This window comes from Armatimonadota bacterium (genome assembly GCA_028871815.1).
Lineage (GTDB): Bacteria > Armatimonadota > Chthonomonadetes > Chthonomonadales > Chthonomonadaceae > REEB205.
This window is the reverse complement of sequence record JAGWMJ010000001.1, coordinates 460730-691415: the sequence shown is the minus strand read 5'-3', so window position 1 is coordinate 691415 and position 230686 is coordinate 460730. Positions and strand designations below refer to the sequence as shown.

The 230686-nt window shown below is 62.5% G+C and carries 196 protein-coding genes, 4 tRNA genes and 3 pseudogenes (2 of these 203 cut by a window edge); 109 read left to right on the top strand and 94 right to left on the bottom strand.

Annotation, left to right across the window (positions count from 1 at the left end; all coding sequences use genetic code 11):
- Positions 1 to 126, top strand: partial view of a MarR family transcriptional regulator gene (locus KGJ62_02880; GenBank protein ID MDE2125511.1) — the 3' portion only. Its footprint begins 387 nt before the window's first position; 126 of the gene's 513 nt are visible here — the last part of the coding sequence; the start codon falls outside the window, past its left edge; it ends in the stop codon at positions 124 to 126.
- A 124-nt stretch (positions 127 to 250) separates the two neighbouring features.
- Positions 251 to 3406: an efflux RND transporter permease subunit gene (locus tag KGJ62_02875; protein MDE2125510.1), complete on the top strand. Its 3156-nt coding sequence runs from the start codon at positions 251 to 253 to the stop codon at positions 3404 to 3406.
- Between the two features lie 12 nt (positions 3407 to 3418).
- Here the strand turns inward: KGJ62_02875 and KGJ62_02870 are convergent, their stop codons facing one another.
- Positions 3419 to 3592: a hypothetical protein gene (locus KGJ62_02870; protein ID MDE2125509.1), complete on the bottom strand. Its 174-nt coding sequence runs from the start codon at positions 3590 to 3592 to the stop codon at positions 3419 to 3421.
- A 419-nt stretch (positions 3593 to 4011) separates the two neighbouring features.
- Here KGJ62_02870 and KGJ62_02865 point away from each other — a divergent pair, with 419 nt between their 5' ends.
- From KGJ62_02865 to KGJ62_02855, 3 genes are read left to right on the top strand one after another with little or no spacing between them, the layout of a single operon-like run.
- Positions 4012 to 5127 carry an exo-alpha-sialidase gene (locus tag KGJ62_02865; protein MDE2125508.1) on the top strand — a complete coding sequence of 372 codons (1116 nt, stop codon included), beginning with the start codon at positions 4012 to 4014 and terminating at the stop codon, positions 5125 to 5127.
- Positions 5124 to 5420 (top strand): MoaD/ThiS family protein, encoded by a 297-nt coding sequence (locus KGJ62_02860; protein ID MDE2125507.1) that lies wholly within the window; start codon positions 5124 to 5126, stop codon positions 5418 to 5420. The genes KGJ62_02865 and KGJ62_02860 overlap by 4 nt, the downstream gene beginning before the upstream one ends.
- Before the next feature lie 55 nt (positions 5421 to 5475).
- Positions 5476 to 6624 (top strand): glycosyltransferase, encoded by a 1149-nt coding sequence (locus tag KGJ62_02855; GenBank protein ID MDE2125506.1) that lies wholly within the window; start codon positions 5476 to 5478, stop codon positions 6622 to 6624.
- Between the two features lie 34 nt (positions 6625 to 6658).
- Here KGJ62_02855 and KGJ62_02850 read toward each other — a convergent pair whose 3' ends face one another.
- The 5 genes from KGJ62_02850 to KGJ62_02830 form a co-directional block, all read right to left on the bottom strand.
- Positions 6659 to 8632 (bottom strand): S-layer homology domain-containing protein, encoded by a 1974-nt coding sequence (locus KGJ62_02850; GenBank protein MDE2125505.1) that lies wholly within the window; start codon positions 8630 to 8632, stop codon positions 6659 to 6661.
- A 245-nt stretch (positions 8633 to 8877) separates the two neighbouring features.
- Positions 8878 to 10842 (bottom strand): S-layer homology domain-containing protein, encoded by a 1965-nt coding sequence (locus KGJ62_02845; protein MDE2125504.1) that lies wholly within the window; start codon positions 10840 to 10842, stop codon positions 8878 to 8880.
- Positions 10843 to 11374: 532 nt separating this feature from the next.
- Positions 11375 to 12985, bottom strand: a complete 1611-nt coding sequence (locus tag KGJ62_02840; GenBank protein MDE2125503.1) for a hypothetical protein — start codon at positions 12983 to 12985, stop codon at positions 11375 to 11377.
- A gap of 99 nt (positions 12986 to 13084) precedes the next feature.
- A complete protein-coding gene (locus tag KGJ62_02835; protein MDE2125502.1) occupies positions 13085 to 13270 on the bottom strand; it encodes a hypothetical protein in 186 nt (61 codons plus the stop codon).
- A gap of 83 nt (positions 13271 to 13353) precedes the next feature.
- Positions 13354 to 13683 carry a hypothetical protein gene (locus tag KGJ62_02830; GenBank protein ID MDE2125501.1) on the bottom strand — a complete coding sequence of 110 codons (330 nt, stop codon included), beginning with the start codon at positions 13681 to 13683 and terminating at the stop codon, positions 13354 to 13356.
- 146 nt (positions 13684 to 13829) lie between these two features.
- Here KGJ62_02830 and KGJ62_02825 point away from each other — a divergent pair, with 146 nt between their 5' ends.
- From KGJ62_02825 to KGJ62_02745, 17 genes are all read left to right on the top strand, one after another.
- Complete coding sequence (locus tag KGJ62_02825) at positions 13830 to 14957, top strand: SUMF1/EgtB/PvdO family nonheme iron enzyme (protein ID MDE2125500.1); 1128 nt, start codon at positions 13830 to 13832, stop codon at positions 14955 to 14957.
- 516 nt (positions 14958 to 15473) lie between these two features.
- Positions 15474 to 16379, top strand: coding sequence for a dihydropteroate synthase (gene folP, locus KGJ62_02820; GenBank protein ID MDE2125499.1), 906 nt, complete (start codon positions 15474 to 15476; stop codon positions 16377 to 16379).
- Positions 16376 to 17149 (top strand): 7-carboxy-7-deazaguanine synthase QueE, encoded by a 774-nt coding sequence (locus KGJ62_02815; protein MDE2125498.1) that lies wholly within the window; start codon positions 16376 to 16378, stop codon positions 17147 to 17149. The genes folP and KGJ62_02815 overlap by 4 nt, the downstream gene beginning before the upstream one ends.
- Before the next feature lie 44 nt (positions 17150 to 17193).
- Positions 17194 to 18021, top strand: coding sequence for an XdhC family protein (locus tag KGJ62_02810; protein MDE2125497.1), 828 nt, complete (start codon positions 17194 to 17196; stop codon positions 18019 to 18021).
- Entirely contained in the window at positions 18018 to 18662 is a 645-nt protein-coding gene (locus KGJ62_02805; GenBank protein ID MDE2125496.1) for a nucleotidyltransferase family protein, read from the top strand. The genes KGJ62_02810 and KGJ62_02805 overlap by 4 nt, the downstream gene beginning before the upstream one ends.
- On the top strand, positions 18655 to 19305 hold the full coding sequence (locus tag KGJ62_02800; GenBank protein MDE2125495.1) for a (2Fe-2S)-binding protein: 651 nt from the start codon (positions 18655 to 18657) through the stop codon (positions 19303 to 19305). Before KGJ62_02805 ends, KGJ62_02800 begins: the two co-directional genes overlap by 8 nt.
- A 27-nt stretch (positions 19306 to 19332) precedes the next feature.
- Positions 19333 to 21498 carry a xanthine dehydrogenase family protein molybdopterin-binding subunit gene (locus KGJ62_02795; protein ID MDE2125494.1) on the top strand — a complete coding sequence of 722 codons (2166 nt, stop codon included), beginning with the start codon at positions 19333 to 19335 and terminating at the stop codon, positions 21496 to 21498.
- Positions 21495 to 22484 carry an FAD binding domain-containing protein gene (locus KGJ62_02790; GenBank protein ID MDE2125493.1) on the top strand — a complete coding sequence of 330 codons (990 nt, stop codon included), beginning with the start codon at positions 21495 to 21497 and terminating at the stop codon, positions 22482 to 22484. The genes KGJ62_02795 and KGJ62_02790 overlap by 4 nt, the downstream gene beginning before the upstream one ends.
- A gap of 40 nt (positions 22485 to 22524) precedes the next feature.
- The gene (locus tag KGJ62_02785; GenBank protein MDE2125492.1) at positions 22525 to 22809 is read left to right on the top strand and encodes a hypothetical protein; all 285 of its coding nucleotides are present in this window, start codon (positions 22525 to 22527) and stop codon (positions 22807 to 22809) included.
- A 5-nt stretch (positions 22810 to 22814) separates the two neighbouring features.
- Complete coding sequence (locus KGJ62_02780; GenBank protein MDE2125491.1) at positions 22815 to 23465, top strand: DUF1326 domain-containing protein; 651 nt, start codon at positions 22815 to 22817, stop codon at positions 23463 to 23465.
- 82 nt (positions 23466 to 23547) lie between these two features.
- A complete protein-coding gene (locus KGJ62_02775) occupies positions 23548 to 24924 on the top strand; it encodes a hypothetical protein (GenBank protein MDE2125490.1) in 1377 nt (458 codons plus the stop codon).
- Between the two features lie 223 nt (positions 24925 to 25147).
- Positions 25148 to 27559, top strand: a complete 2412-nt coding sequence (locus KGJ62_02770) for a family 78 glycoside hydrolase catalytic domain (protein ID MDE2125489.1) — start codon at positions 25148 to 25150, stop codon at positions 27557 to 27559.
- Positions 27560 to 28426: a PHP domain-containing protein gene (locus KGJ62_02765; protein ID MDE2125488.1), complete on the top strand. Its 867-nt coding sequence runs from the start codon at positions 27560 to 27562 to the stop codon at positions 28424 to 28426.
- A complete protein-coding gene (locus KGJ62_02760) occupies positions 28426 to 29613 on the top strand; it encodes an amidohydrolase family protein (GenBank protein ID MDE2125487.1) in 1188 nt (395 codons plus the stop codon). Before KGJ62_02765 ends, KGJ62_02760 begins: the two co-directional genes overlap by 1 nt.
- 111 nt (positions 29614 to 29724) lie before the next feature.
- Entirely contained in the window at positions 29725 to 31077 is a 1353-nt protein-coding gene (dcm, locus tag KGJ62_02755; GenBank protein ID MDE2125486.1) for a DNA (cytosine-5-)-methyltransferase, read from the top strand.
- A 28-nt stretch (positions 31078 to 31105) separates the two neighbouring features.
- Positions 31106 to 31543 carry a DNA mismatch endonuclease Vsr gene (vsr, locus tag KGJ62_02750; protein MDE2125485.1) on the top strand — a complete coding sequence of 146 codons (438 nt, stop codon included), beginning with the start codon at positions 31106 to 31108 and terminating at the stop codon, positions 31541 to 31543.
- Entirely contained in the window at positions 31530 to 32762 is a 1233-nt protein-coding gene (locus tag KGJ62_02745; GenBank protein MDE2125484.1) for a type II restriction endonuclease, read from the top strand. Before vsr ends, KGJ62_02745 begins: the two co-directional genes overlap by 14 nt.
- Before the next feature lie 2 nt (positions 32763 to 32764).
- Here KGJ62_02745 and KGJ62_02740 read toward each other — a convergent pair whose 3' ends face one another.
- The 21 genes and pseudogenes from KGJ62_02740 to ruvX form a co-directional block, all read right to left on the bottom strand.
- Positions 32765 to 33619 (bottom strand): HNH endonuclease, encoded by an 855-nt coding sequence (locus KGJ62_02740; GenBank protein MDE2125483.1) that lies wholly within the window; start codon positions 33617 to 33619, stop codon positions 32765 to 32767.
- Positions 33609 to 35219 (bottom strand): ATP-binding protein, encoded by a 1611-nt coding sequence (locus tag KGJ62_02735; protein MDE2125482.1) that lies wholly within the window; start codon positions 35217 to 35219, stop codon positions 33609 to 33611. Before KGJ62_02735 ends, KGJ62_02740 begins: the two co-directional genes overlap by 11 nt.
- Before the next feature lie 13 nt (positions 35220 to 35232).
- Entirely contained in the window at positions 35233 to 35646 is a 414-nt protein-coding gene (locus KGJ62_02730) for a hypothetical protein (GenBank protein MDE2125481.1), read from the bottom strand.
- Positions 35643 to 37541, bottom strand: coding sequence for a DEAD/DEAH box helicase (locus KGJ62_02725; GenBank protein ID MDE2125480.1), 1899 nt, complete (start codon positions 37539 to 37541; stop codon positions 35643 to 35645). Before KGJ62_02725 ends, KGJ62_02730 begins: the two co-directional genes overlap by 4 nt.
- Positions 37542 to 37675: 134 nt before the next feature.
- A pseudogene (locus KGJ62_02720) lies at positions 37676 to 39084 on the bottom strand (AAA family ATPase).
- A gap of 165 nt (positions 39085 to 39249) precedes the next feature.
- A tRNA-Met gene (locus KGJ62_02715) sits at positions 39250 to 39326 on the bottom strand.
- Positions 39327 to 39510: 184 nt separating this feature from the next.
- Positions 39511 to 48000, bottom strand: coding sequence for a hypothetical protein (locus KGJ62_02710; GenBank protein ID MDE2125479.1), 8490 nt, complete (start codon positions 47998 to 48000; stop codon positions 39511 to 39513).
- Between the two features lie 3 nt (positions 48001 to 48003).
- A complete protein-coding gene (locus tag KGJ62_02705) occupies positions 48004 to 52992 on the bottom strand; it encodes a hypothetical protein (protein MDE2125478.1) in 4989 nt (1662 codons plus the stop codon).
- Between the two features lie 17 nt (positions 52993 to 53009).
- Complete coding sequence (locus KGJ62_02700) at positions 53010 to 56201, bottom strand: hypothetical protein (GenBank protein ID MDE2125477.1); 3192 nt, start codon at positions 56199 to 56201, stop codon at positions 53010 to 53012.
- A 78-nt stretch (positions 56202 to 56279) separates the two neighbouring features.
- Positions 56280 to 58406: a type II secretion system protein gene (locus KGJ62_02695; GenBank protein MDE2125476.1), complete on the bottom strand. Its 2127-nt coding sequence runs from the start codon at positions 58404 to 58406 to the stop codon at positions 56280 to 56282.
- A gap of 24 nt (positions 58407 to 58430) precedes the next feature.
- Entirely contained in the window at positions 58431 to 60464 is a 2034-nt protein-coding gene (locus tag KGJ62_02690; protein ID MDE2125475.1) for a hypothetical protein, read from the bottom strand.
- 1023 nt (positions 60465 to 61487) lie between these two features.
- Positions 61488 to 61592: pseudogene (locus KGJ62_02685) on the bottom strand (prepilin-type N-terminal cleavage/methylation domain-containing protein).
- A gap of 15 nt (positions 61593 to 61607) precedes the next feature.
- Positions 61608 to 62477 (bottom strand): prepilin-type N-terminal cleavage/methylation domain-containing protein, encoded by an 870-nt coding sequence (locus KGJ62_02680; protein ID MDE2125474.1) that lies wholly within the window; start codon positions 62475 to 62477, stop codon positions 61608 to 61610.
- A 114-nt stretch (positions 62478 to 62591) separates the two neighbouring features.
- Positions 62592 to 63620 carry a prepilin peptidase gene (locus KGJ62_02675; protein MDE2125473.1) on the bottom strand — a complete coding sequence of 343 codons (1029 nt, stop codon included), beginning with the start codon at positions 63618 to 63620 and terminating at the stop codon, positions 62592 to 62594.
- A 44-nt stretch (positions 63621 to 63664) separates the two neighbouring features.
- Positions 63665 to 64912 carry a type II secretion system F family protein gene (locus KGJ62_02670; GenBank protein MDE2125472.1) on the bottom strand — a complete coding sequence of 416 codons (1248 nt, stop codon included), beginning with the start codon at positions 64910 to 64912 and terminating at the stop codon, positions 63665 to 63667.
- Positions 64913 to 64963: 51 nt separating this feature from the next.
- Positions 64964 to 66124, bottom strand: coding sequence for a type IV pilus twitching motility protein PilT (locus tag KGJ62_02665; protein ID MDE2125471.1), 1161 nt, complete (start codon positions 66122 to 66124; stop codon positions 64964 to 64966).
- A gap of 178 nt (positions 66125 to 66302) precedes the next feature.
- Positions 66303 to 68096 (bottom strand): Flp pilus assembly complex ATPase component TadA, encoded by a 1794-nt coding sequence (gene tadA, locus KGJ62_02660; protein ID MDE2125470.1) that lies wholly within the window; start codon positions 68094 to 68096, stop codon positions 66303 to 66305.
- An 88-nt stretch (positions 68097 to 68184) separates the two neighbouring features.
- Positions 68185 to 69096 carry a shikimate dehydrogenase gene (locus tag KGJ62_02655; protein MDE2125469.1) on the bottom strand — a complete coding sequence of 304 codons (912 nt, stop codon included), beginning with the start codon at positions 69094 to 69096 and terminating at the stop codon, positions 68185 to 68187.
- 151 nt (positions 69097 to 69247) lie between these two features.
- On the bottom strand, positions 69248 to 69841 hold the full coding sequence (locus KGJ62_02650) for a YqeG family HAD IIIA-type phosphatase (protein MDE2125468.1): 594 nt from the start codon (positions 69839 to 69841) through the stop codon (positions 69248 to 69250).
- Positions 69842 to 69854: 13 nt separating this feature from the next.
- Positions 69855 to 70919 carry an endolytic transglycosylase MltG gene (gene mltG / locus KGJ62_02645; GenBank protein MDE2125467.1) on the bottom strand — a complete coding sequence of 355 codons (1065 nt, stop codon included), beginning with the start codon at positions 70917 to 70919 and terminating at the stop codon, positions 69855 to 69857.
- On the bottom strand, positions 70916 to 71365 hold the full coding sequence (ruvX, locus tag KGJ62_02640) for a Holliday junction resolvase RuvX (protein ID MDE2125466.1): 450 nt from the start codon (positions 71363 to 71365) through the stop codon (positions 70916 to 70918). The genes mltG and ruvX overlap by 4 nt, the downstream gene beginning before the upstream one ends.
- 173 nt (positions 71366 to 71538) lie before the next feature.
- Here ruvX and KGJ62_02635 point away from each other — a divergent pair, with 173 nt between their 5' ends.
- The 10 genes from KGJ62_02635 to KGJ62_02590 all read left to right on the top strand — a co-directional run bounded on the left by KGJ62_02635 (position 71539) and on the right by KGJ62_02590 (position 82775).
- The gene (locus tag KGJ62_02635; GenBank protein ID MDE2125465.1) at positions 71539 to 73386 is read left to right on the top strand and encodes a transketolase; all 1848 of its coding nucleotides are present in this window, start codon (positions 71539 to 71541) and stop codon (positions 73384 to 73386) included.
- A 22-nt stretch (positions 73387 to 73408) separates the two neighbouring features.
- A complete protein-coding gene (locus KGJ62_02630) occupies positions 73409 to 74014 on the top strand; it encodes a hypothetical protein (GenBank protein ID MDE2125464.1) in 606 nt (201 codons plus the stop codon).
- Between the two features lie 16 nt (positions 74015 to 74030).
- The gene (locus tag KGJ62_02625; GenBank protein MDE2125463.1) at positions 74031 to 75371 is read left to right on the top strand and encodes a hypothetical protein; all 1341 of its coding nucleotides are present in this window, start codon (positions 74031 to 74033) and stop codon (positions 75369 to 75371) included.
- 17 nt (positions 75372 to 75388) lie between these two features.
- Complete coding sequence (rlmN, locus tag KGJ62_02620) at positions 75389 to 76465, top strand: 23S rRNA (adenine(2503)-C(2))-methyltransferase RlmN (GenBank protein ID MDE2125462.1); 1077 nt, start codon at positions 75389 to 75391, stop codon at positions 76463 to 76465.
- Positions 76462 to 77046: a hypothetical protein gene (locus KGJ62_02615; GenBank protein ID MDE2125461.1), complete on the top strand. Its 585-nt coding sequence runs from the start codon at positions 76462 to 76464 to the stop codon at positions 77044 to 77046. Before rlmN ends, KGJ62_02615 begins: the two co-directional genes overlap by 4 nt.
- Positions 77036 to 78610, top strand: a complete 1575-nt coding sequence (locus KGJ62_02610; GenBank protein MDE2125460.1) for a hypothetical protein — start codon at positions 77036 to 77038, stop codon at positions 78608 to 78610. Before KGJ62_02615 ends, KGJ62_02610 begins: the two co-directional genes overlap by 11 nt.
- Positions 78600 to 79406: an LPS export ABC transporter ATP-binding protein gene (gene lptB, locus KGJ62_02605; protein ID MDE2125459.1), complete on the top strand. Its 807-nt coding sequence runs from the start codon at positions 78600 to 78602 to the stop codon at positions 79404 to 79406. The genes KGJ62_02610 and lptB overlap by 11 nt, the downstream gene beginning before the upstream one ends.
- Positions 79387 to 80547 (top strand): LptF/LptG family permease, encoded by a 1161-nt coding sequence (locus KGJ62_02600; GenBank protein MDE2125458.1) that lies wholly within the window; start codon positions 79387 to 79389, stop codon positions 80545 to 80547. The genes lptB and KGJ62_02600 overlap by 20 nt, the downstream gene beginning before the upstream one ends.
- A 189-nt stretch (positions 80548 to 80736) precedes the next feature.
- Positions 80737 to 82350, top strand: coding sequence for a DUF3084 domain-containing protein (locus KGJ62_02595; protein ID MDE2125457.1), 1614 nt, complete (start codon positions 80737 to 80739; stop codon positions 82348 to 82350).
- Positions 82347 to 82775 carry a pre-16S rRNA-processing nuclease YqgF gene (locus KGJ62_02590; protein ID MDE2125456.1) on the top strand — a complete coding sequence of 143 codons (429 nt, stop codon included), beginning with the start codon at positions 82347 to 82349 and terminating at the stop codon, positions 82773 to 82775. The genes KGJ62_02595 and KGJ62_02590 overlap by 4 nt, the downstream gene beginning before the upstream one ends.
- Before the next feature lie 113 nt (positions 82776 to 82888).
- Here KGJ62_02590 and KGJ62_02585 read toward each other — a convergent pair whose 3' ends face one another.
- On the bottom strand, positions 82889 to 83803 hold the full coding sequence (locus tag KGJ62_02585) for a histidinol-phosphatase HisJ family protein (protein MDE2125455.1): 915 nt from the start codon (positions 83801 to 83803) through the stop codon (positions 82889 to 82891).
- Between the two features lie 12 nt (positions 83804 to 83815).
- Positions 83816 to 84241 carry a hypothetical protein gene (locus tag KGJ62_02580; GenBank protein ID MDE2125454.1) on the bottom strand — a complete coding sequence of 142 codons (426 nt, stop codon included), beginning with the start codon at positions 84239 to 84241 and terminating at the stop codon, positions 83816 to 83818.
- 275 nt (positions 84242 to 84516) lie between these two features.
- On the opposite strand from KGJ62_02580, the gene KGJ62_02575 reads away from it, so the two are divergent.
- A complete protein-coding gene (locus KGJ62_02575) occupies positions 84517 to 84804 on the top strand; it encodes a hypothetical protein (protein ID MDE2125453.1) in 288 nt (95 codons plus the stop codon).
- 132 nt (positions 84805 to 84936) lie between these two features.
- Positions 84937 to 85007, top strand: a tRNA-Gln gene (locus tag KGJ62_02570).
- A 17-nt stretch (positions 85008 to 85024) separates the two neighbouring features.
- Here KGJ62_02570 and KGJ62_02565 read toward each other — a convergent pair.
- The 3 genes from KGJ62_02565 to KGJ62_02555 are packed head-to-tail and all read right to left on the bottom strand — an operon-like array spanning position 85025 to position 88710.
- Positions 85025 to 87571, bottom strand: a complete 2547-nt coding sequence (locus KGJ62_02565) for a mannose-1-phosphate guanyltransferase (protein ID MDE2125452.1) — start codon at positions 87569 to 87571, stop codon at positions 85025 to 85027.
- Positions 87568 to 88011, bottom strand: a complete 444-nt coding sequence (locus KGJ62_02560) for a hypothetical protein (protein MDE2125451.1) — start codon at positions 88009 to 88011, stop codon at positions 87568 to 87570. Before KGJ62_02560 ends, KGJ62_02565 begins: the two co-directional genes overlap by 4 nt.
- A 3-nt stretch (positions 88012 to 88014) precedes the next feature.
- Positions 88015 to 88710 (bottom strand): orotidine 5'-phosphate decarboxylase, encoded by a 696-nt coding sequence (locus KGJ62_02555; GenBank protein ID MDE2125450.1) that lies wholly within the window; start codon positions 88708 to 88710, stop codon positions 88015 to 88017.
- A gap of 300 nt (positions 88711 to 89010) precedes the next feature.
- Between KGJ62_02555 and KGJ62_02550 the strand changes: the two genes are divergently transcribed.
- Together KGJ62_02550 and KGJ62_02545 are read left to right on the top strand one after the other, a co-directional pair.
- Positions 89011 to 89247 (top strand): RNA-binding S4 domain-containing protein, encoded by a 237-nt coding sequence (locus KGJ62_02550; protein MDE2125449.1) that lies wholly within the window; start codon positions 89011 to 89013, stop codon positions 89245 to 89247.
- Positions 89244 to 90560 carry a DUF58 domain-containing protein gene (locus KGJ62_02545; protein ID MDE2125448.1) on the top strand — a complete coding sequence of 439 codons (1317 nt, stop codon included), beginning with the start codon at positions 89244 to 89246 and terminating at the stop codon, positions 90558 to 90560. Before KGJ62_02550 ends, KGJ62_02545 begins: the two co-directional genes overlap by 4 nt.
- Positions 90561 to 90581: 21 nt before the next feature.
- Here KGJ62_02545 and KGJ62_02540 read toward each other — a convergent pair whose 3' ends face one another.
- Positions 90582 to 91127 (bottom strand): DUF1697 domain-containing protein, encoded by a 546-nt coding sequence (locus tag KGJ62_02540; GenBank protein ID MDE2125447.1) that lies wholly within the window; start codon positions 91125 to 91127, stop codon positions 90582 to 90584.
- Positions 91128 to 91326: 199 nt separating this feature from the next.
- Here KGJ62_02540 and KGJ62_02535 point away from each other — a divergent pair, with 199 nt between their 5' ends.
- From KGJ62_02535 to KGJ62_02525, 3 genes are all read left to right on the top strand, one after another.
- Positions 91327 to 91695 carry a type II toxin-antitoxin system RelE/ParE family toxin gene (locus KGJ62_02535; protein ID MDE2125446.1) on the top strand — a complete coding sequence of 123 codons (369 nt, stop codon included), beginning with the start codon at positions 91327 to 91329 and terminating at the stop codon, positions 91693 to 91695.
- Complete coding sequence (locus KGJ62_02530; GenBank protein ID MDE2125445.1) at positions 91692 to 92009, top strand: HigA family addiction module antidote protein; 318 nt, start codon at positions 91692 to 91694, stop codon at positions 92007 to 92009. The genes KGJ62_02535 and KGJ62_02530 overlap by 4 nt, the downstream gene beginning before the upstream one ends.
- Positions 92010 to 92091: 82 nt before the next feature.
- Positions 92092 to 92436: a hypothetical protein gene (locus KGJ62_02525; protein ID MDE2125444.1), complete on the top strand. Its 345-nt coding sequence runs from the start codon at positions 92092 to 92094 to the stop codon at positions 92434 to 92436.
- Between the two features lie 35 nt (positions 92437 to 92471).
- Here the strand turns inward: KGJ62_02525 and KGJ62_02520 are convergent.
- Positions 92472 to 92559: transfer RNA gene (locus KGJ62_02520), tRNA-Ser, on the bottom strand.
- Between the two features lie 608 nt (positions 92560 to 93167).
- On the opposite strand from KGJ62_02520, the gene KGJ62_02515 reads away from it, so the two are divergent.
- The 5 genes from KGJ62_02515 to KGJ62_02495 all read left to right on the top strand — a co-directional run bounded on the left by KGJ62_02515 (position 93168) and on the right by KGJ62_02495 (position 98630).
- Entirely contained in the window at positions 93168 to 93527 is a 360-nt protein-coding gene (locus KGJ62_02515; protein ID MDE2125443.1) for a hypothetical protein, read from the top strand.
- Between the two features lie 41 nt (positions 93528 to 93568).
- Entirely contained in the window at positions 93569 to 95683 is a 2115-nt protein-coding gene (locus KGJ62_02510) for a molybdopterin oxidoreductase family protein (GenBank protein ID MDE2125442.1), read from the top strand.
- Between the two features lie 50 nt (positions 95684 to 95733).
- Entirely contained in the window at positions 95734 to 96762 is a 1029-nt protein-coding gene (locus KGJ62_02505; GenBank protein MDE2125441.1) for a hypothetical protein, read from the top strand.
- 20 nt (positions 96763 to 96782) lie between these two features.
- Positions 96783 to 97709, top strand: a complete 927-nt coding sequence (locus KGJ62_02500) for a hypothetical protein (GenBank protein ID MDE2125440.1) — start codon at positions 96783 to 96785, stop codon at positions 97707 to 97709.
- 120 nt (positions 97710 to 97829) lie between these two features.
- Positions 97830 to 98630, top strand: a complete 801-nt coding sequence (locus tag KGJ62_02495; protein MDE2125439.1) for a hypothetical protein — start codon at positions 97830 to 97832, stop codon at positions 98628 to 98630.
- Here KGJ62_02495 and KGJ62_02490 read toward each other — a convergent pair.
- The 5 genes from KGJ62_02490 to KGJ62_02470 form a co-directional block, all read right to left on the bottom strand.
- On the bottom strand, positions 98627 to 100150 hold the full coding sequence (locus KGJ62_02490; protein ID MDE2125438.1) for a HEAT repeat domain-containing protein: 1524 nt from the start codon (positions 100148 to 100150) through the stop codon (positions 98627 to 98629). The genes KGJ62_02495 and KGJ62_02490 overlap by 4 nt on opposite strands.
- Positions 100151 to 100172: 22 nt before the next feature.
- Positions 100173 to 101975, bottom strand: coding sequence for a serine/threonine protein kinase (locus KGJ62_02485; protein MDE2125437.1), 1803 nt, complete (start codon positions 101973 to 101975; stop codon positions 100173 to 100175).
- Positions 101975 to 103651 carry a protein phosphatase 2C domain-containing protein gene (locus KGJ62_02480; protein ID MDE2125436.1) on the bottom strand — a complete coding sequence of 559 codons (1677 nt, stop codon included), beginning with the start codon at positions 103649 to 103651 and terminating at the stop codon, positions 101975 to 101977. The genes KGJ62_02485 and KGJ62_02480 overlap by 1 nt, the downstream gene beginning before the upstream one ends.
- A gap of 124 nt (positions 103652 to 103775) precedes the next feature.
- Positions 103776 to 104882 carry a DUF3662 domain-containing protein gene (locus tag KGJ62_02475; protein ID MDE2125435.1) on the bottom strand — a complete coding sequence of 369 codons (1107 nt, stop codon included), beginning with the start codon at positions 104880 to 104882 and terminating at the stop codon, positions 103776 to 103778.
- A 145-nt stretch (positions 104883 to 105027) separates the two neighbouring features.
- On the bottom strand, positions 105028 to 105675 hold the full coding sequence (locus tag KGJ62_02470) for a 1-acyl-sn-glycerol-3-phosphate acyltransferase (protein MDE2125434.1): 648 nt from the start codon (positions 105673 to 105675) through the stop codon (positions 105028 to 105030).
- 342 nt (positions 105676 to 106017) lie between these two features.
- Between KGJ62_02470 and KGJ62_02465 the strand changes: the two genes are divergently transcribed.
- The 9 genes from KGJ62_02465 to KGJ62_02425 all read left to right on the top strand — a co-directional run bounded on the left by KGJ62_02465 (position 106018) and on the right by KGJ62_02425 (position 113756).
- Positions 106018 to 106839, top strand: coding sequence for a hypothetical protein (locus tag KGJ62_02465; protein MDE2125433.1), 822 nt, complete (start codon positions 106018 to 106020; stop codon positions 106837 to 106839).
- A gap of 37 nt (positions 106840 to 106876) precedes the next feature.
- The gene (locus KGJ62_02460; protein MDE2125432.1) at positions 106877 to 107743 is read left to right on the top strand and encodes a hypothetical protein; all 867 of its coding nucleotides are present in this window, start codon (positions 106877 to 106879) and stop codon (positions 107741 to 107743) included.
- Between the two features lie 14 nt (positions 107744 to 107757).
- Positions 107758 to 108564: a hypothetical protein gene (locus KGJ62_02455; protein ID MDE2125431.1), complete on the top strand. Its 807-nt coding sequence runs from the start codon at positions 107758 to 107760 to the stop codon at positions 108562 to 108564.
- Between the two features lie 103 nt (positions 108565 to 108667).
- Complete coding sequence (locus tag KGJ62_02450; GenBank protein ID MDE2125430.1) at positions 108668 to 109474, top strand: hypothetical protein; 807 nt, start codon at positions 108668 to 108670, stop codon at positions 109472 to 109474.
- 157 nt (positions 109475 to 109631) lie between these two features.
- Positions 109632 to 111107 (top strand): hypothetical protein, encoded by a 1476-nt coding sequence (locus KGJ62_02445; GenBank protein MDE2125429.1) that lies wholly within the window; start codon positions 109632 to 109634, stop codon positions 111105 to 111107.
- 201 nt (positions 111108 to 111308) lie between these two features.
- Entirely contained in the window at positions 111309 to 112613 is a 1305-nt protein-coding gene (locus tag KGJ62_02440) for a threonine synthase (GenBank protein ID MDE2125428.1), read from the top strand.
- A 1-nt stretch (position 112614) separates the two neighbouring features.
- Positions 112615 to 112914 carry a MoaD/ThiS family protein gene (locus KGJ62_02435; protein MDE2125427.1) on the top strand — a complete coding sequence of 100 codons (300 nt, stop codon included), beginning with the start codon at positions 112615 to 112617 and terminating at the stop codon, positions 112912 to 112914.
- 16 nt (positions 112915 to 112930) lie between these two features.
- Complete coding sequence (locus KGJ62_02430; protein MDE2125426.1) at positions 112931 to 113452, top strand: NIL domain-containing protein; 522 nt, start codon at positions 112931 to 112933, stop codon at positions 113450 to 113452.
- Between the two features lie 109 nt (positions 113453 to 113561).
- Positions 113562 to 113756 carry a hypothetical protein gene (locus KGJ62_02425; protein MDE2125425.1) on the top strand — a complete coding sequence of 65 codons (195 nt, stop codon included), beginning with the start codon at positions 113562 to 113564 and terminating at the stop codon, positions 113754 to 113756.
- Positions 113757 to 113884: 128 nt separating this feature from the next.
- On the opposite strand, the gene KGJ62_02420 is transcribed toward KGJ62_02425, so the two are convergent.
- The 16 genes from KGJ62_02420 to KGJ62_02345 form a co-directional block, all read right to left on the bottom strand.
- The gene (locus KGJ62_02420; GenBank protein ID MDE2125424.1) at positions 113885 to 114268 is read right to left on the bottom strand and encodes a YraN family protein; all 384 of its coding nucleotides are present in this window, start codon (positions 114266 to 114268) and stop codon (positions 113885 to 113887) included.
- The gene (locus tag KGJ62_02415) at positions 114258 to 114911 is read right to left on the bottom strand and encodes a ribonuclease HII (GenBank protein MDE2125423.1); all 654 of its coding nucleotides are present in this window, start codon (positions 114909 to 114911) and stop codon (positions 114258 to 114260) included. Before KGJ62_02415 ends, KGJ62_02420 begins: the two co-directional genes overlap by 11 nt.
- Before the next feature lie 38 nt (positions 114912 to 114949).
- Entirely contained in the window at positions 114950 to 115663 is a 714-nt protein-coding gene (lepB, locus tag KGJ62_02410) for a signal peptidase I (GenBank protein ID MDE2125422.1), read from the bottom strand.
- A 150-nt stretch (positions 115664 to 115813) separates the two neighbouring features.
- A complete protein-coding gene (gene rplS, locus KGJ62_02405; GenBank protein MDE2125421.1) occupies positions 115814 to 116278 on the bottom strand; it encodes a 50S ribosomal protein L19 in 465 nt (154 codons plus the stop codon).
- Positions 116247 to 117065 (bottom strand): tRNA (guanosine(37)-N1)-methyltransferase TrmD, encoded by an 819-nt coding sequence (gene trmD / locus KGJ62_02400; protein ID MDE2125420.1) that lies wholly within the window; start codon positions 117063 to 117065, stop codon positions 116247 to 116249. The genes rplS and trmD overlap by 32 nt, the downstream gene beginning before the upstream one ends.
- Positions 117055 to 117615: a 16S rRNA processing protein RimM gene (gene rimM, locus KGJ62_02395; protein MDE2125419.1), complete on the bottom strand. Its 561-nt coding sequence runs from the start codon at positions 117613 to 117615 to the stop codon at positions 117055 to 117057. Before rimM ends, trmD begins: the two co-directional genes overlap by 11 nt.
- Positions 117596 to 117829 carry a KH domain-containing protein gene (locus tag KGJ62_02390; GenBank protein ID MDE2125418.1) on the bottom strand — a complete coding sequence of 78 codons (234 nt, stop codon included), beginning with the start codon at positions 117827 to 117829 and terminating at the stop codon, positions 117596 to 117598. The genes rimM and KGJ62_02390 overlap by 20 nt, the downstream gene beginning before the upstream one ends.
- 24 nt (positions 117830 to 117853) lie before the next feature.
- A complete protein-coding gene (gene rpsP, locus KGJ62_02385; protein MDE2125417.1) occupies positions 117854 to 118144 on the bottom strand; it encodes a 30S ribosomal protein S16 in 291 nt (96 codons plus the stop codon).
- Between the two features lie 41 nt (positions 118145 to 118185).
- The gene (ffh, locus tag KGJ62_02380) at positions 118186 to 119586 is read right to left on the bottom strand and encodes a signal recognition particle protein (GenBank protein MDE2125416.1); all 1401 of its coding nucleotides are present in this window, start codon (positions 119584 to 119586) and stop codon (positions 118186 to 118188) included.
- A 522-nt stretch (positions 119587 to 120108) separates the two neighbouring features.
- On the bottom strand, positions 120109 to 120831 hold the full coding sequence (locus KGJ62_02375) for a gamma-glutamyl-gamma-aminobutyrate hydrolase family protein (GenBank protein ID MDE2125415.1): 723 nt from the start codon (positions 120829 to 120831) through the stop codon (positions 120109 to 120111).
- A gap of 313 nt (positions 120832 to 121144) precedes the next feature.
- On the bottom strand, positions 121145 to 121981 hold the full coding sequence (lgt, locus tag KGJ62_02370; protein MDE2125414.1) for a prolipoprotein diacylglyceryl transferase: 837 nt from the start codon (positions 121979 to 121981) through the stop codon (positions 121145 to 121147).
- 46 nt (positions 121982 to 122027) lie between these two features.
- Positions 122028 to 122612 (bottom strand): signal peptidase II, encoded by a 585-nt coding sequence (gene lspA / locus KGJ62_02365; protein MDE2125413.1) that lies wholly within the window; start codon positions 122610 to 122612, stop codon positions 122028 to 122030.
- A gap of 8 nt (positions 122613 to 122620) precedes the next feature.
- Positions 122621 to 125518, bottom strand: a complete 2898-nt coding sequence (ileS, locus tag KGJ62_02360; GenBank protein MDE2125412.1) for an isoleucine--tRNA ligase — start codon at positions 125516 to 125518, stop codon at positions 122621 to 122623.
- Between the two features lie 222 nt (positions 125519 to 125740).
- Positions 125741 to 126457, bottom strand: a complete 717-nt coding sequence (locus KGJ62_02355) for a hypothetical protein (protein ID MDE2125411.1) — start codon at positions 126455 to 126457, stop codon at positions 125741 to 125743.
- Entirely contained in the window at positions 126454 to 126762 is a 309-nt protein-coding gene (locus KGJ62_02350) for a hypothetical protein (protein ID MDE2125410.1), read from the bottom strand. The genes KGJ62_02355 and KGJ62_02350 overlap by 4 nt, the downstream gene beginning before the upstream one ends.
- A gap of 3 nt (positions 126763 to 126765) precedes the next feature.
- Positions 126766 to 128052 (bottom strand): aspartate aminotransferase family protein, encoded by a 1287-nt coding sequence (locus KGJ62_02345; GenBank protein ID MDE2125409.1) that lies wholly within the window; start codon positions 128050 to 128052, stop codon positions 126766 to 126768.
- Between the two features lie 250 nt (positions 128053 to 128302).
- On the opposite strand from KGJ62_02345, the gene KGJ62_02340 reads away from it, so the two are divergent.
- Positions 128303 to 129643: a hypothetical protein gene (locus tag KGJ62_02340; GenBank protein MDE2125408.1), complete on the top strand. Its 1341-nt coding sequence runs from the start codon at positions 128303 to 128305 to the stop codon at positions 129641 to 129643.
- On the opposite strand, the gene KGJ62_02335 is transcribed toward KGJ62_02340, so the two are convergent.
- Positions 129612 to 130748 (bottom strand): metallophosphoesterase, encoded by a 1137-nt coding sequence (locus KGJ62_02335; GenBank protein MDE2125407.1) that lies wholly within the window; start codon positions 130746 to 130748, stop codon positions 129612 to 129614. The two genes, KGJ62_02340 and KGJ62_02335, sit on opposite strands and share 32 nt — an antisense overlap.
- Positions 130749 to 130967: 219 nt before the next feature.
- Positions 130968 to 131831, bottom strand: a complete 864-nt coding sequence (locus tag KGJ62_02330) for a prepilin-type N-terminal cleavage/methylation domain-containing protein (protein MDE2125406.1) — start codon at positions 131829 to 131831, stop codon at positions 130968 to 130970.
- A gap of 189 nt (positions 131832 to 132020) precedes the next feature.
- Here KGJ62_02330 and KGJ62_02325 point away from each other — a divergent pair, with 189 nt between their 5' ends.
- The 4 genes from KGJ62_02325 to KGJ62_02310 are packed head-to-tail and all read left to right on the top strand — an operon-like array spanning position 132021 to position 137671.
- Positions 132021 to 132944 carry a quinate 5-dehydrogenase gene (locus tag KGJ62_02325; protein MDE2125405.1) on the top strand — a complete coding sequence of 308 codons (924 nt, stop codon included), beginning with the start codon at positions 132021 to 132023 and terminating at the stop codon, positions 132942 to 132944.
- A gap of 31 nt (positions 132945 to 132975) precedes the next feature.
- A complete protein-coding gene (locus tag KGJ62_02320) occupies positions 132976 to 134124 on the top strand; it encodes a shikimate dehydrogenase (protein ID MDE2125404.1) in 1149 nt (382 codons plus the stop codon).
- Positions 134121 to 135737: a gamma-glutamyltransferase family protein gene (locus KGJ62_02315; GenBank protein ID MDE2125403.1), complete on the top strand. Its 1617-nt coding sequence runs from the start codon at positions 134121 to 134123 to the stop codon at positions 135735 to 135737. Before KGJ62_02320 ends, KGJ62_02315 begins: the two co-directional genes overlap by 4 nt.
- A 35-nt stretch (positions 135738 to 135772) precedes the next feature.
- Positions 135773 to 137671 carry a S9 family peptidase gene (locus KGJ62_02310; GenBank protein ID MDE2125402.1) on the top strand — a complete coding sequence of 633 codons (1899 nt, stop codon included), beginning with the start codon at positions 135773 to 135775 and terminating at the stop codon, positions 137669 to 137671.
- Positions 137672 to 138676: 1005 nt separating this feature from the next.
- On the opposite strand, the gene KGJ62_02305 is transcribed toward KGJ62_02310, so the two are convergent.
- The 5 genes from KGJ62_02305 to KGJ62_02285 all read right to left on the bottom strand — a co-directional run bounded on the left by KGJ62_02305 (position 138677) and on the right by KGJ62_02285 (position 141382).
- Complete coding sequence (locus KGJ62_02305; GenBank protein MDE2125401.1) at positions 138677 to 138991, bottom strand: hypothetical protein; 315 nt, start codon at positions 138989 to 138991, stop codon at positions 138677 to 138679.
- A gap of 353 nt (positions 138992 to 139344) precedes the next feature.
- Positions 139345 to 139740: a hypothetical protein gene (locus KGJ62_02300; GenBank protein MDE2125400.1), complete on the bottom strand. Its 396-nt coding sequence runs from the start codon at positions 139738 to 139740 to the stop codon at positions 139345 to 139347.
- Entirely contained in the window at positions 139730 to 140164 is a 435-nt protein-coding gene (locus KGJ62_02295) for a hypothetical protein (GenBank protein ID MDE2125399.1), read from the bottom strand. The genes KGJ62_02300 and KGJ62_02295 overlap by 11 nt, the downstream gene beginning before the upstream one ends.
- Before the next feature lie 150 nt (positions 140165 to 140314).
- Positions 140315 to 140590 (bottom strand): hypothetical protein, encoded by a 276-nt coding sequence (locus KGJ62_02290; protein ID MDE2125398.1) that lies wholly within the window; start codon positions 140588 to 140590, stop codon positions 140315 to 140317.
- A complete protein-coding gene (locus KGJ62_02285; protein MDE2125397.1) occupies positions 140591 to 141382 on the bottom strand; it encodes a phytanoyl-CoA dioxygenase family protein in 792 nt (263 codons plus the stop codon).
- 159 nt (positions 141383 to 141541) lie between these two features.
- Between KGJ62_02285 and KGJ62_02280 the strand changes: the two genes are divergently transcribed.
- The gene (locus tag KGJ62_02280; GenBank protein MDE2125396.1) at positions 141542 to 141991 is read left to right on the top strand and encodes a response regulator; all 450 of its coding nucleotides are present in this window, start codon (positions 141542 to 141544) and stop codon (positions 141989 to 141991) included.
- A gap of 27 nt (positions 141992 to 142018) precedes the next feature.
- On the opposite strand, the gene dgoD is transcribed toward KGJ62_02280, so the two are convergent.
- Positions 142019 to 143170: a galactonate dehydratase gene (gene dgoD, locus KGJ62_02275; GenBank protein ID MDE2125395.1), complete on the bottom strand. Its 1152-nt coding sequence runs from the start codon at positions 143168 to 143170 to the stop codon at positions 142019 to 142021.
- A 262-nt stretch (positions 143171 to 143432) separates the two neighbouring features.
- On the opposite strand from dgoD, the gene KGJ62_02270 reads away from it, so the two are divergent.
- The 6 genes from KGJ62_02270 (at position 143433) to KGJ62_02245 (ending at position 148879) form a co-directional block, all read left to right on the top strand.
- Positions 143433 to 144014, top strand: coding sequence for a response regulator (locus KGJ62_02270; protein ID MDE2125394.1), 582 nt, complete (start codon positions 143433 to 143435; stop codon positions 144012 to 144014).
- A gap of 120 nt (positions 144015 to 144134) precedes the next feature.
- Entirely contained in the window at positions 144135 to 144476 is a 342-nt protein-coding gene (locus tag KGJ62_02265; GenBank protein MDE2125393.1) for a P-II family nitrogen regulator, read from the top strand.
- A 42-nt stretch (positions 144477 to 144518) separates the two neighbouring features.
- A complete protein-coding gene (locus KGJ62_02260) occupies positions 144519 to 144875 on the top strand; it encodes a hypothetical protein (protein MDE2125392.1) in 357 nt (118 codons plus the stop codon).
- A 6-nt stretch (positions 144876 to 144881) separates the two neighbouring features.
- Positions 144882 to 145220, top strand: coding sequence for a zinc ribbon domain-containing protein (locus KGJ62_02255; GenBank protein ID MDE2125391.1), 339 nt, complete (start codon positions 144882 to 144884; stop codon positions 145218 to 145220).
- Between the two features lie 80 nt (positions 145221 to 145300).
- A complete protein-coding gene (locus KGJ62_02250) occupies positions 145301 to 147649 on the top strand; it encodes a M1 family metallopeptidase (GenBank protein MDE2125390.1) in 2349 nt (782 codons plus the stop codon).
- A gap of 120 nt (positions 147650 to 147769) precedes the next feature.
- Positions 147770 to 148879, top strand: a complete 1110-nt coding sequence (locus tag KGJ62_02245; protein ID MDE2125389.1) for a hypothetical protein — start codon at positions 147770 to 147772, stop codon at positions 148877 to 148879.
- 688 nt (positions 148880 to 149567) lie between these two features.
- On the opposite strand, the gene KGJ62_02240 is transcribed toward KGJ62_02245, so the two are convergent.
- From KGJ62_02240 to KGJ62_02185, 12 genes and pseudogenes are all read right to left on the bottom strand, one after another.
- Positions 149568 to 152765 (bottom strand): DEAD/DEAH box helicase, encoded by a 3198-nt coding sequence (locus KGJ62_02240; GenBank protein ID MDE2125388.1) that lies wholly within the window; start codon positions 152763 to 152765, stop codon positions 149568 to 149570.
- Positions 152758 to 153537 (bottom strand): hypothetical protein, encoded by a 780-nt coding sequence (locus KGJ62_02235; protein ID MDE2125387.1) that lies wholly within the window; start codon positions 153535 to 153537, stop codon positions 152758 to 152760. The genes KGJ62_02240 and KGJ62_02235 overlap by 8 nt, the downstream gene beginning before the upstream one ends.
- A 60-nt stretch (positions 153538 to 153597) precedes the next feature.
- Positions 153598 to 154095: pseudogene (locus KGJ62_02230) on the bottom strand (type I restriction endonuclease subunit R).
- Between the two features lie 212 nt (positions 154096 to 154307).
- Positions 154308 to 154685 carry a fluoride efflux transporter CrcB gene (gene crcB, locus KGJ62_02225; GenBank protein MDE2125386.1) on the bottom strand — a complete coding sequence of 126 codons (378 nt, stop codon included), beginning with the start codon at positions 154683 to 154685 and terminating at the stop codon, positions 154308 to 154310.
- On the bottom strand, positions 154682 to 155134 hold the full coding sequence (locus KGJ62_02220) for a hypothetical protein (GenBank protein ID MDE2125385.1): 453 nt from the start codon (positions 155132 to 155134) through the stop codon (positions 154682 to 154684). Before KGJ62_02220 ends, crcB begins: the two co-directional genes overlap by 4 nt.
- The gene (locus KGJ62_02215; GenBank protein MDE2125384.1) at positions 155131 to 155850 is read right to left on the bottom strand and encodes a metallophosphoesterase family protein; all 720 of its coding nucleotides are present in this window, start codon (positions 155848 to 155850) and stop codon (positions 155131 to 155133) included. The genes KGJ62_02220 and KGJ62_02215 overlap by 4 nt, the downstream gene beginning before the upstream one ends.
- Before the next feature lie 42 nt (positions 155851 to 155892).
- The gene (locus tag KGJ62_02210; GenBank protein ID MDE2125383.1) at positions 155893 to 156576 is read right to left on the bottom strand and encodes a hypothetical protein; all 684 of its coding nucleotides are present in this window, start codon (positions 156574 to 156576) and stop codon (positions 155893 to 155895) included.
- A gap of 604 nt (positions 156577 to 157180) precedes the next feature.
- Complete coding sequence (locus KGJ62_02205) at positions 157181 to 158026, bottom strand: Fic family protein (GenBank protein ID MDE2125382.1); 846 nt, start codon at positions 158024 to 158026, stop codon at positions 157181 to 157183.
- Positions 158027 to 158093: 67 nt separating this feature from the next.
- The gene (locus KGJ62_02200; GenBank protein MDE2125381.1) at positions 158094 to 158375 is read right to left on the bottom strand and encodes a hypothetical protein; all 282 of its coding nucleotides are present in this window, start codon (positions 158373 to 158375) and stop codon (positions 158094 to 158096) included.
- Between the two features lie 270 nt (positions 158376 to 158645).
- Positions 158646 to 160496, bottom strand: coding sequence for an excinuclease ABC subunit UvrC (gene uvrC / locus KGJ62_02195; protein ID MDE2125380.1), 1851 nt, complete (start codon positions 160494 to 160496; stop codon positions 158646 to 158648).
- 716 nt (positions 160497 to 161212) lie between these two features.
- Positions 161213 to 161491, bottom strand: a complete 279-nt coding sequence (locus tag KGJ62_02190) for a hypothetical protein (protein ID MDE2125379.1) — start codon at positions 161489 to 161491, stop codon at positions 161213 to 161215.
- A gap of 107 nt (positions 161492 to 161598) precedes the next feature.
- On the bottom strand, positions 161599 to 162207 hold the full coding sequence (locus KGJ62_02185; GenBank protein MDE2125378.1) for a GIY-YIG nuclease family protein: 609 nt from the start codon (positions 162205 to 162207) through the stop codon (positions 161599 to 161601).
- A 224-nt stretch (positions 162208 to 162431) separates the two neighbouring features.
- On the opposite strand from KGJ62_02185, the gene KGJ62_02180 reads away from it, so the two are divergent.
- On the top strand, positions 162432 to 162734 hold the full coding sequence (locus KGJ62_02180; GenBank protein ID MDE2125377.1) for an AbrB/MazE/SpoVT family DNA-binding domain-containing protein: 303 nt from the start codon (positions 162432 to 162434) through the stop codon (positions 162732 to 162734).
- A 1042-nt stretch (positions 162735 to 163776) separates the two neighbouring features.
- Here the strand turns inward: KGJ62_02180 and KGJ62_02175 are convergent.
- From KGJ62_02175 to KGJ62_02165, 3 genes are all read right to left on the bottom strand, one after another.
- Positions 163777 to 164829 carry a type I restriction enzyme HsdR N-terminal domain-containing protein gene (locus KGJ62_02175; GenBank protein MDE2125376.1) on the bottom strand — a complete coding sequence of 351 codons (1053 nt, stop codon included), beginning with the start codon at positions 164827 to 164829 and terminating at the stop codon, positions 163777 to 163779.
- Between the two features lie 173 nt (positions 164830 to 165002).
- Positions 165003 to 166325: a hypothetical protein gene (locus tag KGJ62_02170; protein MDE2125375.1), complete on the bottom strand. Its 1323-nt coding sequence runs from the start codon at positions 166323 to 166325 to the stop codon at positions 165003 to 165005.
- Between the two features lie 51 nt (positions 166326 to 166376).
- Entirely contained in the window at positions 166377 to 168248 is a 1872-nt protein-coding gene (locus tag KGJ62_02165) for a redoxin domain-containing protein (protein ID MDE2125374.1), read from the bottom strand.
- A 303-nt stretch (positions 168249 to 168551) separates the two neighbouring features.
- Here KGJ62_02165 and KGJ62_02160 point away from each other — a divergent pair, with 303 nt between their 5' ends.
- The 7 genes from KGJ62_02160 (at position 168552) to KGJ62_02130 (ending at position 175154) form a co-directional block, all read left to right on the top strand.
- Positions 168552 to 168746: a hypothetical protein gene (locus KGJ62_02160; GenBank protein ID MDE2125373.1), complete on the top strand. Its 195-nt coding sequence runs from the start codon at positions 168552 to 168554 to the stop codon at positions 168744 to 168746.
- On the top strand, positions 168739 to 169716 hold the full coding sequence (galT, locus tag KGJ62_02155) for a galactose-1-phosphate uridylyltransferase (GenBank protein MDE2125372.1): 978 nt from the start codon (positions 168739 to 168741) through the stop codon (positions 169714 to 169716). The genes KGJ62_02160 and galT overlap by 8 nt, the downstream gene beginning before the upstream one ends.
- Positions 169717 to 169788: 72 nt before the next feature.
- Entirely contained in the window at positions 169789 to 171324 is a 1536-nt protein-coding gene (locus KGJ62_02150; GenBank protein MDE2125371.1) for a B12-binding domain-containing radical SAM protein, read from the top strand.
- Between the two features lie 39 nt (positions 171325 to 171363).
- On the top strand, positions 171364 to 171561 hold the full coding sequence (locus KGJ62_02145) for a hypothetical protein (protein MDE2125370.1): 198 nt from the start codon (positions 171364 to 171366) through the stop codon (positions 171559 to 171561).
- Between the two features lie 30 nt (positions 171562 to 171591).
- The gene (locus KGJ62_02140) at positions 171592 to 173385 is read left to right on the top strand and encodes a peptidase S8 (protein ID MDE2125369.1); all 1794 of its coding nucleotides are present in this window, start codon (positions 171592 to 171594) and stop codon (positions 173383 to 173385) included.
- A gap of 166 nt (positions 173386 to 173551) precedes the next feature.
- Positions 173552 to 174328: a ParA family protein gene (locus KGJ62_02135; GenBank protein MDE2125368.1), complete on the top strand. Its 777-nt coding sequence runs from the start codon at positions 173552 to 173554 to the stop codon at positions 174326 to 174328.
- Entirely contained in the window at positions 174306 to 175154 is an 849-nt protein-coding gene (locus KGJ62_02130; protein MDE2125367.1) for a ParB/RepB/Spo0J family partition protein, read from the top strand. The genes KGJ62_02135 and KGJ62_02130 overlap by 23 nt, the downstream gene beginning before the upstream one ends.
- On the opposite strand, the gene KGJ62_02125 is transcribed toward KGJ62_02130, so the two are convergent.
- From KGJ62_02125 to KGJ62_02080, 10 genes are all read right to left on the bottom strand, one after another.
- Positions 175151 to 175858, bottom strand: a complete 708-nt coding sequence (locus KGJ62_02125; GenBank protein MDE2125366.1) for an endonuclease/exonuclease/phosphatase family protein — start codon at positions 175856 to 175858, stop codon at positions 175151 to 175153. The genes KGJ62_02130 and KGJ62_02125 overlap by 4 nt on opposite strands.
- Positions 175859 to 175882: 24 nt before the next feature.
- The gene (locus tag KGJ62_02120) at positions 175883 to 177139 is read right to left on the bottom strand and encodes an adenosylhomocysteinase (GenBank protein ID MDE2125365.1); all 1257 of its coding nucleotides are present in this window, start codon (positions 177137 to 177139) and stop codon (positions 175883 to 175885) included.
- Positions 177140 to 177254: 115 nt separating this feature from the next.
- Positions 177255 to 178025, bottom strand: coding sequence for a TrmB family transcriptional regulator (locus KGJ62_02115; protein ID MDE2125364.1), 771 nt, complete (start codon positions 178023 to 178025; stop codon positions 177255 to 177257).
- Positions 178026 to 178130: 105 nt separating this feature from the next.
- Positions 178131 to 179144 carry an NDP-sugar synthase gene (locus tag KGJ62_02110; GenBank protein ID MDE2125363.1) on the bottom strand — a complete coding sequence of 338 codons (1014 nt, stop codon included), beginning with the start codon at positions 179142 to 179144 and terminating at the stop codon, positions 178131 to 178133.
- A gap of 9 nt (positions 179145 to 179153) precedes the next feature.
- The gene (locus KGJ62_02105; protein MDE2125362.1) at positions 179154 to 180281 is read right to left on the bottom strand and encodes a DegT/DnrJ/EryC1/StrS family aminotransferase; all 1128 of its coding nucleotides are present in this window, start codon (positions 180279 to 180281) and stop codon (positions 179154 to 179156) included.
- A gap of 98 nt (positions 180282 to 180379) precedes the next feature.
- Positions 180380 to 181177, bottom strand: coding sequence for an NTP transferase domain-containing protein (locus KGJ62_02100; protein ID MDE2125361.1), 798 nt, complete (start codon positions 181175 to 181177; stop codon positions 180380 to 180382).
- Positions 181178 to 181325: 148 nt separating this feature from the next.
- Entirely contained in the window at positions 181326 to 184067 is a 2742-nt protein-coding gene (locus tag KGJ62_02095) for a valine--tRNA ligase (protein ID MDE2125360.1), read from the bottom strand.
- Positions 184068 to 184508: 441 nt separating this feature from the next.
- Positions 184509 to 185876, bottom strand: coding sequence for a hypothetical protein (locus tag KGJ62_02090; protein ID MDE2125359.1), 1368 nt, complete (start codon positions 185874 to 185876; stop codon positions 184509 to 184511).
- 494 nt (positions 185877 to 186370) lie between these two features.
- Positions 186371 to 187822, bottom strand: a complete 1452-nt coding sequence (locus tag KGJ62_02085; protein MDE2125358.1) for a redoxin family protein — start codon at positions 187820 to 187822, stop codon at positions 186371 to 186373.
- Positions 187823 to 187857: 35 nt separating this feature from the next.
- Positions 187858 to 187940: transfer RNA gene (locus tag KGJ62_02080), tRNA-Leu, on the bottom strand.
- Positions 187941 to 188034: 94 nt separating this feature from the next.
- Between KGJ62_02080 and KGJ62_02075 the strand changes: the two genes are divergently transcribed.
- The 8 genes from KGJ62_02075 to KGJ62_02040 all read left to right on the top strand — a co-directional run bounded on the left by KGJ62_02075 (position 188035) and on the right by KGJ62_02040 (position 195492).
- Positions 188035 to 188514: a twin-arginine translocase TatA/TatE family subunit gene (locus KGJ62_02075; GenBank protein MDE2125357.1), complete on the top strand. Its 480-nt coding sequence runs from the start codon at positions 188035 to 188037 to the stop codon at positions 188512 to 188514.
- Between the two features lie 32 nt (positions 188515 to 188546).
- Positions 188547 to 188843, top strand: coding sequence for a twin-arginine translocase TatA/TatE family subunit (locus KGJ62_02070; GenBank protein MDE2125356.1), 297 nt, complete (start codon positions 188547 to 188549; stop codon positions 188841 to 188843).
- Between the two features lie 34 nt (positions 188844 to 188877).
- Positions 188878 to 189120 carry a preprotein translocase subunit SecG gene (gene secG, locus KGJ62_02065; GenBank protein ID MDE2125355.1) on the top strand — a complete coding sequence of 81 codons (243 nt, stop codon included), beginning with the start codon at positions 188878 to 188880 and terminating at the stop codon, positions 189118 to 189120.
- A gap of 80 nt (positions 189121 to 189200) precedes the next feature.
- The gene (locus KGJ62_02060) at positions 189201 to 192239 is read left to right on the top strand and encodes an FtsW/RodA/SpoVE family cell cycle protein (protein MDE2125354.1); all 3039 of its coding nucleotides are present in this window, start codon (positions 189201 to 189203) and stop codon (positions 192237 to 192239) included.
- A 193-nt stretch (positions 192240 to 192432) separates the two neighbouring features.
- Entirely contained in the window at positions 192433 to 192657 is a 225-nt protein-coding gene (locus KGJ62_02055; GenBank protein ID MDE2125353.1) for a hypothetical protein, read from the top strand.
- 22 nt (positions 192658 to 192679) lie between these two features.
- Positions 192680 to 193336: a hypothetical protein gene (locus tag KGJ62_02050; protein MDE2125352.1), complete on the top strand. Its 657-nt coding sequence runs from the start codon at positions 192680 to 192682 to the stop codon at positions 193334 to 193336.
- 124 nt (positions 193337 to 193460) lie between these two features.
- On the top strand, positions 193461 to 194435 hold the full coding sequence (locus tag KGJ62_02045; GenBank protein ID MDE2125351.1) for a pentapeptide repeat-containing protein: 975 nt from the start codon (positions 193461 to 193463) through the stop codon (positions 194433 to 194435).
- Positions 194436 to 194514: 79 nt separating this feature from the next.
- Entirely contained in the window at positions 194515 to 195492 is a 978-nt protein-coding gene (locus KGJ62_02040) for a pentapeptide repeat-containing protein (protein MDE2125350.1), read from the top strand.
- Positions 195493 to 195793: 301 nt separating this feature from the next.
- On the opposite strand, the gene KGJ62_02035 is transcribed toward KGJ62_02040, so the two are convergent.
- Entirely contained in the window at positions 195794 to 197197 is a 1404-nt protein-coding gene (locus KGJ62_02035; GenBank protein ID MDE2125349.1) for a SpoIID/LytB domain-containing protein, read from the bottom strand.
- A gap of 451 nt (positions 197198 to 197648) precedes the next feature.
- Between KGJ62_02035 and KGJ62_02030 the strand changes: the two genes are divergently transcribed.
- The 3 genes from KGJ62_02030 to KGJ62_02020 are packed head-to-tail and all read left to right on the top strand — an operon-like array spanning position 197649 to position 200836.
- Complete coding sequence (locus KGJ62_02030) at positions 197649 to 198590, top strand: ABC transporter ATP-binding protein (protein ID MDE2125348.1); 942 nt, start codon at positions 197649 to 197651, stop codon at positions 198588 to 198590.
- Position 198591: 1 nt separating this feature from the next.
- The gene (locus tag KGJ62_02025; protein ID MDE2125347.1) at positions 198592 to 199359 is read left to right on the top strand and encodes an ABC transporter permease subunit; all 768 of its coding nucleotides are present in this window, start codon (positions 198592 to 198594) and stop codon (positions 199357 to 199359) included.
- Between the two features lie 4 nt (positions 199360 to 199363).
- Positions 199364 to 200836 (top strand): hypothetical protein, encoded by a 1473-nt coding sequence (locus tag KGJ62_02020; GenBank protein MDE2125346.1) that lies wholly within the window; start codon positions 199364 to 199366, stop codon positions 200834 to 200836.
- 87 nt (positions 200837 to 200923) lie between these two features.
- On the opposite strand, the gene KGJ62_02015 is transcribed toward KGJ62_02020, so the two are convergent.
- Positions 200924 to 201367 carry a cyclic nucleotide-binding domain-containing protein gene (locus KGJ62_02015; protein MDE2125345.1) on the bottom strand — a complete coding sequence of 148 codons (444 nt, stop codon included), beginning with the start codon at positions 201365 to 201367 and terminating at the stop codon, positions 200924 to 200926.
- Positions 201368 to 201556: 189 nt separating this feature from the next.
- On the opposite strand from KGJ62_02015, the gene KGJ62_02010 reads away from it, so the two are divergent.
- Positions 201557 to 203041, top strand: a complete 1485-nt coding sequence (locus KGJ62_02010) for a hypothetical protein (GenBank protein MDE2125344.1) — start codon at positions 201557 to 201559, stop codon at positions 203039 to 203041.
- 14 nt (positions 203042 to 203055) lie between these two features.
- Here the strand turns inward: KGJ62_02010 and KGJ62_02005 are convergent, their stop codons facing one another.
- Complete coding sequence (locus tag KGJ62_02005) at positions 203056 to 204012, bottom strand: aldo/keto reductase (GenBank protein ID MDE2125343.1); 957 nt, start codon at positions 204010 to 204012, stop codon at positions 203056 to 203058.
- A gap of 65 nt (positions 204013 to 204077) precedes the next feature.
- A complete protein-coding gene (locus KGJ62_02000) occupies positions 204078 to 204695 on the bottom strand; it encodes a site-specific DNA-methyltransferase (GenBank protein ID MDE2125342.1) in 618 nt (205 codons plus the stop codon).
- Positions 204696 to 205141: 446 nt separating this feature from the next.
- Between KGJ62_02000 and KGJ62_01995 the strand changes: the two genes are divergently transcribed.
- The 17 genes from KGJ62_01995 (at position 205142) to KGJ62_01915 (ending at position 223198) form a co-directional block, all read left to right on the top strand.
- Positions 205142 to 205633 carry a histidine phosphatase family protein gene (locus tag KGJ62_01995; GenBank protein ID MDE2125341.1) on the top strand — a complete coding sequence of 164 codons (492 nt, stop codon included), beginning with the start codon at positions 205142 to 205144 and terminating at the stop codon, positions 205631 to 205633.
- A gap of 391 nt (positions 205634 to 206024) precedes the next feature.
- Positions 206025 to 206570 carry an NADH-quinone oxidoreductase subunit A gene (ndhC, locus tag KGJ62_01990; GenBank protein ID MDE2125340.1) on the top strand — a complete coding sequence of 182 codons (546 nt, stop codon included), beginning with the start codon at positions 206025 to 206027 and terminating at the stop codon, positions 206568 to 206570.
- Between the two features lie 9 nt (positions 206571 to 206579).
- Complete coding sequence (locus KGJ62_01985) at positions 206580 to 207233, top strand: NADH-quinone oxidoreductase subunit C (protein MDE2125339.1); 654 nt, start codon at positions 206580 to 206582, stop codon at positions 207231 to 207233.
- A complete protein-coding gene (locus tag KGJ62_01980; GenBank protein MDE2125338.1) occupies positions 207230 to 208462 on the top strand; it encodes an NADH-quinone oxidoreductase subunit D in 1233 nt (410 codons plus the stop codon). The genes KGJ62_01985 and KGJ62_01980 overlap by 4 nt, the downstream gene beginning before the upstream one ends.
- Positions 208463 to 208493: 31 nt before the next feature.
- A complete protein-coding gene (locus KGJ62_01975; protein MDE2125337.1) occupies positions 208494 to 209090 on the top strand; it encodes an NAD(P)H-dependent oxidoreductase subunit E in 597 nt (198 codons plus the stop codon).
- Positions 209091 to 209094: 4 nt separating this feature from the next.
- Positions 209095 to 210432: an NADH-quinone oxidoreductase subunit NuoF gene (gene nuoF / locus KGJ62_01970; protein ID MDE2125336.1), complete on the top strand. Its 1338-nt coding sequence runs from the start codon at positions 209095 to 209097 to the stop codon at positions 210430 to 210432.
- Positions 210429 to 212654 carry an NADH-quinone oxidoreductase subunit NuoG gene (nuoG, locus tag KGJ62_01965; protein ID MDE2125335.1) on the top strand — a complete coding sequence of 742 codons (2226 nt, stop codon included), beginning with the start codon at positions 210429 to 210431 and terminating at the stop codon, positions 212652 to 212654. The genes nuoF and nuoG overlap by 4 nt, the downstream gene beginning before the upstream one ends.
- A 1-nt stretch (position 212655) precedes the next feature.
- Positions 212656 to 213846, top strand: a complete 1191-nt coding sequence (nuoH, locus tag KGJ62_01960) for an NADH-quinone oxidoreductase subunit NuoH (GenBank protein MDE2125334.1) — start codon at positions 212656 to 212658, stop codon at positions 213844 to 213846.
- Entirely contained in the window at positions 213843 to 214376 is a 534-nt protein-coding gene (locus KGJ62_01955) for an NADH-quinone oxidoreductase subunit J (GenBank protein ID MDE2125333.1), read from the top strand. Before nuoH ends, KGJ62_01955 begins: the two co-directional genes overlap by 4 nt.
- Positions 214373 to 214675, top strand: coding sequence for an NADH-quinone oxidoreductase subunit NuoK (gene nuoK / locus KGJ62_01950; GenBank protein MDE2125332.1), 303 nt, complete (start codon positions 214373 to 214375; stop codon positions 214673 to 214675). Before KGJ62_01955 ends, nuoK begins: the two co-directional genes overlap by 4 nt.
- A gap of 20 nt (positions 214676 to 214695) precedes the next feature.
- Complete coding sequence (gene nuoL / locus KGJ62_01945; GenBank protein MDE2125331.1) at positions 214696 to 216774, top strand: NADH-quinone oxidoreductase subunit L; 2079 nt, start codon at positions 214696 to 214698, stop codon at positions 216772 to 216774.
- A gap of 30 nt (positions 216775 to 216804) precedes the next feature.
- Positions 216805 to 218754, top strand: a complete 1950-nt coding sequence (locus KGJ62_01940) for an NADH-quinone oxidoreductase subunit M (protein ID MDE2125330.1) — start codon at positions 216805 to 216807, stop codon at positions 218752 to 218754.
- Positions 218751 to 219230 carry a hypothetical protein gene (locus KGJ62_01935; GenBank protein MDE2125329.1) on the top strand — a complete coding sequence of 160 codons (480 nt, stop codon included), beginning with the start codon at positions 218751 to 218753 and terminating at the stop codon, positions 219228 to 219230. Before KGJ62_01940 ends, KGJ62_01935 begins: the two co-directional genes overlap by 4 nt.
- Positions 219227 to 220741 (top strand): NADH-quinone oxidoreductase subunit N, encoded by a 1515-nt coding sequence (locus KGJ62_01930; GenBank protein MDE2125328.1) that lies wholly within the window; start codon positions 219227 to 219229, stop codon positions 220739 to 220741. The genes KGJ62_01935 and KGJ62_01930 overlap by 4 nt, the downstream gene beginning before the upstream one ends.
- A gap of 112 nt (positions 220742 to 220853) precedes the next feature.
- On the top strand, positions 220854 to 221192 hold the full coding sequence (locus KGJ62_01925) for a hypothetical protein (GenBank protein MDE2125327.1): 339 nt from the start codon (positions 220854 to 220856) through the stop codon (positions 221190 to 221192).
- 143 nt (positions 221193 to 221335) lie between these two features.
- Complete coding sequence (locus KGJ62_01920) at positions 221336 to 222031, top strand: hypothetical protein (GenBank protein ID MDE2125326.1); 696 nt, start codon at positions 221336 to 221338, stop codon at positions 222029 to 222031.
- A 57-nt stretch (positions 222032 to 222088) separates the two neighbouring features.
- A complete protein-coding gene (locus KGJ62_01915; GenBank protein MDE2125325.1) occupies positions 222089 to 223198 on the top strand; it encodes a hypothetical protein in 1110 nt (369 codons plus the stop codon).
- Between the two features lie 153 nt (positions 223199 to 223351).
- On the opposite strand, the gene surE is transcribed toward KGJ62_01915, so the two are convergent.
- Entirely contained in the window at positions 223352 to 224116 is a 765-nt protein-coding gene (surE, locus tag KGJ62_01910) for a 5'/3'-nucleotidase SurE (GenBank protein MDE2125324.1), read from the bottom strand.
- A 104-nt stretch (positions 224117 to 224220) separates the two neighbouring features.
- On the opposite strand from surE, the gene KGJ62_01905 reads away from it, so the two are divergent.
- The 3 genes from KGJ62_01905 to KGJ62_01895 are packed head-to-tail and all read left to right on the top strand — an operon-like array spanning position 224221 to position 226165.
- The gene (locus KGJ62_01905; GenBank protein ID MDE2125323.1) at positions 224221 to 225222 is read left to right on the top strand and encodes a Gfo/Idh/MocA family oxidoreductase; all 1002 of its coding nucleotides are present in this window, start codon (positions 224221 to 224223) and stop codon (positions 225220 to 225222) included.
- Complete coding sequence (locus KGJ62_01900; GenBank protein ID MDE2125322.1) at positions 225219 to 225752, top strand: GNAT family N-acetyltransferase; 534 nt, start codon at positions 225219 to 225221, stop codon at positions 225750 to 225752. Before KGJ62_01905 ends, KGJ62_01900 begins: the two co-directional genes overlap by 4 nt.
- Before the next feature lie 38 nt (positions 225753 to 225790).
- Positions 225791 to 226165, top strand: a complete 375-nt coding sequence (locus KGJ62_01895; protein MDE2125321.1) for a phage holin family protein — start codon at positions 225791 to 225793, stop codon at positions 226163 to 226165.
- A 12-nt stretch (positions 226166 to 226177) separates the two neighbouring features.
- Here the strand turns inward: KGJ62_01895 and KGJ62_01890 are convergent, their stop codons facing one another.
- The gene (locus KGJ62_01890; protein ID MDE2125320.1) at positions 226178 to 226768 is read right to left on the bottom strand and encodes a hypothetical protein; all 591 of its coding nucleotides are present in this window, start codon (positions 226766 to 226768) and stop codon (positions 226178 to 226180) included.
- Positions 226769 to 227041: 273 nt separating this feature from the next.
- On the opposite strand from KGJ62_01890, the gene dnaA reads away from it, so the two are divergent.
- The 4 genes from dnaA to KGJ62_01870 form a co-directional block, all read left to right on the top strand.
- Complete coding sequence (dnaA, locus tag KGJ62_01885) at positions 227042 to 228526, top strand: chromosomal replication initiator protein DnaA (protein MDE2125319.1); 1485 nt, start codon at positions 227042 to 227044, stop codon at positions 228524 to 228526.
- A gap of 219 nt (positions 228527 to 228745) precedes the next feature.
- A complete protein-coding gene (recF, locus tag KGJ62_01880) occupies positions 228746 to 229915 on the top strand; it encodes a DNA replication/repair protein RecF (protein MDE2125318.1) in 1170 nt (389 codons plus the stop codon).
- Entirely contained in the window at positions 229902 to 230513 is a 612-nt protein-coding gene (locus tag KGJ62_01875; protein ID MDE2125317.1) for a DUF721 domain-containing protein, read from the top strand. Before recF ends, KGJ62_01875 begins: the two co-directional genes overlap by 14 nt.
- Positions 230514 to 230553: 40 nt before the next feature.
- Positions 230554 to 230686, top strand: the 5' end (the start) of a protein-coding gene (locus KGJ62_01870) for a ComEC family competence protein (protein ID MDE2125316.1). The gene runs 1451 nt beyond the window's last position; 133 of the gene's 1584 nt are visible here — the first part of the coding sequence; it begins with the start codon at positions 230554 to 230556; the stop codon falls past the right edge of the window.

Below are 230686 nucleotides of genomic sequence, written 5' to 3'. Positions count from 1 at the left end.
CGCGACATCGCCACGCGCCTGCAGCAGGAGGCACTGGTAGGCGTCACGCAAGAGGAGCTGAACGCGCTGTCCGGCGCCCTTGAACGCATGGCGGCAAACCTGGCTCACGCCGGCGAGCCAGCGTGAGCGGGCGCATAGACAAACGCCGCCGGAGCCGGTCATAATGCATCCGTTTGCGAGCCTTTGCCGACTGAATATTTCGGTACCGTAGTAATTTCTCGCCGGCGAGCAGCCGGACCGGAGACGCCCTATGCAGTGGCTTGCCAATATTTGCGTGCGCCGGCCGGTCTTCTCCATGGTGCTGATCCTCAGCCTGGTGGTCACCGGCGCATTCAGCTATCTGCGGCTGGGCATTGACCTGTTTCCCAAGGTCGACTTTCCTGTTGTCACCGTCACGGTGCAGGAAGACGGCGCTTCGCCCGAAGAGATTGAAACCGACGTTGTAGACAAGATTGAGGACTCCGTAAACACGGTCAGCGGCATCGACGAGCTCAGTTCCACCTCATACGATGGCGTTGGTGTGGTTGTGGTTACGTTTCAGCTGGACAAGGACATCGACACCGCAGTTCAGGATGTTCGCGACAAGGTGAACAGCGCGCTGCCCAACCTGCCGCTCGATGTTAAGCAGCCCGTTGTGGACAAGGTGGATCTTGATGCGATTCCCGTGATGGAGATAGCGCTCTCATCCAAAGGATCCATCCGCGACACGACCGAGTACGCCGACAAGGTCCTGCGTCGCCAAATAGAGAGTATCAGTGGCGTTGGGCAGGTGAACCTCCTCGGCGGGCGTAAGCGGCAGATCAACCTCTGGATCGATCCGAACCGGCTGGCCGCGTATGGCCTTTCTCCCGTGGATGTGGAGAACGCTCTTGCGGCCCAGAACATCCAGGTACCCGGCGGCGAGGTAGACGAAGGCGTGCGCGAACTCACGCTGCGTACGCACGGACGCGTCGAGACGCCGCAGCAGTTTGCCGATATCGCCATCGCAGAAAAGGACGGAGCCACGATTCACGTGGGCGACGTCGCGCGCGTGCAGGATGGCATGGAGGAAGCGACCACGTCCGCCAGCCTTGATGGCGTTCCAACGGTCCTCATGACGATACGAAAGCAGAGCGGCCTCAACACGGTGGCTACCGTGGATGCGGTAAAGGCACGCCTTGCCGATCTGAAGGCGGCGCTTCCGCCCGGCTACAAGATCACCACCGTTCAGGATCAGTCGCTCAATATCAAGGCATCCACAAGCGCGGTGCAGGAACACCTTATCGTCGGCAGTATCCTTGCCGCCCTGGTGGTACTGATATTCCTGTGGAACTGGCGAACAACCATCATCTCGGCGATTGCCATTCCAACTTCGGTCATCAGCACATTTGGATTGATGTACATTGAGGGCTTTACTCTCAACAGCCTCACGCTTCTGGCGCTCACGCTCTCCGTAGGCATCGTCATCGACGACGCGATCGTGGTACTGGAGAACATCTTCCGATTCGTGGAAGAGAAGGGGATGAATCCGTTTGAGGCGGCCATCGAGGGCACACGGGAAATCGGTCTGGCCGTGCTCGCCACCACGCTGTCACTCATCGCTATCTTTCTGCCGGTGGCGTTTATGAGCGGCATCGTCGGCCGCTTCATGAACTCGTTCGGTGTCACGATGGCGTTCGCCGTCTTTATCTCGCTGATCGTCTCCTTCAGCCTTACACCGTCGCTGGCATCTCGGTGGATTCGTCCGGCGCCCCGGCAGGCACGGGAGCCCGCCCCGGAAGGAATGCCCATCGGCATGGCCGACGGCGCCGCGCGTCATGGCTCCAAGCAGAGCGGTCTCTTCCGGCCGATCGACGCGGTCTACACCTGGCTCCTCCGTTGGTCCATGCACCATCGATGGGTGATCGTACTCGCTGCAATTGCGGCTCTGGGCAGCACCTTAGTGGTGATTGGGCCGATACCAAAGAACTTCCTGCCGGAGGATGACCAGTCACAGTTCCAGATTTTTGCGCGTGCGCCGGAAGGCGCTACCCTCGCAGCCACCGCTAGAATGGCCGAAGCCATCGCGGCCGATGTGCGCAAGCTGCCCGGCGTGGCCTACACCGTGATGAGCATCGGTGACTCCAGCCAGCGCACCGTGAACCTGGCCAGTATCTACGTAAAGCTGGTGGACATCGACAAGCGCCCAAACCTGACGCAGGAAGATGTGATGATACGCGCGCGCACGCAGATTATGCCGATGTTCGGCAACCTGCGTGTCAGTGTCGGTCCTGTGCAGACGATCTCTACAGGCGCACCGGCAGCGGCCGTAACCTACGCCATCGGCGGCCCGGACCTCAACAAGCTGACCCAGTATTCGCAGCAGGTGCTCCAACAACTGCGCAAGGTGCCTGGCGTGGTGGATGCCGACACGAGCCTGATCACCGGCAACCCGGAGTTGGGCGTGCACATCGATCGGCGCCGCGCAGCCGACCTCGGCGTTTCGGTCGCCGACGTGGCCAATACGCTGCGCCTGGCGGTGGGCGGCGCCAAGGTTACCGATTACTACGAAAACGGCGAGCAGTACGAAGTCCACGAGAGAGCCGACCTGCAGTATCGCAACAGCCCTCAGGTAATCGGCAACCTTACCGTCCCTTCACAGAGCGGATCACCGGTGAAACTTCAGCAGGTAGTTACGTTCACCTACGACACCGGACCTTCGCAGATCACGCGGCTCAACCGGCAGCGTGATGTGATGATCACCTGCAACGTGCTCCCGGGATATTCGCAGCAGAACGTCAACAACGCGCTGGCAGCCATCGTTCAGAACCTGCACATGCCGCCGGGGTATACCTTCGGGCCACAGGGCACCAGCCGCGAAATCGTCAAGGCGTTGATCAATTTTGTGTTGGCATTCGCCCTGGCGATCATCTTTATGTATCTGATTCTCGCGGCGCAGTTCGAATCCTGGGTCCACCCCATCACCATTCTGCTGGCGCTGCCACTGACACTTCCTTTCGCTCTTATCGCGATTTACATTACGGGCCAGTCGATCAATATCTTCTCCGTTCTCGGCATCCTGGTACTGTTTGGCGTGGTCAAGAAGAATGGCATCCTGCAGGTGGACCATATGAACCAGCTGCGGGCGCGCGGAATGAACCGCATGGATGCCATTATTCAGGCCAATCGCGATCGGCTCCGGCCTATCCTGATGACAACCTCGGCATTCGTCATCGGCATGGTGCCGCTGGTGCTCTCCAATGGCGCCGGTGCGTCCACGAACAAGAACATCGGGTACACGGTTATCGGCGGACAGACCCTGTCGCTGCTGCTGACGCTGCTGGCGACGCCCGTGTTCTACTCGCTGTTCGACGACGTCGGCCAGATTGTCAACCGGCTTGTCGGGCGCGCACCGGCGCCGGTTCAACATACCGACGACCCGGCCTGACCGCTTCGATCGCTATATTGACTCGATCATGCCAACTGCGTCGTGACCGGCTTTGGCTTTGTCGCACAGTGCCTTTGCCGCCGTCCGTGCTACAGCCACGTCGGACAGCATCGCCGCTCCGATGGCGAGCGTGGTAATCTGCGGTGTTTTTGACAGCGGGCCGGTCTCAACGGCAGCCTGCATCACCTAACAGGCGACCTCACCTGCGAGGGCTTGAAAGTTCGGAGCTTCCGCCGGCGTTATCGTGCCGGTCCCTCTACAGATCCTCCTGAAAGGGGGCAAGCGGTTTGAGTTGCGGTTAGGTTTGTACGTGGCAGCCTCGACTTGACATCGGCCAGGGTGATGCGCCAATGTGCGAAACCAACCTACTTTTGTGATGCGCAGGGTAATCTGGTTCGGCCCGAACTCGCTGGTCCAACATCAAGTGGCCGGTAGTATCTTCGGCCATTATCACGTTCAGTGAGTGCGCGCATGGCTCGCCCGTCACAGGGCGACATTCTCGAGCTACAGGTTTCGTTGCGGCAAACTTCTGGTTCGTGGCCGAGAGGTATGGTTCCGCGACCGGAGTTTGTATCTGGCGAGGGCCAGTTAACAAGGGAGCAATCATGAGCGGAGTACGTGTTTTGGCAGGCACGCGCAAAGGCGCATTCATTCTTACCGCCGACGGCAAGCGCGATCGGTGGGATGTGGCAGGACCATTCTTCACCGGATGGGAGATCTACCACATGAATGGCTCACCGGTGAATCCCAACCGGATCTACGCATCGCAGTGCAGCGGATGGTTCGGCCAACTGATGCAGCGATCGGACGACGGCGGCGTGACGTGGGAGGCGGTAGGCAACGAATTTGCCTACGCCAGCGAGCCGGGCACCCACCAATGGTACGACGGTACGCAACACCCCTGGGAGTTCAAGCGTGTATGGCAGCTGGAGCCATCACTTACGAACGCCGACTCCGTCTATGCAGGAGTTGAGGACGCCGGGCTCTTCCGCTCCGACGACGGCGGCGCAAGCTGGCAGGAGATGGCGGGCCTACGCGAGCACGGCACCGGACATACATGGATGCCGGGCGCGGGCGGTATGTGCCTGCACTCCATTCTGCAGGATCCCAGCGACGCCAACAAGCTGTACATCGCGATTTCGGCAGCCGGCGCCTTCCGATCGGATGATGGCGGCAAAACATGGAAGGCGATCAATCAGGGGCTGCGATCGGAGTACATTCCCGATCCGAAGGCCGAAACTGGCCACTGCGTCCACAATATCGCCATGCATCCGGCAAATCCAAACGTGCTGTTCATGCAGAAGCATTGGGACGTGATGCGCTCCGACAACCGCGGTGATCTGTGGACGGAGGTAAGTGGCAACCTGCCGAGCGACTTTGGTTTTCCCATCGCCGTTCACGCGCACGAGCCCGAGACCATCTATGTGGTGCCGATCAAAAGCGATGGGGAGCACATCCCACCGGAAGGCAAGCTGCGCGTCTACCGGAGTCGAACAGGCGGCAACGAATGGGAGGCGCTCACCCATGGCCTGCCGCAAAGCCACTGCTACGTCAACGTTCTGCGTTCGGCGATGGCGGTCGACAAGATGGAGGAGTGCGGCGTCTACTTCGGCACAACCGGCGGGCAGGTCTACGCGTCGCCAGATGGCGGGGACCACTGGAACGCGATCGTGCGCGACCTGCCGGCCGTACTATCGGTTGAAGTTCAGACGCTGGCATGATCCGCGTTGAAATGCCCTTCCACCTCCGGCGGCTGGCTGGGGTGGAAGGGCCGGTGGAGTTGGCGGTTGAAGCGCCGGTTACGCAGCGCCGCATTCTCGACGCGCTGGAGTCACGATTTCCGATGCTGCGAGGCACGATCCGTGACCACGGAACGCTGCGCCGTCGTGATTTTCTGCGCTTCTTTGCCTGCCAACAGGATCTCTCGCTGGAGTCGCCCGACACGGAGGTGCCGGCCGCTGTAGCGAACGGCGACGAGCCGTTCATGATCGTCGGCGCCATTGCCGGTGGGTGACTTGCGGCGTGGCCGGGACGGCGCCACCGCAAACACAATCGGGGGGGGCGGCAGGGTGCGCGTCACCCACATCATGCCCGCGCTGGATACGGCAGGCGCAGAGAAGATGCTCCTGCGCCTGCTTGCCAACGGTGATGCCTCGCGATTTGAATACGCCGTGATTTCGCTCACAGAACCGGGCGAAATCGGTGACAGCATTGCGAGCCTGGGCATTCCGGTCAAAGCGCTTGGCATGAAGCGCGGAGTTCCGGACCCACGCGGCATATTGTGGCTGGCGCGATGGCTGCGTTCCACGCGGCCGGATGTGGTGCAGACCTGGATGTACCACGCCGACCTGGTAGGCGGACTGGCAGCGCGGTTGGCCGGCGGAATACCCGTTGCCTGGTGCATCCGCCAGACCAACCTGGATCCGGCCGTAAACCGCCGCATCATCATGCTGTCGGCCCGGCTTTGCGCGCGCCTCTCCCGCCGCATCCCGGCTGCCATCGTCTGCTGCTCCGAAGCAACAGCCGCATCGCACCGCGCGTTCGGCTACAGCGCCGATAGGATGCTGGTACTGCCAAATGGTTACGACCTGATCGAGTACGCGCCGGATGAAGAGGCCCGCGTCTCCGTGCGGCAGGAGCTCGGTGTACCGCCGGACGCACTCCTGATCGGACTAATGGCTCGGTTTCATCCACAAAAGGACCACAGCAACTTTCTGCGTGCTGCCGCCATTGTGGCGAGCAGCACGCCGCAAGCAGCCTTTGTATTGTGCGGTCACCAGGTCACAGCGGGGAACAAGGACCTTGCTGCGTGGATTGCCGATACCGGCCTCACGGGGCGTGTGCGGCTGCTGGGACACCGACTGGACATGCCGCGTATCGCCGCCTCGCTGGATGTCGCGGTATCGTCATCGCAGGGCGAGGGCTTTCCGAACGCAATTGCAGAGGCGATGTGCTGTGGTGTGCCTTGCGTGGTCACCGATGTCGGTGGCTCAGCGGAGCTGGTCGGCGACACCGGTACCGTGGTGCCCGCACGAGATGCGGCGGCGCTGGCAGCCGGCATCAACGCAATGCTCATCAAAGGCGCGTCGTGGCGGCGGCAGCAAGGATTGGCTGCGCGAGCACGCGTGGAAGCGCGCTTCAGCATTACATCGGTCGCCGCTCGGTATGAATCGCTCTACGCCGATCTTGCCACCCGCCGCAAACCTTCCGGCGTGTGAATGGCCGCCGCTCACCAACTCTCACGGTAGCTCGTTAAAAGTGGATGGCCACCTGCGTGGTGAGCACGCTCGCGTTGGATACGCCATCGGGCGAGCCGCCGGCGCCGGCGAATCCGCCACCGTTGTCGCGAAGGCTTATCAACTGGTATGCCAGCTTCAGCACCGTATTCGACGCCAGGTTCAGGCCCGTTCCAAACGTCAGGTACTGCTCGATCGGATGCGATGGCGCGCCGGAGGCCGATGACGCCGGTGTAAGGCCCCAGAAGACGCCTTCGTAATCTGCATGCAGGCTCACCACCTTGTTCACGCTCCACTGAACGCCGGCACGTGCCCGGTCGATGCTATCCGCTATGCTCAAGCCTGCGCCACCGAAACCCGTAGGCGAGGGATTCGACCGGTTGCGTGCGCCGCTCAACAGGTCGCCGCCGATGTAGCCCGAGATGGCCGGCGTAAACTTGTAGCTGAGCCGCAAAAATGGCCCCGCGATGTTTGTTGGGTTGTACCAGTTGCCTATCTTATCCCAATAACCTGGGGCGCCAAAGCGGGGATCCACATACTGATAACCGGCTGCCGCACCCAAACCGTGGCTCTTGTACTCGGCGCGAAGGCGCCAGGCGTTGTTGTCATCGTTGGACTGGCCGTCTCCAGTGCTCACGTCGGCCTGCGTCACACTCTTGGCGCCCTCTGCCGAGATGCCAATGCGACCGATGCGGTGCAGCTTTACGTCGGCTCCATAGACCACGACGTTGCCGAAGACGCCGTTGCCGCCGCCGGGGCCGGCCGAGAAGTCCTCTATCGTGAATCCGAGCGCGCCTGCGCGCATCAGGTTGACGGCAAGATGGGCGCCAACACTCTGCTGAGCGGGAATCGCGCCGCTGACGAGCGCCGGATTGAGGCCGGCAGGCTTTGCCGTATTGCTCACCCGTGTGCCGAAGTCGAAGCCCTGAATGAGAGCGCCGACCATGGGTGCGTTGAGAACCGCAGATCCGGCGCCAGAGCTGGTGGTAAGATCGGAGTACGTGCCGGCCCAGAGCTTCAGGTGCGTTGGTCCGAGATGCGACTGCATCTCAACGCCATCTTCAACGTAACTGCCATCGCTGTACCAGGGCAGGTTAAAGTACGCATCGGTGTTCGGTCGCCAATACGTGAGCGGGGTTAACCGATTCTTGAACCTGCCGACCGTAAGTAGCGTGTCGGAGCCGAGGCGAGTAAGGGGTATATCGAGTTGCGCCTGGTAGATGCCGAGCTGCTCGCCTAACGGGTTGCGGTTTGCAGCAGTCTCTCCTCCAAGAATGGCCGCGCCCTGAACCGCCGTGTAACTTGCATAGTTGGAGGCGAACAGGTCACCCGTAAACCGAGCGCCTCCGTGGAGGCTGCCGTTCACAGTCAGGTGAAAGTCGTGAGGCGCGCTAACGTTCTCAAAGAGGCTGTTACCGGCTGCACGCACCGAGCCGCTGTAGTCGAGAAAAGCGAAGCGGCTGCGATCGGAGCGAAAACCAGCGAAAAAGTCGCCACCAAAACTGATCATACGGTTGAGCCGGCCGCGCAGGTCTGCCACATCCTTGGCAAGTCGGTTCAATCGGTCGTTTTCGTCGCGGACGTTGGCGCCGAGCGAGCTTAGCTCGTTCTTGAACTCATCCGCCAGCCGCTGCATTTCGGCAATCTCTTCCGGTGTGACGCCGGGCGGCCCGGTTGGGCCCGCGGGGCCTTCCGCTCCGGCTGGTCCGACAGGGCCGGCCGCACCCTGGCCGCCCGGCATTATCGTATTCAGCGCCCGCTCCAGGGCAACGGCGAACTCGTACCGGGTGAGGACGCGTGGACCGCGGAAGTAGCCGTCCGGATAGCCCAGCAAGATACCCTTGGATTGCAGGTCGGTAACCGCCTGGTAGGCCCAGTGGCCTGCCGGCACATCTGCGAATGGTTTCGGCGTTTGGGCGGTTGCGGGGCGTGCGCACGCAATCGCCAGGACTATCCCTGCAGCCCCCAGGTACGCGACGAGCCTGTTCATGAACAGTTCCTCCGACAACGAGTGGCGTGGTTAGAAGAAAACGGTACGATCACGGCGGCCCACTGGCGAACAGTGACCGCCTGCCCGCTGCATAGATTAGCACGAAAGGCGTAGAGAACGCCATATAAAGCCAATCGCGGGGCCCCGAGATAACGCACCGCATAGAAAGAGGGCCCAGGCGCTGCCGCCTGGGCCCTCTTTCCCTTCTTGCGCACAGCGGAGAGAGCCGCTGAGCGTGCGGTTGCCTAGAAGTGCACCGCGATCTGGGTTGTGAACACGCTGGCATTGGAAACGCCGTCAGGCGATCCGCCGAGCACGCCACCGAATCCGCCGCCGTTGTCGCGGAGGCTGATGATCTGGTAGGCCATCTTCAGCACAGTGTTGCTGGCCAGGTTTACACCCGTACCGAGCGTGATGTACTGCTCCACCGGCTTGGACGAATTGCCCGAAGCCGAGGACTGTGCGTTCAGGTTCCAGAACACGCCTTCGTAGTCGGCGCGGAGGTTCAGCATGTGGCTGACGTTGAACTTAACGCCGGCGCTTGCCCGCGTAAGACTGTCGCCAATGTCGAATCCGCCATTACCGGTGCTGCGGTTGCGGGCTCCCGTGTAGAAGTCGCCACCGATGTAACCTGAGAGCGAGCGGGTAAAGTCATAACCCAGCTTCAGGTACGGCCCGGCAATGTTGGTGGGGTTGTACCAGTTACCGATCTTGTCCCAGTAACCCGGGGCGCCGAAGCGCGGATCGATGTACTGATAGCCCAACGCCGCGTTGACGCCGTGAGTTTTGAAGCCCACGTTCACTTTGTACGCGTTGTTGTCGTCGTTGCTCTGACCGTCGCCGGTGCTGATGTCCTGCGCCGTTACGCTCTTCGCGGCTTCCGCCGTGATGTGGAGCGCACCGGTGTGATGCAGTTCCAGGTTGGCGCCGTATACGGCCACGTTTCCGAAGATTCCGTTGCTCCCACCTGCGCCAGCTGAGAAGTCCTCAACGGTGAAGCCGAGGTCGGCCCTGTGGAAGAGCGGAAGCGCCACATGCAGGCCAGCGCTCTGAGCAGCTGCTACGGCGTCCAGATCGGCCCCGGGATTGTATCCGAAGGGCTTGAACGTACTCGTCACGCGGGTACCGAAGCCTGCCGCGAGGCCGGCTGCGCCGACCATCGGCGCGTTCAGAATGGTGCCCGCCGCGCCCTGACTGGTGGTAAGGCTGGAGTAGCTGCCTGCCCACAGTTCGGTTTTCGCGCTGCCAAAGTGGCTGCTGAGCTTGAACCCATCCTGCACGAACTTGCCGTCGTTGTACCACGGCAGGTCGAAGTAGGCATCGGTATCCGGCCGCCAGTAGGTAAGCGGCGTCACCTTGTTCTTGAAGCGACCCACGGTGAGCGTGGTGTTGCCGCCGAGCATGGTGAGCGGAATGTCGAGTTGCGCCTGGTCAAGACCAAGCTGCTCACCAAGCGGGCCGGCGGCCGCGCCGTTGCTGCCGCCGAGCGCAACACCGTTGCCGGTGACGCCCTGCGACGCGTAGCTCAGGTAGTTCGAGGCGAACAAGTCGCCGGTGAACTTCACGCCGCCGCGCATGTTTGCGTTGGCGGTGAGGTGGAAGTCGTGCGGCGCACTGACGTTCTCAAACAGGCTGTTGCTGGGGAAGCGGCCTGCGCCACTGTAATCCAGGAAGCCGTACCGGGAGCGGCCCGACGTAAAGCCGGCGAAGAAATCGCCGTTGAACTGGATCATGTGGTTGAAGCGGTCCTTGAGGTCCGCAACATCCTTGGACAGCTGATCCAGCCGGTTGTTCATGTCGCGAACGTTGGTGCCGAGGGAAGCGAGTTCGTTCTTGAACTCATCCATCAGCCGCTTCATCTCCGCGATCTCGTCCGGCGTCATGCCGGGAGGTCCTGCAGGTCCCTGGGCGCCATCGGCGCCGGCGGGTCCCGCCGGGCCCGGCGTGCCGTTGCCGGGCATAATGCTGTTCAGCGCGCGCTCAAGAGCTACTGCAAACTCATACCGGGTAAGAGTTCGCTTGCCGCGGAAATACCCATCCGGGTATCCGAGCAGTATGCCCTTGGATTGCAGGTCGGTAACCGCCTGATACGCCCAATGCGTATCGGGCACATCCTGGAATTTCTTCTGGTCTTGTGCCTTGGACGGCGCCGCCCATACCAGCGCGAGAGCTGAGCAGGCTATCCCGATAACGGGAAGTAGCTTTCTCATTCGATCTCCTCTCGTTGTCTTGCCACCGCGATACCTTCCGGCCGATCCGGAAGGGGACCGCTGCGGCCATGTTGGACAGCGGTTGAGCTTAATGAGGATGCGCCAGACTCGAAACGCCCGATCGTAAATGGCGGTGGAAGAGTTTCCTATGTGTCCTTCTTCGCACCACCAGATCCAGCCCGGTTTTCTTATCCGTTCACCGCCTCACCGCTCACCGTTCTGTCCTCTCTTTCAGTTCTCTGCGTAGCTTTGCAGCCGCTCCATTCGCACATGGCCCCCAACGTGGGCGCCATGTCCGCACGACGCACGGTTGCCACACTGGCAGAAAACCGCTTAAGCGTAGCATGCGGACGGCCATCATGTCAAGTGGTATGGTGACCAGTTTTACATCTCTCACGTGTGGAGAGAGCCCGCGCTAAGCCGGAAGCCTTCTTGCGAAGCTACCAGCCGTACCATTCGACGGCTGGCCGCGGCTCATGGTTCCCTTTTAGTACCAATAGTAGTGCCGCCATGCCAACCGTGGTGCAGCGGTCTACGGCAGATTGAGCCAGGCAAAAGGCGCCATCCGGCCGTCAGCGCCGGCGTCGCCGGGCGCCCGGCACAGAGCCTGCTCGAACCTGCCGCGCAGCGCCGCCACAGTACGGCGTGCGAACTCTGGATTGCGGAGTGTGGAGATGGCGAACGGCCAATCGGATGCCTCCATCAACATCAGCCAACGGTTCGCCTCTTCCAATCCCGTCGCCACTCCAGGCCCGCGCGCAAGCCGCGCTTCGAATGCGCCCTCACAGCGGTAGATATCGGCCCACACCGATTCGGTGTCGTGATTCATCCACACGGCGTCCGCTCCTCCATCGCCCCACGATCCGGCCGGCGGCGCCGCGACCACCGCAGGCGGGTACTCTTCCAGCCTGCTGCGGCAGGTAACCGCCCGCACTTCTCCACTGGTCTGCAGCCCGCGGATCACCGCCTTCAGGAAGGCGACTCCCTCGTGCCACCAGTGGCCAAACAGCTCGGCATCGTAAGCTCCCACGACCACGCCGGACGTCCCATCTGATGAACCTGTAGCCGTCAGCGCACAGCACCGCCGTACAAAATCGGCGGCATCGGCCTCTGCCTGCGCCCGACCAGCCGGTATTACGTACGGCATACGACCCGCCAAATCGCCATCGCGAGCGGTAACGCGCCAATAACGCAACCGGCTAGGAAACCGCGTCCGGTGGAACTCCCGGTAATCGGCGTGGCCGGGATAGCCCGAGTCCGCGCTCCAGACCGACTCCGAAAGCTGACTGCTGCGACAAAATGCGGCAACGCCACCACGCTGTTCAAGGGCAAACACGGGCAGCGGCGCATGGCCAGGCTGCTGCTTCGGACCGGCACGGGACCGCGTACGGAACGAATCGGACGCGGCGCCGGGCGCACCCCCGATGACCTGAGCGCTGTCCAGCACCGTCCACGCTGCCCCGCACCGGGCGAGCAGTTCGCCGATACCACATCGAGGGCGCAGCGGTTCACCCTGCATTTCACGGAGCGGCGGTCGCCACAACCGCTTCGGAGCGTATCCACACTCCGGCAGCCAGAAGCCGCCTGGTCGCGCCCCAAGGTGGCGCCTGGATGCATCCATGCCGGCCTGAATCTGCATCATGACGCGGCTGTCATCCGCAAGCAGCGGCAGATATGCGTGCGTAGCCGCGCTGCTCATCAAGTCGATGTGGCCGTCACTCCACAGCTGCGCAAACCCGCGGACAATACTGCCGCCTTCGGCGTCGAACAGCCGGCGCACGTGGCAGAACTCCTGGCGCCACTCGGTGGCAAGAGCGGCGAGTTCCGGCTCGCCTTCATCCCGGAGCGCCAGCTCATCCGCTTCGGCAGCATCGATTCTGCCCATCAGCCACGCGTCGAAGCGGCCTGAGAATTCCGGCGCTTCCATCTGTTCCAGCAGTATCGGTGTGAGGCCGATGGTGATCTGCGGCGAGATTCCCTCGCTGATCAACTCTCGAAGCGCGGCCAGCAGGGGCAGATAGCATTCCGCTGCCGCTTCAAACAACCATTCGCATACCGAGGCATCCGCGTCCAGCACCCACGGCATATGGGCATGCAATACAAGCGCAACGCCTCCCTTGTCTTCCCGGTCAGCAGAGGCCATTCGAGCTCTCCACGAACAAGCGGCCCGGCTCTGCAGCGGCAGAGCCGGGCCGGGAGTGTGGGTTCAACGTTTCAGGGCAGCTTCGGCTGCCGGGCGACGCTATGGAGATGGCGGAGCTGCGAGCCCTGCCTCGGCGCAGCATTTGCGGAACATCGACGCTCTGCCGTTGGGCGTAAGCATCCGCACCACCTGCGTGGTCTTCCCGCAAAACCGGCAGACCGACTGCTGCTGCTTCAGCAGCGCGCGGGCTGCAACGTTGGTTTTGGATGTATCTTTCTTTGCCATGGTGGTCCTCCTCCGGCGCGTACGCCGCACTAATCCTTGTCATTATACCTGCACGCCGCATCCGGCGGTTCCCGCGCTGTAGGTTACCGGTTGAGCCAGAGCACCAGAGCCAGGATCAAGAGGGCCGCCAGCACAACGACGACCGTGATCACGATGCCTGGCGAGCGCTGCACCGGCGGCGGCTCCAGACTTTGAGTGGGAACCGGCGCGACGGTAGGAACCGGCGGCGCTTCGCTCCGCAAAGTAACCGGGAGCGCCGCCGGAGCCACGGGCTCAGCCGCAACTTCGGAACCGGCATTTAGAGCCGCCGCGGACGGCTCAGCGCCCAGCAGCGTGCCGCACTTCCAGCACGAGTCGGCTTCTCCAGCATCCTGATTGTTGGCGCCACACTGCGGACACCGCAAATCGCTCAATTCTGCTCAACCCTTTCCGGCGCGGTCGCGTATACTCTGAATGCGTTGTAGCATGAATACCATTATGGCCCGCATGCGCGTTGAACCGGAGTCCGGCTTGCTATTGCGCAAATCTCGCAACCGCTTTCCGTAAGGAGTCATCCGGCATGGACGACGCCGCGCGAGACCATCTCAGATCCCTTATAGCCCGGTACGGCCGGCAACTCATTGAACAGCCTGAGCAGCTCCGCGCGCTGCTCGCAGATGCCGCGCCGGACGCGGAACGGGAGCGCAGCCTGCTCATCCAGGCGGTCGAGTGTGGCGCCGTGGCCGCGCTGCGCAGCGCCTCCAGGAGCGACGGCGACGCGGTTCGAGTTGCGAGGGCGATTGGCCTGTTCGAGGGCGTAAGCGGCGTCCGAAGTGACGTGGCCAATTGGGTGATTCTGAGCTGGTTCCACGCACTGGGCAACCGCACCGAGCGGTTTGCTGACGTCCCGGACGTGAAGGCACGACCGGTGGTACCGCCGTTGCCCGGGCCACCGGAATGTCACGCCCCGCCGACCACGCATACAAACGCGAAAGACGGGGCAACCATGGTCTGGATACCGCCCGGCCCGTTTGCGATGGGCGACCCCGACAGTTTCCTCGATAGCAACCCTCCGCACACCATAAACCTCAGCGGCTTCTGGATGTACGCCAACCTGGTAACAGTGGCGCAGTACGAGTGGTTCTCCTGGGAGATGGACCGGGCGATGCCACCCGCGCCGGACTTCAATCCGGACTGGATCCGTACGGATCATCCGATCGTACGGGTAACGTGGGACGACGCCTCGGCCTATGCGGAGTGGGCGGGCTGTTCACTCCCAACGGAGGCTCAATGGGAGAAAGCGGCGCGCGGCACCGACGGGCGGCTGTATCCATGGGGAAACACGTTCGACGGGAGCAAGCTCTGGTGCAGCCGGTCAAAACTGTATGATGCCGGCGGCACCTGTCCGGTTGGCCGCCTCGGCGTGAGCCCCTACGGCTGCACAGACATGGCCGGCAACGTGTGGCAGTGGTGCGAGGACTGGTACGACATGGATTACTGGAAAACCGGCCGCGCGCGCGCTTTAGACCCGGTCAACCTGCAAGTGCCGCCTGGAAAGAGCCCCGCCCGGGTTGTGCGCGGCGGAGCCTTTGGCAACAGCATGCCCATGTACTTCCGCGCATCCTACCGGAACTACGGCCCAGCGTTTTACTACGGAAACTACGGCTTCCGCTGCGCATTCCGCACCCCTCCGGCATTGCGCCAATAGTCCGCATCCCGGCTTCAGACGCCGGCGTCACAACTGCATGGTCCGCTATGGCATCAACGCAGATGGCTGCACCGACATGGTCGGCAGCGTGCTGCAGTGGCGCCAGGGTTAACGTTGCTGGCGGTACTGAGAAACCGATGTACGGCGACTCGTGGTACGACGCTGCGCAGGAGCGATACCACAGTCGCGGAACCGCGCCACCTTCGGCGATAGCGAGCGACATCAACCTAGGTCTCCGCTGTGCTTTGCGCGGCCGGCCGGTAGGTTTCCCTTCAACTTGCTCCTTGGCGCCTCACAGTCGATGCGCCGGCCCAGCAGCGACCAGACCCGTCCGTCACATCCAGCCCATCCCGCCCGCAAGCGCCGGCCAACGCTTTCGCGGCCACCACGGATCGAAGCTGGCGGCAGCGTGGTTGTGCGCCACGCAGTGCGGTGCGCGATTCCGTCGCCTCTATTCGTCGCCTCCCAGCGCGGCCGCGTATACTCTATTTGCGTTTCCGCAGCCATGCAACCGTTATGACCCGCACACACACTGAACTCAAATCCGGTCCGGCGTCGCGCCGCCTACAGTCACTGCTGAGCGCGGCGAAAGCCGGCGAACGCACGATGGTGATGGGAATCCTGAACGTCACGCCCGATTCGTTCTACGATGGCGGCCGCCACTTTACCGTGGACGCGGCGGTGAAGCGCGGCATCGAAATCGTGTCGCAGGGCGCCGATATCCTCGATGTCGGCGGCGAGTCAACCCGGCCATCCACCTTCCGAGACGGCAAGCCGCTGCCGGCGGCCGAAGAGGCTGACCGTGTGGAGGAGGTCATCCGTCAGCTGTCGGCAGCCGCGCCCGAAACACCGATATCGGTGGATACCTGGAAGGCGGCGGTGGCTGAGCGCGCCCTGAACGCCGGCGCGGTGATGATCAACGACATCAGCGCGCTGCAGGGCGACGCCGACATGGCGCCAATGGCGGCGGAATGCGGCGCCACTGTATGCCTGATGCACATGCCGGGGCTGCCCATGCGCCTACCGGAAAACCCGGTTTATAACAACGTGGTGGCCGACGTGCTGGCCGCACTGCTCGAGGCGGTGGATCGTGCCAGTGCTGCCGGCATTCCAGCCGGGTCGATCGTTATCGACCCGGGCATCGGCTTCGGCAAGACGGCGCCGCAGAGCTTTGAACTGATGCAGCGGCTCCGCGTGTTCACCACCACCGGCCTGCCGGTGCTGGTTGGGCCGTCGCGCAAGTCGAGCATCGGCGCTGCCCTGGGCGGCCTGCCACCGGACGAACGCCTGGAGGGTACCGCGGCCGCCGTGGCGATCTGCATCGCCAACGGCGCTGCGATCGTTCGCGTGCACGACGTGTTGGAAATGGTGCGCGTGGCCCGTGTGACAGATGCCATTGTGCGCGGCTGGCCGGGCAGTTGAAGGCAAGCGTGGCAGCTCCGGAAGCCCGCCTGGTGGAGCTGTTCAGCTCCATTCAGGGTGAAGGCGTGCTTGTGGGCCGCAGGCAGGTATTCGTGCGGTTTTACGGCTGCAACCTGCGATGCACCTACTGCGACAGCCCCGAAACCTTGAAGGAGACGCCGAGCCCGGGCTTTTGCAGGGTCACACTGCCGGACCGCGCCATCGAACAGATCACCAATCCCGTGAGCGTTTCCGGCCTCACGGCGCTCCTTCGACGCTTTCTCTCTGTTCCGCACCACTCGCTCTCAATTACCGGCGGCGAACCGCTGCTCTACGCGCGCTTTCTCGAAGCGTGGCTGCCCAGCTGCCGCCAGCTCGAGCTTCCGGTGTTTCTGGAAACAAACGGGCTGCTGCCCGATCACCTTGCGCGTGTTTTGCCATGGCTGGATGTAATCTCTATGGATTACAAGGCGCCGACCGCTACAGCCCTGACGCCACGGGAGACGCAGGCACGCCACCAGGCGTTTCTGGAGAGCGCCCGCGCCAAAAGCGTCTACCTGAAACTGGTGGTTACTCCCAGCACTACGGACGACGAGCTGAATGGCGCCGTGGACCTCCTGTCGAAGGTCGATCCGGCGATACCGCTGATACTTCAGCCCGTGACGCCATGTGGAATCGAGCGGTTTGCGCCGGCGCCGGAGCGGCTGCTGCAGATGCACGCCACCGCCGCGCGGCGGCTGCAGGATGTACGCGTGATACCGCAGACGCACAAAATGATGCAGCTGCTATAGCGCAAAGCGCCGACGTATGGAAGTAGTTGGAACGAGGAGTTGCTGTGCCTCATTGGCCCGGCCGTGAAGAGACGCGCGATGTGTGGCGGCGAATCGCCGAGGCGCGCGAAGAGCGCAGACCCGTAGTGGTGGCCACCGTAGCGCGATCCACCGGCTCGGTGCCGCGCCGCATCGGAGCCAAAATGCTGATCTATGGGTCCGGCAGCGTTTTCGGCAGTATCGGGGGTGGGCTGTTCGAAGCGCTGGTGAAAGAGGAAGCCATGGCGGCGCTCGAAGCACGCCACAGCCGCCACCGAACCTGGTCGTTCAATCCCAAAGGCGCCTCACCACACGCATTCGGCGCTGTGTGCGGCGGTAGGGCCGACGTCCTTCTGGAGGTTCTTATGCCAACCGATCGACTTCTGATTGTTGGAGGCGGCCATTGCGGGCGCGCGCTGGCACGTCTGGCGGCCGGGCTGGATTTTGAAATTGATGTGGTCGACGACAGGTCCGATGTGGCTGTCTCCGAGGCCTTTCCGTGGGAAAACGTCCGCTCCGTCACCTGCCTACCGCCCGATATGGAGGGACTGCCGGACCCGGATGAGCAGACCTGGGTCGCCCTGGTAAGCAAGGGCCTGGCCACCGACGAGGCCGCATTGCGGCGCGTACTGAGATCCGACTGTGCGTATATCGGAATGATCGGCAGCCGCCGCAAGCGTGACCTCGTCTTCGAGCACCTCCGGGCGGAAGGCGCCGATGAGGAGCTGCTGCAGCGCGTCCATGCCCCGATCGGACTGGAGATTGGCGCCGAAACGCCGGAAGAGATCGCCATCTCGATTCTCGCCGAGATCATCCAGCTTCGCTCAGCGCGGCAAACGCAGGCGCCTGCATGACGGAACGATCTCGCACCGACGTGGATGCCGTGGTGCTTGCCGCCGGCGCATCCCGCCGCCTGGGCCGGCCCAAGCAACTGGAGGACATTGGCGGCAAAGCCGTGATTGCACACGTAGTGGATAACATTGTTGAGAGTGGCGCGTGTAGACGCATTGCCGTGGTGCTGCCGCCGGACCCGGAACTGGCTCTTACTATTCGTAAGGCACTGGCGGGCCGCAAGCTGACCTTTACCGAAAATGGCTGCGCCGAGTCGCCGATGCTCCACTCGATCAAACTTGGAATCGCTGCTCTACCCACGCCGCTCTACGGCATCATGGTTGCACTGGGGGATCAGCCGCTGGTACTGCCTGCGACTATTCTGGCACTATGCCGCAGGCCGCGCCGCGACGGAGTCGTCATCCCGAGGTTGAATGGCCGTAGCGGCCACCCAATCGTCATTGGCACCTTCATCCTTCACGACGTGCTGGCCATACCAGCGGCCTCGTCGTTGAAGGAGTTTATCGATTCGCGGAGAAGTTTGGTACGGTACATATCCGTACCTGATATCGGTACGGTAATGGATGTGGATACGCAGCGCGACCTCGATGCGGTGCGCGACGTATATCGAGTGCGGATGGAATTGAGGTGGGCGGATGGCTGAACGTAAGAAGAAGGTGAACCAGCGCGCGGCGTTCAGCCGGCGCCAGTTTATAACCAGCGTTGGGCTGGCGGGCGCCGGCAGCCTGGGAGCGGAAGCCCTGCTGCGCCACGAGCCTGGCGCCGATGAGCCGCTGGCCGGCTCTGCCGCAGGCGTGACTTTGGCGCAGGGTGCACATCCCGTAACCCTGCGGGTAAACGGAAAGCCCGTCACCGTAAATGTGGAGGCGCGCACCACCCTGATATCGGCGCTGCGCGATTACGCCGATCCACCGATCACCGGGCCAAAGCTGGTCTGCGATGAGGCCGCATGTGGCGCCTGCACGGTACTGGTAAACGGCAAGACTGCCTACGCCTGTATGCTGCTGGCCGTGGATGTTGTAGGCAGTGAGATCAGCACCGTCGAGGGATTTGCAGCTAATGGAATGAGCCCCGTCCAGGAGGCCTTTGTGGAGAAGGACGCCATGATGTGCGGCTTCTGCACACCGGGATTTGTAACGTCGATTACAGCACTCCTGCGCGAGAATCCGAATCCCACCGAAGAGCAGGTCAAGCAGGCGTGCTCCGGAAACATCTGCCGGTGCGGTACGTACCCGCATGTGTTTGCCGCGGCGCTGGCTGCGGCAAAACCCGCATCCGGCAAATAGCGTCTGATCGACCGCGAGGAGATTACGGTGGCACCTGAATCCGGCCCGCAATGGGGACCCAAAAACAGCCATACCTTGCTGAACCATGCCATTGAACGCGTAGATGGTCCGGCAAAGGCGACGGGATCCGCCAAATACACCTACGATATGCGCCCGCCCGGCATGCTCTTTGGTCTGGTCCTTCACTCACCGTATGCCAAGGCTGACGTGGTAAGTGTGGACCTGACTGCTGCGAAGGCGATGCCCGGTGTGAAGGCGATCTACTCCATCGGTACAAAGCGGCTGAACTACGAGGGTGATCCGGTAGCCGCCGTCGCGGCGGACACACCGGAGCATGCCGAGGATGCGCTGAGGGCTATTAAAGTCCGTTACAACAAGCTGCCGCACGCCGTCACCTGGAAGCAGGCGCTGGCGCCAAACGCGCCGAAGGTCTATGACTCCGATGGAGGTGTGCAGGGAAATCTGCGTCCCGGCAGCACGAGCGGTGACTCCGATGCAGCCGCAGCGGCGCTCAAAACGTGTGACGCCGTGGTGGAGCACACGTTCACCGTTACCCAGCAGCACCATAACTGTCTGGAGACGCACGGATTGGTGGTTGACTACCGGGGCGGCAACTCCGCCGTCGTGTACGCATCCACACAGGGCACGTTCACTATCCCCGGCGAATCTGCGGCCGACCTCGGGCTTGGCGGCGACAACGCCGTAACAGCCATTGTTGAGTATATGGGCGGCGGCTTCGGCAGCAAGTTTGGCATCGGCCTTGCCGGCCGCATCGCCTGCACACTCAGCAAGATGGCGAAAGCGCCGGTGCGCCTGATGCTGACGCGCCCAGGGGAGTATCTGGCGGCTGGAAACGGCAGCGGCGGCTACATCAAAGTCACGGGCGGCGCTACCCGCGGTGGGAAGCTTGCTGCCATGCATGCCGTTATGTACCGGCTCGGCGGTTTGGGCCAGGGGTCACTCGCCGGGCTGCCCTACATTTACAATGCGGGGACGTTTTACCGTGAAGTCAGCTCGCTCCACACCAATCAGGATGGCAGCGTGGCTCTTCGCGCGCCGGGACACCCCATTCCAAGCTTCGCGATGGAATCGATGATGGATGACCTTGCCGCGAAGATCGACATGGACCCGGTGGAGTTTCGCAAGCAGAACACCGGCGACGAAACGTACCATCGGCAGCTGGATACCGGCGCCAGAGCCATCGGCTGGGAGCGCCGGAACAAGGCGCCCGGCGCCACTAGCGGGTACGGGCCCGATGGCGCCCTCAAACGCGGAATGGGCTGCGGACTTGCCACGTGGGGAGGCGGCGGTGGCCCGCAATGCCAGGTGGATGTGTTCATTACGCCCGATTCGGCAGTGGTTGTACAGGTGGGAACGCAGGACCTGGGAACCGGCACGCGCACCTATACGGCCGCGGTGATTGCGGAGGAGCTCGGGCTGCCGGTGAGCGCGGTAACAGCCCGAATTGGCCACAGCAACTACGGCCAGGCGAACGCCTCCGGGGGCAGCACCACGGCCGCCTCGCTCGCACCGGCGCTCAAATCTGCGGCATATAACGCAAAAGTGGCGTTTCTTGCCCGGGTCGCTCCGGTGGTTGGCGCAGCCCCGGACGCCTTGAGCCTGGCAAACGAGCGCGTCTTCGTCACGGCCGATCCAGCAAAGGGCCTTACCTGGAAGCAGGCGTGCGCGGCGCTTGGCTCAACCGGCCTCTCTGCCCATGGTGAATGGGTTCCGGGCCTCTCCGGCAATGGCGTTCATGGCGCGCATTTCGCCGAGGTGGAGGTGGATACCGAGACGGGCCGGGTGCGGGTCATCAAACTGGTTGGCGTGCAGGATTGCGGCCTGCCGCTTAACCGGTTGGCGGTAAAGAGCCAGATCAACGGCGGAATGATCATGGGGCTTGGCATGGCGCTCCTGGAAACCACCGTGGCGGACGAGGCTACCGGGAATATGCTGAACGCCAATATGGAAGAGTTCAAGCTGCCTGGCTCCATGGAGATGCCGGAACTGGTTCCGATTATCGACGACGGCGATACGCGCAACGTGGTCATTGGAATGGCGGAGCCGGCAAACATTCCAGCCTCGTCGGCGATAGCCAACGCCGTCTACAACGCGTGCGGCGCCCGAGTGACGGACCTGCCCATCACACCGGACAAGGTACTGCAGGCGCTTGGCAAGGTACATGCATCATGAAAGCCTTTGAACTGCACAATCCAGCAGCCCTGAAGGAAGCGATCCAGTTGTTGGATGCCACCGACACACTGGGACATCGCGTCAAGCTGATGGCCGGCGGGCAGGACCTTCTGACGGAGATGAAGTCGCACCTCGCAGAGCCGGCCACGGTAGTCAACCTCAAGCATCTCCCTGGGATGAACCACATTACCTGGAGTGACCGCGACGGCCTCTTGATCGGTGCATTGGCAACCATTGATGCGTTGACGGTCCATCCACTGGTACAGCGTCACGCACCGGCACTGGCGATGGCCGCCGCCGTCGTGGGATCACCGCAGATCCGCCATATCGGCACACTTGGCGGCAACCTGTGCCAGCGGCCCAGGTGCTGGTACTACCGCAACGAGAATATCATCTGCCTGAAGAAGGGCGGTGACCGCTGTTACGCGGCCGTCGGCGAGAACAAATACCACGCGATACTGGGCGGCGGACCCTCGTATATCGTCCATCCTTCCGACACGGCGCCGGCGCTTATCGCGCTCAACGCCCGAGTCACCCTGGTCAGCGCCAAGGGCGCCCGCACCATCCCCCTGCAGTCGTTCTATGCCCTGCCGACCGTGGATGTGCGTAAAGAGACGGTGCTCCGCCCGGACGAGATACTCACGGAGATTCACATTCCCAACGCACCGATGAATGCGCACAGCGCGTACATCAAGTTTCGTGAGAAGGAGAGTATGGATTTTGCCATGTCTGCCGCCGCGGCCGCCCTGGAGATGAATAACGGAGTGGTTGCAGAGTGCCGCCTGGCGCTGGGAGGCGTGGCGCCGGTGCCGTGGCGCGCCGAAGCCGCCGAAGCTGCGCTGCGCGGAAAGAGGCTCACAACGGCCGCCATCGACATCGCGACCGCCGCCGCGCTGAAGGATGCCCAGCCACTGGAGCATAATGGATACAAGGTACCATTGACCAGAACCATACTGAAGCGCGCGATTCGACAGGCCGCGGCCTAAACCGGTAGAATCGGGCACGGCCGTGCAAGGAGCAGGGGTTATGCCGCACGAGAACCATGGGGCCGTAAAACTGCCGGAAAGCACTTTCTGCCGGGAAATCCGCAGCAAGAAGTTCTACTTTCTAAAGAGCGTTCCCGTGGAGGAGCATGAGTTGCTGGATGGAAGCAACCACTGCTGGTGCTACCGCACCATGCAGGTTGTTGGACCGGATGGCAGCATGGTTCTTCCGAAAACGTGCCGCCCGGGACGCACCTGCTATCGGTCCGTTTTTGAGGCATCGCCCGTGCCCGATCGTACCGGGAGCGCGTTGGAGACAGGGGAGTGAGAGTGATGAAGCTTGCAGCATGCACCGCCGCCGTCCTGGCGGCGTGCGCAACGGCCGCCATGGCGGCGCCCGGTAACGGAATATCGGCACAGTACGTGGAAGCGCGCACCGCCAGCGTTTTCGCCGGCGCATGCCACTACGGCGGCGAGGTCACCACAACGGGCCGCAAGGCAGAAATGGCGTGGCACGTCACGCGCGGCGTATGGCGTGGCGTTGATGTAAGCGGCCTGAACGCGCTGGCAGCCGTGGTGTGTACCAGCAACCTGAAGTCGGCCTCCGCTCCGCGCAAATCGGTGCTGTACATCGATAGTCGCGCTACCAACAAGCAGGCCGCCGCCCTCGCCGACGCCCTCAAGGCAACATGCGGTGCTGCATTTGGTAACCTGATGGCCATCAAGCGGGCGCCCATAGAGTTCGCGGTAACTCGCGAGCACTATACCGTCTCCGCCGAAGGCATCACACGGCTGGTTGTAGACGCCATGCCGAACCACGAATGCTGCAAGCAGCCGAACCTGGTATGGTATCAGCCGCTTGTAAAGCTGAACAACCGCCGCGTGGGTTACACACGCACCAGCGGGATGCACGAGCCCGCAATCGGCGCCAACTGGACAGATAACGGCCAGAATACCGCGTTTTACGGCGCCTTTTCGGGCTAGCAGGCAACCCGTCAGCCTCTGGTCCGGATTTCCGGCGGGGTCGGGCCCGACCGCAAAAACGCGCGTACCGATGGAGAAGATAATGCCGAATTACCGCGCATCAGGCTGGCTGATCGCAGTTTGCCTCGCACTCGTTCTGCTGCCGGGCGCAGCCACTGCCCAGGCGCTGTGGACCCGCCGGCTCGATGGCGGTTCGGGCGGCGACGATATACCAGCCGCTTGCCGTGTGGATACCGCAGGCGACCTCGTGGTAACTGGCACCAGCTATGCCGGAGCCACAGCTGGCCTCGACATCCTTACCGTAAAGTACTCATCGGGCGGCTCAATCTTGTGGCAGCAGCGCTACAACGGCGCAGCCAGCATGGAGGATGACGGCGCCTGCCTTGCGCTGGACGGCGCAAACAATGTGTACGTGGGCGGCAAGACCTATACCGGTGATCCCGCAAGCGGCGGCCACGGCTACGACTTTGTCACCGTGAAATACAGTTCCAGCGGTGTACGCCAGTGGGTAAGGACCTACAACGGTCCGGGCAATGGCGATGACGCCGTAACTGCGATTGCCGCCCTGCCGAACGGTGGGGTCGTAGTTACAGGAAGCTCCGCAGGCGCTGCCGGCGGCCTGAATTACGAAACGATTGGTTACAACGCCGCGGGCGTGGAGATATGGCAGAGCCGCTACACCGGCCCGGCGGGCGGCGCCGATATTCCTACAGCGATAGCAGCCGGGTCCGATAGCTCCGTGGTGGTCACCGGCTACTCGGTGGGCACATCCACCGCTGAAGATTTTGCGACCATCAAGTATTCGGCAAACGGCACAGTGCTGTGGAAGCAGCGATACGACGGATCCGGGCACAGCACCGATGAAGCCACGTGCGTTGCTCTCGACGGCTCCGGCGACGCCGTTGTAGCGGGGTTCTCGTACGGAGGCACCACCACCGGTTACGATTACGAGATTATCAAGTACAGCTCTGCCGGCAGCCGGCTGTGGGCGAAGCGCTGGAACAGCGCCTCCAACTCCACCGACAAGGCCGCAGCCATCGCTATCGATAGCAGCGGCAACATCGACGTAACCGGAAGCACGTACACCTCACCGGCGCGGGGTTTTGATATCGCCACGCTGCAGCTGAGCCCGAACGGCGTCACGAAGTGGTTGAACGTCTACAACAGCGCCAACAACCTGGACGACAAGCCGACCTGCATCGCCGTGGACGCTGCCAACAACGTTCTGGTGGCAGGTTACTCCGATGCCGGCCTCCAGGGCTTCAACACACTAGCCATAAAACTTACGCCGACAGGCCAGGTTCGCTGGAAACACCGGTACAACGGCGCCGCGAGCGCCGATGATGTGGCCACGGCAGCGGCCGTAGATCCGGCCACTGGAGACCTCTACGTCGCCAGCTACTCCGATGGTGGGCCAACCGCCCAGTACGATTACCTGCTGATCAAGTACGGCCCTTAGGTTGTCGCCGCGAAGCCGCGACGGGGCGGCGGATCGCTTGTCGGTTTCCGGTCTTGCCTGCGAACGGCGCACCAACCCGCTCGGAGTTGACCTCCGTTGCCCTGGCTTTTCGTGGGTGTGCCAGAGTACCCGTACCGGCGCGCAATGCGCGGCCGCGCAGGTTGTGGTTTGGCCGGAACGAAATGGACCAGGCAGCCCGCTCTGGGACTCTGGCCGGGTCCCCATGTATGGCTTACCGCAGCTGGACTACGCCGGCCCGCAGCTGCGTTCACTCACCGCCTACCACTGGCATGTTCGCGCCTGGGACGAACGCGGCAATACTTCGGATGTCAGCGAGTCCGCACGCTTTGTTACCGGCCTGATCCCGCCACGACGCTGGCACAGCCCCTGGATTGCCGCCACAACCGATACCAACAATACCGACTCGCCGCTCCTTCGTACAGGTTTCCAGCTGCGATCGAAGCCACCGGAGGCTTGGCTGGCAATCTGCGGGCTTGGCTGGTTCGCTGCTGAAATCAACGGCAAGCCGGTGACCGCCAGCGTTCTCAACCCTGGCTTTACCCGCTACGACAAGCGCGCGCTCTACTGCGTGATGGATGTTGCGAACTTGCTGCATGAGGGCGAAAACGTGCTGGCCGTCGTGCTGGGCAACGGCTGGTACAACGTTCAGACTCGTGCGGTATGGCGGTTTCACGAAGCGCCATGGCGCGCCTCCCCACGTCTGTCGGCCATCCTGGTGGATGGTGAGGGAGTCACTCTGTGCGAAACAGGGCCGCAGTGGCAAACACGTACCGGGCCGATTACGCGGAACTGCGTCTACGGTGGCGAAACGTTCGACGCCCGCCTGGTAGATCCGCACTGGTCCCAACCGGGTGCGAACCCCGACGGGTGGCGCCCAGCTCTTCGCGTACCTCCGCCTGGCGGCCGGCTGGCGGCGCAAATTGCCCCTGCGGTCACCGTGACGCAGACGCTGCCAGCAGTCGAACTTACCGAGCCCAGGCCGGGTTGTTGGCTCTTCGATTTTGGACAGGTTCTGGCCGGATGGGCGCGCCTTACTACGGAGGCTGCGCCGGGCGAAGGGATCAGCATGGAGTTTGGCGAGCGCCTCGGTGATGACGGAACGCTGGATAACCGTAACATTGCAACCTGGGTGCATTCGGAAGATGGCGCACAGCCGTTTCAGTTGGATACCTATATTGGGTGCGGCGGCAAGCAGCGCTGGGAGCCCAGCTTTACATGGCATGGCTTCCGGTATGTGCAGATGCAGGGCTGTCGCAGGCCGCCGAAGCGCCGGGATCTCGAGGCACGACTCGTACATGCCGATGTGGAACCCGCAGGACAGTTCGAGTGCTCGCTGCCGCTGATCAACCAGATTCAGCACGCGACACGAGCCGCGTATTTGGCCAACCTGGTATCGATTCCGACCGACTGTCCGCACCGTGAAAAGAACGGCTGGACGGGCGACGCGCACCTGGCCGCCGAACAGGCGCTCTATAACTTTGAGCCGACGGCGCTCTATCGGGACTGGATTCAGAGCTTTGAGGACGAACAGCGGCCCAGCGGCGAGCTTCCCGCGATTATCCCCACCAGCGGTTGGGGATACCGCTGGGGAAATGGGCCGGCGTGGGACAGCGCGCTTCTGCTGATCCCCTGGTACCTCTGGTGGTACCGTGCGGACCGCAAAACGCTAGAACGGCACTATGCCGCGATGAAGCGGTACGTGGAGTACCTCGCCGGTGTTGCCGAGGGCGGAATCCTCTCCATTGGCCTCGGCGACTGGGTGCATCCTGATACCGATACGCCGGTTGAGGTTACCTCTACGGCCTATTTCGCCGTGGATGCCGACCTTCTGTCGCAAGTAGCTGCGTTGACGGGTCACCCGGCCGATGCAGTCCGTTACCGCAAACTCGCCACAAGCGTCCGCGCCGCATTCTGCCGCGCGTTTGTCAACCACACAACGGGGCAGGTTGCCAACGGCAGTCAGACGGCGCTCTCGTGCGCACTCTACCAGGAGATGCTTCCGCGCGAGACGCGCGGCAAAACCGCTGCGCGTCTGGTGGATGCGGTCCACCACGCGGGCTTCCACCCGGATTGCGGAATACTGGGCGCCAAATACCTCCTCAACGCGCTTTTGGATGCCGGCCATTGGGAGATCGCGTGGCGCGTGATCACTCAGCGCGGCTATCCCGGCTGGGCCTGGTGGATGGAGCAAGGAGCAACGACGCTGTGGGAGAGCTGGCAGGGGGTCGATTCCCGGTGTCACATCATGTTTGGCGACATCAGCGCCTGGTTCTACCGCGCGCTGGCCGGCATAACGCCGGCAGCGCCGGGATTCCAACGCTTTCGCGTGGCGCCGTGTTGCCCCGTTGAACTGGCGTGGGTGCGCAGCCGCGTACCCACGCCGTTTGGAGAGATACACATGGCGTGGGAGCGGCGTAGTGGGCAGGTGGAAGCCGAACTGCAGGTACCCGTAGGCACGGAGGCGGAGATCGCGATTCCGGAGTGCCGCATTGCAGAATCAGCCGGAGGGCGGGGTGAGAGCGTCGACGGCCAGTGCCTGCCGGCCGGCAAATGGCGGCTTCGATGGCGGCCGTCCGAAACAACAACTCATACGTTTGAAGGAGTAGTAACTTAGATGCAACTTGACTCGCCCTACCTGGGCTCCGGTTTCCAATGGCTGCGGGGAAATCTGCACACGCACACTACCGTGAGTGACGGTGAAAAGCCACCCGAGCAGACGATTGCCGATTACGAGGCGCTTGGATACCACTTTCTGGCGATATCCGACCACGATAGCCTCGTGGACCCGGCCGACTACCAGTCCCGAACCGCGATGACGCTCCTGCCCGCCGACGAGGTGTCGGCGAACGGTTCTCACATCGGCGCAGTTGGAATAACGGCCGTGGTCGATCCATCGCCCAACCGCCAGAAGGTGCTGGACGAGACCGCCGAAATGGGCGGCTTTACGATTCTGAACCATCCCAGTTGGCAGCGGCAGTTTTCGCACTTTACCAACGCTCAGATGCTGGAGCTGACGGGTTACGCCGGCATTGAGATCTACAACGGCATCGTCGAGCGCCAGCACGGTGCGGCCATGGCCACCGACCGGTGGGACTGGCTGCTGGGACAGGGCAAACGGGTGTGGGGATTCGCGAACGACGACAAACACTTCGAAATCGATATGGAGCGCGGCTGGAACGTGGCGCAAGCTGCAGATCGCTCGCCGGCCGCGATCATCGATGCTCTGGTGCACGGAAGGTTCTACGCCAGCACTGGCGTGCAGATCGATTCGATAGAGTTGCAAGGTAGACTCCTTCGAATCGTGGCTCCAAACGCACAGCGTATCCGGTTCATCGGCGCTGCCGGTATTGAGTGCCGATATGTCAATGGCGCGCACGCCGAGTACGAGATCACCGGCGAGGAGGGCTGCTGCGTTCGCGCCGAGTGCTTCGGCGCCGGCGCGGCCATGGCCTGGTGCCAGCCTGTGTGGATAACGCCGTGATGCCCGAAACGCGGTACTCGGGGCGCCTCGTCACCACCGGACTGCCCGTGACCGTGCACTGCAGGAACGGCCGCATCCATTCCGTTGCTGAAGCGGCGGAGGAGGCTGCGGATTGCTGGCTGGCGCCGGGGTTCATCGATCTCCAGGTGAATGGCTGGGCCGGTTGGGATTTCAATGGCGACTCCTGGGGCGCTCACCAAGCAGATGCCCGCGGCCACGCCGAAATAGCCACCGGAATGGCGGCGGCAGGCGTCACCACATTCGCGCCTACGATCACCACCGCGCCACTGCACTCCATGCGGGAGCGAGTGGCAGTGATTGCTGCGAACATGGATGCGCATCCGGATTTGGCGGGCGCGACCATCGGTATTCATGTGGAGGGACCGTGGATATCGGGCGAGGATGGCCCGCGCGGCGCTCATCCCGCCAACTGCATTCGCCTGCCGGCATGGTCCGACTTCGAGATGCTGCAGGATGCGGCCGGTGGAGCGATAAGGCTGGTGACGCTGGCGCCGGAGCTTCCGGGCGCGTTGCCGTTCATTGAGCGACTGGTGGAGTCCGGTATTTCCGTTGCCGTGGGCCACACCGCGGCATCGCGGGCCGACATTCGCGGTGCGGCGGCAGCAGGGGCTACCGTAAGCACCCACCTCGGCAATGGCGCTCACGCCGTTTTACCGCGCCACCCCAACTACATCTGGCAGCAGCTGGCGGATGACCGGCTAACCGCCACAATCATCGCCGATGGGCGGCATCTGCCGGCCGAGGTGATCCAGGTTATTGCGCGCGTGAAAGCGCGAGGGCGGATGGCTCTGGTAAGCGACGTGATGTCGCTTGCCGGGATGCCGGCCGGCCTCTATGCGAATGGTGTGTACGAGGTGCAGAGCGATGGCGGACTGAACCTGGCCGGCACGCCCTACCTTGCCGGCGCAGCGCAGCGGCTGAACACCGGCCTCGAAAACCTCCTGCGCTGCACCCAGATGCCGCTCGCCGAAGCGATTGCCACCGTGACCGAAACGCCGGCACGCATCATAGGCGCCAACAAGCGCAAAGGCGCCGTGGTCCCCGGGTACGATGCCGATCTGACCTTGTTCACGCTGGGCGGCGAGGGTCAACTCCACATCAAAGCCGCGATTCGCGCCGGCGAGGTTGCGTGGTCAGCGCCGGAAGGCGGCGACAGAGCCGGGTGAGGCGCTCGATGGATAGCGGAGCGAGGCGCTAGTGACGGTGCTGCCCGCCGTCGCGCTTTTGCGCGGCTGACGGTCTGTTCACCCGGGGCTGATCAGCCGAAAAAGCGCGCTATGGGCGGGAAATGTCCAGCTTCGTTCTTGCTATGCCGGGACTCCACGTGTCAGAATGGCAAAGAGTTTCCCAGAGGGGGGCATCCCGTGCAGTCAGCCATCGCCACATCCGCGTTTTCCCAGCTTCGCACGCTGGCTGGACTGAGCATCGAGCAAGTCGGGGAACTTGGCGGCTATTCCGCCAGCACCGTGTATCGGTGGGAGCGCGGCGAGACGAATCCTCGCACGGCGGCGGTCGAACTGTTGCAGAGGATCATCGACGAACGCCGTGCCAGGAACGGGCAAGGCAGCGCTTTCCGGTTCATCGACCTGTTTGCAGGGATCGGTGGAATGCGACGCGGCTTTGATCCTTTGGGAGGCGAGTGTGTGTTCACCAGCGAACGGGACCGCTACTGCCAGTTGACGTACAAGGCGAACTACGGCTGCGACCATGAAGTAACGGGCGACATTACAGAGGTGCCGGTTAGTTCCATCCCTGAACATGATCTGCTGCTAGCGGGTTTTCCTTGCCAGCCGTTTTCGATTGCGGGGGTGTCAAAGAAAAATGCGCTCGGGCGCGCGCACGGTTTCCGCTGCGAGGCGCAGGGAACACTGTTCTTTGATGTAGCGCGGATTATCGAACATCACCGCCCGCGTGCGTTTCTGCTCGAAAACGTCAAGAACCTCGTAAACCATGATCGCGGGCGGACCTTTGAAATCATCCACCGTACGCTCACGCAGGAACTCCGCTATCACGTCCACTGGAAGGTCATCGATGCTCGCTCGTGGGTGCCGCAACACCGCGAGCGCATTTTCATCGTGGGCTTCCGCGATCCCAACGATTTCACATTTTCAGATTTCCTGATTCCCGATCCACTGAAAGGGCCAAAGCTCGGTAGCATCCTTCATCCAGGCGACGGCAGCGAAGGAGCGGACGGTCATTACACGGTCGGGAATATGCGCACGGTGTCGGATCGCTATGTGCTCACCGATCACCTCTGGCGGTATCTTCAGGACTATGCCGCGAAACACCGCCAGCGCGGTAACGGCTTCGGCTTCGGCCTGGTCGGCAAGACTGATGTGGCGCGCACCCTGTCCGCCAGGTATTTCAAAGACGGTTCGGAAATCCTTGTCTCGCGCGGGCGGGGCAATCCCCGCCGCCTGACGCCGCGTGAGTGCGCGCGGCTTATGGGCTTCGACGGGCCCAACGGCAGCGACTTCGTCATTCGGGTCTCCGACACCCAAGCCTATCGCCAGTTCGGCAACGCCGTGGTTGTGCCGGCAGTGGAAGCTGTGGCGGAGCACATGGCCCCATGGCTGACGGCACGCACAGACGTGGAAATGAAGCAGCGGAGACTGCCGCTTGTGGTCTGACATTGTAGATGCCGCCACGCGCCGCCGCATGATGGCCGGTATCCATGGCAAGGATACCAAACCGGAAATGCTCGTGCGCCGTGGACTGCATCGCAGGGGATTCCGATTCCGGCTGCATGATCGCAGCCTGCCGGGACGCCCGGACCTAATCCTGCCGCGCTACCATGCAGCGATCTTCGTGCACGGCTGTTTCTGGCACGGCCACGACTGCCCGCTGTTTCGCTGGCCGCGCACGCGCGAAGATTTCTGGCGCGAGAAGATTGCGGGCAACCGCGCGCGTGACCACAGGGCGGCGGAACTCCTAAACGAAAGAGGCTGGCGCGTTCTGACGATATGGGAATGTGCCTTCCGAGGCAGAACGGACGCCGATCGCAATACGACGCTCGACAGGGCCGCGGACTGGATCACCAGCGGTGCTATAGGTGAGGGGACGCTGAGGGGGGAGTCGCCGCGTGGCCATTGCTGACGTTTCGGACTGGCTGGATGACTTCGCCAGCCCGGATACTGTCTGGTATGTGAAACGGCTGTCAGGCAACGACACGCTGGCCAACGGCTCGCACCAGGCGGGGCCGTATGTGCCGCGCGAGTTCATGTTCCAGGTGTTCCCAGCGGTCAACAGGACCGACATCAAGAATCCCAATGTGTGGTTTGATCTCTACGTCGATTCCGGCGTGGATCACCGCAAGGTCCGGGCGGTCTATTACAACAACGCGCTGTTCGGCGGCACACGCAACGAAGCGCGGCTGACGAATTTAGGCGGACAGAGTTCGGCGCTTCTCGATCCTGACAGCACTGGCGCGCTCACCGTGTTCGCGTTCCGGCTCGACAGCGCGGGCCCGGCAATCGACTGCCATGTGTGGGTCTGTCAGCACGAAACTGAGGAGGATCTTGTTGAGGACCGGGTTGGACCAGTCGATCCGGGCAGGTTCCTGATCTGGTCGCCCGTCAAGGCGCCCGCGAACCTCGCACAGCCGGACGCACCACCCCATACAAGCTGCTGGCTCGAACGTGCCGACATGCCACCCGCGTGGCTCTCGGATTTTCCTGCCGCGGCAGAAATTGTGCACAAGGCGGTCGAGTTGCGCCCGCTGCCGACGCTGCCGCCCGACCAGCGGCTCATGCAGCGGCGCGAATGTGAGTTCGAGCTGTTCCGCAGCATCGAAGATGCGGTAGAACTGCCGCATATCCTCGCCGGGTTTAAAACGGTCGACGATTTCGTGCACCGGGCGCAGACGGTGCTGCAACGGCGCAGGATGCGCGCGGGGCGGTCGCTGGAACTGCACGCGCGCGAGATTTTCATTGAGGAGCGGCTGGTCGAGAATCAGCATTTCTCATACCAGCCTGTTTCGGAAGGAACGAAGAAGCCCGACTTTCTCTTTCCGTCACAGGGGGCCTATCAGGACGTAAGCTTTCCCGCCTCCGGCCTGCGGATGCTCGCGGTCAAGACGACCTGCAAGGATCGCTGGCGGCAGATTCTCAATGAGGCCGACCGTATTCCCAACAAGCACTTGCTGACGCTCCAGGAGGGCGTGTCGGTGTCGCAGTTCGCGGAAATGAGCGGTGCGGGTGTGCAGCTTGTGGTTCCGGCGCAACGCGTGGCATCCTTCCCTAAGGAGGTGCAGCCGCACCTACAGACCCTTGAGAGTTTCATCGGCGATGTGCGGCTGCTGACTGTCTCGCCGTAGGATCAGGACGGGCGCTGCATCTCGCGGAGTTCATCGACCGAGAACGGCGGCGAGCGCCGGTGCGCGACGGCGTGGCAGTTCGGACAGAGCGGCATCAGGTCGCTTTTCGGGTCGATGATATAGCCCGGTCCCACTTCGGATACCTGCGTGACGTGATGGACCTCTATCAGGCCCGCCGCTGCGGGACCGTATCTTTCGCCCATGTCGAGGTCGCAGGCCTTGCAGAAATAGCCGTGGATGGCGAGCGCGGCGGCACGGTTGCGGCGGTCGCGCTCATAGCGGTTCACGTCGATGCGGGCTTCTGTCCCTTCGGGCAGCCCCGCAAAATCGGGCGCGACTTCCCCGGACTCCTCGCTGTCGATCTCAAGCGGCAGCAACGCCAGCACAGCCGCCGCCGCGCGCACGGTCCAAAGTTCGATCTGGCGCATGTCCGCATCGGCATCGCCCTCGTTGATGGCGAGCATCCCGCGCCGGATGGTGAGGTCGAGGCTGCGCCACGGTGCGGACCATATCGCGTCGTCCTCGGGATTGGTTGCGATGCCGTTCACGGCCAGCGCAACATCGGCACCGGCGTCACGGCAGGCGGCAAGCACCGCGCGGAAGGTTTGGCGTCCGCTCTCATCGGCGCGGCCCATTGCTTCCACAAGCTCCCCGGCAAAGTTGCCGGGGCGGAACTCCACGTCGATCCGCCGCCAGCCGATTACGGTGCGCAGTGCGAAGGTCTGGCCAGGGGGATGTCCCGCTGGCCGCAATTCCAGCCAGCGGCTGCCGTCGCTGTCGCGTCCCTCGGTGCCGGTGAACGCGAGGCCGGTTTCCGCCGATACCCGCTTTGCGAGTGAACGAGGGTCAGGCGACATTCTCCTCCACGTCCGGCTCCGGGAGGGTTTCGACCAGCTTCTCCAGGATGCGTGACACTTCGTAGCGCATGTCACGGAACATTTCCGCAGTGCTGTCCTGCACGGACGACAGTTCCGCCACCGCCAGCGCCCACATAAGCGAGTCGAGGCCCTGCATGGTCACGCTGCGGTTGAGGTTGGGGACATAGACCTTGTGGTAATAGGGATGGCTCGTGTTGATCTGCACGGCCTTGTGCTGCTCGATCAGCGCGGGCTGGAACAGCAGCCCGTTGGTGATCCCGTCAACCGGCTGAACGAACACTTCGCCGGGCCGTTTGGCTGAGGTGATGGTGAGTTTCAGGCGGACCCTGCCATGCTTATTTTGAACGGTGGCTTCGCCCGTGGTGGGATTGACGTCATTGACCTCCGGGCCGCCAGCAGCCGCCTCGCGGTTGCGTATGTTGTTGTTCGAGGTGTCGTGCGCGCCTTCGCCCTTCTTGGAAATGGCCTTCTGCTGGCCTTCACGCGAGCGCCGGTTGGCTTCGCGCCGGGGCGCGGGCAGGAACTCGGATTCCAGCCAGGCGGCCAAGTCATCGTTGAGGATGATCTGCGATTTCTTGATGTCGAGATGGAAAGCGTCGTCCAGCTTGTGATCGAACGAGAACTCGACGCGCAGCAGCGTCAGGTGAGGCTCTTTCTGGTAGAGGCCAAGCCAGTCGGCGTCGTGGATCAGTCGGTTTTCACGGTAAATGTAGATGCCCTGCCGGTCGTTGGACAGCAGCGCAGCCTGCGCAAGTTTGTCGTTAGGGAACTCCTCCCGCCGTGGCAGGATATAGGCGCGAATGACAAATGACGCGTCGCGCTGAGCGTCAAGGTTTGTCGTGACCGAGTCCTCGGCAACCAGCTCCGACAGGTCGCGCTGGAACGGGTCCCACGGCTCGACAGGCTCGCTGTTCACCTCGATGGCGACATTAGGCGCGCGGTCGTCCGCTGGATCGAGGAACCGCTGATAGACCATTGCCACATGGCGGCGCAGCGCAAGTTCTTTCGCCTGGAGCGCCTTTTTCGCGGCCGATCCGGTTGGTCTGGAGTAGTCCTTGATGAGCCGGTCCACGTTCTCCCACAGAACGACGGTACCGGATTTGCCGGGAGCCACTTCGTCCAGCAGTTCCACCGCTTCCGCATCACAATCATCGCTGAGGAGCAGCGACCACTTGTTAACCTTTGCAACGTGGTCCAGGTCCCACGTCGCCATCAGGGCGGGCACCGTACCGTCTGCGCGTGAAATGACCGAGAGTCGCTTGCAGAACGCAGTTGAGGCGGTCTTGAGGCCGAGACCATACTTGCCTAGGCTGGCGACGCTTGGGCGCACCTTCGAGCCATACTGCATGGCATTGATAAGGCCCTCCTGGTCCATGCCCTCGCCATCATCGGCGATCAGCAGGCGGATGTCGCCGTGGACGTCGGCGGCAAGGAAAAGCTGGACCTTCTTTGCGTTGGCGGCAATCGAGTTGTCCACGATGTCCGCCACGGCGGTCTCGAACTCGTAGCCGGTATCACGCAGGCCGGCCATTACCCGTTCTGGGTCTGGCGGCAGCTCGAACTGCTGAGTTATGCTCACAATTCCTCCTCCTTTAAAGCTTTATTACTCGCCAGCGGGTGCCGAGCTGCAGGACGCCTCCGGTGACCTTCGGCTGCTGCCTGCGCGCATGTGAAACCGTGTAGCGGGCACCGCCTTTCGACAGGATCACCTCGTCGCCGACGGAAAGAGCGGCCTTGCGGATATACTTCGTCATCCGGGTCAGTCGATACTCGTTGCGGGTGCCGTCAAACAGGGCGTTGTTGTAGTAGATGAACGCAAACTCCCACATTGTCCCGCCATCGTCGACAAAGCGCAGGTGAACGCGCGGATTGTAGAGGCTCGCGTCGAGCTTCGGAAAGAATGACAGCAACGCCGGGTCTTTCGGCACAAGGATTCCGGCTTGGTGGCCGCCCGTTTCGCCCGTATCATTGGCGCTCAGCACCTTGACAATCTGCTGATCCGTCATGTTCTACTTGCGACCCGCCTGGATGGTGAACGATTCAGCGCCGCAACAATATCGCTATAGTCGTCTTCTTTCCCTTCAATTCCAATAACGGCGGTATCGGACAGCGCACGTTTGCGCGTCAGGCGCTCGTCCACGACTTCCTCGACAGTATCGCCAACCAGAAGGCGATGGACAGTCACCGGCAGATCCTGCCCGCGCCGGTGTGCGCGGGCGGAAGCCTGGTCCTCCAAGGCCGGGTTCCATTCGGGATTGTAGTGGATAACGTGGTTGGCGGCGGTGATATTGAGGCCAGAACCGCCTGCCCTGGGATTGAGAACAAGGGCGCCACCGCCCCGGACGGCGCTGAAACGGTCTATTAGCGGCTGGCGGTCATCGATCGCAAGGCGACCGTCGATGACTCCTGCAAAAGCGCCAAAGCGGGTTTCGATGTGCCGGGCAATCATGTCGGCCATCGTCGTGAAGGACGTGAAGATGATGACCTTTTCGCCTCGCGCGAATACCTCCTCCACGATCTCGTCAAGGCGACGGAACTTGGAAAACACCATGGGATCGCACATGGCCGAGGTGCCGTTCACGAGGCTTGGATGGGCGCAGAAGCGGCGCAACGACGTGAGTGCAACGAGGGTTGCGCCATCTCCGTATTCCACCATGATACGCTCGCGCTCGGCATCGTAGCCGGCAGCCTCTTGGCCATCCAGCTCAAGCACTTGGGGAATATCGATACGCGGCGGCAGGTCACTCGCCACCTCAGCGACACGCCTGCGCAACATGAGCGGTGACACCAGCGGTTCCAGCCGGGCCGCGCCGTCCATGTCATCGGGAAACTGCGACTCGAAGGCCTTGGCATCGCCAAGGTGTCCGGGAAGCACAAAGTCCATGATCGACCACAGATCGAGCAGGCGGTTTTCAACCGGGGTGCCGGTCATAGCCAAGCCAGCTTCGCGGTGCAGGCGCTTGACCGCCTTCGTGCGCTGCGCGTTCGGGTCGCGGATGAACTGCGCCTCATCGAGGACGACGACTCTCCAGCGGATCATGTTGAGCAGGCTGTTGTCGCCCACCGCGTTGTCATAGGACGTGATAATCACGTCATAGCCCTGCAATTCTGCGGGACGGCCCGTGCGCAGCGGGCCGTTGTGTTTCAGCACGCGCAGGTGCGGCGCAGACCTTGCTATTTCGCGCCGCCAGTTTTCCAGCAGCGAGCCGGGGGCGATAATCAGGGCCGGTCGCAGTGGCCCGCCGCCGGAATCGCTGAGCACGGCAATGACTTGCAACGTTTTGCCGAGGCCCATTTCATCGGCCAGCAGTCCGCCGATACCTTCCGCCAGCAGGAACTTGAGCCAGCGCCAGCCTGCCAACTGGTACGAATAGAGCACGGCATCGACTCCGGCGGGAACTTCATCGGCAGGTGGGGCAAAAACGAGCGGTGAAATCGCCTCGTCGGTCATCTGGTCATCGACCGCACCGCCCGCGGCGCCCGCCCTGCGCACCGCAAGAAAGGCGCGTAGCGAGCAGGCCCGGCCGATATGTGCGCCAGTGTTGCGCAGCAGTTCAAGGACTTCCTGGGTCGCTGCCGGTTCGACCGGATGCCACACGCCATTGGCGACCGTGTAGCCCCGCTCAAGGTCGGCAACGTCAAGCTCAAGCGTCACACCCCTGGCACTGCCAAAAATGGCATAGGCGGGGATGCCTTCGCCGCTCTCAACAATGGTCAGGGTTGGCGATAGCGGATAGCGCGAGGCCCGCAGGCCATCGGCAACGGTGGGGATCCAGGACTCAGACGGGCGGCCTTCCACAAGCGCGCGGTAAACATCTATTGCCGACGGTTGAATCCGATTTCCCACCGGATCGAGTAACGACAGTCCGCGTCCGGATATTTCCCACTGCCCTTTCAGCATCGCCCCCTCGGATCAGTTCTGTAGAGCCACCCAACCTAACGCCCAGACCAACGCCGTCACCCGCCTTTGCACAGGATCCGGTGATGATTGCCCTTGAACAGTGCGGACAACCTCGCTCGCACCGTGCCTTCACCTCACCCCGGCCCTGCTGCCTGGTCGGCAGTGGGCGTGGGCATGTCGGCCCTAGCGATCGCGGTGTGGGCCTGCTCTGCCCGTTCGTTGATCGCGGACACCAGTTTGCCGCGGTCATTGGTGAAGATGGCGACCGACTCCTTGGCTTGCGAAGCCCCTACATAGTATGACCTCTCATTGACAAGATTTGTCGCCTTGCTGTCCGCCCGGGTCATCACATGATGGGCGGCGCCGCCAAGGGCGGCCTAAGTGGTATTAGCATAAGCATAGGCAGTGTGCCGGTCGCGGGCTTCATCAAGGTTCAATGTCTGCGTCTAGTCGCGCGGATTACGGACGATGGCAACGTGGGCCTGTTCGTCAATTGCGGTCACCTCGCCGCGAGCACCATTGGTCCGGCCTGCTTCCCGGTCGTTCCGCGTGAATCGGATGCTGCGTTCGGTCTTGAGTTTGAGCGATTGCCGCGAAAATGCCTCGATGTAGCCCGCGCCCCATTGCCGCAACCGCCAATCCACCGCCCACCAGTCCTCGGATTTGATCGTCACGGCGGCTTTTGCCGGTTCGTCTGACTCCACGTGGTAGGCTTCGCCGGGTGTAACTCCCTTGTCGGCACCATCGCGGGCGAACCAGATAACATCGCCTTTGTTGTGGCTCAATGGCTCGCGGCCCTCGGCACGGGTAAGCCCCTTGTTGGCAAGGCTTTGCATCGTGACGGCGGGGCCGGACAACGCACCCGATTGGCAGAGTGCGCCGCGAGTATCGCCGTCCAGCGCATCGCCCGCTTCCCGTGACGGCTCGATGAGAAAGGGCGCGGCTCGCCTCGACCGATCCAGGCTGCTTCGCGTCACCAATAAGAACGACGCAGGCGTCTTGCATCTCGGCCAGGTCGAATAGCCGGGTAGTATCGCGCGCCGAGCACAGAGACGCCTCGTCCACGATCCACCGGGCGGATTGCCCCTGATGGGACTGGTCAAGTGACAACAAATGGCGGGCAATGGTGTCGCTCCGCGCGCACAGCGCCTCGGCCAGCACCATCGCGGACGATGCAGTTGGCGCAAGCGCGGCGGTAGAAACGTTTTGCGCTTCGGCTTCGCGGGCAAATCTCGCCAGAACCGTCGTGGTCTTCGCGGCGCCTGGGTGGCCCTGCAAGGTGGTGGTGCTGTTGCGGCTGATCAAGAGCCGCTCGCCTGCGGTGCGCTGCGCAGCACTCCAGCCCAAGCCAGACCGTTCAGCCTGCGCCGATGCGCTCTCAACGGCCCTTGGCGGCGGCAAGCGGCGATGCAATAGGGGAGAGCGTGCCGCGCCACAGCTCACTGCCTCCTGGATCGACCGGCAGGTACAGGCCCTGCGAGTCCCACGCCTGGTAAGGTTGTTCTCTGCACCTGGCGTTGCGGATGGCGGTGTCTGCCAGCATGATTGCAGTCCCGATTCTGCCGGGCGCTACAAAGCCCCCTGCTTAGGAACCATCGGGCGCACGTGCAGGCAAGGAGGGGCAATCGCCAACGAGCAGCGAATGCCCATAACCTGGCGGAAACCAGGGATTTGTCCAACTGTCCGCAGGTGTCAGCAGACAGGATGATGGTAGCGGAGGGGGGACTCGAACCCTCGACACTACGGGTATGAACCGTATGCTCTAACCAGCTGAGCTACTCCGCCGCGAGCGAGAGGCAGTTTACCTGAACGCCGGGCCGATGTCAAAACGGACGCCGGCGCTGTCAGGAGACTCGTTGGCCCATGGTCACCACGCTCACAACGGAACCGCCTCAACCACGATACCCTGAACGGTCCGGCAGCGTAGTAAAGCCGCCGCCGGACCATAGACTCTTGCCAGGATCAGGTTCTAGTGTGCGTTGGTTGCATCGGGATAGAACTGCGGCGCCAGCACCTGGTAGAACAGGTTCGACTCGGCAAGCGCAGGATCACCCGTTGGCTGTCCGTCCGGCGGGAACTGGAAGAACCGGTCGGCAAACGGCGAGTTGCTGTTGGTGGCTGACTTGGCCCTGTTACTGGACCAGAAGACCCACATCTTCTCCGTGAACGGATCGAGGCATGCCGCTACCTGCCCCTCGTTCACCGAACTGGTGGTTGGCATCGGCTGCTCGGGCGTGGTGAGATCGTAGAACGGCTGCCCGGAACTGCTTGGCTGCCCGGCCGCGCTTATCTCGTCTTCCCAGCCCACGGTGTACTCCAGGTCACCGGTTGTCACCACCTGGCCGCCGTTCCGCGCGTACGGATAGTTGACGTGTATCACGTTGCCTTCATCGGCTTCGGTGAAGTAGATGCGACCGCGCACCCAGTCGATTTCGTACGGTCCGATCGCGTGGCCCAGTGTTGCGTCGGGCGTTATCGTTATTGGACCGGATATCTGTTGATTACCATTTGCATCCGGAGGCGTCAGCAGCACCGGCCGCGGCAGCTTGATCATAAGGCGCATCGCTTTGTAGTAGATGCTGTTCTTGGCCACGCCACTGTTGTCCGTCTTCTGATAGAGCACCCAGAGCCGGTCAACCGGCGGCACGGTGGTGCCCACGGTATTAAAGACCACGGCAGGATCGAGCAGCGCCGCTCTCGGGTTTGGCGTACGATCCAGCACTACCACCGGATTCGTGTTATCACCGGGCGCCATCTGGGCCGGACGCGGCGTAAAGGCGCCGTCATTCGACCAGTTTGTGCTGAAGTTGGAAGGCGAATCCCGGAACACCAGTCGATCGTCCCGCGACGCGTTGAGTCGCATTACGGTTGGTGTGTAGGTGGCCAGCACCGTGTCATTCACGCCGGGCGGTACGTTCGGGAAGCTGACGCTGCCGAACTGCGGATCGACCACCACTTGGCCGCCGCCAAAGGCGTTTGCCCCCGTCACCGGGTTCCCGGTGAAGTCACGGCCTTGCGAAGCATAGTAGACGAGGCCCGAAGCGGCATCGAAGGTTCCTATTTGCGGATTGCCATCGGAACGGGTGTTCACCGGCATCAGCTGGCCGTTATGCATCACAAAGATTGTTACCGAGCCGGGATCCGCGAGGCTCATATTCCAGCCTGCATCACGGGCAATCCAGGTGTTGGTAGCGCCGTCTCGGCTCAGTGTCTCCTCACGACTCTGCGGCAGACTTACCAGTGACAGCGTGCCTGCAGCGGGTCCGTTTTTGATGGCGGTCCGATTCACGACGAACCGCGAGAGCAGAACCTCCGACTTCCGATGGTTACGGAAGACGCCGTCGTACACCACGTCGATGCAGTGCTGAAGCGCTCCGTTCACCCACGCTACGCGGTAGATTGGATACGGGTCACTGGCCCATGCGAGCGTGCCGGGCAGCGGCAGCTTCTGGTCGCCGAGCACACCCCAGCCGGCTACCGGGAAGCTGCCGGTTCGGCTGACGTTGACGTTGTAATAGAGCGTGTAGTGGCCCGGGCTGCCGGTGTACCAGAAGAGGTACATATACCGCGTTGTCGGCACCTGGTTGTTTCCGGAGAGCTGGAACTCAAGCGGCTTCACGCCCAGCTTGGGCATCTGCGGATCATTCAGAAAGGCGGATATCTGATTGCTCGGCTGTCCTACGATCACGCCATTTCCAAATAACGGCTCGTAGAAGGTGCGGCTGTCGTTGATCTGTGTGATGCCATCCGGCGCGGTCTTCTGCACGGAACCCTGCCAGAAAAGCCAGGTCTCTGTGGATGTGATGATCGCTCCGCTGTTGCGGACTACCAGCAGGGTGGCGATTGCCGGTGTGGTATGCCGTACCGTGGTTGGGTTTGGCGTACCTGGCAGCGCCGGTAGGTTGAGCGGGTTGCCGGCGGTGCCCGGCGCGGTGCTTGGGAAGAGCGTGGTTACCGGAAATGCGGTGGGGTCTGGATGAAGCGTCATCCCGTAGGGCGCCGTGCCCCACAACTCGCCATCTTGCGCGCCGGCGGCCGTGCCGGGGTTTGCAAAGCGGAAGTCACCATCGGCGCTCAGCAACTCCGACCACGCCAGGCTCCAGGGCGATCCCGGTCCAGGAACGCCGGCGATTGGCTGGCGGTCGGTGGACCAGTAGACGAACAGATTCGACTCACCTACGGAGTTGATCCGTTGGACGGCCGGCAGAACGTCGGAGCCGATCGAGTTGATGGTGCCGCCTCCAGGCGTTTCTACGTTCGAACCGATCTGTACCGGTGAGCCGTAGGTGACGCCGCCGGTGAGGCGCGTATCACGCACCGTTGCTTTCACCAGCATTGTGGGATCGGCGCGCGTCTCGATTGGCGTGCCTGAAGGGCCGGTGTTCAGGATTCCGTCATGGCTGGGATCCGTGCTTCCGGCGAGAGGCGCGTTTGGATTCGATTGCGTCAACCACTCCCGCCACTGCATTGGCGTGTTGTCGTCGTACACATACACCGGGTTGTAGTACGATCCGGACGGCGTGCCGATGGGTATGGCGAAGCCGAGCCTCGGCGTGGTCGTCACCTGAGTGGTTCCCGTTGTGTTCAGGAACGGATTGATCAGGCTGTCGTACGCGGCATTGTGCGGTACGTCGGGAACTGTGGCCGTAGTGGGCTGCGCGTCGCCGACCTCCGGCTTGTGCAGGGTTGGCTGTGGCTCGAAGCCATTCGCCCAGCTCATCAGGAGGTCTGTAGGACCCTGCTCGAAAGCCACTTGCGGCAGCTGCGTCCAACCGGATGGCAGGCTTACATAATTGTCGGGTATCGGCCACACCGGGTGCTCGTTGAAGTAGACGTGCGTGTTGCCGGCGCCACGCCTCGAGAGGTACGGCGCATTGGTACTGGGGTGGTCGAACGACGAGACCAGGCCAATGTTGCCAAGTCCCCACGAGAATCCCTGACCGTACAGTTCGCCGATTCCACCAAACGGATCTGCGATGAGCGGCGTGATCGCAAGGTCATCGACCTGGTCGCTGCCGAGGATCGCCGACGCTGCCTTGTTGGCGCCGGGCGTCAGTGAAACCGTTGTTGCATCCAACCCGGCGCCAACCGGTCCGGTAAGCTTTGCCACACGAAGGTCGAATGCATTGATGTTGCCATCGTTTTCCAGAGTAAACGGATGGAAGAAGGTCTGGGACGGATCACCCGAGCCGGGGTCCCACGGATCCACAGGCAGCGGGTTGAGATAGTCTCTGGTACCGGCAGGCGCAAACGGAACACGGTAGAACTTCGTGCCGGTGTAATCGGTGTCGCTGTAGCCTTCGGCCATCGGCAGCTTGCCGAGATCGAGCGTCTCTTCCTGAACCGAGAGCTTCTCGTCCGGCGGCACGGTGAGGCCCATCTCAACGGTGCGGTAGGGCACTGTGAAGCGGCCGCTGGCCGAACCAACCGGCACCGCATCGATATCGAAGTCGCCAATGTATCCGCCAGCGGGGTACGAGCCGGTCCGCCCCAGTCCCCACGGCTGGCCGCCTCCAGCAAGCGAGGCCGCGCCGGAGACCAGTGGTCCTGTTAGAAGCGGATCGCTGTTGTTTGCGCCACGAGTCGTTCCGCTGATATCCAGGTACGAACTGCCGAAGTTGTAGCTCGCCCCGCCATCGGTAAAGGATATCGCGCCACGGTTCACATTGGCCGGCTGGAACTTCGGCACCTGAACGGATAGATTCAGGGCCGTGGGCTGCGGCTGCCGCGACTTGGGATCGGACTGGCCGTTTGGATAGAGCGGCGGCAGCAGCGGCACCAACGATTTGGTAGCGTCCTCGCCGGCGGTGGTCGTGATGCTCAAACTGTCAAATGGCAGGCTTGGGTAGTCCGACGTGTCCTGCGAATCGGTAGGCAGTTGATCCCAGGGCAGCGGATTCATTACCGAGCTGGGACCACCGTGCCAATGCAGCGGACCGCCGGTGAGCGTGGCGTTGGGATCGGTGCTGGGCTGGATGCGAATCAGCAGCGGTCTGCCCGTCATCGCCCGAATGTTGCTGCGATCCAGCACAAAGAAGGCTGGCACTGCGTTGCCGGTGGTGGGATCGATGCCGCTGTACTGACCGCTGGAGCCATCCTGCACCATGCCGATGGGCGCGAAGAGCGATTTAAGTGTGGCGCCGCCGGCGCTACTGCCTGCCGCGGTTGGGCTGAGCGGGTTGATGATTTCGTTTCCGTTGCCCAACACTTCGAAGATCCCGGGCGACGCGAGCACTCCGGCAGCCGCTCCCCAGCCGATAGCGCCGGTGTCCGGGTCGGTAAGCCCGTTTTGCCCGTCCATCATCGGCGTCAGATCGCCGTTCGCCTGCAGCGGGCTGTAGCTGCGCACCGTCACACCAATCGGGTTGGTGATGAAGACCTTGCGCGGCGAATTCGCTGTGATTGAGAGATTCTGATTCTGTGGGTAGGCCGATTTTGACAGGCCCACAAGATCAGGCTGACCGTCTTGCAGGATGTTCGACTGGGCGCGGTATATGCCGTTCGTCTGTGTGGATTGCTGGATGAACGCTTGGGCAGTGACGCGGTAGTTTGCCAGGCCGGGCAGGAAGGTGGCGAGCCCCGCGGGCCGGATCGGTACCTTGTAGATGGCGACCCACGGAAAGACGTTGTTCGCCTCTCCAACCAGCTGGCCAACGCTGCCGCTGGCATTCTGGCCGAAGATGGCGAGGTTGTTGTGCTCGGCCAGGGTGATACCGGGATCATCGGGCCAGTTGAGGCCGGTGTGGAGCGTCATTGCTGGAACGGTGATCTGCGGCGCAATCGAACGTCCAGGTTGCGTGATGGTGAAGTGGCAGATAACGACCGGCGCCGCCACTTGCTGGCCCGGGGTCAGGCTGCTTGGCTGGGCATGATACACGCCCCACGCGGCTATATACAGGTAGTCGCCCCAGTCCACCGCGATCGCCGTGCTCCCGGCCTCGATGTTGCCTGTGATCGGAAGCTGCGTGTTGGCGAACGAGGCGCCCGCCGGCGTCCTTCCCGGCGTTTCGTATGGCGCAGTAAGGCCCATAAAGTGCTGCCAGACCGCAGGATCGTAAAAGTCCAGGATTCGGAGATCGATACTCACGGGACCGTTGCCGCCGATGCTGTTTTCGGCGGGCTCGCTCTTGCCCACGGTGTTGCCAAAGCCGGCAGCGCCGCCGGTGAGATCGGTGCCGACCCCGTAGCCGCGAAGCTGTCCGCCTTGATCTCCTTCCGCCAGCATGCCATTCGGCACGGGGTACGAGGCGCTCTCCGGCTGGTTGTCTCCACCAACCTGCACGGCTTCGCCGGTGCGGGATGCACTGGAATCGGAGTGGTAGTAATCAACCGGCAGAAGCGGCGCGGTCTTGGCGCCGTTGCCAACCGGGCCGATGCTGCCTGCCAGGGGAACGGTTGAAAGCCCCCAGATGTTGCCGTCATCGTCTCCGAAGAGCATCGTCGGCGTGTTCATGGTGGGCACGTTCGGGTTGGCGCCGAGGCCGGGCGAACTGGTGAGCCACGTGCCGATCGGCGAGCTTTCGCTGAAACTGCCCGTGAGGCTCTGCCCGGACGCCACTACCAGCGCATGGCCCGCGGCTACGCCCGTGGCCACCGGCGCTGCATCCAGCCCGATCACGGTGCCGTTACCTTGAAGCAGGTAGCAGGCATCGTACTGGTTTCCGTTCACACCAGCTTCCATCAGCAATGGCGCGCTGAGATTGAATCCCGGGTCCAGTGAAGCTGTCGTGTCGTCCTTCGGGTTCGGAGCGGGCGGATTGGGCGTATATGGAAAGACCCACGAGAGCGAGTTCACTGTGGGCGGCTTGATGCGGATGTCGGGCGCTTCCGGCACGCAATAGGCACGGCCACCGGCCGTAAAGTAGATGTACGCACTCGTGGCATTCGTTGGTTTGAAGATTGCCGGTGTGCTCACAGGGCTGCCGAGCGTGTTGTTGGCGCTTGGATATCGCCACAGAATCCGGTTGTTCCAGGAAGCCGTGCCATTACCAACCGCCGTGAGTGCATCCAGGGCGGGCACCACCGAATAGAGGTGGCCATCCGACGAGCCGACGATAAACGGCACAAGTGTTGTGCCGATGGGCAGCGGGTAGGTGCGATCCACGGCCGGTGACGAGAGGAACGGTCCAAGGCTGGCTTCGTCGGCGAATTTGTTCGGTACACTGGCCCAGTTGGCCGGCTTGATTGCCTGACGGAAGGCATCCACCCCAAAGTGCGGCCAGGTCCACAAGCGCTGGGTTGTGCCGGGGTACGACACGCCCGCGGTGCCCCAATCTCCACGCCCTCCGGCGTCGAACGCCCAGACGCGCCCATCCATATCGGGCACAACGAGTACATTCCCCTTGATGCTAGGATCGGGCGAACTCATGAGGGCCGGCGCCGCCTGCACACCGCCAAATGTAATGGCGGTATCGGAGCGCACCTGCTGCGTTCCCGTGGCCCGATCGGTGATGATGTCGCCGTCGAAATACGGAATCGCCACGTCACCGCCAAAGGTGGCCGCATAGCCGACAAACGGCGTACTTCCCGTATAGTTGGGGTCGTGGAGCTGGGTGATGTCGGAAGCGGCCGTTTCGGCAGCCGTCAATGGTATTGCGCTGGGGTAAGCCCAATACACGGTTGGCGTCAGGGCCAGGTTACCGGCAGCTATATCGGCCGGCAGTGGATCGATGGCGTAGATGTGGCCCAATGCCCCGCCCGAGTTGGTGGTAACAAAATAGACCATGGGCCGCGTCACACCATCGCGACACCGCACGTTTGCCAGCGTGGGAGATGCGCTGGCCGTACCGCTGGCGCCATCCGGCAGGCCGACGTATCGCCAAACCACCCTCGATACTGAGAAGTAATTGGGATCGGTGAGGTCGTTGGCCGGGCCCACGCTGTTGCGACTATCCAGGCAGTAGAAGACTGGCGCCGTAGCCTCCGCGGTTGGATCGGGTGTGGCAATATTTGTTGCGCTAATCGGCAGCGTTGGATTAACGGCGGAGAGATCGGTGGTATTCGGCACATCCTCTTCGCGCGCCACGAAGTGCAGCGGCTGAACGATGCCGGCGGCAACCTTGATTTTATCGGTCGCCACTTCCGGACCAAGAATGCGGCCGGCTGGACTGATCGTCCAGAGCGCTGCCGGAGGCGTTGCCGTGTTGTACTTGGTCAGCTGCGCCGGTGGAGTTGTACCGCTGGCGGCTACCGGTGAAAAGCGGCACGCATCTGCGGTAACAACGGGCGGAATGGCGTTGGTTGGGCCACCGTAGATTGGATCGTTGAGTTGATCGGGCGTCAGCGAATAGAGCACAACCACAATCTGGTTTGCGTTGCTGGCGGTTGCCGCATTGTTCTGATCAAACGCGGCCGGACCCAGGCCGCCGCCCTGCAGCGTAATCCAGCCACCGGCGCTCAGGTTTACCTCAAAGATACGGCTGTTATCGGGATCGGTGATGCCACCGGCGCCCGGCGTACCGGTACCCCAGTTTAGCGAGCCATTCGCATTTATAGTGTTGATCCAGGCAACCCGGACAAAAGCCCGTGAGACTTCAGGACTCGGCGTGGTTCCAACAAGGCTGCCGTCGCCAGGCGAATACAGCGCCACCGCGTACCGGCCGCTGGCCAGATTGTACTGACCGGCAGACCATACCGCGGTTGGAGTACCGGCGCCATTGAGAGCGGAGGCATTGAGCGTACTGTTGACGGCGTTGTAGACGTAGTACGGCGCGTTCGGCAGCGCCGCAAGCTCATCCGCCGTCGCAGGTCCGTCGGCGCCATCCGGTCGGTTGACGTTGAAATCGTCATGGATGGCCGGCACATAGCCATAGTCAAAATCCCAACTCAAACTTGGATCGGAGTTGAACGAAAAGCCGCCTCCGGGCGCGCGATAGTCGTTCGTGGCGCCAAACGGCAGATTGAAGCCCGTGGGCGTCCATGTGGCGAGATTCGGCAGCCAGAAGGCGTGCGCCATCTGCTGCGGATCTTCACCCACCGGTGACCCGGCTGCATTTAGCGGTGGAAACGGTTGAACACGGGTTTCTGCGCCGGTAGTATCCTGCGAGTTGTCACCCAGCGGCTGCTGCGTGATGCCGGTGAAAATGGGATCTGCGAGATTGGGGTTGTCGATGATCTCGTTGCCGACCGGATTGCCGTTTGCGGCGGTGAGGGCTATATCGGAAGTACGCGGGAAGACCCAGCGGCGAACCGACGGGCCGGGATTGAGGCCGTTGCCCACAGGCGCCGTCGCCGCAGTGATGTTGCGTCCCTGCCGCAGCAGGTTGGCGTTAGGCGCTACTAGCAGCCCCACCATCGTCGTGGCGCCACGATCTACTGTCCAATCGAGGTTATCGAATACGATGGGTGCCTGGGCGCGGCATGCCGTGCCGGCAGCCAGCCATAGGCCAAGCACTGCCACCGGCAGTGGGAGAACAGTGCGGGCTGCACGCCACGCTAGCCGCAATAGATCCTTGCTCATAGTTTACGGACGCCGTTCGCTGTAGGTAGGCTGAGAAAGCATTGACGTACTGGTGGCTCCTGTGAGCGAGCCGATGGAGCGGATAATCTTGCCGTTTGAGATCGACTCAGACGGGCAAATCCACGTGATAGCCGACGCTGGGTTCATCTGAAGTGCGCCGGTGGCCGAAGTATAGAGCGCGTCGGCTACCCCGTATCCGCCCATGTAGTATTCCAGGCTCCTCACCTCAACCACTTCACCGGTCACGCGGCCATCGTAGGGACTGCCGGGGCCGAACCCGAATGTGGCGCCAACCTGATCGTTGCCTGAGTAGCCGTTTGTAATCAGATACCGCGGATAGAACAGGTTGTTCGTCGAGTCGTAGTCCAGATTGCCGAGGCGCTGGATGCAGGTCGCGCGGAGCGGGTGGCCGGTCAGGTTGAAGTAGTCCTGGGTGCTGAGCATCCAGACCACTTTGGCGGAGTTACCAGCCGGCTGCAACTCGTACACGCCATTTGCATCGGCAAGCAGGTAGTCCGGTAAACTCTGCCCCGGCACATTCACCTCTTTGAACCATGTTGGCCGATCGACCGCCTGAATGGCGCCGTTTGGCAGCTGGAAGCTGTTGATCACCGCCGCCACCGCGCCATCCTTGTACGGTGCGCCCGTCGCCGGATACCGGTGTATCAGGCTCAACGAGCCACCCGGTCCCCGCACATTGCTTCCGTCCAGACCAACGCCTGCCACACCCGGATCGGTAGCGGCGAGCCGCTGGTTATCCACGGTGGCGCAAAGATAGTTTGCCGCTATGGGGTTGAGCCCGGATCGATCAATGGTGCTGAAGAACTGAACCGTTCGATAGCGCAACCGCTGGTTTTGTTCCGTGGTCTCCGTGGAATAGACGACCTGGTCGAGCATCGTCACCGAGCTGCCGTCGCTTCCGGTAAGTACAACGGGCTCGCCGGAACTGTTGTAGGCGTCCTCCACCTCCACAATGCGGTAGTTCCCGCCATCGGCGATCAGATAGTGCTGTGCGATGTAGGCGCCTGCATAGCTGTATGTGACTCCATTGAGCGGACTGGTGAAGCTGATCGCGGCGCCCTGGTCGGGAAGTACCTGTACATCCGTGGGCGCATTAAGCGAAAGCGGGCTGCCCGGTGGCAGCACGTGGAGATCGTTGCGCAGAGCGGCAATCTCGTAATCCACGATGCCGCCCTTATCAACCTGAATCACCCGGTTGTGGCCGGTTTCCGCCACGACAAAAGTCTCCAGCGAGGTGTGGTGCGCCACATTCGGGTTGGCCAGCGGAACCTTGGACGTGATGATCTGCCCGCTATCCACGAGAGTGCCTCCGGCGACACCGAGCGATCGTGTGCTGCCAAGCGACCAGACGGCCTGCCCGGCGTGGTTCACTTCCAGCAGTCGGTCACTGTCGGCGATAAGCGTCACCTGATCATCCAGCGCGGAGAGTCCGTTCGGGGTGCCTACCAGCAGCGTGCCGTTGGTGGCCAGCGGCGGATTGATAACGGGCGTATCGAATGCGATACCGGTCGCTGGATTCTGAATGGCCGGCAGTGCCGTAAGGATGGAATTCTGCACGCTGGGTAGTTGCGTAGGATCCTTCAGCAGCGAAACTTGCGAACCGTTGGTGGGAAGGCCGGTGAGTGGCAGCGCCACGATATAGCCGTTTCGCATGCCAACGAAGAGCGAGTTACCCACCACGCTGGGACCACTGGCGGTGTAGTACCGATACAGATTGGCGCTGCCTGTCGGCGGGCCTACCGGTGGTGGTGGCACCGGCGCAAATGGAAGAACCGGGTCGCCGGCGGCATCCGCCATTCCGCTGACCGGAATCACCACATACCAAAGGCAGTTATCCAATGGCCCAAACCCGTTGCTGGCCCGCACCGTGGAAACGGTGTTGGTGCCGGTGCTGCCAACAACGGTTACCTGCAGTGGCAGCGCCGTGTTCAGACATCCATCGGGCGTATAGAGATTCAGCATGTGCACCTGACCCGAGGTGGGGTCAAAGGTCATCCGCTGCGGCGCGCTGGGATTGGTAAAGTTCTGTGAAACGCGGATGTACCGCGGATTGGTTGCGCTGCTCTGCAGCACATCCACCTGCGAAACCGTGATGTCACTCACCGTGGAGCCCGCGGGAAGGTTGGGGATCGTGAAAGTGAGTGGCGGCTGCTCGCGAAGCGCCGCAATGATGGAGACGTCGTCGCCCCCTTGCCCGCTGTCGCCAACAAGATGCCCCCAGCCGGCAACGTACACCGTCCCGTTGACTACCGCGGGGCTGCCGACCATTTCGAAATCGTAAAACGCCGTTGGAGCCGCGCCGTTGTTCGGGGTAGCAACGCCTGTATTGGGCGCCACCACAAACCGGGCAGGAACGAAGTCCGCCGTGTTGCCGTCGCTGAAGGCGGTGGCTGGCGAGAACATCCAGGCGATTTCAGGCACGTAGGGTACGGCATAGCCTGCGCTGGACCTGCCCGTGGCAAACTGAGGCCGATAGGCATAGATCCGGTCCGCGTTGTCATAATCGCCGGCGCCAAAGATCGTCAGATCGTTTCGGCTCACGGCCGGCGCACCCGAGAGAAGCACCGGTTCGCGATTTGGCGCATTGTTCGGTGAAAACAGCCGGTAGTTGTTGCCGTACTGGGGCAGCGTTCCGGAGAAGAGGCTGAGTTCCGAGGCGATTGGTACGGAGGCCCCGGCCCCAATCGGCGCATCCGGCCAATCCACCGTGTAGTCGGCGCTAACCGTCTGAGTAAACCCAACGGGCGGATTGAGTGGCGTTGAGAGGCGCACCACCATGTTGCGCGAACCCGGCGCGCCGAGATAGAGAATCTGGTATTGCGTGGACTGCAACTGCGTGACGTTGGTGACCAACCCTGTTTGTGTATTGGTTGTCACTACCGAAACGACGGGCAGCAGGGAGGTATTCGCGCCTGTGGTCGGTGCGTACCACGGCACATGCGCACGGTTGCCAATCGGGCTGTAGTCGCCGGCTAAGCCCGTGGACGACGCCACCAGTGGCTCATCGCGCGTTGCGAACCAGAGCCCATCGATGGCGCCGGTAACCGTATTGTTGGAGAGGTCCTCGGTGGGCACCATGATCATTTTGTCTTGCGCGCCGGTAAGGTCGTCCCGTACGTAAGACGCCGAAAGCGGGCCCGTAGGTGTGGGCAGTCCTATCACTCCGGGAGTAGAGAATGGGGCATACCCGCTTGCGGTTCCAAAGATGTTGGCACCGGTCGCTGGGTCGATGGCTGCCACCCTCCACGAGTGGTTTACGTCGGCGGACTGCACATACGCAATCGCGAATAAAACGCCTTCGGAAAGCACGGGAGCCGGGGCCGGGATGTCTGGATAGAGTTGGTTTGGATCACCTGAACCCGCGCTTTGATTCCGATAAGGGAACGAGAGTTCCGCAGAAATGTCGGGACCTGGTCCGTACAGTGCCGATGTTGTCCAGGCGAGCTGACCAACGCTGGAGAAGACGCTGCCGCCAGGAAATGCCTGGAACGCCATGGTTACGCCAACGGAATTCGTTACCGCTACCAGATCCTGGGACAGCCCGTTGGCAGAGTTAGCCAGCGAGATGACGGTAGGAGTTGAAACGCGCGAGGTTGTGGTGGTTCCGCTGCCGTTAACCTTGGTGAGGTCGTAGTTCCAGATCTCATCCCACGGGGTACCCGTGGAGTAGTCCACCAGACCTTCGTCCGAGCTCAGGTCTCCATCCAGGTCCTGACCCGGGTTGGCATTAAAGGCGTGTAATACGCTGGGGTTGGCATTGCTTCCATTGGCGGCAGGTCCTACCCAGAATACGACGTTCTTGTAGCTGACGGCGCCGGAATCGGCGGAGGTTCGGCCGGCGTGCGGTATGGTGGCCCATTTCTCGCCGAGCGCGGCGTCCATCGTCTCTGTGGCGCCACCCGCACGGCGTGCGTTTACGGCGCCTTCGGTAATCGAGGAGGTCCATGCCACAGCGTTGATGGCGAATTCCAGATCGACCGCACGAACGCCCAAAAGCTGCGTGCCCGTGATTGTAGCCGTGTTCGGCCCCTCGTTCGCGATGTTGGGCCCGCCCAGGTATCCCGCGATGCCGGTGGCAACGCCAAGCGAACTGATGAGCAGATGCCCGGCGCCATAATCACCGGCATAGACCAGTGGCAGGTTGAGCGAGCCTTGCCGAACCACCGGTTCCACGATGCTGGGACTTACCAACCCACCCGTGGGCGACGTGGCAATGTGGTGCGGTCCGGTTTCGCCCTGACCCAGGCCCTGAATCTGCGTTGCCGAAATGGTGTAAGGAAAGTTGACCAGCGGATGGTTGAACGACGCGAGAGTCGGTGCGACGCCGGCGGCCGGGTTTGTGTTGAAGATCACCGGAATGGCGAACTGACCACCATTAGCCACCACGTTGGCGCCGCCTTCATCTTCCAGCCAGATTGTGCCGCCACCATCCATAAAATGCTGCAGCTTGGCACGCTCATCCGGTGTAAAGCTGAACGCATCGCGATACGCCATCAGAACCACATCAAACTGGTTGAGATCGGAGCTCGAAACCGTGTCGAGGTTCACCTCCCAGTAGGGCGCCATGTTTTTGGTCAGTGGCGCGCCAATCTGGAAGCTGATCTCCTGGGGCGTACCCGGCTGGAACGCCGGGTCGGGAGTTGCGCTTCCAACCTGGCGGTTGTACCACCGCTGCCACATCGTGCTCGTGATGGTTGCGGGAGCCAGCGGATTCGAAAAGCTCCAGCCGCCCGGTTTGAGGTCGGTGCGCACGTCCATCGCATAAAAGACGAAGGGAGTACAGTTTTCGGGCACAGTGACGCCATTGACGTTGGTGGCCGCGGCATTCGAGACCAGGACGCAGGCGTGAACCTGGCGCAGGCTGGAGGCGTAACCGTATACATCGGCACTTGCCGGTGCGCACGTAAGGGCAAGCAATGCCCCCGCAACAAGTGCGGCGCCGGTAAACCGGCTGGCTGTTCCTCTCAACATATCTCTTGTCCGCATTCTTAGCTTATCGGTTGGTCGCTGGCGCCAAAGTAGAGCAGACCGGGGCACACCGGCAGGTCGGGAATAGGCGGCAGCGTCTGGATAAAGTCGGTATTCGTGTTTGGATTGATCACTTTAGTATCGATGAACCTCAGTGACCGCGCACCGCGGTTATCGGTGGGCAGCGTCGGATCAGTCGGCGCCTCGTAGGGCATCGCGAAGGCAGGGTCGTACACCAACCGCAAGCCGCGAGTCAACGGAAAGTCGGCATACTGGGCCGGCACGCCGGTTTGGCTTTCGAATGGTGTGCGGAAGTCCGCAGTCTTGTCTTCCGCCGGATTGTACGGTGCGTTAGACGGATCATGCACCCTAAGGTGATCCAGGGGAATGCTGATGCCGGACGAGCCGAGTGTGGCCGGAATATAGCCCCACTTCTGTAGCCACGCCTTTTGATCCGACGACGAAGCCGTATAGTTCTCGCAGATGGCGCCGAATATCGTGATGCGCACGTCGGCGGGTTCGTTATAGAATGGGATGAGCGCATTCAGGCCAGTATAAGGTCCACCGTACGACCGGCGCACACCGCTTACCGCAGCCGCCTCTCGTGTATCGTTTTGATCGGTGTTGAACGGATAACCGGGAATCACGAAGAAGGATCGGTTCTCGGCGTAGAGCAGCGCCTCGATGCGAATATCGTTTGGCGCCACCGCGGCATTGCTCATCAAATAGTCGGTAAAGGCGCCGGAGAAGCTCCCGGTACTCGGATCGACCAGCGTGTCCAGTTGCAGCTGCACCGTGTTGTCGTATCCGGGCACCGGCGGAGCCGAGGCGTTGGCGGGAACGTGCGCCAGCGTCGGGAACCAGCTCTTGTACGGCGCTGTCGGCAGAAAAACGGGGTCGTTGGGCAGATCGCTGTTCAGTATGCCAATGTGCCCTTCCAGCGGAAAGGCGATCTGCTCGAAGTTCGGCGCCACGCCGACGCTGCTGGAGAGGTAAGCGCTGCCCGTCCAGCCCTGGCTCACCGCATACGGCACGTCGAAGGGATCGGCGACGGACCCCGACGGCTCGTTATTGAATTCGAAAAGGTAGTTCGAGGTGTTATCGCCGTCGGCCGTGGTGGTTCCCAGGGCCGGGTTGATGAGCATATTCAGGTACGAGGGTCCCGGCGCGACGGCCGCGTGCCGCAGCATCACGTACGATGGCATGCCGTACGTGGTGGGATCCACACCGAAACTGAAGTCAAAGCTGTACGGGTTCTGGGCGCCGATTTCGGTAGTCATCATCGAACTGCCCGGCGTGAGATCGGACCATGCAGCTGCATTGCTTTCGGACGCATTGAACAGCGTGGTGTTCACGCAAACATAGTCCTTAGCCAGTATGGCGCAGGTGGAGTTTCGCTCGCTGTGCACTACGTGGGTATTGGGATCGATGTAGCCGTCGCCCTTCACGAGGTTGCCCGTGATATAGGCGGTGCCGCCGGTGACGATGGTGAGATGGACCCGCGATAGCTGCGGCGCGTTCAGATCCTGCGTGGGATCGGTAATCGCACCGTAGACGCCACGCACGCTCACGTTTCCCTCCAGCATGATCACCACATTGACTCCGTAGGAGTTTGGGTCTCCATAAGGGCTGGGATTCGCGGCGCTGTAGCTGCTGGGATCGTCGCCGTTGTGCGGAAAGGGCGGTACGTAAACCGTTACGCCGTCCGGGAAGGTGTGGTTGCGGCGGGCAGCGTCCGAGAGTGGAATCGTGATGGTGGATGCGCCGCCGGGAGCTATCGGGGTGCCGTCCGGTTTCAGCCACGATTGGCCGTCATCCCGAACCATGACGATTTGATCGCCCTCCAGATAGACGTTGACCGATGGCGGCCGGTACTGCGGTCCCTGCCATGCGCCGTCGGCGTAGTTTCCCTGTGGGTTCAGCCATTCACGGGGAAGCGAGTATCCGCCATTGATACCCGGTGTAAAGGTTTCGGGCTGAAGGTCGGCCGGGTTATCCACGTAGATGCCCTGGCTGCCCCATCCATACAGACCGGTATTCTGCGGGTTGCCGTTGGCGTCGGTGATCCACTCACCGCTGTCGCGGGTTAGCGCGCGGTAGCGCATGGTGGTGGTTCCGGCCACATCGGCGTCGATGCTCGGCGGATCCAGTCTCGGCGTGTCTCGTGTAAACCCGTTCACGTCGGTAGCCGATGAGCCATCTCTTACATAGCCACCGTGCGTGCTGTAGAGCGGATCGGTGCTGCTGCGGATCAAGTTGCCCGATTGCGATGGGTCGGTGGCGGGGTTATTCACCAGCCCGGGATAGTTGATAATCTGGTCGACGTGCGCCTGCAGGTCGCCGGCGCCGAGTGTCCCGTCGCCATTCACATCTCGCGTGGGCACAAGGTTGATGTTACCGGCTACGTACATCCCCTCGTTCGAGAGCAGCGGCTCGGGATTTCCGGAGGAATCGACGTTACCACGGGCTCCCGCATACAGGAAGAAGTCGCCACCCAGATTCAGGTCGGCATTGCAGCGGACCGCGCCGTTCAGGATGAGGTGGTTGTTGTTTATGCCGGAAGGAAACTCAGCCGTCGTCGGGTCGCCGATAACCACCGAGGTGTTGTGTGGACCGGCCGGCCAGCCAAGAAAGTCTGCGACGCCACTTCGCGTTTTATCCGTGATGAACAGGCTGTAATCGGTAAGCCCAATCTGCTTGTAGGCGACGCGCTCACTGCGCAGGCGGGGCACGTTCCCCTGCTGCGCGAACACAGTGGGGTCTTCGGTGGCGCCGAGTTCGCCGGGCCGTCCGATCGACTCAATCTTGATGTACTGGCTGCGCGGATTATCCGGGCGTGGATCGTACGTAACGCGGATAAGGGCGCGACCGCCACGCATGGGAACACGCGTAAACCCTTCGGCCAGCCACTCGTAATCTGGGTCCGTGAGGTTTGTTGCGCCGGTGGGTGTGGGCCGCCAGTCGGCGCCCTGCTCACTCTGCGTCAACTGCTGGTCGCCGTACCGGATACCTGCCTCTGCAAGTGCCGCTGCCGCCTGGGTATCGCTACTTCTGCCGGCGGCTGTAAGGTTGCGCGCAACCTCGGTAACAAAGAGGCTGCCGATGATCAGGAGCACGAACAGCACGGCCAGCGCCACGATCAGCGTCTGGCCGCGATGCGCCCCAGGTCGGCTGGTTGAATTCAGTTCCTGCTTCCGAAAGCGGACGGACATCAGGCGGTCACTCCGGTTTGGTGCTGGCGATGCATGCCAGGATGTTGGCCCCAAGCGGGCTGTCTCTTAGATGTTGCTCTAGTGCTGCAGGTTCCGCAGATGTATCCGTTCGGCCAGGTCCACAGATTGCGGCGTGCCCGAGGCCTGATCGTAGTAGCGGGTTTGCAGGGTGATGTTAAACAGATCGCGGGTGTAGTAGTCGATCTTCACGACGTCGTTTGGCCGATTCATCTGGAAGCTGTACGAAACTTCTACCGGGTCGGCAGCCACATTCACGCCGCCGGAGGCTTTGAGCGTGGGCAGGCCATGTGGCTTGTAGACGCCGTTGATGGGATTATCGTTGATGTTGCTTACGGCGCCATCGGGCGTACTGTCGAACTCAACGTAACCGATACGCACTCGCGGGTCGTTCGGCTGTGGATCAGCGGCGGCGTTCGCAGCGTCGGCGTAAAGGATCTTGTACTGGTTTGGCCCCACGGTACCGGTGTTGGCCGAGACTCGTGAGTATTCGGTCCGCCATCCGTAGTGCGGGCCAGGTCTCTGATCGGGCCCATAGACCGTTTCTGAGCCGGGCACGATGCTGATCGTGGGCAGCGTACCCTGCACAAAGTTGAACTCACCGACTGGCGAGATGGCGGCCGGCGGGTTGAGAGCCAGGGCAAATGTATGCAGGTCCAGGTAGCGCCGGCCGTAGGTTCCGTCGAGCGCCGCATCGATTGTTCCGGGATTGTAGCGCTGCGGCACGGCATTGTTGGAGGCGTCGTGCATGAGCACGCCCTCCGGAAATGCGAAGTTGATCACGCCTCGTTCCGGATCGACGGTAAAGGCAAACTTTGGATACGGGTTGTTCCAAACGCCTGTTACCGGATCGGGCCGTGGACCCACGTCGATACTGGCAGGACTGTTGGGATCGGGCGGCGTAGAGCCGGGCGGTCCGACGCCGGCCACGATCTTCCCATTGCCGTTGGCGATGAAGTAGGTCTCCGGATTGAGAGTGGTAGGATCGGTGGTGCTGTTCGGAGCGCGATAGACGAAGACCTTGTATGGCAGGGATAGCGGGTTGTTGGCCCAGTGATCGTACTGCGCCGTGTAGGCGCCGGCGGCGGCATCCGGAGCCTCGTTACCGGCCGCGCCGAGGCTGGCGGGCACGCCGGGATCGTTCTCAACAAATGACGGTGCAAACTGCGCCAGCGGGCGGACAGTAGGCCGATTGAGCGCGCCATAGATAATCTGGTTGTTATCATCCCGGTCGAGCGCCACCATATCCACCTTACGTCGCTCCATCAGGCTGGTGGATACGGCGCGCCAGTTCTCCCAGATCTCAACCTTGCCGTCACCGTTCAAATCTCGCCAACCGGGCACGGCCCACTTCAGGGCGCCCTTGCTGGTTGAGTCACCGGCCAGTGAGTTATCGTAGAAGAAGTTCGGATCGTGCAGGATCAACTGCCCCGTTTTTGTGTCGCGATTGCCCAACGCATCCACGGTATGGAACAGTGAAAGGTTGGGAATATAGTTGTTGGCGTTATCGGGGTCGCGGATATAGGCTTGAACTTCCGCGTGGTACAGCGTATACCGGTTATCCTGGCTGGTGTTCACCAGGCTCGGGTCGGAATACCTATTGGCGTATGGCTTGAGCGGCATACCGTCCTGGCGAACGTCGGTCGGATCACCCGGGTTGAGCGTATGGGTGTCGGGCTGGGCGCTGTTATCGCTGAGACCGATGAAGATGCGTCCCAACGACCGCCCCGGTGAGAGCGGCAGGGCGAAACCGCTCAACGGTCCGCCGGCGGGATAGATCGGCTGTCCGGTGGTCGGGTCGATGATCTGGTTGGATGGGTTTTCATCGCCCTGCCGGGCCGGGTTTACGTACTCCATCATTGCGAACGGTTCGCTAATATAGTAGGGCGCGCCGGTACTATCGGTAAACCAGAGATTGATACGCGTGGTGGAGTTATCGTACAGATACTCGGCATTCGCTGTGTAGCCGGAAATCTGCCTCAGGATGTTTCGCGCATCGGTCTGAGCTTCAATCTGCGTACCGGCGCGGCTGACCAGGTTAAATCCATCCACCAGCGGTTTGAAAACTATGGTAAAGACGATGGCCGTGAGCGCCAGGACGACGAGCAGCTCAATGAGCGTGAACGCTGTGGCCCCGCGAGCGGCGGCGGATTGACTCTTGTTGTGGTTGTTGCGTTGTGCTGTCATGGCAGGTCTGCCCGAGCTGTTGCGCTACGGCTGATATGGCGAGCCCGTGGCGAGAACGGTGTCGTTATCCACTTTGCGCCATCGCTCTGCGCTCTTCCACACCACGCGCGATTTCATTGATATGCCCATCACACCGGAGGCAGTCCGGCCATTGGTGATTCCGTTGGTGGCCGGCACAAACCGCACGATGTTGGGATTGACAGCGGTCAGGTCAATCCAGGTGAGGGGCGGGCCGGATTGAACCGATACAAACAGCCCTGGTTCGGCGTTGATCTGGTACTGCAGGCCCTGGAGGTCAACCACCTGCGTAACGCCTCCGATTACCTCCACCACCCACAGGTGCGCGATGGAGACCGACTTGCCGGCGTCACATATCGGGAAATAGATCTTGGTTGGGTCGCCGACGCCGGCAGCGACCGAGCCGCCAATGTAGCAGTTGTTGTACGGCAGGCTGTAGCTGCCCGCTGTAAACGCGGTGGGGTCCATGACCGTGTATTGACTGGTAGCCTTTTGAAGCTGTGCGCCCCAGTCGTTCTGGGCCCGGTACAGTATCCGTAACGGAACGCCCTGCAGGTTGGCGGCCGCGGTTGGATCGAGCCGGACGATGCCGGCCTTGGCATCCAGCGTAAATGGTATAAAGTTTGGAGTGCCACCACCAGTTACCGCAGCACCGTTAGTATACTCGCCAATCTCCTCGCCGGTGTTGGCATTCATCAGAATCACGTCCGGCGTCGGCGGATCGCCGGCGACCGGATCCCGGAACATGCCTGTCTCAAGCGTTCCGTCATCGAGCGTATCGCCATTGGTCAGCACCAGGGGCAGCGACAGCTTGATGGCGTACGGCGCGGCGGACGGCACCGCGCGGTCGTCGCGAATAATATGGTTGTCGAACGTGGTGTACGTGATTCGAGCCATCAGCGGCTGCGGGCCGTATGGGCCATTTTCCAGATCGCTGTGACCGGCTGGATTGAACAGAAGCACGCCCAGGTTGGCGTTGTTAGGCTCCTGTTTGCTGTACCAGGCGTACTCGTACGGGTCGGAGGTCCAGGCAGGCGGGGCGGCGCTCCCAATATAGGGCACGCTGCTCATCAGAACGAAGCCACGGCTCACATCCTCACTGCCGCGCCGGATACCCAGGAACCGGGACGACGGCACCGGCAGCGTGGCGCTGTCCGGATAGGTGTTCGCCGCGTTGTTGAAGATGGGTATCCACGTCGGCATGGGCGAGGTGCCGGCGGGAATGGTAGTCGGGTCCACGTCCGGAACGATTAGGGTGGTTGCCGGCCCGCTCACAGCCGTTTCGGTGATGGCGTTGCCGGCGGTGTTCCTGCGATAGTAGTCGTAGGTGATAACGAACTTGCGGAACGTCGTCACGGGCGACGCCGACGCCAGGCGCGGATAGAAGGCGATACTGTCGCGGTTGTAATCGACGGCATACTGCGACTCGTTCCGCAGGTTCAGTGACGTATCTGGTGTGCCGAGCGGTACCGACTCGGAAGTCTCAATTCGCTGCAGCGGCATACCGCGCACCGTAATCAGGTCTTGCGGACCTCCGGTGTTCGAGAGTGCGAACTGGTTGTAAACCGGGCCCATGCTGAGAACGTACGCGGCGCCGTACTTCCCCGATTCGCTGTTGGGCGACGGGATGGGAATGCGAAGATGCTCATTCAGCACCGTGCGAATGCGGTTGATGTTGGAGATATCGTAGACCGTGGTGCCGGCGGCAGCGTTGCCGGGCACGCTGTCGAAATCGGTAAGGTCATCGGGCTGAATGTTGGGATTGATCACGAGCGACGGTAAAGCGCCACCCGTGTTTTCAAAGTACCCCGGCACGATGGCGTCGGCCGCCGATAATGTGGACTTCTGCTGATCCAGCTGTTGGCGGGCGAGAGCCTGCGCCGACGTGAGCTGCGCGGTGTTTTGAATCGTGAGGAATCCGCCGGGAAACAGCCGCAACAGCGCGAGAATGCCGACCAGAAGCACGATAAGTGCAACCAGAACCTCAAGCAGCGTAAAGGCCGGCTTGCCGTTTCCCGCTCTGTTGCTTCCCGTAGACATTCTCAAGCCTTTATGGTTCCGTGATTCGGCGCAGTAGCCCCGTTACTGCCAGAGCGCACCACGCCGGTTTTGGACGACGTGCCCGAGCGCCGTGTTCCTTTGGATGAACAGGTTTGGTTACGGCGCGTAGTTCATTGGCAGGTCGGAATAGGCCTGCGCGGCGTGCAGTTTGATTGTCGTACCGTCATCCAGAAGCGTAAGTATCTGGCCGTTACCCGTGACTGCGGCGTGCGTAGTGATCCAGGTGATCACCGTCCGGTTGCGTGGTGGGTTCTGGTACTTCAGTTGATTGACGACCGGTGCAAAGTTCGCTCCCACATCGCAGCCCAGCGGATAAGCCGCGCTGACGGGCTGGTAGAGTTGATGGCTCCAGTTGGGCGAGTAGTTCAGCTCGTATTTGGGCGTAACGCCGTCGGCTTCGAAAACCTTGTTGCCCAGGTCATCCAGCATGGGGCTGATATCCATGCTGTCCATTTTGTAGAACAGCTTGGGAAGAGGCGTGCTGGTGTAGTTCTTTCCGTCGCTGGAGGCGTAGCTGGCGTCGGGCAGATCCGAGTCGCCATAGTAGGTGCACAGCGAGTTCGGGTCCTGCGTTGGCGCTTCCCATGTGACCACCACGCTATCTACGTTTCCGCCGTGATTCTTCACATAAGACTGAGCGTAGGCGGAGTTGGGTGGATAGTATGCGATGGTGACCGCGGATTTGTTGGTGACCGTATCGTCGATGTTGGTAAAGGCGCTGAAGTCTTTGATCTGCTCGCCGTATAGGTAGCCGTAGTTCGCGATGCCACTCTCGGTAGCGAACTTCTCAACCGCCTGGTCCATTGGAAGCACGCTGGTATCCGTGGGCTTGGCCGGCCGGTAGGTGTCGGGGTTGACGCCGGTTTGCACCATTGCGTAACCGAACAGCACGTTCGGGAAGTGCCCCTCATCCAGCTGGAATGAGCGCGCCGCCACGTAGATATCGTGCATATTGCTCATCGTGTTGCTCTCGCGTGCCTGCTCTCGTACCGTGCTGAACACGGGAAAGAGGATTGCTGCAAGAAGCGCTATGATTGCGATAACCGTGAGCAGTTCAATCAGCGTAAAGCCGTGTCGCCGTCCACGTGCGGTAGTGCGTAGATTCATTCCATTGCTCCGGCCCTAGTACTCAAGGTTGAGCGGGCCTTTGGCTTCAAACGTATTCACCGGCACGGGCCGGGCCGTGCCACTAAGCAGTAGTACATTCACCATGGTGGCGTGGGCCGTAAAAACGTGCCACGTACACCAGGTTAAAACCGTCTTGTCCTTCGGCGGATCCGGATACTTCAACTGATTCATGCACAGGCTGTCTGGATGCGTGGTGCATGTATTATCGGCTGGGCCGGTCTGCCCGGTCCAATCGAGGCTGTAGTGTAGCTCGGTAACCGGGGTGGCAGGCGCGCTGCCGTCGGCATTTACCTGAGGGCCGGCGTCATAGCTGTCGAACGAGAAGAAGTAGGCCGGTCCGCCAATAACTGCCGGATCTACCAGCGTGTTGCCGATGTTGTGCGCGATCTCCGCCGTAAACGATACCGGCTGACCCGCAAGGGGCGTGTTGGTCGGGTAGACGGCAGTCATCAGCCGCGTTGGGTCCTGTATCGGGTCATCCGGGCAGTGGAACGTGTTGTCTCCGCCGGTCAGGTACTTCTGGCCGCCCATCAGCGGTCGATACGTATCTTTATCCAGTCCGGCGGGTGTACCCGAACCGGTATAGAACTCAAGGTGGGTGCTGCCATCGGGCGCCGTGTACACCGAGGTGGACTGCGCGAAGCCGATGAGGCTGGCAGGATAGCGGTTGTTATCGGCCTTGTACATCTCCACAGCGCGGTAGATGTCGTGCATCTGCGTAAAGCAGGTGGCGGAACGTGCCGCTTCGCGGGCACGGGCAAAGACCGGAAACAGCAGGGCAGCCAAAACGGCCACAATTGCTATTACCGTAAGCAGTTCGATCAGCGTAAATCCGTCCGCACCGGCTACGTGATTTCGGCTCATAACCTTTCCGTTCTGCAATGCCCCGTCCATTCGCCATGTGATGCGCCTGGATTGAGGGACGATTCTGAGACGACGTCTCAAAGTACGGTGTTCCATCGTTAACACCTGTCTCATCTATAGATGACGGCCCTGCCCCAGCATGGTGGCCAGGTACCAGTTGGTAACCTGCGCGCCGACGAACAACGTCACCAGAAACCCGATACCTAAATACGGTCCAAAGGGCACCGCGGTCGGATCCAGCGGCCCCTCCACGAGAATGGTTGTCTCGTCGCTGCCGCCATCCTTACGGAACATCTCCCAGAGATCCCAGAACAGGAATACCGCCAGCCACTCCGTTACCAGCGCTGACGCACGAACAGGACCGGCTTCGCCCTGCCCACCGTCATCGGCAGGCGTCACTCTCTTACGGAACCGGTCTACCAGTAGCGGCACGCCGCCGACCACCATGCCGGTCACCGTGGATGCCAGCAGCCATACCGGGAACAGTCGCAGCGGCTCCTGACCCGGCAGAACGATCAGGCCCAGCATAGCGCCTATGGCGCGCGCCAGGTAGACATCACCAAGGCCCATCGCCTCGCGACGGAACACGATGGACCCCAGGGTCCGAAAGCCACCGAGCATCAGAATGCCGCCTACTGCACCGGCGATGGAGACCGGCAGCCAACCGAACATCAGCCGGTGTCCCGGTGCGTGCGACACCAGCAGAATACCATCCAGCAGCACGGGAATGGCAAAGGCGAGGAGGTTCAGAGAGTTTGGGATAGTAAAAGTTGCCAGATCGATGAACGCGATCGGTATGAGCGCCGACGTAAACAGAAGCAGCGCCACCGCCAGGAAGGGCTGGCTCTGAAATCGCGCGGTTATCACGGCAAAGAGCGCCGCGGTAAGCAGCTCTACCCAGAAGTACCTCCACGATATTGGCTTGCCGCACTGCCGGCACCGGGTGCGCAGTGCTATAAAGCTTAGCAGGGGCACCAGGTCGATAGCCTGGAGCCGTCCGCTGCAGTTTGGACAGTAGGAGTGTTCCGGCTTGACGAGTGTTTGACCGCGTGGCAGGCGGTAGATCACCACATTCAGGAAGCTGCCTACGCACGCGCCAAAAACGAACGCAACGATCGGCCAGAAACTCTCCGGCGCCACCAACTAACGCGGTTTCCAGGTGGTTTGCATCAACAGATGTTTAGCCCCTAATCGCCGCCGCCGCCGGCACCGCCGCCGCCGCCGCCGCTAAGGTTGGCGATGACCTGGATGAGAGGCATGAACATGGCGATGACGATAAAGCCGACGCATACGCCAAGGATGACGATCATCACGGGCTCGATTGCGGCTGTCAACGACTGGAGCTGAGCATCCACCTCGTCTTCGTAGAACTCTGCGATCTTGCTGAGCATCTGATCGAGAGCTCCAGATTCTTCACCGATCGAGATCATATGCACCACCATGGGCGGAAACATTTTGCTCTTGGCCAGCGGGTCGTTGATGCGGTCACCTTCACGGATCCTCGCCTTGGCGTTGAGCAGCGCCTCACTGATGATTTCGTTGCCGACCGTACCGGCCACGGTATCCATCGCCTGCAGAATCGGCACGCCGGAAACCAGCAGTGTCGAAAGAGTTCGGGAGAATCGCGCCAGGCAGATTTTGTGGCCCAGTTTGCCGAACACCGGAACCTTGAGCTTGACTCTGTCGATGACGCGTCGCCCGATGCGCGTCGTGCCGAAGTATTTGATGGCCAGCCACAAGAAGAAGATGATGGCCAGGCCGATGTACCATTTTGTCTTCAGGAAGTCGCTGAAATCGACCAGAAACTGCGTCATCGCCGGCAACTGCTTGACGCCCAGATCTTTGAACAGGTCCACAAACTTCGGAACGATAAATGTGCAGAGGCCCAGGACAATCAGAATGGCCACAATAACCACAATAACAGGATATGTCATTGCGGACTTAACTTTGCGCCGCAACTGCATATCCTTTTCCAGGAAGAACGACAGCCGCTGCAGGGCTTCCTCAAGCACACCACCCACTTCGCCGGCGCGTATCAATCCGATGAAGAGGTTGCTAAACACCTTGGGGAACTTCTGCATTGCCCGCGACAGTGTTTGGCCACCTTCAACTTCCACCTGAATATCGTGTATGATGCGCTTCAGCTTGGGGTTGGTGGTCTGTTCGCCCAATACGTCCAGTGCCCGCACCAGCGATACGCCGGCATCGATCATGGTGGAGAACTGGCGACAGAAGATGGAGAGATCGGCCAGTTTGACGCGACCAAACCCGGCGGCCGCCGATTTCTTTTTGCCGGAGCCGGTCTGCTTGACGTCACTGACGTTGAATCCCTGCTCCTGCAATCGCCGCTTCAGGATGTCCTGGTTCTCGGCTTCGGAGGTGCCGGTACGCACGGCGCCGGTGGAGTCTCGGACGGTATAGCTGTAGACGGGCATATCTGCCTCCGGATGCGCGCCCGCTGGCAGCGGGCGCGCCGTGTGAGAACGTTACCGCGAGTATTGCCCCTGTCCGGGCGCGGGCATGGTTGCGGTTCGTATCATCTTCTCGAGTTCTGTCGGGTTCATGGCCCGCGTCATCGCTTCATCGTAGCTGATCATGCCGCGGAGATAGAGATCGCGCAGGCTCTGATCCATGGTTTGCATTCCCATGTTGGCGCTGGTCTGGATCATCGAGGTGATCTGGTGCGCCTTGGCTTCGCGGATAAGGTTGCGTATGGCGGGGCTTGCACGCATGATTTCGATGGCGCAGATGCGTCCCGGCTGATTGGCGCGCGGGATGAGCTGCTGGCAGAGAATAGCCTGCAGGTTGTTGGATAGCTGCAGCCGCACCTGCTCCTGTTGGCCGGATGGGAAGGAGTCGACAATGCGCTCTACGGATGTCGCTGCGGAGTTGGTATGCAGCGTGGCGAAGACCAGGTGACCGGTTTCCGCGGCGGATACCGCCATCTGCATCGTCTCGAGATCGCGCATTTCACCCACAAGGATCACGTCCGGGTCTTCACGGAGCGCGGCGCGCAGCGCATTCTTGAACTGCTTGGTATCCTGCCCAACTTCCCGCTGATTGATGATGCTGCACCGGTGCGTGTGCAGGTATTCAATCGGATCTTCGATGGTGATGATGTGCCGACCCTGCTCGGTGTTGATCTGGTGGATCATCGCCGCAAGGCTGGTCGATTTACCGGAGCCGGTTGGCCCGGTTACGAGGATAAGACCGCGTGGAAGGTGCGTCAACTCTTCCAGCACCATTGGCAGACCCAAATCCTTGAGGGTTGGTATCTTCTGCGGAATCTGCCGGAACGCCACGCCGACATTGCCTCGGTCACGGAACACGTTCACACGGAACCGGGCGATGCGGGCCAGGGAGTAACTGAAGTCGAGCTCAAGTTCGGTCTCGAACCGCTGGATCTGTTCATCCGTGAGGATGTCGTAGATCAGCCGCTGCGCATCCTGCGAAGAGACCTTTTCGAACGGGATCGGTATAAGCGCTCCATCCACGCGGATGATGGGAGGCACCCCGACGGCGATATGGAGATCGGAGGCGCCCTTCTCGTGCACCAGGCGCAAGAGGTCGTCCACATGGGCGTCGTCCAGCGGTGTGGGACGCGCCGACGCCACGTTGGCAATCGGCTGCGCCGCCTCGCCGGTCATCGGGTTGACGGCGGCTGCCTGCGGATCGGGGGCGCCGCCGGGCTGCTGCGGTCGGAGCGGTGGTACCGCTGGAATGGGATTATCGGACAATGGGTCTACTCCTGCCCGGATGGCTGCCGGGCTGAGGAGCCGGCTGCTGGCGCCGCCGGCCCTCGACTGTGATTTCTCTCTATTCGGCCTAGAATCCTGCGGTAAACACCACTCGCCGAACTTCGTCCGGTGTGGTGACTCCGTCGAGAACCTTCAGTAAGCCATCTTCCCGCAGTTCGTGCATCCCGTTGGCCTTGGCAGCGCGCTTCAGCTCCGAAAGCGGCGCACGCCGGACCACCATTTCGGCCATCTCGGCGTTCATCCGCATCAGCTCGTAAAAGCCGGTGCGGCCCTTGTACCCCGTATAGCGGCATACCTCACAGCCCTTGCCGCGTGCAATCTGCACCATGGCGTCCGGATCTTCCGTCACAAAGCCGAAGTTATGCAGATCCGAGGCGCGCACGTCGTAGAACTCTTTGCAGCCGGTACAGATCCGGCGTCCCAACCGCTGGGCAAGTATGCCGACTACCGTTGCCGAGACCAGGAACGGTTCCACCCCCATATCAATGAGGCGGATAGTGGCGGAAGGGGCGTCATTCGTGTGCAGCGTGGAAAGCACGAGGTGGCCGGTAAGAGCCGACTCGATGGCGATTCCCGCCGTTTCAAGGTCGCGCATTTCGCCAACCATGATGATGTCCGGGTCCTGCCGGAGGAATGATCGCAGTGCATTACCGAACATCAGGCCGGCCTTGGGATTGACCTGCACCTGCGTGATACCGCTCAGCTGGTACTCAATCGGGTCTTCAACGGTGAGGATGTTCTTCTCCACCGAGTTCAGCTTGTTGAGCACCGAGTACTGGGTGGTTGTTTTGCCGTGCCCTGTGGGTCCTGTTGAAAGAAGCATGCCGTTCGGCTGTTGCGACAGCTCCTCAAGCTGTGCCTGAACCTCAGGAGTGAAGCCCAGCTTGTTCAAGCCGATCATAACGCTGCTCTTGTCCAGGATCCGCATGACGATCTTTTCGCCGTGCAGGTTTGGCAGGCAGGAAACGCGGAGATCAAACTCGGCGCCGGAGAAGCGCACGGCGATGCGGCCATCCTGAGGCACGCGCCGCTCGGCGATGTTCATCTCGGCAAGAATCTTGTACCGCGCCGTCAGCGGCATCTGGATGTATTTGGGCATCTGCATGGTTTCATGCAGAACGCCGTCTATGCGGTACCGGATCCGAACCGATTTGCGATCCGGTTCCAGGTGGATGTCCGAAGCCTTTTCCTTGATCGCCTGGATAATGATTGTGTGCGCCAGACGGATAATCGGGGCCTCTTCCACCACCTTGGAAATCGCGTCGTCGTCCTCGTCATCCTCCTTGGCGGCGTCGCCTCGCATGCCGTACTTGGCCATTACTTCGGCCATTGAGGATTTCACGTCGGCGTCCATGATGTCGGCGCTGCCGCCCTTCAACGGATTCATGCCGCCCTTGCCATCGGCAGACGCCAGGTCTACCTGCGTTCCCGTGTACAGCCGCCCAATGGCATCTTCCAGATGCTCCGGCACGGCAAGCACGGTCTTTATCTGGCAGCGCGAAACCAGCCGAAGGTCGTCGGTGGCCTCCAGATTGTTGGTGTCGGCCATTGCAACATACAGGGTGCCGCCATCCTTTTTGACAGGCAGCACGGTGTAGCGCTTGGCGATATGCTCCGGAACAACGTTGAGCGCGCTCTGCTCGGGTTTGAACACCGTAAGGTCCACGAACGGCACGTTCTCCTGAAACGCCTTGGCTTCGTACACGTCTCGCGGGTTGATGCCCATCTCAAGAAACACGCGCGTGAGCTCACTCTTACTGTTCACCTGGGCCTTAAGAGCCTCTTCAAGCTGCTGGGCCGAGATGTAGTTCTTCTCGACCATGTACTGGCCCATATCGCGCTTCTGCGTTCCGCTCTGCATTCCGCTAGCCTCCCCGAGTTCCATCCGATAGCGGTGGAGCGACCTGTGCCGCCACCGCCGCTGCAGCTGCTATATCACCTGGCAGTTATTACCGGCCCGGCGTCTTCGCCACGCCCGTCAATCCTGCCCGAACCGCCTGCGTCATCACATCAACAGGCGCATCCACACCAGTAAACATGCGGAACGCCGAGGCGCCCTGCGCTACGAGCATCTCCACTCCAGAGACGGTTTCACATCCGGCATCCTGCGCGGTCCGCAGAAGTGCCGTCTGCTCCGGATTGTACACCAAGTCCACCACCAGCATGCCTTTGCGCAGTCGGGATAGCGGTGCGGGCAACTCGTCGGTTGTGGCCGGCCACATTCCCACGGGCGTCGCGTTCACCAGCAGGCCCGCGGTAACCGCGGCCTCCCGCAGTCCGGCAGCGTTGTACTCTACCTGCTCGATGTCGGAATAGCCAAGATTGCGCAGCCAGGCCACCAGTTTCTCAGCCCTTCCACCAGATCGATTTGCAACCCGAACGCGCGCCCCCTTTTTTAGGAGCGTGAGGGCAACCACCCTCGCCGAGCCGCCGGCGCCAAGGATGAGAGCATGCTCTCCGGCAGCATCGAAACCACGGTCGTGAAGCGGCTGCCAGAACCCATCGCCATCGGTATTATCGCCCAGCAGGCGGCCGTCTTCCGGCAGTACGGTATTGACGGCGCCGCACTCGGCGGCAGAATCCGTAAGCCGATCCAGAAAAGGTATCGCAGCCTCTTTGTGCGGGATCGTGAGGTTCACGCCCGCCATCCCGAGAGCGGTTATGCTCCCGATTGCCGCCCCGAGATCGCCCGGCTCCACATGAAACGGAGTATAGATAAATGAGAGCTGCAGAGCGGCGTACGCGGCATTGTGCATCGCCGGGGAGAGTGAGTGCTCAATCGGGCATCCGAAAACGCCGGCTACGCGGGACGAACCATAGACATAAGGTACCGCACTCCCCGCAAACTGTGACGACTGCATCCGGATGTTGGTTCCACAACGAGCCTGATGAATCTATCACAAACTGGCTGGAATACAAGTAGACGAACGTACCGGTCTCGAGATTCACGAGGATAAACAGTTTGCGGCACTTCGGAAGTGGCGCATTTGGTGCGTAGGCTGCCCGGGGCGGTTACAGCGCTCCGGCGCGCCGAAAGTACCCGAGAAACAGCCACTCCAGCGGGCGATGAAAGATGCGTGTATAGAGGAACTCGCGGCAGTGGATGCGCCGCACCATGATGGTTCGGCATCCAACCCGGTTGCCGCCGAGTACGTCGGTAAACATCTGGTCGCCAACAATCGCTGTGGACCCAGGCTCGGTGCCAAGCGCCTTCATAGCCCGGTTGAACCCGCCACGCATCGGTTTCTTGGCCTTTCGGATATTCACGCAGCCGATGCGACTTGCCAACCGGTCGGACCGGTGCCCGAAAAAAGAGTTCGAGAGGATGCAGACGCCGATGCTCAAGGCCTTCAGCGCTTCCAGCCACGCCAGCGCCTCGGGCGCCAGTTCCTGACGCTGCCATCGCACCAGCGTATTGTCCATATCCAGAATCACGCCACGTATTCCTTGACGCTTCAGATGCTCCGGCGTGATTGCCGCAACGGTCTCCACGAGTTCATCGGGACACAGATTGGCGAAATGCACGCGCGGCCGTGGTGTGCGCCCCAGGCGCGGGCCATTGGTATCCGCCACATGTTGTTCGCGACGCTGCGTGGAGCTTGGCATGATTGTAGCCTGGCTAGTCGATAGCGCCGTTCGGCCGGACGGACCGCAGCCGGGCTACGTCGGCCATATGCTGCAGGCTGGTAGTTTCGAAGATATGTGCGCCACCGGGGCCGGCTACATAGTACAGGTAGTTGTTGTGCTCAGGATAGAGCGCGGCCATGAGCGAGGGCACGCCGGGGTTGGAGATCGCCGCCGGTGGCAGTCCGACATGCCGGTAGGTATTGTACGGGGAATCTACCCGTAAATCGCGATATAGAACATGCGATTTGTGATATCCGAGTGCATAGAGTACCGTGGCGTCTACGTCCAGCGGCATCTTTCGTTTCAGCCGGTTATTGATCACGCCGGCAATCCGCGCGCGGTCCTGGGGCGCTTTGGCCTCGCGCTCGATAATCGAGGCCTCAATCACAATCTGGTTGAGCGACTTGCCCGATTTTGCCACGGCAGCGGCATTCTGCGCTGCAAATCGGCGACCAAAATCGTCAAGCATCGCATCGATCACGCGGCCAGGCGGCACGTTCCGCGGGAAGCTGTAGGTATCGGGAAAGAGATAACCCTCCAGCGTGTTCGTTGGCAGCTTAAACGTGGCGTGGCACTCCGAGATGGAAGCCGAACGGGTTGCCTCACGATAGAACTCGTTCCCATCGCAGATCCCGAGCTCGGTGAGCCGCCTTGCGATCTGACGGGCGGTAAAACCCTCCGGTACCGTCAGCTTGATCAAGCCGACATCGCTTGCTATAGGGCCCATGCGAAGCTCGCGAAACACCTGTCCCAGCGTCATGTCCTGGGAGAGACGGTATCTGCCAGCCTGGATGCCTGAAGCCGGCCCACGGAACCACGCGTAGAGATCGAACACCCAGGCGCTGCGTACTATGCCCGCCGAGGCAAGGGCCGATCCGACGCCACGCAAGCCGGCTCCGGCCGGCACCGTTACGCTCCGCAGCGCATGGCTGTGGCCGCCCGGGTTCGTGAGCGATGCCAGCCAGCCAAGGCTAACGGCTGAGGCTGCGGCCGCGACGAGCATGAGCTTCCAACGGATGCCATTCGCCTTCCGGCGTTTGCCTTTGCCCCGCCTCACTCGGCCTCGCTCGCGTCGGCGAGGGCCGGTACGGTCTGTGCGTCCAGCCACTCCTGCAGAATGATGCACGCCGCCGCAGCGTCGAGCTGCCCTTTGCGAGTCCTGCGCCTGGTTCCAACATCACGCAGTACCTGTGCAGCGGCGTGGGTGGTGAGCCGCTCGTCCTGCATATGGATCGGAATACGTACGTATCCGCGCAGCACTCGGATGAAGGCGTCGATTCGCGAAGCCTGCTCACTCTCGGCGCCGTTCATCATTTTCGGCAGACCGACCACGATAGCTGTCGCATCGCGCTCAACGGCCAACCTGGCAATCCGTGCGGCATCCTGCCGTATCGAGCGCGTACGAACCACCGTTTCAACCGGCAGCGCCATACGCCCATTGGCGTCACTCACCGCGACGCCCGTACGGGCATCGCCAATATCCAGACCGAGAAATCGGGCCATTTTTAGCGTGGAGGCGGGCGTTGGGAGAGGCTCGTTCGGAGCACTACCAATTATACCAGCGCGAACGGCGAGCGGTGAGTGTTCCAGTCACCCGTCGCTCCCCGGCTACATTGTGCCAAAATACGGGTAAGGCAGCAGTACCGCCGATTGAACCGGGACCAGGAGAGATTTTGATGGCTTATACCGCGGTTGATTGGAAAGCGCTGGCAGCGCAGTTGCGGGCAGACAGCATCCGGAGCACGACGGCGGCGGGCTCGGGCCACCCCACCTCCAGCATGTCTGCCGCGGATCTCATGGCGGTGCTGCTTTCCTCGTGGCTGAATTACGACTTCAACAATCCGCACAATCCGCTGAATGACCGCCTCATTTTCTCGAAGGGCCACGCAGCACCGCTCCTCTACAGCATGTACAAGGCCGCCGGCGCGATTACGGATGCCGAGTTGTTGACGCTCCGCAAGTATGGCAGCCGCATCGAGGGGCACCCGACGCCGGAGCTGCCCTGGGTGGATGTGGCCACGGGATCGCTGGGCCAGGGCCTGCCGACGGCCATCGGCCTTGCCCTTGCCGCACGGCTGGACAAGCTTCCCTCGAATTACTGGGTACTGATGGGCGACAGCGAAACCGCGGAGGGCAGCGTGTGGGAAGGGTTTGAACTCGCCGGGTTCTATCGTCTTGGCAGCATCACGGCCATTCTCGATATGAACCGCCTGGGTCAGCGCGGCCCAACCATGCTTCAGTGGGAGGGCGATCACTATGTGGCGCGGGCCGAAGCCTTTGGCTGGAACGCCTTCGCGATCGACGGCCACAGTGTGGAGGCGGTGGACGAGGCATACCGGCGCGCCGTGGCGGAAACGGAGCGGCCCACACTGATTGTGGCGAAAACCGAAAAGGGCGCCGGCGTCTCGTTTCTGGCGAACAAGGAGGGCTGGCACGGCAAGGCGCTGTCGCCGGATGAGGCCGAACGGGCGCTTGTGGAATTGGGATCGCCGGCCGGCAACGTGCGGGTTACTCCTCCACCGGCACACAGCGGCGTGGCGCCCGCAACGCCGGCGCCTGGCAGGTTCGAGCCTCCGAAGTACGATGTCGGCAGCAAGGTGGCCACGCGCGAGGCATATGGCGACGGCTTGCACGCGCTTGGCGCCTCGGATGGCGCCGTGGTGGCTTTCGATGGTGAGGTGAGCAACTCCACATTTAGCGACCGGTTCAAGAAGGAGTATCCACAGCGCTTCTTCGAGTGCTACATTGCCGAGCAGCAGCTGGTAAGTGCAGCAGTCGGAGCGCAGATACTGGGCAAAAAGCCCTTCGCCAGCACCTTTGCCGCCTTCTTCAGCCGTGCCTTCGACCAGATCCGGATGGCTGCGATTTCGCGGGCAAACATCCGGCTTGCAGGCTCGCATGCCGGCGTCTCAATCGGCGAAGACGGACCCTCGCAGATGGCGCTGGAAGATTTGGCAATGATGCGCACGGTACACGGCAGCACCGTGCTCTACCCCAGCTGCGCCACGACGGCGGCTGCTCTCGTCGGAGAGATGGCGAACCGGACCGGCGTTGTGTATATGCGAACCACGCGCGAGAAGCTGCCGGTTATTTACGGCGCCCACGAAACCTTTGCAATCGGCGGAAGCAAAGTCTTGCGCCGTTCAGATTCCGATGCCGCGGCAGTCATTGCAGCCGGTATCACGCTCTACGAAGCGCTGGCCGCCTACGAAACGCTGCACCAGTCGGGGCTCAATATCCGCGTTATCGATCTTTACAGCCTAAAGCCCCTGGATGCCGAAACACTGTTTGAAGCCGCACGTGACTGCGCCGGACGCCTCATCGTGGTTGAGGACCACTGGCCCGAGGGCGGCATCGCCGACGCCGTCTGTGAGGCGTTTGATGGCCGCACGGAACCGCGTCCCGTGGTCACGCGGATGGCAGTTCGCTCAATGCCGGGCTCTGGAAAACCGGCAGAACTGCTGGACGCAGCCGGTATCAGCGCCAGGCACATCGTGGAGATGGTTCGGCATGTAACCGGATAGCCGGCAGACTCGTACTTCCGTTATGTCACTCTTTCTGGTAGTGTTTATTGCCGGACTTGCTGGGATGGCCCTGTTGGCCGTGCCAGGGTTCGGGCGGCTTGGCCACCACGCGGGCGGCCACATTCCGCATGCCCATGTTGGCCATCCTGCGCACGTCGCCCACCCCGGGCCGCATGCCGCGCACGTCCAGCAGGACAATCGCCTATCGAATGCATTCCGGTTCATTCCGGCGCCGCGGGTCGTTTTTACGATGGCCACGCTCTTCGGCGCATTCGGCTATGCGCTGCAAAGCGGTCTGGCGTGGAAGGTGGTCCCAGCGGCGATCACAGCAGCGTTGGGGGCCATTCTCCTTGAGAGGATGGTTGCTACCCCGCTCTGGAATCTGATGTCGCGATTCGAGGGAAAGCCGACCTCGCCGCTCACAGACGCACTGATGACTGAGGCTGTCGCGGTAACGGAGTTTCACAACGGAAAGGGCGTGGTGAGGCTGGTTCACGATGGCCGCAGCATACAGTTGAGTGCCTCTTTGAACCCGGCAGAGAAGGCATCGGTGGTTTCGGTTGGCGATACCTTACGCATCGTTGACGTGGAACCGGGCAAGGAACATGTAACGGTTACGCTGTTGTAACCAGGAGGATACACGTATGGCTACTCCGTTGATCGTGGCGCTAGGCGCCATTGTTGCTGTTGTGGTTCTCATTCCGGCAATCATCAATGCGTTTTTGCGCAATGTGGATGCGGGCGAGATACGCCTTGTCAGTTGGCTGGGTGGCAACTTGCGGATTTTTCGCGGGCCGTGCAAGGCGATGATGGTGCCGCTGCTCACTGTAAGCCGCAGCATCCCGGCGCAGGCGATCAATGTGGATATCGAGATCACCGACCAGACGGCCGACCTGGATTCTAACGGCAAGCCGGCGCCCGTAAAGGTTACTGTGAAGGCATCCGCCATCGTCAGCGTGGGGGAAGATGACTCGATGGTTCGTACCGCGGCCAACAAGTTCTTCTCCAAGCCGAACATGGAGCAGCTTTCCACGCTCACCGACGTGCTCTCTTCGGCCGCTCGCCGCGCCATCAACCTGCTGAAGCACGACCAGCTGTTCAACAGCCGCTCGGCGCAGCCTGCGGCGCTGGTAGCACCAGCCCATGGAGTGGATGCGCTGGCGCCTCGCAGCGATGATGATGAGCTGGCCGTAATTATCAAGGATGCGTGTTCGCGGGAACTGCTGGACCTCGGCCTCTCGTTCAACAGCCTCAATATCAAGGGCGTCCAGAGTGAAGTTGCAGAGGCCCGGCGGCGTGAATCGGCGGCAAGAGCCAAGGCGAGCGCCGACGTGGTGCAGGCGCAGGAGGAGCAGCGCGCGCGCATTGCGCAGCTGGAGGCTCAACAGAGCGTGAACGATCAGGAGAAGAACCTGAACATGCAGATCGCCAGCAATGGCGCGGCGATCGCCCGAGCTGAGGCCGAAAAGCAGTCGGCAGTCCGGCAGCAGCGCGAGGCAGAGCTTGCAGCATCGCAGATAACACAGGCGCGCGCCGATGCGGAGCAAAACGTTATTCAACAGGAGGCGGAGGGCCGCGCGCAGGCTAGCCGGATCAAGCTGGTCGCTGAGGCCGACGCCGAAGCGATCCGGATGAAGGCCGACGCATTGGCGGCGGCGGGCGCGGCCTATCTCGATTTGAAGCGCCTGGAGCTGGCGCCGTCCCTCACGCACGAAGTTGCCGGAGCGTTAGCGCGTGGTCAGTTCGTCAACATCGGTGGTGGCAGCGGAGCCGATAGTGGTGGCGCCGTAAAGGGAGGCTCCGACGACGTGCTGCGCGTGGTGCAAACACTGCTCGCCGCACGCGTGATTACCAGCTTGCCGGTCACCGGTGACGCTGCTGCCGCACCCGAACCGGCGGCTCCGCAGCCACCCGCTGAACCACAGCCAACACCGGTGCCGGCGGGCACGCCGCCGCGTCTGCCGCGGGTTCCCGGCCGGCCCTGAAGCCCGAACCAGCCGTGATGCAACTGCCGCTTACGGGATTGACCTCGGCCGAGATTGCGGGCAGGCTGGTCGGCCTTGGCCAGCCTGCCTGGCGCGGACGCCAGGTCGCTGCGTGGTTGTACCGACGGGGAGCATCGGATTTTGATGCCATGACCGATCTGCCGCTAGCGCTGCGCGGGCAGCTGGCTCGGGAGTTCGTCACCGGGCTGCCGGAGACGGTGCTCAAGGTAGATGCAGCGGATGGAACTGCAAAGTACCTTCTGAGGCTCGGCGATGGTGAGATTGTGGAGAGCGTCTATCTGCCCTACTCCAGCCGAACCAGTTGCTGCCTCTCCACCCAGGTTGGCTGCGCGGCAGGATGCCGGTTTTGCGCTACGGGGCAGGGAGGCTTTTCCAGAAACCTGACAGCCGGCGAGATTGTGGGTCAACTGCTGGCCATGCAGAGAGACGGCCGGAGGATCACCCACGTAGTCTATATGGGAATGGGTGAACCCCTCTGGAACTACGCGGCAACCGTGGAGAGCGTGCGGCTGCTCACCTCCGAGGTCGGTCTTTCGGCTCGGAACATCACCATCTCCACAGTTGGCATTGCGCCCGCCATCCGGAAGATGGCCTCCGAACGGCTGCCCGTAACGCTTGCGTTATCGCTGCACGCCCCGGACGACCATCTGCGCGCCCGGTTGATACCTACCGCCCGCAAGTGGAAGCTGGATGATATTCTCTCGGCTTGCCATGAGTGGACGATATCGACGCGCCGCAACCTCACGTTTGAGTATCTGCTGATTGCCGGTGTTAATGATGCTCCGGCTCAGGCCCGGGCATTAGCGCAACTGCTGGCGCGCCACCAGTTACCCGGCAACGTGAACCTTATTCCGTTTAATGCGGTGGATAACGCGCTCGGATACCGGCGACCAACATCTGCGGCTATCGGCGCGTTTCGCGCAGAGCTTGAGCGTGCCGGCCGCGTAACGACGCAGCGCATGACGCGTGGTCTGGCGATAGCGGCCGCATGCGGCCAATTGCGTGGTTCCCACGCCGGCAAGCCTCGCCAAACCGGTGTTATTTCGCTGACGCCGATTGCTGCCGAGGCGTGAGGACTCGGTGCGCCACAGCGGGCGCTGCGCTGCTGGCCGCTATTACCGCCGGCTGTGGTGGCAGGACCCGGTCTACGCCATCTCTCCGGTCGGAAAGTGCGGCCAAACGGCATACCGCGGCTACACTAAAGGGCATAACCGCGGAGGGGCTTCATATTCCGTGGTGGACAGATAATCCAGACGGCGCCAACCTGCCGCCAATCCGCGTGATGACCGCCGATGCGTCGCATGGCTCGATCTCGTTTGAGATACCGGGCACGCCGGCAAAACTGCAGGGCGCTCACGCAATGCTCTACGAGAAGGGCGACCTGGCCATCATTCTGGATGCTCCCGCCATGCAGGTGGATGCTGGTGCACAGGTGGTATGGGCATCGGGTGGAGTCAGCATCCGTACGGCCGGCCCGCAGACGGGTGAAACCATGTCGGCAGATCGGATGGTCTGGTATCGCAAAAAGCACATCATCATTGCCACAGGCAACGCGGTCGTACACGACAGGCGGCGCGGTCACACTCCAGGAGACAGCTCCGGCCGCCAGATAACCTATAACCTGCTTTCAAAGACGATGACGATTGCATCCTGAGCGAACCGGTATCTATCTGCTGGCCTGCGCGGCTGCCTCATGCGCCGGTGCGCAGGTGCGCCATGCTGCGCCTCCGCAGACAGCGATCCGTTACGGCATCTTCCACCTGAGCGGGTTCACCCATGGAACGGCCGGACCCGGCGGAGCTACGGTGAGTGGGCCCAACACCCGTGTAACGCTCGACGATTCCGCCCACGGCGCCTCAGGCACGCTCGGGGCGCCTACGATCAGCGTCAGCGTGGATTCCAAATCGCACGCCTGGGTGGCCCGCCTCACCGGCGGCGTGCAGTTCCGGATAGTCCAGTCGGCCAAAGCCGGCGCCCGGTCAACCATTGGCAGCGCCTCGGCGGCACAGTACGACTCGGGCGCGGCAACCGTGCGCTTGAGTGGTGGCGTTTCCGCCGCGGTCACCGATCCAGCGATCCTTGCCGGAGCTGCAGCGATCCATGTGAGCCGGCTGACGATGCGCATGTCGGGCGACCACCGGATTGAACTCTTCGGAACGGCGTCGCAGGACAGTATCTCGGCATATCCGCTGCCTCGGAAGGGCGCTCACCCAAATGCGGGAGCCGACCACGTGGTGATCGCCGGCTTTTCGCAAGGCCTCGTGACTCAAAGCCGGATCGCACAGTTCACCGGCACAGAGGTAAAGGCTGTTGTGACGCAGCCTTCCGGCGGTATGGCCTCCATCAGCGGTACATCGCTCGCCGTAACTGGAACAAACAAGGGGGTGACTTCGGCCGAAGCTGCCGGCCCGGTGACGGTTACCGTTTCGCGCCCGGCCACCAAATTGAATGGGGCATTTGCTGCGAGTGGCGCCGCCGGAGTCGGACACCTGGATATTGCCGACCACACAGCGCTACTGGAGCGCCACGTGCAGCTTCAGGCATCCTTTGCCGGCGGCCGCGCGGTAGTCACCTGTGACTCCTTAAAGGCGGCTTGGGGCAAGGCGCTGCGGTTTTTCGCCTCCGGCGCACCGGACCACGCGATGTTACGGTTCATTCCCTCGGCAAAAACCGCCGGAGCGCCTCCAGTGGCGTCAACCGGCAGCCTCGACGGCACGGTGAACCTGCAGCGCTTCGATTCTGCCGAGGAAGCGGGCGGAACAAGCTTAACGGCAGCAGGAGCTTCGATGGTGATCCAGGCTGCATCGGGCGACGACACTTCGTCAGCGGTTATCCATGCGCACCACCTTACCGCCGCAATTGAGAAAGGCGCGCTTTCCTCCGCCCAGGCGTGGGGTGAGCTCAGTTTCCGGTTCCGCCGGACAGCGCCGGCGCCGCAGTCACTGACGGGCACAGGGGTTCGAGCCACGTTGACCACCGTCCATGGAGCGCAGCAGATAGCGGTAACCGGTCCGATGCGGGCCGGTATCACGGATGCCACTCAGTTCGACGGGCCGGCGCTGCTGGAGGGACTGCAAGGCGACACGCTTACGGTAATGCTGAACCACGGCAGTTACAGCATGAACATTGACAGCCCAAATGAGACGGCCAGCCTGCAGATGACGCCGATCAAGCATCCGGCGCCGCCTCGGCCGCCAGGGAAACCTCATGGCCGTTGATGCCGCACCACGCACCGAAATCCAGTTGTGCGCCGAGAGCCTGGTAAAGAGGTACGGCAAGCGCAACGTGGTAGACGGCATCAGCATCGAGGTTTCAAAAGGCGAAGTGGTTGGGCTTCTTGGGCCGAACGGCGCCGGCAAAACCACAACCTTCTATATGATCGTTGGGCTGGTACGGCCAAATGGCGGTCACATCACGATGGGCGGAATCGACATAACCCGGCAGCCCATGTACCGCCGGGCACGGGCCGGCATCGCCTATCTGCCGCAAGAGCCATCAGTGTTCCGCAACCTCACCGTTGAGCAAAACCTGCTGCTGGTGCTGGAAGTGCGGGGCATGCCGCTGCAGAAGCGGCGCGAGATTACCGCGAGCCTGCTGCATGAACTGAATATCGAACGCCTTCGGAACGACCTGGGACGCACCCTTTCGGGCGGTGAGCGGCGGCGTGTGGAGATCGCACGGGCGCTGGCGGCAGAACCGAAGTTCATCCTGCTGGACGAGCCCTTCACCGGTGTTGATCCGAAAGCCATCGAGGATATCGAGAACATCATCCGGAGGCTGGCGCATGAGCGCGGCATCGGCATCCTGATTACCGACCATAACGTGCTGGCGATGCTTAGGATTACCGAGCGCGCCTATATTGTGGCGGATGGCCGCAAGCGTGCTGAGGGGCCCTCGGAGGAGTTGATGAGCAACCCCGAAGCACGCTCCTTCTACTTTGGTGAGCGCATGTGGCAGTATGCCGTGCCGCCCAATCCCGACGAGAGCGAGGGCGATGATGCTGCGCCTCGTTGACCGCCTTGTAGCCATTGACCTGATCGGGCCGTTTGTGAATGGCTTCTTCATGTTCCTGGTGCTGGTATTCGCCGCCGCCTACCTGCCCCAGGCCACCGACCTCATTGTGAAGGGCGCGTCGACTGGCGCGGTTCTCAAGCTAATCGTGTTCAAGCTGCCGAGCGTAACGGCGCAAACGTTTCCAATGGCCATGCTGCTGGCCGGCCTGCTCTCCTTTGGGCGCATCTCGGCCGATAGAGAGGCCGTGGCCCTATTTGCGGCAGGATGCAGCTTTCCTAGAATGATCCGCGGCGTCATCCTGGCCGGGGTTGTGGTGAGCGTGGTTGCCTTCTTCTGGAACGATATCGTGGTGCCGCCGGCAAGCACCGCATTCTGGAACCTTCAACAGCAGGTTGTGAGCCACTACTTCAAATCCACACAGCCGCTGGCGTTTTCGTTCGATTATCCGGATGGAGCCGGCGTTGAGGAGTACGTGACCGTAGCACGCGGCTGGGATCCGAAGACCAAGACGATTCGAGGGGTAACGATCCTGAAGTATGCCGACGCTCGCGGCAGGCATGGCGAACCGCAGGTGATAGTCTACTGCGACCGTGCCGTGGCTCGGGATGCGCTCGGCCTGGACTGGACCTACTATAACGGGTATGCCGTGGCGCCGTGGCGCGACCCAAAAACCGGGCTTTGGCGCTACCCGGAATTCGGCCGCTTTGCCCAAACGAAGACGCTGGCGGATAATGCCGCGATCCGCAAGCCGTTTGGCGAAATACCCGGCGCCGGCACCGATGATCCCGATCGGCTGACTTTCGCGCAGCTGCGCGCCCGGGCCGCGGAAGATACGCGCAGCGGTGAGTTGTCTAAAGCCCGCGGCGAGGAAGTAAACCTTTACGGCAAGATCGCACTGCCGATCGCCAGCCTCATATTTGGAGTGGTGGGCGCGGCGCTTGGATTAAACACCACACGTGGTGGCGGCCGCACGGTGGGATTTGGTCTGGCCATCTTTATCGTATTCATCTATTGGGCGTTCTACCACGCGATGTTCGTCATTGGGAACGGTGGCCGCCTGCCACCGATGCTGGCGAGCTTCCTGGCCGACATTATCGGCGCGGTGGTGGGCGCCATCCTCACACTGCGCGCATCGCGATGACGGAGCGACCGGGCGCAGGCTGCACGTGGCGGCACGCAGCGGTCACCATTCACGTGAGGCACGCCGCTGCCGGCATCGCCGCGCGAATCCACGCGCAGGCCGCGTCTCTAGTCCGCCACGAAAGCGGCTACCTGATATAATCTCTATGGCAAACGGTGAGCGCACGTCGCACGGACAGGCTTTGGAACCATGGTTACCGCGTTTATTCTAACAGGAATGGTAGTGGCCGCCGGGCTGTTGGCCTGGTGGGGTGACATCACTGGGCGCCGGTGGGGAAGGCGGCGCGCGTCGCTGCTTGGCCTGCGCCCGCGTCATACCGCCGCGCTCATCACCTCCGCAACCGGAAGCATCATCGCGGCGATCAGCATCGCTGCGGTCTTGTTCGCCGCCCCCCCGGTGCGCGAGGTGGTTTTGCGTGGTGAGCATCTGATCACCGCCAACCGCCGGCTGAATGTACGGCTGGCTGCCGATAATGCAAATTACTCACGCCAGGTCGGCGCGCTACGTCAGCAATATACGGATAGCGTGGCCCAAACAGCGGTTGCCACACAGCAGCTCGGAGCCGCCAACCAGCGCCTGGCGCAGCGACAGAGTCAGGTACGGCAGATGGAACAGACGGCGAGCCGGTTGACCGACCGCAACGCACAACTTGCCTCCGCCAATGCCGCGCTTACAGTACGCAAGAACGGCCTGGATATGCTTGTGGCCAAACTGCGCGGCGTGCAAGCTGCGTTGAACGTTAGGGTAGCACGGCAGCAGGTGAACAACAAGGAGCTCGGCAAGCAGAGCCTGGACCTCACGCGAGACAACTCTGCGCTGGAAACTCGCAACGCCGCGTTGCTGCAAACCAACGCGGGATTGCAAGCGGGCAACAGAACCCTGACCAGTCAAAACCTGGCGCTTACTGCCCAGCGCACCTCGCTCTCACACGATAATGTGGCGCTGGAGCGCGCAAACCGCCAGATGCTGGCCGGAAACAACGACCTGAATCGGCAGATCGAGCAACTACGCAGAAAGCGCGACAATGCGCTGTCGCAGTTCTATGAATTAGATAAAACAGCGTCGCTCTTGAGTACCGGTGACGTAGTACTTCGAGCCGGTGACGAATTGGCACGCTGCACCGTTCCAGACCATTCGTCGCCGGACGAGGTCCGCCAGAAACTTATGGACCTGCTCGTAAACGCCAGCATCGTCGCCCGCGAACACCACGCCGCCATTGGCTCCAATGGACGCGCCGTTGAGATTATCAGTAAGAACTTTGCCTCGCAAGCCGGCTACAGGCTGGTAAATGAACAGGGCAGTCTGGATCTGCTGACCGAGCGGTTGGCCGCCGCCGACAAGCCTATTGTGGTTCAGGCAAATGTGGTGATTAATACGCTGTCGAACGAACAGGCCATTGTTGACCTGACGCTGCACGAAGTCAACCCGGGCGATGTGTTCCATAAGGGCGATGTGGTGGCATGGACGCGGATCAACGCACATCAACCGGCTTCGAAAGTGGTCGACAGCATCTTGAGCTTCCTTCAAGTCGATGTGAAGAACGCAGCGGTTGGCGTCGGAATGATTCCGCGGCGCGACCCCGATACCAACCAGGAGGAGATCGGTACACTTGGTCCGGCACAACTCACCGACCTTGCGATGCGAGTGCTCAAGGTGGGCGGAATGGTGCGGCTGCAGGCCGTGGCAGCACGAAGCATGCGGGCCGCCGATCCGCTGAGCCTGGATTTCATAGTGGGGCGCGCGCCCGGTGGCAAGGCCGCGCCGCCGGCGCTGGGTCCGCCAACTGCGCCAAACGTGCAGTGACAGTCCGCCGGGTACTCTCCGTAGACCCCGGTACCGGCAAGTGCGGCGTTGCCGTGTTGGAGGCGCCCGCCACCGTGTTGTGGCACGGGATTGTTCCGCGTACAGAGCTGCGCTCGCGGGTGATCGATCTGCTGCACCGTTTTTGCCCCGATTGTATTCTGGTGGGCAACGGCACCGGTTCTCGTGACGCCACCACCGACCTGCGTGCCGTCGCAGGCAAGCTGCCGGTCATCCCGGTGCCGGAGCGCAACAGTTCCGAGCGAGCCCGCGCTCGCTGCGTTGCTGAGCAGCGCCCTCGGGGATGGCAGCGAATGCTGCCTCGCTCGCTCCGCACTCCCAATGAGCCGTACGACGACGTGGTTGCGGTGATCCTGGCCGAAGAGTATCTGACGCGGGAGCTGTCAGCGGCGGCGCCAGGCGGGTAGTAGCGCACAGTCGGCAGATTAGCCGTACGGCCGGCGTGCCATTGCGCAGCCAGGCGTCCGAAGGCAAGCTCACGACCCGTTACCCGTTGTGGGCGCCTCCTGCCGACCCACGACTACACCAGGCTGGCAGCCGCGCGTTCTGTGCCGCTTCCGGCCCGCCTCAACGTGGTAATCGTTGTGACGCCGCAGCCCAGTAGATAGTGTCGCGCCCGCTCAACGCCGGCGCCGACATCAGCGGCGCAGTGGCTGTCGTCTCCAAAACAGAACACACACCCCATCGCCGCCGCGCGGTGAACCAGCCATGGCTCCGGATAGGGCGTATCCAGACCCTTGCGCCAACCAGCCGTATTGACATCGATAATCGCCCCGCAACTGAGCACGGCTTCCAGGGCACGCTCAGCTGCCGCGCGGATTCGCGGCGAGCGCCAGTTGGTGTCGGGAAACATCGGCTCGCCCCGCTTCCTGATCAGATCCAGGTGCGCGGCTACATCCGGCTTGAGCGTGTCAAGCATCTCGGCGACCTGCGCATAGTAGGCAATCGCCAGCGCCTCGGGCCCGCCGGTTGCCTCAATGGCCGCCATAAAATCGGCTGCCGGGCCATCGATCTGCAACTCGCCAACATGATGAACGGAACCCACCATATAGTCGAACGCGGGATTACCATCCGACAGCCTGCTGCGGCGCAGCCGATTCATGATGGGGGCGTAGCCGGCCGAAGGCACCACCTCGGCCTCGAAACCGCGGAGCACCTCCATACCGTCTCGGTGCGTGGACGCAGCAGCATTGATGGCGACGGTGAACGCCTCGAAATCGGACGCCAGTTTTGTGGCGTCCCAACCCAGACTCCGCTCTTCAGGATAGAGAAACCGATTCTCGCTCCGTGGCGCATGCTCCGAAACACCGAAAGCAGCGTAACCGAAGGCGGCCGCCGCCCGCAGCATCTCGTCCAGCGTGCTTGAGGCGTGATCACAGAACTGGCTGCTGTGACCCCCGTGGAGCGACACCTTCCAGGCAAGGCGCTGACTCATCGGCTGCCCGAGCTACAGCTTAACGTCGATAATGCCGCTGACGCCAACGCCCGGTACCCGGCGCAAGGATGTGACCTTGGTCGAAGCTATCGGAACCAGCGCGCGCACCTGAACGCCAAGCGGCCGGAAGTTGCCACCAACCTCGGCAACCGCCTGTACCTGACTGACCCGAGCGCCTGGTCCCATCACCTGCACCGCTCCGGCATAGGCGCCGGTGCCGACCGACAGCACGGGCACGACCTTGGTGGCATAGTTCTCGCCGGTAGTGGAGGTGTGGGTGAGTCCATTGATGAACCGGTTGATCTGCGGGCCAAATGTGTGCACCACCAGCATGATGCCGCCGCCTTTTAGCAGCTTGCCCAACTGCGGCCCAGCCGCAGCCCCGGCTGCAAAACTGCACAACAGCCCTATCGAAAGCCATACTCCCGCACGCTTCATTGGTCGATCCCTCCACCTTCCGGATAGCGTTGGCTCGGCCTGTTACCAGCCGGGCCACACGACGCCATTGTACCGCCATCATGGCAGCCGTCCAGGCGTCTTGAAGGCAAGACCCGGCTGCGGCGCCGCGGGCCGACGACCTTCCGCGCTGATCGGGCACTACCACGCACCGTGCGTTCGTAATAGAACCACTAGGCTGTCGCGCCTCGCCCCCCAGGCCGGGAGCCAATCCTTTGTAGCGATACAGCTGCAACGGGACTGGAGCATGGTCAACAATGAAAAAGAGTAAAAAGGGCGGTGTGGCTGTGGCCGAGGCCATAGCGCTCTCCACGGGACGCGGCTGGCACGGCGACCCGCAGGGCCACGCCATGGCGGGCCGCAAAGGTGGCGCCAAGGTTGCCTCCAACCGCGAACATATGGCGGAAATTGGGCGTAAAGGCGGATCCAAAGTATCTCAAAACCGCGCCCATATGTCGGAAATCGGCAAAATCGGCGGCTCAAAGATTTCGGAGAATCGCGAGCACATGGCCGAAATCGGCCGGCGCGGCGGCGAGAGCAAGTAGCGCGCGGCAACTCCCGGAAGCGCACGGCCCCCTGCGATCAAACGTCGCAGGGGGTCGTTATGCTTGAACGGCTGATCCGAACGGCAAGGTTTGACGCGTCCTCGCGAGCCGAGTATAATCCCCATGCCCTGATGGGGGATCGTCCAGCGGCAGGACAGCGGCCTTTGAAGCCGTTAACCCAGGTTCGAATCCTGGTCCCCCAGTCCATCAGTCCGTCTGGCTACAATCCGGGGCGGCGCAGCGCTTCGATTTTGCGCACATACTCCAGCTTAAGCCGCTCCGTTGCCTCAGAATCTCCCGCTTCGGCGAATACATGGAAGCACGGATCGGACGAATCGGGCATCACCAGTACCCAATCGTCGCCGTGGTAAAACTTCAGGCCGTCAATCAGATCTACCCGGCCACCACCTTCCGTAACTGCGTCCACCTCGCGCATGAGGTTGCGCATGATGTTCCCCTTCTCCTCCCACGGGCATTTTACAACTGCCTCGCTTAGCCAGGATGCCGGCAGTTCGTCGGCAATCTCGGCAATGCGGAGGCCGGTGGTAGCCAGAATCTCCAGCAGTTTCGAAAAGCTGAACATCGCGTCAAACGTGGGCTGGAACTCGGAGAATATGAAACCGCCGGAGCTATCGGCGGCGAAGTCGATGCGAGATGCAGCCGGCACGCCACTGTGGCACAGTGCCATCAAATCTCGCGTGTCGGTGCGTGTACGGGTAATCGATGCGCCGTGCAGGCTGGTCAGCGCCTCCAGCGATCGTGGCGCCGTCACGGGCACTGCAATACGGGCATCCGGGTGCGTCCGTGCAAATAGCACGCACATCAGCGTAAGAAGCGCATCCCGCTCTATAATCCTGCCATTTGCGTCCACCAGCGTAAGTCGCTCGCCGTCGGCCTCGAACAGCACGCCCAGATCGGCCCGCAGCGTTTGAACGATGCGGGCGAGGTTTGCCAAACCGGCGGCACGATCGGCGGTGGCGCGCGGTATCTTCTCCACGTCCGGGTAGGCGTTTAGCGCAACCACATCGCACCCAAGCCTGCCAAGGATGGCGGGATAGTACATGCCGAGACGGCCATAGGCGAAGTCGGCAACCACCGAGAGAGCGTTGTTCCGCACAGCGTCGGCGTCAACGTGATGGCGGAAGTCTTCCGCATACTGCTCCATGCCGCGACCGGCAAACTCGAGTTGGCCCACCTGCTCGGCATCTACCCGACGGAAGTCCTCACGGAAAAAGATAGTCTCCACCTTGCGCTCATCGTTCACGCTTAGATAGATACCATGGCCATCGAAGAACTCGATGAGCGTGTTACGCGGGTTGTTCGGCGCGACCCGAACGTGAACACCACCCCCCGAGAGTGATCCCAGGATGGTGTGCCGCGCAATGGGCAGCGGCATCGAACTCATATCCAGCACATTCACGCCAACCGAAAGCAGACCACTCATGAGCGCGCGCTTCATCATGCGCGCAACGGGGCCGGAGTCGCGGCTGGCAACAACGGTAGCGCCTCGGCGAAGGTACCCGCCAAAGGATGCGCCGAGCTTGCAGGCAAGGTCCGGCGTGATCTCCACATTCGCAATACCCGTGACGCCGTGCTTCCGGAACAGCGTGCCGGCCCACTTTTGACCCCATACAAGGCTCATCGTCACCGTGCTGCCGGCCTCAATGATCTTATCGGGCCACAGTTTGATCTGCGAGCGTACCGTGCTGCCATCCTCAATGCGGCACCCGCTCCCGACGACGGCGCCTTCCTGGATCTTCACTCCCTGCTTTATCGTGGCGTGGGAGCAGATCGTACAGCCGTACAGGTCGCTGTCCACTCCTACGTAGACGTTGTCCCACAGGATGCTGCGTCCAATCTTGGCGCCGCTTTCAATGATCGCCTGGTCGCCGATCACCGAAGACGGGCCCACCTCGGCATTCGCCTTGATCACGCAGTTACGTCCGATCATCACCGGCGGCTTGATCTGCGCTGTAGGATCGATTTCGCATCCATCAGCTACCCAGATGCGGTTTGCATCCTGCTGCCCGGGCGTATGTCCCAGCGGAATCCTCGTCGCGCCATCCAAAACCGCGTACTGAGATTCACGGTAGTCTTGCAGGTTGCCTACGTCACACCAGTAGTCGCCATCCATCACGTACCCAAACATCGGGCGACCTTCGTCCAGTAGCCGCGGAAAGATGTCGCGGCTCCAGTCATAGTTACGGCGTGGCTCCATATATCCCAGAATGCCGGGTTCCAGAATGTAGATGCCGGTGTTGACGGTATCGGAAAACACCTCGCCCCACGACGGCTTCTCCAGGAACCGGCTTACGCGCCCCTCGTCGTTGGTGATCACCACCCCGTATTCCAGCGGATTGGGATTGTGAGCTAACACAATGGTGGCGGCGCTGCCCTTCTCCGTGTGCCACGCGATAACGCGCTCCAGGTTCACGTCGGTGAGGGCGTCGCCGCTTATGATCAGGAATGGCGAATCCTTCAACTGCTCCTCGGCCTGCTTTACGCTGCCTGCGGTCCCAAGGGGCGTATCTTCAATAAACCACGAGAGATTTACGCCGAGATCGCTGCCATCGCCAAAGTAACCCTGTATCTCATCGGCCAGATAGTGCAGGGTCACTACAATATCGGTGATTCCATGCCGCTTCAGCAGCAGCACGATGTGCTCCATAATCGGCATGTTCAGCGCCGAAACCAGCGGCTTGGGGCGATGCGAGGTCAACGGCCGCAGGCGGGTGCCTTCGCCGCCGGCCATAATCACAGCTTTCATGGTTGCGGCTCCTGCGAACCGAAGCTAAGGCTGGCGCCACTGCGCCCCCACGCGCCAAACAGAATCAACGTGCCGGCAGCGAACCCGCCGATCACACCTCCCAGTAGTGCAAGGTGCGCCATAGCCATAGCGACGCATGCCGCTCCGCAGCCGGCCTGCAGCACTGCGGAGTAGAGCCGTGCGTTACGACCGCGGTTCCACAGCAGCAAGCCGCCGGTGGCAAGAGCTGCAACCGTGATAGGCCAGCGGACCGAGGACTGAAAACCCGACCGCTGCAGGCTGACATGGCTTACAAGCGCTCCTGGAAGGCCCAGCGACTGAACGGCAGGAGTGTAGCGCTCCCATGCACCGAACAGGCTGCCGATTGCCGTAAGCATTCCGGCAATGGTCACGGCATCCATCATCGACAGATTGCGAGCATGGCGCGCCTTCACCGTCATCGCTCAATCCACCTCGCGGATGCTGGCACAGATAGCTCTCAGGGTCCCTTCAAGGTCGCCACCGGCTGGCTTGAACGCATCGGCATCCACGGCTAGAGGCGCGCCAATCACCACCAGTGGGGCGCCATAGCGCGGGCATGCAATGGCCTGCTCGATGCTGAGGCCGCCTACTGCCTGAACCGGTACGCTTACGGCGCGGGTCACCTCGGCCAGTTGATCCAGTGGACTCGGCATCCGGCCGCCATGCCGTTGCTGCACATCCGCGTCGCGCCTCTCGTCGTAACCGATATGGTGGATCACATAGTCGCAGCCGAGCTCCTCCAACAGCCTGGCGCCGGCAACCATGTCCTCACAACCCAGGTTGTCTCCCATAACCTTAACACCCGTATCGTGTCCCGCCTGGACTACCTGTTTCACGGTTGCGGGATGCGCGCGCGCCATCACCACCACATGCGTAGCGCCGGCGCCGGCCATCATCTCGGCCTCCAGGTATCCGCCATCCATCGTTTTCAGATCGGCCACGATAGGCGTTTCAGGAAATGCCTCTCGCAGCGCCCGAACACCATGGAGCCCTTCAGCCAGGATAAGCGGCGTACCGGCTTCCAGCCAGTCGATGCCGGCCCGCATGGCGATGTGCGCGGTCTGAAGCGCTTCGGCGATGCTGGTCAGGTCCAAAGATATCTGTACTACAGGCTTCATGGCAAGAGTTTGTGCGTGGATCTGCGGATTACAGCAGGATTGCTGCCACAGCGGAAGGGTTAGCAGGTCAGCGTGGCGAACCGTGCTATCTCGCCGGCTTCGGGTCCGGTCACTGTTCCGTTCCGGGCAGCAGAATTCCTTTTGCGGCCGCCCTCAGAAGTGGTGTCATGGCCCTCTGGAGGTCGCCCGGGCGGCATGGCAGCGCCGGCTGCGTACCGCAGAGCCTATGGCGGCGCTGCCGGCTATATGCCATGATGCCACACACATTGCAGCTTTCCAAGCCCTCGACCCGCCTTTGCGATGACCAATAACCAAACCATAACAATCCGGACCGAAACGATTACGCTGGGCCAACTGCTCAAGCTTGCCGGCATCATAGGCAGCGGCAGCGACGCGCGATCATGGTTGGAGGAGCATCCAACTCTCGTCAACGGCCAGCGCGACGTACGCCGGGGACGCAAACTGCGGCCGGGAGACCGACTTTCGGGCCTGCCGGGCGGCGTAACGATTGAGCTTTCCGGTACTGGCGCTAAGTGATATTCAGCCGCCGGTACTTTGTGTTGGCGCTCGCGATTGTGCTGGCCAGCCTGGCCGTTTGGGTTTGGCCATCGCAGGCGATTCTTGGCACATGTGGGCTGATCGCGCTGACCATCGCCGCCTGCTTGGACGCAAGGACTGCCCCTCGACTTAACGCTCACGACGTCCGACGCGAAGCGCCTCGGGCCGTAAAGGCGCAGGAGCCGGCCACCGTACGCATTACCGTGACGAACGGCACCGGATCTCTTTGGCGCCTGAGAGTGCTGGATACCCCAGACAGTCGTTTGACCTTCGATTTGCCAACCGACGGTCTGCGCTTCGTTGCTTTCCAGCATGCCGAAACGGCTGTTGATTACACCTTCCGCGCGCCGTCGCGTGGCCGTTATCGATTCGCAAACGTTGCGGTATACGCTTCCGGGCGGCTTGGCCTTGCGAGCCGCCGGACCGATCTACCGCTGGCAGGCGAGGTAGACGTCTATCCCGAGCTGCCACCGGCTTTGGTAAGCAGGCCAAACGCCCGCCGCATTCGACTCGGCTCGGACGGCACGCGAAGTACTCGACGGCACGGCCAGGGCAGGCAGTTTGAGAGCCTGCGCGACTTTCAGCCGGATGATGAGTTGCGGCGCGTCGATTGGCGTGCTACGGCGCGACGTGGAAAGCTCATCTCACGCGAGTACGAGGCGGAGCGATCGCAAGCCGTGATCATTGCGCTGGACCTGGGGCGCGTCATGTCGATGCGTATCGGCGGAAAGCCGCGCCTCGAAACCGCTATCACGGCAGCACTGGCTCTGGCCAGGACGGCACTGGAAGCGGATGATCGCGTGGGACTGCTGACATTTGGCGCCGAGGTCGGCACGTTTCTGCAGCCGGAGCGTGGCAGCAGGCAGCTGCGACGCATTCAGCAGCACCTGATGGCGGCCGAGCCATCGTTGGAGGAGACCAGCTTTGCGGCCGCGCTCGGCTCTCTGGCGCGCCGCGCCCGACGGCGGACGTTGATCGTATGCTTCACCGATCTTTGGGACCGCGAGACGTCGGTGGAGGCGATCGACGAGGTCGCCATAATGGCTCGACGGCATCTGATGGTCGTAGCGGCGATCTCCGATCCTGCGCTTACTGCAGCCGCGGCAAAGCCACCGGAAGATGAACTGGACGTATATCGGTCCGCGGCCGCTGCCACACTACTGACAGACCGCCGCCGAGCCCTCGCCGCACTGGCAGGCGCCGGCGCCATCGTTCTGGATAGCACCACCGCTCAAATCAACGCGAGCGTAATCAGCCGCTACATCCAGGCTAAGGAGCGGATGGCGTTGTAGTGCGGGCCGCCGGGCACAAGCCTACGCCTCGGCCGATTTTAGAATTCGAGCCACCGTGTTCCAGTTTCGCGTGGTCATGCCCCGCCCGAACAGAGCTTCGATATCCGTCATCATCTCGGGCGTACCCCCTTGCGCCGTCAACTGGATCGCGCTGCAAACATCCGCGCCACGGCAGAAGACGATCGAACCGGCGCACCGCGAAAAGGAATAAGGCAGTATTGGCGATACCGGAGGCGGCTCGTCCAGGAGCGTAAGGTACAGCCGCGTTTCTGCCGTAACGACAACCGTTGCGAAGGGGTCGGCAACCACAAGTTGGCGAAGAGCCTCCACACTTCGAACGGTAACGTGGATATCCAGTGCGAGTTCGCTCAGGAGCGCTTTCCTCAGGACCTCCGCAAGCCCGTCATCGGAACCGGCATCAAACAGCACGTTGCCGGTGGCAAGCACCGTACGGACGCGCAGGCAGCCGGCCGAGGAAAAAGCCTTACGCACATCGGCCATCGGTATAGCGCGATGGCCACCGACGTTAATGCCTCGGAGGAAAGCTACGTAGTATGACGGGGCCATGGCGAGTGGTTGGTGTGGCGGAGGAATGCCGTACGTTGGCACGGCGACATATGGACGCCGTACGATACCTGGCCCGACTATGCTCCTGGTTCAGGGCCGGCCCACGTCACCTGCACGCTCTAGGCGCTTTTCGACGCGCTACGGTGACATGTTTCTCGTACGCCCCGTTTGTCCAATCTCCGCCCGGCGCCATACCGTAATGCCAGACCTGAATCTGGCGACCCGCGATGCCCTGCCGTTTCCGTCAATAAGGGTCGGTACGCATCGTACACTGCAACATAATTATCCGAACGACTCGCTGCCCGCGTTCTTCGTCGAGGAGACGCGGTCGCGGCACATCCCGTCCGACCTCGAAAGCCGACTCTTTCGCAAGCTCCAGATGATCGACGATGCGACGACCAATCAGGATCTGCGGGTGCCGCCCATCAATCACTTCGAGACACTTCGCGGCAATCTGGCGGGATTACACTCGATCCGCGTCAACAGTCAGTGGCGGCTGATCTTTCCGTGGGACGGCAGCCACGGTGCAGCGGAAGGCGTCTATCTCGAAGACTACAGCTATAGATGAGGCGAACCAAGCTGACGGCGAAGCGCAAGCCGGCCACGGTCGGCGAAATCCTGGTGCAGGAGTTCATGCAGCCGATGGGGTTGACCCAGGCGGCGCTCGCGGCGGCGATGGGCGTTCAGCGCAAGCACGTCAATGAACTGTGCAACGACCGGCGCACCGTCACGGCGGCGACGGCGCTCATTCTCGCGCGCGTCTTTGGCAACAGTGCGGATTTCTGGCTGAACGTGCAGCGCCGCACCGATCTGTGGGAGGCGATGAACAGTCCCAGCGAGCGCGAGCGGATCGAGCGAGCGACGCCGCTCGGTACTCGGTGATCTTTGCCACCGGAAGGGGACAGATGTTCTGGCGTAGAAATCGGCCGTTCCGGTCCCTGAGGCCTCGCGCGATTCTGGCGCAATGTCCCGACGCGGGGCCAGCCTGAGTGTTCTGCCCGATGATCTCTACATCGAGCCGGAACCCTGGTCGCGGATCGGCCAGCCGCCGAAGCACAACATTCAGGCGTGGACCGTCATGGAAGACTGGTCCGACTCTGCGCCGATCACCGATGCCGAGGTCGACCTGTTCGAGGCGTGGTCCGGCGATCTTTTCGATCCGCTGTTCGGGCCTTGCCGATTATCTGAAAGGAGAGTCACGATGAGCTTGCCGTTGCGCGCCGTGATGTATCTGCGCGGCTCGACGGCGGAGGCTCTCGGCGCGACGCTCGCATCATCGGTTCGAAACGCAATCCGCTTCAGACGCTGACTGCGGCGGCCGGCGTCCGCAGTTCTGTTCTGAACTGGCGGAGAGGACAGGATTCGAACCTGCGCGCCCTTGCGGACGGCCTGTTTTCAAGACAGGTGCCTTCAACCACTCGGCCACCTCTCCGCGCGATCGACATTATAGCCGGGCGCAGTGCGCCCGTCAATTTGGGCGGGTCCACTCATCTAGCCGGCCCTCTTCGGACTCTGGCCGCGCACTGGAGCACCGTAGACGGAGCCTGTGGCGCTTCCTGTGAGAAGTCCGCCGTTACGCCGCCATTCAGCGTAGAGAACGTTTTGCCCGTTGCGTCGTACTGATCGTTACTCCCGGGCTTCGGGTCGGTGAGGATGTGGCGACCGCTGGTATTTGTGCCGCCACTCCCACGATGAACGGCGCCAATAATGCCAGGGCCATTACTACGGCCCCACGGAAGACGAGCGAGCTTCGCCGCGAGAGCACGCGATTCACGTCGTCGATCTTCCCCGCCAATCTGGATTCTGAGCGTGGTCCCATTCTGTCGCCCTTCCTGCACGTTGTGCCTGCATGGCGTTCCGTGCGGCAGCCCGCGGTACACGCTTGCACGGTATCCTGACGTTTCAAGCAATAGGTATTGGTAGAGTTAACTGGCCCGCTCCGGTGGTCTGTCTGCCTGAGGTATCATGCAATCTCCCGCAACTTCGACGCAACCATCGCAGGTTTGCGCCGGATCTGTCTGGGAATGGAGGCCCGTCATTTTGCGAACTTACCGGTCAATCTGCACGGCGCTCCCCGTTTCCGCAACGATCGGCGCCGCAGCGGCAGCCGTCAGGCAGCCGAACAGGGCCCAAACGACGTCCCGGCCCGATAAGTTAAGCGCCGATGGACCGCGGAAGGCGTGTGCGTGGCATGTATCAGACCTCAAGATCAAAGGCAAAACCGCCAGTGCCTCCGTGGTCGTCACCAGCATTGCACCAACGCTTGCGCAAGCCGGCTGCAAAGATTACCGACCAGGTGATGCGCGCGCGATGCTGGTCAAGAGCGCCACGGGCTGGAGAATTAGACAGATACGCGCCGCCAGCACGCACATGGTCGTGATTGGCCGGAAGGTCTCGTAGGGAGGGCAGCGTGCGCGGTGCATGAAGTTATCGAGAAGGGGATGACGGCGCCGGTTAAGACGGTGCTGACCGCCTGCCCGCACGACTGCCCCGATGGCTGCTCAATGCTGGCCACCGTTGCCCTGGGTGGTGAGCCACGGCTGCTGAGCGTAGCCGGCAACCCCGCGAATCCGTACACGCGCGGGACCCTGTGCCGCAAAGTTGCTCATTACGAAGACCGGGTCTATTCGCCGGATCGCGTCCTTACGCCAATGCGCCGAATTGGCGGACGCGGTGAGGGCAACTTTGCTCGAATCGGTTGGGACGAGGCGATTGGCGAGATCGCCGCCCGTTGGAAGCAGATCATCGCCGAGAGCGGTCCGGAGGCCATCCTGCCGTACTCATACGGCGGCACGATGGGTCTGGTCAACATGACCGCGTGCGACGCTCGCCTATGGAACCGGATGGGCGCATCGCAGTTGAAGCGCACGATCTGCTCATCCGGCGCGGAGGCCGGATACGGCTACGTGTACGGTTCCAACGAGGGAATCGATCCCGAAAGCTTCGCTCAAAGTCGCTTTATCATCGCATGGGGAACCAACCTCAGCAGCACCAACGTGCATATGATGCCGATCATCCGGGAAGCTCAGCGGAATGGCGCAACATTGGTTGTGATCGACCCATTTCGCACACGAACCGCATCTGCCGCAGACTGGTTTGTACAGCCAAAGCCGGGAACGGACGCCGCGCTGGCGTTGGGAATGGCCAACGTGATCTTCGCAGCGGGCCTGCACGATGAGCGCTGGCTCGAACTGCACAGCGTGGGATGGCGGAAGTTCCGGGAACGATGCGCAATGTTTCCGCTGGAGCGCACCGCCGCTATCACCGGCCTGCCGGCGACCGAGATTGAGACACTGGCGCTGCGGTACGCCCGCGAGCAGCCCTCCGCGATTCGCCTGGGTTACGGCATCGCGCGGAACAGCAACGGTGGCAGCATGGTACGCGCCATCGTTACGCTGCCCGCCGTCATCGGCGCATGGGACCGCCGCTCTGCCGGCCTGCTGCTCTCCACCAGCCGCCACTTTCCGCTCAACATGCGCAGCGTCAAGCGGCCGGACCTCCTGCACTCGCCCGATGATGAGTCGCCGGTGAAGTGGGGCCGAAGCGTGCCCAGGGCAATCAACATGATTCGTCTCGGCGCCGCGCTGCTGGAGGAGCGCGACCCACCGATACGTTCGGTCTACGTCTACAACTCCAATCCCGCCGCGGTCGCGCCAAACTCGAACCGGGTACGCGAAGGGCTGGAACGCGAAGATCTGTTCACGGTGGTGCACGAGCAGATGATGACCGATACCGCACGGTACGCCGACATCCTGCTCCCGGCCACCACACAGATGGAGCACCTGGATCTGATCGCCCCGTACGGCCACCTCTACCTGAACCTGAGCCAGCCGGCGATACCGGCGCGCGGGGAAGCCCGGCCCAACATCGAAGTTCTGAATGCGCTGGCCGGTGCGATGGGGTACACCGACGCGGTGTTCCAGGAGTCGGCCGAAGAGATCATCCGCGGCGCGCTTCAGAGCTCCGAGCCCCTCATGAATGGCGTAACGTGGGAACGGCTGCTGGAGCACGGATTTGCACGGCTCAACACGCCAACAGCCCCATGGGCGCCCTGGCTCGGCGGAAAGCCGTTCAAGACGGCCTCCGGCAAAGCAGAGCTCTGGTCGCAGCGAGCCGCCGACGACGGGCTGGATCCGCTGCCGGACTACACTCCACCCACCGACGAAGGAGTGGAGTCCGGCATGGGCCGATATCCGATCAACCTGCTGTCGCCCGCCGCCCACCACTTCCTGAACTCCAGCTTCTCTAATCAGTCGGAACTGCAGAAAGCCGAAAAGGAGCCGCGAATCTGGATTTCGCACGCCGATGCTGCCGCGCGCAGCGTCTCGGATGGTGATATGCTTCGCGTGTGGAACCGGCGCGGAGAAGTGCTGCTCCGGGCCGTCGTGAGCGCGGCTGTAAAGCCCGGTGTCGCGTGGTCGCCATCCATGTGGTGGCGGCGAGACAGCCCCAACGGCAGCGGAATCAACTCGCTCACATCCGACATGGTCAGCGACATGGGCGAGAGCTCTACATTTCATACAAACCTGGTCCAGTTTGCCAGGAGCGAGACCTGAAGCATGGTCGCCGGGCGAAGGCAGCCCGACGGACATTCCGCCAACCGGCCATGAAACCAACTGCACCCGATGAGACCGAGTCGGCGGTACGCGCCATACCGGAAGAATCCACGCAGGCGCAGGCCATCCGCGAGGCACTGGCCAACGCACGGTCACGCAAGGCGCTGGTTCGCGAGTCGGCGGTTCGCAGGCTCAGGAGCCTCGGGCCAGCTGGAATGGACGCACTGCTCCAGATCGTCAAGTATGAGCACGAGAAGCGTGGTAAAAGTCGCCGCATATTCTTGCTGTTTGTTTGTCTACATTTCAGCGTTTTTTACTTGAATCGCATCCTCCTGGTTCTGGGTATGCATCGACTCCCGTTCGCAGTCAGCCTGCTCGGCACGTTCGGCATGATTTACGGTGGCGCCTTGTACTTTAGCCAACGTGGCGGCTCCGCGATGCGGGCCTTGATTGACTTTGACGATATCCGCGTCACCGGCGCCGTAGTTGAAATGCTGCAATTGCGTGACAGCTGGATGTATGGGCTCGCGTGTCGCTCCCTGTGCCGCCTGCTTCCGCGGCTGCGCGCCAGCGACGCCGCCATCCTCAACGCCAATCAGCGTTCGATACTCAACGGAGTCCTTCCGCGAGCAGCGAATCACCGACCCGATCTGGCGAGGGCAATACTTGCGGCCATTGGGCAGGTCGGTGACGCAGCTTCGCTACCGGCGGTAACCGCGCTTGCCACAATGCGACCGGGTGGGCGGGTACGACAGGACGTAGTAACAGCGGCGCAAGACTGTCTGCAACTGCTGGAGCCGCGGGCAGCCGCCGAGGAGTCTCGCCGCCAGCTCCTGCGCGCGGCGGGAAACATCGGGCACGAGGAGAGCCTGCCGCGGCCGGCAGCGCCTACGGCCGTCGACACGATTGGGCTGTTGCTGCCATCGGCTGCCGTACCTGCCGATGGGCAAACCGTGAGCCGTAACGGTACGGCGGATCCCTGTGAAGCAGCGACGATGATTGCGGAGCGCGCGGTGACTGCCCACAAGCCGCCGACTGGCGAAGCCGGGCATACAAGCCTTTCGTCCAACCAGCTATGAACCGCGCCGCACCAACGAGTATGGACTCGGCTGTAGCAGTCGCACCCGGAGAGTCGACACATGCGCAGGCCATCCGCGAGGCGCTGGCCAACGCGCGATCCCCGAAAGCCCCGGTGCGCGAGAAGGCCATCTGGTACTTGAGGGGCATTGGCGTCGACGGCATGAACGCCCTGCTGCAGATTGTTGCGCAGGAGGATCGCAACCGGCGCAAACGGCGCCACAGGCTGCTTTGGTGCGCGGGTGTGTATGCCGGTATATTTGTGTTAGTTGCTGTTATCGCCCTACAATTCGACGTGCACATGCCAATGTTCCTCAGCATGTTTGGCAGCATGAGCGGTGTGCTTAGCGGCGCGGTGCTCTTCAGCCAGACACACCGCTCCGCCATACGCGCTCTGAGCGACTTTGACGATATCCGGGTTACCGGCGCAGTGGTCGAAGCGCTCCAGGTGCCGGACAGGGACATGTACGCTTTGGCGAGCCGCGCCCTGTGCCGCCTCCTCCCACGCCTGCGAGCCAGCGACACCGGCATCCTCAACGTGGAACAGCGAGCCATACTGAACAGAACCCTTTCGCGCGCCGCGAAGCGCCGGCCCGAACTTGCCCTGGCAATACTGGCGGCACTGTCGCAGGTAGGCGATGAAAAGGCCCTGCCGGCGGTTACCGCGCTGGCCGCCCTGCCCCGAGGTTCGCGGATACGGCAGGAGGTGGTGGCAGCCGCGCAACAATGCCTGCCGCTGCTGCAACAGCGCGCGATCGCTCAGGAAACGGATCGTCACCTGCTGCGACCTGCCGACAACGTGGGCCGCGAGGACAGCCTGCTGCGAGCGGCAGCGCCGACATCCGCCGATCCGACGGGGCTTCTGCTGCCATCGGCCGGAGCGCCTCCGACCGCGCAAGCCGTAAATAGCCCAGCCTTGTCGGATTCCGCGGAGGTCCGTCCGGGATGACTGCTTGCCGTCGCTCACTGCATCGTGGCCGCTCCACGGGCCCGAAGTTGCCGTATGTTACGTAGACGGGCGCGAACCGCGATTCGAGCGCCCCGCGAACGGCATTCTCAACGTGAGGCCGTGATTGCGGCCTTCCGCAGTGTCGACAGCGCGACGCCGGAGCAGGCCGAGCTGGCAACGCGACAGCTTCTTGAGCTTCTGCATACCGACCACGCTTCACTCCAGAAACGCACCGTTACGGCCTGCTGCGCGATGGCCATCCTCTTGATCGTTACCAACATTGCATTCGCCAACACCGGTATGTTCGGTGTTGTTTCTGTTGCCGGTGTTGCTGCGGTTTCCATCGTAATAGTCCGCCTTTGGGCCAGCAATGCGTCCCGCGATACGGCTGCGCTGACCGGGTTGCTCGGTCACTCAACAGAACCCCGCGTCGCCGCCGCACTCATTGACGTTCTCGATGGTCTCAACGACATACAACTCGGAAGCGTCGCGGCGGCCGGCCTCGAGACGATCCTGCCGACATTGAAGCACTCGGATGTCGCGCGGCTTGGACCCGGGCGGATCAAGTATCTGATGAGGCAAGTCGCGGCCGACGCCGTGGGAGCGGCCGCCAGAAGCTTCCGCGTGGCGGCTATTCGTTCACTTCAGCAGTTGGGAGATTCCAGCGCGATACCGGTGCTGGAGCGACTGGCCCAGAAAGGAAACACGCGGCTCGACAACGACGCCGTAACGATCGCCGCACGCGAAACGCTGCCATTTGTGCAGGAACGAGCCGCGCTGGAAGGAGCACCGCGGGAGCTGCTGCGGGCTTCGGCGGCGGACACAATTCAGCCCGGCCAACTGCCTCGACCGGCGCCAGAAACCGCGCCGCTGCACGAGCTGCTGCGTATCAACGGGAAGCCGAGCGGACCGGAAGCTTAATTCGGCGTTGCGCCAAGCCGGGCAAGCTGCTCGCGGGCAACGTACTGTACGTCGGCATTCGAGCTCTGCGCCAACTGCTCCAGAGTTGGCTTCGCATCGGCCAGGCCCATACCGCCCAGCGCCACAGCGGCCCAACGCTGTGCTGTGGGATCGGGGTTGGCCGCTTCGCGGCGCAGGGCAGGCAGCGCCAGTACCCCCATGTGAGCCAGGGCCTGTGACGCATACCACGCATCAACACCACCGCGGGCTGTTTCGGTAGTCAGCGGTGCGAGGGCAGGTGTTCCAATGGCTGCAAGCGCATCACGGGCGGCCGCCGGCGTGTTTCCAGTAGGATCCGGGTCGGACAGTGCCGCAATCAGCGCCGGAACTGCGGGCGCGTTTCCCGTAAAGCCCAGGCTCACTGCGGCAGCGGCGCGTACCCGCGGGTCTGGGTCCTTGAGCGCCACCACAAGAGCAGGATCGATGGATGGCGAATCCACAGCCACGAGTGCGCTGGCCACACCCTTGCGCAAGTCGTTATTGTTGTTCGCGAGCGCGGCGATCAGCCGCTTCAAGACAGGCTGAACGGCTGGCGCCGGAGGCATCGGCCGCACGGCATGGGCCAACGCCGCCACGGCGGCCGTGCGCAGATCCAGGTCGTCGTCGCTCAAGGCACTCAGAAGGGCCGTTATGGCCGCTGGGTCACCCAGTTTGCCGAGACCTGCGGCCGCCTGCTCGCGCGCATTGCTGTCGGCGTTTGGGTTGGCGACTGCGGAGATCAAAACCGGCTCACCGTCTGGTGAAGCAATCAATGCTAAGGCGCCTATCGCGACGCGCACTACACTCGCAACATCGTGCTGTACAAGTCCAATCAGCGCAGGGTCAGCACTGGGATCGCCGATTTTGCCGAGAGCGTCGGCCGCGCCGGAACGCACCGCAGGGTCGGTATCTTTCAGCTGCGCCAGCAGCAAGGCGACGCTTTGTGCGCGCCCCGCGGGTGTTTCAAACACGGCACTGCTCAGAACGTCACCGGCGGGCCCGCGCGAGCCGGCATCGGCCTTCATCTCGGCAACAATGCCGGCCGCCACTCCGGGCCGCGGCCCGATACCCCACTGCGGGTTCGTAAGGGCATCGATTGTCCCTTTGCGGACGTAGCTATCGCCGTCGTTAAGCCCCTTGGCCAGCTGCGTGATATTAGCCGGTGAATTGGCGCCAATCGCAGCCAGCGCATGAGCAAGGTGTGTGCGGACCGGACCCGAATCGTCTTTAAGAAACGCGATGCACTGCGTAACTGCAGCCGCCGTACCAAGATCGCGCAGCGCACCGGCAGCGTTCTCTCGAATATGCACGGGCTCGCCCGTAATCGCGTCCATAAACTGCTCGGAGTTGATGAGTTCGAGCGCCGCGCTGCTCCGGACGCGCGGGTTGGGCGACGACATGGAGTCGACCAGGTAACGCATGTGCCGGCTGTGGTTGATGGCGAGTGTCGCCACAATCAAAACTATCGCGCCAAATACCAGATAATTGAGATGCTTTCGCACGGAACCGCTCTCCGATCAGGGCCTAACGCAGCATGTTGAGCGCTGCGATGGCTCCTACCGTGACGCTGGCAGCGCCGACGCCTACAGCGGCCGCCCACATCCGCCAACGCGCAGGATAGAATACCTGTAACAGGCAGCAACCCAACAGTGGCCCGCCCGCCAACACAGCGGCCATCAGGCCATGCCGGAGGCTGGCTGTTGCACCAACTCCGCCGTAGTGTAAAGCAAACGCTGCCAGAGGTCCGAAACCGCACAGAATCGCGAAGGCGCATGCCGAGCTGGCAGTAGGGTCCAGATGTGATGAAATGCTTACCAGCAGCAGCATCAGGGCAAGCGCTCCCGTGACGGCGGCGATCGGTGGCGCCACCAGCTCGAGATGGTTGCGGAGGATGGCGCCTGAACGAAATACAGTCACCGATACCATTGGAGCCATCACCAGCGCAAAGAGTGGCAGGAACCACCAGGCTGCCTCACGCAGACTTCGTTCCATAGGCAAAACCTGCATTGTGATCACCACCGGCGCGCGGGATCCCGGCAATGCCAACCCGGCATCGAACCGCCGATCCTCCGGAGCCATGTACGCCGGCACGCTGGCACGGATCCAGAGCAAACGGACCCATCGGCGCCAGATGACGGGTTGTACGATCAGCCACTGGGGTCGGCCCTTTGCAGCGGCGGCTCCCGGTTCGGCTATGGAAGCAGCTCGACTCTGCGACCGGACCCATGCCAGCCGGCCACGCGTATCGCCTGCATGAATGGCGCCCAGATGCACGGACCGTTGCAGCGTGCTTTTCGGATCCGAAGCCGCCGAATCGACAATGCGGTCTCCGGCAGCCATCGTCGCAGGCTCGATCGCCGGTACCTGGGCAACCAGCATTCCGGGTTCAGCCCTGGCGGCAGCGGATGGCGGTTCAGAGGCAACACTTCTCGTGGTGATCACAACGGCGGGCGTCTGTTTGCCGCGATCGACCTGTCGCAGTTCCCACGCACTGATCGTTGCCGGAGCAACCGGCTTACCCTCCAACAGCGCATTCAGGTCACGGCTGAACTCCGCCGCCGAACCGTATCGCAGGCTGCGATCGCGCTCCATCGCCCGGTCCAGCACGGCCTGCATCAACGCCGGGACCGATGGGTCGAACGCGGCAATCGGGAGCGGAATCTGCGTGCGTATCGCCCGGCTCCATACAAACAGATTCCTCGGATCGGAAACAATAAATGGACGTTGAAGCGTCAACATTTCGTACAGCGTGATACCAACGGCCCACAGGTCTGACCGGCAGTCCGAGTGGCTCACCTCATCGAAATCTTCCGGCGCCATATAGGCAAAAGTACCTGCGCCGGCCGCGTATCCGTGCGTGGCGACCAATTCGGCGACGCCAAAATCGGCCAGGCGCACGTCGTCAGTCTCGGTCAGGAGAATGTTCGCGGGCTTAATATCGCGATGAAGCACCTTCTCCCCGTGCGCGTACTCCAGAGCGGCCAGCACCTGCGTGGCTATCCGGACGGCTTTCTGCCACGGCATTGCACCGCCGCTGATCAGGCGCTCCTTCACCGTCCCGCCGGAGATGTACTCCATGTCGATCAGAATTGTCGTGTCGGTTGCGTCCGCAGAATGCACCCGCACAATATTGGGGTGTTGAAGCGCCAGAAGCAGTCGGGCCTCACCCAGAATCCTCTCGCGGTCCTGCACGTCGGCCGAGATACGCTTAAGCGCAACCTGCCGGCGCAGAATGGTATCCTGACCCAGGTAGACAACACTCGTCGCGCCGTGGCCCAGCTCCTTCAGCAGCTCATACTTCCCCACCTTTTCGATAACGCCGGCCATCAGTGCGGGTTTTCGCGAAGATTCATCGCGCGAACCGCTGCGGCCAGGTCATCACTCGCCGAAGGTTTGCGGTGCGGCGGCTGCGCGGCAATGTACTTGAGATGGTGGTTATCGATAACGAACAGGTCGCCATACTGGTTCACACCGATTGCAGCCGGCGCGGTCAGCTTGCCTTTGCCGATTGAGCTCGAAATGAGCTTTCCAGCAGGGTCAAACTTGTCGATGACGCGATTGATGGGGTCGTTGCAGTAAGCGTTACCACTCGCATCCATCACAAGGTATACATCTCGATCTTGTCCGGCACTCTGCCCCGCGCCGGGAACCACCGGAAGATGCAGCCCGGTTACCTTTGCAACGCTGCGGTCACGCCCTACGAGAAGCCGGGCGCCGTTCTGCGCGATCACAACGGCGCTTCCGTCGGGAGTTACCAGGAGGGTTGACGAGCGAACCGCTTTACCCGTGAGTGTGACGGGATCCTGGTAATTCAGCGGCAAGTCGGTAAATCGCATCGCCCCGGATGCTTGAGTTGGCAGCTTGATTGCATTCGCATCGAGGCTCGGGCGGAGTACGAGAGCCACAATAACAAGACCGAGCAAGAAAACCAGGCCGACCAGCACACCGGTCACCAAAACCATTGGTTCCTGGGACTCGCCATCACCTGACTCTGCAAGATCGGCCTGCGAGCGGTGTTGGCCGCTTTCGCGTCGATTGTGCGGCACGCTGCGGGCCGAAACGGCTTGTGGCGCGTCCGTGGTGGTCAGCCGCCGGCGCCGCTCGAAATGGGTGGTCACTCGACGCACTTCCGGCTCAGCCTCGGCCGCGCCGGAAGGCGCTGCAAACGCTGGCGCGCGCTCTACCGGCGTCGCACCGGCCGATTGCGCCACCGGCGATACCGTTGGCGCTTCCGATTCGATGTCGGAGGCGCTATGATCGCAGTGGGTCACCACAACCGTCACGTTGTCGCGCCCGCCGTTACGCAACGCGCGCTCCACCAGCCGGTCGCATGCCAGTTGTGGCTGTGGCGCCGCCATCAGCAACCCAGCCAGGTCGGCATCGGGCACTTCGGAGCTCAACCCGTCGCTGCAGAACAGAAGCGTATCGTCGGGAAGCAGCGTCAGCTCAACAACGTCCGGGTTAACCGTCGAATCGAGCCCGACGGCCCGTGTGATCGAGTTGCGGAACGCGCTGCGGCGCGCCTGCTCCGGCGTCATTGCGCCGGCCTTGACCTCCTGCCACACCTCGGAATGGTCATCGGTCAATTGCCGGAGTTGCCGGTCCCGGAGCAGGTAGGCGCGGCTGTCACCCACGTGGGCTACGATAAGCAGGTCGCCAACCACGGCGGCTGCGACGCATGTTGCGCCCATAGACGCCAGCTCAGGCGAAGACTTCTGCTGCGAGCGAACCAGCGCATTCGCCTCGATGATGCATGCCTTGAGCGCTTCGCCGACCGCGCCCCGCGCATTACTCGAGATGCTCGACTTCAAACGATCGGAGATGGTATCTACAACAATCCGAGCGGCCTGGGCGCCGCCGCCGGTGCCGCCGATTCCGTCGGCAACAACCACCAGCGCGTCCACATGGCCGCCAAGCTCGGTCGAAGAGAGCACCACCACGGCATCTTCGTTGCGGCTGCGGCGTCGTCCAACATCACTTCGGCTGCCAATTACAAGTTTCAACCTTGAACACAGCCCCTCATGCCTCATCGCGGCGAAGTAGCGCCAGCAGCAGCGCTACGAATGCTACAACAGCCAGAAGAAAAAGATACCGGGCCATGCCCAGTAGAATCAGCATGGGCGTGACTTAGCGCGCGAATTGTACCGTAAAACTGCGTCCTGCCATGGCAATCTCATCGCCGGCCGCCAGTCTGCGCCTCGCGTTGGCAGCCAGCGGCTCGCCGTTGAGCGAAACGGCGCCGGGTTCGCCCGCCAGGTTGGTGACCCAGTAGCAGCCATCGGCGATGGTTATCTCAGCCAGCTGCTGGCGCGTGGCTGCCGGCAGGACCACGTCGCAGGTGATGCCGGCGCCAAAGCGCGTGGAAGAGCCGCACACGCGCCGGTTGAGCGCACCAGCCTCATCCCGCCATTCCAGCTCCAGCGGAGGCGCGCCTGCCGGCGCCGTAAGCTGCGACTCCCGGCGGCCCGTCAGCCGAAATCGCAGCACCACATCACCGATGGTGATTGTATCGCCGTCGCCCAGCGCGCGCGCTTCGATGGGACGGCCATTCACGATCGTGCCGTTCCGGCTCTTGAGATCATGAACCGTGAAGGTTCCATCCAACTCTCGATCAATCCGCGCATGGCGCCGCGAAACCTGGCTGCTGTTCAGTACCAGTTCATTGCCGGTTTGGGATCGGCCGATTGTGAGTGACCCGGAGCGGAGTCCGATTGTGGCAGGCGGCAAACCCGGCTCTTCCACAACCACCTCGGCGCCGGCGTGCGCCGCAACCGTCATGTCGTCATCCAGGTCGCTGAACCGTCCCACAGGCTGATTCTGCGGCGGCTCCGGTGCAATCGCGGGTTCACTCCGTTTGAACCGGGCCTTCACACTCAGGCTGGCTGCACCTTGCGATGGCGGCGCCTCCGATGCCGTCACCGACAGGCGCAAATCGCCAGCGAAGATGTACCCCCGCTCGCGGCACGTCTGCTCCAGCACCTCGGCAAGGCTCTCGGCCGTAATAACCGTCAGCAGTTTTTCCCGCTCCTCCTCGCCGCGCGGGTAGATCGTAACCTCGTACTCGTTCGGCGCAAGCCGGTTTCCACGCGCGTCTTCGGCCAGGTCGGCCTCCATGGCGCGCTTCAGCTCCTTCAGCACATCGGCCGCCCGTATATCGCGCGGGGCGCCGAAGCCGTGCTCATAGATACGTTCGAGTTTGCGATCCAGGCGATTCAGGAGAGTTAGCAGCTTCAACGGTTTGACTCTTGCGATTCGGGCGCCGGCCGGCAATCGTGGCGGCCTTCGCCGAGAATACGTAACACCAGACACGACGGTTTTAGCCGAGTCCATATTATGACCACACTGCATGCGCCTGTTGCATCGGCGAAATCGGCGGCCGTCACTGCGCGTCATCAGCGGGCACGCGACCACCCATCTGGATCAGCACGTCCCGCAGCGCCTCGGCAGCAGCCCGGTATCGCTCGGCGCCGCGGCTCGCCGGTGCAAGGCTATCCAGCGTGCACGGCGCGCCGAACTCCACAATAGCCGGGCCGTGCGAGCGCTGCGGACGCGTTTTGCCGTACGGCATAATGCCATCGGTTCCAAGCACCAGCGCCGGCACAATTGGGGCACCGCTGTACGCAGCAAGCAGCATAACGCCTGGTGAGAATGGCTGTAAGTACCCGTCTTCGCTGATCTTGCCCTCAGGAAAAACCACCAGGGCCTGACCGCTCTTGAGTAGCGCAATCGAGCGCTGGAGCGCGGCATGGTCGGCGGTCCACCGTCGCACCGGCAGGCCGTGCATCGTACGAACCACCCAACCAACCAGCGGCATCTCAAACAGCTCCTGCTTGGCCATGAACCAGCACCGGCGTGGCAGCGCCATGCCGATGGCCGCCGGATCGCAATCGCTGATGTGGTTGGCGGCAATAATCACGCCCCCCTTGCGCGGAACCTGGTCTCTGCCGATAATGCGAAGACCGCCGAATAAAGGGAAGAGGCAGCGCAGTGCAAGCCAGATCGCCGTCCGCACAAGCACGTACGTCACAAGGAGCCACCCTCTTCGATGGCCTGCCCGGACCGTGAAACCGAAGTCAATAGCATCGCGTAACAATACAAACCGGTCACCGTTCAGTATACTTCGTGTAGCCAATCACGGATTGTCTGATTGCGCGCGTCCGCGTGCGTCGGCCGTGATGGATGAAATCGCAGAACTGGGGAGATCACACTGAAGTCTGTTCATCGCACCCGGCGGCGGCTAACCGCCACTTTCGCAACTCTGCTTTCTCTCGGCTTTGCTATACCCGTAAGCGGCGCCGGAAGCGTATCACCGCCCGTACCGGCGCTTTTCACGTACGCTCTTACCGCCGGAACCACCAGGCGCTACAAAGTGACGGCGTTTTTCAACGGTCACATTCCACCATTTGCGCAGCCGGGCGGAGAGCCGGTCCACATCCGCGTGATACTTACATACAAGGCCACCGTGCAGAGCGTATCGCCGGCCGGCGCGGTGATCGACTTTTCCGTGGATAGCGCCGATATTGGGCTGCTGCAAAAAGATCCTGGGCATAATGGCAAGGTCAACCCCGACGCGGTGATCCCATTCCCACTTCCGCTCGATGAGATTCAAAAGACGCTTAACGTAACCGCAGTCATTCGCGCCGACGGCAGCATTGCCAGCCTGAAAACCGGAACAACGACGCCAGTTCGCATCCAGCTCGGGTTCGATATCCGGCGCATATGCCTGCTTATGATGCCGCTGATATTCCCGAACAAGCCACTAAACGCCAACGACACCTGGGCATTTGACGATGGCGTGCTCGGTAAGCGGCTGGGCGATGTCACCTACGGTGGCACCCTGGTTTCGGCGACAGCCGCCGGTGGTTCGGAACGATACCAGTTTGCTGAAACGGCGCTGGCTAAGATCGATTCCAAGGTGGATAAAGATGGTAACCCCACAACCAGCGCAGTGGCTGCCGAAGGGAGTTTGAGCGGAACGGCAAAACTGGCCGGCTCTGTGCGCTTCATGAGCCCGGCCCCGGCTGACGCCACGACGGCTGGATTCATGGCGCTCGGCCACTTCGACCTCACCGTGCTGCTGAAACGGACACGTGACAAGCCCGACCCGCTCGATCCGGGTGCGCCGCTGGTATCAACAATCGATATCGCGGCGCGACTCAATGTTCAAGACCTTCCGCCTTCAAGCAACTGACGGCGCCGGCACGCAGGGGCTGTATCTGGGGAAAACAATGCGAAATCGAATCGGGCTTTGCATTTTCCTGCTGCTCAACGGCGCCGGTGGCGCCGTTAAGGCGCAAACACCGCCGGCCAACCTCGGCGCAGCACCCACCGAAAAGGTAGCTCCGTGGCGATTCATCTACCATGTCGGCGCCAGGCAGCGGCTGCGTACACATGCGGTGCTATCCTCCACGGACCCCGCCAATCCGGTAGTTGTTCAGATCGTTACCACATCAGCGAGTGTTGTGAAATCGGTAGCGAGTAACGGGGATGCCGTCCTCAGTACGCGTGGTGACGCTGAAGATATCAAGATCAACGGGCAGGCGGTTCCTTCACCACCGGAGCTGCCGGCGGTCACGCGGACGGTAACGGCAGCCGGGCTCCTGAAACAGGCTCCAGCTGGGGCAGGAACGGGCAACGGCGGAGCCTTGACCCGCGTGATAGAACTGCTGCAAAACACACCGGCTCCGCAACAGCCCGTGGCCGTGGGGGAGTCGTGGGCTGCACGCGTTGCCAATCCGTTTCTTCCCGGGCGATCGGTGGACTACGCGTGCATCTTTGTTGGTCGCAGGTCGCTGCTGGGATTCAATACTGTTGCGGTAAGGATACGCGCAAGCGTACCGATGACGGATGGGGCGACGCCCGGCCTGACGATCCACCTCGACAGCCTGTATTACGTGGATCCGGTCGCGGGACGCATAGTTGGCATGCAGTTCAGCGCCGACCACGTACCTGTGGCTGCGGCTGGACTGGCCGATGGCGTGTTGCATGGGCATGCCGAGATGATTGTAGCGGGAACCAACGACACCACCGATGTACTAAACGACGGAGAGCTCGCCACGAGCTCGCAGGCGCCTACCAAACCGGCGCACAAATGAAAGGATTGACCCAGATGGATTCTCAAATCGGTCCACGCGTTAAATCACTTGCCTTTGGGGCCATAGCAGCTTCTTTGGCAGTGGCGGCCAGCGCGGCTCACGGTCCGGTACTCCTCCGGATGAAATACAAAGCCGGCCAAACGCTTAAGTATGCGTTAACCATGCAGCTTGCCACCTCGGTGAATGTCAACGGCGGAGAGCAGAACATTCCCGCGCGCATGACGATGCAGATGGTACGACATATCGTAAAAGTGATGCCCAGCGGCAACGCTCAAGCAACGGAAAGCATCGAGAACATGAAGTATATGGTGAATGGCAACCAGTTCCCAACACCCGCCACACCCAGCTTCACCGTGGTGTACTCGCCACTTGGCACGATAGTCTCCATGAAGACCAACGGTGGCAGCGCGCAAATGAAGGCAATGGCTGGCCAATTGACCAGCCCAATGCAGAATGCCGCAGTCTACCTGCCGAAGCAGGCAGTCTCTCCCGGCCAATCCTGGGTCAGCAGCGGTAAGCTGCCGGCCGTGGCGGGCGGAGGTACGTACACCGTACGTTCTCGCTTTGTAAAGGCCGAACACGTAGGCGGTTTTCCAACGGTACTCATCCATAGCGTGATGGACGCGCCGATTGCCGTTTCGCAGGCAGGGGGCGGAACCGGTGAACTTAAGATGACTTCAGATTCCGACTTCAGCCCTTCGGCCGGCAAACTGATCCGCGTGAGCGGCTCCGGCAACATGTCGATGAAGGTCTCCAACGGACCGAACGGCCCGATGAATATGAAGATTCACATGGTCCTGGCATTGAGCCTTTTGCAGTAAACCAGAAGAGCGCGATCATCCTACTCGTGTGCCATGGTGGCGGGCTCGCAACGGACCTACCGGCCAAAATCACCGCCGCCCATAACTCAAAGGATTGACACTGATGCATTTTCAATTCGGCTCGCGCGCCAAGACGGTTGCCATTGCAGCCATTACCGGCTCGATGGCGCTTGCGGCCGGCGCGGCTCGGGGACCGGTTTTCCTGCGCATGAAGTTCAAAGCCGGCGAAAACCTCAAGTATGCATTCACCATGCAGCTTACAACCGTGGTCGGTGCCCATGGTGGAGAGCGGACGATTCCCGCCCGTATGGCGATGGAGATTGCCACGCACGTCACAAAAGTGTTACCAGACGGCAATGCACAGGCGATCGAGAGCGTCAATGGTATGAAGTATATGGTCAACGGCAACGTTCTGCCGGCGCCGGCCACTCCCAGCTTCACGATGGTCTTTTCGCCGTTGGGACACATCCTCTCGATGAAGGCAACAGGTGGCACTGCGCAGGAGCGCGCCATGGCCGGCCAGTTTAGCAGCTCCATGCAGAACGCTACGGTCTACCTGCCGAAGCATGCCGTCTCTCCAGGTCAAACCTGGGTAACCACCGGGAAACTTCCGCCCGTTTCCGGAGGAGGCATCTACACGGTGCATTCTCGGCTGGTGAAAACCGAGCACGTGGGTGGCTTTACCACCGTGCTCATCCACAGCGTAATGACCGCGCCGATTTCGGTAGCGCAAGCCGACGGCGGAACTGGTGAGCTCCATATGACGTCCGACTCCGACTTCAGCCCGGCGGCAGGCAAGCTGATCCGCATGAGCGGCTCCGGCGATATGTCGATGACGCTGTCTAACGGACCGAACGGCCCGATGAATATGAAAGTTCACATGGTCCTGGCGATGCGCCTTTTGCAATAAGCTGGCCAAGCGCACATTTTACAACGCCAGGTGTAACAATAGGGCCTATACTTCGTATTACAAGGGATAGGCCCGGAGTGCGGCCGCGCGTAAGCAGGCCGAGGCCGTCTCACGCGAACCGGTCGATGGCACCGACCCGGCCCAAGGAGAACTCGAGATGAGATTCCGCCCTGCTTCAACCCGAATTGCCGCTGCGGCTGCGTTGGGAGGATTGGCGCTCGCTCTGCTGGCAGGTTGCGGCAAAACGTCGCCTTCCAGCACCGCTCCGGCGCCGCCGGCCGCCACGCCTGCCAATCCGGCTGCTGGGGCGCCACCAACAACCACCGCAGGCGCCGCCGGCGGTCAAGCTTTTCAGCCCTACACGGTCTTGCCCAGCCTTCCGCCGGCGCCGGCAAAGGTGGTGGATACCAATCGCACGCTCACCATGGTGCAGCACTCAGGCGCATGGTACCTTCGCGATCATGACGGGCACTACTACCACGTAGCCCGAGACAGCCAGGGCCATTTCTACCCGGCATACACGGGACCAAACGGACACTACTATCCGTTGCGTTACGACGCCTCCCGAAATCGGTATTTCCGCATAATCCGGACCAGCAGCGGCGACAGTTACCGGAACTACGTCGGCGATCCCAACACCCAGTACTACCAGGATCCCGGCACGCAGTATTCGGGGCAGTCGCAGCTTGCCGGCTATAACGATCCCTACAGTCAACCCACTTACCAGCCGACCATCATCAAGCCAAAGAGTCACAGCAACAAGAACCTGTGGTGGCTCGCGCTTCCCGTTCTCGTCGGCGCCTACCTCCTGCTGAAAAACCAGCATCACAGCGGCCGCCCTAACCAGTACGCGCCACCCAGTTCGATCGTCCGCTACTACAACGGCCGGAACGGCAGCATGCTGCCGATGAACGGTCGCGGTCCGGCCGGCGCCGTGATGGCAAACATGGGGATGAACCGCAGCGCGAACATCGGCAATCGCCAGATCCCGGGTAGCCAGCTGCTGCCCCACTCGATGAACAGACCAATGGCGAGCATGGGCGGATCGTTTGGCCATCCGTCGGGCGGCCCCGCTCATGGGCACTTCGCACCGCCCGGCCGCGCAGGCGGTTCGAGCTTCACGCCGCCCGGTCATGCCTTCGGGCGTCAGCCCGGCTTCACGCCGCCAGGTCATGCGTTTGGGCGCCAGCCCGGCTTTACTCCGCCCGGTCATGCGTTCGGGCGCCAGCCCGGCTTTACTCCGCCCGGTCATGCGTTCGGCCGAAACATGGGCTCACCCGTTACGCCCAATCACCGCGCGCCTGTGGCTCACTCGTTCGCGCCACCGCGTCCGGCGTTTGTGCCGCAGCACCGTACCGGGAAACCCGTACACTCGACGCCCTTCCGGCTTCAGCCGCCCGCGCCGATCTTCGGGCATCCGGTGGCGCACCCGGGTAACCCCTTCGGCCAGGCCCAGGGACGTGGCCCGGCCCGGCCGGTAACTCCGCACACCTTCCAGCAAAGGCACGCGCCGGCACAGCCTTCAAGGTTCGTACCGCACCCGGCGGCAATCAACAGCCACAAGGTTGCGCCAAAGGGCAATCCCTTCCGCGCGCCCGTGCGGAAGTCGCCTGACAAGAAGAAGGGAAAATAGAGTGCAGGCGGGACCGTAGGGACCGCCGGCTCGTTGACACTGCGGGCGGCTGCCGGGTACACTTCGAGTGGTTCGGTTACCATGGCAGCCGCCCGCTGCCGTCTTTTCGCCCGGCGCCGGCTGGGCAGCGAGATCCTGCCGCAAACGCCCCTCGTCCGGCGCCATAAAGCGCGGAGTGAGAGGCGTTTTGTCTATCGGCGGATGCATGGAGCTACAGAGCGAGCGATGGTGAAAGTATCAGCCCTCAAGTGCCGCGAGTGTGGCGAAGAGTCACCGGTGGCGCCGAACCACGTTTGCGACAACTGCTTTGGGCCGTTGGAAGTGGTGATGAACTGGGCCGAGATCGCTCCACGGGTAACTCGGCAGACCATCGAGTGCGGCCCACGCTCAATGTGGCGTTACAAGCAGCTGCTGCCGGTTGAAGGCGAGCCATTCGTCGGCGGCCACGTTGGCTTTACGCCGCTCGTTCGCGCACGCCGGCTCGGCGAGTCGCTGGGATTGCGCCGCCTCTACGTAAAGAACGACGCCGTCAATCACCCCACACTCTCTTTCAAAGACCGTGTGGTTTCCGTGGCGCTCACGAAAGCCCACGAATTCGGCTTCGATACGGTTGCCTGCGCCTCCACCGGGAATCTGGCAAACTCCGTAGCGGCGCATGCCGCAGAAGGCGGCTTCCAGGCCAACATCTTCATTCCCAACGACCTGGAAGCCGGCAAAGTACTGGGAACCCTGGTTTACGGCGCAAGGCTCTTTGCGGTTGCCGGCAACTACGATGACGTGAACCGCATGTGCGCCGAAGCGGTGGGCAGGTATCCCTGGGCCTTCGTCAACGTGAACATGCGTACCTACTATGGTGATGGCTCGAAAACCGTCGGATACGAAATTGCCGAGCAGCTTGGGTGGCGCGCCCCCGACCACGTTGTGGCGCCGTGCGCCGGCGGATCACTGATCAGCAAGATCTACAAGGGCCTCCACGAGTTCTCCAGGCTCGGACTGCTTGAGAATACGGTGAACACCCGCATGTACGCCGCGCAGGCAACCGGATGCTCGCCCATCACCACCGCCGTAAAGGCCGGCTGGGAGGTATTCAAACCGCAGAAGCCAGCCACTATCGCACGGTCCATCGCAATTGGCAATCCGGCCGATGGCCTGCTGGCTATCGAGACGGTCCGCAAGAGCGGCGGATGGGCCGACGACGTGACCGACGATGAGGTGGTGGAGGGAATGGAACTGCTGGCGCATACCGAGGGGATCTTTACCGAAACCGCCGGAGGCGTCACCGTGGCTGTGGCGCGGAAACTTGCGAAGCAGCATCGCTTCCACGAAGATGACGTTGTCGTGCTGGCGATTACAGGCAATGGCTTGAAAGTGCAGGAAGTCATGGAGGGGCGTCTTGCCACTCCGCGCCAGATTGAACCTAACCTCAAGTCGCTGGATGCCGCGCTAAGCTCAGACACGCGAGAGCACGCGCTCGCCGGAACGGCGCCCGGCAGCAGGAGCAACTGAAATGGCTGTAACCGTATTGATACCCACGCCGCTGCGCAGATACACCGAGGATAATACCGAGGTGTCTGCAGAGCCCGGCACCATTTCCGGTGTTATTGCAAGCCTGGATGGCAAGTATCCCGGTATTGCCGCGCGCATAACCGATGATGCGGGCGAGGTGCGCCGGTTCGTCAACATCTACCTCAACGAACAGGATGTAAGGTTTCTCTCCGGCAAGGAGACACCGGTGAAAGATGGCGACACCGTCTCCATCGTACCGGCTATAGCCGGCGGCGTGGGCTGTCTCACCCGGAACCTGTAACCGGCGCTCAATAACCATGCCGACTATGCATCTTACTCTGGCAGCGGCAGCGCCGCACTCGAGCGCGCCGATCCTTTGGAGGGTGGCACGCAAGTTTCATGTGGCTGCAAACCTGCGGCGCGCCTACATAACCGGCGCAACCGCGGTTTGCGAGGCCTCATTTGACGGCTCACAGGAGGAGCTGGATCAAGCCCGGCAGTACCTGGCCGATTGCGGAATGCTGCCGGAAAAGGGCAGCATCGAGCGCTGCGGCCCGCTTCCGGAGGAGCAGGCTACGGGCGTGGCGACCCTGCACGTGGCGATCGAAATGGCTGCACGCGGACAGGGCGATGAACCGGTGCTCTGCCGGCTGGGGCGTGACCACCGTGTAGTTGTAAACATTCTGAGCGCAGCGTTCGACGCTGCAGAAGGCGGATGGCTGGAGATAGCGCTTACCGGGCCGCTGGGCGAAGTGCAGCGAGCCATCGCATGGCTGTGCACAACCGGCCTGCACGTTTCGCCCCACGAGCGGTCCGTCTCCGATTCCAGCAATCTTTAGACACTCTCTCAACACGCATCCTGCACTCTTGTTGGCGGGAGGCAACATTTGGCGACGTGAGCTCGTCTATAATGATGTGAGGACAACTTCATAGAGAGGAGGTGACGCAATGAACTCGCCTGTTCGAGTGGGGCTCGTATTTCCACGCAGCGGACAGAGGGTCTTCGTGCAGGTACCGCTCAATGTGGTGCTGCCGGAACTTGCAGGAAGGGCGCTGTTTGATGCCCATTCTGCTTCGATGCACGAGCCCGGGGAGAACGAGGAGAGCAGCGTCAGTCAGAATGGCCACAAGCCAGCGGCGTAAACAGCACTACTTCCTAATCATACTGTAGTTTCGGCCTTACGCTCTGACTGACATCGGCGCGGCGTCGGATGACAATCTCATCCGACGCCGCGCTGTTTTTGTGGCGCCGAACAGACTGCGTCCCGGACTCAATCGATGGGTCCAAACGCGGCGGCGATGTGCCGAACTCGCGTTGGCTTCCCGGGCACCGTGTAGACCTCTACGACGTCAAATCGAGACTCGGGCTCGTCGCGCGCCGGGTGCGCGGCCAGATACCTACGCGCGGCCGCCACGATTCGGGCCTGCTTCCTGCCGGTAACAGCTTCTGCCGGGTCGCCAAAGCTTTCGCCGGACCGCGTCTTCACCTCAACAAACACCAGCGCAGCGTGCGGCGCCGGTGACCGCTCAAACACCAGGTCCACCTCGCCTACCGGTGTGCCATAGTTGACAGCGAGCAGGCGCCAACCCAAACCCTCCAGGTAACGGCGCGCACACTCCTCGCCGTACTCTCCCAGCCGCCGGCTACCCGCCATGCAAGCGGCCCATCACCGCCATGCTCGCCTCCACGACGGGGCGATACGAGAGCCGATGTTCGGGGCAAGGACCAAACTGCTGCAGCTCGCTCCGGTGCAGCTGAGTACCGTAGCCTTTGTGACGTGCAAATGCAAACCGGCCGTACCGGCCCTGCAGATCAACCATGATGCGGTCGCGACGGACTTTGGCGATCACCGAAGCGGCCGCAATGGAGGCGCTGAGGCAGTCACCGCGGACCACGGATCGGCAGGGCGCCGGAAAGCCCGGTACCGGCAGGCCGTCGATGAGGCCGAACGCTTCGGGGGCCAGCGAGCGCACGATTTCGAAACTGCGGCGCATCGCAAGGTGTGTGGCGCGCAGGATGTTAAGGCGATCGATCTCCGCCTGGCTGGCCAGTGCAAAGCCGATCGCCACGGCGCAGTCCTCGATCCGGAGTTCCAGTTCGGCGCGCCGGGAGGGCGTGAGCTGCTTGGAATCGGTGAGGCCAGGAAGATCGACTCCCAGCGGCAGCACCACACAGGCAGCCGCAACCGGCCCAGCCCATGCCCCGCGCCCCGCTTCATCGATGCCGGCAACGCAGGTCGCGCCGTGAGCAATCGCATCGCGCTCCAGGTCCCATCCGGCAGGCGTGGACCTTGTAATCGCGCGTCTCCTCGGGTGTGCCTGTCGTTGAAAACCGTTCAGTGCAGGATTCGGATCCGGTCGAGTGGCCAAAAGATGCAGTCCGCCCTGCCGATAACTCTGGTTTCGCGCAGTGGGCCCCAATATCGGCTGTCGCTGCTGTTGTTGCGGTTATCGCCCATCACCCACAGCTCACCGGGAGCCAGATGTACCGCCCCCGGAGGCACGCCAATAGCGGGATCACCCGGAGAACCGGGCGAACCAAACGGCACGTGCGAATCCAGTTTCATCGGTTCCTTGATGTACGGCTCATTAAGCCGCTTTCCGTTGCGGTAAACAGCGCCGTCCTTCACCAGGATGGTGTCGCCGGGAATGCCGATCAGGCGCTTGATCAACACATTCTGCTTCTCGGGCAGGCCATTGTTCTGGTCTTCAATATCGGCCCGTTTCGGCGCCAGAAACACGATGATATCGCCTCGGCGGGGCGGGTGGAAGCGATAAGCCAGCTTGTCTACGAACAGATGGTCGTGAATGGTGTGCTGGTAGTCTTCGTTCGTGGCGGGATCTACGCCGGCATCGTGCCCCATCAAGGTAGGCTCCATCGATTCCGATGGAATGTAAAACGCCTGCACAAAGAACGGCCGGACGATAAGAAAGACCAGGACGCCGGCCACGATGAGCGACTCCAGAATATCGGCGACGGTACGGGCGGCAGGAAGCGGCTGCGACGCAGCGCCGGCTTTGACGGGCGCCCGGAAACTCAACAGCACCATCCGGGCGAGTGTCAGCGCAAATGCGATGAGCACCACCATACTCGGGCTCAGATTGGCGAGGAGCTCGGCCGCTCCGGAATCGTTGGGAGTCATAGTCTCAGAAAGCGTGCCTCTGCGCCGAAGCGCACCGGGCGGAGGATTCCAGCGCGGTTACCGCGTTGGGTTTCGGTCCTCTTTGATGCGCGTGGCCTTGCCGACCTTGCCGCGCAGATAGTAGAGTTTGGCCCGTCGCACTTTGCCGAACCGCACAACCTCTATCTTTTCAATACGGGGCGAGAAGAGCAGAAAGGTCCGCTCGGCGCCAACCCCATGCGCAACCTTGCGCACTGTAAAGCTGGCACGCACGCTGCCGTTGTTCCGGGCGATCACCACGCCTTCAAAAACCTGAACGCGCTCTTTATCGCCTTCCACCACCTTGGCGTGTACCTTCACGGTATCGCCGGCTCGGAATCCCGGAATCGGGACGCGCGCAGAAGCATCGGTATGCTCCACGTCGGTACGCTTCTTCTCTTTGCCCTCGGCGTCGCGGCGGCGGTTTTCCGTCTCGACCCAGATATCGATGGAGCGTGACTTCTCACCCTCCTCAATCTCCTGAATTGTGGTAAGTTTCGGCATTGTCGTTCTCCTCATCGTGTCGGCGCGAAGCGGATTGCCGCCATTCGCCGGGTGCTTCCGGTTCGGGCAGCTCCAACAACTCGCGGTCCTCGCTCGTCAGAATCGCCTTCTCCAGCAGGTCCGGCCTCAGTCGGCGTGTATCCTGCAGCTGCCACCATCTTCGCCATCGCTGAATGGCCGCATGGTTGCCGCACTGCAGCATCTCCGGCGCCCGCCAGCCACAGTATTCGGCCGGCCGCGTATAGTGCGGATACTCGAGCAGACCATCCGCAAAACTGTCTTTGTCGGGCGCATCCTTATCGCCCAATGCTTCCGGCTGCAGCCGGGTGACGGCATCCGTGATGATCAGCGCCGGCAACTCACCACCCGTCAGCACATAGTCGCCCACCGAAACCGAGTCATCCACCAGGTACCTGCGGACGCGGTCATCCACGCCTTCGTAGTGGCCGCATACGAGCACCAACCTCTGTTCCAGTGCCAGCCGCCGCGCCATCGGCTGATCGAACGGCAGACCACGCGGATCTGTCAGCAGCCGCTGCATCCCCGGCTCCGGGTTTCGGGCGCCTACGGCGGTCATCGCCCGCGCAATAGGCTCTACCTTCATCACCATGCCGCCGCCACCACCGTATGGCACGTCGTCCGTCGATCGGTGCCGGTCTTCGGTAAAGTCACGCAGATCCGTGACGCACAGTTCCACCAGCCCCCGCTCCGCCGCCCTCCGCACAATACCGTGATCCAGAAACTCGGTTACCGGAACCGGAAACACCGTAAGGATATCAATGCGCAGCATCGGCCAACGATTCGGGCAGGATACCGGGCATTGGCGTTGCCGTTATGCGCTTTCCAGCTATATCCACATTCCGCACGGCCTGCCGAATTGCCGGCAGCAGCCATTCGGTCTCCTGCGAGCGTATCACATAAACATCGTTGGCGGGAGTTCGCAGCACACCCGTCACGGTTCCCAGCGGCGCGCCACCAGGCGTCAGCACTTCGCAGCCGACCAGGTCGTGGATGTAGTACTCGTCTTCACCCAATGGCGCGGCATCGCCCACATCCTGGAGCGCAACTGCGCTTCTCAGGCGCTCCGCGTCGTCGATCGAATCGATTCCCTCCAGCTTCAGCACCACGCACCGTTTGTGCATTCGAGCCTGCTGAACCTTCCACTGCGAAACCGGCCCTTTTGCCAGCCGCAGCGCAATGGTTGGTCGTTTCAGCATCTGCTCCGGGTAGTCCGTATCCGGCCACAGCTTGACTTCGCCACGCCTTCCGAACGGCGATACGATAGTGCCAAGAGGCATCATCCCGGCCGGCGCAGCCTCAGTCCTGGAATTCGACAAAGATGCGAGCTCCATCGTGCCCGGCAGCCGCTCGGGCCACCGTTCGGATCGCCGATGCCACGCGGCCGTTTCGCCCGATAACCTTGCCCATATCGCCCTGCGCAACGCGGATTTCCCATGTGGTGGCGCGCTCCGATTCGAGGCGGCGTATATCCACCTCTTCGGGCACGTCAACCAGCGCCGAAATCACATACTCCAGAAGCTGCTGCACCATCGGTTGCTCCGGTTTTGCTCGCGCTTACCTGGCCGCTCGCGCGGCCTTGCGGTCGGCCTTTTCCTGCTCAAACAGCTCGATCGCCCCGCTCTGTTTCAGCAGGTTGCGCGCCGTATCGGTGGGCTGTGCACCGTTGTGCAGCCACTGTACGGCCCGCTCGTTATTGAGCACCAGCGAACCCTCTTTGCACGGATCGTAGTGTCCAAGTATCTCCTTGAACTTTCCATCGCGCGATGCGGTGCTGTTGGCCACCACGACGCGGTACTGCGGCTGCTTTTTGGCGCCGACGCGCTTCAGGCGAATCTTTATGGGCAACTTCCTCTTCTCCTTGCTGTTGGGAGGTCCGGTAACTGGGTTCAGCGGCTGAACGGCAGCTTTGGCCTGCGTCCGGTTCGCGCGGGCCCCTGCATTCCCTGCAGCGCCTTCATGCCGTGACGCAGCCCGGGCCGCTTGCCATTCGGCTGCGTCATCATCGTGCGCATCATCTTGCGCATCTTGTCGAACTCGTCGAGAAACGTATTGACATCGTGTACCGATTGTCCGCAGCCAATCGCAATTCGGCTTCGGCGTGAGCCGTTGATCAGCGATGGGTCCGAGCGTTCTGCTCTGGTCATCGAGCGCACAATCGCCTCTTTCCGCGGCAGCAGATTCGGGTCGATCTTCACATCGTTCAACATCGCGCTGTTTACGCCGGGCAAAAGCTTCAGCAGATTCTCGATGGGCCCCATCTTCTTCATCTGCTGCATCTGTTCCAGAAAGTCGTTCAAATCAAACCGGCTGCTTCGGAGCTTCTTCTCGATCTCCGCGGCCGACTTTTCGTCGATGGCCTCCTGAGCCTTCTCGATCAAGCTCAGAATATCGCCCATGCCAAGGATCCGCTGGGCCATCCGTTCGGGATAGAACGGTTCCAGGGCATCCAGCTTTTCGCCTACGCCAAGGAACTTGATCGGAACGCCCGTAACCGCGTGGATCGAGAGGGCGGCGCCGCCGCGAGCGTCTCCATCCATTTTGGTCATCACAAAGCCCGTGATGCCAAGTTCACGATTGAACTGCTCCGCAAAGTTGACGGCATCCTGTCCGACCATTGCGTCAACAACCAACAGGACCTCGTGCGGCTTCACCCACGCCTTCATTTGGCCCACTTCATCCATCAGGTCGGCATCGATGTGCAGACGCCCGGCCGTGTCCAACAAAACCAGGTCGCAGTTATCTGCGACTGCCCGCTTTACGGCATCCCGGGCGATAGTCGGCGGCGACTTCCTTTCCGCCGGATCGGAAGCGTAGACCGGCAGTTCGATCTGCTCGCCCAGTACCTGGAGCTGGCGGATCGCTGCCGGCCGGTAGATGTCGCAGGCAGCCATCAGGGGACGGCGACCCAATTTCTTGAAGTGGAGCGCCAGCTTTCCGCATAACGTTGTCTTGCCGGAGCCCTGCAGTCCGCACAGCATGATCACGGTCGGCGGTTGCGACGCGGAGGTAATCGTGGACTGCGCGCCGCCAAGCAGCCGAATCAACTCATCGTTGACAATCTTGACCACCTGCTGCGCCGGCTGCAGAGTCTCAAGTACGTCCGCGCCCCTCGCCTGCTCGCTTACTGTGGCAACAAAATCCTTTACAACCTTGTAGTTGACGTCGGCTTCCAGCAGGGCGAGCCGAACCTCACGCATCGCCTCTTCAACATCGGCGGCGGTAACGCGGCCCTTGCCGCGAAGGCGCTGGAACACGCCCTGAAGTTTATCGGATAAGGTATCGAACATCGCTTGATAAGCCGCGCCAGCAATAGCAACAGAAAAGCCCGCTCCCGCTACGGCTTCACGATGCCTTTCGAGCGGTTTGGGGGCTTCCGGAAAGCATGACCGGGAGTTGTCGCCAGATTACTGGCCCAACGATTATACCGGAGCGCAGCGTTCCGCGTCAACTTGCCGCGCTGCCCAACCTGAAACCTTCTCCGCGGAAAGCCACACATGCCGATTGCGCCCGGGCCCGGAGCCGGAGCCATCCCACTGCGATCCTTCCACGATGCCTGGAGCCGCGCTGGTGTTCAGGATGACAGTGGTGAGGCGTTGGATGATAGAGCGAGGCGCCGGCACGCGCGTAACACCGGTTCCACACTGCGGCAATCCACAACGGCCGAGTTCCCCCCGGAACACGCAGTGCCCGCGTTACGTACTGGTGAGCAGCACATGTCCTCCTTAAGGGTAAACCATCCCCGAATGGATGGGGCCTGCGCCGGCCACTGCAGCCGGCGCAGGCTTTCTTTTTCCGCTGGCAGCGTTTAGCTATACAGCCGAGATAAAGCCCTCAAACAGGCGCCGCGATATGGGATCGCGTGAGGCCGTTTCCTCCGGATGGCACTGCAAAGCCAGCACCATACGGCGAGACGGCATCTCCACCGCCTCGATCACGCTGTCGCTGGTCCGGGCCGTCACCACCAGCCCTGGCGCCAAATCCGCCAGCGCCTGGTGATGCATGGAGTTTGTTTCGATCTGCACCGATTGCGTGAGATCGTGCAGGAGGCTGCCCGGCCGCACCTGGATCGTGTGCGTTGCATCCGAACGTACATGGCCGAAGTCGGTCTGCTGGTGCCGTATCTCCGACGGCTGCTGCTCAGGCAGATCCTGTATCAGCGTGCCGCCCAGAGCTACGTTGAGCACCTGGATGCCGCGGCAGATGCCCATCACCGGCATATCCTGCTCAATTGCCCGCCTCACCAGCGGAAGCTCGAACGCGTCGCGGGCGGGATCGATGCCACCGCAGCACGGCATCTGCTCCTGCCCATACAGGCCCGGAGCGATATCGGCCCCACCGCTGAGCAGGAGACCGTCGATGAGCCCCAGGTACCGCTCGATGATCTCCGGGCTGGAACACGACGGGAGAATGACCGGCGCGCCACCCGCGTTCTGTACTGCCTGAACATAAGCAGCGTTCAGCCGGAAGAGCGCGGAACCGCCGTTAGCGGCCTGCTCGGTAGCGCACGTGATTCCAATGACCTTGCGTGGCAAGCAAAACACTCCTGAATGAATGAAGGAAGGATTGCGGTCCGCAGAGATCGGCGAACCGGGTCGCGCCAAAGGGCGCAGCGACCACGCGAAGAGCCACAGCCGCCGGCGGACGATGATGGCGCAACCACACCCCGCCCGCACACTGCCCAACTGCAGTCCGGGCTCCCACCGGTTTGATCACGGCGGGATGGCTCAATGCGACTCAATTAGATAGACGCAGCTACCACGGAACAATGTTCGCTGGTCAGTATCCGATTCTCCTGTTCGTTAGCCCTTTGCGGCCGATCGCTCCTCCATACAAGGCGAACCCCTGCTATGCAGAGGCTTCCGCCGGTGCGGAGGGCGAGACGTACGCCGTCCGATGTCGTCGCAGCCACAGCATGCCGGCCGCGCCTATCACGATCATGACCAGGCTTGCAATGTGCGTATCGGTAAGGTGCATCGATGGAATGAGGTACGTGGAAGTTGCGCCGGCGCGAAACTCCTCGTCGATGAACCGGTAGATGCCATACATGGCGATGTAGCCGTAAAACAGGTCGCCGTCGTGGTGGCGACGCTTCTCCCACCGCAAGAGCACCCAGAACCAGAAGAGGTTGAAGAGCGTGGCGTACAGTTGTGTTGGGTGGCTGGGCGGCGTCATGACGCCTGGAAACTGCTCGCTGGGGAACCTTATGCCCCACGGCATGTTGGTCGGACGGCCGTAACAGCAGCCGTTCAACAGGCATCCGACACGCCCGATGGCGTACGAGAGCGCAAACGTAGGCGCCGCGATATCGCCCACTGCCATCATGCTGAGCTTCTTCCGCCAGCAGTAGATAGTGAGGAAACCGATGCCAAAGATCAGCGCGCCGTGCAGCGACAGGCCGCCTTGCCAAATCTTCAACGCATCGATCGGGTGTGCAGCGAAGCTGCCCCAATCCAGGAGCACAAACAGCAGCCGCGCGCCAACCAACCCGGAAAACAGCACGCCGATGCCGATATCGAAGATGGCGTCGGGATGCACACGCCGTGGCGAGCCGGGCGGCAGCTCCTTTTGACGCCGCTGGCAGAGCCACATGGCGCGCCACAAGCCTGCCAGAAAGCCCGTGACCAGAAGCACTCCATACGATCTGACCGTTACGCTGCCAAGATGAAAAAGTATAGGATGCATGGAGAATTACCGCAAACCCTTCCCGGTACCGAGCCGATGGCTTATGTCAACTCTCTTCACGCCGAGTGCGCGCAGACGATACCACGCGCATCCGCTCCGGCATGAGAAAGTGCAGCACCAGCAGCACAATGCTGAGCGTGATTGCCGAATCTGCCACGTTGAAGATTGGCCAATGGATGGCGCTGATCTCGAAAAAGTCGATGACAAAGTGGAGTCGCACCCGATCCAGCACGTTACCAACGGCGCCGCCGAGCGCCAGGGCAAACGCGCCACCGACCAGCAGATCCACCTCACGCATCCGGTGGTACGCCGTGATGAGCGCAGCTATAGCCGCAAACGCAAACACGATGAACAGTGTGTTTGCGTGTGGCGCCATGCTCCAGGCTCCTCCGGTGTTGCGGGTCAGCCGCAGATCGAACTGGTACCCCACCACGGGCACGGGAGTTCCCCAGTACAGGTGACTCATAGCCCAGAGCTTGCTGCCCTGATCCACGCCGCACACCAGGGCAGCGATGCCGTAAAAGGTGCGCGCACGCAGCGCGCGGTGTGGTGCGCGAACCTGCTGCTTCACCGGCTGGCCGGCCATCGACTCGCTCGCCGGCGGCTCTTCCGGCGTGTTCTCTTGCTGCAATTCCGCTCCTATGCCACACCCCCTGCTCTTTCACCATCCCACACGGCAACTGCTTCGGCACAGCGACGACAAAGCTCCGGCGCGGCCTCGCCGACATCGCTCTTCACCAGCCAGCAGCGGGCGCAGCGGATGCCGGCAGCCGCTCCGACCGTAACCTCCAGCTCACCCGCAGCTTCGGCCACGCCAACTTGCGATACGCCAAACAGGGCGGGTAAATGGGCCTCGCGCAGCGCCAGAACCCGCGCCAGGTCGTGATCGCAGCGGATAGTTACCCGGGCCTCCAACGGATTGGAGAACTTCCCGTCGCGTTTCTCCGCCTCGAGTGTGCGATTCACCTCGTCACGCAGCTCCAATAGCCGCGTCCAGTCGCTCAACAGGGCGGTGTCGGCCGGCTGTGCCTGCGGCAGCATGGCCAGGCTCACACTCGCCGGCTTATCGGGCAGGTGGATATAGTCCCAAACCTCCTCGGTGGTAAACACCAGCATCGGGGCCAGAAGCCGCGACAGTGTTTCTGCCACCCGATGCATCGCCGTCTGTGCCGAGCGCCGCTCCGGCGCATGTGCTGCCGAGGCATACAGCCTGTCCTTCACGGCCGAAAGGTAGACCGCGGAGAGGTCCACAGCGCAGAAGTTGTGCGCGGCATGGTAGGCACGATGAAACGCGTAACTATTGTACGCATTCAGGGCCGTCTCCGTCACCTCATTCAGGCGTTCAAGGATCCATCGGTCCGGATCTTCGAGCGCGGCCGTGGCGACGGCATGCTCCTCCACGCGGAAATCGGCGAGATTGTTGACCAGAAAGCGGAACGTGTTTCTGATGCGCCGGTAGCTATCTGCAACCTGCTGCAGGAGATTGGCGCCACAGCCCACATCGCTCATAAAGTCGCTGGAAGCAACCCACCATCGCAACACATCGGCCCCGTACCTGTCGATCACATCCTGCGGATCGACCACGTTGCCCGCGCTCTTGTGCATGGCGAATCCCTCTTCATCAAGGGTCCACCCGCTGGTGATAACGGCGCGGTACGGAGCAGCCGCGCGCGTGCCTACACCGACCATCAGAGACGAGTTGAACCAGCCGCGATGCTGATCGCCTCCCTCCAGATAGAGATCAGCCGGCCACGTGAGCTCGGGCCAGCGAGCACGATCCTCCAGCACGGCACGATTGGTCGAGCCGGAATCGAACCAGACATCCAGCACGTCGGTCTCTTTGCGCAGTCCTGCTGCCGGGGCGCCACACCCCGGGCAGGTGAAGCCGGCGGGGAGGATCGACTCGGGCGGCGCCGAGTACCACGCGTCGGATCCTTCGGCGCGCACCAGCGCTTCCACCGCGGCGACCGCATCACGGCTGACGATAGCCTCATCGCATGCGTCGCAGTAGAATGCCGGTATGCCCACGCCCCACGATCGCTGGCGCGATACACACCAATCGGGGCGGCTCTCAACCATGCTGCGAATACGGTTCTCGCTCTCCGGTGGATACCAGGTCACGCCGCCGATCGCATCGAGGCACTTCTGTCGATGGCCGTCATGGTCGATCGATAAAAACCACTGCACGGTAGCGCGGAAGATGAGGGGCATGTGGCAGCGCCAGCAGTGCGGGTAGGAGTGCTCAAAGTGCGTATGGCTCAGGAGCGCGCCGGCCTCCTGCAGTGCCCTCAGTATCGCGCTGTTGGCGCGACTCTCGCCTTCCCCCTCCTCAGCCACTACGCGCAGGCCGGTCAGTGGCTCACCAAAAACCTCTCCAGCCTGTGGGGTGTATCGCCCGGCAGAATCCACCGGACACAACACATCCAGCCCGAACCGCTGGCCGGTATCAAAGTCTTCCTTACCGTGCCCGGGCGCCGTATGTACAATGCCGGTACCGGCATCCACGGTTACATAGTCGGCGGTCACAACCGGCGCTTCGCGCTGGAAAAGCGGATGGCGGAAAACCACTCCCGCCAGATCGGCGCCCTTCCAAACTCCGGTAACTTCGCTCAAATCCGCGCCGATTGCCTCGCCCACAGCGGTCAGCAATGGAGTGGCTACCAGGTAGCTCACACGGCTGCCTTCCGGTAACGTTACGGCCGCCAACGCGTACTCCACGTCCGGATGTACGGCCAGCGCCAGGTTGGCGGGTATCGTCCACGGCGTCGTGGTCCAGATCAGCGCATACACCGGCTGGCCTTCGGGCAGCCTGCCCAACGCGTCGGATGCCAGAGGAAAGCGAACCGTGATGCTGCTGGAGGTGTGGTTGGCATACTCAATCTCGGCGTCCGCCAGAGCGGTTTCGCAGCCCGCGCACCACAGGGTGGGACGCAGTCCGCGATAGATGTAGCCCGACTCGACGAACTCTCCGAAGACGCCAACGATTGTTGCCTCAAACTCGCGGCTCATCGTGAGATACGGATTATCCCAATCACCGCGCACGCCCAATCGCTTGAACTGCTCGCGCTGAGTATCAATCCACTGTTCTGCATAACGGCGGCAGGCGCGCCGTAAAGTCACGCGATCCGGCTGCTCGCCATGGAGGCGGAATTCGCGCACTACGGCGTTCTCAATCGGCATGCCGTGGTTATCCCAACCAGGTACGTACGGCGCGCAATGGCCCTGCATCATCTTGAGGCGGGTAACAAAATCCTTCGCGATCTTGTTGAGAGCATGGCCAAGATGGATGTTTCCGTTGGAGTACGGAGGGCCGTCATGAAGCACAAACGGCCCGGCTGGAGCCGGCCGATCGAGCGACTGCCGATAGAGACCCGTCTCCTCCCACCTGCGCAGAATGCCGGGCTCTCTAACCGGCAGGTTACCGCGCTGCGGAAAGGCGCCGGGTTCGGAGTCCTTCAGTGTTACGTTGAGGGTCGGCCGGTAGTCGCGCCCCGATGGCAAGCGCCCGGATTCATCGATGCTGGTCATAGTGGTCATTCCAACGAGAACGCCGCCGAGGTCGGCGGACGGCAACGTGCAAAAAGCGCCGGCCGGGCGGCGGCCCGGAGCACGGCGCGGGAGCGGCGGCGCTCACCGCGAGGCCGTCAATGGCCCGCGATGTTCGCCGCCTGAGGAATGACGATGACGGTGAGGTAGCTAACCTGAAAACGCAGGACGCCCGGTACGCTGGTTAATAGATGTAGGATGCGCATTGCCCTGCTATTTTACCCAGTGAAACCCTGCCAGCATGTTATGCACCACCACGCCGTACTGCGGCAGCGTGCCGGCCGGCGTTGTCAGAGTGATCACAACGGCATCCCCGTGATACAGCGCAAACACCTGCAGACTGTCGGCAGGTGGCTTTCCGGCAATGCGAGTCTGCTGTGTCCACTGGTGCGCCGCAATACCGGCCAACAGGCGGTTCTGCTCATCAACGAGCGTGATCCCTTTTATCTGCTGGGGAAGACGCCGCGCGCCGGCCGTAAACTGGGCCAGCGTGACGTTACCGACTCTTTCGGCGTATACGGTCAGGTTCACGGAAAAGTTCTGCTTGTAGGGTCCCAGGAAAGCCACGGCATTCGCCGGAACGCCGGTGACCACCCTCTTCCACCCAGCCGGCGGAATGAAGCTGTAGTGGAACTCGGGCTCCGTGATGGTGGCGGGCTTTGCCGGCGCTGGATGGGGCTTTGCCGGCGCCACCCCCACACGCTGTCGGCCCGGCGGCGAAGCCTTGCGACCTTGCGTGACCTTCGGTTTCTGCGCGACGGCAGTGCCGCGCTGCCGGGCGTTGGCGGGATTGAGGGCGACCGCAACCAGCAACACACCGGTAAACCACAGCAAACGGATGCTGCGTGACCAACCTGCGCTGCTGCAATCGCCCCGGCTGGTCTCAGCCAACGAGACCTTCGGCGTCGGCACGTGCTTTCTGAGCATCACCACCCCTGACTCCTTCGATAAGCGGCATCCCACCGCGTCAGAACTACCTTTTGCCGCGTGGTTAACCGCACTCCCTCCATGCCCTGCACGTGCAAATCTTCATAGCGTGAGCCGTTCCAGCAGGCAAATGGAAACCGGGCAGTTGGCGCCATATCCACATCACGCGCGCCACACAGCTGCGTAGACGCAAGCTGCTCCTCTGTTGAGGGATTGCGAACCGGTAAGCAGCGTTCGGAGTCTCCGGAAGACCACGTGGCGCCGATCAAGTTCGGAACGTGAGGCGCCGCGCCGGCGTCGCAAATCATGGTCTAAGCGGCTCCGGCAAGCGAGAGGCCCGCATCCAGCGCGGCCACTAACTCGTCCACATGCTCGCGACCGGCGATGAGCGGCATGCCGGTCCGGATCACGTTTCCGTACAATCCGCCCTTGCCAATCAAAACGTGCCTTCGTTTGGTCTCTTCAAATACATCAAGCACCGCTTCCGGATGCGGCTGCTTCGTCGCCCGGTCCTTAACCAGTTCGATTCCCTGCATCAGGCCCATACCGCGGACGTCTCCCACAATAACGTGACGCTCCTTCAGCTCGTCCAGGCGCTCTCGCAGATACGCGCCTACCAGTGAGGCATTCTCTCTCAGGCCATCCTCCTCGATCACATGGATGGTGGCGCGCGCCGCTGCCGCGGAGACAGGGTTGCCGCCGAAGGTGGCGAATGTTATGCCGGGGTACCTGTCGGCGACCTCCGGCGTGGCGATCGTGAGGCCGATTGGCGTTCCGTTCGCCATCCCCTTGGCTGACGTTATGATGTCGGGCTGCACCGCCCAATGTTCAATGCCGAACCATTTGTCACCGGTGCGACCCCAGGCGGCTTGCACCTCATCACAGATGAAAAGTCCGCCGAATCGCCGGGCGATCTCCACGGCGCGCTCAAAATAGCCGGGAGGCGGAACGATGAACCCGCCGACGCCGAGTATCGTTTCGGCCATAAATGCCGCGATCTGGCCGGTAGTTGTGGTGCGAATCAGCTCCTCAATGTCGTCGGCGCAGGCAAGGTCGCATGCAGGAAATGTGAGTTTGAATGGGCACCTGTAGCAGTACGGAGCGTGCGCGTGCACAAACCCGGCCACCTGAGTGGGTAGCGTGCGCCATGGTGCGTGACCGCAGGCCGAGAGCGCCGCTGCCGATCGGCCGCTGTAGCTGTGGCGCAGGACCACGATTTCACTGCTGCCGGTGAACGCCTTCGCTGCGCCGATTGCCGTATCGTTCGCCTCGGTTCCACTGCTGGTGAAGAACGATTTCTGCAGTCGCCCGGGCGCAATTTCCGCCAGTTTTTGAGCCAGTTCAGATTGGGCCGCATTTGCATAGAGCGCCGATGTATGCGAGATCCGCCGGACCTGATCGGTGATCGCCGCAACCACCCGAGGATCGGCATGACCCACGCTTACGGTAAGGACGCCGCCAAACGCGTCCAGGTACCGCTCGCCCGCTTCGCTCCACACGTGCATGCCCTCGCCACGGGCTAGCGCCAGCGGCTCTCTGTAGTACGGAGTCACCGCGGGAAACAGATACTCTTTGTGCTGGCGGAGTGTATCAGACATCAAATGGCGCAGGAAGTTATTCAACAAATGGGGCTGCGGACAGGGCCCGTGAACCACGCGCAGAGATGGTACCTCACCGCAGCGTGACGGCTGGAACCAGTGCGTACGCGGTACGTCGCCACAAGACGGAGGCAGTGATCCGCTCTTGCGCAGCGACAGCGCGGACCGAGTTGCAGGCGTCGCGCGGTAACATAAAGGATATGTGGATCATCCTTTCGTCTATGCTCCGCGGAGTCCTGCACGGAAACCGATGGCTGCTGTAACCGATGCGGCCGGCGCCGATCCGGCCGCTCAACTCGCTATCTGCCGCCCGTTCTTCATTACCGCAATAGTCAGCGTGCTGACTTCCGGCTGCGCGCTCGGCGCCGTCGCGCTTGTCGCGCTGTCGCAGCAGCGAGTGATTCTAAACCGTGAATGGACCCTCTGGATAGCTGCACACGCCAATTCCCAGCTGTTCGGATGGGTGGGCCTGTTCGTTATGGGCTTCTCGCTGCAGCTGCACACGCCACGACCCAGCCGCGCCGACCTCTTCCGTCTGCTTGCCGCTCTCTCGTTGGCATCGGTGGCGATCGCCATACCGCTTCGCTTCGCAGCGGAAGCGCTCTGGCTGCATTCGCGGGCTGCCGGCCTCCTCGCCGGCGCTGCGTCGTGCCTCCTGGAGGTGGTGGCCGTCGCTGCGTTCATCGTCAACATCGGCATGACGCGCCGGCGGGTTGCGGACCCAGTAACCGGACGGCCGGCCGGCCTGCCGTGGCAAAGCGTGCTGCTCTTCACGGCGCTGGCATGGTGGCTAGCCGCGGCCGCAGCCGAAACCATCTTCTTCGTGCAGTCGCACCAGCCGCAGGGCGCCCGATTCGTGGCGGAGTGGGACATGCCGCTTCGTGACGCGCAGTTTTTGGGATTCGTGGTGAATATGATATTCGGCGTGGTGCTGGTGCGCCTGCACACCGATTTCGGCGCGCCCACTCCGAGCCGCAACGGCGCGCTCGCCGGCTTCGGGCTGTGGAACCTTGGCGTTGTGCTGCGCGTTGTTGCGTGGCCCATGGGCCATACCCTCGGATTGCCAGGCGGTCCCAACCCACTCTACTTCGTGGGCGGCGCAGCATTGGCGGCCGGTGCAGCGGCCCTGGTGTGGAGCGCGCGCCCGTTTGCCGCACCGGCGAACCGGCTGCCTTCGCACAAGTTCCTGCGAGCTGCGCTCGCCTGGCTGCTGGCGAGCGCGGCCATACTGCTGGCGGAGCCGATCTACCTGCGCCTGGCAGGCGCGGGATTTGAACATGCAATTGTCAGCGCATTCCGCCACGCCGCCGCGGTGGGGCTGATCTCGCAGATGATCGTGGCCGTCTCTATCTTCCAGGCGGCGCGTTTCCGCGGGCTGGAAGCGCGGGCTCAATCGCAACTGTGGAGCGTCTACTGGCTGCTGAACGGCGGCAACGCGTTGCGCGTGGCAGGCGCTCTCCTGACGCCGCTTACGCCACTCGCTTATTCCGTAATGGCGCCATCCGGCGCTATTGAAGCCGCCGGCATTCTGCTTTGGGCGGTATGGCTGGTCCCAACGCTCACGCGCCGCCGCGCTGCGGCGTTATCGTGATCAGCGCAGGACGCGCTCCCGGCACAATCACGCGTACGTCGATCACACCGGGTATCCGCGGATGCGCCAGCGTATAGGGAAGCGTCTTGACCTTCCCCTTGTACCGCGAGACTGCGCTCACCGTGTAGTGCCTGCCGATGTCGGCGGTGGAAAGCTCACCGACCATCGGTACATCCGCCAGGTTGTAATTCGCGAGCAGCACCGACCTGGCGCCGTTAGCGCTGCGCGGCTGCGGATAGGCGAACAGCCGCCACGGCTGAAGAACCAGCCAGCGGACAGTTGCGCCATGGACATGCACAAGCAGGTAGTGCTGGAATCCACCATCTTCCGGCGCCGCGTCGGATGGTGCACCTGAGCCGCCGGAAATGACGTAGCTGATCCCGTCATGAACGGATGCATGGTACAGGTGCTCGTGACCGCTGAACACCTGGTGGACGCCGGCGCGCACGAACATCTGATGCAGCGCATCCCGATTGGCAAGGTCCTTGAAGCCCTCTGCCGGATCGGTTGGAAACAATGGGTGGTGCATAAACACGAAGGTGTGCGCAGCGGAGGCGTGCGCGTTCAAGTCGTTTGTAAGCCACTTCAACTGGCTGCCGGTAACCTCCCTGGGGTGCGCCGGCCCTTCCGTGTTGAGGGCGATCACATGCGTGGCGCCCCAATCGAACGAACCGTACAGCGGACCCAGCATCCTTTGAAACAGCGCTGCCATCTCCGGCCTACGCGCAATCTCATGGTTGCCGGGCGCCACAAATACAGGCGCCTCGCAGCGGGAGGCCAGCTGGAGAAAAACCCGGTACTCCGCGCGCGCCTCACGCACCGTCTCTTCGGTACCGTAGATGGTATCGCCGGACCAGAGTACAAATGCCGGGTGGATCAGGCGAATCTCCGTGAAGATTTCACCGGCTGTTGGCGGCATCGGCGCCCCACGGGCTACTGCGCGGTTGTCGCCACCGACCACAAACCAGTAATCACCGGTTGTCGGTGGCCGGCCGAGATGCATCCTTGGTGAAGTTGGTATCGGCGCCAGCGGCGCCGTTTGGGCCTGTGCGGTTGCAGAGGCCAGAACACAAACCGCGCATATGGCGGCGATTCGTCGTATCACGAGAACTCCTCGGGCAAAATGGAGATGTCATAGTGGCAGATGGCAGGATAGCGCCGGTTCCGCGACGTCGCCATCCTGCCCTGCACACAAACCGGCTTGACGTTGGCTCTCTGAGCCTCGTACCTGCCGGGAGCAGCCGCGCCATCAAGAGCGCGGCAGCATCGCTCGGCGCCCCGTGCGGTCAGCGAAACCCCGCGGGGCGCCCCGTCCTGCCGGCCGTCAATCCCCGGGCCGCTGCAGCCCCAGCGTATTGCACGAACCGGGGATATCCCATGCCCAGGTCGCTCCGTCGCAGCCGGAGATGTAGGCTTGCGGTACCAGCGAACTCGTGCCGGGGATGAACTTGGCGTGGCCATCGCCATACGCTACCGTGTCGCCGCCCTTGTGCCAAACCCGGTCGTCATCCTGATCCCACGGCGGATCGTAGTCGCGGAAGACGCGGGTCTCCGACGGACGCGCCATGAACGACAGCGTAAGCACCGGCGGAGGCGACTGATTACACGGATCGCCGGCACGCGGCGTATACGACCAGTCCGGGTTGTCCGTCCCGCCGCCGAAGCAGAGATTTGTGGGCAGCTTGTAGCCCGTCTCGGCTTTGGTTGGAAATGGGTTGGAGAAGTTCTCGTGAGTGAACTTGTACGAACTCCCGTAGACCTCGGAGAATGGCTGGTTGGCGATGGCGCCGTATTGCGAAGGCATCAGCACATTCGGCGGTGGGTCCGGGTTGGCACCCGTCAGCTCGAAGCCCCCGTCATCCGGGCATTTGAATGCGCCGTGCTCCTTCACGTAGGAGCTGATCTCGGCCGCGATCCCCTGCTGTGGGGCGCCCGAAAGCTGAGAGGTGAGTGGACCGACCAGCCATGCCGTTGCGTAGGCGATCGGCTGCCCCTCATCGTAATCCCCGTCATACATCAGGATCGCCATGGCGATCTGATGGACATTCGACACGCAAGTCGTGACGCGCGCCTTTTCCCGTGCCTGGGCGAACACCGGGAAGAGGATTGCTGCTAATATCGCTATGATGGCTATAACTACGAGCAGTTCAATCAGGGTAAACCCGCGCCGGGCTCTTCGATCCCCCATAGTCGCAACTCCTTTCGCGCAGATACAGCAAGTGGCTCTGGATGCGAATTGAGTCTGGTTTGGGCATGTTAAGCGCGAATGAAGTGCGGGTTAAATCTTCCTGTTCCCGGAAGCATACGGTTTACCAACGCAAATTGCACTTTGGCCTCCTTTCGTCTACAATTCCGGCAGGAGCGAAACAAGCACACTATGAAGCGCGTGGTAAGCGTCAGCCTGGGATCGTCGCGTCGCGACAAAAAGGTGGAAGCCGAATTCTTCGGCGAGCAGTTCTCCATCGAGCGGATCGGCACCGACGGCGATAAACAGAAGTACCGCCGGATGGTCGCCGACCTGGATGGCAAGGTCGACGCATTCGGCGTTGGCGGCTGCGACATCTACCTCTATGCCGGTGCGCGGCGTTACGTATTTCGTGAGCCGATGTCGCTGATGGCAGCGGCCAAATTGACGCCTTTTGTGGACGGCAGCGGCCTGAAGCATACTCTGGAGCGCAAGACGGTCGCGCGCCTGCAGGATGACGGCACCATCGACTTCAGCAAGTCGCGCGTGCTGCTGGTCTCGGCGGTGGATCGGTTCGGCATGGCGGAGGCCCTGGCGCAGCGCTCAAAATCGATCGTCTTCGGCGACATGCTCTTCGGGCTCGGGCTGCCCTTTCCAATCCGGTCGTGGAGCGCAGTTCAGGGGCTGGCAAGGCTGCTGCTGCCGATTGTGGTCCGGTGTCCGTTTCAGTGGTTCTACCCAACCGGCGAAAAGCAGCACGTCAATACTCCCAAGCATACCAAGTACTTTGCCGAGGCCGATGTCATCGCCGGCGATTATCTGTTGATCGGCAAGTACATGCCCGAGGATATGCGGGGCAAAACGGTGCTGACCAACACCACCACTGCGGACGACGTGGAGGAGTTGGGTCGGCGCGGAGTGGAGCGCCTGATTACCACCACCCCGGTATTCGACGGCCGCTCATTCGGCACCAACGTGATGGAGGCGGTGCTGGTGGTGCTGATGGGACGTGCTCCGGCCGATCTGACGCCCGACGACTATCTCGCCAAATTGAGCGAACTGGGCTGGAAGCCGCAGATTCAGCAGTTGAACCCACCAATCGCGCAGACGGCCTGACGTCTGCCGCCGCGGTCAGCCCAACGCATCCATGGAACGATTCGCCTTCCTTATTCACCCCATCGACGTGCGCCGTGACGTCGGGCGCAAATACCCCATTGCCCGTTATCTGCCGGTCTGGCTGCTGGAGTGGTACATCAAGCATCGCAGCCCGATTGTCGTCTCGGAGATCAAGGGCATACGTTCGCTCACAGGCGTCGAAGCCGAGGGATGGTTTATCGGCTGCCCGCTCACGCCGCGGCAGATGGTCACTCTTCCGATTGAGCATGTGTGGGACAAGCTGGAAGAGTGCGCGCGCATAGCAGAGGGCCTGGGCGCCAGGATACTGGGCCTTGGTGCGTTCACCTCGGTGGTGGGCGATGGCGGCGTAACGCTCTCCCGGCGCGTGCCCGATCTGGCCATCACCACGGGCAACTCCTATACCGTGGCCACTGCCATTGAGGGCGTGCGCCGCGCCAACACACTGATGGGACGTGATCTCCGGGGCTGTACCGTTGCGGTGGTTGGCGCGTCCGGCTCCATCGGCGCCACGTGCGCATTGGTGCTGGGCCGCGAAGCCAAATCGATACACCTCATCGGCCGCTCCGCGGATAAGCTGCAGGCAACTGCCGACCGCCTGGCTGCAGCCGGAATCTCCTCGGCATCCATCACAACCGACGTGGCGGAGGGCTTGAGAGACGCGGATGCTGTTGTTACGGTAACCAGCAGCGTGGACGCCGTCATCCTGCCGGAGCAGTTGAAGCCCGGGGCGGTGGTGTGTGATGTGGCACGCCCGCGCGATGTTTCGGTCCGCGTTGCGCGGGAGCGGAACGATGTGCTGGTTATAGAAGGCGGCGTTGTGAAGGTGCCTGGCGAAATGACCACTCCGCGCCCGGATAAGCCCGGTGCGCAGTTCAGCTTTGGCTTTCCACCCGGCACCGCCTACGCCTGCATGTCCGAGACCATGATGCTCGCCCTGGAGCGCCGGTACGAATGCTTCACCCTCGGCAAAGAGGTTTCGGTGGAGCAGGTGGAACAGACAGACGCAATGGCAGCCCGTCACGGCTTCGAGCTGGCCGGCTTCCGTTCGTTTGAACGCGCCGTGACACCGGAAGAGATCGAGCGCGTGCGCCGGAATGCCGCTGCCCACCCGGCGGGGAGGGCCGATTCGACGGCCGCCCGCGGAGAGGCTGGCGCATGAAACCCACGCAGCACCGCGGCGTCGTGGTGGCGCGAAATGGCGTGATAGCCGCCTCGCAGCCGCTGGCAGTGAGCGCCGGCCTACAGATGCTGCAGGCTGGCGGAACCTTTGCGGATGCCGCTATCGCCGCCTCGGCAGTGCTGTGCGTCACCGAACCGTATGCCAGTCAGTTGGGCGGCGACGCATTTCTCATTGTTCACGACGCCGCGCATCACGACACGTTCGCCATCAATGCTTCAGGACCGTCACCGTCCGGGGCCGGACCGGATCAACTGCCCGACGGGATACCCATCCGCGGATTCGCGGCGGCCACCGTGCCGGGCCTCGTGGACGCATGGTTCAAGCTCCACGAGCGGTGTGGATCGCTGGCCATTGACCGGATTCTGGCGCCGGCGATTCGCTACGCCGGTGAGGGCTTCCCTGCCGGATTCCGGTACTGCCGCGCTTTTGCAAACAACGCCGCGCTTCTTCGACAGTATCCCGAAACGTTGCTGACACTCACCGGATCGGACCAGCTGCCCATGCCGGGAGCCGCGATACTTCAGCCGGCGCTTGCCGCCACACTGCGCGGTATTGCAGAAGGCGGGCCGGCTTACTTCTACGGCGGTCCGGCTGCAGAAGCTATTGTGCACGCAAGCAGTCGCCGCGGCGGCTTTTTCTCGAAGGAGGACTTTGCGCATTACGCCTGCTCGGTGGAGGCGCCGATTGAGATTGCCTACCGCGGTCTGCGCCTCTATGGCCAGCCGCCGCCATCGCAGGGGCACATCCTGCTGCAGGAGCTGAACCTGGTCGAGGGCTTTGACCTGGCCCCGATGGGCCACAACAGCGCGGAAGCCATCCACGTTCAGGTTGAAGCCAAGAAGCTGGCGTTCGCCGATAAGGACCGGTATCTGGCGGATCCCGGAAGGATGACGGTGGGCATTGATCAGCTGCTCAGCAAGCAGTACGCCGCAAGCCGGCGTGGCCGGATCGATCCGAACCATGCAGCGCGCGATCCGCAGCCCGGCGCCGTGGAGCACGACACCACCTACTTCTGCGTGGCGGACGGACGCGGCAGCGCCGTGAGCTTTATTCAGAGCGTCTTCTTCGGCTTCGGCTGCGGCGACGTCGTTCCGGACGCCGGAATTCTGCTCAACAACCGCATGAACGGCTTTTCGCCCGATCCCGCTTCGGTCAACGCGCTCAAGGGCGGCGTACGACCCGTACATACGCTGAATGCCTGGCTGGCAACACGTACGTCACCAACCGGCGCTGACGAGGTTGCATGGGTTGGCGGTACGCCGGGCGGCGATATCCAGGTGCAATCCAACTTACAGGTGCTCAACGCCGTGATCGACTTCGGCTGCAACGTTCAGGAAGCGGTTGAAGCGCCTCGCTGGCAGCATGGGCCCGCGACGCCAGAGCCCGGCGGAGCGTCGCTCGGCGAGCTCCAGGTGGAGGAAGGCGTGGGACCCGAGGCGATCGAAGGCCTGCGACAGCGCGGCCATCGCGTTCGAGCCATTCCAGACGGCTCGCATGGCAGCTGCTGCCAGCTGATTGCCCGCGACGAAGAGACCGGCGCCTGGATGGCCGGTTCGGATTGGCGCTGCGACGGCCACGCAGCAGGTTTCTGACAGGCCGGTCTATCAGCCTGCCGCATACCGGCCGGCTGCGCTTTGCAGAGGAGATCGCCCAAGTGCCGCTTCCCGCCCTGATACCCCGCAGTCTGCTGTTCGGCAATCCCGAGGTTGCCGGCCCGATCGTGTCGCCAGACGGACGCCGCATAGCATGGCGGGCGCCGCTGAATGGCGTTATGAACATATGGGTGCGCACGCGCGGCCAAGGTGACGACCGCGCGGTAACCGCCGATGCAGTGCGGCCCATTCGCAGTTGCGCCTGGCAGGCGGATAGTGAGCACGTCCTGTACGTTCAGGATCACGAGGGCGACGAAAACTGGCGCCTGTGGCAAACAAATGTTACCACAGGCGCAACACGCGACCTGACCCCCTTCGACGGTGTGCGCGTGGAAGGAGTGGCCGACGAGCCGGCACATCCCGACTTTGTGTTGGTGGGAATGAATCTGCGAGATCGTCGGCTGTTCGACATGCATCGCATCAACCTTATCTCCGGTGAGGTGACTCTGGCGGCCGAGAATCCCGGCGATGTGGGCGGCTTCAATTGTGATCACAGGCTGGTCGTTCGCGCGGCCGCTGCGCTCACCGCCGACGGCGGGCAGATTGTGCGGGTGCGCACAGATGAGCATTCACCGTGGCGCACGCTGATGGAGTGGGAGTCGGATGACGGCCTCGGCGGGATAGCAGGCTTTACGCCGGATAACAATTCGCTGTGGATCACTACCGCCAAGGGCGCCAACGCCGCGCGCTTGCTGCAAGTGGATATTGAAACGGGCGAACAGCGCGTTCTTGCCGAAGACCCCCGTTACGACGTGGATGGCATCCTTACCCATCCCGCAACCCACGCACTGGAGGCAGTACGGTATGTGCGGGCACGCCGAGATTGGCAGCTGCTCGACAGCGCCATCGAGCCGGCGTTCGCGCGGCTCGCCGACGCGCATGACGGCGACATCTCCATCATGTCGCGCTCGCTGGATGACACGGTGTGGACCGTCTGCTGGAGCGCCGACAACCGGCCGGAACTCTACGCTCTGTTCGACCGGACTTCCGGCGTCGTGGAAGACCTCTTTACGAGTCACCCTGCGCTTGCCCGATACATCCTCGCGCACAAGCAGCCCATCGAGCTCATTGCGCGAGACGGACTGAAGCTGGAAGGCTACATAACTCTGCCGGAGGGCGTTGATCCTCATGGCCTGCCCACCATCCTCAACGTGCACGGCGGTCCGTGGGGCCGGGACGAATGGGGCCTGGATCCCGTTTCGCAGTGGCTCGCAAATCGTGGTTACGCAGTCGTTCAGATCAACTTCCGCGGATCGATGGGGTATGGTCGCGCGCATCTGAACGCCGGTGACCGGGAGTGGGGCGGCAAAATGCACTCCGACCTGCTGGATGCCAAAGCATGGGCGATTGAGCAGGGCATTGCCGATCCGGCGCGGGTCGCCATCATGGGAGGCAGCTACGGCGGTTACGCTACCCTGGCTGCTCTGGCGTTTACTCCGCGTGAGTTTGTGTGCGGCGTGGATATCGTCGGCCCCAGCAACCTGGTGACGCTGCTCAAGTCGATACCGCCGTATTGGGAGGTCGGGCGAGCCATGTTCCGGCGGCGCGTAGGCAATGAGGAGACCGAGCCGGAGTTTCTGGAGAGCATCTCACCGGTGAACAAAGCGGGCGAGATCGTAGCGCCGCTGTTGATTGCGCAGGGCGCCAACGATCCGCGCGTGAAGCAGGCGGAAAGTGATCAGATAGTAGCAGCGATGCGCGGGCGCGGGCGGGAAGTGACCTACCTGCTCTTTCCCGACGAAGGTCACGGTTTTGCGCGGCCCGAGAACCGGCTGCGCTTTTACGCCGCCGTCGAGCCGTTCCTGGCCGCCCACCTCGGTGGCCGCGTTGAGCCGGCCGGCCCCGACGAGGAGTTCAGCAGCCTGCTGCGGTAGCCTCGGCGTGACGCCTATGTCGGCTCCGTCAGTCCGATCGGCCCGTTTCCGATGTGAGACGACTGCCCCATCGTATCCGGGTTTTACCTCGGGGTTGCCGGCGTCGGTGATCCGCGTGGTCCGACCACACCGCGACACGCAACGACGGACGGCCACGCGGCTTGCCGATGAGTCGGGACCGGGGCTGCTTGTGCCAAACAGCAGCTCGAACGGTCATTGCCGATGTGACCCGGCAGCCTATGGCGGCAGAGCCCACGGTGATGTGGCACGGTCGCCAAACAGGCAGGCAACCAACATGAACCCGAGCGGTCCGGACGCGAAGCCGAGGCCGGCTATCCGTACCGCGGCCACCCGTCCGGCGTCATCAGGCTGGAGGCACATCGAATATTCCGACCACCATCCATTCTAACGCGATGGTGACGTTAGTATCGATGACCGAGCAGCGCGCCTGCGCCATCTCGGTCGCCATCCGACTGGTTCTATCGCTGGACTCGCTTTAACCTTCCGGCCGGTTGTCGCTACGCGAAGTAGCGACAACGGGCATGCGGCTCAGCATCACGTACAGGGCGAGCCCCGACAGGACGGATTGAAAGCTGGGGTCGCGGCCCGGCGCCGCCACGAGCCCGCAGCCGGCAGCCCACAATGCTGCCACAGCGGGCCAACGCGCGAGATGCCCCAGCCACCTCGCGCCGATTGGCTCCCGGTCGAGGACCATGCACGCAAGGTATAGCGCGAAACAGCCCGTCTCCCAGCAAACGAGCGGTGTCCACAGGCGGCTGTCACCATGGTTCGGCCATAAAGCCGCTGCGAGAGCGCCAAACCATAGGAAGGCCCCGGCCGGGATCAGGAAGTATAAGGTCCAAGTCGGCCGCCGGGGGCCAATGCCGCGGCCGGCCGGACCGGTGCCACCGTCGCCGTGGCCGTGCCGGAGCTGTTCGTTTCGGTGCGGGCGGGGACGAGGCCATCGAATGCGGGACATTCGCCGTTGCGGCAAAGCGGGCCGGTTCAACGCGGGGAGCCGCTGCCGGTCGTGGCACCGTCGGTGGCGTGCGATGCCGGCCGCGTCAGATTTCGTTGGGCGGCCAGTCGCTTCATCACCTCCGGATGCTGAAGGCGCCAGGTGCGCAGGTGAGCTTCGATTGACGCACCCGCCGCTATTACGGCCTCCAGGTAGTGTGCCGCAGCCACGTCGGACTTCGCCGTTCTGCCGGACTTAAGTCCCACCGCCCAGACCGAATCCGCACCGAGAGCGCCGTTTGCCACAGCAGCGTACAGCGGAACCGTTGGAACGTACGCGTAATGCCGTGGCAACTTCTGCAAGTCCGCTGATGCGCCTTCAACCTCCGAGCGCGGCTGGCTCCATAGGCCCAGCCAATCGGCGTAGTTGCGAGATGCCCGACCGGCGGGCTCTTGCCTGAGGAGATACATCTGGTCGGCGAGTCCGCCAAGTAGCGCCTTTCGATCACGTTCCGCCCGCTCGAGCCAAGCGGTTTGTGACGTGACCGGCGTCGGGGCAAGCTGGGTTGTAACGGCTGGCTCCTCCGAGCGTCTCCGGGCCGGGACAACCGCCGCTGACTGAGTGCGGTACCCGGCGCAACCGAACGCGGAGGGCCACACAACAAGCGATGCCGCTGCTAACTGGGCGCCCGTCGTGATCGGCGATCTTCTCGGCATCATTCGCCCGGCATACCCCCCTCGCCAGGATCCACTCCCGCGCTCGTACTCCGCGGAATAACCAGGTTCGTCAGGAGGCCCGTAGAAGCCTGTTTGCGACTGATGCTTGTTAGGTCCAACTCGCCACCTACCGCCTCGACCGACACGCCGACGGCGCTGTCACCAACGTCGCCAACCGCACCTTCGCCGCCGTGTTCGTAGCCAAACTTGAGCGGATCGGGAATGTGGTCGACGACTATTTCTATGAACCGGACGGCAACGTCGCCAACTGCGGCGGCTCCGCCCGCTCCAGCCCCGACGACACATGAACCGATACGCGCGACGGCGCGCGTCGACCGTACGGACGGCAGGGCGAGAGCGGCTTTACGGCGCTCGGCGCGTAAATCAGTGATCATGATTCCGGTTGCGCCGGAGCGTGGGAAGAGAGATCAGCACCACCGCATTCCCGATTGCGCCCAAACGCACCAGCCTCCTGCCCTCGAAATCCGGGATTGCATGACCTTTTCCGTTGCGCCAGAGGGAACACCGCGTCACAAGCACGAGGGCGCAGCCGGTGACGGCGCCCAGAAGTCCGGGCCACATACCCTCGAAAGTCGCGCGTGCCGGGCTGGGCGGCTGAAAGCCCGGTGCGATACGCTCGACCAGTGCTTCGAAGCCCACCCGAGCAACGAACCACACGGATGCGTACAATACCAGCATCAGCGGCCAGTCACGCTTGCCCAGGTTTGCATCCCGTCGATTGGCAAGGCGACGTAAGCCCTCAGCGGTAGCGACTATAAGGGAGCCAACTGCTAATTCAAGTGGTGCGTGTGCGGTCATCGGTTAACGCAGGATAACGTAGTAGGTAATTCGGATGAGCGTTGGCCCAGCCTTCCCGATTCCGATCCCGCCGAGCACGCCCCGCCGCCAGCCAGCGCCGCCAATGAGCCCACCAACGACTCTACAGAACAATCGGCCCAGCCACGGCGCCTATTCGCTCGGCCGGCCGTGGCAAACCTCCAGTTGACGAAGCAGGCAAATCCCGGTAACGCCCCGGAAGTTCTGTGCAGACCGGCTGCAGACCTGCGCACCAAAATCATGGCGCCACCACGGAATAAGGCTGTCAAGCGGTGCGCGGGAAATCTTGAGCATGATCGCACGCTGGCCACCTTCACCAGGTAAAGCGAGCTTTTTGAGCCGGAACGTTCCATCCAGGCAGCTATTCTTCGCCAGATCCTGTTTTGCGGCGGTTGCCTCGCCGCTCATTTACGGTGCCTTTGCCTGCGCCCTCGCTTCCCGAGGAGTTTGCTTCTGATCGTTCCAATAGAATACGCGTGGCTGCTTCCGCGGCGTGGCCGGCAGTCCGAAGCCCAGGATGAGTGCGCGCCTCGGCTCCGATGAGAGGTTTGGGCCGGTGTAGTGCAGCGTGCGAACCGGATGAATCGTGCAGCCGCCTGCAGGCAGCGGACAGGCTACGGCGCCGGAAACATCCGCACAATCTACCTCCAGCCCGTGAATCCGCGGATCGTTATTGATGCAGTGGTGGGGCAGTACCTCGAGCCGGTGGCTGCCCGGCACAAACCACATGCAGCCATTCTCCAGTGTTGCCGGCTGCAGCGGAATCCAGATGCTGATGGAATCGTGATCTTCGTCGGGATTCCAGTAGGCCTCATCCTGGTGCCAGGGCGTGGCCGCGCCGGTGAAAGCCGGCTTCAGAATGGCGTGTGAGCCCTGGTACTGCACGCCATCGCCGAGCAGCTGCCGAGCAATCGCCTCCGCGTTGCGACGGAACAAGCCGGTCCGCAGCTCCGGAGCATACCGATCCGGCCCGAGAATCTGCGGCAATACCGGCGGAGCATTTTCGTCGTCTATACCTCCGAGGTCAAATTGATCGCCGACTTCCCGTCCGGCGCGCTGCTCAAACAACCGGTCGTAGACCTCACGCATCCACACCAGCTCCTCCGGCGCAGAGATCGACTCAACGGCCAGAAAGCCATTTTCAAGGTAGAATTCCAGTTGTGCTTGCAACACTTGTATGTTCGCTTGCTCGCTTACCATAAGCCAATCACTTCCGTTTCCGCGTTTGCCGGCAGGTTTGCCGGTACACCCGCATTCAATGCGTCCCGGTTCAACTCCTGCCGGCGTCGTCGTGCGGAAGCTGGCCCTGCGGCGCTCCGGGAATGCTGTTTAACCCCTTAACCGATTGTTGAGAAACCGATGACCGAAAATCCTGCCGACCCACCGGTTCTGCTGGTGGAAGATAACCCCGATGATGCGGAGCTGACGCTGCGGGCCCTGCGCAATGGCAAGCTTGGAAACCCGGTAGTGCGCGCCTTAGACGGCGAAGAGGCGCTTGCCTTGCTGCATGGAGCGCCCGGCCTGCCGCCGCTGCATCCCGCGCCGGCCATCGTCCTGCTGGATCTGCACCTTCCGAAAGTGGATGGGCTGGAAGTGCTTCGCGCGATACGGTCCAACGACTCCACGCGTGAACTGCCTGTAGTGGTGCTTACCTCCTCACTGGCGGAAGCCCATGTGGTAGAGGCCGAGAGCCTCGGCATCCTCGCCTACCTGAACAAGCCGGTGGATGTGTCGGCGCTGGCCAAGGCAGTCGCTCCAATGCGGCTCGGCCTCATAATCCGCCGATCCGACGTCGACGAATCCGGTTAGCGCAGCAGGACGACTGCGGGCCCCGGTTCACCACTCCGCAAAGCCCCCATCCTCCGCCTGCCAGCGCGGGCAGCGCCAGCGGTGCCCGCCGGCGGCAAGTGCCCGCACACGCTCCTCATTGACCGTTATTCCGAGACCGGGCGCTTCGCTGCGCAGTATGAATCCTGCCTCAAACTGAAATCCGCCATCCGGCGCAAGCGTCTCCAGAAGCGGGCTGTTCTCCATCGCATGCACTTCAACGTGCTGCTCCTGCAGCGCCGCATTCGGAGTTGCAAAATCGAGCTGCAGCGAGGCTGCCAGAGCGATTGGACCGAGCGGACAGTGCGGAGCAACGCTCAGGTCATACGCCTCAGCCAGGGCGGCGATTCGGCGGACTTCCGAAATCCCACCCGCATGGCTGAGATCCGGCTGGATGATATCCACGCAGCCGGCGGCGAACAGCCGCTTGAACTCCCACCGTGTGAATTGACGCTCTCCCATGGCTATCGGCACGCAGGTGCAGTCGGCCAGCTCACGCAGCGCCTCCAGGTTTTCGCCTAAAACCGGCTCCTCATAAAATGCAGGGCTGTACGGTTCCAGGCTGCGCAGCATCGGTTTTGCAACGGTGCGGTGCACTCTTCCGTGAAAGTCGATGCCTACGGCAACGCTGCTTCCAACTGCGTCTCGCACCGCGGCCAGGCGATCGGCCAGCTCTTCTCCATGGCGCGGCGTCTCCATCCACTCCAGCGGCCCGGTGCCACCCATCTTCAACGCGGTGTAGCCCTGTGCCACGCGGACCTTCGCCTCGCGCGCGGCCTCCTCAGGCGTGGCGCCGCCAAAGTGGCTGTAGACCCGTACCCGGTCCCGTACATGGCCTCCAAGCAGATGGTAGATGGGCACGCCGTGACGCTTGCCGGCAATATCCCACAGCGCCTGATCGATGCCAGATATGGCGCTGGAAATTACCGGTCCGCCCCGGTAGAACATGCCGCGATAGAGCGTCTGCCAGATATGCTCGATCCGACAGGAGTCGGTGCCGATCACCGCCTCCGACATCTCGGTGACCGCAGCTGCCACCGTTCCGGCCAAACCCTCCACAATCGGCTCGCCCCAACCGACCAGCCCGGAGGCGGTCTCCAGCCGCAGATAGAGCCAGCGTGGTGGAACGAAAAACAGTTCGATCCGTGTGACTGCGTCCATGTCCGGCCTTCCTTCCATCTCACGCCCGCAGCACAATTCCCACGCTGCGCCTGTGCTTCCTCCCTTGCCGCTCCGGATGACACTGGTCAACGGCCGCAACCTGAATGGCGGCAGGTCGCGGTTGACTCCCGATGCCCGATCTGGATATACTGCGATGACTTGAAGCCGCCGTGGCAGGCGGCTCCTCATACCCTTGGGGACGTTGGTGTTCCCACCTCACAGAATGGGCCCGGTGCGCGGCCCACGAGCGCCTCTCCCGACAATGCCCGCCGGACGTATTCTCATCGCCGACGACGACCCGGTAACCCGGCTCGATCTGCGTGGCATGCTGGAAGCCATCGGGTACACCGTGGTTGGCGAGGCTGGCGACGGCGAAGAGGCGTGCCTCCTGGCCCGCAACCTTCACCCGGACCTGAGCATTCTGGACATCATGATGCCCAAATGCACCGGTCTGGAAGCCGCAGCCACCATCAGCCGCGAGCGGCTTGGACCGGTGATGATGCTCACCGCGTACAGCGATGCTCCGATGATTGACGATGCGAACCGCGCCGGCGTCCTTGCGTGGCTCGTGAAGCCGTTTCGGCAGCAGGAACTTCAGCCCAGCATCGAGATGGCGATGGCCCGCTATCGCGAGATGCTGGCGCTTACAGGCGCCCTGGAAGTGACGCAGCAGCAGAGCGAGACCGAGAGGCTGGCCGCACGTGCACGGCGCATACTGGTGCAGAGCCACGCAATTACCGACCAGGAAGCCGGCCGGCGGCTGCAAGCGCAGGCGCTGGCCAGCGGTAAAGAGCTGCGGGTTGTTGCCGAAGCGGTGATAATGGCCAGCGAACTGCACTCCTGAGCCCGTTCAAGCCGTCGTTACGCCTCCGGGCCGTGCCCGACGCGCCGTTCCTCGCATGATCCGGCCTTTGCGGCATGCTGCAAAGGCAACACTCGTTTGCACCTGTACGGAGATTCCACCATGATCAAAATTGAAGCGCTGATCCGACCGCAGAAACTGGATGAAGTCAAGTCGGCTCTGGCCGATATCGGAGTGCGCGGCATCACCGTATCCGAAGTCCGCGGTTCCGGCAAACAGAAGGGCTTCACCCAGCACTATCGCGGCGCGGAGTACACGGTGAACCTGCTGCCGAAGGTGAAGCTGGAGGTTGTGGCCACCGATTCCGAGGCGCAGCACCTGGCCAACGTTATTGCTGAGGCAGCGCGCACCGGCGAGATCGGAGACGGCAAAATCTTCCTCATCCCGGTGGCGACCGCAATCCGAATACGGACGGGTGACGAAGGCGACTCGGCAATCGAGTAGCCGCGGCACGGGCAGGTACACTCTCCTGGGCCAAATCTACCAATGCCACGGGATCAGCAGTTCTGGGTGCGTGCCGGCGTGTTGACCATCGGGGCGTTTGTTGTCGCCTCGTACGCGCTCTTCCCGGCCATTGTGGCGCCGTTGGTGCGCCGCGACCGGGAGGAGGCGGCGCCCCGGGCCGGAGTCGGAGTGGTGGCGATACTTGTACCGGCCGAGCCCGGCATGTTCGGCGAAAAACAGGCCGCCAGCGTATCGGTGCGGTTTCACGGCGGCATTGAGGCCGCCGCGCACATCACCGACTTTCAAGCGCTGCGGCTGGGTCAGCCGGCGAAGGTCATCTACCGCATTGGCAAGAGTGGCCGCATCTACGTAGACTCCGTCGGACCGATCGTGCATTAACCCCCAATGCCTCTCTACGAATATCAGTGTGCGCAGTGCCGGCGCCGGTTCAAGCGCCTGGTCGGCGTGGTGGCCAACGCATCGCCCATCAGCTGCCCGCAATGTGGCTCGACGGACGCTGCGCGCCTGATCTCGCGATTCGCCCGGAAGCGCAGCGAGGACGACACCCTCGACTCACTCGCCAACGACATGGAGGGCGTGGATGAAGGGAGTCCGGCAGCCATGCGCCGCCTGATGCGTGATATGGGCTCCGAAATGGGCGAAGACCTCGGCGACGATTTTGAAGAGATGCTTGAAGAAGAGCAGAGTGGCGGCGCCGATCCGGACGCGTCCGACTCCTTTTGAATCGCAGATCGACCGCGCGGACGGAGAGTGCATGCCGGCTTTGTGCAGGATTCGCGGGCCAGAGCGGTAAACGTGCCGGCATGCACAGATTTACCACAACACTCCTGGCTGCCGCTGCGTGCCTGACCTGCTGCATTGCTGCCGATGCGCAGGCGCCACATAACTACAATCTCGAAGATGTGAACTGGAACATCTCGTTTGATGTGGCGACGAGGACGATATTCGGCGATGTAACGAACACGCTGACGCCTACGCAACGCGGCGTATCGGAAATCGCCGTGAACGAGGGCAAGCTGCTGATCAAGCGTGTGCTGGTCAACGGACGACCGGTCCACTACACCGTGGACGCCGTTCACGAACAGCTCGTGGCGCATCTCGCCAGGCCCGCCAATCCGGGCGACCCGATACACCTGAGGATTGTTTACTCCGGGCAGCCTCAAGCCGGAGCGTATTTCGTGATGCCGGATCGGTCCGATCGTGTCACCACCACGCCGATGATCTATACACAGGGCGAGGCGGAAGATACTCGCTACTGGCTGCCCACGTACGACGAACCGGATGACAAGGCCACGAGCGAATGCCACATCACCGTTCCCGCCGGTTACTTTGCACTGAGCAATGGCAAACTGATGGACGTTCGGCACAGCGGCAGTCGCCTGGTGTACCACTGGAAGATCGCTCAGCCACACTCCACCTACCTGATCAGCTTTGTGGCCGGAAACTATGTGAAGGGCCACGAGGCATGGGGCAATCTCGCAGTTGACTACTACGTGCCCGCCGGCACAGCCGCAATGGGAGAGCCGACATTTGGCGGCACGGCGGATATGGTGCGCTTTTATAGCAAGTTGACGGGCATCAAGTATCCATATGCCAAGTTTGCGCAGTCGGCCGTGGCCGATTTTCCGTTTGGCGGTATGGAAAATATCAGCGCCGTCACCCAGACCATCGATGCCCTGCATCCAGCGAGCGAATCGGCCGTTCGAGACACGCGTGGGCTGGTGGCGCATGAGCTGGCGCACCAGTGGTTTGGTGATCTGGAGACCTGCCGCAACTGGCCGAACATCTGGCTCAATGAGGGGTTCGCCACCTTCTTGCCACACTTCTATTTCCGCCATGCGGATGGCGAAGACGAGTACCAGATACAGAAGCTCGGCGATATGGAAGGAGCTCTGCGGGCCGTTCAGGCGGCGCCACGGGCGATGATCAAGAGAACGTACAGCGTGCCGATGGACCTGTTCTTTGATGGCTATGCGTACGGCGGTGGCTCGGCCCGCATGTTCGCACTGCAGGCTGTGCTGGGCGAGAAGGTGTTCTGGAAGGGCATTCATCACTTCCTGGTCAAGTTCTCATACAAACCGGCGACCACGCATGGCTTCTTCCAGGCCATGAGCGAATCCAGTGGCGTGGATCTGAGCTGGTTCGAGAAGCAGTACTTTCACACGGCCGCACTGCCAGCGATCAAGGTCTCTCGTGACGGCGCTGCGGTGACGATCACACAGGCCGAGCCTGTGTTCACGCTGAATCTGGACGTGTGGGAGTTGGTAAACGGAACCTGGTCCAAGCAGCGTGTGGCGCTGCACTCCACCACCGCGGTGGTGCAGCTCCAGAATGCCGACGATCCGTTTCTGGTCGATCCCAGGGTGAACTGCCTCGCTTCGATAGATTACGCGCAGAAGTTCGCGCCGGATGTCATCAAGCAGCTGTACGCTGCCGCGCCGAACGCGGCCGGAAAGCTGCGCCTGGCACAGATGGCGCGTTCGGACGGCGATGACCAGCTTCTGGAGTCGCTCTTCGCAGGCGAGAATTCGCGCGCGCTCCGCCGCGCACTGGTCTCCATGCTGCCGGCATCCGACACGGAACAGCTGCTCCGCCTCATGAAGGATCCAGATCCGCGGATACGGCTTTCCGCCACAGACTCGCTGGCAAGCGGGGAGTCGTCCGATGCAGTCATCGCCAGCCTTACGAGCGCCTGGCAGCACGCGCCGAGTTTCGCCGTGCGGGCGGCCGCACTGCGCGGATTGCTGCGGCTGACCAGGAACAATTCGCTGGCCAGGCGCGCGTGGGCGATGGAGACGTACGACGAGTCGTTCCGGACGACCGTGCTGGCCTGGTGGACTCGCGAGAACCCCGACCTTGCGCGGCAGGTCGCCCTGAAGGTGCTTTCGGCCAACTATCGGGAACCGGTTCGGCGCGCTGCAATAGGCACGCTCGGTACCGTGAAGGACAAGCCGGGAGAAAAGGTGGTATTCAACGCACTGGTCGCGAGATTGAGCGACGTGAGCCTGGGCGAAAAGCTCTCGGCCGTTGGCGCGCTCTATCGCTATGGTGATGCCGCGGCCCTGCCTTACCTTCACCGGCTGGACAACTACAGCATGTACCAGCTCCGCGGCGCAGCGCAGCGAACGGAGCAGGCGCTGGAAGGAAAGTAGTCGCGTCGGTGGAACGCGCCTGCTGGAGCTGGTGGCGCTGAGCACGGCTGCGGACGAGACAGTGGGATTGCTGGCCCTCGGTTACGCGCCACGCCGCCGTGCGGAAAGGACGCTAACCCAATGAAGCAAACAGTTCACACCACGGCGTTCTTCGCGGCGGCGGCCATTCTGCTTTCCGCAGCTCACCCGTCACCACCAGGGGCCACTGCGCCCTGGCGGTATGCCGTCGTCTTTCACGTTGTCAACGGCGTCCGGACCTATGCCGGAGTCACGGCAGTCTTGCCATTCTCCGGCCGCATCAACGCCCTGGCGGCCACTGCGAAACCAACGCGTGATGTAGCTGCCGCTCCGGCTGCCGGTGACGATATCTGGCTTGCGGGAAACGGAACCACGCAGGAGCTGCATTGGAACGCCAGGGCAGGCACCGTCCGATTCGTAAGTGCGGTTCACCGCAAATTGACAGGCATGACGATGCGCTTCGTCAACGGCAGCCAGATATCGGATCCGGTCCGTGACGATGGAACGATCGCCGCTCTCGTCAAATCGGCCCGGCCGTTTCTCGAGCCTACTGGCTTTGGCAAGGCCGCCCACGGTCCGTCGGCGAGCGTTGGCGAGGGCTATGGGGCCGCCCCACCGCGCAGTCTTGATGAGATGGTGGAGGAGGAGTCGGTCATCGTGCGCGCAAGGGTGGTCGCAGTCTTGCGGGAGCAGCTCATGCCGCCGGACGACGGGCCGCTGATGGTTACCGTGTTTCTAGTGGCCGTGGAGAGGTATCTCTCCAACCCGGGCCCGGGCGCGCCAGGCATCATCAAGGTCTCGGTGGACGGTGGTGACCTTCCCTGCCGCAGCGGCAGATCGCGATGCATCGGATTCCGCGACCTCGGCCAGCCGATGCTCGTCCCGGGCGCGCGCTACATATTGTTCCTCCGCGCCCATGGGCGGCCGAGTCCTGAGGCGTTGCAGCGTGGGTACTACCTGTCTGTGTCTAACGGCGTGCGGCGGAAGGAGTCGGAGTTCGATGAATACGGTCTCGCGGAGCCGTGGCGCGGCCAGATTCTGTTGGAACATGGCATGACCTTTGCCCCGCAATCGGAAGGTGACGCCACCGGCACGGACTGGAAGTTCGACGACGGCGAGCGGCTGGTCGGTCTGCCGGAGTCGATCGCCGAACAGGAGATCGAGGCAGCAGTACGCAAGCTGAACAAGATGGAAGCCGCGGCCGGCGGCTGATTACCGCGTTCACCTACCGCCCCAGAAGCATGCCGCGTTCTCACGGCGGGCGTTGCTTAGGTCGCTTTGAGCCGCACGTGCAGGCCCACGCTCTCTCGATTACCCTGGCAAGCGATGAAGACCGACCCCGATTAACCCTTCGGCGTCGCCGGAAGGCCGCGATGTGCGCGGTCAGAAACGATGCAGGCTTTGATGCCACTACTCACCGTGCCTGAGTTGCTTCGCGCGTCTGAAGCGGAACTGATTGCGCTGCGTGCCAACCTTGAACGTCAGCGTGCCAACGACCTTTGTGATAGCCAAATCGCCGGCGCTTACTTGCGTCTTATCGAGCGTGTGTTGTCCGGTCGCGACTCCGCGATCGCGTGCTAGCGGCCTTTCGCGCACGTAAGCTGAGCGCAGCTGCTGGTGGAATCCGAAGCGCGGATTGGTGGGTGCCGAGTCGAGAAGCGCCCAGCACCAGCCGTCCCGCAGCGAGGTGGAGGGACAATTTGGTGACCGGCATGAATCACGCGCCCGGCGTCGGAGCGCTTCCGACCTGGACGGAGGGCAATCAAGGGGCGCGACCGGCCCGCATCGAGCGGTCGGAGAGTCCTCTAACCGGGCGCTGCATCACTGCACTGGAGCAGAGCGAAGCTGCCCGACGGGATTGCGGAAGCTGGGGCGACGCTAGCCGGACGTGACAAAGTGATTAGGGTTTATGTATCTCCACGAACTTATTGATTCCTTCATGCACGCGCCTCCTTGCCCCCTCTGCTGATTCCGGTGACTCGGAAGGCGGTTGCACATATTGTAGCCACGACTCGCACTCCATATGAGTCCGAACTCTTGTCCAAAGATCTCCGCGCTTCGTCTGAAAGAGTATCAACTTATCAATGCTGTCAAAACCGTCACGTAATAGCGCCGCGGAACGGGAGGCAGACGATGCAATTTGGTCTTTGTTACCCAGATCGACGCAGAGTAAGAGCTGACCTACAAGGCCAACAAGATACGAAACTTCTCGAATCGTATTCCTCGCGAAATTCCTAGCATCCTTCAGGCCATTGGGTTTCTTGTTAGGCTCAAGCAGATTCTGAATCTCGACAAAAGGAGATCCATTGATCCATGCGCTGACGGCGCTGGATTCGGTGTTGCTCCTTCCGACCCAAGTCAGGCGGAGTTGCGAACGAAGTTTAGGAAATCCATCTAGCCAGTTGCGGGCTAAGGCGTACCATTCCATGACACCGAAGTGGGTGCTCGCACCTCTCTCGACCAGCAAGTCCCCGAGGTGCTTGAGCGTTGCGGGCCGAAGCCCTGCCGCTCGGCACGCTGCAAGCCAGTCCGGTGGCGTGTCTGCCGGCAGGAGCCCAGTGCGCCGATTGACGGCCAACTGAACCTTGGATTGAAACTCATTCATCTGGCCGGCCGCTTGGGCATGATACGCGGCCAAGGTCTTTTGCAGACTGTCAGCGATTGTCAGGGAGCCACCCTGCGGTTGGAACGAAGGAGTTCGAATAAGAATCGAGTCGAGTTGATCATCGTCCAAACCCTGGGCCAGCGTAACACGGTCAAGGAGATTCTCGTATGGATCTTGAACTGTTAAACAGCGATCGTCTTGGGACAGTACGCCGTCGATCAGTTCATTGATGACTTTGCCAGATAGGGAGCCGCCGCTAAAGGGGACAATATCATCGGGAATCACGATGACGAATCCAAACGACGCAAATCCAGCCCTACCTGCCCGGCCAGCGGCGTTTAGTAACTCGTGGGCTGAGATCGCGCGGACAGAGCCTTCAGCAGTTCGACCACTTGTCCGAGCGATGACAACAAGGTCTGCGGGGAGATTCATACCCTGGGCCAAGGTATTGGTTGAGAACAAGACTTGTATTCCGTCCTCCCTTTTGAAGCATGATTCGACGAGCTCCCTCTCAAGAGGTAGCAGCGAGCCGAAGTGCCCGCCGGATATTCCAAGAGGTTTGAATACATGCGCGTCACCGCCAAGTTCTATAGCGGCAGCCTCGATCAGTCGGGTCTCACGATCCGTAAACGATACAAGGTCGCTTCTGTGTTTGTACATCTTCCTAACGGCTGCCGGCACGGAGCTGGAGTTGTGGAAGAAGACAATGGTTTTTAAACCGCTGGCGGCAGCAGTCATTGCGATTTCGCGCGCAGCATCAGCGGAGTTCAGGCTCAAACTAGGTCCAGTCAACCCGAATCTATCCGTGCCGTATGCGCCCTGAAGCTGGAGGCCCCCTTCCATGATTGGAATGAGCTGGTATCGACCATGTCTATCCCAAACTTGCTCTAGCGAGAATAGGCCGCTTGGCTGAGCCACCAAGTCTCTTTGCGCAATGTTCCTCCCCAACGTCTTCCGATTAGTGACGTCGGATCGTAGTTGTTCAAGTTCATTCTGTGCAAAAACGATGCTCCCGCGCGCTTGCCTGGTAGGCTTCCATGCGTCTTTGCAGACAATGGTCTTTTTGTTGAATTTCGTTTCGAGCCAGGCTGCCAATTCATCTGAATTGCTGACCATTGCCGACATCAAAAGCACATCCGAAGACTGTGAAATCGACAGTAGATTCAGAAGGCAGAGCATTGCGTCCATGCTTCGCGGATCGAAATCAGGATCCGGCTGCGCGTGAAGTAAATGACACTCATCGAACACGATGAGTCCCACGTCCTCAAAGTCCCTCCGATTCAGGCCCACCCAGAAGAGGCAACGTTCCGGAGTCATTACAAGCACGTGGCCCGAAGGGGTCATTGGAAACTCGCTGAAGATCTGATCCTCATAGAAGTCAGCCGACACGTCAATGTGTAACTCCTCCTTGAGATCCGACATCACGCGTTCGACTTGAGATGCTAATGCCAGGGTTGGGACGAGATAGATGACGCGCTTACCCGCGAGGAGGGTTGCGACTACCTTGAGTTGCGCGATGGCGGATTTTCCAGCGCCGGTCGGGAAAGTAATGACACCCGAAATGCCCTCATCAAGCAGATTGGCCCGGACTGCTTCAATGTGATTCGACCACAAGAATGGTCGAGTGCGGGCTCGGTTCTTGGCAAAGCTCTTCCAATCCTCCGGCGGACTGCCCTTTGGCGGAGGAACGCCGACGCTTGCAGAAGATCCTAACTGCTCTATAGCTATGCGGAGCAAGGATGCCACTTTTAGCGGTGCAGGAAACGCAGAAACCATCTTCAACGTTGGATGTGCTTCCGGCGAGCTTGACCTTATGGAGTGGATTGAGTTTGCCTCGACGAAAGCCGTCCCTTGCTGAGCATTTGCAATTGCTCCTGGCAGTTCCTGTTCACCGAGGCAAGCTAAGGCCAACCACTGACACGACCGATGCAATTGCTCCCATAGCTGATTCTCTGCGCGTTGCAGAAGATCAAGTGTTTCGTCGAGCTGAAAAACTTCGTCGCCTATGGCCATTAGCCGACCGGTGGCTAGATTCAATAAATCGCGCGAAATCACGCTCCTGGGCGAATTTGAGTTGTCCGTAGCGATGCCTTGCGCCATTTCCGCAGCATCAGCCGGATATCCAGCCGCGAGAAAAAGAAGCGTTGCCGAAATCGAGTCAGGTACGGTGAGTGTGGTCAATTCTCCGCCATCATCCTCATTCGGCACCTTAGACAGCAATTGGAAGCTTGTCGCAGCTACATACAGCGCCGCAGTCCTCGAAATGTCCTCTTGCGCAAGGGATGCGTACACGCTAAGGCGTGTCGCGATGTCTCTTAGCTGGTCAATCGATTCTCTTGTGGGCTGGTCGTAGTCCGCCGTCGGCACGCTGCGCAGGCGAATACTGGAAATCAGCAAGTAAGCGTGCGATAAGAGTTCTGGCAGATCAGCGACATTAAAGCCTTCAACCGGTGGCGCGCGCCTTATGACATCACGTGTGCGTATGTCAAACATCGGGGCTCTGCTTAAGTGCCTCAAGGCATGCCATAACCCGTGTGGCGAGTTCCTGGAAGAATCCTCTCATATCTTCAAGAACGAGCCGGTGCCCTCTCCTTGTTAGGGGATCTCCCGGCGCTGATGATGCAAAGCCTTCATAGAGCTCTATTGTTGGCGGAATTCTATTTTGCGAGGTGCATAGGGAAGCTCTGAACCTCTTCCTATTTCGCCAGTCGCCTTGCTTAAGAATCGTGGTGGGTTGAAATCCACCAGCTTTGATGAGAGCAACAAGCTCCGCCCGAAGCTGAGACTCGCGCTGGCCTTTTGCGAGGCGCTCAAACTCTGGCAGAACGTCGTCCCGTACAACATCACGAGGATTGAGCGTCGCCTTGTCCTCGGAAACCGTCACGGATTCTATGACGGAGTCATCTGCGGCCAACGAGACGGACACACCATCGAACCCTTGTCGAGTCGCCGTTGGCAGCGGTGCTCGTATCAGCGTCATTTCACCCTCTACATACCAAGCGACCCACGAAATAACTTGAAACATCCAGCCATCTCGGTGCTCGACAGGCATCCCTTTGATAATGGCGATGGCCTCACCAATGTTCTGATCGGTCGGTGGATCGTCGCTAGCGATCGACGATGCGTGAAGGATGCGTTCGGCGTGCTCGACTTGCCCTAAAGCGATATCGGCCACGATCCCAGCAAGTGCGGGCACATCGGCTAGCGCCCAAGTAAATTCGGTTGCATGCTGTGACGCCCGCGGGGTGATGATGATCTGACTCATGTCGATGACTCGGCTATTCGCAGGCTCTGAGTTGCTTCGCCACATTCGAGCGGTAAGCGGTTAGTCATGAGGAGGCGCTGCGCCAGACTGATGGTAAGTCGCTCCAAAGATCGTGTCACCCAGCCACCTCTTGAAGCTGGGGTTGTCGGAAAACTGCTTAAAGAGCTCGGTGTGATCGGAAAGAAGTTCGACGATTGCCCGCTGTAGTGCTTTGTCATGTTCGATTCTCGCGTTCTCCTTGTCGGAATTCTTCATCGCGTTTTGGTAGGCGGAATCCGCTGCCACTTTGGCCGGAATCTCCTCGGCGATTACGTCTCGAATCTTATCAACGTCTTTCCAGTCGATATTGCCAAACTGCTCGTTGAACGAGCGGAGAATGTTGCTGAGCCGGTCTAACTCCGGTTCGGGAATCTTTCTGCCGCCACCCGTCGGCACGGGTTCGATCTCTTTGTCTTCGTCGGCAAGACCGATAGCTATTGTCGTTCTGGCCTCCGTCCGATAGCTGTCCATGTCGATGCTTTCGAGCATCCCTCTGGATAGATCGGCTTCCTTTGGCGCACCAGAGCAAGCTCCCCCCTTAACCCTGAGATCAATCGGTTTGTCGGTTTCAGTCAACCCTCCAACCCGGTCTCTATCGTGTCCTGGGAAGTCTCTGAGCGAAAAAATCTCTCTCGGATCAAGCATAAACCCTCGAACGAAGTCAGAGTTTCATATGATAACGCAGGGGCCGGTCCATAGGCAATTGGCCGTCGGCTGATTACCGCGTTCACCTACCGCCCCAGAAGCATGCCCGCAAACCGCACGCCGAGCCACGCCGCGAAGAAGCCAGCCGCCAAACTGCCCATGGCGTTGGCGGCCGCGCGCAGTATCGCTCCGTTTTGCGCCAGCTGAAACGTTTCGTACTCGAATGTTGAGAAGGTGGTGTACGCGCCTACGAAGCCGACAGCGACCAGATTGCGCCACTGCGCGCTCCACGCATAACGCAGTGCCAGCGTGCTGAAAAAGCCCAGGATAAAGCTCCCCGTCACGTTGATCACCAGTGTGCCCCAGGGAAACTCGTGCCCCCAGCGGTCCGAAATCCACCCACCAACCACGTAGCGCGCGTTAGCGCCAACAAACCCTCCGAAGCCAATCGCGAGGTACTTCACTCCGCCTCTCCTCCACGAAGCGCTTCAATCATGCCGCCCAAACGGCGAACGCTTTCGCGCAGCGCCGTACATCGCTCGCGGAGTTCGCGGGCCGACTCCTCCGGCATCGCCCCGTACCGGCCCTGCAGCCAATCCGCATCCAGCTCGCACAGCATCTCGTCCTCCAGCTGCCGCTGAAGCATGGCCAGCCAACCGACTGTTTGTGAGCGCTGTGGAGCTCCGGCAGTCAGAGGCGCACCGCCGGCGATGGTGCGAAACGCCTGCATGGCCCGACGCAGATCATCCAGCCGGGCCAGAAGCGCCTCGGAATCCTGACGGCAAAGTGGCGCCAGCGGAGCGCCGGCCGGGCTGCGCCCATCAACGCCGGCGCCGGCCATCCGGCGCAGCGTCTCCTCCGCGGCGCCAAGCGTGGCGGCGATGCTGCGGGCGTGCGGGCTCGGCAGCTTCACCCGGTCTCACCCTGGCGGTAAGCGTGACCGGTAAGGAGCCTGTGCTTGATCTGCTTCGCCACCTCCAGCGGTAGGGGCATCAGCAGCACGTCGCGGACGGCCTTTTCCACGTCGTACTCCACGCGGTGAATCTGTAGCGTCCCACCCTCCCAGATAAGGAAGGATGCGCGCGGATCGCCGTCGCCAGGCAGGCCAACGCTGCCCGGAGAGGCCGCGGTAAAGCCCTGCTCTTCCAGCACCCACGGCGCGCGGTCGCCGGCGGTGAAAAGGCAATCCGCGCCGGAGCTGGCCGTCAACTCCCGCAGCGCCGAAAGCCTGGCGTCCGGATCTGCGGCGACCGCCGGAGTGCCGACGCGATGCACTGCCAGCATCGAGCGCATATCGAAATAGAAGCTCAGCCTGGGCGCCAGGCCTGCCAGCCAGGTAAGGTCGTCTGCATCCAGCTGGTTTCGGTGAAGCGCGCTCGTGGCATCCCGCCAGGCAGTCGGCTCGTCAGCGGCTGGACCTACCCGCGAGAGCGCCACGGCCAGATCATCCTCACCCGCCACGGCCCACGTAGCGCTGTTGCGCAGCCAATTCACACACTCCGACACCGACGCGCCGAAGAGCGCCGCCCCACCCAGGAAGAGCGTGGCGTCCACGCTGCCGGCAGCGGATTCCACCGCCTTCAGCGCTTCGTAGTTCGCATGGATGTCGGCAATTACCAGCAGCCGCACAGTCCCCTCCTTATGGCCGCGCCGGCCGGCGACATCGCCGCGCTAGGACGCCGGCAGCGATGCGCCGGAGATTTTGGCCAGCGCGCGCCGCCAGGCACTCCGCTCGGGACCCATGGGCTCCGAGCTGTGGTTGAAATCGCATTTGCGCACGTATTCGCCCAACTCGGCCTCGAGTCGGCTCAATCGCGCCGACTCATCCACCGACAGAAATGAACGCGCCGGTTCTGCGGCGGCATTGAAGACGGCGGCGAGGTGCCGACCGCATAGTCCGCCGCCGAGAGCATACCGCTCGCGGAGGGCCTCATCCGCCAGCGCCGCGCCTAAACCGGCGCAGAGTCGAACAGTGTCGGCATCCTCGGCAAGGCACTCGGTACATGGCTCGACACGCAAACGGTGCGCCGTCCGGCGAATAGCGAGCTGGCGCTGTATCGCCGCAGCGATATCCTGGTAGATCAGCGCCACGCCGAGTGCAGCGCCCAAATCTGAGGCCCTTTGCGCATGGCGGGCGCAAAACCCCCAGGATGATCGCAGGGCAGTGCGCACGGCGGTATCGCAGACCTCCTCGGCAAACAACTGTCTTAGCCGGCCCGACGAGGCGGCATCAACACGCGCGCACACGCTGCATCCGGGTTCGCCCACCAGAGCGAGAAATGCGTGATACAGCGCATGACGATCGGAATCATACGCCGCTGCGGCGGATCGCCTGCTATGGGATGGGTGCTGCATGTGCGGTTTCTGCGGATAATCGCGAGAACGTCTCCGGCAGCAAAACGGCCCCCGGAAGCGCGTTCCCGCGGAACAGCCTCCAGGAGCCATCAGCTCAACATGAGCGGTTCAGGCACAGGCCCCGGCGGTCTCCATCGCCTTAAAAGGTTCACTAGGTTTCAGTAGTCTACCCGAAGCTTGACGACTGGGGGCGGGTGCGGGGCCGGCCGAGTGGCGCCCTTCCGACAGGCTAAAAGTTGCGCGAAGCCGTGCCGCCCGACCTCAGCAGCGGCCGAGGCTGACCTGTATCCACGTCGCGGTTTCCGCAGGCAACGTTTCGTCCGAGGCGACACTGCCGCTGGCCCGCGGAACGGTCCGGTGACGCTTCGCCGTGGTGCTGCCATCTTCAACGCATGCATATAACCAGGCGCGGTTCGACCGTACCACGCTAATCGCTGCACCGCGTCCCTGGCGATCCTGCCTCGCTCGTGCGGTCAGTCTCGTTTCGTCAGACACGTCGGTCCCGCCTCTCGCTTGGCCCCAAGAGACCGTCACGCAGAGCCGAGTTAACCGCTGCGCGGCCTCGGCCCGCTCAGGGCGGCCATGGTGAACGGCCGATTACGCCTCAAACGTTTCCGGCGGCCGGCTCTGTTTCCGCAGCGTCCTGCGTCCGCCTTCGCGCCTGCCACGACCGCAGAATATCAAGGTTCGCACCGTATCCGGTTGCCGAAGGCACCAACAGTTGCTCACGGCACATCGCCGCGACGTCTCGCGAGAGCGTCCTCGGACCAACGGTCGCATAGAGCTGCGCGAGGCGCGGCGTCAACTCTTGAATGGCCGTCAAGGCAACGAAGTTGGGGCCCTCCTTGCGCGCGAGTACGAGCAGCAGATCGCGGCGCCGGTCGTTCGCCGCGGACCGGCGGTTCCGGAACTGTGAATAGACGTAGTCCCGCCACGATCGCACGAGCTGCCATCGCCAGACCATGGCCAGCTGCTCGTCAAGACCATCTACGAAGCCCCGGGCGGCGTACAGGAGAAAGGGCAACGGGCCCTCGCGGCTCGACCTGGACAGTTCCCGGTAGTACTGCGAGCGGGTTTTGTTATAATGGTTGCTTAGCAATTGCGCGGCCGGCATCGGAACGCCTGCAGCCAGCAGAACCTGCACCTCAAGCAGGCGAGCCGTCCGGCCATTTCCGTCACCGAATGGGTGAATCCAGACCAGATAGAGGTGCGCCAGTACTGCACGAACAACGCCGAGCAGCACCCGGTTTCGATCCGACGGCATGAATTCCGGCGCATTAAGCCAATCGCACATTTGCTTTAACAGAAATGGGCAACAGCGTCGTGGCGCCCCGGAGTAACCAGCCACTGCCACTTCATGCGTCGATATTTCGCCCGGTCTTACCCCATCCGCCAGCTCAAGATCCAAAAGGGCGTCGATGTTGAACTGAAAGATGCGTAACGTCGTCATCAGACCGAACCCGGGCGTATCAACGTCCTTCAGAAGCCCATTGCACGCCCGTACGATTTTGTCAACTTCAATACCGAACTACTCGCGGGATGGTGCCCTCAAGCCGTGCCGACACCTCCTCCTCGGTAAGTGTGTTACCTTCTATAGCTGTGGTGGCGAGCACACCTTTTGCCAGGTAGATCCGGTTCAGTACCCTCGCATCTTCGGGCGGAAGGAGTACGGTTGCCAACTGCTCACATTTCGCCTTTACTTCGCCGAGCAACTCCCAAAGATCCCACCGGGCGTGGGCCAGGTCGATCTCGAACGTCAAATGCGGGTGCGTCCGCAGATAGGCGCGCGTGTTGTCCACGGATTCACTCCAGACTTGGCAGCCTGCGCACACAATCCCTCTCGTAAACTCGCCATCCTTCGCTAACGCTATACCCTAGACCGGTCCGCAGCGTGTCAACGCATCTGTCCAGCAATGTGTCAGCCGGATCGCCACGGCTAGCGCGCGAGCCGTTTGCCGATCGATGTGAATGAGCAGGCGCGTGTTCTCTCCGCTCGCTTGCCTGGCACAGAGTTGCGCACGGCTTGGCGATATGCCGAGGCGCCCGCAAACGAGGACCCCGCAAGCGAGCTACGTTCCGGCAACCGGGTCGCCATGCAGGTAGTCGTAGACCACCTCGGCAATCTTCAGGCTCATGCCCGGCACGGCGGCAAGTTCGGCCAGCGACGCCTCCCGCATTCGCCTGAGGCTGCCGAAATGGACATGGAGACCGCGGCGCCGCTTGGGACCGATGCCGGGAATCTCGTCCAGCACCGAGCGGGTTTGCCGCTTGCTGCGCAGGTTCGCCTGATAGGTGTTGGCGAAGCGGTGCGCCTCGTCGCGAATGCGCTGCACCAGGAATAGCGCCTGTGAGGACCGGCCCAGGATCACAGGCGCCGCGCTGTGCGCCAGGTAGAGGTGCTCATGCTGCTTGGCCAGCCCGGCCAGAGGCGTGGAGATGCCGGTCTCCTCCATAGCCAGAAGCGCGCTGCTCACCTGCCCGCGGCCCCCGTCCACAATCAGCAGATCGGGCAGCCGGGCGAATTTGGCGTTGCCGGTTTTCGACTCGTTGAGCCGCCGGGCGATTACTTCACCCATCATCGCAAAGTCGTCCGGGCTCTCGTCGTGCTCGCGGATGCGGAAGCGGCGGTACTCCGATTTGGCCATCTCGCCGGCTTCGCACACCACCATCGAGGCCACCGGGTTCCGGCCCTGCGTATTCGAGATGTCGTAACACTCGATGCGCTGCGGCGCGCCGGAGAGTCCCAGCGCCGCGCCGAGCTCCTCCAGCGCGCCCGCGGTACTGCGAAACCGTGCCTCGCGTTCGGCGCGAAGTTGATCCAGCGCCTGCCCTGCATTCTCCGCAGCCATCTCCACCAGCCGCTTCTTGTCACCACGCACGGGGACGCACAACTCTACCTTGCGCCCGCGCTTTTGCCGCAGCCACGATTCGATGATAGTGTGCTCTTCCATCTCGCACGGCAGCAGGATCTCCTGCGGCACATACGCTGCCTTCTCGTAGTACTGCTTCACAAACTCCTGAACCAGCTCGGGTTGGGTGTCGTCGCCGGCGCCGTCCAGCAGAAAGTGGCTCTGGCCCAGCAGCTTGCCGCCGCGTATGAAGAACATCTGGACGCAGGCGCCGGTACTGCCGGCAGGATCCTCGACGAGTGCGATCACGTCCTGATCGATCACCTCGGAGGTCAGCACTTTCTGGCGCTTCAGCACCTCCTCAACACCCAGAACCCGGTCGCGCAGCCGGGCCGCCAGCTCAAACTCTTCGTTGGCGGCAGCCTGCTCCATCTGCGCGCGCAGTTCGCGCACCACGCCTTCCTCGCGACCACTCAGGAACTCATCCACGTCGCGCACCGCGGCAGCGTACTCGGCGGCATCGGCCAGCCCGGCGCACGGCGCGAGGCACTGGTGCAGGTGGTAGTAGAGACACGGTTTCTGCACCGGCGTGCCATCAAACTTCTTGCCGCAGGCGACCAGCGGAAAGAGCCGCTTCACCACATCCTGCGTGGCGTGCACCGCCTTGCTGCTCGGAAAAGGCCCGTAGTACCGGTTTCCATCCTGACGCGCTCTCCGCACAAAGATCAGTCGCGGAAACGGCTCGGTCACCGTCAGGCACAGGTAGGGATACTGCTTGTCATCGCGCAGGCGGATGTTGTAGCGCGGCTGGTGCCGCTTGATCAGCGTGCACTCCAGCACCAGCGCTTCAAGTTCGCTGCTGGTGACAATCACCTCAAAATCGGTGATGTGCGCCACCAACCGCGACGTTCGTGGCGTGTGTCGCGCGCCAACCCGAAAGTACGACCGTACCCGGCTGCGCAGGCTGACGGCCTTACCAACGTAAAGGATCGCGCCGGACGCGCCTTTGAACAGGTAGCAGCCCGGGCGCGCCGGAAGCGCAGAGAGTTTTTGCTGCAGCAGATCGGGCATCGGGATTCGTCGCGTTATTATGACACCCGGTTGTACGCGCCAGGAACCACCGACCACGCAGCGAGCGCAATGCCCAGACAACCCAGAACGGACACACCTGTTACTCTTTGTGTCTCATCTATGGGCTAACCGCAGTGAGACAGAGGTGGTCGGAGCAACCCGATCCACCCACAGTCGCCAGGGAAGGCGAACATTGACCTTGCCCTTTAACCCGTTTTCCTTTTCGTGGCGCTGCGGACCAAGCGGCCGATTCCCGCGGCAAGGCGTACGTGAAACGGAAACCGCAACCCGGTGCTCATCACGCGCAGGGCCTCTACGGCCGATTGGCGGTGGTCCAGCACCCATTCGTGGGCCCCTGGCTGCGTATCCGCAGTGAACACCCGCAGAGAGGCGTCGCAGTACGAGATCGCCTTCCGCCGGTGCGTTCCGTGCGGGTGGATTCTCGAGTTGCTCTGCACCAGCGCCCGGCCCTATCCGAACTGGTTTCAGGAGCAGCGCCCAAGCGGCTGGCAAACGCGCTCCTGCTGAGCGAGCGGGTATGGTTAGCAGATAACTGGACCGCTAATTGACTGTGGCTGCAGACAACTGGAGGATTTCGAAATGAGACGACATGCGATATTGGCACTTCTATCGTTTGGCGTGGCGGTGGGCGGGGGACCAAGCCTGGCGGCGCCGCCCGGACGGGTACGCACGGCCAAGGCCGCCATCCAGCTGATCTACAACGCGCAAAACGCGGCGATGGCAGCGCGCAACATAAAAGGCGTAATGTGGCACCGCGCGCCTGCATACTCGGTAACGCTGCCAGGCGGCCAGGTGAGCACACGGGCACAGGTGCAGAAGCACTTTGAAGGCGGGATGAAGAGCGTGAAGAGCCCGCACTCCGTAACCACAATTGCCGCGTTTATCTTGCACGGGAATACGGCCACGGTCGTGATGGACCAACGGTTTACCGCCACCATGTTGCCGGGCCACGGCCCCTCCGGCAAAGTGGCCATCCACAATCGCAACCGCGACACGTGGGCCCATACCCGGAACGGATGGATGTTGGAGCATAGCACAATGCTCAAGCAGGATATTACGCTTAACGGAAAGCCGATGCGCTTTAGTGCGCCTCCGCCCGGAAGTACGTCCGGCCCGCATGCCGCCGCCCCAGCCGGCAGCGCCCGCCAGCGGCCACGCCGGAGCCGTACGCACGAACCACGTTGACGGTACGGAGGTGTACGGGATACCACCAGGTCCGTCCCGAAGTGGCCACCGCTGCCGCCACTTTAAAGACATCCTGCGTGGGGTGCACCGCCTTGCTGCTCGGAAAAGGCCCGTAGTACCGGTTTCCATCCTGACGCGCTCTCCGCACAAAGATCAGTCGCGGAAACGGCTCGGTCACCGTCAGGCACAGGTAGGGATACGGTTTGTCATCGCGCAGGCGGATGTTGTAGCGCGGCTGGTGCCGCTTGATCAGCGTGCACTCCAGCACCAGCGCTTCAGGTTCGCTGCTGGTGACAATCACCTCAAAGTCGGTGACGTGCGCCACCAACCGCGACGTTCGTGGCGTGTGTCGCGCGCCAACCCGAAAGTACGATCGTACCCGGCTGCGCAGGCTGACGGCCTTACCAAAGTAAAGGATCGCGCCGGACGCGCCTTTGAGCAGGTAGCAGCCCGGGCGCGCCGGAAGCGCAGAGAGTTTTTGCTGCAGCAGATCGGGCATCGGGATTCGCCGCCCGATTATGACGCCCGGTTGTATGCGCCAGGAACCACCGATCAAGGAGCGAGCGCAATGCCCCTGACAACCGTGATCAACCGTGCGCCGGTTCGATGCCGCAAAGGCTGCTCCTGCCCCTTGAAACAGTGAAGGGCTTCCCACCCAAAGGATCCTCTTGCAGACTTGGCCGAGATATGCCGGAATCTCAGTAATACTGAATATCAGGAGTATGGGACATGAATCGACCGCACACAGAGACCAGCAAGATCGGGAAGCGTGGCGTCCTCACCATTCCCGCTGCAATGCGTAAGCGCTTTGGTCTGGCCGATGGCTCTCTCGTGATAGCTGAGGAGCGCGAGGATGGCATCTTGCTCCGGCCCGCCGTTGCGACCGCTGTTGAACTTTACAGCGACCAACGCTCTGCCGAGTTCTTGCTTTCAACCGCGACGGATGCCAAAGACTACGAAGCGGCCCGTCAGGAGGTCCTGGCGATGGGCCTCGATCCGGACAGGATTCCTCACCGTAAACCAGCCGGATGATTCGGGTTTTCCTGGACGCGAATATCCTTTTCTCCTGCGCGTTCAGAGAAGGAATACTCAAGCAATTAACAGGAGCTATCCGGCTGCAAATAACCTGAGACGCAAGAGAGTATCGCTTTCTGTGTCTCACACATGCGGGTAACCACAGCGAGACAATATCGGTCGGATCCATCGGATCGGTCAAATCAGTTCCAGATTCCGGAATTGCGACCGTGTGTGTAGCCGGCCGGAGACACGCCTCATTTGTGCGTTCGCCGCTGAACCGACACCTCACGGGCGGCTGGCGCTGTTTGAGCAGCGGCGGCAGCCACTGCCTGGCGGATTTCGGCGACTTCGGTGGTTAAGGGTTTCGTAATAACCTGGCGCCATGGCTCCAGCCGCCGCGCCTCGGGCGAGCCGAGCAGCATGCCCGCGGCATTCCTACTCGTGAGATCGATTTCAAGGAGGCTCCGGCCGGGCTCAGCGACCGGTACTCATCCGCGTAGCCGCCGATGCCCCAATGTCCGGCGTGATCGCTTGCTGGTATGTACCCCAATGCGATCGATCTTGCCGCGATCAGAGCGAACGACCTCAGGAACACGATGTACCTGCGGCCAACGACCGGCGCGGGGTCCCCCGCGTCCCGCGCGCCAACTCCCGAGCTGAAGTTCTCGGCCCACGGCAACCCCGCTCCGCCGTGAGCAATCTTCAATACGCAGGCAAGGCCACGAACCCCCTTGAACCCCCGTTCGACTTCAAAAAGAAACGTGGTGCCTTCGCCAAGCGGCCCGCGAGACTGGGGCGGGGAGTAATATTCGCCGAGCTCGGCGACGACGCGCCCTTGCGCAACCACGTCCGAGGCGTCCACAGCCTCCGTCAGGGCTACTGATGGGCCAGGGCAGTCGGCTACACACATGAGCGGATTCGGCGGTGGCGGCGGCGCGGGCAAGAACGGTACGGCCGCGCGTACGATTGCCGCCAACCCCAACCGGTCCGGCAACCACGAGGCAGAGTGATTTCGAAGGTCGCGGTATCTGGCGTGCGCGCTGCCGAGCCACCCGCGTCAGCCGTCCGGGTGACCGCCTTTTCGAATAAGTTCATCGAGCGCGACAATAATCTTATCGGCGTTAGCGGCGGAAACTCCACCCACTGCCAGGTTGGCGGGGACATTCCTGGCGCTCGGCACCGGGTAGTATCCCCGCCCGGCGGTCTCCGTCGACATGCGTAGGCTTCCGATTCGCGCATTCCTTACCGCGTCATATCCGCAGGACTCGCACGCCTCTGCCACCTTGGCACGCACCAGACTGTTCTTACTCACCTTTTCCTCGCTCGGCTCGACCGGTCGGAACCTGACGTTACCAAGCTCCTTGACCGACGGCGAACCACCTTTCAAGTCTTGCCATAGCGGCTTCACGCCCGCGAGAACCGGGATCAGTTCCTTCCGCAATTCCGTAGACAGCTTCGGGTTCAGTACCGCGTTAACTCGCTCCTCAATCTCCCGCGCGCGTTGGAGCCTGGGGCCCCTCCGCTGGGCAGCCTGGGCGAGCTTCCTCGCGGTTGCTACGGGGTCGTCCTCCAGAGTTTCGCGCGCCAACGTGGCCAGCGCCTTTGCCACGCCGAGAGCGCCGCCGCTCAGGTCGGCCTCCAACACTGGGGATCCGCACACGGCCTTGTATCGGCTCAGCTTCGTATGCTTGGTGTTAACCCAGAGCTGTGCTCGCGTGCCGTTGAACAGCAAGCCCAACGGCGCCTCCACCCCGTCGCAGTACCGCAGCAACTGCCCTGCGTGCTGCCCCAGTTCTTCGCCGGGCGCCTTGAGCTCGACGATCGCCGCGAACTCCTTGGCTCCCGCAGTAGGGCACAGACCGTAATCCGCTCTGCCGGTCACGGTGAAGGTCTTGATCGGGACTTGTTCGACCACGGTGGCCACGTCGTACCCCAAGAGTCCCAAAAGCGTAGGTTCGCCGGAACGCAGCGAGACACATTTCGCAAGTTCAGATTCCAAAGTAAGATACTGGTGGGCGCCAGCCACTACGTGGCCATTGGTAATCACGTTCCTGATTTCGGTAAGCCATTTGACAAGGTCACCAACCAGTTCCGATCCTTGACCGGGCATGCGTACCTCCGTAGTCGAGACGCTTATGCGGCCATTGTAGCACGTCAGAGCAGCCGTCGCGTCCGGGCGGCGACAGGCAAGAACTGGCGGCGGCGCGGGCTCCCCAGCGTCAAATCGCACGCCATTATACCGTTCCTGCCACCAACCGGTGCGCCAACCCAGAGCGCATCGCTCTACAGCGCCGACAGAAACGCGCACAGGTCGCGCTTATCGCGCGGCGTAAGGCCAATCGTGAACCGGCGGTCCAGCAAATCTACAGCATCCGGTATGCTCGCCGCGCAGCCGTTATGGAAATAGGGGGCACGGGCGGCCAGCCCCCGCAGTCCCGGAACCTTGAAGCAGTTCATATCGCGCCAGCGGCCCGTTACCAGCGCCCTACCCGGATCGCTGGTGGTGATCTGCTCCGCCGTACCGCGCCGCAGGAAGGTGTAGAGCGGCAAGTCGGCTGTTCGCAGCTCGGCCGAAGAGATGCCGACATCCATCAGCAGGCCAGCGCGCGAAGTGCCCACATCCGGCGCGTCGTGGCACGATGCACACGCGCCGTGCGACGGTCCACGGTAACCGTCAACGCCCCGGATGGCAAACCGGCGGCTATCGAAGATCACCTCGCCCCGCGCGATGCTGCGCCGCGCCGCTGAAATCGCGTCGCTGCCGGGCAGCCTGAGCCACGCGGCGTAGAGATCGAACCCGGGCGCCGATCGCCGCCAGTTTTCATGCGCCATTGCCGCCAGCAGAGCCGGGCCACCGCGCCCGCCGGCCGCATCCAGCGCTCCGACTGATCGCAGCGCCGACTGAGCGGCAAACAGACCCTCTTCAAACCCTACGATCCCCGTCACCTGGTGCCCGGACGGCGCCGTTAATTCCTGTGAATGGTCCCGCATGGCATCCAGGGCCTGGCGCTCGAGCGCCGGGCGGTCCACGCGGCCGCCTCGCCCGGTCTCGCGGCCGTCCCACATCAAGGTTGTCTCAAACGCCAGGTTCGCCACCGGCAGCGGGCGCCGGTACAGCGATAGGGCATTCGCGGAGGCGTAGCGCCAGGGATCATCGACCTTGACAAGCGTGAAGGAGGCGCCGGCCGGCATCGACCGCTGCATCCGGATCAGCCCCTTCTCCAGCAACAGGCTCGATGCCGCCCGCCGGGCCGCCGTGGAGAACCGATCGAGCGTGGGAGCATTGGTGCCGTCGATGGGAGAGAACAGAGGATCTACGGTCGAGCCGACACGGAACTCCGCCGACGCCATCACCGGCGTGATCGACCAATCGGCGCCGGCGCGGTGGCACGTGCCGCAGGCGCGCCCGCCCGGACCGAAAGCCTCGGCAAAAACCGCGGCATTCGCCGCGCCATGCGCTTCTACCGTGGCGATAGCGCCGTCCGAATCGGGCAGCGCGGCCGGCGGCGCGCCCGGCTGCAGCAAAGAGCCCGAGGCGGCGCACCACGCAGCCAGTAGAGCCGCAGCTGCGGCCAAACCAAAAAACGGGCGGCATCCAGAGAACATGCCGAACCATTCGACGCCGGTCGCGTGCCTGCCTCCTCACATACGGCGCAACTAAGGAGCGGCGGTGGCTCCGGCGCCCGGGGCTGCGGCAATGCCGCTCCGCGCCACATTCTCGCCATCCACGGTCAGCCCAATGAAGCAGAAATCCATCTCGTCGGTCGTCTGCTCTCCAAAGTGAACCAGCTTCGGAGGGTGCGATGGCTGCCTCGGGTTGTTCGCGGTGTTGTCGAACACCGCCTGCATATGCAGTACCGTGCCGGCAGGCAGCGCCGCCTCATGCTGAAGATAGTAGGTGGCCTGCCAGTTGAAATCCCAGTCGGCGATTGCAATCAGCCGTTCGGTGGCGCCACCCGGCAGCGTGGCCCATACCTTCATCGATTTGCCAAGCATGTGCATGTGCGGGAAGAGGCTGAGGATGTGTACGGCAACCGGCAAAGTCTGCTCCGCGTTCACGACCTCGTGCGGGTTGCCGGGTGGCAGATGGAGCATGAACTGGCCCAACGCGTCCACGTGAACCACCTGCCGTACCGGGCCATGGCTGAGGTAGAGCGCCACCTGGCTCCGATCGGTCTCTGGGCGACCATCTTTGTGGTAATGAACCTGCATCACCAGCACGGAGCCTTTGGGTATCCGGATCGCCACGCCCGGCGGCAGCATGCGGGCTGAACTGCCCGGAACCCACACATCGGCCCACTGTGCGTCGTAAACCCCGATGCCAAGGCCATCCACGGTGTAGCCTGGCTGCCGGCCGTGGCCATCCAGCTGCACAGCGGCGCCGCTGGGATCCACGTAGAGCAGAATGTGATGCACCACGGCGCGGTTCTGCGGTTGAAACGCCACTCCGGATAGATAGACGTCATGCGGAAATTGCATTGGCAGCACAAAGTTGCGGTACACATCCTTGCCGTCGGCCGCAAGATGGTATGGCGCGGATGGCTTCAACACTACCGAAGGCACGCCGAGCGTCCAGGCCGTCGGCGACGGATAGTGTGGCAGTGGCGGAACGGCAGAGGCTGAACCAAGTGGAGCGCCGCTGTCGGCCCAGCGCGCCAGAATCGCCTTCTGCCGATCGGTGAGCCCGCGCGCATCCCGGAACACGCCCCAGCCCGGAGTCGGCTTCCATGGCGGCATCACGTCCTGCTGCGTATAACTCTTGATCTGCTGCGCCCAGGTGCGAGCCTCCACATAGTCGGTCAGTGAAAATGGCGCCGACTCGCCCGGGCGGTGGCAGAGGGCGCACTTGTCGTCGAGAATCTGCGCGACCTGGCCGGAGTAGGTCGGTATGGCTCCGCCACGAGCCAGCGCGGCACGCTCGGCCGCCGAGGCGGCGGCAGGATGGAAGATGGCGCATCCGAGCGCCAGGGTGCGCGTCACACGCACCGCGGTTCCCGACAGCAGGTCGCCAACGGCGTCGGAGAGCCAGCGCTGGCTCACCTGCGCCGGATCGGTGTTGTCATCGATCCGTCCGATGTACCGGATCGCACCCGCGGAGTCGACCACCACGGCTTCCGGCGTGGCGGAAGCGTGCAGCATATCGGCCAGCCGGGTACCGCGATCCTTCACCACCGGCGCGGCGATCTGCCGCTGCCGGGCGTATTTGCCAAGCGCCGCCGCCGAATCGTCGATATTCGAATCGACGACAAAGCTCTGCACGCCCCGGCGACGCCACGTGGACGAAAGCTGCCGGATGCGCGGAATGTAGAGGTTGCTGATCGGGCACTGCGTGGAGATAAAGAAGAAGACGGTGGCGGGATGCCGGCGACATTCAGCGGCTGTGTAGTTATGACCCGCAAGGTCGCGCCATGTCGCCGTGGCAAACCCGCCGTCGGCCGCCGCGACGGGTACCCCGAGGCTGAATGCGGCAAGCACCGTGCTGGCCGCCAGAGCCGTGAAACCGTTCCTGAAAGCAATAGAAAACCGCATCGAGAGGCCCTTTCGCCGGCGGCGGCTGCGTGGCGGCCGGCGGCAAGGTCAGTCTACCGTCTTTCGACGTTGAGGAGCAAAGCACCGGTTTCGCAAAGTGCCCGCCGGCTCGACGCCAGGACGGCTGAATGTGGCGCCAGCCGCCGGCGCCGGTTCGCGCAAACCGCGCCGGGATCGTGTCCCGCGTCGGACACCGGCCGTCTCCTGTCGTGAACCGGCAGGTTACCATGCCGCGGTTTTGATGTACTCTGTTTGTGGTCTGCGCGATCGGCCGGCGGCGCGCTGGGGAACGAGGGAGGCTCGGTGGCACACGACAGGGCGGACGAGCAGCGCACAGAGCACGACGATGCGAGCGCCGTCGAGATGCGCGTTAAGCCGGTGCGGAAATGCGACGGACGCCGGCTGATCTACTTTCACTTTCCAGCCACGGCCACTCCCGCCCAGCGGGCAGCATTCGACTCGGCTGCCGATGAACCGCAGGCGGAGCCCGATGTCTGAGCTGCGCTGGCACCCGCTTCTGCAGGAGTGGGTGATAACGGCCACACACCGGCAGGAGCGCACCTTTCTGCCTCCCAAGGATTACGACCCGCTAGCGCCAACGGCGCCCGGAGGCGTACCCACCGAAATCCCGGCGCCGGATTACGAGATTGTGGTGTTTGAGAACCGCTTTCCCTCCCTGCGGGAGTCACCTCCCGAGCCGGCCGTCTGCGGCAGTGTGCTGGCACCCGTGCGTCCCGCCGACGGGGCCTGCGAGGTGATCTGCTACACGCCGGACTACGACGCCGAGTTCGCCACGCTGCCCGTAACACGAATCCGGGAGCTGGTGGAGGTGTGGGCGCACCGGTTTCATGAGCTTGGAAACCGGCCCGGCGTCCGGTACGTCTACATCTTCGAGAACAAGGGAAAAGAGATCGGCGTAACGCTTCAGCATCCGCACGGGCAGATCTACGCCTATCCCTTCGTGCCACCCACGCCTGCCCGCGAGCTGGCGTCGGCACGAGACTACTTTCAGCAGACCGGTGGCGATCTGCTCGGCGATCTTCTGAAGCAGGAACTTGAAGATGGCCGGCGCATTGTGACGCAGAACGAGCACTTTGCGGCCGTGGTGCCGTTCTATGCGCGCTATCCCTATGAACTGCATATCACCCCCACGGCGCCGCGAAGCGCCATCACGGAGTTCACGCCGGCGGAACGAGCCGCGCTGGCCGCTATCCTCAAGGAGGCCACCCTGCGGCTCAATCTCCTCTGGAACCGCTCGATGCCCTACATCATGCTGATGCACCAGCGTCCCACGGATGGCGAAAGCACACCGTGGTACCGGTTTCACGTAGAGATCTATCCGCCGTACCGCACGCCGCGCAAGCTCAAATACCTGGCCGGCTCGGAGGCCGGCGCCGGCGCCTTTATCAACGATACGCTGCCCGAGACGACGGCAGCCGAGCTTCGGGCCGTGCAGCCCGATGCATAACCTGACCGACTGCTGCAAGCCGCCCACGCCTGTCGTCAACCGTGGAGCGACAAGAAGCCAGGAGACTTCCTTGTGAAGAGATTCAGCAAAATCGTACTGGTAGAGCCCCGGGCGCCGGGCTACCACGTCTACAGCCGTGTCGCCCTGCCGCGCCTCGGCCTTCCGCAGCTGGCGGCGATACTCCGCCGGGCCGGCTACACCGATATCACCATCTACTGTGAGGATCTCGCGCCGGTCAATGTCGAGGATGTCTGCTCTGCCGACTTTGTCGGGATATCCACAACGACCTCAACCGCGATGGCCGCCTACAAGCTCGGCGCGCTCGTCAAGCAGCGAAATCCGAAGGCGGTGGTCGCCATCGGCGGTGTTCACGTCACCTTCATGCCCGAAGAGCCCTTCGACGGCGAGTTCTGCGCGCGCTGGGGTATCCAGCAGCCCGTCTGCGATCACGTGATTCAGGGCGAGGCCGAGCACCTCATCGTGCCGCTCCTTCAGGCCTGGGAAGATGGCGAACCGCCGGAGCGCGTGCTCGGCACCACGCTCCGCACCAGCTTCAGCGAGCGAATCGACGCCAGCAAGAGTGTCCAGGATATCGACAGCCTGCCCTTCCCCGAACTCACCTCCATCGTGGGCCGGGAGCGGATGAAGGTGGCGCCCATCGTCACCTCGCGCGGCTGCCCGTTCGACTGCACCTTCTGCTCGGTGATCGAGATGTTCAGCCAGAAAATGCGCTACCGCTCCATCGATCCGGCGGATCCACAGAGCGTCATCAGCGAAATGAAGCAGCTCCACCTGAACCGGATCAGCTCCGTCTTCTTTTATGACGACAACTTCAATGCCTACAACAAGCGCACCAAGCAGCTGCTGGAGAATATGATCCGCGCGGATGTGGTGCCTCGCGCGTGGACCGCACAGGTGCGCGCCACCGAGATCGTGCGGGATCGCGAACTGCTCGAACTGATGCTCCGCACGAACTGCCACATGCTCTATCTGGGCCTCGAGTCGGTGAATCAGGCCACGCTGGACGAGTACAACAAGAAGCAGAGTGTGGAGCAGATCGTCGACGCCATACGCATCCTCAAGGAGTACGGTATCCGCGCCCACGGAATGTTCGTCTTCGGCGCAGATGGCGACACCCCGGATGTACTGAGGCATACCGCGGATTTCGCGATCAGGAACGATATCAGCACGGTTCAGTTCATGATCCTCACGCCGCTGCCCGGCACGCGCTACTTTCAGCAGCTGCATGATCAGGGCCGCATCTTTGACTATGACTGGAACCGGTACGACGCTCACCATACCGTCTACTGGCCGAAGAACATGAGCCCCTACGAGCTGCAGCGCGAAACCTTTGACGCCATGCGGCGCGTCTATCGCATGGGTCGTGTGGTGAGGCCCATCTTCCAGGGAAATGTGCTCTCGGCATTTTTCCGGATGTATGGCCATAATCTCATCCGCAAGCATGATATGAAGACGGCCGACTACCTGCCGACGCTGCCGAAAACCGTCATGCCGGAGGCCTCCTGGATCGAGGCCGAGCCGGTTAAGCCGGTCGCTATCACCGTGAAGGCTAAGGCGGAAGGGCTCCGCGAACCGGTGTCCACGTAGGGCCGGCCATCGCCGGCGGAACAGAGAGGAGCGCTGACCGTGAGCAAAGTATCCCCGGAGGACCGAAAGCGGCTGGATGACGAAATCCGCCGGCGCGGGCTGAATGAGTACGGCGACCCCAAAGGCACCACGTACGCCGGCGGCACGCCGCTGTTCGACGAGCGCACCGGAGCCACCACCGACCGTTATGAGTATATTGTGAGCCGCCATCGCGACTGGCTGCCGCAGAAGAAGTAGTCCGGCGCAGGCCGCAGGCGAGGTGAGAAGATGCCATCATCGATGAGGCGCGAGGCCGGCCGTTATCTCTGGACCAGGCGTTTGGTGACGCTCGTCTGGATGGCTGCGGCGGCTGCAGTTGTGCTTCCCACCGCGCTGCGCCATAAGCAGCGCCTGCGACCTCTGCCGGGTGAGAAGCTCTCCGCCTGGATTGTGCCGGGCCGCGTGGCCGTCCAGCTCCGGCACGGTGAAACGACGCACGATCTGCTGGGCATTGCCCGCCTCACCGGCGCGTCACTGGCGTGGGACGGTTCCCGCGGAGAGCAGCTTGGCGTCGCCGTTGCGACGGTGCCGCCCGGCGCTGCCGCCCTTCTGCTGCCCCGCCTGCGCCATGCGCCGGGGGTAGTTACTGCTGACCGCGTGCACATCTTCGCCGCCCCGCCGGGCGAAATGCTCGGAGAAGACGAGGCCGCTGCGCCGCCGCCGGCGACGGGCAATGCGGCATGGTCTCCCAACGATCCCCGCTATAGCGAACAGTGGAACTTCCGTATGCTCCATGCCGAACAGGCCTGGTCGCTAACGCGCGGCAAAGGCGCCGTGGCGGCGGTGATCGACACCGGCGTGGCCTCTGCCGATTCGGCGAAGGGCCGGCGAGCCGAGGATTTCGGCGCCACCCGGTTTGTGCCGGGCTGGGACTTTGTGCACGACGACAACACCCCATACGACGATAATGGCCACGGCACGCACGTCGCGGGCACCATTGCCGAGAGCACCGATAACGGAATCGGCGCGGCCGGTCTGGCTTTCCACGCGGCGATCATGCCCATCAAGGTACTCTCCGCGAGTGGCGGAGGCACTTCCGACGCCATTGCCGAGGGCATCCGGTGGGCGGCGGACCACGGCGCCAATATCATCAACATGAGCCTGGGAGGTCCGTTTCCCGACAAAGTGATGGAATCGGCCTGCAGATACGCCGAACGAAAGGGTGTCACCATTGTCTGCGCGGCTGGAAACTCCGGTCGCGAGGGCGTGGGCTATCCGGCGGCATTCCCGGGCTGCATCGCCGTCTCATCGGTGGGTCCCACGGGCAAATTGGCGGCATACAGCTCCTGGGGCAAGCAGGTGGCGATCGCCGCGCCCGGCGGCGATACACGGGAAAAAGGCGAGACCGGCGGCATCCTGCAGAACACCATTGTCGGAGGGCCGGACGGGGTTCGGTCCGATGGCTACTACTGGTTCCAGGGCACCTCGATGGCCTCTCCACACGTGGCGGCGGTGGCCGCGCTGCTGACGGCCGAGGGGATAAGCTCGCCCGGCGAGATTCGCGCCATTCGTGAGAAGAGCGCAGCGCCGCGCGGCGATCGCAAGCGGTATGGGGCAGGTCTGCTCGATGCCGGCGCCGCGGTCCAGCTCGCTCACGATGAAGGCGGCGGACGCTCCTTGCGGCTGGCGATTGCGCTCCTTCTTCTGCTCGGCTGCTGTGGGTACGCCCGGCTGGCGCGCCCGCGCGCCGCGTCATGGCTCGCGGTGCTTTCGTTCGGCGCCGGGCTCGTGGCGCCCGATATCGTCGCCGCGCTCCCGGCCGCATCCGCAGCCGCGCTTCTCGCCCAGGGCGCCCTGGCGCCGCTTGGTCTGCTCTGGCTCATCCATCCCCTTGACGGAGCGGAGCGGCGTATGGCCGGTTGGGCGGCTGCCGGAACCACCTCCGCACTGATGATGCGGGCAGCCCATGGAACGCTGCTGCTTCCGGCTCACGCGCCCGCAATTACCGTTCCTCTCTGGGTGGCGGCAAACCTCGCGATCGGCGTAACGCTCTTCGCATCGGGCCTGCGCGCCAAGCTTTAGTCGCGAGCGGCCAACACGCCCCGACAAACTCAAAACCCGGCATTCTGTGAGACGTTTGTCTCGCTATTCCGTCAGCGGCAGCGGAATGCGCCTCGCCGCAGCCGTTATTGTTCCCGCGCGTTCTATAATAGCTGGAGATTTGGGACCGAACTCCTTCGTCACCACCATGCCGCGCATCTTTGCCGTCGTCAATCAGAAGGGCGGGGTTGGCAAGACCACCACTGCCGTCAACCTCGCAGCATTTCTGGCGCTGGAGGGTGAGCGCGTGCTGCTTGCCGACATCGATGCGCAGGCCAACGCCACATCGGGCCTTGGCATCGCGCCGGTCGAGCGCTCGCCGGGCAGCTGGGACCTCCTCGTGGAGACCAGGCCGCTGGCCGACTGTATCCGCGCCACCAGCGTGCCGGGGCTGGATATCGTGCCCGCAACCATCGACCTGGCAGGCGCGGAGATCGAGATGGCCGCGAGGCCGGGACGCGAACTCGCCCTGCGCCATGCGCTGCGCGAGGCAGAGGGGCGGTACGACACCGTCCTGATCGATTCGCCGCCATCCCTCGGACTTCTCACACTGAACGCACTCGCCGCCTCCGGCGAAGTGATTCTGCCGGTGCAGACCGAATTCTACGCACTGGAAGGCCTCAGCCGCCTGCTGCAGACCATCCAGCTCGTGCAGCGGGGCATGAACCCAAGCCTGAAAGTCGGCCTCGTGCTGCTCACACTGTACGACTCCCGCACAAGGCTTGCGCAGCAGGTGGCAGCCGAGGTTCGCGCCTACTTCGGCGACGTCGTTTCGGCCACTACCGTGCCCCGAAGCGTACGGCTGAGCGAAGCGCCGGGACATGGAGTGCCGGTTGCGCTCTATGACCGCACCTCGCCCGGAGCCCGGGCCTATTCCGAAATCGCACGGGAGATACACCGCTATGGCAACACGCGCACTGGGTAAGGGTCTGGCCGCGCTGATCTCGGAAGCCGCGCAAGAGGGCAGCAGCCTGAAGGAGGTCGATCTGACCGCGATCGAACCAAACCCGTGGCAGCCACGAACCCAGTTCAATGCCGAGGCGCTGGCCGAGCTTGCCGCCAGCGTCAGGGAGCATGGAATCCTGCAGCCACTCCTCGTCACCCCGAAGCCGGAGGGCGGATACCTGCTGGTCGCCGGTGAGCGCCGCTTCCGCGCGGCTCAGGCGGCCGGGCTTATCCGCGTACCGGTTGCGGTGAAGAGCTGCACGCCGCAGGAGATGCTTGAGATCGCCCTCGTGGAGAACGTGCAGCGCGAAGATATCGGGCCGATCGAAGCGGCGCGCGCCTATCTTCGGCTCGCCGACGAGTTTGGCCTCACACAGGAGCAGATCGCCGGGCGCGTGGGCAAAAGCCGGGTCGCCGTGACGAATACGATCCGGCTCCTCAGCCTGCCGATCGAAGTCCAGGACGGGGTGGAAGGCCGCACGATCAGCGAGGGCCACGCCCGCGCGCTGCTCGGCGCTTCCGGCGACGCAGCCCAGACCCGCATCTTCCGGCAGGTGGTGCGGCGCGGACTCTCCGTCCGGGAAACCGAGCAGCTTGCGCGCGCAGCCGGCAGCCCGGCAGCGGTCGCGCCGCGCAGCCGGCCGGCCCCTTCGCCCGAGATCAAGTTCATGAACGAACAGCTCTCATCGCAGCTCTATACGCGGGTCCGCATACTGCCTGCCGGGCAGGGCGGGCGTATCGAAATCGACTACTTCGACCAGCGCGAACTCGAACGCCTCTTCGATATCCTCTCGCGCGCCGGCTAGAGGCGTCCGGCGGCGTCGGCCGTTTCACGTGAAACATCCACGCAGACCCCGAGATGGTCGGAGGCGCGGCCGCCAAACAGTTCCGGCGGTCCGGCCCGCAGCCCCTTCGAGATCAGGACGAGGTCGATGCGTGCAGCCGGCTGGTCGCTGGGCCAGGTGAGCGCCGCGCCGCCGACGTCCTGAAGCTCGCACCGCTCGATCAGCGAGGCGACGCCGGGCGCGTCCGGCTCTTCATTGAAATCGCCGCAGAGGACCACGGGGCCGGAGGTCTGCTGCACGATCGCCGCAAGCGCGTTGCCCTGCTCCCGCCTTGCCGCGCCGGTGAGGCCCCAGTGGGTGCAGAAGAGGATGAGCCGCCGCCGGCCGAAACCCGCGCCGATCCGCACCTCGAGCGCGCCACGCGGCTCGCCGCGACCCGGAAGCGCGTGCATGCGCACCTCGAGCGGCGCCTCGCGCAGGAGGATCCCCACGCCATAGGCGCCGATCAGGTAGGTGACGTTCGGCTGGAACGTGATGTGCCGGCCAAGGAGCTCGGCAATGCGCGCAGGCTGATCTTCGCCGCCACGCGCCACCGTCCGTTGGTGCAGCTCCTGCAGGCAGATGGCGTCCGCGCCCAGGGGACGCAGGGCCGAGGCGATCCGCGGCGTCGACCAGACGCCGTCGATGCCCCTGCTGCCCTGCGTGTTCCAGGTGGCGATCCGCATGTCGCTGCGTGTCCGAGCGTCGAACTAGGTGCCGACGTTCCAGGATGCCAGGTACTGCACCTGCTCCGCGGTGAGGGTGTCGATCTGGATGCCCATACTGGAGAGCTTGAGACGGGCGATCTCCTTATCGATCGCCTCGGGTACCGGATAGACCGTCTTTGTCATCGTGGCGGCGTTCTTTACCATATACTCGGCGCAGAGCGCCTGGTTGGCAAACGACATATCCATGACGGAGGCCGGATGCCCCTCTGCCGAGGCGAGGTTGATGAGCCGACCTTCTCCGAGGACGTAGAGCCGCCGGCCGGATGGGAGGGTGAACTCCTCCACAAACTCGCGCACCTGCCGCCGTGCGACTGCCATGCCGGCCAGCGCCTCCAGGTCGATCTCCACGTTGAAGTGGCCGGAGTTCGAGATGATGGCGCCATCCTTCATTTCGGCGAAGTGCTCGCCGCGCAGGACGTGGATATCGCCGGTGAGGGTGCAGAACTGGTCGGCGATCGGCGCAGCCTTCTCCATCGGCATCACGGTGAAGCCATCCATATTGGCCTCCAGCGCGCGAACCGGATCGACCTCGGTCACGATCACGTGAGCGCCATGGCCGCGCGCCCGCAGCGCAACACCGCGCCCGCACCAGCCGTAGCCGGCGACCACGAAGACGCTGCCTGCAAGCAGCCGGTTGGTTGCGCGAATGATTCCGTCCACGGTGCTCTGGCCGGTGCCGTACCGGTTGTCGAAGAGGTGTTTGGTGTCGGCATCGTTCACCGCCACAATCGGGTAGGCCAGCACGCCTTCCGCGGCCATCGCCCGCAGCCGGATGACGCCGGTCGTGGTCTCCTCCGTGCCACCCACAATGCCGTCGATCAGCTCCTTGCGCTCACTGTGAATTACGCCGACGGTATCGGCGCCGTCATCCATGGTGATCTGCGGATGGCTGTCGAGCACGGCATGGATATGCCGGTAGTAGGTGTCGTTGTCCTCGCCCTTTATCGCAAATGTGGCAATGCCGAACTCGCTGACGAGCGCGGCGGCGACATCATCCTGCGTCGAGAGCGGATTGGAGGCGCAGAGGTAGACCTCGGCGCCGCCCGCCTTCAGCGTGATCGCCAGGTTGGCCGTTTCGGTGGTGACATGCAGGCATGCCGCGAGCCGCATGCCCTGCAGCGGCTTTTCACGCTCGAAGCGCTCCTTGATCAGCCGCAGAACCGGCATCTCCATCTCCGCCCACTCAATCCGCAGCCGGCCCTTTGCAGCCAGCTTCAGGTCCTTCACGTCGTGCGGCAGCCGCGCAGGCGCCTCGAGCACGGTGTTATCGGGTGTCATACTCCATCCTTTCGGTTTCTCTCTCTCACACAGCTCCTGAATCGCCCTCCGGCCGCGCGCGACGCCACCGGGTTCCTCAGTGCCATGGCGCGGCGCCGGCCGCCGCCACAGCAATGAGCAGTTTCCGCTGCTTCTCTTCCTCAAAGTCAAGCCACTGCTCGCGCGTCATCTCAAAGGCGCCCGTCGCCGTCGCGGTCCGCCCGCGAGGCAGGAGCCTTGCCAGCGCCGCTGCCGCGCCCGCGCACTCGCCGCAGCAGGCTTCCATAGACGCGCCGGCGCCACTTCCAAGCAGCAGTCGGGCTTCGTCCACGACGAGCGCGATGCACCGCCCTTCCGGCGCCGCCGCATGAACCGCGACGGAGACACCGCGCCTGCGGCAGCCCGTCACAGCCGGCCGCAAGGCGAGACGGTACTCCGGCGAGGCTGCCACCAGCGCCGCGCGCGTCGCCCCATCCAGCATCCTTCCAGCCTGCTCGAGCACGGCGTCACGCCCGCACAGGCGCGTCATGCCGCCTGCTGCGGCAGCCGGCGCCTGCCGCAGCCGCAGCAGGCCCTCCTCCACCGCATCGAGATGGCGCTGCGAGCGGGCGCGCAAGCCTCTCAGGAACTCGTCGAGCTCTACCGCCGCATACTCCGTGTGACGAACGTCTCCCGAAATAACGGCAAAAACGGCGCCGCGACGCTCCAGGCGACGCAGCACTTCATAGATTTTGGCGGTGGGCAGGCCCGCAACCTGGGCGACCCGATAGCCGGTCGCCCTACCCAAAGGCAGCAGCGCCAGATAGGCCCGGGCCTCGTACTCTGTCCAGCCGAACTCCCGCAATCCCGAGAGTAGCTCGTGATCCATAGGTCTCTGTCGTTTCGATCCGTGCTTCACTACTGAGGTAGTTAGTAGTCTAGCACAGGCTGCCCCGCGACGTCAACCCCCCGTGCCCTTCGTCAAAACGGCAGATCAGCCGCCGGCGAGAATCTGACCCTCGTGCGACTGAGCCACAGTAGCGCCTGAACCGACCGCGCACGACTCCAGCTGAACCCCTTCGGCAACCCGCACGCCCGACCACAACACGGTCGAAGCAACACGGGCGCCGGCGTCAATCCGGCATCCATCTCCCAGCACGGTATCCGGGCCGATACATGCGCCCTCCGCAACGACACACTCTTCGCCAATGAGGACGGGAGCCTTGATCCGGGCGCCGGCCGCAACCTGCGCCGTTGACGCAATGCACACGCCGGCCGAGCTCTCCGCAACCGGAAGCCGGCACTGCATCCGCCCGCGCAAAAGATCGCTCTGCGACTGCCGGTAGACTTCCAGGTCACCGACATCCCGCCAGTATGCGCTGGTTGGATAGCCGCAGAGCTTCTTGCCGAGGCGCAGAATCTCGGGAAGCAGAAACCGGCCGAGCAGCGGCGCCCCCTCAGCCGGGATCAGGTCCAACAACTCGCGGTTGAAGAGGTAGATGCCGGTATTCGCCAGCTTCGACTTCGCCTCGGAGAGTGGGACCTTCTCCTGAAAGCCCACCACCACGCCGCGTTCGTCCAGCACCGCCACGCCGTATTGCGAAGTCTCTTCCACCGGTGAAAGCGCGATCGTGGCGTCAGCCCGGTTATCCCGGTGGTGCGCCAGGAACGCGGTCAGGTCGAGGTCGGTGAGGTCGTCACCGCCGATGACCAGTACAGGACCCTCCTGAAAGAAGCCGGCGGCGCGCTTCAAACTGCCGGCGTCCCCATAGAGGCGCTCCTCCGGCTGCCAGTGGATCGAGACGCCAAACGCCGATCCATCGCCGAAATGCTGCTCGATCTTATCGCCGAGATAGTGCAGGTTCACCCATAACTCTTTGAATCCGTGCGCCGCCAGCAGCTCGAGCAGATACGCCATCACGGGCCGGTTGGCTACAGGAACCATGGGCTTCGGCAGCTGGCTAGTGAGCGGGTGGAGGCGCGCGCCTACTCCCGCAGCCAGAATCATCGCGCGCACCTACAGCGCGCCTCTCGAATGGAACTCGCGAATACACCGTGCCACGTACGCGATCTGATCCTCGGTGAGCTCAGGATGGACGGGCAGTGACAGAACCTGACGGGCGGCGCGCTCGGCAGCGGGAAACTCTGCTCCGGCACGGTTGAAACCGGCGTATGCCGGCATCTGGTGCAGTGGCCACGGATAGTAGATCTCCGTCGCAACGCCGCGCTGCTTCAAATACTCGCGCAGCGCCTCGCGTTGGGGGTGCTGGATGGTGTACTGGTGGAAGACATGGTGATTGCCGGGCTCTTCGCGCGGCAGAACGATCCCGAACTCCGCCGCGAACTCTGAGAGCAGCCGGGCGTAGAGCTCGGCATTTCTCCGCCGAAGGTCGTTCCACGTCTGCAAACGCGGCAACTTCGCGAGCAGCACCGCAGCCTGCAGCGCATCCAGACGGCTGCAGTAGCCGATCCGCTCGTAATGGTACTTGTGGTGCTCGGTTCCATGGCCGCGAAGGCTTACCAGCAGGGCGGCTAGCTCCGGGTCACTGGTCAACACCATTCCGCCATCGCCATACGCGCCAAGGTTCTTGCTGCAGTAGAAAGAGAGTACGGTGGCGTGACCCAGAGCCGCAATCGGAGCACCATGCTGCAGCGCGCCAACGGCCTGCGCCGAATCGTTCACCCACCGCAGGCCGTGCCGCTCAGAGATCGCCGCGAAAGCGCTCCTATCGGCCATCTGACCGTAGAGGTCCACAGGCAGCAGCGCGCGCGTGCGGGAGGTTATGGCTGACTCGATACCTTCGGGATTCAGGTTGAAGCTGCAGCCATCGATATCCACAAACACGGGAGTGGCGCCGAGCAAGGCGATTGCCTCCGATGTGGCGCCAAAGCTGAACGGCGTGGTGATCACCTCATCGCCGGGCTGGATGCCGCAGGCCTTGAGCGAGAGCATCAGTGCATCGGTACCGGAGGCGACAGCCACTCCGTATTGAGCGCCGCAATCGGCGGCGATCCGCTCTTCCAGCTGCGCTACCACCGGTCCGCCACTGAAGACGGCGCTCTCGATCACCGAAACAATCGCGGTGTCGATCTCCTCCTTCAGCTCCAGATACTGCGCATGCAAGTCCGCAAAAGGAACTTTCAAACCATCCTCCACCTCGCCGGCCGGAGCCTTATAGTACCCGGCACTCGCGGCAGGAGCCGAGACCTCCGCAGCACGCCGAGGCGCGCGCAGCCGCGATGTCAGCCGCCAGGCGCAAGAAGCCGGGCAGCCTCTTCGCGCGCGCGACCGCCGGCAGCCTCATCCTGCATCGCGTGGCGCACAAACGCGGCTAGGTAACCATCGAACGCGCCGGTATCCAGACGTTCCTCACCACTCCGCAGCGGGACGGCCCACACCGGCGGTCCTTCGTGCGCCGTCGTAGCGATAGCTTCCGTAAGGTTCGTCTCGCCACGAAAGTCGGGCGTCTGGGCGCGGAGCGCCGTATAGATCCCCGGGCCCACAATGAAGCGGGCGGACACCGCAAAGTTTGAGGGGGCTTCCAACGGCATCGGCTTCTCGACCAGGCCGCTCAGCAGAAACGGGTCGGCAGCCGACACCACGTCCATGGGACGTACGATGCCGTAGCGGCTCACGTGCTCGGCCGGCACGACTTCCACCAGCACCACCGCGCCGGCGCCGTTCGCGGAATAGCAGCGCTGCATCCGGAGAAGCGGCGGCTCCGCACTTCCGGCAGCGATGACGCAGTCGCCAAACGCCACCACCACCGGCTCGCCCGCCGCCCACTCCTCGGCCCGGAGCACCGCGTCGCCTGATCCGCGCGGCTCCGGCTGCACCGCGTACTCCAGCTCTACGCACTCACCGCCCTCCTCCCGCCAGCTACTGCCAAGCGCCGCCTGAATCTGCGGCTTCTGCGGCGACACGATGATCAGCACGCGCCGCACGCCGGCAGTCGCTAGTTCGGCAAGCACCACCTGAAGCACAAGCCGGCGCCCCAGCGGAAGCAGCTCCTTGGGCGTGGTCAAGGTAAGCGGGCGCATACGGGTTCCGAGGCCGGCTGCCGGAATGACAGCGCGTGTTACCGGATAAGTACCGTCGATGGCAGGATCCTTCCCGGCGCCTCTAGACCGGCGCTCGCGGAAGCGCTCATGCGAACGGAGCCGCTACCGCCTCTCAACCGGCGCCACTTCACGTGGAATGCCCGGTCCGCTGCAGTTCCAGCTTTTCGCGCTTCAGCATCCACGCCGCCAGCCGGTCGCGCTCGGTCTGCACCACCTCGGGCTTTGCGCGCTCAACAAAGTTGGCGTTGGCAAGCATGCCCTCGCAGCGCGCTATCTCGCGCTCGGCCTCCTCGAGCTCGCGCCCGATGCGCGCCTGCTCTTTTGCCAGATCGACTCCGCCGGCGGTCTCTACAAATACCTCACCAGCCTTCACCGGTATGGAGGACCAACCGTCACCACCAGACTGCGGCGAGGTGGCGCTTACGACGAAGTCCTCAAGGCGCGCCAGTGGCCTGATGAACCGGGCGCACACCTCAAGCCGTACGCCCTCAGCCGCTCCCAACGGCACGATGGCCGCCCTGAGACGCGCGCCGGGCGCAATGCCGAGCTCCGACCGCATATTTCGAATGGCTCGTATGGTGTCAAGCGCCGACTCCATGACCAGCTCCGCCTCAGGGTCAATCTGAAACTCGCCGGCAGCCGGCCACGATGCCTGCGCCAGCAGCGCGGGCATCTCAGCGGCTTGTGGCGCGGCTTCGCGGAGGTGCTGCCATATCGCTTCGGTTACGAACGGGATGAAGGGATGCATCATGCATAGGCTTGCTCGCAGCACCGACAGCGCCTCTGCGCGGGCCGTTTCGGCCTCGGCGCCGACCTCCCTCATCCGGGGCTTTATAATCTCCAGATACCAGTCGCAGTAGTCGTTCCACAGGAACTTCCAGAACGCTCGGACGGCATCGTCCAGGTTGCAGCTCTCCAGGTTTTCATCAACCGCCTGCAGGCAGCCGGCCAGCCGCGAGCGTATCCACCGGTCCTCGATCTGCGCCGGCTCCCGACTCGGCGCGGCAGCGGGACCTGAATCGGGCCGGACCAAAATGAAGCGCGCGGCATTCCATAGCTTGGTGCAGAAGTTGCGCGCGCTCTCCACATTGGCCTCGCCAAAGCGGATATCCTGATTCATGCCGGCCTGATGGAGAAGCCCGAGACGCACAGCATCGGCGCCAAACCGATCCACAAGGTCCAGTGGATCGATACCGTTACCTTTGCTCTTGCTCATCCGCTGGCCGCGCGCATCCAGCACGGTTGCATGCACATAAACGCGCCGGAACGGAATCACCCCGCGCGTGCCGTCGGGCGCAGGCAGGCTCTCCTCCTCCTTCACGGCGCCCTCAGGGCGGTGCACAAGGTTCAAGCCACTCATCATCATGCGGGCCACCCACAGGTAGAGAATCTCCTGGGCGGTGGAGAGCAGGTCGGTGGGATAGAAGGCCCGCAGGTCGGCCGTATCGCTCGGCCAGCCAAGCGTCGCCTGAGGCCAGATGCCGCTTGAGAACCAGGTATCCAGCACATCTTCGTCCTGCCACACATCCTGCGTTCCCAACGCCTCCTCGGCCGCCGCGCGGCTCCGCGCAAACGTGTGCCGTCGGCCGCCTTCCAGCGTCCACCAGACCGGAATCCGGTGGCCCCACCAAAGCTGCCGGCTGATACACCACGGCCGGATATTCTCCAACCACTGAAGGCAGATAGCCGCGTACCGTTCGGGAACGAACCGTACCTTCGCTTGCCGGACTGCCTCTATGGCCGGCCCTGCGAGCTCCTTCATATCCACGAACCACTGTTCCGAGAGCAGAGGCTCCACGACAACGCCGGAGCGGTCGGATATCGGCGTCTGGATGGTGTACGGTTCGGTTTTCTCCAGCAGTCCCAGTTGCCGCATCTGCTCCACGACCCGGCTGCGCGCCTCGAACCTGTCGAGGCCGGCGAACTCCTGCCCGGCCGCATCGGTCATACGACCGTCGGGGCCGATCACCGTGATCTGCGCCAGATCGTGCCTCAGGCCGCACTCAAAGTCGTCGAGGTCGTGCGCCGGCGTTACCTTCACGGCGCCGGACCCAAATTCGGGCCGCGCATAGGCATCGGCAATCAGTGGGATATCGCGATCGGTCAGAGGCAGCCGAATGAGGCGCCCGAAGAGCGGCCGATAGCGCGGGTCATCGGGATTGGCGGCTACGGCGGTGTCGCCCAGCATCGTCTCGGGACGCGTGGTGGCGATGGTCACCGATCCGCTGCCATCAGCAAAGGGGTACCGGAAATGGTAGAGGCTGCCCTCGCGGGGCTCGGTAAAGACCTCGATGTCGGAAACTGCTGAGCGGTACTGTACGTCCCAGTTCACCACCCGCGCGCCGCGGTAGATCCAGCCGCGCCGGTACCAGCTCTCGAACTCAGTCAGGATGGCATCCACGTAGCTCTCATCCATGGTGTACCGGGCGCGGCTCCAGTCGTAGGAGCAGCCCATCCGTTCCATCTGATGGTAGATGCGGGCGCCATACTGTTCTCGCCATTGCCGGCACCGCTCGATGAACTTCTCGCGGCCCAGCTCCACACGCGAAGTGCCCTCGGCTTCGAGTGCGCGCTCCACTACTGCTTGTGTGGCGATGCCGGCATGATCGGCGCCGGGCAGGCCGAGTGCGCGGAAGCCCCGCATGCGCTTCCACCGGATCAATGCATCCTGAATGGAGTGGTTGATGGCGTGGCCCATGTGGAGGCTGCCCGTGATGTTCGGCGGCGGCGTGGTGATGCAGTAGGTTGGCCCGTCGCCTTCGGCGGGAGCGAACAGGCCGGAAGTGCGCCACGCTTCGTAGAGGAGTGGCTCCTCCGTTTGCGGCGCCCAGGCCTTCGCCATGCCTTCCGTAAACTCGTTTTGCTCCATGGTTTCCACGCTCTCCCGCGTCGCCGGCCAGACGCAAAAAACGCACCCGAAACGCTCCTTCAGCAAGAAGGGCGCGACGGATGCGTTCGCGCGGTACCACCTTCATTCCCCCTCAGGGCGGCATCGGCGCCTTCAGGGCTCAAAAGCGCTCTAACGGGCGCAACGCGGCACGACCTGACGCAGCGCGCTCGGCCGGCGGCTCCGGGGCGACGTTCGGCAGCCCGCCTGCCGGGAGGATTTCACCATTCCCTCCCTCTCTGCGGCGCGCAACTACCTACTCTTCCCCTTCACAGCCACAAAATCCTGACGAATTGTCTCGTCAGAATACCACATCGCGGATTGCCGCGATGGCTGATCGAACAGCGACCGGGTAGCGGGATGGCGTGCCATGGGCGAACACCGACCACGGTACGCCACCCGCATCCATGGGGTTCCGCTGCGCTACGGAATCAGGTCAATGTTGGCATAGCGCCGCCAGCCGCCGAATGTGGCCTTCAGGGTCACCGGAGTATCCACCGTTACACTGGTGGAGTGTGCCACAAACCGGCCGCTGGTCTGCCCGGCGTAGATCAGCACAGCCGTTGAGTAGATGCCGGTGCCAAAGTTCACCTTGGCGTTGTATGTGGTTACGGTGACGCTCATATCAAATGGCGCCGGCGCGTCCAGAGTGACGGTCCCGGCGATCGTGTTGCCGCCGACCACACTGGGCGAATCGGTCGTCAGCGAGTTGATGATCACCGGTATCGCCAGGAACGCGGCCTCCTTCTGCTGGTAGTAGCCGTAGCCCACAATAGCGCCGTAGTCGTTCAGCGCCGTTGCGCTCACGAGCCGCCATCCGCTGTTGTTCTCCACCAGTGAGTTCAGGTCGGTCATCGATCCGTTCGATGGATTGGTGATGTCACCCGACCAGAGAAACGCGTGCAAGCCGGACTGGCCGACTACAAACCCACTTGCCGTGTTGATGGCTCGTGCCGTGCTGGTTACGGTATGCGGCAGGAAGCCAAGCGGGCCGTAAACCGCGAGCGTGATGCCATCCCACGCAAAGGCCTCACTTTCACCGCTGACGCTGTTGTTTTCGTACCCAACCACCGCGTCCGAGTCATCTATCCCGTTGGCGCCGGAGGGGTTTGCGTACGTTACCGCTCCAAGGGTTTCGCCGGGCAGGTTATGCCCGGCTTGGCCATACCGTGCGAACAGGGCAGAGTATGGGCTTGATGCCTCCCACACGCCGCAGACATCCTCAAGCACGTTGGATGTGCCCGTGAACGCCACGTTAGTGCTGTAGTAGAAATAGGATCCAATCGCGGTATTGATGTCGAAGCCATCGAATCCGAGCGGCGTCGTGCTGGCTGACTGAAGCGTACCAGCAGCTAGGGCGTCGTCATTTATCGCCAGGAGCTGGCTTGGGTAGCCGGAGCCGGACGCCGCGGCGATTAAGTCCACGGGGTTGTACACGGTTCCCAGATAAGTGGCTGGGTTCCAGATGAAGGGATCCACCGCGGCGCTCACGGTGCTGTTCCAGCCGGTTCCGGCGATCTGCCCCAGGTTGTTGATGGCAAATGCGCTCGTACGTGTACTGGAGTCGTAGTGGTACGACGGCACGCCCGGCATCCACAGGAAGCCCTTATTGAAGCTGTCGTTCCCAACCACCTGGTAATCATCGTTGACACCGGTGGCGTAAGCATGTGTGCTGCCGGCCGGGTTGATGTTGATGACGGAGTAGAGCGGCTGCTGCGCCGCCGTCCGAAGCTGACTGCCGATCGCTGCAACCGCAATCGCTGCGACGAGGGTAACGATTCGAAGTCTCATGGTATTTGACACCTTCCTGGGTGTGATTCAGACTGAGCCCTCGCCCCATGGGAGGGCCGGCACGCGGTACAGCGCTGCTTTTCGCCGCCGCATGTCGATGTTCCTCCGGTGGCACCGGCGCCGGGGAATACAGCGGCGGCACGGTTTCACCGGTGATGCCGGCCGCAGGCATCAGCCCGAAGCGGGCGCTCCTGCGGCCACGCTGGCAGGCTAGCGGTCCGCCATATCCATGCGGCAGGCGAAGGATTGGGTACTGCCGCCGGAACTGATGATGTTGATCGAGCAGATTGCCGGCGCCTGACAGTTTGGCCGGAGCTGGATACGGATAGTAGCTGCAGCGGTCACGGCGGCGAGTGCGGTGACCCGATGTTTCGTGGGCTCTCACACGTTCCTGAGCGGAATCGAGGCTCGACCGTCGTGACGGTGAGCGGGTCCGCGCCCTGGCGCTGCGATTCCTCCGTTTGCAATTCGCGCAAACCGTGAGGCGTTGCCCGTCAGCCGGATGGAGGCAGCACCGGCACCTGAACGCTGCTGCCACCACCGGCAAGCAGAACCTCGCCCTGCCATGGAGCACTGCGACGCTGCAGCATCTTCACGGTCAGCGCGGAGCCATCCCTGGAAAGCGACGCGGAAATCGCAGCCGGGCTGCGCCGCAAGCTCAATCGCGCCAGCCGAGCGGCAGGACCGAGCAATCGCAGCCTGTACGTCTGCGAAGCACTCCAGGGGCGCAGTCGCACATACGCCGGCAGCGCCGCGATCGGTCCGGCACGGTTGCCGGCAAGCACCGCCTCCGCGGTCACACGGCGCCAATGCCCGCCGGCCAACGCCTCTTCCAACCAGAACGCACCAACCACCATGCCGCCGGGCGCCGATGCCGGCATCGTCAACCGCCAGGCGCCGGCGTGCCCGCCGGGAGGCGGCTCTACCTTGACCCATGGGTTGGAGCACACGCCACGGAGTACTGCTGCACGTAGACGTGCTCCGAGAGTGACCTGGGTCACACCGACCTCTGAACTGCCCGCGGCTCCGTTCATCGCCACCAACAACGGGACAAATGAGGCTGCTGGACGTGTGGCGCCGCTCAGCACCAGCGTGGCGTAGGGCGCCGATCCTGCACCGGACTCTACAAGAACTGCCTTCCAGAACGGACCGCCGGTCAGCGCCAGTGCATCCAGATGCACAAGGATCTTCGCCGACGCACCGGGCAGAAGCGTCATTGGGCCGTCTGGCACGGCGCTCGAAAACCGCGCGGTGATACACGAGCAGGACGGCGCTAGCCTTAGCAGTTCGGGCCGCGCCGTTCGATTGGTGATCGTGAACGAACGGGAGACCACCGGCATGGCCAGAGCGTCCACGGCGCCGAGTACGGTGCGCACCACGCCGCCCGGCTGCGTCACCGTTCCGGCTTCACCATGCACCGCTAACCCCGTCGCGCCGTCGCCGGATTGCTTTGCCGCGCTCAGTAAAGCCAGCGCTCTTCCCGCAATGAGGGCCGGAGCGGCCGTGCGCGGCGCATCATCCGCGCCGTTGTTCGTATAGAGTATTCTGCCACCCGCGCTGAGTACAAACACGCGCGGGCAGAGCAGTGCGTGGTAGCTGGAGGCAACGCGGAGGGATGGGTCCGGCAGTATCAACGCCGGCAAGCCCGTATCGCTGGCAAAGCGGCGGGCCGCCGGCGCATCGCCGGCAAATACGACGGCTGTCGTCGTTCCGGGCGGAGCAAGCCTCATCCGCCGCCGCCAGGAGGCTGCCGCGGCGTGGCACCATGGACAGCCGCAGAAAAACCAGAGCACAGCGGGATGCCCGGCAAGCGTTCGAATGGAGACCTCGGCACCTGTGGTGGACGTCAGCCGGAATGCCGGCGCCGAACCGGCCGGCCCAGCGACGGGATGCTGCGAGGATGACGAAACAGCCGCGAGCAGTGCAAAGAGTCCGAAAAGCGGCACGGACCGGCAGATCACGATGGGGCAAACGGCAAGGATGCCCAGGAGAGGAGTTGAACCTCCAAGCCCTTGCGAGCACTAGAACCTGAATCTAGCGTGTTTGCCATTTCACCACCTGGGCAGGCGGCGCCAACGAAGGCCGCGCCCGAAAAGTATACAGGGTGGGGTACTATCTGTCAAGTGTCTGTAACCGTCTCTGGCACGAGAGTGGAGTAATGCTCGCCTTTTTCGACAGCCCGATCCAGCTTGTGGTGGTAATGATCGTGCTGCTGCTTGTGTTCGGACCGCAAAAGCTGCCCGAAATCGGCCAGCAGCTCGGCAGAGCGCTGCGTGAATTGAAGAAGGTTACACACGAGTTCAGCAGTTCGCTCACCAGCGAGGAGCCGTGGGACGCCCATCGCGATACTCCCTCGTGGCAGCACGATCCGTATGCCGATGGTCATGGCGGGACCAGTGACGAGCAGCCACGTACCGAATCGTGGCGCGGGCTGGAGAGCGGCAGCGAGTATGAGCCGTGGCAGCCCGGGCAGATAGCGCCGCCGGTAAACAGTCACGGCGCGCCGCTCGGCGACTATGCCAGCCCGGCGCTGGCCGATCCCGATGAACCCTTCGGAGCCGAGCACCGCACAACGGCGCCTGCCACGCCGCCGGCGCCCGTCACGAACAACCCGCCGACCGGCGCCGTGCCACGGTAGTCTGCAGCGCCACCGGGCGGAAAGATCTCAATATGTTACCACTGGCGTTTCTCACTAACCCAACAGAATGGTTTATTATCGCGGCCGTGGTGCTGCTCCTTTTCGGCGGCACCAAAATCCCTGAGATGATGCGCGGACTCGGTCAAGGCATGCGCGAGTTCAAACACGGCATGCGCGAAGAAGACGACGAACTGAAGCGAGACCGCGAGGCACGCAATGCTGCTGCGCCGGCCCCGCCGCCACCGGCAAACGCCACGGAGGCCGAGATCGAGCGGCGCGTGCAAGAGCGTCTGAAACAGGAGCGAGACAAACAGGCGCCCAGCGCCTGAACGCCGGAGTCCCAAGGCCCGGAACACCCCTTCTATGCACTATCTCTACATCCTTCTGCTCGCCACGCAGTTCTGCAGCGGGCTCATCCTTATCGTAATCGTAGCAACACTGGAGAGCAAGAACGAAGGCCTTACCGGCCAGATCGGCTCAACCGTTGCTTCCTCTTTCAAGGGCAAAGTCGGCCGCGAAGAGCGTATGAACAACCTTACGCGCCGCATCGCCACCGTCTTTATGGTGGTATCCATTCTGGTGGCCGTCGGCGCAAATCGCTGGTAGCTGTTTGCAAGGTGTCGCCCGGAAGGTGAAGCCGGCGGGGCCGCGCCTTCGTACTATCCGGCAGTCGACACGACAGCCGGATGGATGGCACGCTGAAACCTCGCAAACAGACCGGTATCGGCGCCGAGGCGCTGCTCTCCATCGCTGCGTGCGCGGTGGTGCTCGTCGGCGCCTTGCTGGCGCTTGCCGCAGGGTTGGCCACCGGTCCCGGTCGCGGCGCAATTGATGTAAATACGGCCTCTGCGGTTCAGATTTCCACCGCACTTTCCATTCCACCAGCCGCGGCAGCGGCGGTGGTGGCCGCACGTGAGAACCGTGGCAGTTTCCCGGCCGACGATGCGGCGCTGCTCATCATCCGCAAGAGCAGCCCGGCTGACGTTCCGCCCGCAAGGCTTATCGTTGTGCGCACAGCCACACAGGTTGCCGTGCCATTCCTCACCGCATTTGGTCTACTGGCGCTGGTATTTGTGGTTGGACCGTGGCTGCTGCCCAAAGAGAACCGCGGCGACCCGTTTCTGTTTCCACTGGCGCTGCTGCTCTCCGGCCTTGGCGCTGTGATGCTCTTCTGCGTCAAGGATCCGTTTCGTGACCGCGAAGTATATCTGCACCAGATGCTTGCAATGGTCGCGGCGCTGGCGGCATTCGTATGCGCCACTCGCATGAGCGCCACGTTCCGCGATTCCCTCCGCCGCACCGGATACGTCTCGGTGCTTATTGCTTTCTTGCTGGCGATTGCGTTACTGCTATTCGGGCACGGCCCCGGCGGAATCCGCCTTGACCTGCTGGGCGTTCAGCCCGTGGAGGCGATCAAGATTCTAGTGGTCCTCTCTGCAGCCGCGTATCTGGCCACCCACAGCCGCAGCCTGGCTGCCATGGAAGGGCGGCATGGCATGGGTTTAAGGTTTCAGGATGCCGCTCCGCCCGCCGTGATGTTTGGTGTGGCGCTGGGTATGTTTCTCATACTCCGCGATCTGGGGCCTGCCCTGCTGCTGTTCGGCGCCGGTATGGCGCTCTTCTATGTGGCCACGGGGCGCTCTGCATTTCTCGCGTTCGGCCTCGCGCTGGCCGTGGGCGGCGCACTTTTGGCCTACCAGAGCCATGTGGGCGTGTTCTCGATGCGCGTCGACATGTGGCTGCATCCGTGGCACAATCGGTACCGGAATGGGCTGCATCTGGCGCAGTCGTATTGGGCAATAGCCACCGGTGGAGTCGAGGGCTGCGGGCTTGGACTCGGCCTCTCGGCGGTTCTGCCGAGGGCAGGCTCCGACATGGCGCTGGCCAGCTGGTGTGAACAGACCGGCCTGGTCGGTGCGTTCAGCATCATCGTGCTCTTTGCAGTGCTTTTGTGGCGCGGCCTGCGAATTGCGGAGCAAGCGGCTACGGAGTACGACCGGCTGCTCGCGGCCGGCTTCGCTCTTCTTGCCGGTCTGCAGGCGCTGCTGGTGTCGGCCGGCGTCACAGGCGCGGCGCCACTTACCGGTGCGCCGCTTCCATTTTTTGCATATGGCGGCACCGCACTGGTCGCATCCTGGTTCATGCTCGGCGTGCTGTATTCCATATCGCGGAGACCGGCGCGCCGGCCGTCGGCCGGCGCCGGCAGCTCCGGGGCGCCTGTCAAACTGCTCGCCATTTCAATCGGTGGTCTGCTTGTGCTGGGCATCGGCCTGCTGCGCTTAGGCGAGCTATGCACGTTCGGAGCCGACTCGGCTGCTGCGCGAGCCGCGGTTACGCCGGATGCCGACGGCGTTCTGCGCCCACATCGCAACCCACGAATCCTGGCGGTGGAGCGGATGACGCCGCGCGGCAGCATCTACGATTCCCAGGGGCGCGTCATCGCAACATCCAGCGTGGCGGAAGCCGCCGCTACCGGACTGCCTGGCGCAGCGGCGGCCGTGCGTCGTGCCGGCCGTTTCTACCCATACGGAGCTGCGCTGGCGCATCCGGTTGGCTTCTATTGCGCATCAACGGGCGCCGCTTCGGGACTCGAGGAGCGCTACAACGGCACACTGCGAGGATGGAACTCCGATGCGCAGGCGCTGCAGATCTGGCGCAATCGCGCTCTGCCGGGCAGCCACACGCTGCATGGCAGCGCGCTGCGTCTCACGCTGGATGCCGATTTGCAGAAAGCGATCTGGGAGTCGGCCACTAAACTCGATGCAGCATCCGGAACCTCCGGCATCGCCTTCACCATGCTCAACGCCAGAACAGGCGCCGTCATCGCCTCCGTAAGCCTGCCTGCGTTCGATCCAAACGCCGCGGCAGCCGGCCGCCAAACCGGAGCTTCCGCAGTCGCGGCTGCAACGCTGGATCGCGCCGTGAACGGCCTCTATCCGCCAGGGTCCACGTTCAAGATTGCCACTGCAGCGTACATGCTCTCGCAACTGCCGGCGATGGAGGCACGGCGCATCCTCTGCAACCGCGTGAGCGGCCGGCTCCGCTGGAGTTATCGCGGCGCCGTCTACAGCCGATCCAACATCCACGACGATCCGGGCGACCCGGCATTCGGATCCATCGGCATCTCGACGGCGTTTCGCGTCTCGTCCAACATCTACTTTGCAACGCAGGCTTCCCGGTTTCCGCCGGATTCCTTTCGGAGTTTTCTCCAGTCTGCGCTAAGGTTTCACCACGTGCCGCCTGAGCCGGAATTTGCGGCCAATCTGGCGGATATTGGCTACGGGCAGGGCGCCATGGTGGTGACGCCGCTGGAGCTGGCTCGGCTGTGTGCCGCCACTGCCAACGGAGGGATGATGCCCGCGCCGAAGATGCTGGCGGCGTCTGAAGTCGGAGGCAGTTGGGTGGCGCCTGCGGTCACACCTGCTCGAACGGCATTCAGCGTAGCCACAGCCGGCCAGATAGTGCGCCTGATGCGGAGCGTGGTCACCGGAGGTACAGCACGAGGCGATTTTGGCGGGATCGGGCTTACGGTCGCGGGCAAAACCGGCACGGCACAGACCGGCTCCGGACCGCCGGACTCGCTCTTTGTGGGTTTCGCGCCGTATCCGCCCGATGCCGGGAGCGCTGCTTTTGCGTGCGTGGTGGAGCACGGCGGATACGGGCGTGGAGCGGCAGCGAGCTTATGCCGCAAAGCGCTGCAGACATGGCGAGCGGAACCGCCGTAGATCATCACGCTCACATCGACGGCAGTGCGCCGACGAGCAGCTGTACGGTCGGCCAGCAAACGCGGCGCCCGACGCCGGCGTGGCCGGAGAGGAAGGGCCGGAGCTCGAGGAAGAGCTGCCCGCGCTCGTGCAGCAGGATCATCATGTAATATCCAGACCCATCCGCGATGCGCTGGAGAAGGTTGGCGGCGAGATGGAGACCCAGTTTAAACGCAACGACAAGAATTACATCGTCGGTGCAGTAAACAAGGCGGCCCACTGGGGTTATCAGACCTGGCACCGTGAGATTGACAAGGAGGTGGTTGACTGGATCCTCGCGCACCCGGACGCACCGGCGAACGAATTGCGGACGCTTCTCCGGGAGATCTACTCCCGCCCTGGCGTGTCGTGGCGCTTTCCGGGGTACAAGGTCCCTTGAGCACCGTGAAGGAAAAGTAGCAATGGTGCGTAATAACACGACGCCGGAATTCTACGTAATCGACCGGGGGGAACTACTGTTCGGCAGCAAGTACGGTTGGGGCGAGACCGAGGAACCGAAGATTTGGGGGGTCAGGGGCCTGTACGAGAAGTGCCCTGTGTGCGGAACTGGCATGGGCCTGCGGCCGTGGCTGCCGCCTCAGAATCTCAGCCTGCATGGCCGCATGTTCCCCGACTTTATGCTCGGCCACGGCGTCGATCTTATGCTCTCGCGGCCTGCCCTGGAACTGTACGACAAAAAGGGGTGGACTGGCATCGTGCACCGGGATCCGCCAGCGCATATCGTACGTGTGCGTCGAAAGAAGCCCGAGAGTCTGCAAGTTGAGCTGCCCGAGTACAGCAACGTGTGGAATACCCGGTTGGGCGCCAACCTCGACGATGAAGCATCCGGCGCCGTTCGGCGGGCGGTGCGGTGCGCCTACTGTCGCCAGTCCACCGACGCTATCGAAAGGGTCGTGCTTCAGGCGGGTTCGTGGAACGGCGCGGACATTTTCGCTGCGCGCGGCCTGGGCGGCACCACGCTGGTAAGCCGAAGGTTCGTGGAGGGCATGGCCGAGGCGGGCTTGACCGGAGTTGTGGTTCTCGCACCGGAGGATTACTCGTTCTCCTTTGCCGTCTGAACGCGTGCCAGGCTGCGTCCGCGTCGTGCGATGATTCCCCCCGTGCTAAGGGTTCGCCGATGAGGTGTCAAAATACAGCCACCAGTTCGGTGCCGGCATTCTGATCCACTACTGACACCTAAACATGGATAACAAACTCGCAATCTGGGAGGGGATGAAATCGGGCCGGGACCTCAGCGGACTGAAGGAGGAACTCGTCAATGGCCGGCTCGACATGCGTGGCCTCAAGCTGGCCGAGCCCTCCGTCGTTAACGTCCAGGAAATCGAAGGCGTAGAAGTGGGTGAGCTCACGTGGTACACGGAGCTTGAGCGATTCCACTGGAACGGCATCGACTACACCGGTTCCACCCTCCCGGCCCTGTACCTCATCAACGGGACTGTTGAGGATTGCGTGTTCGATGATTGTGTGTTTCACGACCTGCGCGTATGGGGCACGCGGCTCGAGAACGTCAGTTTCCGCAGGGCAAATCTGCGGGGCGCTGCGCTCGGCACCATGGAGGACGGCTACTGCGACACGTACGTGAATGTCGACTTCACCCAGGCTGACCTGCGCCGGGCGTTTTCGCACAAATCTACATTTACCAACTGCATCTTCAGAAATACCCGACTCAGGAAGGTCGAGTTTTGGGGCAGCAATTTTATCGATTGCGTCTTTGAAGGTGAACTGCGCGAAGTGATCTTCGCGCGCGATGCCTGGCCACCCGGCGAGTTTCCTCCAAACGAGATGATCAACGTCGATTTGCGGAAGGCGCAACTGCGCTGGTGTGATTTCAGGCGCCTCGACCTGGGCCGGGTGCTGTTTCCCGAAGATTGCGCGCATTTTATCCTAAACCGATACCCGGAAACGCTGACTCGCCTCATCGCACACTACCGCCCTCGTCGAGAACTCGCCTGGCGCCGAGTGGTCACGATGTGCGAACACGATCTCGGGTGGACCGGCGACCGGCAGCGTTTTGCTGTCTGGAACAACCAGGATATCGTCGATCGGGCTGGTGAAGACGGCCTCAACGAGATTCTCGACCTGCTGCGCAGCTGGGGCGTATTGCGCACCGCGCAGGAAGTGAATGCCATGGACCCGAAGGACCGGCTGCTGCCGTAGGCGGGCATGGGCGCGGTCAAGCGCGCCATAACGGAGGGCTAGCCGGCCGCACTGCATCCGCCCTGGATACTTGTCTGCAATGAACGAAATCCAGTTCGAGATCTGGAACAGGCTCGTAAGCGGCGAGAGCCTGGATGGGCTCAACCCCGCCCGGATCGACGGGCGGATTGACATGCGCACGATCAGGGTGGCAGAGCCGATTGTAACCCGAACGCTCCAAACACCAATCGGCGAGGCGCGGGTCCTCAGCGGCCTGACGATCATTCGAAACGGTTCCTGGCGCGAACTCGACTTCACGGGCGCAACCCTGCCCGGGTTGAGGCTCTACTATACGACCGTCCGCGATTGCAAGTTCGACGAGTGCCAACTCGACCGCCTTCGCATGTGGGCGACCGATTTTAGGAACGTCAGCTTCCAGCGAGCCGATTTGCGGGGCGCCGTGATGGGAGCCGCGGTCGACGGCCGCGGAGATACGTACCATGCCGTCGATTTCACCGGCGCCGACCTGCGCAACACGATCCATGGCGACAGCGCTTTTGTCAACTGCCTGTTCAGCGACACCCGGCTGACGAGGGTGCATTTTCGCGGCAGCAACTTCACCGATTGCGTATTTGACGGAGAGCTGCGCGAGGTGATATTCAGCCGCGACGGCTTGTACCCTGGCAAGTACCCTCCAAACGAGATGATCAACGTCGATTTGCGAAAGGCGCAACTGCGCTGGTGCGAATTCAGGAGCCTTGACATGGACCGCGTGCTCTATCCCGAGGACGATGAGCACGTTGTCATTGATGAGTACAGCGGTACGCTTGAGCGATTGATTGCTCATCTTGAATCGGACGGTGGTGCGGCGGCAGGCGGCCTTGCCGCCGCCTACAAGAACAAGCTGAGGTGGTCCGGCCGACATCAGCGTTACGGCGTCCTCAACCGCCGGGATGCTGCCGATTGTGTCGGCGTCGACAGTGCCGGACAGCTCATCGACCTGCTTGACGGCTGGGGCGTATTGCGCGCCACGCAGGAAGTAAACGCCATGGACCCGAAGGACCGGCTGCTGCCGTAGGCGGGCATGGGCGCGCGAAGGCTGGCGCGCTCGCGCCGGGCTTGCCGGCCGCGCGGTCCTGGCAGAGTTACCGCATCCGCATCGGAATCCGGGCGGCGACGGCCTGTTGAAGGCGTTTGCCCGCGCTTTGTAAGCATACGCATTGCGCCGGCGCCGCCGCGCTGATATTGGCGTCCCTCGGCCGGACCTCCCGGCTTCGGCCCGCCTGACGTTGCGGCGGTGCTGCAGCCTCGCCATTGCGCCGCCCCGATCCTGTTGCCTTTGACGGCCGGATTGATGCGCCGCCCGGCGCCAGGCACTCTCAGTCGGGTTTGCTGCCATCCTCGCGCGCCATCACCTCATTACGGCGCCGGAGCCGGCCAAAGCCGGGGTTGCGGTATGCAGCCGGTTCGGCCACCGCGGAGTCAATACCGGGTTCGCGGGTCAGCAAGGCGCCTGTGTAGTAGTGCGCCAGAATGGTCCGGTAGTTCTCGTGCGCCAACGGGCCGGCCAGGGCGATCGCGCCGGTCTGGCACAGACCAAGACCATGGCCATATCCGCGGCCGTCAAAGCGGAAGTCGCCGTCAGCGGTAGCGGTTACTTTGAAGAGCGTGCTCCGGAGTCGGCTGGCGCCGAGCGCTGCGCGAAGCTCGGTGCCCGTCAGAACCTCCTGCTCACCGTCGCCCGCGCCCTGAACATCCGCCGATTCGGGAACCATCGGCCCCGGGCAGGCGCCTCCCCCAATACCCTCCGGTCCATTCGGCGTGGGCCCGGAAGTACCACCACTCCAGCCGATTTCGATCGCGGTCGCACGTCCCGACACATCCTTCCGGATAACTCGAATATCGGTGATCGAACCGGTGTCGCCGCGCGCCAGCCCCGAGCGCGCCAGCGTGGTCGATAGTTGGTCGGCCGAAACCGCAAAGCTCCAGGGATCTTCGTCGCCGGCATCGGGATGCGCAGCGCCATCGGAGACCGAACGCAGGTAAGGCGCGCCGGGTCCGCCCGGCGCCGTGCGCCCACCACAGTTGGAGCTGAACATCGCCTCGATAGGCACGCCGTTATCGGTCAGAATCAGTCCGGCCGTCTGAAGAACGGCGCGGGTGGCGTGCGGAGTCTCCGCGGAGATACCGCCATACACCTGGCAGTCCACTCCGTCGGTTACGTCCCAATCTCCACGGGCATGCAGCATTCTGGCTGCCGCCCAGGTCCGGCAGGCCACAGCCTGCGCCTTCAACGCCTCAAGCGGCGCCGCGCCCATTTCGGCCGGTACAACCCCGCGGAGGTACGCTTCCATATCCACCGTGTTGATAGCGCGCAGTCGACCTCGCACGCAGTCGATGGTGATGCTGCCCCGGTACGCGCGGAGTGGTGCGCCGGCCACCCCTATCTGCACGGCGCCTCCGGCGCCGGAATGCAGCACCGCCTCGGCCACGGCAGAGCCGTGCGAAATCGGTCGGCCATCGGCATCTGTGCCGGTGACGCCGTCTCTGGATGCAGCAAGCGCAAGAGCGCCATGTTCCGCGCCAATCCCGCGTCCGGAAGCGTCGTACAGGTCGCAGATGCCGGCGTCAACCTGGAGAGAGTTCACGCCTGCAAATCGTCCGAGCAGCACACGCACTGAGCCTGGCGGCGGAGGAGCGCTGTGCCGCGACGCCAGAGCTGCGCCGGGCGCCAGGCACGTCAGCGCCGTCAACACAGCCCACAGATTCCTGTTGTTAAGCATTTCGAAAGCTCGCCTCGTGCCGCCGCCGCGCACCTTGCTCTCCATGCACGCGCCAACGGTTTGCCAAACTGTAGTTCGCGGGCAACGTTTTGCTCGCCGGCATCCGTACTACTACCGTGCCGGCGCTCGATCACCCACGTGTAGAGTGCCGCCAGGCACGCGGTTGCGCAATTTGACATCCCGGGAGCAGACGTGTATAATAGGCGACGGCATGCCGAAGGGGCCTGCCTGCGTTATCATGCCTCAAACTCAAAGTGCCGAAGCCTCATCCCGAGGTCGGCGCTGTTCCGGAACATCGCGCTGCAACCTGCAGCCGCGTTTTGCAAGCTTGTTCCGGCGGAACCGATTCCAGACCGAGCCGGCCCGTCATGGTTGCATGACAACGGGCTGCCGCGCCGTCTGACTACACCGACACGAGCCGCATCAACGCGGTAAGGAGGACGCCGGGTACATGTCTGCCGCCATCTCCATACAGGGCCTCACGAAGAAGTATCTGGACGTGTGGCAGAAGCAACAAATTGTTGCCGTCAACGATCTCAACCTGGAAGTGGACGAGGGTGAGATCTTCGGTTTCCTCGGCCGTAACGGCGCCGGGAAAACCACAACCATCAAAATGCTGCTGGGTCTCATCTTCCCGACATCAGGCGATGCCACCATTCTGGGCAAGCCTATGGGTGACAATGCCGTCAAGCAGGAGGTGGCCTACCTACCGGAAGAGACCTATTTCTACGACTCCATGACCGGGTGGGATCTGCTGGATTTCTACGGACGCCTCTTCCGTATCCCTGGCCCAGAACGCCGCGAACGCGTTCAAAAGGCGCTGGAAAAGGTACGGCTTCAGCCGGAAGCCTGGAAGCGGAGCGTCCGCGGCTACTCTAAAGGCATGCGGCAGCGCATCGGCATCGCCCAGGCGCTGATCAACGATCCTAAACTCCTGTTCCTGGATGAACCGACCTCCGGGCTCGATCCAATTGCACATGCCGAACTGCGCGATATTGTGGCCTCACTGCGCGAGGAGGGCAAAACGGTCTTCCTCTCCTCGCACCAGCTGGCCGACGTGGAGCTGATCTGTACGCGCGTGGCGATTATCCATCGCGGCAAACTCCTGAAGAGCGGCACCATCGGAGAACTTCTGGCCGGCGAGTTTACCGAAATTACGGTCCAATCGCCGGAACTGCGCAACGGTATGCTCGACAAGCTGAAACAGATCGCTCCGCGCGTTGAACCGGAAGGCGCCGACCGGGCGAAGGTCAGTACCGAAACCAGCGACAAAACAAGCGCGATTATCGACCTCGTGAGGAATGCAAAAGGACAAATACTCTCCGTCGTGCCGCATCGCCGCACGCTGGAGGATGTGTTTGTAGAGACCGTGCGCAAGGAGGATGGTATCTAATATGGTTGTCATTGCCATTGCTCAACAGACGGTGCGCGAAGCGATGCGCCGCCGCGTCATGTGGATCTTCCTCATCATCGGCGTATTCCTCATCGGCCTCGGCCCTGTCTTCGGATTCCTCAGCCCCAAGGACAGCCAGACCGTTCTCCGCAGCCTCGGGTTGGCCGCCATCCTGCTGGCCGGCCTCTTTATCACGATAGTAACCTGCATCTACCTGATACCCACCGAGATTGAGCGCCGCACGATCTACACCGTGCTCTCGAAACCGGTGCAGCGCTACGAATTTGTCTTTGGCAAATTCCTCGGTGGCTTCGCCGTGGTCTTCATCAACATCGTCTCGATGGGCATCGTCTTTCTGGCGCTCATATTCCTGCAGGAGAAGCGTCTTCCGCCGGAGATGATCCAGGGCGTGATGCTCACGTTCTTTCAGATGCTGCTGCTGGCCGCGCTCTCCATCTTCTTCTCCACGTTTGCAACGCCGGTCGTCAACTTCTTCATGTCGTTCGGCATCTTCCTGGTGGGCAACCTCAGCAGCGTGACCGATTCGCTGACCACCAACCGGAATCCTATCGCGCGTGGCGCCGGCAACATTCTCCACTTTATGCTGCCCAACTTCGGCAACTTCAACATTCAGAACTCGATCATCCATCCACAAATCGAAATCCAGAACGAGATGGTGTTCATCTGGCAGAACATCTTCTACGCCATCATCTATTCGGCAATTCTGCTGATACTGGCGGTGATCATCTTCGATCGGCGTGAGGTGTAGCGTTATGGAACGCCCACCCCGGCGACTGCCGGCAGTCACGCTCCAGAGGTCACGCATGATGGCGCCGGTTCTCGTGGCGCTGTTTGCCTGCACCATCTTCCTGCAGCACCGCGTTGACCCCACCGTCTACAAACTCCATCACGAAGAGCAGAGCGTAGGCCTGTGGGGTAACGGCCTGAACAACGAGTTTATGCTCTTGCCGCTTCTCGGCTTCCGCGAAGCCGCCGCCGGGCTGCTGTGGGTGCGTGCCGACCAGTTTTTTGATAGCGGTGATTACGACGCTATCCTGCCGCTCGTCCGCCTCATCACCTGGCTGGACCCCCATGATGAAAATGTGTACGTGACCGGAGCCTGGCACCTGGCCTACAACTTCACCGACTCCGAAGAGCGTTCGGACCGGCGCTACATCGCGCCGGCCATGGCGCTGCTGGACGAGGGCATACGCAACAACGAGACAATTCCAGACGTCAAGTTCGAAAAGGCTTGGCAGTGCTTTGACAAGGTGAAGGATTATGCCGAAGCTGAAAAGGACTTCAAGCTGGCAATCAACACCAAGCCATACCCGGGCAGCGCCGATGCGCCATACGGGGCGCCGCTCCACGATCTGCACGAGCTCGCACACGCCTATGAGCGCGAAGGCCGTATACCGGAAGCCCTGGATGAATGGAACCAATCGCTGGAGCGGAGCGCCGCGATGCTAAAGGTTACACCGACCGATACCGCGACGCAGCAGCTGAGAAAGGCCGAAGAGCATAACTACTCGATCAACCTGCAGCGGTACTACGACCGGTATACAACCATCAACCACGACCACGTGAACCCCACCAAATACCCGGCGGTATTCATGCCCGCGGTGGGCAGCCCCAAGCCATCACAGTGGGATGTCGACTTTCAGCCCCATATCGACGTGATCCGCCCAAAGGTGTTCCGCATTCACGGCCGCTTCAACACGGCGGATGGGTCACGCGTATGGGTGCGGATCGAGGATGCAGACTACAAACCCAAGGATATTCGCGGCCCGCTCAACACGTTCCAGGTGGATCCCAACCAGACGGTTCTGATCGACTCAATATCGGTGCGCAAGGCACGGTTTGATCGCGAGATGGATATGAGCCGTGATCCCAAGATGTACAGCTTTAGCGAGCCAACGTACAAGATCGTTCTCTGGTACGATGCGCGCGCATCCTCGCCCCACCTGCTCGACCGCTTCGGCTGGAGCGGTGAGGGCATGACCGACAACGATCCGCGCGATATCCGCATCGATTCTGATCCGGACCTCATGGGCACCAAATTCATCGATGGCGGCAGTGGCACTGGGCCGAACTGGGATGGCAAAACCATTCCATGGGGCGTTTTCGGGCAGCCCGATCGCCTGATCATGGTCACCTATCAGATCGATATGGCCCAGGTGAACGGCCTCAAGCCGATCACGGATGCAGACCGCATCCCCAATACCGACGGGACCAAGCTCAACTAGCCGCTTTCTGCGCGCTTGAAAGCAAAAGCCGGTTCGGGGCGAATTGCCCTGAACCGGCTTCTGCTTTTACTGCGGATTGCCGTAAAGCTAGTGGCGGCCGAGTCCGCCTTCCAGCTGCATGTTGTTCAAGCGGACGTGGTCGCACAGAACCCGCGTCAGGTTTCGCAGCATCGCCAGCTCGATGTTCGGATTATCATGCCACAGCTGGCGCAGGGCGGCGGCCGGTATCACGGCTACCGACGTCGTGCCGGCGCTCATCACGGTAGCCGATCTCGGACGCTCGTCTAAAAACGAGATCTCACCGATGACGCCGCCTGGGCCCACCTCTACAATGTTATCGCCGCTGAAGGTGTTGATGCGCGCGCCACCCGAGAGCACAATCATGAGGTCGAACGTCTTTTCAAACTGCCGCACGATGGTTGCGCCACCATCGAACTGGCGCACCTGGGAGATCGCAACGATCTGATCGATCTCGGCGGGCTCCAGCCCGTGCACAAAGTAACTGTTCTGTACGGCCTCTCGCAGATCCATCCTACCCTCCTCGTCGGCTCCGCACCGTTCACACTATTCACCGCAGGATACCGCTTCTCCTGTAATTCCCGCGACGATCGCTCGGAAAAGCATGCACAGCGCGCACCCGGCCAACACTTATTCCGTGGGATAGTGGCATACTCAACTTGCAAGGTCGCGGCGCTGTACGGCCGCCGGGGGCGCGTCGGGTTGGCAACAAATATCATCTCCGCAGACATGCTGCCGCAGGATGGCTCGCTATGGCTCAACACCGGCGGGCGACCGTGGCCCATATCGACAGAGTTCGTCTACCTGATCTGCTTCTGGTCGGCAGCGTCGGCGCACAGCATCGAGGCGCTGCAGCTGGCGCAGAGATTGGCCAACACGCATAGTGACAAGCCGATCGTAGTCATCGGCGTGCACCAGCCTCACTTCGATCCGAACCTCCAGCGCACGGCAGCGCTGGCTGCGTTGGCCCTGCGTGGTATCCGCTGCGCCGTGGTACTCGACGCGGAAGGCGAACTCCCGCAGATGTTCTCCGCTACGCAGAACGGCGCCATTGCCATAATCGGCCCGCGCCATAACCTGCTGGGCTGCCTTACCGCCAGTGACCCGGAAACGCTCGAATCGTTTGTGCTGCAAGCCGCGACGATAACCTCCACCGATCCGGCCACAAAGCCTCGACCGGTGCCGGAACCGCAGCCTCACGATGCCGATGCTCCCCTGGTTCAGCCAACGCGGCTGCTGCCGGACCTTGTGAACCGCCGCATCCTGATCGCCGATACCGGGAACCACCGTATTCTGGTGGCCACACCGACGGGAGTAGTGACCCAGCAGATTGGCTCCGGCGAGCCGGGGTTGCGTGATGGCGGTCACGGTTCCGCGCAGTTCCGTCTGCCGCAGGGTATGGCGCTGGCCGGTAACAGCCTGTTTGTGTGTGATACCGGCAACCACGTTATAAGGTGTGTCAGCCTGGTGGACAACTCGGTCTCCACCGTAGCCGGAATGGGCCGGCCGCTGCAGAACGGCGACAAAATCGCCGGAGCTCGTACGACACCGATCTCCTCGCCGTGGGATATCTGCTATCTCGCAGGCTCATTCTACATTGCAGCCGCCTCCTGCAACCAGATATGGAGATTCCGGCCCGGAGACGAAACGCTGCGCCCGGTAGCCGGATCCGGAGCCCGCGGACGGGACGACGGCCATGCGGTGGCAGCCAGCTTTGCGCAGCCCGCCGGAATCGCAACCGATGGCGAATGCCTTTATGTGATCGACAGCCGGTCCGGGTGCGTACGCCGCGTGACCATCGGAGTCGAGTGCTTCGTAAAGACCCTTGCCGGCGGTAACGTTGACGATTGGGGCGACCGGGACGGCGAGGGCGCTAGCGCGCGCTTTCAGAATCCGCAGGGCATCTGGTGCGACGAGGGCCAGGTACTGATCGCCGACACCTTCAACAACCGGATCAAGACGCTGGCGACCCAAAGTGGCGTGGTGGCGAATCTCGCCGGTGACGGGCTGCCCGGAAAGCTGGCCGGGCCCGCCGCGGAAGCCAGGTTCAATCAGCCCATCGGCGTCTCCGCCGGAGGCGGAAAGGTGTGGATTTGCGACAGCGGTAACGGGCGGATTCGCGTCCTCGATCTTCTGTCGCGAGAGGTAACCACCCTCCGTCTGGACGGCATCGCAGCCAGCGAGTAGCCATCCGCTGGCGGCTAAGGCACGGCATTGCCGCGCGCCGCAACCCACAGCCGGTACCAGTCCTCCCGGGTCATCTCCAACAGCGCTCCCTCCGCCGCCTCCCGGATATGGTCGGGATTGTTCGATCCCACCAGCGGAATTATGCCCGCAGGGTGCGCAAGCAGCCATGCAACCGAGAGTTGGACCGGAGTAGCACCGCCATACTTCGGCGAAAGCTCGGCCGCGGTTGCAAGCACCGCCTTGATCCGTTCTGCCTGATGATGGTCGGTTGGTACATCGCGCCGGCCGGTAAGCCAACCGCGACCAACCGGACTGTATGCCAGCGGCGTTATGCGCTCACCCATGCACTGATCCAGCACGCCGTCGCCGCCACCGCCCGCGGCGCCCTCGTAGATCGGCGCGAGCCGGAGAAGCGATATCTCAATCTGGTTCGACACGATCGGCCGCTTCAGGTACTTCTGCAAGGCACGTGTCTGTTCGGGATAGTAGTTGGAGATCCCGATCAGGTCGACGAGGCCCTCATCCACCAACGCATCCATTGCACGGGCAGCTTCCGCCGGGTGCGTAAACGGGTCGGGCCGGTGCAGCTGGTAGAGATCGGCGTGCTCGATTCCCAGGCGATCCAGTGAGCCGCGAATGCTGGAGCGGATATAACCCTCGTCGTGCTCGTAAAAGCCTCTGCGGATGCCGACCTTGGTGGCAATAAAGATCTCGCGACGGATGCCTGGCGCGGATGCCAGGCAATGCCTGAAAATGCTTTCGCAGGCTGTGGACCCATAGATATCGGCGTGGTCAAACAGCGTGATGCCACACTCCACCGCCGTTGTGAACGCCGCAACGGCGCGACGGATGTGCTCAGGCCCCACCTCCGACGGATCCCATGTGCCGGCCAGCCCCATACACCCAAGTCCAATGCAGCTCACCCGCCGTCCACTGCCACCCAACTCTCGAAGTGGAAGCGTGTTGCTCATGATGGTTCTCCCCCTCGGTAACCACACGGGCCGCCGCCTATGCCGACCCGAACGCCGAGCGTGAATCAGCCCAGGATGTCGCAGCCCAGAAACTCACGCCCGGCCGCCCTGGCCGCAGTCATCACCGAAAAGCCGCCGGCGGCCGGGTCTACAACCAGCTCACCCGGACTTGTCACCGCTTCAATAAGGCGCTGCTGCAGACGGAGCGGCTTGGCGTGTGTGTGGCGCCCAACCCCGGTTTGCGAGCGCTCGGGCCATACATCGGCTATGTCGTGAACCTGCCACACGCCCTTGGCTCGCAGGGGCGGGAGCTGGAAGATCACCAGGTGTTCGCATCGGCGGCGCGTGCGGTAGCCCATACCCATCCGCAACTTATCCCACGTGACCATGTCGACCGCGTGCAGCGGGGTGCCTGCCGTCAGTGCCGTGACGCCGGAACACAGGATGTACTTATCCACCCATAACATCAGGTGGCCGCCAGGCACCAGCACTCGGACGATCTCCGCGATGAACGCCTTGATACACTCCGTCTCCATCTGTGGCAGTTCCGCGCGTTTCCGTCCGCGGGCGTCTCCCTCATTCCCGTACGCCTGCCGATCCAGAACGCTTCGGTACTGGGGGTCAAACATCACCAGCGGGACCGAGGAAACCGGCAAGTGACCGAGCAAAACCAGACCGTCCATCCGGTTTCGAGCGTTGAACAGGGGCCCGTCGATGTTCGGAAGTGGAATGCCCGCTGCACGCGTGTGTGCGAACACGCTGGCGCCGCGCGGCCCTTCGCCGGCCGCAGGCCGGGCTGCCTGATGCCGAGAACTCCCCTCCGCCGTCACAGTTTTAATAGCGCCGATAGCGTCCAGCGATTGGCTCCTAATGGTTGCGGCGGCTGAGACGCGCACCACCGCGGGCAGCCACTTATGAATACAACGTGGGCCGCTCGATCACCTCCATCCGCGGCTCGTCATCCGTGGAGGCTGGACGCCGCCTGGAAGGTCAGGCGGCCGCTGTCTTGCCGGCGCTTAGCCGCGACCATCGGCTTCGCTGCACGCCGGTTCAAGAGGGGTGACATAGCCCGCCAGGTCCGGCATCGGTGTGCATAACAGCCACACCGAGTCGTCATACTGTTTCAATTATGCAAATCTATCTGCTCCGCCACGGTATTGCCGAGGATGCCGGCCCAAACCGTCTCGATACGGACCGCCGTCTCACGCAGGAAGGTGTTGCGCGTATGCGCCTGGAAGCTGAAGGCATGGCGCGAGCCGGCATCCGGCCGGAGATCATTCTCTCCAGCCCGAAGGCGCGAGCGTGGGAAACTGCAGCCATCACGGCAGAAACCCTGGAAATAACCGACAGGCTCCAGCGCGATTCCCGCCTTGCGGACGGCCCCGGCTTGCAGGAGATGCGGGAGATCGCGATGGAGTTTGGCAACTGCGACTCGATCATGCTTGTCGGGCACCAACCGTACCTCAGTCTCCTCGCGGGCATACTGGTTGGCTCGGCGCATGTGGAGGTCAAAAAGGGCGGTCTGGTTCGTGTCGATTGCGCCGAGGCGCAGCACGGCTCAGGCGTGTTGACGATGCTCCTGCCGCCAGGGATTCTCGCCCGGCTGGGTCAAAACGCGTAGGGGAAGGCACGCCTCACGTAAGGATCTGACTCCCTGCACCGCTTGCCGCCGGTAAGAACCTGACCCTCGCAGGGCGCGGAAATCCTGCCATACATACCCGCCCCGTGCCCATGGTACAAGGGGGAACGCTCCCGAAACCTCACCCGGTTCGTTGGCCTTCGGCCGGACTGTTACCTGAAGCGCGACGTAACGTCGGCCGGCCTTGCGGCGCGGCCATGCCGGCAGTTCTCTGCCCGGGATAAATCGGGTACAATCTGCGCGCCGGGCATCTCGTTGACCAAGTTCGTGATAAACTTCACAACTCGTCGGCCCACAGCGCCCGGTCGCCGAATTCATCGGAAGCCCCGTTGGGTTTGACCCGCGCATAACACGCAGCGAATGCATTTGCCAGATGCTTAACGCCTACATCCCCATCCTGGTTATGCTGGTGGCCGCGGCCATCATTTCAGGCGGCATGGTTGCAGCGTCGTTCGTGCTCGGTCCCCACAAACCATCGCGATACAAAGAACAGGCATACGAGTGCGGCATGACCCCGGTGGGCACCGCTCGCGACCGGTTCCCGGTGAAGTTCTACCTGGTTGCGATGCTCTTCATCATCTTCGACATCGAAACGGTGTTCCTCTATCCCTGGGCGGTAACCTACCGCTCACTGCCGTACGCGGTGAAGCTTTTCGAGTTTGCTGAGGTTGGCGTCTTCGTTGCGATCCTTTTCGTTGGCTACTTCTACATCCTGGGAAAAGGCGCGCTCGATTGGGATGACAGCCAGATGGCCGTCCCCGAAACCGCGGCCCGAGCCGATGCGTTGGATCGTAGGCCGCCGCTGCGATTCGGCAACGAGAACTCCGGTCCCGTCGAACTCCAGGGGGTACCGGTCGGCTCTCGCACACTGCAGTACGGCGCTGCGGCACAGGAAGAGTATCAGAAGCACTCGGCCTGAAAACAGAACATGGTACAGCAGCCAGCGCCCCCACCGCCCGAAACCGAGCGGATCGAAATCCAGAAGCTCAAGGAGCGGTTCGGCGCTGCCGTTGTGGAGGCGCAGACCTTCCGTGGCGACGCTCACGTTACCGTAGAGCGCCAGTCGATCGTTGAGGTATGCAGGTTCCTCCGCGACGACTCCGCCCTGCAGTTCAACTTCTTCTCAGAATGCCTCGGCGTCGACTACCTGGGTAAGAAGACCGGGTACCGGTTCGAGGTGGTCTACAACCTCTATTCCCTACCCTGCACACGCGACGGCGCGCCGTGGGGTCGCAACGCACGTCTGTTCGTTAAAATCCGCATTCCGGAAGACGACATCACGGCGCCAAGCGTTACCGGCGTCTACCCGGCGGCGGGGTTTCCGGAGCGCGAGATCTTCGATATGTTCGGCATCCGGTTCACGGGCAACCCGGATTTGCGCCGCATTCTGATGTCGGATGATTGGATCGGGCATCCACAGCGCAAGGACTATCCGCTCGGCGGAGAGCGCGTGCAGTTCCCTGGCGGCACGCTGGGGCCGGCCGTCTCCGAGACCGCGGTACAGCATCCCGGCGCCTCGTATTTCGGGAGAACCGGCGACGTGCAGGGTGAAGCATCCCCGCACTCACAGGTGGGTCCATGACGGCCAATCCCGAAGCCGGCCTCAATGCGGAGCTCGCTGGACCGCTGCAGGTGGAATCCATCGACGGCCAAACGATGGTTGTCAACATGGGGCCGCAGCACCCAAGCACGCACGGTGTGCTCCGTCTGGTGCTTGAAATGGATGGCGAGATCATTGTCCGCGCCACGCCCCACATGGGTTTTGTACATACCGGCATTGAAAAGGAGTTTGAGTACCAGACCTACGTGAAGGGTGTTACGCTCACCGACCGCATCGACTACGTTGCTTCGCTGTTGGAAAATGCTGCCTGGTCGCTGAGCGTCGAGAAGCTGCTGGATGTTGAGCCGCCGCCACGCGGACAGACCCTGCGCGTGATGCTTATGGAGCTGGAGCGGATGGCCAGCCATCTGGTGTGGCTAGGCACGCACTGCCTCGACCTGGGCGCGATGACGGTCTTCTTCTACGCGTTTCAGCAGCGCGAAAAGATCCTGGACCTGAAGGAGATGATGGCTGGGGTACGCATGATGACCTCCTGGATTGTGCCGGGTGGATTGCGCGGCGACGCACCGGAAGGCTGGTTTGAACGGGCGAAGGAGTTTGTTGACAACTACCCCAAAGCGCACGAGGAGATTGAGAACCTGCTGAGCGCCAACCCGATCTTCCGCGAGCGTACCCAGGGAGTGGGAACCATATCGGTGGAGGAGTGCCTCTCGTGGGGGGTATCCGGTCCGGTTCTGCGCGCCGCCGGCGTTGAGCACGACCTTCGGAAGGCGCAGCCCTACAGCGGTTACGAGAACTTCAACTTTTACGTGCCCACGGGCAAGTACAGCGACGTGTTTGACCGGTACGCCGTCCGCATGGCAGAGCTGCTGCAGAGCCGCGAGATCATCAAGCAGTGCATCCAGCAGATGCCCGATGGCCCGGTGAACGTGGAAGATCGCAAAATCACGCCTCCGCCGCGCGCAGCGCTCGATAACGATATGGAAGCGGTGATCCATCACTTCAAGCTGTGGACCGAGGGCGTTCATCCACCGGCCGGCGAGGTGTATGTACCCATCGAGTCGGGCAAGGGCGAAATGGGCTTTTACATTGTGAGCGATGGCACAAACCAGCCGTGGCGAGCCCATCAGAGGCCCGCGTGCTTTATGAACCTGCAGGCGCTCTCACGCCTCTGCGAAGGCCGGCTGATCGCCGACGTGGTGGCAATCATCGGCAGTATCGACATCATTCTGGGAGAGATCGATCGCTAGGTCCGCTCTCCGTAGTCCGTGACCAACAACCATGCAGAGTGAAGGCACAAATCCCGGGCTTTCCGCGCAGGCGCTTGCCGAGCTGGATGAAATCGCGTCGCACTATCCCGAGCGCAAGGCCGCGTGCCTGCCCGCACTCTGGATTGCGCAGCGGGAGTATGGCGGATATCTGCCGCCGGAAGCGCTGCAGGCAGTGGCGCAGGCGCTTGGGCTGCCTCAGGCTGAGGTGGAAGGTGTGGCGACGTTCTACACCATGTACAATCGCAGCATGCCCGGACGCCACCATCTGGAGGTTTGCACCTGCCTTACCTGCGCCGTTCAGGGCGCCTATGATGTGCTGCACAAGCTGGAGCACGAGCTGGGGGTGGCGCCCGGAGAGACGACTCAGGATGGCGCCTTCACGCTGTCTGAAGTCGAGTGTCTGGATTACTGCGGCGCTCCCACGGTGATGCAGGTGGGAGATCGGTACTTTACCAACCTCACCGAATACAACATCATGGCGGTTATCGACGAACTGCGCGGCAGCGAGCTCTACACACCTGCCCGTCTGGCTGATGCCATCGTGAAACTCCATACGCCCGGCAGCTCGCGCTCCGGCGGCGGCAGCTATCAGCCGCAGCCCGAATAATCTCATGCCCATCGTCAACCTGCTGTTTGCCAACCGCGAAACGCCCGGCATCGGGGAAATCGATGTCTACCTGGCAAATGGCGGCTATTCCGGCCTGCGCAAAGCCGTGACCATGGAGCGCCAGGCGGTGATCGATGAGGTGAAGGCCAGTGGACTTCGGGGGCGTGGCGGCGCCGGATTCCCAACATGGATTAAGTGGAACGGTCTGCCAAAGAGCTACGACAAGCCGCATTTTGTACTGTGCAACGCGGATGAAGGTGAGCCGGGAACCTACAAGGACCGTGAGTTGATGTTGAAGTGCGCTCACCAGATGGTGGAAGGCCTCATCATCGCCGGTTACGCCACGTTCAGCAAGGTTGGCTATGTGTACATCCGCAGTGAGTTTGTAGAGCCCGCATGGCAGGTCCGCAAGGCCATCGACCAGGCCTACGCAAAGGGCTTCCTTGGCCGCAACATTTTAGGCATCGAGGGCTTCGATTACGACCTGCACGTGCACATGGGCGCGGGCAGCTATGAGTGCGGTGAGGAATCGGCGCTGATGAGCAGCCTGATGGGCGAGCGCGGGCAGCCGCGCCTCAAGGCGCCGCACGGCCCGCTGCCCACCGTTGAGGGCGTTTGGCGCTCGCCGACACTGATCAACAACGTGGAGACCTTCAGCGCCGTACCCTGGATCATCGCACATGGTGGCGCGGAGTACGCAAAGTACGGCACCGAGCGGAGCAAAGGCACCAAGATCATTTCGGTGAGCGGGCATGTCGCAAAGCCGGCCAACTACGAAATTGAGATGGGCACGCCGCTCAGCGAATTGATGGATGCGGCCGGCGGTGTTACCGGCGGCCGCCTCAAGGCCGTCATCCCGGGTGGTTCATCGGTCCAGATACTTACCGCCGAGGATTGCGCGGGCGTGAACCTGGATTACGAAAGCTGCCAGGCCAACGGCACGCTGCTGGGATCGGGCGGGCTGATGGTTTTCAACGATCGTACCGACATCGTGATGCTGATGAAGCGCACATCGGAGTTCTATGCCCACGAGTCGTGCGGCAAGTGCACACCGTGCCGTGAAGGCACGCGCTGGCTGTACCGAATCCTCGACCGTATCGTTTCCGGCGGTGGGCGCCTGACCGACATCGACCTGCTGCTGGATGTGTGCTCCAATATCGACGGGCGCTCATACTGCGGGCTCGGCGATGCGGCGGCCTGGCCGATCGTCGGCGCCATCAAGGCATTCCGGAGCGAGTTTGAGTACTGGGTACGATATCACCGCTCGCCGGTTGGCCCAACGGCGCTTCCTCCGCAGCAGCACGCGGTGAACCCCGTCATGGCCGGAGCGGCCGCATCATGACGGAATACCGCCTTACCCTGACGGATCCGTCGCTCACCTGCGACGAATCGAAGATCGTCAATCTTCGTATCAACGGAACGGAAGTTCAGGCGCCGCGCGGGTTGAACATCGTTGAGGTTGCGCGTCGTATGGGGATCGACATCCCGTACTTTTGCTACCACCCTCGCCTGTCGAAGGGCGGCGCGGCCAACTGCCGGATGTGCCTGGTTGAGGTTTCATCCAAAGCGCCGGACGGCTCGATCCGCAAGATGCCCAAGCCTCAAGCCGCATGCACGCTCCCGGCCGATGAGGGAATGATCATCGAGACCGAGACGGAGGCGCTGAAAAAGGACCGGCGGGGAATACTTGAGTTTCTCCTGATAAACCATCCGCTCGATTGCCCGATCTGTGACCGCGGCGGCGAGTGTCCGCTCCAGAACAACACCCTCTTTTACGGCGCATCCGCAACGCGTTTCATCGAGGAGAAGCGACACTTTCACAAGGCAGTGCCGCTGGCGGAGCACGTGGTGTTCGATCGGGAGCGGTGCATCCACTGCGCGCGGTGTACCCGCTTTACGGAGGATATCAGCGGGGACGGTCAGCTGGCATTTCTGAAGCGCTCCGCGGATATGGAAGTCGGCGTCGTCAGTGGTTCCACTTACACGAGCCGATTCAGCGGGAACGTTATCGAACTATGCCCGGTGGGAGCGCTGCTCTCGCGAGATTACAGGTTCAAGGCGCGCCCCTGGGACCTGTTGACGCAGGCGTCGATCTGCTCACGATGCTCGAACGGCTGCAATATCAAGTTCGACTACCGCGTCAACGAGATCCAGCGCGTGAACGCGCGCGTCAACGAGGCCGTGAACGAAGAGTGGACGTGCGATCGAGGCAAGTTCGGGCACGATCACCTGACAGGCCCGGATCGGCTGAAGACGCCGTTGATGCGCCAGAATGGGGAGCTGGGCCCCGTGAGTTGGCAGGTGGCGTTTGATGCGCTTACGGAGCGGCTGAAGGCTGCGGGTCCGCGCGCAGGAGCGATCGGCGGAAGCCACCTAACGAACGAGGACGCATTTGTCTTCCAGCGCCTGTTCCGTGAGGCGGTTGGCAGTCCAAACGTCGATTCCCGGCTGGGCCGCTGGCAGGGAAGCGGCGCCGCCCCGCTGCTGAAGCGGCTGGGGTACCCGGCCATGGGCACATCCATCGCCGGGATGGAGCGAATGCGCTCGATTTTCGTCATCGGCGGCGATCTGGCGGATGAACAGCCGATCCTGTTCCTGCGGGTGCGGAAAGCATGGCGTTTTGGCGCTGCCTCCGTGATCTCCGCGGCGCCGGAGCGCGAAGGGGCGGATCCGGCACTGGATTTCGCTGAGATCGGATTGCGGTACCGTGAGGGAAGCGCTCTGGCGCTGCTCGGCGGCCTGTTGAACGCGATATTCGCGGCCGGACTTGCTGCCCCGAATGCGGGCCACCTGCGGGCCGAAGCGGAAGGATGGCCGGTGGAGCGCGCCGCTTCAGCTACCGGTCTGCCCGCCGAGGCATTCGCCAGGGCGGCGCGGGCCATAACGCAATCGACATGTGCCTTTATTGCTGGCGACGCCATCCGCGACAGCCGCGACTTCGCGGTGCTCGCCTCGGCGCTCGCGAGCCTGGCCGAGGCTACCGGCAACGGCGGAAACGTCAACATTCCGGTTGGTCAGGTCAATGCACAGGGCGCTGCCGATGTGGGAATGCTGCCCGACTGCCTGCCCGGGTACCAGCCGGCGCCTCAAAATGGCTTGACAACGCACGGCATGCTGGAGGCAGCGCGAGATGGAGGACTGGACCTGCTTTGGGTCGCCGGGGAGGACCTTGCCGCGCGGTATCACGACCGCGATCTCGCTTCGCAGGCATTGGAGACCTGCCCATTTGTGGTGGTCAGCGAACTGTTTTTGACGCAGACCGCCGCGCAGGCCGACCTGGTCATACCCGTGAGCAGCCCGGCTGAGAAGGATGGCACGTTTACCAACTGCGAGGGCCGGGTTCAGCGGCTGCGGTCCTGTTTTTCACTCTCACCCGACCTGCGGAGCGACTGGGTGGTTTTTGCACAGGCCGCCGGCCGCCTGGGTACGCCCTTTGAGTACATCTCAACCGGCGACGTTCTGAAGGGTATTGCGGCCTCCGCGCCGATGTTCGCGGATTTGAGCATGCCGGAGATCGATGCGGGCGGACAACTGCTGCGGTACAACCGGCCGGGTTCGAATTAATATGCAAAGCGCCCCGTTCATCATCTTTCCGGACCACCTGGGCGGCGTCTATGTGCCGGCGCTGCTTCCGTACATCGCCATCGTGTGCGTTATCGGGTTTATCCTCGGAATAGTACCGCTGCTGATCTGGATCGAGCGGGTGGTGATCGGTCTGATGCAGGATCGGCCGGGACCAAACCGCGTCGGACCGCGCGGGCTGTTGCAAACGGCCGCGGACGGGCTGAAGCTGTTCTTCAAGGAAGATCTCGTCCCGCGCAGCGCCGATCTCCGAATCTACTACCTGGCGCCGGTCATTACGATGATCCCCGCGCTGGCCGCCGGCGCCGTACTGCCCATTCAGCGGATCCAGTTCCGGGGGGTGTCGGGAGGCGTGTACTCGGTTCCGCTAATGACCGGTATGGTGAACATTGGCCTGCTCTACATCCTGGCAATGTCCTCTTTGCAGGTCTACGGAATCATCCTCGCGGGTTGGTCGTCCAACAACAAATACTCCCTGCTTGGCGGGCTCCGGGCCTCGGCGCAGCTGATCAGCTATGAGCTCCCGATGGGCCTCGCGCTGCTCGCTGTGGTGGTGGTCTGCGGCACCCTGCAGCTCGACAAGATCGTGGATGCCCAGTCGCTTCTGCCGTTTGGGCTGACGGGCCTGCCGCGCATTCTGCAGGGGAGCTTCCTCTCATGGAACTGGCTGCAGACCGGCATAGTTCCGGTGGTTCTGTATACCATTGCCATGGTAGCCGAAACGAACCGGGCGCCGTTTGACCTGCCGGAGGCAGAGTCCGAGTTGATCGCGGGCTTTCATACGGAATACTCCTCGATGAAGTTCGCCATGTTCTTTATGGGCGAATACGCCAGTATGTTGGTGGTGTGTACGCTGAATGCCGTGGTGTTCTGGGGCGGCTGGCTGCCGCCGCTCCATATCGCGCCACTTACGTGGATCCCGGGTTTTGTCTGGCTGCTGGCCAAGATCCTGGCGGGGATCCTGTTCTATGTATGGCTGCGGGCTACCCTGCCGCGCCTTCGGTACGACGCGCTGATGGGGCTGGGCTGGAAGCGGATGCTGCCGCTGGGTTTGGCGTGGCTGTTTCTGTTGGCGGGCTACGGCCTGGTACGCGAGGCGAAGGTATCTCCGCCAACAACGATCCAGAATGTCCAGAGCGCCCAGGTGGCGCCGGTGGGAGGTGCCCGCCCATGACCGCCAACGTCATCCTGTTCTGGATACTGGCGGTGGTATCCGTCGGTGCAGCGCTTACCATGGTGGCGTCGCGGAATCCGGTGCGCAGCGCGCTCATGCTGGTAATCACCTTCCTGGCGGTTGCGGTGCTGTATCTCACCCTGGCGGCGCAGTTTATTGCCGCGGTGCAGGTTGTGGTCTATGCCGGCGCTATCATGGTGCTCTTTCTCTTCGTGATCATGCTTCTCAATCTCGCCGCCCCTCAGGCGATGAAGGATCGTGGCAGCCTGCAGCCTATGGCCGCATTGGTGCTTGCTGCAATCTTTATTATCGTACTGGTGGCGTCGCAGTCGATCATCGCGGTGCCCAGGATTGCCGCGCTTGCAGGCGATCCGGGAGCATCCGGCACAGTACGGCACGTGGGTCTCGAACTGTTCAGCCCGACCGGGCCGTGGCTGTTCCCGTTCGAGCTGACGTCCCTGCTCCTGCTGGTGGCAGTTGTTGGCGCCATCATGCTGGCCAAGCGCCGGATGCCGGGAGGATCGGAGTGATACCAACAGCCAACTACCTGGTACTTTCCGCCATTCTTTTCGCCATCGGGGTGGTTGGCGTACTGGTGAAGCGGAACCCGATCGTGATATTCATGTGCATCGAATTGATGCTGAACGCCGCAAATCTTACATTCGTGGCGCTCGGGCATCATTTCGCCCGGATGAACGGGCAGATGTACGTCATTTTCTCGCTGGCCGTTGCTGCTGCAGAGGTCTCGGTAGGGCTTGGCATCATCGTGGCAATCTTCCGGACCAAGCAGACAATTAACATCGACGACATGAACGTGATGAAGAACTAGCGGCTCAGAACAAGGTGGCAATGCTCTCTTTCGCGTGGCTCATCGTTTCGCTGCCGTTGCTCGGCTTTTTGTTCTGCGCCGTGCTTGGCAGGCGTGCGGGGCGGACCGTCGTAGCGTGGTTTGCACCCGGAGTGGTGCTGGCAGCGTTCGCGATCTCCATTCCTGTTGCGCAGGCCGTTTGGGCGGCGCCGGGCCATCGCGCCATCGTCTCCATGCTTCCCTTCGGACCCGCCAATGTGCCGTGGCTCAGTCTGGGTCCACTGCGCGTGAACTTTGCAATGCTGCTGGATCCGCTTTCGCTCTTGATGATCTTCATTGTCACGGGCGTGGGCGGTCTCATCCACGTTTATGCCACGGGATACATGGCCCACGATCCCGAGCAGCCACGCTTCTTCACCTACTTCAACCTCTTCATCTTTATGATGTTGCTGCTGGTGACCGGGAGCAGTTTTCTACTGATGTTTGTAGGCTGGGAGGGTGTGGGCACATGCTCCTACCTGCTCATCAGCTTCTGGTACGTCGATCGGAACAACGCACGCGCAGGCAACAAGGCGTTCATCGTAAACCGCGTGGGAGATGTTGGGTTTACGCTGGGCATCCTGGCGGTCTGGAGCCTCTTCGGCACACTGGACTTTGCAACGCCGAACCACCATGGAGTGATGGACCTGGCGCGAGCGCACGTTGACGCACTGGGGCATCCGCTGGCTGCCGGGGCACTCACCCTGGTCTGCGTGCTGCTGCTTATTGGAGCTCTTGGCAAATCGGCCCAGATTCCGCTCTGGATCTGGCTTCCTGATGCCATGGCAGGTCCGACGCCGGTTTCGGCATTGATTCACGCCGCAACGATGGTCACCGCCGGCGTGGTGATGATCAGCCGCTGCTCCTGGCTCTTTGTGCAGGCGCCCGCCGCCATGCAGATTGTCGGTTGGATCGGGCTTGCCACGGCGGTGCTGGGCGCCACAATCGGATTGGTGCAGAACGACATCAAGAAGGTGCTCGCCTACTCCACGATATCGCAGCTCGGTTACATGTTTTTGGCGTGCGGGGTCGGCAACTTTGCCGGCGCACTGTTCCATGTAACCACGCACGCCTTCTTCAAGGCGCTTCTCTTCCTTGGCGCTGGAGCGGTGATTCATTCGATGCACGGCGAGCAGGATATGCGGAAGATGGGCGGCCTGAAGAAGCGGTTGGTGAGCGTGTGGGCCGTGATGTTTGTCGGCACATACGCCATAGCGGGATTCCCGATTCTCTCCGGCTTTTGGAGCAAGGACATGATCCTGGATAGCGCGCTCCGAAGCCCGTGGGGCAGCGGAGTGGTTCTGTACGTGGTGGGCCTTGGCACGGCGCTCATGACGGCGTTTTACATGAACCGGCTGATGTGGAAGACGTTTTACACCGAGCCGCGTTTTGAGGACGGGGCACTCGTAGAACACGACCACGCAAACCGGCTCGTGCTGGAAGGCACGGAAGCTCACCACGCGGAGGCCCACGGCACCGGACACGTTCATACCCCGCCAGCCTCAATGATGTGGCCGCTCTACATTCTCGCCACGCTCTCGGTAGTCGGCGGCCTGGCGCTTGGACCAACCGGCATTCTGCAGCGATTTCTGGCGCCCAGCCTTGCTCCGCTCGACGCCGGCCCGCTGCGGGCAGCGCCGGAGGTTCTGCCCGGCGCGCTCACGGGATATATCATCTCTAGCATTGTGGCCATCGCCGGCCTGGCCATTGCAGCCATGCTGTACCAACGTAATCGGGCCTCCGGTCAGCTGGTTCCTGCGGACCAGGAGGACGCATGGGCGGTCAAGCCGACGGGGATCGGTGTGGTGTACGCCTTTCTGTTCAATCGCTGGTATTGGGACGCGCTCTACAACGCAATCTTCATCACGGCGGGCGGCTGGTTTGCCCGCAACATCCTCTGGAAAACCGTGGATGTGGAGATGATCGACGGTACGGTGAATGGAGCGGCGCGCGGAGTGAAAGGCATCAGTCGGCTCATCGGCAAGGTGCAGACCGGCTATGTTCGCAACTACGCGCTGGAGATGATGATGGGCATGGTAGCGCTGCTGGTGAGCTTCCTGGTGCTCTGGTATCGCCTGTAGGCACGCGCAGCCACCGGGCATGAGGTATCGATGACGCAGTCGGCCATACCGAATCTACTTTCGCTCCTCACCTTCCTACCGCTCATCGGCGCGGTGGTGGTGATGCTGATGCCGCGTCCGCGCGATCTTCCGGTGATCCACGATCCGGATGCCGAGCCGCACGCGCCCGCTGTACCGGACGACCCCAATCGCAGCATCGTAAACGCGGTGGCGCTCCTCTTCTCGGTACTCACTCTGTTCCTGTCGATTGCACTGCTGGCTGCATACCGAAGCCACGCCATGAACAGCGTGATCGGCAACATGCAGTTCCTGGAAGACGTCAAGTGGTTCCACGTCGGCTCGATCGACGTGCACTACCGTATGGGCGTGGATGGCGTCAGCGTGATGCTCATCCTGCTTACCACCTTCCTCTCCACGCTCTGCATCATCCACTCCTTCACCGTAAAGGCGCGGCTCAAGGAGTTCATGTGCTTCCTGCTGCTGCTGGAAGCGGCCATGCTGGGCGTCTTCTGCGCCCTCGACCTGGTGCTTTTCTACGTGTTCTGGGAAGCGATGCTGGTGCCGATGTACTTCCTCATCGGTATCTTTGGCCACGAGCGCCGCGTCTACGCCGCCATCAAGTTCTTTATCTTCACGTTCGCGGGAAGCGTGCTGATGCTTGTGGCCATCGTGGCGCTGTACCACGCATCGGGAACGCTGAATGTGCTTGCGCTCACCAGCGTACGCGCCACAGGCTCGCACAACCTGGCCGCGTTTGCCATGGCGCATCCGCAGGGGATGCTGATGATGTTTGGCGCCTTTGCCCTGGCCTTCATGATCAAGGTGCCGATGTTCCCGCTCCACACCTGGCTGCCGGACGCACACGTTGAGGCGCCAACCGCCGGCAGCGTGATTCTGGCCGGCGTCATGCTCAAGATGGGCACCTACGGGTTTATCCGATTCTGCTTGCCGATCTTCCCGGAACAGGCCCGGCAAGCCGCCCCGATCTTCATCGTACTGGCGATTATCGGTATCATCTACGGCTCGCTTGTATCCGCGGTTCAAACCGACGCCAAGAAGTTGGTCGCATACTCCAGCGTGGCTCACCTCGGCTATGTGATGTTGGGGATATTTACCTTCACGCGCATCGGCATGATGGGCGCACTGGTACAGAACATCAATCACGGCATCTCAACGCCGATGCTGTTCTTCATTGTCGGGATGATGTACGAAAGGCGCGGGACGAGACAGATATCGGAGTTTGGGGGCCTCAAGATGATCGCCCCGGGGCTCGCCACGATGCTGCTCATCGCAACATTGGCCAGTGTTGCCGTACCCTTCTTCAACGGGTTCGTGGGCGAGTTCCCGGTGCTGCTCGGCAGCTGGAGCTCCACCACCACGGGGCATTGGGCCACCGCACTGGCGGCCTCAGGCATGGTCTTCTCGGCGATCTATATGCTCTGGTGGTTTCAGCGCCTCATGCTCGGACCCGTCACACGCCCGCTCAACTTGAAGTTCCCGGACTTGACGCGCAATGAATGGCTGGTGCTTACGCCGCTGGCCGTGGTGATCTTCTGGTTCGGCCTCGGCTCCAGTTTCTGGACGCAGAAGATGAACACCACCGTTACCTATCTGCTCCGCGGCGCCGGCGCCGAAGATACCGACTTGCCGGCGGTACGCCTCTACAACGCGGTATTTGACCGCCAATCGTTGCGGCGCACGCACGCATCTCCGTCGGAGGAGCGTTCCACGCTGGCATGGCTTGACAGTGGCGTAGACCAGCGGTCCGTGCTTCGCGGAATCAATCCCGCCACGCGACCGCTTGCTGCCGGCGGCACATCGCCTGCGCCGGGCAGGCCGGCCGCGGGCGGAAACGCCGCTGGGCCGGCGCGTCGAGCGTCGCCATCCCAGGGCGCCACCGGAGCGCCTCCCTCTGCGCCACCGGGTCCATCCGCCGGACCTGGCCATGGCGGACCTCGCATAACAGGAGCAAGCCGATGATGCCCAACCTAACCCACCCATCCAGCCGCGCGCTCGGCGCCGGGCGTACCGCAGCTACGGGATTCCTGGTGTGCGCTGCGTGCCTTGCCATCGGCGCGTGCAGCAGCAAGCCTGCCGCGCCTCCGGCGGCGCCGGTGCACCACGGACCGCGGCCTATGCCGCCAGGCGCCGGGCTGCATCCCGGCCAACTCCTTCCAAACGGCAAACGCGTCACGCTGCCGCAAGCGGCCGGTGGCGGACCGCCGCGCAAGCCGGGCGCCACAGGACGCAAACGGCCTCCCATGCCGGGCAACGCAGGAGTACGGCCCGGCGCGGTGATGCCTAACGGCAAACGCTTTACCCTCCCGCGCGCCGCCGGCGCGGGGAGTGGCTCCGGCAAACCAGGCTTTATGGGCGCTGTGCCCGGACAGGCGGGGAGGACGGGCAGCAAACCACCAGCCGGAGCGCCGGCCGCGAGCGGAACATCCGGCCAGTGATCCTCTCCAACGCTGGCAGCATGCATGCACTTTTGCCGGTCATCGTGGTAGCGGTTACCGGCATGGTGGTACTGCTGGGTGATGCCTGCATCGGGTTTTGGCGCCGCCAGGGCTGGATCTCCGGCGTGCTTTCGGTGCTGGGCGTGGCCGTGGCAGCCGCCATCTCGCTCGGCCATATGGATGACATCGGCTGGCAGCCGACGCTGGCGTTCAACGGGTCGCTGAACGTCGATTCTTTCGCCACGGCATGCGGATTGGTGCTGCTGCTGGCCGCCGCGGTCGCAGTGCTGCTGGGCATGACCTATCTGCAAAACCGCGGCATCAACCACGGCGAGTACCATGCGCTGGTGCTCTTCGCAACGTGTGGCGGCATGATCATGGCAAGCGCCAACGATCTGATCACGCTGTTCATTGCCGTGGAGATCCTTTCGGTTGCATTCTATGTGCTGGCCGGTTTCGATACCGCCAACCCGCGCAGTGACGAAGCAGCGCTCAAGTACTTCTTGCTCGGGGCATTCGCCTCCGGCTTTCTGCTCTACGGCATCGCGCTCATCTACGGCGGCTCGTCGAGCCAGGCAACGCCTGGAACGACCAACCTCACGCACCTGGCCACCGCACTCCATGTGGAGCATCCCTCCGGCATGCTTGTGGCGGGCCTTGCGCTCTTGCTGGTGGGCCTTGGCTTCAAGGCCGCGCTGGTGCCGTTCCATGCATGGGCGCCGGATGTGTACGAAGGCGCGCCAACCTCCGCGGCTGCCTTCATGGCATGCGCGGCCAAGGTAGCGGCATTTGCGGCCATCCTGCGCGTACTGAACGCGTTTGTAACGCTTTCGGAGTTCTGGCTGACGGCCATTCAGGTGATGGCGGTCCTCTCGATGTTTGGCGGCAACCTGTGGGCGATTGCTCAGCAGAATGTGAAACGGATGCTGGCCTACTCGTCGATCGCGCACGCCGGCTACCTCCTGGTGGCTGTCAGCGCGGCGGGCGTTGCCGGCTCCAGGCTGACACACAATGCCGCCATGGGCGCAGCCATCTTCTACCTGCTGGCCTATACCCTGATGACCCTCGGCGCGTTTGGCGTTCTGGTATGGCTCACGCGGCGCGGACACGACGTCCAGACGCTGGATGACGTGCGCGGGCTGGCCAAACGCGATCCCCTTCCGGCCTACGTAATGCTCATCTTTATGCTCTCATTGGGCGGCATTCCGCCTACGATGGGATTCATGGGCAAGTGGTTCATCTTTTATGCCGCGCTGCAGGCCGGCCAGTTGTGGCTGGCAATCTGCCTTGCCGTGGCCAGTATCTTCTCCATCTACTACTACCTTCGGGTGGTGTGGGTGATGTGCTTCCAGGAGCCTGCCGAAGGCGCCACGGAGCCGACCCGCAGACGCTGGGAAGGCGGCGCGGCGCTCTCCATGGCTTCCACCGCGGCGGGCACCCTCCTGTTCGGCGTGCTGCCGGGCCTGGCTCAAGGGCTTATGGCCGCTGCCGCCAGCATTATTCGCCCGTGATTGGGTTGGCGCTCCACCTCGGTCGGCAGAATGTGGTCAAGCAGGTTACAATAGAGTTGCTGTGCGCGTTGCGCCGGCGCCCGTCGATTTCACTTATGGTAAACCGCAACTAATGCGCTCGGGCCGTCATCACGACGTAATCGGCCGTGTGGCCGGGCTCCTGGTTTTCTTGTTGGGTGTTGGTCTGTTGCTCTGCGTCTTCTATATGGCGTGGGGCCTGTTCCAGATGCCCGCGGCGCGTGCGCTCGGGCTCCACTTTACCGGCAACCCAAAAACCGATCCCATGGTTGCCACGGTCGGCACGCAGATGGCGTGGCTGCTTTTCCGGCTCGGCTACCTGTTCGTAATGAGCGTGGCCGGCTCACTCATTGCCAACAAAGGCATCAACCTCTACTTCAGCGCCCTGTACGGTGTCCCGCCGAACGCCCCTCACGTCGCACCGACGGAATAGCCGCTTTTCGGTACCTACACGTTTGAAACACACCCTTTTCCGAGGATAACGTCCCGAATGGCGCATTCGAGTCCGGAGGCGCGATATCGTACTGCGCCGTGGTCGTCGCCGGCAAACCGTACCTTCCCCAGGTTGGCGTTCTTGTGACATTCACACTCACCAACCAGACCGGGCCAGCGACGATAACGGTAAGCGCCGCCTCGGCGACGTCCAACAGCTGCGCGCAAGCGCTCACCACAGCGTCGTGTACCGGCGACGGACAGGCAACGCTGACAGCGACGTGGATAGACGCAAACGGCAAAGCGTGGTCCGCCAGCGGCGTCGTCACCTCGCAGTCCATCGCCTGCCCGAACAACAGCGGCGCGGACCCACCCGATGGGTTCGGCAAGCTGCCGGACAACTGCAACATCACATGGGCGTCCACCTCGCGATACAACGCCGAGATCGGCACCGCAACCGACAACTGGCACGCCAGCCAGTGGGCGACGTTCTCTTACACCACAGTCACGCTGGGCGCGAACATTCTATTCCAGGATACATGCGACCAAAATCATCCGTATTTTGCCGTGACAAATTACCTCGGCGTGGGTCAGCGAACGGTTACGTTCAACATATACACGACGGATCCGTGCGCATCGAACACTTCGTGCGGGGCGTTCAATCCCCCACCAGCGTCCGGCACCACCTCGTTTCGACAGCCGCCCGTGAAATCGGCCACAGCCTGGGCTGGGTCACACGAACGACGCGCTACCCAACGATATCGGCGCGCTGATGTAGGCGACCTCCGACAACTGGTTCTTCTGCGGTACGATTACGCCGACCCCGGACGAGGCCAATGAATTGACCAAGCTGGGCTATACACAGTGCACGCTGCGTGCGAAGAAAGGGCACTGGCCATGCGACAACTGAATCGGAAAGCGCCCTGCCTGGCGCTCTCGCTCGCCTTTCTGCCGCTCACTGGCTGCCGGCCGGCGACTGCCGCGCCCGCGGCGCCGGTATGGCTCTACGCAGTTGTATTTCACCTCTCTGACGGCGCAGCGAGCTACGCAGGCGTCGCAGATGTCAGCTCGGCCTCGGGCGTCATACAGCAGCTGCTCGACTCAGCCCCGACGCCTACAGAGGCCTCCAAATCAACCCTCGCCGCGCCGCCCGGCGCCGATGACATCTGGCTGGAAGGAAACGGGCGCAGTGCGGAGGTCGTCTGGAACCCGGCCGCCGGAACGTACTCCGTCGTACAAAACGGCCGCATGACGCGGCCCGTGGCGGATGACGGTCTGTTCAGACCTCTCGTGGCCTCCATCCGGCCGTTCCTTGAGCCCGACGGCTTCGGCAGAAACGCCGCATCCCCGACAGCGGCAATAGCGATCTTTGATTATCCGCCCGGGCCACACACCCTTGCCGGGATGGTGCGCGCGTCACCGGTCATTGTGCGCGGGCGGGTCGTGGCCGTCCTGCGCGAGCAGCACGTACCAGAAAACTACGCAGGGCCAAACGAGGAGACCACCCTCCTTGTAGCCGTCGAGCGGTACCTGCGCGGTGGCCCGGGCGCGCCGCCCGTGGTCAAGGTTACGGCTCCTGGCGGGGACCTTCCCTGGAGCGACGCCGTGCAGGGCAGAAATGGCGTCGGCTACAGGCGGCTCGACGAGCCGATGCCCATGCCGGGCCGCCGGTATATCATGTTCCTCCATCTCGCGGCCACGTACGGCAGGGGGCCGCTGCCGCCGCGCACGGCTTTGTATGCGGAGATCCATGGTCTGCGCGGCAAGGCTGGAGAAGCCGACGAGTTCATTGTCAGCGTGCCTTTCCACAGCAAGATTCTGCTGCACCGTGGCGTCGCGACGGCGCTTCCGTCGGAGGGCGAGACCGCCGAATGGAAATTTGCCGATGGCGAGCAGATCGTAGGCATTCCGGCGAGCCAGGCGGAGGCCGCAATACTGCACGCTGTCGCAAAGGTCGATGCCCTACCGGCGAACCACGCTACTGGCGGCCGGGCCGGCGCGCCGTAATCGCTGGTTCGGCGTGCGAAGACGTGGCAGGTATCGAGGCTGCGGTAAGTGTCGACTGCGGTACGGCCGGCCCATAGGGCTGTTGCTGGGAACGCCAGGTCCGTTCGGGCTGCGGACCGCAGCCCGAACGGAGGGCGAACCCCAGTCGGCGCCTCAGTCCAACTTCCAATCTTCAAGCTCCGGCAGAAGGGCATGCGCGGTTAGGTCCAGCCCAAGCGGTGTAACGGATATCCGGTGCTCCCGAATGGCAGCAACATCGGTCCCGGGCTCCGACTCGCCACTGAGCAGCACCCCGCCGAACCAGTAACACGGCTTTCCGGCAGGATCTTTAGTCACGTCGATCCCGTTTTCGTACTGCTGGCTGCCCTGGCGGGTGATGGCGACGGAGCGGAGGTCGGCGCGCGATCCCTCCGGCACGTTCACGTTCAGGCACACCCTCTTCAGAGCGGAGTCGCCCTCGATACTGCGCGCGACGCGCACCGCGAAACCGGCTGCCAGCGAGTAGTCCACATCGTCCGGCTCGACCTCGGTGACGATGGAGATCGCAAACGATGGTACGTCGAGAATGGCTCCCTCCAGCGCAGCCGCGACAGTTCCGCTGTAGTTCACATCCCAACCCAGATTCGCTCCCGGATTGATGCCGGAGGCTACCACCGAGCATCGCTGCTCCATCACAATGTGATAGCCCAGCACCACGCAGTCCGCAGGAGTGCCGTTCACCGCATGAGCCATGCTGCCATCCGGCAGCTTCACGGCGCGGATCCTGAGCGGCTTGTGGAGCGTTATCGCGTGCCCGGTAGCGCTTCGCGGCCGGTCCGGCGCCACCACGACCACCTCGCCCAGGTTCGAAAGTGACTGCTTGAGGGCAAGTAGGCCGGGCGAGTACACGCCGTCATCATTGGTAACCAGTATGCGCATTGCGTGCCTAAAGCTGCCCGCCGGGCAGGAGTGGCGCTCCTGCATGGGGAAAGGAGATGCACCATCACATTGTGGCACATCGCCGGTGCCGCACAAGGAAGCCAATGCCCGCAAAACCGGTTCGTATCGGCATGATGTCATTCGCACACATGCACGCCTGGAGCTACGCGTCGTCGGTAAAAAGTCGCGGCGATACCGAGTTGGCCGGTGTGGCCGACCACGACGCCGACCGCGCCGCGCGAATGGCGCAGGCGTTTGAATCCCGGGCATACCCTTCCTACGAGGCGCTGGTTGCCGATCCCGCAATCGATGCCGTGATTGTTTGCCCGGAAAACGTAAGACACCGTGCTCTGGTGGAGATGGCCGCCAAAGCAGGCAAGCACGTTCTGTGCGAAAAACCGCTGGCAACCACGGTCGCAGATGCTCAGGCGATGATCGCGGCATGCAGCGGCGCCGGCGTCCACCTGATGACCTCTTTCCCCTGCCGCTTCTCACCCATGATGACCCGGCTGAAGCAGATGGTTGACAGTGGGCGGCCCGGCGAGATTCTGGCTATCAGAGGCACGAACCGTGGACGCAATCCGGGAGGCTGGTTCGCCGACCCCGCGGAAAGTGGCGGCGGAGCCATGCTGGATCATACCGTCCACGTAGTGGATCTCATGCGGTGGCTCCTGCACGACGACGTAAAGACGGTGTTTGCCGAAACGAGCAACGGCATCAAGCATACTGCCATTGAGGACGTGGCGTTCCTCAGCTTCACGTTTCACTCGGGGGTGTTTGCCACCCTGGATGCCTCATGGTCGCGCTCGCGGGCGTTTCCAACTTGGGGCGATGTCACCATGGAGGTGGTCACCACAGGCGGAGCGCTGAGCATGGACATGTTCTCACAAAACCTTGTGCTTTATGGCGAGAAGAGCGGCGGCGTCAGCTGGCACAACTGGGGGGCAAACATCGATGACGACATGGTGGCGGCATTCGCCAACTCCGTCTTGACCGGGGCGCCACCGCCGATAACCGGCGAGGATGGCTTGAAGGCCGTCTCCGTCGCGCTTGCCGCATACCGATCCGCCGCACTCCATCAACCGGTGGAGGTCGCCGCGGCGTGACGCGGCTGGCGGTGACCGTCACCTCGCTCGAAATGCTGGAGCCGCCGGCGCAGGCGGAGGAGTTGTCGTTCCCACCCGGCACCAGGATTGTCCGCGCCAATCCGCCGTCCCTGTCGTTCTACCGCTTTTTATACAATGCCGTAGGCGGCCCGTGGATGTGGTACGAGCGCAACGCACTCTCCGACGACGCGCTCGCGCACGAAGTGCAGGATGGGCGCGTGGAGGTGCACGTGCTCTACCGCAACGGCGATCCGGCGGGCTACGCGGAGTTGGACCGCCGAATCGAAAACAACGTGGAACTGGCATACTTCGGGCTTCGTCAAGCCTACATGGGGCAGGGTCTGGGATGGAAACTGCTCCGTTGGGCCATCGCTGAGGCGTGGTGCAGCCAACCCTCGCGAGTCTGGGTGCATACCTGCACGCTCGACGCGCCGGCCGCCCTGGGTTTGTACAAGAAGGCCGGGTTCTTACCGTTTCGCGAGGAGGCGATCGAGATCGACTACCCGCCAGAAGTCCGTCCAGGCAGATAGAACCGGCGCGGGAATCCGGGCCGGCTTACGGAGCGCAAATGATACGCAAATGGCTGATCGGGCTTGCCGGCAATGCGCTGGCGCTCTTCATTCTCGCAGAGGTGGTCCGCGGCATCTACCTCAAGTGGCAGCACCCGGTGGCATTCCTCACCGTCCTCCTGGTGTTCAGCCTTGTCAACTCACTCGTGCGGCCGATTATCATGTTCTTCGTCTGGCCCATCAACTGCCTGACGTTCGGACTGCTTGGCTTTTGCCTTAATGTGTTTCTCTTCTTCCTGGTGGGCCAACTGGACCCGGCGGTGTTCCACGTGCGCGGTCCCATAAGCGCGCTCATCGGGTCCGTCCTTATGGGCGTCATCTCCGGCGCGATCGGCTACCTTTTGCGCGATCGCCGCGACCGCGCGGCGGAGTAATCCGCCGGGGCGTTACCCGCCCAGCCGGGCCTGAACCGCGAAGAGCGTATCGCCGACGCCCGCAAAATGCAGTGTTGCCTCAATGCCGATGTGCGACGTTAGATCCACGCCGGCGAACACCTTGCCTCCCAGGCGTGTGACGTTGCCGATGTACGGACCGATGCCGCCGCCAATGTAGAGGCGGTTGCCGGTGATCACTCCTTTGGAGTAGACCTGGTCAAAAGTAATGGGAATCAGCGTGTTGAGCCCGCCGAAATTCGCCGAGATAATAGCATCGGCGTCAATGCGGGTGCTGCACGAGGGCAGAAGGTGCACGCCACTTAGCGTAAAATCGACGCCCCCATCAAATTTGACGCGCGGCGCCAGTAGTGCGCCAAGCCGGATGCGCATTGGAAATGGCGAGAGGGTGGAGGCCCCGACCTGACGCCGCGCACCGAACGTGGCCGGCGTTGTGCCGATCAGGGCGTTCGTCAGCTGATCCCCATAGGCCTGAGCCGTCAGCAGCGGGGCGGGCGTTTGCGCACGCACCTGCGCGGGCGTCACCATGAAGACGCAAGCTGGTAACAGGAGGCCCGCCAATGCCGCCCGGATGGGCTTGCTCATCGTATGATCCTTCCGCCGGTTTCTCCGGCTCGGCAATACGCGTTCACACCGTAAAGCGGTCAGCCGTATGCCTGTTTATACCCCATGACGGCGGCCAACCGCGCCGGACTTTTTTCAAAAATATTTTCGCTTCGTGGCCTCGTGAATTTCGTTGTGTGAGCCATTGTACTGCTGCCGTGGTTCAGATATAATCCTGTTCCCGCGCCATGCCCGGCAAGCCCGGGCACTGCAATCTGATACCTGTTTGCGCCGCATTCTTACCGGAGCGCCCTCGTGAATCCTGATGCTGTTGGGTCCGATATTGATCAAAGTGACCGTCTGCTCGCTGCATGGGGCGACTTCCTCGAGCTTGTTGCCCGGCAGGTAACACACACCAGCTACACCGCATGGATTCGTACCGCAATCCCCATGTCATGGGAAGGCTCAACGGTTCTCCTGGCTGCCTCCTCGCCGTTTCACAAGACCTGGCTGGAACGAAGATGCCGCACCAAAATCGAGGCCGTCTTGAGTTTTTGCCTCGAAACTCCGAACATCCGCCTCGAAGTCTGCGAACCGCCGGAGGAGGTCCTCGCTGAACTTCGCTCCCGCGTCCCCCACTGCGCCACGGCGATGGCGACAGCGCCGGATCAGCCGATCCTCACCCTGGACGTGCAGGCGCAAGAGCAGCCGGCGTCGCGAGGGCAACAGGCCGCCGCGCACCGCCGCATCTCTTTCTGCAGCGGAATCACGCCAAACCTTGGCTACACCTTTGGCGGGTTTGTAACCGGCGCCGCAAACCGCATGGCTCGCGCCGCCGCCCTGGCAGCGGCAAACCGACCCGGAGATGGGCCGAACCCCATCTTCATCTACGGCAAGCCGGGCTTGGGTAAAACCCACCTCCTACACGCCATCTGGCTCCATCTGCACGAAACCCGCCCCGAAACACGGGTGGCTCTGGTTTCGGGCGAGGCTTTCGTTCAGGACTTCGTCAAATCGCTCGGGTCTCATACCGAGGAGCGGTTTCGCAACCGCTATCGTCAGGTAGACGTGTGGTTGCTGGATGACATTCAGTTTCTGGCAGACAAAAACCGCTCGCGGGAAGAGTTCTTTCACACCTTCAACGCGATTTACGAGGGCCGGCGCCAGTTGGTATTCGCAAGCGACCGGACCCCCGAAGAGCTTTCCGGCATGGACGACCGTATCAAGACCCGCCTCCGGGCCGGTCTGGTTGTTGATATCGCTCCACCCGATGCCGCGCATCGCTTGGCCATCCTCGAGGCATGGAACCGCCGCAACGACTCCGTGATCGCAGAGGACGCACTGGCGGCGGTAGCCGAGCTCGACTTTGCCAGCGTTCGTGAACTGGAAGGCGCTGCCAGTAAGATTGTGGTGTGGCAATCGCTGTACGGCACAAGGGTCACCCCAACGCAGTTGCCCGACATTCTCCGTGGATATAATCCGGGCGGTGCGTTCAAACTGCCGCCACCAACGCTGGAAGGCGTTGTGGCTGCGGTAGCAGAACGCACCGGCATTACCGCGCTTACCCTGCGTGGCGCTACACGAGAGGCCACGGTCGTTCGGGTACGACACATGGCGATGTCGCTCGCGCGCGAAATGATGCCGTACCTCTCAACAGCCGCCATTGGCCAGTACTTCAATCACCGCGACCACTCCAGTGTGCTCTACGCCTGCCGCAGGTGGAACGCCGCACGTCTCAGCAATCCCACACTGGCGGCTTGTGAGATGGACTTGCGCCAGTTATTCACACCCGGTGGGTGAGCAACCGGACGTGCATTGCAGAAGGAGCAACCGGTCGGTCATATCCGCCGGCGCCGGTGCATAACCCGGCAGCGCCGGAACGGCACTTGGTGAAGCGCAAGGGTGAAGGTGCGCCCGGCAGCTTTTGGGTTATTCACGTTTTTCACCGTACAATAATCACAGCAACTCTTCTTATATACAGGAAGCCTATTTCCGGAATCGCTGCGCTGCGGAACACCTATGCGGCTTGTCTCACTCTCCTGTTCGGCGTTTCGCAGTTACCCTGAACTTGCGTGGCAGCCCGCCGACGGCATCAACCTGTTATGCGGCGCAAACGCGCAGGGTAAAACGAACTTGCTGGAGGCCATCTACCTGCTTGCCACCAGCAGGTCGCCACGCTCCACGCGCGAATCCGATCTCATCTTTCGCGACTCCCCCGGCGCGCAACTGGGAGCCGTGGTGGAGAGCCAGGCTGCAGGGCGCGTTGAGGTGGAGCTAGGTATCTACCGTGATTCGCCGAAGCGTGTCACCATCAACGGATCTCCCGCGCCACGTCTGATCGACATTCTGGGCCGTATCAACGCGGTCTATTTCGGCGCGTCGGACCTGCGTGTTGTTCAGAGCGACCCGTCGGAGAGACGGCGGTTTCTCGATCTCGAAATTGCGCAGGCCAGTCCGGCGTATGCCATCCATCTGATCCGTTATCGCGAAGCCCACGCGCAGCGCAACCACCTGCTGCGCAGCCTGAGGGATTCGGGCCGTGACGGCGAGGATGCCGGCCTCGAGGCCTGGAACCTGCGGCTGGCTCAGTGCGGAAGCGCGGTGAGTCTGCGGCGATGGCAGTTCATCAACGTGATGGCGCCACTGGCCGCCCAACTCTACGCCGACCTCTGCAGCACTCCACACTGCTTCTCGGTGCGGTACGCGGCAAACGTTCCCGTACCCGATGAACCTACGGCAGAGCGGATGGAACAGGCATTTCTCGACAGACTGGAGCGGGTACAGCCGGATGAAATACGGCGTGGTGTAACACTCGCCGGACCGCACCGCGATGACCTGGTGATGACGATTGACGGCGCCGACGCCCGCCATTTCGGTTCGCAGGGCGAGCAGCGTACTGCAGCGCTTGCGCTGAAACTTGCGGAGTTCAAAATGTTGGAGGAGCAGTTGGGCGAGCCTCCGATCCTGCTGTTGGACGACGTGATGAGCGATCTCGACAGGCAGCGTCGCACGAAGTTGCTGGAACTCGCGCTGGGCGCCGGGCAGACGATGATAACCGGCGCCGATATTGCCGAGCTTGCCCGCACGGTTCCGCGACAGTGCACCATATGGCGCGTGACAATGGGCGCGGTAATACGGGGCGCGGAGGATGTTGAGCTGAGGATGGCGGAGAGCCATGCCTCGCACTAGCCCGGTTGCCGCTCGCCGTCGGCGCTCCGATACCGTATCCCAGGTGTTGGAGAGCCTGCTCCGACGCATGCCGTCGTCGCTCCGGCTTCGTCTCCGGCAGGCGATGGCGGCGCAGCATTGGGACGAGGTAGTCGGCCCTCAGGTGGCTGCGGCGACACGCATTGTGGCGATAAGAAACGGCGTCATCACGGTGCGTACGCGCAGTGGGCCGTGGGCACAGGATGTGGCGCTCCACGCCGCTTACATCGTGGATAAGCTAAATGAGCGACTCGGCGGCAAACTCGTAGAGAAACTCGTCTTTCAGGCCTATGGCCTGGATCCGCTGCCGGAGCCGCCGCCCGCCGCCACGCCACAGGACCTGGCAGCTCAGCCGCTTACGGCAGCACAGCAGGCCGCCCTGGTCGCCGGAGTCGATGCCCTCCCGAGTGACATTCCTGAAGAGTGGCGGCAAAGAGCAGTACGCTGCATGACCAACCATGCTCGCGTCACCGCGTGGCGGCTCGATCATGGCTGGCAGCGATGCTCACGCTGTGGTTCGTTGTCGCCGTTCACCGGCGCCATCTGCCGGGCATGCCATCAGGCCGAGGCCGCGCGTTAACGTGGGCCGGTTGGCGGCGGAGGTCACGGATAGACCGCCCGTGTTGTTCGCCCTGTGCCTCGGTCTCGGCATCAGCGCCGCGTTCTGGCTGCCTGTCGCGCCGTGGATACTGCTCGGCATGTTCGCTCTGCTCGCGCTATTCGCCACAGTTATGCGCGCTCCTCGCCGGCGCT

Excerpts from the sequence above, each read along its gene's own strand:
- KGJ62_02875 (MDE2125510.1), top strand. The coding sequence starts at position 251 with ATGCAGTGGCTTGCCAATATTTGCGTGCGCCGGCCGGTCTTCTCCATG.
- KGJ62_02865 (MDE2125508.1), top strand. The coding sequence starts at position 4,012 with ATGAGCGGAGTACGTGTTTTGGCAGGCACGCGCAAAGGCGCATTCATT.
- KGJ62_02860 (MDE2125507.1), top strand. The coding sequence starts at position 5,124 with ATGATCCGCGTTGAAATGCCCTTCCACCTCCGGCGGCTGGCTGGGGTG.
- KGJ62_02850 (MDE2125505.1), bottom strand. The coding sequence starts at position 8,632 with ATGAACAGGCTCGTCGCGTACCTGGGGGCTGCAGGGATAGTCCTGGCG.
- KGJ62_02845 (MDE2125504.1), bottom strand. The coding sequence starts at position 10,842 with ATGAGAAAGCTACTTCCCGTTATCGGGATAGCCTGCTCAGCTCTCGCG.
- KGJ62_02840 (MDE2125503.1), bottom strand. The coding sequence starts at position 12,985 with ATGGCCTCTGCTGACCGGGAAGACAAGGGAGGCGTTGCGCTTGTATTG.
- KGJ62_02835 (MDE2125502.1), bottom strand. The coding sequence starts at position 13,270 with ATGGCAAAGAAAGATACATCCAAAACCAACGTTGCAGCCCGCGCGCTG.
- KGJ62_02825 (MDE2125500.1), top strand. The coding sequence starts at position 13,830 with ATGGACGACGCCGCGCGAGACCATCTCAGATCCCTTATAGCCCGGTAC.
- folP (MDE2125499.1), top strand. The coding sequence starts at position 15,474 with ATGACCCGCACACACACTGAACTCAAATCCGGTCCGGCGTCGCGCCGC.
- KGJ62_02805 (MDE2125496.1), top strand. The coding sequence starts at position 18,018 with ATGACGGAACGATCTCGCACCGACGTGGATGCCGTGGTGCTTGCCGCC.
- KGJ62_02800 (MDE2125495.1), top strand. The coding sequence starts at position 18,655 with ATGGCTGAACGTAAGAAGAAGGTGAACCAGCGCGCGGCGTTCAGCCGG.
- KGJ62_02790 (MDE2125493.1), top strand. The coding sequence starts at position 21,495 with ATGAAAGCCTTTGAACTGCACAATCCAGCAGCCCTGAAGGAAGCGATC.
- KGJ62_02785 (MDE2125492.1), top strand. The coding sequence starts at position 22,525 with ATGCCGCACGAGAACCATGGGGCCGTAAAACTGCCGGAAAGCACTTTC.
- KGJ62_02780 (MDE2125491.1), top strand. The coding sequence starts at position 22,815 with ATGAAGCTTGCAGCATGCACCGCCGCCGTCCTGGCGGCGTGCGCAACG.
- KGJ62_02775 (MDE2125490.1), top strand. The coding sequence starts at position 23,548 with ATGCCGAATTACCGCGCATCAGGCTGGCTGATCGCAGTTTGCCTCGCA.
- KGJ62_02770 (MDE2125489.1), top strand. The coding sequence starts at position 25,148 with ATGTATGGCTTACCGCAGCTGGACTACGCCGGCCCGCAGCTGCGTTCA.
- KGJ62_02765 (MDE2125488.1), top strand. The coding sequence starts at position 27,560 with ATGCAACTTGACTCGCCCTACCTGGGCTCCGGTTTCCAATGGCTGCGG.
- KGJ62_02760 (MDE2125487.1), top strand. The coding sequence starts at position 28,426 with ATGCCCGAAACGCGGTACTCGGGGCGCCTCGTCACCACCGGACTGCCC.
- dcm (MDE2125486.1), top strand. The coding sequence starts at position 29,725 with ATGGGCGGGAAATGTCCAGCTTCGTTCTTGCTATGCCGGGACTCCACG.
- vsr (MDE2125485.1), top strand. The coding sequence starts at position 31,106 with ATGATGGCCGGTATCCATGGCAAGGATACCAAACCGGAAATGCTCGTG.
- KGJ62_02740 (MDE2125483.1), bottom strand. The coding sequence starts at position 33,619 with ATGTCGCCTGACCCTCGTTCACTCGCAAAGCGGGTATCGGCGGAAACC.
- KGJ62_02730 (MDE2125481.1), bottom strand. The coding sequence starts at position 35,646 with ATGACGGATCAGCAGATTGTCAAGGTGCTGAGCGCCAATGATACGGGC.
- KGJ62_02725 (MDE2125480.1), bottom strand. The coding sequence starts at position 37,541 with ATGCTGAAAGGGCAGTGGGAAATATCCGGACGCGGACTGTCGTTACTC.
- KGJ62_02710 (MDE2125479.1), bottom strand. The coding sequence starts at position 48,000 with ATGAGCAAGGATCTATTGCGGCTAGCGTGGCGTGCAGCCCGCACTGTT.
- KGJ62_02705 (MDE2125478.1), bottom strand. The coding sequence starts at position 52,992 with ATGTTGAGAGGAACAGCCAGCCGGTTTACCGGCGCCGCACTTGTTGCG.
- KGJ62_02700 (MDE2125477.1), bottom strand. The coding sequence starts at position 56,201 with ATGTCCGTCCGCTTTCGGAAGCAGGAACTGAATTCAACCAGCCGACCT.
- KGJ62_02695 (MDE2125476.1), bottom strand. The coding sequence starts at position 58,406 with ATGACAGCACAACGCAACAACCACAACAAGAGTCAATCCGCCGCCGCT.
- KGJ62_02690 (MDE2125475.1), bottom strand. The coding sequence starts at position 60,464 with ATGTCTACGGGAAGCAACAGAGCGGGAAACGGCAAGCCGGCCTTTACG.
- KGJ62_02680 (MDE2125474.1), bottom strand. The coding sequence starts at position 62,477 with ATGAGCCGAAATCACGTAGCCGGTGCGGACGGATTTACGCTGATCGAA.
- KGJ62_02670 (MDE2125472.1), bottom strand. The coding sequence starts at position 64,912 with ATGCCCGTCTACAGCTATACCGTCCGAGACTCCACCGGCGCCGTGCGT.
- KGJ62_02665 (MDE2125471.1), bottom strand. The coding sequence starts at position 66,124 with ATGACCGGCGAGGCGGCGCAGCCGATTGCCAACGTGGCGTCGGCGCGT.
- tadA (MDE2125470.1), bottom strand. The coding sequence starts at position 68,096 with ATGCAGAGCGGAACGCAGAAGCGCGATATGGGCCAGTACATGGTCGAG.
- KGJ62_02655 (MDE2125469.1), bottom strand. The coding sequence starts at position 69,096 with ATGCAGTCGTCACAGTTTGCGGGGAGTGCGGTACCTTATGTCTATGGT.
- KGJ62_02650 (MDE2125468.1), bottom strand. The coding sequence starts at position 69,841 with ATGCCAAGCTCCACGCAGCGTCGCGAACAACATGTGGCGGATACCAAT.
- ruvX (MDE2125466.1), bottom strand. The coding sequence starts at position 71,365 with ATGGCCCGATTTCTCGGTCTGGATATTGGCGATGCCCGTACGGGCGTC.
- KGJ62_02635 (MDE2125465.1), top strand. The coding sequence starts at position 71,539 with ATGGCTTATACCGCGGTTGATTGGAAAGCGCTGGCAGCGCAGTTGCGG.
- KGJ62_02630 (MDE2125464.1), top strand. The coding sequence starts at position 73,409 with ATGTCACTCTTTCTGGTAGTGTTTATTGCCGGACTTGCTGGGATGGCC.
- KGJ62_02625 (MDE2125463.1), top strand. The coding sequence starts at position 74,031 with ATGGCTACTCCGTTGATCGTGGCGCTAGGCGCCATTGTTGCTGTTGTG.
- rlmN (MDE2125462.1), top strand. The coding sequence starts at position 75,389 with ATGCAACTGCCGCTTACGGGATTGACCTCGGCCGAGATTGCGGGCAGG.
- lptB (MDE2125459.1), top strand. The coding sequence starts at position 78,600 with ATGGCCGTTGATGCCGCACCACGCACCGAAATCCAGTTGTGCGCCGAG.
- KGJ62_02600 (MDE2125458.1), top strand. The coding sequence starts at position 79,387 with ATGATGCTGCGCCTCGTTGACCGCCTTGTAGCCATTGACCTGATCGGG.
- KGJ62_02595 (MDE2125457.1), top strand. The coding sequence starts at position 80,737 with ATGGTTACCGCGTTTATTCTAACAGGAATGGTAGTGGCCGCCGGGCTG.
- KGJ62_02585 (MDE2125455.1), bottom strand. The coding sequence starts at position 83,803 with ATGAGTCAGCGCCTTGCCTGGAAGGTGTCGCTCCACGGGGGTCACAGC.
- KGJ62_02580 (MDE2125454.1), bottom strand. The coding sequence starts at position 84,241 with ATGAAGCGTGCGGGAGTATGGCTTTCGATAGGGCTGTTGTGCAGTTTT.
- KGJ62_02575 (MDE2125453.1), top strand. The coding sequence starts at position 84,517 with ATGAAAAAGAGTAAAAAGGGCGGTGTGGCTGTGGCCGAGGCCATAGCG.
- KGJ62_02565 (MDE2125452.1), bottom strand. The coding sequence starts at position 87,571 with ATGAAAGCTGTGATTATGGCCGGCGGCGAAGGCACCCGCCTGCGGCCG.
- KGJ62_02560 (MDE2125451.1), bottom strand. The coding sequence starts at position 88,011 with ATGACGGTGAAGGCGCGCCATGCTCGCAATCTGTCGATGATGGATGCC.
- KGJ62_02555 (MDE2125450.1), bottom strand. The coding sequence starts at position 88,710 with ATGAAGCCTGTAGTACAGATATCTTTGGACCTGACCAGCATCGCCGAA.
- KGJ62_02550 (MDE2125449.1), top strand. The coding sequence starts at position 89,011 with ATGACCAATAACCAAACCATAACAATCCGGACCGAAACGATTACGCTG.
- KGJ62_02540 (MDE2125447.1), bottom strand. The coding sequence starts at position 91,127 with ATGGCCCCGTCATACTACGTAGCTTTCCTCCGAGGCATTAACGTCGGT.
- KGJ62_02535 (MDE2125446.1), top strand. The coding sequence starts at position 91,327 with ATGCCAGACCTGAATCTGGCGACCCGCGATGCCCTGCCGTTTCCGTCA.
- KGJ62_02530 (MDE2125445.1), top strand. The coding sequence starts at position 91,692 with ATGAGGCGAACCAAGCTGACGGCGAAGCGCAAGCCGGCCACGGTCGGC.
- KGJ62_02525 (MDE2125444.1), top strand. The coding sequence starts at position 92,092 with ATGTCCCGACGCGGGGCCAGCCTGAGTGTTCTGCCCGATGATCTCTAC.
- KGJ62_02510 (MDE2125442.1), top strand. The coding sequence starts at position 93,569 with ATGACGGCGCCGGTTAAGACGGTGCTGACCGCCTGCCCGCACGACTGC.
- KGJ62_02505 (MDE2125441.1), top strand. The coding sequence starts at position 95,734 with ATGAAACCAACTGCACCCGATGAGACCGAGTCGGCGGTACGCGCCATA.
- KGJ62_02500 (MDE2125440.1), top strand. The coding sequence starts at position 96,783 with ATGGACTCGGCTGTAGCAGTCGCACCCGGAGAGTCGACACATGCGCAG.
- KGJ62_02485 (MDE2125437.1), bottom strand. The coding sequence starts at position 101,975 with ATGGCCGGCGTTATCGAAAAGGTGGGGAAGTATGAGCTGCTGAAGGAG.
- KGJ62_02460 (MDE2125432.1), top strand. The coding sequence starts at position 106,877 with ATGCGAAATCGAATCGGGCTTTGCATTTTCCTGCTGCTCAACGGCGCC.
- KGJ62_02455 (MDE2125431.1), top strand. The coding sequence starts at position 107,758 with ATGGATTCTCAAATCGGTCCACGCGTTAAATCACTTGCCTTTGGGGCC.
- KGJ62_02450 (MDE2125430.1), top strand. The coding sequence starts at position 108,668 with ATGCATTTTCAATTCGGCTCGCGCGCCAAGACGGTTGCCATTGCAGCC.
- KGJ62_02445 (MDE2125429.1), top strand. The coding sequence starts at position 109,632 with ATGAGATTCCGCCCTGCTTCAACCCGAATTGCCGCTGCGGCTGCGTTG.
- KGJ62_02440 (MDE2125428.1), top strand. The coding sequence starts at position 111,309 with ATGCATGGAGCTACAGAGCGAGCGATGGTGAAAGTATCAGCCCTCAAG.
- KGJ62_02435 (MDE2125427.1), top strand. The coding sequence starts at position 112,615 with ATGGCTGTAACCGTATTGATACCCACGCCGCTGCGCAGATACACCGAG.
- KGJ62_02430 (MDE2125426.1), top strand. The coding sequence starts at position 112,931 with ATGCCGACTATGCATCTTACTCTGGCAGCGGCAGCGCCGCACTCGAGC.
- KGJ62_02425 (MDE2125425.1), top strand. The coding sequence starts at position 113,562 with ATGAACTCGCCTGTTCGAGTGGGGCTCGTATTTCCACGCAGCGGACAG.
- KGJ62_02420 (MDE2125424.1), bottom strand. The coding sequence starts at position 114,268 with ATGGCGGGTAGCCGGCGGCTGGGAGAGTACGGCGAGGAGTGTGCGCGC.
- lepB (MDE2125422.1), bottom strand. The coding sequence starts at position 115,663 with ATGGTGCTGTTGAGTTTCCGGGCGCCCGTCAAAGCCGGCGCTGCGTCG.
- rplS (MDE2125421.1), bottom strand. The coding sequence starts at position 116,278 with ATGCCGAAACTTACCACAATTCAGGAGATTGAGGAGGGTGAGAAGTCA.
- KGJ62_02390 (MDE2125418.1), bottom strand. The coding sequence starts at position 117,829 with ATGGTGCAGCAGCTTCTGGAGTATGTGATTTCGGCGCTGGTTGACGTG.
- ffh (MDE2125416.1), bottom strand. The coding sequence starts at position 119,586 with ATGTTCGATACCTTATCCGATAAACTTCAGGGCGTGTTCCAGCGCCTT.
- lgt (MDE2125414.1), bottom strand. The coding sequence starts at position 121,981 with ATGCATCCTATACTTTTTCATCTTGGCAGCGTAACGGTCAGATCGTAT.
- ileS (MDE2125412.1), bottom strand. The coding sequence starts at position 125,518 with ATGACCACTATGACCAGCATCGATGAATCCGGGCGCTTGCCATCGGGG.
- KGJ62_02350 (MDE2125410.1), bottom strand. The coding sequence starts at position 126,762 with ATGATTTGCGACGCCGGCGCGGCGCCTCACGTTCCGAACTTGATCGGC.
- KGJ62_02345 (MDE2125409.1), bottom strand. The coding sequence starts at position 128,052 with ATGTCTGATACACTCCGCCAGCACAAAGAGTATCTGTTTCCCGCGGTG.
- KGJ62_02340 (MDE2125408.1), top strand. The coding sequence starts at position 128,303 with ATGGCTGCTGTAACCGATGCGGCCGGCGCCGATCCGGCCGCTCAACTC.
- KGJ62_02330 (MDE2125406.1), bottom strand. The coding sequence starts at position 131,831 with ATGGGGGATCGAAGAGCCCGGCGCGGGTTTACCCTGATTGAACTGCTC.
- KGJ62_02325 (MDE2125405.1), top strand. The coding sequence starts at position 132,021 with ATGAAGCGCGTGGTAAGCGTCAGCCTGGGATCGTCGCGTCGCGACAAA.
- KGJ62_02320 (MDE2125404.1), top strand. The coding sequence starts at position 132,976 with ATGGAACGATTCGCCTTCCTTATTCACCCCATCGACGTGCGCCGTGAC.
- KGJ62_02315 (MDE2125403.1), top strand. The coding sequence starts at position 134,121 with ATGAAACCCACGCAGCACCGCGGCGTCGTGGTGGCGCGAAATGGCGTG.
- KGJ62_02300 (MDE2125400.1), bottom strand. The coding sequence starts at position 139,740 with ATGATCACTGATTTACGCGCCGAGCGCCGTAAAGCCGCTCTCGCCCTG.
- KGJ62_02295 (MDE2125399.1), bottom strand. The coding sequence starts at position 140,164 with ATGACCGCACACGCACCACTTGAATTAGCAGTTGGCTCCCTTATAGTC.
- KGJ62_02290 (MDE2125398.1), bottom strand. The coding sequence starts at position 140,590 with ATGAGCGGCGAGGCAACCGCCGCAAAACAGGATCTGGCGAAGAATAGC.
- KGJ62_02285 (MDE2125397.1), bottom strand. The coding sequence starts at position 141,382 with ATGGTAAGCGAGCAAGCGAACATACAAGTGTTGCAAGCACAACTGGAA.
- KGJ62_02280 (MDE2125396.1), top strand. The coding sequence starts at position 141,542 with ATGACCGAAAATCCTGCCGACCCACCGGTTCTGCTGGTGGAAGATAAC.
- dgoD (MDE2125395.1), bottom strand. The coding sequence starts at position 143,170 with ATGGACGCAGTCACACGGATCGAACTGTTTTTCGTTCCACCACGCTGG.
- KGJ62_02270 (MDE2125394.1), top strand. The coding sequence starts at position 143,433 with ATGCCCGCCGGACGTATTCTCATCGCCGACGACGACCCGGTAACCCGG.
- KGJ62_02265 (MDE2125393.1), top strand. The coding sequence starts at position 144,135 with ATGATCAAAATTGAAGCGCTGATCCGACCGCAGAAACTGGATGAAGTC.
- KGJ62_02260 (MDE2125392.1), top strand. The coding sequence starts at position 144,519 with ATGCCACGGGATCAGCAGTTCTGGGTGCGTGCCGGCGTGTTGACCATC.
- KGJ62_02255 (MDE2125391.1), top strand. The coding sequence starts at position 144,882 with ATGCCTCTCTACGAATATCAGTGTGCGCAGTGCCGGCGCCGGTTCAAG.
- KGJ62_02250 (MDE2125390.1), top strand. The coding sequence starts at position 145,301 with ATGCACAGATTTACCACAACACTCCTGGCTGCCGCTGCGTGCCTGACC.
- KGJ62_02245 (MDE2125389.1), top strand. The coding sequence starts at position 147,770 with ATGAAGCAAACAGTTCACACCACGGCGTTCTTCGCGGCGGCGGCCATT.
- KGJ62_02240 (MDE2125388.1), bottom strand. The coding sequence starts at position 152,765 with ATGTTTGACATACGCACACGTGATGTCATAAGGCGCGCGCCACCGGTT.
- KGJ62_02235 (MDE2125387.1), bottom strand. The coding sequence starts at position 153,537 with ATGAGTCAGATCATCATCACCCCGCGGGCGTCACAGCATGCAACCGAA.
- KGJ62_02210 (MDE2125383.1), bottom strand. The coding sequence starts at position 156,576 with ATGCAGCACCCATCCCATAGCAGGCGATCCGCCGCAGCGGCGTATGAT.
- KGJ62_02205 (MDE2125382.1), bottom strand. The coding sequence starts at position 158,026 with ATGACGACGTTACGCATCTTTCAGTTCAACATCGACGCCCTTTTGGAT.
- uvrC (MDE2125380.1), bottom strand. The coding sequence starts at position 160,496 with ATGCCCGATCTGCTGCAGCAAAAACTCTCTGCGCTTCCGGCGCGCCCG.
- KGJ62_02190 (MDE2125379.1), bottom strand. The coding sequence starts at position 161,491 with ATGGCCACTTTGCCGGAGGGGCCGTGGCCCGGCAACATGGTGGCGGTA.
- KGJ62_02180 (MDE2125377.1), top strand. The coding sequence starts at position 162,432 with ATGAATCGACCGCACACAGAGACCAGCAAGATCGGGAAGCGTGGCGTC.
- KGJ62_02175 (MDE2125376.1), bottom strand. The coding sequence starts at position 164,829 with ATGCCCGGTCAAGGATCGGAACTGGTTGGTGACCTTGTCAAATGGCTT.
- KGJ62_02170 (MDE2125375.1), bottom strand. The coding sequence starts at position 166,325 with ATGTTCTCTGGATGCCGCCCGTTTTTTGGTTTGGCCGCAGCTGCGGCT.
- KGJ62_02165 (MDE2125374.1), bottom strand. The coding sequence starts at position 168,248 with ATGCGGTTTTCTATTGCTTTCAGGAACGGTTTCACGGCTCTGGCGGCC.
- galT (MDE2125372.1), top strand. The coding sequence starts at position 168,739 with ATGTCTGAGCTGCGCTGGCACCCGCTTCTGCAGGAGTGGGTGATAACG.
- KGJ62_02140 (MDE2125369.1), top strand. The coding sequence starts at position 171,592 with ATGCCATCATCGATGAGGCGCGAGGCCGGCCGTTATCTCTGGACCAGG.
- KGJ62_02135 (MDE2125368.1), top strand. The coding sequence starts at position 173,552 with ATGCCGCGCATCTTTGCCGTCGTCAATCAGAAGGGCGGGGTTGGCAAG.
- KGJ62_02130 (MDE2125367.1), top strand. The coding sequence starts at position 174,306 with ATGGCAACACGCGCACTGGGTAAGGGTCTGGCCGCGCTGATCTCGGAA.
- KGJ62_02125 (MDE2125366.1), bottom strand. The coding sequence starts at position 175,858 with ATGCGGATCGCCACCTGGAACACGCAGGGCAGCAGGGGCATCGACGGC.
- KGJ62_02115 (MDE2125364.1), bottom strand. The coding sequence starts at position 178,025 with ATGGATCACGAGCTACTCTCGGGATTGCGGGAGTTCGGCTGGACAGAG.
- KGJ62_02110 (MDE2125363.1), bottom strand. The coding sequence starts at position 179,144 with ATGATTCTGGCTGCGGGAGTAGGCGCGCGCCTCCACCCGCTCACTAGC.
- KGJ62_02100 (MDE2125361.1), bottom strand. The coding sequence starts at position 181,177 with ATGCGCCCGCTTACCTTGACCACGCCCAAGGAGCTGCTTCCGCTGGGG.
- KGJ62_02095 (MDE2125360.1), bottom strand. The coding sequence starts at position 184,067 with ATGGAGCAAAACGAGTTTACGGAAGGCATGGCGAAGGCCTGGGCGCCG.
- KGJ62_02090 (MDE2125359.1), bottom strand. The coding sequence starts at position 185,876 with ATGAGACTTCGAATCGTTACCCTCGTCGCAGCGATTGCGGTTGCAGCG.
- KGJ62_02075 (MDE2125357.1), top strand. The coding sequence starts at position 188,035 with ATGCTCGCCTTTTTCGACAGCCCGATCCAGCTTGTGGTGGTAATGATC.
- KGJ62_02070 (MDE2125356.1), top strand. The coding sequence starts at position 188,547 with ATGTTACCACTGGCGTTTCTCACTAACCCAACAGAATGGTTTATTATC.
- secG (MDE2125355.1), top strand. The coding sequence starts at position 188,878 with ATGCACTATCTCTACATCCTTCTGCTCGCCACGCAGTTCTGCAGCGGG.
- KGJ62_02060 (MDE2125354.1), top strand. The coding sequence starts at position 189,201 with ATGGATGGCACGCTGAAACCTCGCAAACAGACCGGTATCGGCGCCGAG.
- KGJ62_02055 (MDE2125353.1), top strand. The coding sequence starts at position 192,433 with ATGGAGACCCAGTTTAAACGCAACGACAAGAATTACATCGTCGGTGCA.
- KGJ62_02050 (MDE2125352.1), top strand. The coding sequence starts at position 192,680 with ATGGTGCGTAATAACACGACGCCGGAATTCTACGTAATCGACCGGGGG.
- KGJ62_02045 (MDE2125351.1), top strand. The coding sequence starts at position 193,461 with ATGGATAACAAACTCGCAATCTGGGAGGGGATGAAATCGGGCCGGGAC.
- KGJ62_02040 (MDE2125350.1), top strand. The coding sequence starts at position 194,515 with ATGAACGAAATCCAGTTCGAGATCTGGAACAGGCTCGTAAGCGGCGAG.
- KGJ62_02035 (MDE2125349.1), bottom strand. The coding sequence starts at position 197,197 with ATGCTTAACAACAGGAATCTGTGGGCTGTGTTGACGGCGCTGACGTGC.
- KGJ62_02030 (MDE2125348.1), top strand. The coding sequence starts at position 197,649 with ATGTCTGCCGCCATCTCCATACAGGGCCTCACGAAGAAGTATCTGGAC.
- KGJ62_02025 (MDE2125347.1), top strand. The coding sequence starts at position 198,592 with ATGGTTGTCATTGCCATTGCTCAACAGACGGTGCGCGAAGCGATGCGC.
- KGJ62_02020 (MDE2125346.1), top strand. The coding sequence starts at position 199,364 with ATGGAACGCCCACCCCGGCGACTGCCGGCAGTCACGCTCCAGAGGTCA.
- KGJ62_02015 (MDE2125345.1), bottom strand. The coding sequence starts at position 201,367 with ATGGATCTGCGAGAGGCCGTACAGAACAGTTACTTTGTGCACGGGCTG.
- KGJ62_02005 (MDE2125343.1), bottom strand. The coding sequence starts at position 204,012 with ATGAGCAACACGCTTCCACTTCGAGAGTTGGGTGGCAGTGGACGGCGG.
- KGJ62_02000 (MDE2125342.1), bottom strand. The coding sequence starts at position 204,695 with ATGGACGGTCTGGTTTTGCTCGGTCACTTGCCGGTTTCCTCGGTCCCG.
- KGJ62_01995 (MDE2125341.1), top strand. The coding sequence starts at position 205,142 with ATGCAAATCTATCTGCTCCGCCACGGTATTGCCGAGGATGCCGGCCCA.
- ndhC (MDE2125340.1), top strand. The coding sequence starts at position 206,025 with ATGCTTAACGCCTACATCCCCATCCTGGTTATGCTGGTGGCCGCGGCC.
- KGJ62_01985 (MDE2125339.1), top strand. The coding sequence starts at position 206,580 with ATGGTACAGCAGCCAGCGCCCCCACCGCCCGAAACCGAGCGGATCGAA.
- KGJ62_01980 (MDE2125338.1), top strand. The coding sequence starts at position 207,230 with ATGACGGCCAATCCCGAAGCCGGCCTCAATGCGGAGCTCGCTGGACCG.
- KGJ62_01975 (MDE2125337.1), top strand. The coding sequence starts at position 208,494 with ATGCAGAGTGAAGGCACAAATCCCGGGCTTTCCGCGCAGGCGCTTGCC.
- nuoF (MDE2125336.1), top strand. The coding sequence starts at position 209,095 with ATGCCCATCGTCAACCTGCTGTTTGCCAACCGCGAAACGCCCGGCATC.
- nuoG (MDE2125335.1), top strand. The coding sequence starts at position 210,429 with ATGACGGAATACCGCCTTACCCTGACGGATCCGTCGCTCACCTGCGAC.
- nuoH (MDE2125334.1), top strand. The coding sequence starts at position 212,656 with ATGCAAAGCGCCCCGTTCATCATCTTTCCGGACCACCTGGGCGGCGTC.
- KGJ62_01955 (MDE2125333.1), top strand. The coding sequence starts at position 213,843 with ATGACCGCCAACGTCATCCTGTTCTGGATACTGGCGGTGGTATCCGTC.
- nuoL (MDE2125331.1), top strand. The coding sequence starts at position 214,696 with ATGCTCTCTTTCGCGTGGCTCATCGTTTCGCTGCCGTTGCTCGGCTTT.
- KGJ62_01940 (MDE2125330.1), top strand. The coding sequence starts at position 216,805 with ATGACGCAGTCGGCCATACCGAATCTACTTTCGCTCCTCACCTTCCTA.
- KGJ62_01935 (MDE2125329.1), top strand. The coding sequence starts at position 218,751 with ATGATGCCCAACCTAACCCACCCATCCAGCCGCGCGCTCGGCGCCGGG.
- KGJ62_01925 (MDE2125327.1), top strand. The coding sequence starts at position 220,854 with ATGCGCTCGGGCCGTCATCACGACGTAATCGGCCGTGTGGCCGGGCTC.
- KGJ62_01915 (MDE2125325.1), top strand. The coding sequence starts at position 222,089 with ATGCGACAACTGAATCGGAAAGCGCCCTGCCTGGCGCTCTCGCTCGCC.
- surE (MDE2125324.1), bottom strand. The coding sequence starts at position 224,116 with ATGCGCATACTGGTTACCAATGATGACGGCGTGTACTCGCCCGGCCTA.
- KGJ62_01905 (MDE2125323.1), top strand. The coding sequence starts at position 224,221 with ATGCCCGCAAAACCGGTTCGTATCGGCATGATGTCATTCGCACACATG.
- KGJ62_01895 (MDE2125321.1), top strand. The coding sequence starts at position 225,791 with ATGATACGCAAATGGCTGATCGGGCTTGCCGGCAATGCGCTGGCGCTC.
- KGJ62_01890 (MDE2125320.1), bottom strand. The coding sequence starts at position 226,768 with ATGAGCAAGCCCATCCGGGCGGCATTGGCGGGCCTCCTGTTACCAGCT.
- recF (MDE2125318.1), top strand. The coding sequence starts at position 228,746 with ATGCGGCTTGTCTCACTCTCCTGTTCGGCGTTTCGCAGTTACCCTGAA.
- KGJ62_01875 (MDE2125317.1), top strand. The coding sequence starts at position 229,902 with ATGCCTCGCACTAGCCCGGTTGCCGCTCGCCGTCGGCGCTCCGATACC.